This is a genomic window from [Clostridium] fimetarium (assembly GCF_900111235.1).
Lineage (GTDB): Bacteria > Bacillota > Clostridia > Lachnospirales > Lachnospiraceae > Clostridium_N > Clostridium_N fimetarium.
Window position 1 is genome coordinate 1 of record NZ_FOJI01000005.1, and the last position, 230,686, is coordinate 230,686.

The following is a 230,686-nucleotide window of genomic DNA, read 5'->3' on the forward strand; positions in this document are numbered from 1 at the left end:
ATCAGAAATTTTTTCTACTGCCTTTTAAAAATAGATAACAAAAAATCGCTTAGCCACAACCTTGGTAGGCCATCGCGTAGCGATTTTGTTCAATTACAATTTGTAGGGTATTATGAACTTCCCATTATATTTATGAACGGTTAGCTGAGAATATTAAAAACAGCTTATCCAATTCTATCTGTAGGTATCATTTCAATTACCATGATTATATTAGCTATTATAAATTTGACTGGAATATGGAGAAATGCTATCAATGTATTTATACCATTACTAGGCGTATTAATGTTGTTAAATGCATTCAATATTTATAAGCAAAATAAACTTGCAGCATTCATTAATGTTGGTGTAGCTCTCTTTATATTTTTAATGGCATTTTTAATCTTTTTTGGATACTAATTAGAACAAACAAAAGCTGGTATAGTAGTCTATATGGCGGAAAACAAAAAAAGTTTTATTGTTGGAATCAACTTTGCATGGATAAGTTCTTTCAAACGTATTAACATATAAAATCACAATCTTACCAGTTATTTAACTACCCATTATATTTATTATGCAGTCAATGTTAAGAAAAAATCATACAAATCATTTATAGACTTAGAAAGAAGGATTTAATATGAAAATAGAAACAGATGATCTGATTATCCGCAATTTTGACATGGCAGATGAAAATGATTTATGTGAATATATGCTGCAACGAGTTGCTGCCGAGTTTGAATCATATCCAAACTTCACTCCTGAAAAAGCCAAGGAGGAGATTGTGCTCCGTTCTAAAAGCGATGAATTTTTTGCTATTGAATTTAAAAAGACTCATAAAGTTATTGGAAATATTTATTTAGGGAAAAGAAATTTTAACACCAGAGAATTGGGGTTTGTATTAAATGTAGATTACCAAAACAAGGGGTATGGAAGTATAGCAAGTAAAGCGGTGTTTGACTTTGCTTTTAAGAAAGGGATTCACAGAATTTATGCGGAATGTGCGCCGCAAAACATTCCATCTTGGAAGGTGATGGAGAGAGTCGGTTTAAAACGAGAAGCGCATTTTGAGAAGAATGTATCTTTTCATAATGATGATAAAGGGAATCCGATTTATTGGGATACTTATGTGTATGCGGCTATAAATCCAAATGAGAACGATGTGAATGGTAAAATGAATCCAAGTTTGTCAGATGATTTATGAGCAAGATGAGAAGTCAATGTGGCTACCAATTATATGAGCGAAATCTAAAAACAGATAAGTCAATTCAATTGCGCATTATATTTATTATATAAAAATTAAGAGTAAGAAGTTAGAGGCTAGATTATTTATGTTATCTATTCCATAGTCTATTTTAGGAGGAAATTTAAATGTTTAAAAAAAGGAAGGTTTTACATAGTTTTGCTATTGGTTTACTACTAATCTGTACCGGTTATTTAGTGTACTCTATAATATCCAATCCATTTGGTGAACAAGACATCATGCTTGCAATTGCTGTCACAGCAGGTTTCATTTCTCTTGGTTCTAATAAAAACGAGGACAAAGGTGAGTAGCATATATTGCATATTATGTGCAAACTGAGCAATTTATGTAACTTGCCATTATATTTATTAGCACTTATAATTAAGGTAATACGAAATACATATTATTTATATTTTCTAGGAGGTGTGAAATGGAACTTATTATTGAAGACAATTCAAAGGCCGCAAGTGGAATGAAAAAAGCCCACGAGACTATGCTCGACTTTTTTGGAGAGATGGTTTGTCTTGTAAAATATTGGGGGCCGGTTCAAATGTGCGTTTTTTATCTTGAGTATGAGCTTTCCTCTTTTTGTTATAAAATCATAATAGAGTGTGAACGTGGTTTTATAACGATATCAGTAAAAGATCAAACCGGAAGGTGTTTTTATCCGCGTATGATTTATCCGGAAGCTGATTATTATCATTTTGAAGATGTTGATAAAGATATTTATCAATTGATTAGTTTAACTCATCAAGCCATAATGAAAAACGAAATTAAATTTTTCACAGAAAGTGAAATGCGTGAACTATTAGAAAAAACTTGGTCTAAGAGTCATAAATGAAAAGTACAAACGAAGGGTATATAAACAGAAATAATCAAGAGAATCAAGGGAAATTAAATGAAGAAGGAACATTGCGAGGCCAGTCAGCATATCAGATAAAATGTTTGAACTGCGAATTTGTATACAAAGCTAACGGATGTGATATTTTTCAAAGAAAATGTCCTAAGTGTCAAAAGGGAAGATCATAAATAAGTTTACCTTTGCTGCATCCACTATGAAACAGCCAACAAAATATCTTGTTTGACAACATACGAAACTTAACTGGAGGTAAACCATATGCAACTAGGATTAACAATCCCATTACAAAAACATTTGAAATTAAAATCTCCTTCATACGGAGAGCCTGCGGACCTATTTTTCTGTTGGGAGTTGCATATTATTCGATTTCAGGAAAAAAACGCCCTTGCAGTAGTAAACGCTAATAATAGATTCCTGGTGTTGATGGTAGGAATGAAGGCGGCAGACTGGAAGATACTGCCGAAACGCTTTGAAGAGGCGGTAACAGCAGGATTTTTGAGTGAGGGTTACACGAAAAAGCAAATTGATGCATATTTTGATTTGGCGGGAGAAACTGTCCTAACTAAGACACATGGGAAAAAACCAGTTGGCGGAATGAATAAGGCAATTGATTACTTGTACTATTTGTCAGAGCCAATTGATCCAGCGCAATTGTATCAAGCTTTTCATTGTAGATTTTTGAATCGTGACATATGTTCTCCAATTGGGTTTGAATACTATGGATATCCGGTTGAATTTCTAGAGGCAGATATGAAAAGGGTGGGAATTATTAAAGATAATGAAACAGATAAGAATAGTAATATAATTCCATTTAAAGCGAAAGAATAAAATGGATACAAAAGAAAAAGATAATCTAGCAGACTTCGTTTATCAAACAAGTAGGCCCACATACACCAGGATATGGAGCGCCAGAGTTATTTCTGGGATTCTTCTTTTTCTACAAAATTAGCAAGTGTAAATTCTTTTGAAGATGAATTAACAAAAAATATATTAGAATATAATGAAATATCAGGATCGGACGATTATATAATTCCTGCAGCGATGCTTGAATATGATGATACATGGTTTAAACGTTGGTTGAAAGCTAGTGATGCTTTAGTAAATGCAACAAAAAAGAATGTTAATGGAAGAAAACATATTTTAACATTAGCATTGCCAGATATGTTATTGCTGCAAAAGGAAGATGAGATCGAAAAAATAATTGAAGCAACAGAGAAATTCGATATAGATGGTTACTACATTATTGCACATCCACCACAGGATAAATATTTAGTTGATGTCCCGATGTGGCTTACTAATTTAATGCAATTATGTGCAGGATTAAAATTACAAGGAAAAAAAGTCATAGTGGGATATGGAAATCATCAGTTATTATGTTTGACAGCAACAGGGATTGATGCAATGGCCACAGGAACATATTTGAATGTTCGTAGATTTACAAACAAATTTGAAGAAAATGATAGCATACTTAGAAAGAGTGTTTGGTATTATTATCCGGCAGCATTATCGGAGTATAAAATGGGATTTTTGGATACAGCATATAAAAATGGTGTTTTACAACAAATGAAGCCTACTAAAGAGATGGATAATGGCTATGTAGATATTTTATTTGCAGGTGCGCAACCATCGTCCACTGCCTTTAAAGAAACGATGGCATTTAAGCATTATATAAATTGTGTTAGAGTTCAAACAAAACTTCTTAGCAAATCGACATATAAAGATACAGTTGTGGCTAATGAAGTTATGCTAGAAAATGCAATGCGAAGAATTGAATATATGGAGAAAAATGGTGTATATGCGCAGGCTAGAAGCTTTAAAGATATGGTAGATGTAAATCGGTCAGCATTACAAAGGTTAGAAACAAATAGAGGCTTCCAATTACAACAGGATTGGAAAAAATTTATGTAGGAAAGTTCTACATCATATATTCCTCAATCTTATATGTATTTGCCAGATAAAATAGCAGTTTGGTAGGGAATTTAAAAAGTCTCTGTCAATATAACACCAGTTTTTAATGATTTTGAAGGGAGCAAAATGCTCCCTTTTGTAATTTATAGAATAAAGGAATTTCTGTTGTTTATATTCGATAAAATAGTTTATAGTAACCACAATAAACTTTATAGTCCATAAATATTACATTAAATAAAATGTTTATATTTTTTCTTACAAAGAGGGTTAAGATTACTGTTAAATTATAGACGTTAGTTTTTCATTCACACCAGCATCGCCCAATCCCTTAAACGTGCCTTTGACGTCAGATATTCCTATTGAATATTCTTTAATAAAAGACATTTCTGAAAATAAAAAATCGATCATTCTTTTTCAAAGGATATTTTTCCCTAAGGATCAACTCAACGAAAATGAAATAATAGAGCGTTTTATTTGATACTTAGTGTCTTACTTGTTTTTGGTACTATTGCTATTTATGGAGCAAAAAGAAAGGGGACATTCATATATGGCAGAAAAATACATCGAAATATTCAAAATCAATTGGAAGTATAATTTGTTACCACATATTATAATAACAGCCCTATTATGTATATTAGCCCCATTTATTATGGGTGTAAAAAATCTAGATGATACATTGACTGCAAAGGTATTAGAGTTATATATTTCCTTGTTTGGAATAATCCTTTTAACTCCGCTTTTTATTCCAGATCAAGACAGAAGTATTCGGGAGTTGCTCGAGTCAAAGAGGGTCTCAATGGTAGTACATCATTGTGTTCGTCTCTTAGCAGCATTCGGTGTCTTAATAATTGCAATAACCTCATTTCTTGTATTCTTAAAATTACAGGGATGTAGATTTCCATTTAATGATTATCTTTATGGAACAATTGCAACAAGTATTTTCCTTGGAGGAATGGGAGTATTAGTATATTCAATTAGCGACAATCTGCCTGTTTCATATATGATACCAATTATTTATTACATTTCGTGCTATGGGGGTAGAGGGCGATTTTTGGGAAAATTCTATTTATTTACAATGGGGTATTCTGATATCAGTATAAAGAATTATATTATGATTGCTGGAATGCTTATGATAGCAATTGGTGTTGTATTTAGAAATATAAAACTATGTAAAATAATATAAAGATTGCAAATGCTGGGGGCGGAATAATGAAAGTTTTAAATGTCGAGAAACTAACTAAAGTGTATCAGTCTATCTGTGTTCAGACGGGGGTAGCTCAACAAGTTGAGACGTGCTGCCTGCTATATAAGGTGAAGTGAAAACTAAATAATTACTGAACTGACGCATTCATCTTGTAGCATAAGATGGGTGCGTTTTAATGTAATTATTAATGTATTATTAATGTGATCTTAATGTAGATAAAATGGAAATTAATGTAAGCACGATATATAATGAGTGAAAATATAGAACATGAAGTAATTTGGATGAATTTTTGAGTTAGGGTAGGGGATTTCCATGTAGTGATTTAATGAAGATAGTCCCTGAAACAAATTACAAAATAGGAGGAATAAATGGGAGTTATATTGAAGACTAGTAAACTTAACAAAAGTTTTAAATCTGGAACGCAGGAGCAGCAGGTATTAAAAAATCTTGACATTGAATTTTATGAAGAAGATTTTACTGTTATTATGGGGGCTTCCGGTGCGGGCAAGTCCACCTTGCTTTATGCCTTATCCGGAATGGACAGACCAACAAGTGGAGCGATTCGCTTTTTTGATGCTGAGATTGCTGATCTAAATAACGATAAGTTGGCTGTGTTTCGCAGGAAAAACTGCGGCTTTGTTTTTCAGCAAATGTTCTTGCTTGAAAACATGAGCATTTTGGATAATATTTTAGCAAGCGGTTATTTAGTTAGTGGGGATAAAAAGGCTATTGTAGCAAATGCAAAAGAATTATTGCAAAAGGTTGGTTTGACTGAAATGATATGGAGAAAATTTCCGACTCAGCTTTCTGGTGGAGAAAATCAACGTGCTGCCATCGTTCGCGCATTGATTAACAAGCCAAGAGTTGTTTTTGCTGATGAACCTACCGGAGCGTTGAATTCTGCATCGGGAAATGCTGTACTTGATGTTTTGACAGATATTAATAGTGACGGTCAAAGTATTATTATGGTTACACATGATCTACATTCTGCCAGACGTGGCAAGCGGATTATTTATATTAAAGATGGTGTAATCGGTGGTGAATGTAATTTGGGAAAATACGTGAGCGGCGATAAATCACGACACGAAAAACTCCAATCTTTCCTCTCAGAAATGGGGTGGTAATGTGAATAAAATATGGATGCATGCAATTGCAAATATACGAAAAACAAAATCAGCCTCCACGACTTTGGTGATAATGTTTGTTATAGCGGCACTTCTTTTTAATTCAGGCCTTTTGGTTGTTGTGAACTACGGTAGCTTTTTTAACAATTTGAAAGATGAACTCAAACCATCTAGTGTTTATTTTGCGATACCAGATAAGATATACACAGATGAAGTGAAAACTTATATTGATGAAAATGAGCATGTAGAGCAGACGCAAACGAATGAAGTGGTCGTACTTGATGCGAATATCTTGTCTAAAGGAGAAGATAAATCCTTCCCCATCATGTTCAGCAATATGGATGAAAAAAGAGAAATCAGCAAGTGGAAATTTGTTGGTGAACATTTGTCGGCCGAAGATATGTCTGTTTATGTTCCAGATATTTTTAAAGCTGTCAGTGGCTATCAGCTAAATGACAAGATAAAAATCAATTATACAGATGAAGAGACAAAAGAAGTAAATGCGATAACTTTTACGGTGAAGGGTTATACGGAGGATATCTACTTCAGCTCGACCGACACTGGCTATCTTAGCTTTTATCTGCCACAGGATACCTATAATAAGGTGAAAGCCATTTTAAATAAACCTGAGTACCTCACACATGTGGTATTTGCAAATCTGGATAACGTGAAAAATGCATCTTCAATTGAAAGTGGTATCCGTGAAATATTGAATCTGAATTCAGCTTCTTTAATGGCAGCCGATCCGTCTACCATGCTTGTGGTCATTGATCTAGAACTGATTGAACTATCACGTTGTATGATGGCAAGTATGATTTCAGCTATGATGGTTATGTTTGCCATAATAATCGTGATTGTCTGTTTGCTAGTTGTAAGGTTCAGAATTGTGAACAGTATTGAAGAGGACGTTATGAAAATTGGTTCATTAAAATCAGTCGGTTATACAAGTAGGCAAATCATCCTCTCTGTTATGTTGCAGTTTTTATTGATAGCGGGCATCGGCAGTTTTATTGGATGTGCACTTTCTTATCCTACACTACCGGCAGTCGCCGCTGTGTTTGAACAACAATCGGGGCTGAAATGGGAACAAGGCTTTGATGGTGGGGTCACTGGATCAGCATTTATAATACTACTGCTGATTGTTATATTGATAGCATATTTAGCAGCTCATCGTATAAGCAAGTTAAATCCGATTAATGCATTGCGTGGCGAAACCTCTGAGCGCAAGTATAAAAGAAACCATCTACAACTTGAAAATACAAGGGGTAATTTGCCTCTAATATTAGCATTACGAACTGTGTTACAAGGTATGAAACAGAACATAATGATTATTGTTATTCTTATTGCTGTTACATTTTCTGGAGCATTCGGTGTAATTATGTATTATAATACGACGATTGATACAAAAGCTTTTGAAGAGGTTCCGGGTATGGAAATTTGTAACGCAATTGCAGTGCTTAATCCGGTGATGGATCAAACGGAAGTGGTGGATACCATCAAAAACATGGATAATGTTCGGAATGTGCAATATCTGGAGGAAGTGAAAATAAAAGTCGAGGGTATGGAAGTCGCTGCCTATGTAATGGACGATTATAGTAAAAAAGAAACGATGCTGGTGTATGAAGGGAGATATCCTCAAAATAATAATGAAATCTCTCTCGCCGGAATATTAGCTCAAAGACTGGAAAAAACCATTGGTGATACGGTCACTGTACGTTTTGGCGAAAATGAAGAAAAGTTTAAAGTGGTGGGACTATCAAATGGTTCCCAGATGGGCGGACTGAATTCCTCCATTCTTGCAAAAGATTATGTACGGCTTAACCCAAATTTTAAGCACCAGTCTTTGTATATTTATTTAGATAAAGGAACGGATGCAGCGAAATTCGTTACGAAATTAGAGAGTAAATTTGATAAGAGTATGTTACTTACGGCTGTAGATTTTGATAAGGGAATGGCAGAGGGGATGGCATCTTATCAGAAAATAGTAGCTGCAATGGGGCTTGCCATGCTCATTATTACATTATTTGTAGTCACATTGGTTTTGTATTTTGTCATCAGTTCCTCAGTGATTCGAAAAAAACGGGAGCTTGGCATCCAAAAAGCAATTGGTTTTACCACCTATCAATTGATGAGTCAGCTTTCCATCAGCTTTACGATTCCAATTATGATAGGTGTGGTAATCGGAACACTTTTGGGAGCGTCTTATACAAATTCCTTGATGTCGCTTTCTATGAAGGGCGCAGGTATAATGAAAGCCGGATTTATTGTAGATCCATATTGGATCATTGCTTTCGGCGCTGCTACGATTGTGTTCTCCTATCTGCTGTCCATGCTGATTACTTGGAGGATTCGGAAAATTTCTGCCTATGCCCTAGTTACGGAATAAGCAGTGTGAATAAAAATGAATGTAAGTTGCCGCCAAGTGTCCAATAGGTCCTGGCGGCAATTTTTGGTTTCTTTTGGGAAAATGAAGAAAAGTAACTTAATTTCACCGTTTGGGGTTGAATACTTACCGTTTGTGCGCAGTCTATTGATAATCATATTAAAGTAGGTTATAAGTAATTAAAGCTAAACTTTAATAAACCAGAGTGAATAATTGTAGGTTATTTATAACATATCGTTGAACTTTCGGATTCATATGATTGCAAATAAGTTTCTTAAAGTAAGTGTATCTAAACAAAAACAGCAAAAAAATTACAGGAGGATAAAATTAATATGAAAAGTATTAGAATGAAGATAACTTTAACAAACAGTATTTTACTTTTACTGGCATGCATTGGTTTAGGAACAGCATTTTATATTATTTCATCACAAGCACTTATTAACAGTAAAAGTGATGCATTAGTAACCATAGCAGAGCAAGGGACAATGATTGTAAACAAAGCGCTTGAGACAGAGTGGGAATCGATTGAGACGATTGCCGCAAATGATAGAATAAGCGATCCAAGTATACCTATGGAGAATAAGCTCTTAATTTTAAAAGAAGAGACAAAACGATTAGGAGTAGTAAATATATTTGTGGCTGATAAGAATGGAAATGCTTTGGCACCGGATGGCGTTACTGTGATTAATGTACGTGAAAGAGACTATTTTATAAAATCAATAAAAGGAGAAAACGCAGTGTCTGATCCGTTAGAAAATAAAGCGGATCCTACCACTATGCTTATCATGTATTCCGTTCCAATTAAATGGAAGGGTGAAATCGTCGGAGTTATAATTAAAGCAGCAGATGGCAATGCGTTAAGTAATATAACGGATAAAATAACTTTTGGTAAAAACGGAACTGCATATATGATTAATAAAGATGGACTATCAATTGCGAATGTAAATAGAGATTCTGTATTAATGCAGGATAATATGATTAAAAATGCCGAAAAAGATTCTAGTCTTGCGACTATGAGTGAATTATTGAAAATCATGATAAAAGGTGAAAAAGGAACAGGAAAATACACTTATAAAAATGTCGTGAAATATACAGGATTTGCGCCAGTGGAAGGTACAAACTGGATGTTGGCGGTGAGCTTGCCAGAGACAGAGATACTGGAGGAAACCAATATCCTCAAAAGTACTATTATAATCAGCATTGTAATATCTTTAGTGCTAAGTATTAGTATTGCTATATGGGTATCTGGATTAATCAGTAAGCCAATTATTCATATCACAAGTACTCTTGATAAAATGGCATCAGGAGATTTTACGGTTGCCATATCACAAGATTATCTTATTAATAAAGATGAAACAGGTAGATTGGCAAGAGCATTGAATTCGATGCAAACTTCAGTACGTGAATTAATAAAAGGTGTTGAGCTTGAGATGTCGGAAGTGTCGAGAGGTGTTGCAGTTCAGGCATTAAGTGTATCTGATTTACTAAAAGAAATTGAAGCGGTTTCTGCTACAACGCAGGAGTTAGCTGCGGGCATGGAAGAAACTGCAGCCTCCTCAGAGGAAATTAATGCGACGGCCGTAGAGATTGATCAAGCTGTTGAAACAATTGCATCTAAGGCTCAACAGGGTGCAATTGCAGCTAGTGAAATTAGTACAAGGGCAGGAAAAATTAAGGAAAATGCAGTTGTATCTCAAGAAAGTGCTAGTAAAGTTTATTATAGTACACAAGAAAAACTTAAAACTGCCATAGAACAGTCAAAAGCAGTTGATAAAATAAGGGTATTGTCAGATACAATATTACAGATTACCGCTCAAACGAATCTACTTGCCTTGAATGCTGCCATCGAAGCCGCAAGAGCTGGGGAAGTAGGTAAAGGTTTTGCTGTTGTAGCAGATGAAATTAAAAAGCTTGCAGAAGATTCAAAGAGTGCTGCGAATGAGATTCAAAACATTACTGGAACTGTAGTAACTGCTGTAGATAATCTTTCCGCTAGCGCTGAAGATGTATTAGAGTTCATAGATAAACAAGTTTTAAAGGATTATGATACCCTTGTAGTAACAGGAGATCAGTACAATAAAGACGCAGAATTTATTGATGAGCTAGTTACGGATTTCAGCGCAACATCAGAGCAACTGTCGGCCTCCATTCAAGAAATGATAAAGTCAATAGGTCAAGTTTCTACAGCAGCAAATGAAGGAGCGGAGGGAACTACTGAAATTGCCGAAAAAGTAATGACTGTTGTTGAAAAATCAGAGGAAGTTATGAAACAATCAAATAATTTTAAAGATAATTCAGACAAGCTCATGAAGATGGTAGAAAAGTTTAAGTTATAAAATATCAATGTAAAATGTCAAAAATCAAGCTTTAATAATAAAAATATGTTGCAATTATTATATTTAAATATACATCAAATATATAAAGACCTCTAAAAATGATATGATACCTCTAAAGTAGACACGGCAAATAACCAAATCTACTTTGGAGGTATTTTTTATGGGAAGAAAAACTAAGTGTACAGCTGAAGAAAACATCAATACGATGGACATGAATGGAGAGCTTCTTTTAACTATTATGAGTTCACTGGTACATCAAGAAGTAGAGTCGTTATCCCCAAATGTAAAGCTGGGATTAAAACACTTGAAGAATGACCTAGTATTAGATTTGCATAAATCAATCGATAAACGTACAATATTAGAAAGCAATATCGGTGAACAAAAAAATATCAGTAAACGTATGGCAAGACTCAGAAAAAAATAATAAGTTAATGAGAGTTTTTACATCTTCAAACGTCTATACCTATATAAAATATGAGGAGGTATATTTTGAATCCAAATGGCGACTGCAGCGCAACGGGGACAGGGAGTGAAATGTGGATGCGTTACCGAAAAGGTGATGATACGGCACTAGAATCCATTGTTATTCTATATAGCGACAATTTAATGTTTTATATTAATGGTTACGTCAAAAATATATCTGTGGCAGAAGATATTTTGGCAGAAGTATTTTTAAAGCTGGTTATTCATGCAAAACGATTTCGAGAAGAATCTTCAATCAAAACGTATTTGTATCGTATAGCCACCAACGCGTCAATTGATTATATTCGAAAACAATCAAGGCGTAGCAGTGTTGTATTAGATGAGTGCTATGAATTGTATGATGAAGCCCAAGAATTAGAGAAAATTGTCATGAATAATGAACAGAAGCGAGAGTTGCATAAAGCGATGCGACAATTGAAGGCTGAGTATCGTAATGCATTGTTTTTAGTGTATTTTGAGGGTTTATCCTATGTAGAAGCTGCAAAAATCCTTGGATGCAGCATGAAGCAGGTGAACAATAGCATATACAGAGCAAAACAATCATTACGTAGCATCTATCAAAGAGAAGGTTTTAGTTTTGAATAAAAAAATGTCTTGGAGGATGGTATGAAGACGTATAAAGATATGACAGAGGAAATATTAAAAAAAAGAAATCAATATCGTGCAAAGCGTACAAGATATATTAAAATTGCCTCAGGATTAACAACAGGTTTGCTTATTTGTTTTATTGGTATTGCATTGAACCATACGATGTTAATTAGTAATAGTTCAAGCCAAACGGGGATTGATTATACAGGCACGATAGCAAATGAAAAGACTTATGAGGATGTGTATGAGAATATGATGTCCGTACTCCCGCAGAAGCAGAATAATATGGTTGCAAATGGAATTCAAAATGAAATGTTAGCAGATGGCAGAGCTGCAGCTGAGGATTCTTTGACTGGTACCGGTGCAAGCACAGATTATTCCGATACCAATTTACAAGTAATAGGTGTACAGGAAGCGGATATCATTAAAACAGATGGAAAATATATCTACGCATACTGTCAGAATACGCTTTATATCGTTGAAGCCAATAATGGAGTATTAAAGTTAGTTTCATCAATAAAGGGGCCTAATACAAACCAGTTAAATAAATATGTATATGATGGTTCTGCAAGTACGAATGCTTATTATGGAGGCACCAAGGAAATGTATTTGTCAGAGAATTATGTGGTGATTATTAATATAACATCTGTAGTAGAAGCACAAGTATTTGATATAACGAATCCAGGTGACCCTATCCTTTTAAATAAATATACGCAAGAAGGAGATTACCTATCCTCACGCATGATAGGAGCGGATTTGTATTTGGTCACACAAAAATATGTTAATACTGGTGATATAGATAAAAAAACACCGTCAACATTTGTACCTCGTTGTGGGATTGATGACAAATTTGATCTTGTCGCACCAGAAGATATATATATCAATACGGAATTTCAAGATAGTTATGTTAGTAATTATATTGTGGTTGGGGGGATTCACCTCTCTAAAGATACCCAGGAATTATCAAGTATTGCAATTTTTGGATGCGGCAATAATATTTATAGCAGTTTGGAGAATATGTATATAGCCGCTGGATATAATACAACAAAAAATCAGATTACTTCTGATTATACAAAAATTTATCGTATCTCAATAAAAGATGGAAAGGTTTTCATGGCAGCAGAAGGTACCGTTTTTGGTACAGTCTTAAATCAATTTTCAATGGATGAATATGAAGGAACCTTTCGCATCGTCACAACAAGCTATAGATATAATATGATAAATTTCAGGGAATTTAGTACTGTTAATAGTAGTTCTTCAATTGTAAATGCATTATACACTTTAGATCAAGATCTGAATATCGTCGGTAAGCTAGAAGATGTTGCACCAGGAGAGCGTGTTTATTCAGTGCGATTTGATGGGGCAACTGGATATTTTGTTACATTTAGAAAAGTAGATCCATTGTTCACAGTCGATTTATCAGACCCTAAAAATCCAATGATTCTTAGTGCGTTAAAGATACCTGGATTTTCGGAATATATGCATTCCTATGCAGATGGTTTTCTATTTGGATTGGGACGCTATGCAGATCCGCAGACGGGTAGGACCAAGGGCTTAAAACTTTCCATGTTTGATACAAAAGACGCGACAAATGTTATAGAAGCTTCCTCTTTAGTAATTAGTGAATATAATTATAGTCCTGCAGAATATAACCACAAGGCGATACTAATTAATAGTGTTAAGAATATTATTGGCTTTCCGGTACAAGGAGGAAAATATTTAATCTTTTCTTATGATTATAATCAAAAAAAATTTGTGAAAAACGCCACACTAACCGCTAGTGATAATCCAAAGACTATGAATACACGTGGTATTTTTATAGGCAATTATCTATATCTATATGACAGTTTAACAGGAATTAAGTCTTATGCGATGGATGGATATACGCTAACTGCTAATTTTAAATTTCAGTAGGATGGTAAATTATTATAGATTAATGATACTTTGGTGGTAAGGATTTTGTGAATTAGATTCATAAGAAAAGAATACCAGAGTTGGTAGATGAAGTATTGTAATGAACGTTGTAACTAAATGATAGATTAATATAGCTAGTGCCTAGATTGAATTAAGTCGGTGGTGCTAGCTTTTTTTTCGTATTACTTGTGTATAATTTCCATATATTGATTGTCATTTTCTAAATAATATTATATGAACATATTAGTTGCGGTTTATTGCTAATTTTTGTATAATTTAGATATATTTTACAATTAGTCAAGCGTTTTCTGTAAAAAAAGTATACTTTATAAGGAGAAAAGATGAATAACATCAAAAGAAAAATAATAAAACTTTGTTCGTTTGTAACTATTATTACAATAATAACTGGTAACATTTTTGTATTTGGAGAGGAAACTTTATGTTTTGCCCAAGACAGCACTTTAACATCAACAGACGTAACTACAGTAACTGTAGATTCAATTATTTATGAATTAAGCAATTCTACAGCTAAGGTAGTTGGATATGAAGGAAATATTGTAAATGTTACAATTCCATCGAAAGTTAATAACTATACTGTAATCTCAATTTCAGGTAAAGCATTTTTAAATTGCATCACTTTGCAGTCTATTATTTTGCCAGATACAATTACTACAATTGAAGATGGGTATTATGATTATACTACATGGAGTTATGCTGGTGCATTTACTAATTGTTCATCATTAACTTCTGTCACCTTCTCTGCAAATTTAACTGAAATTGGAGAATGGACATTTAGCGACTGTAAGTTATTAGCAAATGTAAAGTTACCAAACAGTCTTAAAATTATTAGTCTGAGTGCATTTGAAAACTGTAGCGCAATCACTGAAATAACGATACCGGAAGGAGTAACTGATATTGAGCAGAATGCCTTTTCTGGTGCTTCTTTAAAAAGTATATACATTCCGGAATCCGTTAAGATTTTAAGCATGTTTGCTTTTGATTGTAGTACTATTGAAAGCTATAATTTTTCAGAGAATAATCAATACTATAAATCAATTAATGGCGTCTGGCTGTCTAAGGATGGAAGCCGCCTGTATAATTATCCTACATCAAAAAAAGATACAATATATACGATACCATCTACTGTTCAAGTAATTGCGTCAGGTGCTTTTAGCCGAAATAATTATATAGAAGTACTAAATATGCCTGCAAGTGTTAATTCTATTGGGTCTGCAGCATTTCAAAAAAGCCATATTAAGAAATTTAATGTAGATTCAAATAATTCTATATTCACAAGTAAAGATGGAGTTATTTATAGTAAGGATAAGAGTATATTAATAGCATATCCAGCATATAAGTCAGATAAAGTGTTTTATATTCCGACAACTGTAACAAAAATTGGATCTGTCGGGGATTATTCTTTTGAAACCTGTAATTATTTAGAGGAAGTAATCATTCCAGATTCCGTTAGTGAAATTAACGGAATATTTTGGATGTCGAGTGCATTGAAAAATGTTTCTATATCAAAAGTCAGCAAAATTTCAAAACTTAATTGTCTGACGTTTCAAAACTGTGCTGCATTAAGAGATTTTTATGTGCCTGATAATGTATCATTTTTAGGTTTTAATTTATTTTATGGATGTAATAATTTAAGCACAGTTGTATTTGGTAAAAATTCATGCATGAATGCTGGTACCATGGATCTTCAGTATAGCAATCAGACTGCATTTTGCGGAGCAAGTTCTAACCTTACCGTATATGCTTATGGATCAGATAATAATATTAAAAAAGCTTTAACAGCTTATGATCCATATGTGAAATATGTAGATTTAGAAAAGACAAGCAAAGTTATTTTTGCACCGAATGGGGCAGAAGGAAGTATAAGTGTGAATAATGTTATAAGTGGACAAAAATATGTACTTCCAGATAATACTTATCATAAAGAGGGTTTTTCGTTTATTGGATGGAGTGATGGAACAACTGTTTGTAATCCAGGTGATACTTATACAATGCCAGAAACAGGTGGTATTATCTTTACAGCGGAGTGGTCAAAAATCGTAAAATTAGGTGATGTTACACTTGATGATGAAATAGATATTTTTGACATTTTAGCCATTCAAAGACATATAGTTGGAACGTTAGTACTTACTGAAAAATCAAAAGTAGTTGCTGATGTAACAGGAAATAGTTCAGTAGATATTTTTGATATACTTGTGATACAACGTCATATATTAGGTGTTGAGAGTATTAAATAATCACAAACCAAATGAAGATAGAGGAAGTTAACGGCTCCTTAGAAAAAGTATGGTTACAGTGAGTCAGTAGGAGTATAGAAGAAAATATTCAATTAGTTATAAAAAAGAAAACAAGTATCAATCAGGAGAAACGACATGGAAGTTTTTAAGGAATATTTAATGAGTATTGCGAATTCACAACATCGGGATCGAATGGAGGATGTTTTGGGCTGGATAATAAAGGAATTCCCCAATTTAGTCCCCAAAATCGCATGGAATCAGCCTATGTTTACCGACCACGACACATTTATTATAGGTTTTAGCACTGCCAAACTTCATATGGCTGTTGCACCTGAAAAGGTGGGGATTAATCGCTTTTCTGATGAAATTGTGCAAGCAGGCTATGATTATACCAAGGAGCTGATTCGTATCCGTTGGGATATTCTCGTTGATTATTCATTGCTAAAAAAAATGATTGAGTTTAATATTTTGGATAAGGCAGAATGTTCGACTTTTTGGAGAAAATAAACAATCTTAATTTGGAGGGGAAAATCTTGAATAAGGTTAATAAGAAAATCGGGTTAGGTTCACTTTCATTATTACTATGTATTATAGGAATGTTATTTGCTTGTTCTTTTGGGGATATGGAAGCATTCGGAGATGTTATCATAAGGTTTATAGGGCTAAAGGCATGGTCTAACGGAGATAGAGGAATTCACTATACTATATATTATACTCTTATATTTTTTATACCATCTGCTATTTTAGGATTCAAATTCAAAAATGATACAGGTGCAAAGTCAGGTAAAACAATATCTTCAATCATGCTAATAATTATATTTATAGTTGTGATTTTTTCAACAGTAGCAGCAACGGGTAGTTCGCAAATCTCATATATAGTTCATTAATTACAAATTTATGATACTTTAATAGTTAGAGAAAAGAATGATTATGGGGGATAAGTTCTTATGAAAAGAGAATTGAAATGTTTGAGATGTGATCAACAAATGGAGTATATGAAAAGTGAAAAGATACAACTTGGACAAACTGGATATTTCTGGGGTAATTTATCAAATTTGACTGCAGGTGCATTGGAAGTTGATATATATATTTGTAATACTTGTGGAAAGATCGAATTCTTTCAAGCAGAAGAGCAAGAAGATATAGACCATATTGCTCAGAGGGTATGCCCGCGTTGTGGAAAGCTTCATGATATGGATTACCCCAAATGTCCATTTTGCAAATATAACTTCTTAGTTGATGAGCAATTATGATTTTTAAAACAAAATACATATGATTGAGGAGAACAAAAATATGTATATTGTAAAAGGTTTGATAGGCAATCGAGGATAATCTTATTTGGATAATTGATATATACAATGATAATGGAACCCTTAAACGATATTTTGGAGTGAAAAATAATGTTGAAAGTATGATTTAATATGGTATATTTCTATTAGTTCCGAAATAACAGAATTAATTGGTAGTAACAGTTTAGACCGGATGATTTGAATATTTTGTATAAGCTACCATATATTGTACGAAAACGACCACATAGAAGAAAACAGTAGAAATCATAGCTCACATTGCTTATTATGTAAAAGTAGAGAGGAGGTATCTGGGAAACAGATTGGAGTATTGCCAAGCAAGCAGGAATTTACTTTATGATTACTTCAATTGTGATGATGCCTATTGCATATTTTACAAACTGGATAAAAAATTCATTTATAGGGTTTTTAACTTATTTTGGGATTTTTATTGCTATTTTTATTTTGTAACGGATGGGAATACCACTGTTCATATTATTATGAACGCTGATAACCATCATTTTTTTAGTTTTAATGAAAAGGATATGATGCAAAATCAGATAAGTATTTGATGGACGAAACAGGTTTCTTAAAAAGGGAAATTATTATTTAGATGACGGAGGCTGATAGAATGGAGTTCAATATACTGATGGATAAGTATATTAAAAAAAAGGTTATTAAAAAATAAGACGTTATTTTCATAGTAAAAATCATGTACAAGTTATATTAAGGGTCGAGGAGAAATATGCGTAATTTAATACGTTTAAGGGATTATACAAAAAATGATGTACAAGAAATATTTCATATAGCAGAGGAATTACAAGCTGGAAAATATAAGGACTTTTTAAAGGGAAAGACAATTGTTATGTTTTTCCCTGAATCAAGTATTAGAACAAGAGTTACCTTTGAGAAAGGAATATATCTTTTAGGCGGTCAAACAATCTTGTTTTCACCTGCAACATTAGATAAAAAGGAAAAAGTGGAAGATGTCATTGGATATTTGAATAATTGGGCAGATGGTTTAATCGTAAGGCATAAAAACATTTCTGTACTAGATGAAATGTCAATTTATGCTGATTTTCCAATTATTAATGCAATGACAGATATCAATCATCCTTGTGAAATGTTGTCTGACCTATATGCCTTATCCAAAATCAGACCTGATTTTACAAAAGACAGATTCCTTTTTGCAGGTGCAAGTGGAAATATTGGTTTGGCTTGGAAAGAAGCATCCGAATTGATGGGATTTTCGTTGACTCAGAGCTGTCCGATTGCATATAAAATGCAAGATGTAGATTATATTGGTAATTTAAAAGAAGCAATAGTTGGAAAGGATATCGTTTGCACTGATTCATTCAGTTCTGACAAAGTAAAGGATTTTAGTGAATATCAGATTACATTAAAACTGATGAAATCTGCAAATAGCAATGCAATTTTAAATCCATGCCCTCCTTTTTATCGTGGGGAAGAAGTGTCGGCAGATGCAATTGATAGTGCGTATTATGTTGGATATTCTTTTAAAAAGCATTTGCTAGAAATTCAACAGGCAATCATAATATTTAGCTTAATAAACTAGATATTTAGCATAATAAATTAAATATTTAGCATTTGTGAATGAAATCAAGCAAATCCAATTGGAGGAGAAAGCAGTATATGAATAATTTTGAGGAGCTTGAGAAAGAAAATTACGAATTAGTTCGAAAGTATGCTGATTTAAGTTTAGGCGAAAAGGAATATTATTATGCCATGATAGAAGGAAAGCAGCGTGGAAGAATCTTTGTTGATAATACGCAAAGTATTGCTGCAGTTTTATTCTGGCATTATTGCGGATTTGGATTCGTTGCTGGAAATCCCAATGAAATATTCATGGAAAATGTAAAGAGAATGGTACGAAAAGAACACGAATATTTCCTTCAAGATACAAAAATGAATCAGAAAAAGTTTGTTTTGCAGCAAGATAATGATGCAATAGGAAAATATTTAGATCATTATTCAATAGAAAAATATTTGGATAATGATATAATAAAAATATATTTGGATAATGATTCTAGTATAAAACGTTCGGAACGATTGTATTTTGTAATGGGAGAAATCAGACCGGATGTATTAGACTTGAATAAAGATTATGAAATAAAGGTGTTAAATAAAAACATATTGTCAAGATTAACAGGTCATATAATACCCTCTTTTTCATGGGCCTCAAGCGAAGACTTTTTAAAATACGGGAAAGGATATTGCATACTACATGGCAAGGATATTGCTTCGTGTGCTTTTTCCGCTTCTGTTGGTGGAGGAAGAATTGATATAGGGATAGAGACGAATCAAAGATACCAAGATCGTGGTTTAGCGGAAATAGTGGCTAATAAAATGATAGATTATGCGTATGAAATTGGTGCACAGCCTGTATGGGGATGTGCCATAGAGAATGTGGCCTCTAGAAAAACAGCTGAAGGTATTGGATTTGTGTTAGCAGGAAAACATGCTAAATATGTTAAATCATAAAAGGGAGATATAATGTTAAGTCCAAAAGAAGCAGAAAGAGAGCTATCAATCGGTGCACAACTAAATCCAGGACCGTGGATAAAACATAGTATGTCTGTCGGTTTGAATGCTAAATTGATTGCAGATAAAATTGATATGTTAGATAGCAATCAGGCTTATGCTATGGGATTGCTACATGATATAGGTCGTAGAGAAGGCATAAAATCAATTATGCATACGATTGACGGATATGATTATTTGATGAGTTTAAATCAATATGAAATTGCTAGAATATGCTTAACACATTCATATCCAATACAAGATGTAAATACGTTTTTTGGAAAGTTTGATTGTACAGAAAAACAAAAGATTTTCTTGTCATGTTTCATTAGGGATACGCTATATGATGATTATGATCGATTAATACAATTGTGTGATGCAATATCATTACCTAATGGGGCTTGTATTATGGAAAAAAGACTAATTGATGTCGCATTAAGACATGGTTTGCCAGAGTTCACTATTGATAAATGGAAAGCATTTTTAGAACTAAAAGAGTATTTTGATAGATTATGTAATTGCAATATATACACACTGTTGCCAAATGTAATAGAAAATTCTTATGAGAGTTTGCTATAAATTTTCATGGAATTGGTAATATGGGTATGTATTATCCATAAAAAACAATAAAAATATAAAAACTATTGTATGTTTTGCATTAAATGCTATAATTAATTTCGACACGTGTTGTTAATTAGCTGGCGTGATTAAAAAAATTAAGAGCAGAGTAGAATTTTGTGCGTTAAGTGCCAGGTGAACAGGGAGTTGTCATTTGGACGAAAAGTAATCTTGCGGTACAGAGTTCGCATCCCGCTGCTACATATAAAGGATGCTTTTTTTTGATACCCTCTTATGTAGTGCTTGGACTGCAAAGGAGGTATTTTATGAAGAAGTTTGGAAGAATGTTTATGGACTCGTTCAATGAGTTCAAAGAAGTAAGGAATGTAGTGATGTGTGGATTATTTGCCGCGATAGCTATAGTACTTGGTTATTATACTGTTATGTTAGGACCATATGTTAAACTTGGTTTTTCAGGTATTCCTAACCAAGTTGTTGCAGCCATGTTTGGACCAGTAATTGCTGGGATATTTGGTGGAGCACTTGATATTTTAAAATTTTTTACGAGCAATCAATCGGGCCCATTTTTCCCTGGGTTCACATTTAATGCCATTCTGGGTGGTGTGATTTATGGTAGTTTCTTTTACAAAAAGAAACTTACAATATTGCGCGTTTTAGCCACACACTTAGTGGTAGTGGTAGTGATTAATCTTGGTTTTACAACATATTGGCTAACAGTTATGTATGGAAAAAGTTTTTTCGTTATTTTACCATTACGTGCACTGACAAACTTAATTATGTGGCCTATTGATAGTCTTATTTTATTCACAATTATGAAAGCAATGAATTCTGCAGTTAAGCCATACTTAGTGAGAACAATAACAAAAATCAAATCATAACATCCGTAAGTAAAATTACTTAAACAAAATGTAACTGTTCAGTAGTGACTACTGAATAGTTACAACAAAACAATAAATATAAAACCCCGCATTTACTCATTTTAATATAAATTTTATAGACTTAAGTAACCGAAAGTTTTTAGAAACCATTTATTTAGTGAGATGAAATGTGGGTTTTTTGTTATTTATAAATATCAGATAGGTTTAATCTTAACGATATTTATCTTTACACCATATAATTACAATATTTCATAAACCATTGAAAATGCTGTCATTATATGGTATATTGCACTTTAAGATTCATATAACATGTAATTAATATAATATATTATACACGAGTTACTTTGAGGTGCAAAATGTTACCGTATATACTGTTCGCATTTATTTGCGCAAAGATAAAAGGATACAAAATAAAGCCAATCTTTAAGGCATATACACTATACCCCTACGCCATTGCCGAGCTTATATATTTGCTTTTGCAACTAAGTATATTTATGCATAGTTATAGCCTCGTGCAATATTCAAAAATTATTAGTAGCGTGTATTTGTATACTCTTATCATTCCCATAATGTTTTATAAATTATATAAACCAGGAATTTGTGGTTCGGTTTTAATCATGATAGGAACACTTTTAAACAAATTTGTAATAAGTCAAAATGGTGGTAAAATGCCTGTGTATGCTTCATTATCAAAGATTACAGGCTATTACAATAAATCGGCAATTCAAGCAGTTGATAGTATTCATATAATTGGAAATGAATCAACTAAGTTTAAATTTTTGACGGATTATATTGATATAGGATCTAGTATATTAAGTGTTGGTGATTTGTTTATTCATTCTTTTATCTTTATAGTAATTTATTATACAATAAAGGAAATTAATAAAAGTCTTTAAAAATACATAAAAGCAAAGGATAAATAAAAATGGAACTACTAAAAATTATAATTTTTGAATTCTTATTAGGATATTGTTTACAAGGTTTTACTTTCGTTCTTGGTGTTTTCGCTTTTAATCGACGAAAAATTGTTTTGAAAACCTATGTTTTAACAAGTCTACTTGTAATTATAATTTCTTACCTTGTAAGATTGTTACCAATCAGCTTTGGCGTACATACGATAATAAATATATTATTTTTGATCTTGTTCTGTATTATTATATTAAGAATGCCTGCTTATACCACAATTTGGTCTGCGGTTCTAATTATAGTACTTTGTCTTATTTCTGAAATGGCTGTTATAGCTGTTATGATACTAAGTTTAGGGAAAGAAAAATTCGATAGTATGATGGTTGTGCCATTAGACAAGGCAATAATAGGTTTTGCTGCTACTGCTTTATTTGCGCTACTTATTGCCCTGATATATTTTGTTTTAAATAATTCACAAAAGAAAAATGGTGAGAATATTGGAAACATTAGCTTATAATATAGCGGAGAAAATTGCCGTAGAAATGAATTATGATGAGGATAAAAAAGCAGTAATTGCTTATGGATTAACAGCAATATTTCAAATGGCAACCATATTTGCTGTGATTTCAATCATAGGCATACTATTTGATTTTTGGTATGAGAGTATTATTATATTTCTAGGAGTAGGAATTATTAGAAAATCTACTGGCGGAGCACACTCCCAAACAATGGAGGGGTGTATTATAATCAGTGTTTTATCAATCACGATATTGTCTACATTGGCGAGATACTTTTTTGATTTTCCTCTCAGTAAATTCGTTGATTTTGGTATTTCAATATTTGTTTATATAATTTGCTTTATCGTTTTCTATATTCGTGTTCCAGTTGACTCTCCAAACAAACCAATTGTTAAGCTTGAAAAAATTAGAAAGCTAAGAAGACAAAGCTTTTTAATATTAACAATATTTTTTTTGTTATCAATTATATTTATAATTTTAACAACTTGGTATAATCGATTTTACAGTATTGCAATAAGCATAAGACTAGCAATGCTCTGGCAGCTATTTACACTAACAAGGAGTGGAGCTCAATTCATTGGCAAAGTCGATTCCAAATTCAAGGTATTTATTGACAAGAAGTAAACTGATTTTATTGTCATAACATTTGATACAGCCTTAATGTTTTTAATGTTTGTTTAAATTGTGTATAGTGACTTTAATTCTATATATTTTATTGGAAGGAGATTAATCAAATGAAAAAAAGAAAATTATTTACAGTAGTTACTGCAATTGCGACTGTTTTTGCTACTACAATTGCTACTTCTGCATGTTTATGGTATCTTTATCAGCCCAAAGAACCAAAATGTTTGGAGAATAAATGATTTAAAGTCGAAAGACTTGTGGAACTAATCCACAAGTCTTTCTTTAAAAAAAATGATATTTTCATATATGTAAAGAAGGTGAAGTAATGGAAAAAAGCATCCCGAATTTAAATAGTACTAAAAAAGAGCAAATTAGAACAATGTTTTTCACTTTAAAGACTCTTGCTCTTTTCTTTTCCATGATTCCAGTATTTCAAAATATTTCTAAAAAGTTTAATATAAATTTTGATTATAACGGTTATAGTGTATATACAATGGAAATAACATTAATGTTTATTTGCATAGTAATGTTCATTTTGATGTTTATATTTAATAGAAATGAAAATAATAGATTTTTGCAAATATTGGAAATGTCAATATTTGTTGTCGTTTTTATTACAGCAATATACATTAGCGGAGCAAATGAAAGTTATTATAAGTTTATTTTCTTATTTATTATCATTTCTTATACAATTGAATACGGTATGAAAACTGGACTTGCTATTTCCTCTATATCCACAGGAGTAATTGCTACAATGGATCTTGTATTGGGGGATAATAGTGGTGTAAATAAGTATTTTGAAGATGATCTTGCACTGTTTGTTATGTTTTTTCTAGTTACATGGACCCTTGGATTTTATGTGAAACTTGAACAATCACATATACAGGATTTAACTGAATACGCAAATATTGATGGCTTAACGGGCGCATATAATCATAGATATTTTTACGAACTTATAGGTGATGTGTTTGAAGATAGTATGAAAAACAACAATCAGCTTTCTTTATTGATGATTGATATTGATTATTTCAAAAAATATAATGATATGTATGGGCATGCGAAGGGTGATGATCTATTAAAGGCGATATCATCATTATTGCATAATAATATTAGAACAAGTGATTCTCTTTTTCGATACGGAGGAGATGAATTTTGCATTATTTTACCAGGTACAAACAAGGAAGATGCGAGTCTCATTGCCAATAAACTAAGAGAAGAAGCTTATAATTACAATAGTTTTGGACAAGAGTATTTACCAGATGGTAAATTAACTATTTCAATTGGTGTTTCCACTCTTAATACGAAATCTGAAAATTGTAATAATTTCATTGAAAATGCAGATATGGCTTTATACAGAGCAAAGTTTTTACGTAGGAACAAAGTTGAGGTCTATTCGTCAGTTTTTGACCAAGTTGTTGAAACAGACAATATGAATCCGGATTTGTTAGAAAATATGAAGTCTTTAAAAGCTCTTATTTCAGTAATAAACTCTAGGGACACATATACTTTCAAGCATGTAGATAGAGTATTTCATTATTGTAATATTATGGCAGATTATCTTGAACTTTCCATTGAAGATAAAAGATTATTGCTATTTGGTGCCTATCTTCATGATCTAGGGAAAATCAATGTTTCTAAGGAAACCTTAATTGCAGATAATAACCTGACAAAAGAACAATGGGAAGAATTAAAAAAACATCCACAAGATGGTGCAGATATCGTAAAACAGATTGAAGGATTTGAGAATGTTGTTCCTATTGTGTTACAGCATCATGAAAAATATGACGGTACTGGATATCCCAATGGTTTAAGTGGTGAAAATATATGTTATTTAGCTCGTATTTTGACTGTTGTAGACAGCTATGATGCAATGACAAATCAGAGAACATATCAAAAAACAAAAACCTTTGAGGAGGCATTTGAAGAAATAGAAAGATGTAAGGGGACACATTTTGATCCAATTATTGCAGAGAAGTTTATTGAATGCATTAAATCAATTTAATTGAAAAGGGGATTCTATGATTCTATTTGTCGGAATCTACAACAGTATGGTGCGACACAAATAATTATCTTGTATTAAAATTACATTTGTAATAAAATGAATTTAGTGCAAAATATTGGGGAATATATTGTGATTTGTTTTTATTAGGGGATTTTATAATTAAGATAGTTTGATAGAATACAGTTTTCCCCAAAAGGAAATCTGTTTTTTTTTATGCCATTTTATAATTGCAAAGCTGAGTGATTTATTCTGGAAATCACTTCGACATTACAGGATTTATCTAAATCAAATTACGCGATGGCTCAGATAGGCCATTAATAATTAGTTGATGACAACATAACTATGAAGGAGGATGTTCCATGGACAAAACCGCTTTGAAAGCAAAAGCTAAAGAGAAGAAACATTAGGCTGTATTTTTTTGCACCGCCACTGGGAAGAAATTCCTTAAAGTGAATATTTTCAAGAAGGTAAAATGATGTAACAAATAATGTAATTGCAATAGAAAAATTTAAATTTGTTAGTGAGACTTATATCGCTAATGTTTTTACAGCGAAGTAGAAGTTTGGATTAATGGAGGTAATAATATATGAGACTTACTTTAGAAAAACCCAATGCATGTCGATTTGCATTAATATGTCCTGTTTTCGCTCCACTTGTAATAGCTTTTTTTACATATATCATTTTTCCTTATACAGAAATAATTGTTATTGGTGTAGGTGTGAATTTAATTTTTGCAATTTTTTAGCTATTAGATATTTCGATTTATCTGTCTAGAATAAGTACTATCACATATTGTGCTAAAAAAAATTTTGAAGTCAAAAGTGGCGAAAAAGTCTATAAACAAGATTTTTATGAAAAGCAATATCATATGACCTTATTAGAATACATACGTAGTGAAAAGAATATGAATAAGGATTATACACGTGGTTTGCGTGAATTATACAAAGAAATGGAGGATGATTCATTCCAAATTGAGAAGGATGCTATTTACTACAAAAGCGGTAGTAAACTCCTTGAAATCATATATGAAGAAGACGAATCCCAATCTTCTTTGCTACATTTAGATAGAGAAACTGCTACATGGTCTTATAATTTGCACAATATTATTGATAATAATATTGTAGTTACAAAAGCTGAAAGTAAGGAACTCTTCAACAAATTGGAAATATATCTTAAGGACAATAATTATAACTTTGATTATCGTGTAATGTGAATTAAAAACATTTTAATTAATACTGAAAGCCCTTATTATAAGTTCTGAAATATCTATGGTGGAAAAGAAGTTCCTATTCTTGCTTTCTTTTCACATAGATATTAACTATAATTCCATTAAGAATAAATCGTTCTATACTAATGAATTCAAATAATTATTTACATGCACATATTGAAGCATATATAAGTTATTAGAAGATACAAAGAATGATTTTTTGCTATATCACAAAGGGATGATAAAAATTTTCACTGAAGAAATTACGGATAAATATATTGAGATATTATGCAGAGGGGGATGAAAAATGAAAACAAAGCTTTCTGGAAAGTTCTGGTTTACGCTTGTTATTTTCAGCTTGATAGGACAGGTGGCCTGGGTTGTAGAGAACATGTACTTCAATGTATTCGTCTATAAGATGTTTCATGCAAGTGCGGGACAGATTTCACTTATGGTGGCAGCCAGTGCCGTATCAGCTACGGTTACAACACTAATAATTGGAGCCTTGTCTGATAAGATTGGAAAAAGAAAGATTTTTATCTGCACAGGGTATATTGCATGGGGAATCTCTATTCTGAGTTTTGCATTTATTAGAGTTGATGTTATACATTTTCTGCTTCCAGGAGTAGTAGCTACTGCCACTGTGGGAATAACGCTGGTCATTATCTTGGATTGCGTCATGACTTTTTTTGGATCCAGTGCCAACGATGCCTGTTATAATGCCTGGCTTACGGATAAAACTGACGAAACCAACAGAGGTTCTGTAGAAGGAATCAATGCCATGATGCCGTTAGTAGCGATACTTGTGGTTTTTGGTGGATTTATGTTTTTTGATCTAGATAATCAGAAAAGCTGGATTACTATATATTTTATTATAGGAATAGCGGTAATCGCTATTGGTATTCTTGGATTTTTTCTGATTGAAGAGAAAAAAATAGTAACCAGCAGCAATCAGAATTATTTCCAGAATATTTTATATGGATTTCGTCCGGCAATTATTAAAAAAAATCCTATTCTTTATTTTACACTGGGAGCGTTTGCTATTTTTGGAATATCCATACAGACTTATATGCCATATCTGATTTTATATTATGAAAAAGCGTTAGGGATGAGCAACTATGTTTTAATCATGGCGCCTGCAATTACGCTTGCTGCAATTATAACAGCATTCTATGGGAAATTATATGACAGAAAAGGATTTAAGAAATCCATTATTCCCGCTATTATTATTCTGATGACAGGATATGTTTTTTTGTATCTTTTTAAAGATACGGGGTTGGTATTTCTTGGTTCACTTTTGATGATGACAGGATATCTGACAGGCATGGCTGTATTTGGTGCCATGATACGTGACTATACTCCTAGAGATAAAACTGGACTTTTTCAGGGACTCAGAATCATAGGACAGGTATTTATTCCCGGTATTATAGGGCCAGCGATTGGGGCTGCCATACTGGCTGATGCAGCAACCTGCGTGAATGGAGATGGAACAACATCCTTTATACCAAATGAAAAGATTTTTATGGCAGCATTCATTGCAGCTTTTTTTATATGGATATTGCTTATATGGGTGTTTAGACTAGTGGATCAAGAACATGTGGACCTGATGACAGAGGACGGGGAACATATAACATCTAGGCCTTGGCAGGAATATCCAAGACCCCAGCTAAAAAGGGATTCTTATATTAACCTGAATGGAAAATGGAAATATGCAGCAACATACAAAGGGCATGCTCCATCTGTATGGAACCAGGAAATTCTGTTGCCTTTTCCACCGCAGTCCATCCTTTCGGGAATAAAAAAATTCCCTAACAGATATAAATATCTCTATTATCAGAGAGAATTTATACTCCCTGAAAATTTTGTTAAGGATAGGGTTATTCTGAATTTTGGCGCATCGGATCAGATTACAACTGTATACATTAATCATAAAGAAATACTGACCCACATTGGAGGGTATCTCCCATTTCAGGCAGACATAACGGATTACATACAGAAAACCAATACCATTACAGTTAAAGTTAAAGATACGCTAAATCATTCATTGCCCTATGGAAAACAAAAAAGCAAGAGGGGTGGTATGTGGTACACCACCGCTTCTGGAATTTGGCAGAGTGTATGGCTTGAAAGTGTCAGTCGGGATTATATAAAGAACCTTAAAATAACGCCTACTTTAACAGATGTCACTATCGAGATTAGCAGTGATATGGTTAGTAAAGCTGAGAGTAAAGCTGAGAGTAAAGCTGATAGCAAGGCTGGTAGCACTGCTTCAAGTAGAACAATAAAAATCAAAACGGAATATGGAGTGATCGAAAAAATATTTGAAGGAAATAAAATCGTCATTCCTATTGAAAATCCTAAAGTCTGGTCACCCCAGCAGCCTTATCTTTATGAATTTGAAATAAAAACAGAAGGTGACAGGGTAACTTCCTATTTTGCCCTAAGAACGCTGTCAGTACAAACGGTAGAAAACATTCCAAGACTGTGCCTGAATGGCAAACCTTATTTTTTTCACGGAATTTTGGACCAGGGCTATTATAGTGATGGGATTTATCTTCCTGCCAGTCCGGCAGGATATGAGAAAGACATTCAGACTATGAAGGAACTTGGATTTAATACATTACGCAAGCATATAAAAGTAGAACCTGCCATCTATTACTATCTGTGTGATAAATTAGGCATGGTGGTATTTCAGGATATGATTAACAATGGCCTTTATTCCTTTATCAGGGATACAGCCTTTCCGACCATAGGGCTTACAAATATTACAGATTGGGGCTTTTTGAGAACTAAAAAAGTCAAATCTAATTTTAAAGCTTTTGCAAAAGAAACTATAGAATATCTTTATAATTTTCCATCTATTTGCTACTGGACAATTTTTAATGAAGGCTGGGGACAGTTTCAAAGTGATGATATGTATGACATGATAAAAGAACTGGATTCTACCAGATTTATTGACAGTACTTCGGGCTGGTTCTGGCAGAAGAAAAGCGATGTGGACAGCTATCATATTTATTTTAAATCTATTCGTGTTAAAAAAAGCAAAAGGCCCATTGTGCTATCGGAGTTTGGGGGATATTGCCTGAAAGCCGAAGAACATTCTTTTAATCTTAGAAGAACCTATGGATATCGCTTTTATAAAGAAGGAAAAGAGTTACAGGAGGCATTAAACGGAGTATATTTTGGTGAAATAGCGGAGGAAATCCAAAACGGTCTCTGTGGTTCTATTTATACTCAGGTGAGCGATGTGGAAGATGAAACGAATGGTCTTTTTACTTATGACAGAAAAATTTTAAAAGTCGATGCAGAAGAAATGAAAAAAATTGCAAAAGGACTAAAAATATAGTGTCCTGATTTTGGCTATTTTTACTGGTATATTGTTAATTAAGAGGAGGAACTGAAATGTTAGAGATAAGTATAAAATACTATGTGGCAACCATTATAGTTATTTATTTTCCATTTCATTTATTTGAAGAGGCTATTGGAAATTTTCCTAATTGGATGAAAGAACATAAATGGATGCCAGAAAAGCTTACATATGGACATTGGATGGCTAATAATGTTTTTTTCTACTATTCATTATTGTTAACTGGATTTATATGTTATGTATTATTGGGAGAAAATTTTGCGTTTATGGGAATTGGCATATTGGTTTGGGGGCTAATTAACTGCTTAGATCATTTGGTTTATACTATCATTGATCGAAAAATATCTCCGGGTTTATTTACAGGATTATTATATTTGATTGTATTTTTATTAGGTTTATTGAGTATTTGCAAAGGTCAGGTACCTAATATAATAGTTATTATTATGTCTGTAATCATGGGGATTATATATGCTTTCGTTCCTGTTTTATTATCGGTTTCATTTTCTGAAAAATTTAAAAAAATCTTTATATAAACTAAAAATGATAAGATTAAAATCGATGGTTTAAGAGAAGTAGAATAATGTCAGCTATTGATGTAATTATTTTAGGGATTTTAGAACAAGAACCTTACGGATCATATGATATACAAAGGGAAAGACCATACCAATCCATTAAAAATATTTGTACTTTTGTTAAAGCAGTGATAAACTTATGTAGTGCGGGAACTAAGCAAGAAAGTTACAGGAGATAACAGTACTTATAGAGTTTACAATGGAATAAAAGTATAGGAGCAATTATGGAATTAAAAAGAATTCGTTGTTTTATAGAGGTAGCAAGGCTTAAAAGTTTTTCGAAAGCAGCAAAAGTATTGTATGTTTCGCAGACTGCTGTTAGTCAGCAGATAGCCACTTTAGAAGAAATGATGAGTGTTAAGTTATTTGAACGAGATAAAAAAGAAGTAAAGTTGACAATCGCTGGTGAAACATTTCTTTCAGAAGCGAAACAATTGGTAAGATTATATGATAATGCAATTTTAAAAACACAAGCGTATGCACAAGGTGTTGATGGTGTAATCAAACTTGGTTTTTTTAGTATGTTAGACCGGGACGTAATGAGCAATGTAATTGCTGATTTCTATAGAAAATACCCAAAGACACAGATAAGTATTGTTCAATGCAATTATGGTGATATGAAAAATAATATCCTTAATAACACCATAGATTTAGGGTTTTGCTTTCAATTGGATTCTATTGAACTAAATGAATTAAAAATTTATGAGCAATTACCGAAACTGTGTGTGAATAAAAAACATCGACTTGCTTCAAAGTCACTGATAACTTCAGACGATATTATAGGTGAATCGATTATTTCTTACAATAAAAACGTGGAACAGCAAAAGGTATATGAAAGTCATCATGATGAAGGGAATCCAGGATTAGAATTTAATCACTCTTTTCTGCTAGAAAATATGGATGATACTGTTATGTTGGTAAGCACTAACGTAGGAATTACGTTTTTACCAGAAATCGAAAATTATGTAAACCCCAATAAAATAGTTTTTATTGATCAGAATATAGAAGAAGTTCCATTTGAAGTAAAGGCGTATTGGAAAAAAGATACATACAATCCATCTTTATCAAAGTTTATTGATACTATAAAAATTGAACTAACAAATAAATTATAAAATGCAATAACACCCGAAGTGAATGAAGTCAGCACTTCGGGTGTTATTGCATTTTGTTATTACTTAATTGGTTTTACTGGTTGGACATCGATTCAATTATTTGATATTGTTAAAAAATAAACAATGTTTGAACTCTTATATCAAACGATTCGAGTGACAGCGTGAAATAATTTTGATTTAGACAATATTCCCCTGTGAGAATATAGATGCAGGGTATGGAAAGGGATGGACAATAATATGGAACAAAAACAAAAATTTAATTATGGATGGATTATTTTGGCTATCTTTGCTTTGGGTGCGTTTACTTATCAATTGACACAATATCAATTAACTATGGTGGCTGCAGAATTGATTCCAAAGCTTGGTTTAACAGAGGCGCAGTTTTCATCGCTTGTAACAGCACCATTGGTGCCAGCAATTGTTTTAAGCATTATTGTCGGAATTCTGGCTGATAAAATTAGTATTAAGATCATTGTAGCAATCGGAATGATTATTTCATGCATAGGTGGTCTTGGACATATTTTTGCAACAACAAATACTACATTTTACGCAACCATGTTTTTAACGGGATTTGGTGCGGTAGCAATCAACGTTACTTGTGGTAAAATCTTTAGTCAGTGGATGAAACCAGCGATGATTTCTATTGCAATGGGAATCTTTTTAGCGGCGTCCACCGTTGGACAGTTTTTTGCACAATCGACAACCGCATTACTTGGATCGTTAAACAACGTGTTCTGGTTATCTGGAATTATGTGTGCAATTGTCTTAGTACTCTGGGTTGTTCTTGGTCGTGAATACAAAGAAAATGGACAGGCAGGGATTATGGAAGCGCCAAGCTTTGGGGAAACAATGAAAGCAGTTTTTGCAAGTAAAAATATGTGGTTATGTGCATTTGGATTATTCTTTATCTTAGGATGTCAGGTCGCATTTAATATTTGGATTCCTTCAGCACTCATAACGAAAGGTATGGATCCGGCAGGAGCAGGTGTTTTAGCTTCTATCGTTAGCCTCGGAAACTTAACCGGAGCTATTATAATGCCTATAGTTGCAACAAAAGTTGGAAAAGTAAAACCATTTATAATTGCATTCACAATAATTTGTGCATTAGGATATGCATTTGGTTGGCACTTGACTGGAGCATTCGCGTATCTGTGTTTTTTTGTATTTGGATTCTGTGCTGCATCACTTATGACCTTCTTCTTATCAATGCCAATGAAATTCAAAGAAGTCGGACCTAGATTTGCGGGAACGGGAATGGGATTTGCAGCCACAATTGAACTGTTAGGTAGTGTTTTGTTACCTACCTATATTATTTTACCTTTAGCTACAATAGGTGAAACGGTAGACTACACACGGTATTTTTATTTAGTTGGAGCGGGCTGGATAATTGCTTTAATGATTGGTATTTTCATTCCTGAAACTGGAAGTAAAGAATAAATAAACTTGATCAATGAACTATTCAAAAACGAAAAGGAGATATTATGAAAACAGATTATAAACATGTATTGGCCCCTATTCAAATAGGACCAATGAAATTAAAAAACAGAGTTTCATTTACGCCTGTATGGCCAAGTTTTGCAACAGCAGATGGTCAAGTAAATCAAGCTCTTATCGAATGGGTTAGAGGAATCGTTGAAGGTGGATGTGCCTGTATTAATATTGGATGTGGTACAGTTAACAGAGATTTACCAGCATTTATTACACATTTGTTAAGAATGGGTGAAGAATCTGTAGTAAATGAGTTATCTATGTTATGTGACATGACACATATGTATAACTGCAAAATTGGAATGGAGTTATTTGCTATAAACTTAGAAGCAGGTGGCTTCGAAGATCGTGACAAAAGTGCAACAAAACCTGTCGTCGAAATAGATCCAACTTATCTTACAAAACAACAAATAAAGGATTTTATTGAAGATTTTGCGAATGCAGCTGAAAGAGCAATGCGCTGTGGATTTGATAGCTTAGTAATTCATGGGGCACACGGACAATTGCCAGGATGTTTTTTATCAAAGCTAATTAATGAAAGAACAGATGAATATGGAACACAGTCTATGGAAAACAGAGCTCGTTTTACAAATGAATTATTAGAGGCAATTAGAGCAAAAATTGGAAACAAAATGGCAATTGAGTATCGAATCAATGCAAATGATATGATTGAAGGTTCACCAACGATAGAGGAAGTCATTGAATGTGCACAGTCTATTTCTAACAAAATTGATTTGCTTCATGTATCAAGAGGTATGCACTCAATTCAAAAGTTAGCACCATATATTAATCAGCCGATTTATTTTGATCATGGTATTAATATTGATGATGCAGCAAAAATCAAGGCAGCAATCAATATTCCAGTAACAGTAGTTGGGTCCGTTACGTTAGAACAAGCGGATGAAGCGATTAAAGCTGGGAAAATTGATATGGTTTCTATGGCAAGAGGACTAATGGCAGATCCATATCTGGTTAAAAATGCAAAATATGGGGAATCCGAAAAAACACGTCCATGTATTCGCTGTAATAACTGTATACAGAAAACACATTATCAGCTTGCACCAGTACGCTGTACTGTAAATGCTGAAATGGGTATGGAAACTTTATATCAGCCTATTAAAGAACCAAAAAAACTTAAAAGAGTTGCAATTATCGGTGGCGGTGCAGCAGGGTTAGAAGCTGCAAGAGTTGCAGCCTCTCGAGGACATCAAGTAGTTATTTACGAAAAAGGTGAGCGCTTAGGAGGCATCTTGAATATAGCGGGCGCAGCTGAATTTAAAAAAGATATTAAAAACTACTGTGAATGGTCAATTCGTGAAGCACAGTTGATGGACGGAATTGAAATCAAAATGGGAGTCGAAGCTACTCCTGAGATGATTAAAGCACAAGGCTATGATACAGTGCTGGTATCCATGGGAGCGGTACCTATTATTCCAGCATTTGTTCATGAGGACGAACGTAGTTTTTGGGTAGGTGATGTAGAAAATGGTATAGCCACAACTGGCCATGAAGTATTAATTATTGGTGCAGGGTTAACTGGTTGTGAAACAGCTCTTGCACAAAGCAGAAAGGGTAAATCAGTTACCTTAGTCGACATGATTTCAACAGATAAGTTTGGATCGGGCGGAGCAACATTTAATCAGATTGCCATTATTAATATGTTAAAAAATGCTGGTGTAAAAATGCTTGGTGGACTAAAGATGTTAAAGACGGATGAGAGAGGTGCCGTATTTGCAAATGAAACAGGTGACAATGTAAACATAGCTTGTGATAGTATGGTAGTTTCATTTGGTGTTCGAGCAAATGATGAATTGGTTGATTCGTATCGGGGTGTCGCAGTAGAGGTGGTTGCTATCGGCGATTGCAATACAAGGCAAGGCACATTATATAATGCAGTTCATACAGGGCATGAAGCAGGATATATGATTTAGTACAAGAAATATGGGATATTAGTTAACATAATATGATAGTATTAATAACAAGAAAGGTGCAAAGAATATGGGAAAATTATTATTAACAGGTGTTGATGGCAACTTAGGAGGCCAAGCAGCAAAACAATTACTTAAGATTGCAGACAAGGATCAATTGATTTTTTGTGGTTATAATCAGGATGCTCTAAGAGAGTTTGAAAATCTGGGTGTAGAAACACGCGTTACTAATTTTAATGTTACAGAAGGTCTTGTAAAGGCATTTGAAGGTGCGGATAAGTTAGCATTGATCTCAATGCCATTTGTAGGTAAAAAGAGACAGGCTGCTCACAAAAACGTAATAGATGCGGCAAAAGAAGCAGGGGTAAAACAGATTATATATACTTCTCTTGTCAATGCAGCGGACGAGATGAACCCAAGTATTGAAAAAATTGATCATGTTTATACTGAAAAATATGTTGAAGAACAGGGACTTGATTACATTTTTCTCCGTAATTCACAATATGCAGAAGCGATGGTGACAAATTATTTCACTTTCGTAAAAATAGATGGTACTATGAAGAACAGCCAGGGAGACGGAAAGATGGCCTATATTTCCCGTAAGGACTGTGCAATGGCAGTTGCATATGCTCTTGCATCAAAGAATTACCATCAGGCTGTCCTAAATATCAATGGATCAGAACTTATGACCATATCAGAATTTGTTTCCATCGGAAATAGAGTAACTGGAAATAATGTTCATTATGAATATGTAACGGATGAAGAAAATTATGCTATTTTTGATGCAATGGGAGTTCCAAGAACAACGGATGGTGTGTTTCAGAAAGGTTCCGAAGCCCCTTTCTCATCAGAAGGTATGGTTACGTTTGCACAGGCAATTAGACTTGATAAAATGGCAGAATTTACGGATGACTTTTATAAGCTCACCGGAAAGAAACCAATGACTGTAAAATATATGTTTGAACATTTTGATGATTTCCAAATTGGGGAACGTCATTCTCAGGATGTTTAATCGTAAAAAAATATCAGGTCTGCAGAACGTAACCGCAAAGTAAACTGGTGGATAGGCAAACGAATTCAATTATAAAGATTTAATTACTTGGAAAATCTGAGCATTTTAATTTCCGTGTTAACTTAAAAAATGCCATAGATAGGAGAGAAAGTTAATGGAGAGTAAAGAACAGAAAAGTATATCCAAATGATCCGTGCCCTTGCGGTAGTGGAAAAAAGTTTGAAAATATTGTGGTAAGTAAAAATATTTTATTCTACTATTTTGATACATGTGGAGACGATAGTTCTACTGAAATAGTACAAGCTGTAAGAATCTTTATGAGCTCCATCTTAAGAAGATTTATTTGTGGCAATTTCATTATATAACATGAAATTGCCACTTCTAGTAAATATATCTTTTATTGACAATAACCACTTTATTCTCCATTAAAACTTCTAATTTACCACCGACCTTTAAATTCTTCTGACCATCCCAACAGGTGGCTGATTGAAAGAACTTCTCCACATTCCGTTTTAATTGTGCCAGAAAAATAGCCAAATAATTGATGTGTTTCGGATTTTAAAACAAGGATGTTGACATTGGCTTTACGCTCATAAAAAGGTGTGAATAAAAGGTCAACTAGATCTGTTTGCACGGATTGGATGGTCCATGGTTTCATAAAATTATGGGGATCATAATGAAATACAACATCATCGCAATACTTTATCAATTTACCATCTAAAATTAATCCATTTTCATTGGCACCCGTCCCGTCCGTCCATAATCCGCCAAAATTAAGCCCAATCATATGCCCATTTTCTATGCCGGATGCATTAGCCCAATTCCAGGTGGTGCGGTATGGCCAGACGCCACGGCCAAAATCCAAACAGCCAAAACTTGAGGAGGGATTAAAATCATACGTCTTATCTCCAGCTTTAACCCAGCCTTCAACAGGTAAACACGTTTGTTTTGAGGTAAACTGAAATTGTCGTTTGCTCCAAGGTACAACAACATTTAATGTTTGATATCCAACTGGCATAAACACTTTGAGTTCAGCTTGCAGGTTAATGCTAGCTACCTTTATTAAGGTATAACCGTTTTCCTCAATAAAATAAACTTTTAATCCAAGCATTTTAAATGCAACAGATTGATTTGCCTTCTGTGGTATATTACATCCGATTCCCAGTGGTGTAGCAATTCCACATTCTGTCACTTTCTGACTTTCTAAATCCAGTAAAGAAACGCCTACAAGTCCCAAATAATCAGCATTTGCTATTGTTGCAGAAAAAATAGCGTCAGGACTAGTAATTGCCCAATAATTCCATTTTTTCTTTCTAAACGGATGATGGGTTAAATTGCAATTCGCAAAGGGAAACCGTCCCCAGCCAATACTTTCTGGATTGAGCGCACCTCTTTTTTTACATAAATTGACGCACTGTTTTATTTCTTGTTGACACTTGCCTTCTTGTTTTTCTTTCATATTGAGACATACCTTTAAATTAGTGTTTTATTAATCGTATGTTAGGCCATAATAATTATTCTGATTTATCTTATTTTCGTATAGTAGAAAACAATGCAGGACATCTAAAAACTTAACAAAATCCTAAAAATTGCATAATATGTAATAAAATGTTATTATACTAGTAATTATATCGGAAATGTATATTTTATAATTAATCATACAAATAGATTAATCATACAAATAGATTAATCATACAAATAGATTAATCATACAAATCATAAAATTGGGCTTTAAAACAGGAGGAATCATTTTGAATGCAGTCGGAACTGTTTTGAGAGAAAGATATGAAATTATTGCTGAAATCGGAAAAGGTGGTATGAGTACCGTATATCTTGCCAAAGATAAAAACCTTGGATCATATTGGGCAGTTAAGCAAGTAAAAAACGATAAGAATGTTGATATAGAAGCTTTTAAAAAAGAAGTGGAATTACTATCTAGTTTAAGCCACTCAGATATTCCAAGAATTGTTGACAGAATTGATGCAGGGGAAGATTTCTTTGTAGTAATGGATTTTATTGACGGAACTTCACTTGGTAAAAAGGTTATGAATGAAGGTCCAATTAAGGAAAATGATGTTGTTGAATGGGCAAAAATGCTTTGTGATGTTTTAGAATATTTACATACAGCAAAAGACAACCCTATTATTTATCGTGATATGAAGCCAGATAATATTATGCTGACCCAATCAGGTAGAGTAAAGTTGATTGATTTTGGTATAGCAAAAGAATGCAGGCGTGGACAAAATGAAACCGGAGCAAGTGTAGGAACAAAAGGATACGCAGCTCCTGAGCAATATAGAGGGGCAAGTAATATTCTTGATGAAAGAACAGATATTTATAGTTTGGGTGCAACTTTGTTTTTCTTGGTTACAGGAATCGCACCTATGAAACCCCCAAAAGGAATCCGCCCAATCAGACAGATTAATCCACTGCTTTCAGAGGGTTTGGAGTATATTATTGCAAAGTGTACAGATGATGCTCCAGAAAACAGATATCAAAATTGTAGAGAACTAAAAGAGGATTTAAAAAACATTAATCAGTTAACAAGTGTTTATAGAAGAAGAATGTCGAGGAAATTGGCAGCATTTTCAACCGCACTAGTTGCAAGTTTGCTTTTTTTGATTATGACATTCATTGGATATTCAGGAATGCAAAAAGAAAATGAAGACAATTATCAGTACTACTACAAATTAGCATATAACGATAATAAGAGTAATGATTTAGCAAGTGCTGCTGAGAACTACGTAAAGGCAATAGAATGCAAACCGGATAATATCGAAGCTTATATTTTGTATTTTAATATATTACTTCCTCAAAGCGGTGATGAAGAGTTCATCGATAAAACAAAAGATGCAATAGACATTATGCGTAACACATATTTAGATAATACGAAGTCCGATATGTATGAAAATAAAGATTTGATGTATTTGGTAGTAAAGCGATGCATTGAAGTAAATGATTCTACATACGCTTCGTATGCAGTAAATTACATAGATATTTTGAAAGATAAAAAATTTAGTGCAGATGATTTGGACAGTTATGAAATAATTGCTTCAAACTGTGCAAAGAATTTGGCGACGCAAGATTTTGAGGCATTCAATCTTGCGTTATTAAATTTGGAAAAAACTACGGATAATGTAAAAATGACAGCGAATGATAAACTATCAAATTATTATTCAATTATGGTTATGTATAGTGGATATCCAACTTATTTAGATGATGCATATACACGAATATATGAGATAGGTAGTGAAGCAAAAGCGATTATTGATAGTAATTTACAAATAGAGGATTTGACATTTAATAATATTATACCAATGTATGAACTAATTGCATCGAGCTTATATAATAATGCGATAACATTGTCTGATAGTTTGGAAAAAGAAAAACAGTATAAGCTAAGTATAGAATGGTTTGGATATTTAGATGATCTAAATGATAATTTATCTGAAAATCTGAGTATAAAAAAGGGAAATGCATATAAAGGTATTTTTGATATTTATAATACCGCGAATAATAGAAAAAATATGAATGATACAATTAAGGCATATTTGGATAAATCAATAGTGGTATATCAAAATATTATTGATAAGAACAATTCATCGTTCTTATCCTATATTTATATTACGCAAGCATATTTGGATAAAGAAATGATTAAATCATCAGCCGCGGAAAGAGACTTTACAACGGTGAACCGCTATTATGCAAGAATAGTTGAATTAAAAAATAGTGATAAGAATTTATCAAATATTGCACTTTCACAATTCAGCTCACTAAAACAATCAGTAATAAACGCTGGATTGGAGGGTTAAAGAATGTACGAGATGATATTTTATATTGGAATTGTATTAGCAATTTCATTTTTTATGTTAGCGGTATTTTTATATTTTAAAAATAATATACCGATTGTTATTCAATACTTTTTAAGAATGAGTAATAAAAAGTTGCCAAAGAGTACTGTGAAAGCAGACAAGTATATTGATAAAAGAGAAAAAGTGGTGAATGAACAAACAGAGCTGTTGGATGTTGCTCAGAATTATGCCACAGCATTATTAGATGCAGATAATACAGAAATATTGCCGTATATCGATTAAAAGGCAAATATGAAGGGGAAATTTAGAATGAGAAAAAGTCAGAAAGTTATAAAAAAGCACAAAATAAGCATAATTGGAATGCTAGTTATTGTAATTGGTATCATTGTTGCCTTGTCAACAAATGTTTCAGCGTTGGCTTCAATAATGCCCAATGAATTAAAAGAATTTATATATTATACGAAGGAACCTGAAAGTATTTCCATAAACTTAGACAATCCAGTTAAAAATGAAAATGTCGTATATTTTACGAAAGAAATAGATAATACTTATACTTATTTTGAAACGAAGGAAATTGTAAATGGAGCTACAGCATTCGATATAACACCAATAATGGATTGGACAGAATATACTGAAAATAGAGTTTATATCGCAATAACTGATAAAACTGAAAATGAACTTCAAAGCTTTACTGGCAAAAATGATAGTGATGAAAGTACAACGGATAAAATAAATTTAGTCGATGGTAATGGTAATATATTAGAGATTCAGGTGATAACTATCATATATGAGGATGATGCGCCAACTTTTGCAGTGGCGAAAGATATAGATACATGGACGAAAGAGGTTACTTTAACTGTTACAGCTACAGATGCTCTCGATTTGATTAAAGTTGGATCAGGATTGAATAAAAAGGCTTATAGTTTTAATGATGGATTAGATTGGCAAGAATTCAACAGCAAGTCATTTGCTGATAATCAAACAGTTAAAATAAAAGTAAGAGATGTACTTGAAAATACTTTACTTACGGCACAAGAAATAGTAATTAATAAGATTGATAAGACGGCTCCAACGTTAGTAAAAGTATCTTCTACATATGTTTTATCAGAGCCCACCAATCAATCCAACCTTTGGTATAAAAGCGCAACGATTACAGTTGAAGGAGCTGCCGATACAGAATCAGGATTGAATACAACTGCATATAGTTTTGATGGTGGGGTAAAATGGCAAAGTGGTGCGACATTTACAACATCTCAAAATGGTACATACGATATCCAGGTCAGAGATGCCCTGGATAATGTCTTTAAGACTAGTATAATTACTTCAGGAATTGATTCTGCCCCTATTATAAACATTAAGGAAGAATCAATAAAGGAATGGGTAAAAGATACTAGTACCTTTGAATTTTCGATAGAAGATGTTGGAACTGGATATACTCTCTCGGATATAACGGGATCTGTTACGGGTGGTAACGTTGTTGTTTCAAATATCGCAGCAAATAAATATCTAGCAACGATTACACTTTTAAATGGCGGTAGTAAAGTTCTAGATCAACCTGTTAAAATTAGTATAAAGGATAAAGCAGGTAATCCAGCGCAGGAAACCACAATTAAGAATATTAAAATTGATTCAACACCACCAACCATCAAGATTGATGAAGCCAGTATATCGTCTGATTGGTCTGGCAAGCTGGCAAGCTTTGATTTTTCTGTTACAGACGACGAATCAGGAGTTGCATCAGATAGTATAAAAATTTTGGTTCCAAATGGAACGGTAGAGATTACTGAAAGTGGTAATCATTATACAGCAAAAATTACGGCTGTTGATGGTAAAATAATTGATCAGAAAATCGAAATTTCTGCTCAGGATCAAGTACAAAATGCAATTAAAGTCACCACTATAAAATCAATTAAGCTTGATGATAGTCGTCCCCAAATAGTGATTTTAGAAAGCACAATATCAGCAGCTTGGTCTAAAACAGCGACATTTGATTTTACGGTAAAAGATACGGGCTCTTTAGTAGACATAAAAAAGATTAAGGCGACCGTGGAAAATGGACAGGTAGTAATTACTGAAAAACCAGATGTAGAGAATACGTATACTGCAACGATTACTGCAAATGAGGATTCAATTGTAAATAATTCGGTAACGATTACTGCCAAAGATGGAGTTGGAAATCTGTTCGATTTTACGACGGTAAAGCCAGTTAAAGCAGATAATCAGATAAGCGAAATATCTAATATAAAAGTAGAAAAAACTTCTGGATCAAATGATAAAACGGTTGTGAAAAATGGAGATGTAATTACAGTAAGTTTTAATCTGTCGGATGATAACGGCTCAGGAATAAATAACAGTGCAGTTAAGGTATATTTTAATGGTTCTGTAGCTAAAATAGCTGAACTAACGAATGGCGTTTATCATTGTAGTTTTATAGTTGATAGCGATTTTGTTGGAATGGAGGATACCGCTTTATTTATTACCAAGATTGAGTATTTGGATATCGTGGGAAATAACTCGATTCCACAGCAATATGAAGGTACAGGTATCAAGTATTATACACCAATCAACAGTGGATTCTCAGATTTCACTTTTAAATCTGAAAATAGTGTAACCAATTTAGTGAAAGATGGTGAAAAAGTATATGTATCATTCTATACAACACATCCTGTTTCACTTCAGCAAGCTTTCATATACCAGACAGCTCCTTCTGATATTGTTTGGACAACTCAAAACGATAGTACAAAAATGAATGGAAAATATTATTTTGAAGGTTATTATACGACTGTAAATGATGAAAATTTTGATAATACCAACCTTAAATTAAAATTAGTTATAACTGATAATGCAAAGAATGTCGAAGTTATTAAAACGCAAGCTGAGGCAGTAGATATCAAATATTATGCACCAATAGATGCAGGTATTTCAGGACTGTCGTTTACATCCAATAATAAAAAAACTTCAAATGCATATGCAAAAGATGGGGATGTTTTGACAGTTGCATTTAAAACAACACATCCTGTTCATATAAGTAAGACAACGATTGCTGGTAAGGACATCACATTTTCAAGTGAAGATGGAATGAATTGGATCGGTACCTATACGGTTGTAAATGGTGTTATCCCAGATAATTCAGATATTAACTTTGATATTGAATTATATGATGATTCCCAAAATAACAAAGCAAGAAAGAGTCAAAATGATACAACAAAAATAAGGTATCAGGCACCAATTGTAATCAATGATTTAACCATGATATCTGATAATACTTCTAATTTAAACTTATTAGCGAAAAATGGAAATATAATCACAGCCAAGTTTTCAACCACTCATCCAGTGATTGTTACTGGCGCCAAAATCGCCAATAAGGATATATCTTTTAACAGCAATGACGGAATGAACTGGACTGCGCTATATCGTGTCGAAGATGGTGATACAAGTGATAACGCTGATATAGCACTTCTTATAAATACAGATGATTTAGTGGGAAATACTAGTCTTGTATTAACACAAGAAAATCTAACAACTGAAAAAATCAAGTATTATGCCCCATTAGTAGTTTCAGATTTAATTATTACAACAAATAATGAAAAAGATACAACAAAAAACGTAAAAGATGGAGATAAAATTACCATTCGATTTACAACAAATCATGATGCCACAATTTCAAATGCAAGTATATCAGACAATACTTCAGAAATATCAAATGTTGCAGCTGAGGGCATTAAAAGAGATTGGGAGTTAAGTTATACAATTCAAAATGCAGATGTGCCGGATTTGTCATATATTACTTTTGCATTTAAAGTAAATGATATTGCTGGAAATAATACATTGAACAAGACAGAAGCATCTGATGTAACGAATCTAATACAGTATTTTGCACCAATTACAGCAGATACTTCAATAGAATCAAATTATAAAAATACTGGCTTTGCGAAGAATGGCGATGTTGTTACTGTAAAGAGTAAAGCGAATCATGACGTAATAATAGAATCCTCACAAATCTTTGATAGGACAACTACAAACGTAGGGTTAGGCGGTATGGATTTAGTGATGGAATATCAATTTCTAGTAGGAGAAAATAATCTTACTGAGGGTATGATATCATTTGATTATGTGTTGATAGACACGGCAGGAAATAAACTGATTGTCGATGAAACAGATAGCAAATTATTAACGAAAGTTATTTATGATCATACAAACCCAATCGTTTCGGTTGTGCCAGAAAGCATATCTTTTACAAACGAACTGATTACATATAATATTTATTTTAAGGATGAATATTTAGTAGGTGAAGATATTTCAGTATTAGTAAATGGAGCTGAGTACATGACCAATGATGACAGGCAATCAGTAACTGGTACAGAGTTTACTAAGAGTGTTACATTAAAAGCAGATGGCAACTATACTATTTCAGCAAGTCTTTTAGATAAAGCTGGAAATAGTTCTAATCCGAATGCTGAAACAAGCGTTACAGTTGATACGACAATTCCAGAGATTAAAGCAGTCAATATTGTTATTGGAAGTCCCAAAACATTTAAAGCTGGTTTTGTGATTAGTGATTATTTCGATTTTATCGATCTAAATCTTAAGGAAATAATCTGCACAGTCTCTAATAAAGATGGTACAAATGTGTGGAATGTTAGTGATCCAATCACAACGGAGGGTAAGCAAACGCTTTATCTTATGGTAAGGGATATGGCGGATAATACATCAATGGCGGTAACCTATGATTTTTATATTGATGGTACACCACCAAAGTCTATCGTGAAAGAAATTAATACAAGTAAGGTATTGGTTGAAGGACAAAACTTAGATCCATTCATTTCAAAAATGACTCTGTCCATAGGGTTGGAATCTTTACAAACACTTAATAATAATGAGCTAGATAAATTTACAGTCTTGAAACTTGTAGATCAAAATGGAAATGTGGTAATCGATTTACTGAATGAATTAGATGCTGATATTAATGGAACATATAGTTATAGCATGAAGGAGTATGGTTCTTATAAGCTTCTTGCGCAGGCTGTAGATGCTGTTGGTAATGAAACTGAAGTGATTGAATATAATTATGAGTTCAAAGATAAAAGTATATTACTAAAATATTATGAAAATACACCATTGTTTGCTAGTTCATTGGCAGTAGTAGGTGTGTTGGCAGTCTTGGGAGTGGCTTCTATCATTTCTATTAAAAAGAGAAAAAAGTTGAGGTAAGATGATTATGAATAATCCAGGTATAATTGAAAATAGGGATACTCAAAGTCTCTCATATATATTGGACTCACAAGAAATGTTTTTTAAAACAGGATATAAAGTCCTTCAGAATCAAGAAAAGAATGGCTTTATCTGTTGTACAAGAATATTTCACAATGGGAAAGATAAACTGGTATATGATATTTCAAAATATAAGTCGCTAGATTTATTGCTTTCACAATTGCGTAGTGAAACATTCCTGATTATATTGGAAAATTTAATTGATGATGTTATTGAAGTGAAAAACAATGGATTTATGAAGTGCGAAAACATCGACTTGTCTTTTAATAATGTTTTTGTGGACTGTAATAATTATAAGGTATATCTGATTTATTTACCGATTGATACTCAGACTAATATAGAAAGTTATGCATTTTTTGAAAATCAATTGAAACAAAATATTATTGATGTTGTAAATACATATCAAAATATAGCAAGTCCGCAGATCGCTGCATTATGTGAAGATATAAGTAATCCCTTAAATTCGGTTGAAAGTATTAAAACATTACTGAATGAGATTAAACAGTTAAGTTCTAGTCATGTAAAAACAGATGAAATTAATATTGATGAGGAACCTTTAGAGAATTTGAATGAAAGTCTAAAGCAAGAATATAGCCAGATGATAGATACAAAGAAGAAAACAAAATTATTCTCTCGTATATTTGGTCCCAAAAAACAAAAAAAGGGAAATACATATAGCGTTAATTTTCAATCAGATATTGAAGGTGGTGCTACAGAAATTTTAGATGATATATTTACTCCAAGAATAATGTTGGCCGGTATAAAACCATCAAATAAAATTGAAATCATAATTAATAAAGATGAATTTATCATTGGTAAAAAGGTTGATGTAGTTGATGGTGCCATTGAATTCAACAATGCCATTAGTAGGATACATTGTAAAATTATTTGCATTGAAAATAAATATTATATGATTGATTTAGGGAGTGCAAATGGTACTTTCGTCAATGGAAATAGAGTCAATCAAAATCAGCAGATTATGATACAAATAGGAGATAAAATCCGATTGGCAAATAGTGATTTTATCATTAAGTCGATATGAGGGTAATACTATGAAAAAACTAAAATTATGTGTTTCAGGAATTACCGATGTCGGTGCAGTAAAAAATGTAAATCAAGACAGTTTCGTGTACAAAGTTGTAGATGCAGGAGAATGCTTTGCTGGAATCTTTGCAGTGGCTGATGGGGTTGGTGGCTTAGAAAAAGGTGAAGTAGCCAGTTCTATGGCGATCTCGAATATTAATCGATGGTGGGAAAATGAATTTAAGAATCATTATCATGATCAGGAATATTTGATTAGAACTTTGATCGACTGCTTTAAAAATACTAACATTGAGATAATAAATATGGCTAAGCGTAATGAAATCAAGGCAGCAACTACGCTTACAGTATTATTTATATATAAAAACAATTACTTTATTGTACATATTGGCGACAGCCGAATCTATAAAATAAATGGTTTGTTCAATCGTAAAATTGATCAAATCACACAAGATCATTCCTGCATAATCGATAAACAAATAAATGGTCGAACAATTAAGAAAAGTGTTTTAACAGAGTGTCTTGGAAATAAAGAACAATGTAATCATTTTTGTGCAATGAGTCCAATCAAGAAAAATGATATATTTATTGTTTGCAGCGATGGAATCTATAAAACGATGACAGATAATAAAATTTTAGATTTAATCAATCAAAATAAAAATGATATTCAAAATGTGTGTCAGTCATTAGTTGATACAGTAAAATTAAATGGTGAAACAGATAATATTTCAGTAATTGCAATTAAAGTGAATGACTAGGAGGATGTACAAAATGGGTAAAGCAAGAATTTTATTAGTAGATCAGGATGAAAAGTTTCTAATGCCACTAGAACGCAAGTTTATTGATGAATTTGGAGAACAATTTGAAATAATGGTCATTACAGATAGTGATTATTTAAAAGAATTTTTCAGTAATCCTCAAAGTCTAGATATTTTGATTATAAATGAAGCTTTATATGACAGAAGTTTAGAAAGACACAATATTGCTAATATATTTATTTTATCTGAAAAAATTATTGACGAAACATACACGGGTGCTTTGGATAATAACAAAATATATAAATACACAAGTGTGAAAGAAATATACAATGAAGTAATCAATACTTCCGCTGTAACTATGAATCCTAATATGAAGTCAGACGGCGAAACACGTGTGATTATGGTATATTCGCCTATCGGTGGGATTGGTAAAACAACACTTTCTATGGGACTATGTGCTGCGCTATCGAAATATCATAAAAGAGTAATATACATAGGAACTGATAATCTACAAACATTTGGATATTTTATGAACAATAAAATAACACTGGAAAGTGGTGTGGAAAAGCAATTTGTTACACAAAAGGAGCATATTTACAGTGTGATTAAACCACAAATTGTTACGGAAGGCTTTGATATTGTTCCACCTTTTATGAAGGCACTTTCGTCACTATCTATCAAAGTTTCAGATTTCATCAATTTGATAGATAGTATAAAAAAATCAAATGAATATGATTATATAGTGGTTGATTCAGGAACTGATTTTTCTGAGGATACATCCAAACTAATGGGAATGGCTAATAACACTATAGTCCTGGTTGGACAAGATAAATATTCCGTACATAAGTTAGAATGTCTCATGACAAATATTGACTACTCTGATAAAAATAAATTTTCCTTTATTTGTAATAAATATAAAATCGAGGAAGAAAATAGTTTGATAAGTGAAGACTTTATTCGTAAATGTTTGATTAGTGAGTATGTAAACTATGAAAAGCGTATTGAAACAATGAATTGTGAAAGATTATCAAATCTTAATGGATTACAAAAAATCTCCTATATGTTTATTTAAATGGCGATTATTAATTTTTATGCGCGTTCAATCACGCAGATAGGAGTGAAATGGAAAATGAAAGAATAATAGCTGTACTCTATAATCATAAAAAGCGAACAAAAATAGATATTGATATTCCTCTTAATATTACTGCAAATGAGTTGATTATTGGCTTAAACCAAGGATTTGTACTAGGAATAGATACAAGAGATCTTTCACAATGTTATCTTAAAACAGAAAATCCAATTGCTTTTTTGAAAGGCAACAAAACATTAGCAGAATATGAATTAAGAAATGGTACGATTATAAACTTTATTTAAGGGGGTGATCAATTGGACAACAGGTATAAAGCTATATTTTCAAATAAGAGAATATATAAAGAGGTAGAATTGCCTTATGACAGCAGAATAGTTAAAGTTGGAACTAAAAAGAGCTGTGAAGTTCGTTTTAGCAAAGACCAGTTTTTTGAGGAGTTTGAAATCGTATTTGAAAATACGGGACATGCTTGGCAGGTAAATAGTGAAGATAATATCTATATCTCTGTAGATGGAGTCATGAAATTAACTTCTAGAATTTTGACACATGGGGAGGAGTTTCTGATAAAATATCAGGATTCTAACCAAGAGATTTTTAAAGTCAGCTTTATGCTGGATTTTGACTTCGAAAAGAAGGATTATGACCGAATTATCGACATATCGAACATTTCTCAACTCAGAATCGGTAATAGTGATAAATATGAAATTTGCTTAAATGAACCACTTCTTGGGGCAGATGTTATTACGGTTTCAAATAATAATGGAAAATTTTCTATTCATGAAGGTAACACAAAATACGGAGTATATGTTAACGGAGGAAAAATTCGTGGTTCTGTTGGGCTGTCTGATTATGATTTCTTTTCAGTAGTTGGGTATAGCTTCTACTTAAAATATGGAAAGTTATATACATCAAAAAGTAATAAGATACAGATTAGTGATGTAAATTATACCGATTCAGTTGATCAGACAAGCCATTTGAAGTATCCGAAATTCAACAGGAATACGCGTGTGCAATATGTGATACCGGTAGATGAGATTGAGATACAACAGCCACAGCCAAAACCCAAAAAGCCAAGAAAAAATATCATTGTATCAATTATTCCCGCACTGGCTATGCTGGCACTTATGGTAATATTACGAGGCTTCATGGGTGGTGGTGGAGGGGGAACTTTCATAATTTATAGTGCATGTTCTATGAGTATAGGTATTGTAATGTCCGTCGTCGCATTTATTATGGATGGAAAGCAGTATAAAGATGATATTGCAGAGAGGGAAAAGTATTATCTTTTGTATATCCAGAAAAAAGAGACTGAAATAACAGCCATAAGAGATGAAGAGTTGCATATTCGTGAAACAATTCATGAATCACTGGAAAAAAGTGTTGAAGAAGTTCGTGCTTTTGGAAGAAGATTGTTTGAGAAGGATATCAATGACAAAGATTTCTTAGATGTGCGTATAGGTGATGGAGCGGTTGAAGCAAAATGTAAAGTGAAATATACGAAACAGGAATTTGTCGATATGAATGATGATATATCACAGCTTCCAGAGCAGATTGATTACAAATATAGATATATCAATAATGCACCAATCATAGCCAGATTTTCAAAGTCGTGTGGTGTTGGAGTCATCGGGCAGAAAGATAAGCTCTACGATATTATGAAAAATATGACATTGGATTTGTCAATTAGACATTTCTATAAAGATATAAAATTATTTTATATGTTTGATTCTGCTGATATAGAGCAGCTAAAATGGCTTCGTTGGCTAAAACATGTTCATAATGACGAACTTGATATCACAAATTTCATGTGTGATGAGGAAAGCAAAAACATTTTGCTGGAGCTGATTTATAGCGTACTGTCAAAACGTGAGACAGAAAAAAGAATAAACGGTGATATACATTTTTCAACTCACTATGTTGTATTCGTTTTTGATTCAAAGGATATTGTAAAGCATCCAATTTCTAAATTCTTTGAAAGTTCGAAAGAGTATGGATTTACATTTGTGTTTTTTGAAAAGTATGAGGAATTACTACCGAAAGGCTGTACCGATATTATTAGATTAAATGATAATGATGAAATGGGTATCATACTGTCTAGCATGAATGGCTTAATGCAATCTAAATTTTCTTATCATACAGTAAATGATGGAATCGCTGAAGAAATCTCATTAAAATTAAGTGCAACTTACGTGGACGAGGTGAGTCTTGAAAGTGAATTAACCAAAAATATTACTATCTTTGAATTATTGCACATTATGAATATTGATGATCTGGATCTAGAAGAAAGATGGACCAATTCGAAAGTATATAAAAGTATGGCAGCCCCACTTGGTGTGAAACGCAAAAACGAAGTTGTTTATTTGGATATTAGTGATAAAGCAACAGCTCATGGACCACATGGTTTGGTTGCTGGTACAACTGGTTCAGGTAAAAGCGAAATTTTACAATCCTATGTACTTTCCATGGCTTCATTATTTCATCCATACGATGTCGGCTTTGTGATTATTGATTTCAAAGGTGGTGGTATGGCGAATCAATTTAAAGATTTACCACATTTGATTGGTGCAATTACAAATATTGATGGTAGAGAAATAAATCGCTCACTGTTATCAATCAAAGCGGAACTGGTACATAGACAAGAGTTATTTTCACAAAATGGCGTGAATCATATTAATGATTACATACAGCTTTTTAAAAGCGGAAAAGTTTCGCAGCCACTCCCTCATTTGATTATGATTGTTGATGAATTTGCAGAACTAAAAGCAGAATTTCCTGAATTTATGAAGGAGATAGTCAGTGCTGCACGTATCGGTCGTACATTAGGTGTTCATTTAATTCTTGCAACTCAGAAGCCTTCAGGAGTTGTTGATAATCAGATTTGGAGTAACTCCAAATTTAAACTTTGTCTTAAGGTTCAGACCAAAGAAGACAGTAATGAAGTAATCAAAACACCGTTAGCTGCAGAAATCGTAGAACCAGGTAGAGCCTACCTTCAAGTTGGAAATAATGAGATTTTTGAATTATTCCAATCTGCGTATAGTGGTGATAAAGTGATTGAAGGAAATGATGAGAATGCAAAAGTATATTCTATATTCTCGTTAAATGCATGGGGAAAAAGAGAGCTAGTATACACAAATAAAAAAGGTTCTTCAACCAAAGCTGCAAAGAATCAATTACAGGTAATGGTTGATTATATCAGTGATTATTGTAGCAATCAGGGGATAGAGAAATTAAATGGAATATGTTTGCCACCTTTAGCGGATAAGATTTATGCATATGATCTTATACCAATCAAAAAGGATTTGGTAAAAGGAATTTGTATTCCGATTGGAATATATGATGATCCAGAGCAGCAAAAACAAGATAGCTTAATACTTAATCTTTCCGAAAGTAATACCTATATTGTTGGTTCTGCTCAGACTGGTAAAACGACATTATTACAAACAGTTATATATGAAATAATGAATATTTATACGCCAAAAGAAGTTAATATTTATGTAATTGATTGTGGAAATATGGCATTAAAGGTATTTGAAGATGCACATCATGTAGGTGGCGTCGTACTTGCAGTAGAGGAAGAACGAGTTATTAACTTGTTTAAGCTACTTTCAAATACAATAGGAGAACGTAAAAAATTACTTGCTCAAAAAGGGTTGGGTAGTTTTAAAGCATATGTCGAAGCCGGATTTACAGATATACCACAAATATTATTAATGATTGACAATATGGCAGCATTTAGAGAAAACTATTCAAAATTCGATGAAGAATTTTTAAACTTATCAAGAGAAGGACAGAGTGTTGGTATTAATATCATAGCAACTGGTGCTCAAACGAATGCTATTGGATTTAGAGTATTGGCTAATTTCGGAAATAGAATTGCATTTAATTGTAACGACAAAGCAGAGTACAGCAATTTATTTGACAGATGTCGTATTGAACCGAAAGAAACACAAGGCAGAGGGCTTTGCATAATCGATAAACGAATTATTGAATTTCATGCATTAATTTCTTTTGAAGGAGAAAAAGAAATTACACGAGTAGAGAACATGAAACTATTTATCAAAAACAATTCAAAAGAATATATGAGTGAGAAAGCGATACCTATTCCGGAAGTACCAGCAATCATCAAAAGAAGCGAACTATATGAAGCGAATAAAAATCTGTACTTACAACCATACCAGATTCCTATTGGAATTGACTATGCAACAGTAGCATATCGCTATATAGATTTAATGTCAGTCGGTTTATTTGCTGTCTCTGGTAAGGAAAAAAGTGGTAAGACGAATTTTATTCGACATATTTTACATTCCATTCAGCAAAATATATTTAACAATCTCACAGAGGCATATGTAATTGACAGCGATGATATGCAATTGGAGGACTTTAATGGTTATGGGTTTGTAAAGGAATACACTTCTAGTGCTTCCAGTATTGGATTTATACTAAATACTATCTATGAAAAGCTGGAAGAACGACAGACTGTAGTATCTAAAAATAGGGGAAAACCTATCGAGGAAATACTGAAAGATGAACCGTTAATATTATTGATTATTGATAATTATAACGTAATAGCTGAGTTAAACAAAGATAAGGAATTACAGACAAAATTAAATAATATTCTGAAACAGTTCAGAAAGCTGAAGGTGGCAATCATTTTCAGTGATATTGAGAATTCTTCAATTTCATTTAATTCACCAGAAATGATGAAGGTAATGAAGGAGAATAAAAAGTTCATTGTTTTTGATGACATTGAGAGTGTAAAAGTTTTTGATGTTACGATGAAACAGATGAAGGAATACGCAAAACCAATCAAACCGGGTGATGCATTCTTATGTCTGAATGGCGAAATCAGTAAAGTCAAAACAATACTGAATGATTAATCTTTATTTGCAATTTACAGTTTTAATACTGTTTTTTGATAATTTCTATTGAAAGGAGGTGAATAAAATGGCAGAAAGAATTACGGTAACCCCAGAAGAATTAAGAACATCTTCATCAAACTTTACAACAAAATCTGGTCAAATCAGAGAGATCCTTTCATACTTGCGTACAGAAGTTAACAATTTGGAAGCATCATGGAAAGGCGCTGCACAAAGTCAATTTTTTGTAATGTACAGCGAAATGGAATCAACGTTGAATCAATTTCCAGATGTATTAGATGGAATTAGTGGACAACTTACAACTGTTGCAGATACATTAGAAGAAACAGATGAAGCGCTTAAAACAGCCTTACAAGGCTAGTAACATTTTACACATTGGAAAGGTGACTAGGACAAGTTATAAGTCACCTTTTCAAATTATTAAAAATCAATGGAGGATGAAGAATGTCTACATCATCAGTACAAAGAATTGATACTGCCGCATTTGAAGATGCGATTACTAAGATTGACAAAGTTGTTACTTCTTTTGGTACAACGAAAGATTCTATTGTTTTATCAACAGATTCATTATTATCAACATGGACCGGAAAAGGTAAAGATATGTTTGAAAAGGCGTATACATCACTTAAAACGGAGTTAGTAGATGAAGAAGAAAACTTACAGACGATTAGTGAAGATTTAAAAGCAATGAAAGAAAGTTATGACGAATGGGATGCAGCAACCAAAAGCTCTTTTCTGAGTGATTGCTAGGTTGCTATAATTATGAAAATAGGCGGGTGATGAAAAAATGGGCTGGAGCGAATACAATTTACTTTCAAGCTATAAGGAAAAATTATCAGATGGATCAAGTGATGTTTTTTCTGTCAATAAAGAAATTGATAATCTGAATGAACAATTCAATACAGCAGTAAAGGGAAATTACTATGGAGTAAGTGGTAGTGATTTCAGTGCTTATAAAGAAACATCACCCGATAATGATATAAAAATATTGAGTGCAAAAAACTATATACAAAATGAAATGGATGCCATTAAAAGAGATATTGAAGCGGCCGAGGCAGCCAGGAAAGCAGCAGAGGCAAAAGCTACGAAACTAGCAGCCGAGAAAGTAAAAAAAGAAGCAGAGGAAAAAGCTGAACGAGCAGCACAAGAGAAGGACTCCATATAAAATAATGGTCAAAGACCAATGAATGCTGGTCAATGGAGATGAAGATAATAGTTAGTTGGAGGGATGAAAAAGTATGGCACAATTAATAGTAAATTATTCTGCGATTGATACTTTGAAGGGCACAATTACAAGTGCAAATCAATTTTTTGAAAATAGAAAAGAAACAATTGAAACAATTAGAAGCGGAGTTAATAATGTATCAACAAACCGTAGTTATTTAGGTTCTGCGGTAAGCGAATTATATGACAAAAGCAAGTCGTTTTCTGATAAAGAGACTGATTTAAACACATTCAAAGACGAATTAACTACGTTTGCAAGTGATGCAATGGAGGCAGACCAAAGAGTTGCCAATAGAATCACTTCTACTACAAGTAGCTTTTGTTACACAACAGGTATTGGTGTTACAAAAACGGAAGAAAAGTCATGGTGGCAATCCGTTAAGGATGCTGTATCAGATGGAATCGATTCTGTTAAAGATTGGTATCAGGAAAATAAAGATGCTATTTGGGCGGGCGTAAGCTTTGTGGCTAACATTGTATTTTGTGTTCTTGCGGTTGTCGCTTTCATTGCAACGCTACCAGCATCTGGATTTTTTGCGGTTTGTGGGGCAATAGCAGCAGGATTCGCATTAGCAAATGCAGCTGCCGATGTTGTTACTTCAGCGATAGCATATGGTTCTTATGTAAATGGTGATAAAGAAGGTGGAGATGCATGGGCCAAACGAGGGCTGAAAGATGGATTCTTGCTGGTTGGAAGAAAAGCGGATGAACTAACAGGCTTGAATGTATTTGAAACAAGTTTTTCAGTAGTATATACTACATTGAGTATAGTGACTGCTGCTTATGGGGTAGCGAAGTTGGGTCAGGGGTTATTAAAATCATTTAAACTAAATAAACTTGCATGGAAGAATGCCTTTAAATTTAAAGGGAACAAGAATTTAAAATGGGCTAAAAAGATTAACTGGAAAAGCCGCTTTAAAAGTTCAAGTAATTGGAAGGATGCAGGTAAAACTTTGCTTGGAGTTAAAAAGACGCCATATGTTTCATCTAAGGATTATATGAATTTCAAAAAATCCTGGGCAGGAAAATTAGCATTAAAAGTTGATGGAAAAAATACTAGTGTCATTGCACTTTTACAATTTAATCAGACTGGTACAAATGTAAAAGCTGCTTACAAAACGGTAGAAAATATATTTAGTGGAGGAAATTTGTTTGGTGAAGTCGGTGCAATTAAAGCATTTTCTAATCTCACTAAAAGTGTAGGATTAACCAATTGAGAGTTAAGTTTTAATTTGAAAGGATGAGTATATGGAATTGTTAATGTCAAAGGAAAAAAGACTAGTGTATAAAAAGATGCCTTGGATTTTGTTTTTATTAACAGTAGTTATATTACCTGCAATAGCGTGGCCTTTATCATTTAGGCTTACGCCAGAAGCTCAAACATACCCTCTTATTGTAAAAATATTGATGACGGCAGTTATTCTTGTACCTATAGTAATACAAATCCCTTGTCTTTGTATATGTGGAGGATACTTACTCTATTGTTATGGTAGATCAGGAACCCAAACGCTGAATGTCTATGATGATGTGTTTGTATTTTCATATTATTCAGGAGGCGGAGATAATTGTACTACAGATACATACTATATAAAAAATGTTGCTAGCTATACTATAAAAAAACGATCCATTACAATTAAGGGCCAGTTTAAACGGAAACAGTCAGGGAGAAATAGTAGTCAAAGAATTGCACATTGGATTACGATACCAAGAACATTTGAGAATGAAAAAGTATTGATAGACTTTTTTGACAAACACATTCTACTAGAAAAAAATAATAGAAAGTAGGTAAATCAATATAGTGATGAAACTAAAAGAAGAATCAAAAATTGAGTTATTATCATCAAAAATAAAACGGAAAAAGTATATTATGTCTGCGTGGAAATGGTTTTTATTTAGTACCGTTTGTGTTCCATTGCTTGGACTTTTGATGTTTTGGGTGTTGCCTAAAAATTTGTATTATGGAAATGTACTAGGAGGAATTCTTGGTTTGGCCATTTCACAGGGTTTTATAGGATTTTGGATTTTGGGAGGATACGTGCTCTATTGTTATGGTAGATCAGGAACCCAAACATTGAATGTTTTTGATGATGTATTTGTATTTTCATATTATTCAGGAAGCTCAAGTAATTGCACCACAGACACATATTACATAAATAATGTTAATTCATATACTATAAAAAAACGTTCCATTACAATTAAGGGCGAGTTTAAACGAATACAGTCAGGATCAAATAGTAGCCAAAAGGTTGCACATTGGATCACGATACCAAGAACATTTGAGAATGAAGAAGTATTGATAGACTTTTTTGACAAGCACATTGTACAAAAGTAAAAGTAAAATATAAGCTAGAAGATCAGAGGAGATTAACCATATGGAAAAAGAGTTTTCACAAGCTGAAGAATATAATCAACAAGGTCGCTCATTTTATGGATTGGATAAATATAAGGAAGCAATGGATATGTATCAAAAAGCAGAGCGGGAAGATCCAATGTTGATTGATACCTATTTAAATATGGTAGAACTTTATATTATCACAAGTAAACTTAATGATGCGAAAGCAGTATTAGAAAAAGTTTTTATGATTGATAAGAATAATGGTGAGGCTTTGTTTCATTTAGGCAATATTGCATATATGGAAAATGATTTAGAAGCAGCGCGAAGTTACTATACAAAGTCCATGAATAGTGGATATAGCGATCCTATTGTTCTCTATCATCTGGGTTCTTTATATTTGGATATGGGGGATCTAGGCAATGCGCTATTTTATTATGGAAAAACAATTAAAGCCGATCCTTATAATAGCGGCGCTAGATTGCGAAAGATTGAAATATTGATTACTCAGGAAAAGTATGAGGAGGCATTAAGAAGTTCCGATGAACTGATTGAAGTACGTCCTGACACGTTCGAAGGGTATCATTATAAGTTTGTTACATTATTGGGTTTAGATAGAGCAGAGGAAGGTGATAAAGTACTTGAGTATGCAATGGAACTGTTTCCTAAAGATTTAGGATTCGTTTATGATAAGATTAAATATTATGAACACATAGATGATTATGCTTCTGCATTGAACCTTATCGACGAAAGATTCTCCAAAGATAAGGAAGGCTGGAATCCTATCCGGAAGGAAAAGGCAAAGATTTTATTTTCAAATGAGAACTTTGATGAGGCAAAAATCTTATTAAAAGAAATATTGTCAGAAGAATACGATGACGAAATGTGTTATTGCTTAATGCATTTACATATTGGTTATGAAGAGTATAATGAAGTTCTTGAATGCTGTGCGAAGATCATTGAGCATAATAGTGAAAATGAAAATCAAAGTGAATATTATTATTCTGCAGTCTATTACCAAGCAGCTTGTTATAAAAAGATGGGGAATTCAGTTGTTGCACAACAAAAATATGCGGAGGCACAAAAACTATTCAGATTCGCATGCTCTGCACATCATGATAATTTGATTCTATATTTATACAGAGCTTTATGTTATAGAGAGCTAAAAAACTATGACAAGGCTTTTGAAATGATTGAATACATCATCAATATTTCAGATGGAAATCTTTCAGAAGCATTTTATGTGCGTTCACTATTGAATACAGATATCAATGAGGAAATAAAGGCAAAAACTGATATGGACAAGGCACTCAGTATGAATAAAACACTAAAAGAAATCTTAATGTAAGGGGGAAATCACATATGGAAACTTTAAAAGTGGATTTAACGCAATTAAGGCAAACGATAGTGGTGTACGAAACTGCTACGGATGATTTGCAGACCTCATTTAATGAGTTGGAAACAGCAATGAATACGCTAAAGAATTCAGGTTGGAAATCAGGTGCAAGTACAAAATATTTCTCTACGTATGACACATCATGGAAAAACAATATGGAAAGACAACTAAAGATTATAAATCATTTAAAATCTTGTTTGGGTGTAGCTGAGGTAGAATATCAAACACTATATAACCAGGTTAATTCGATTGGGAAAAACTTGTAAAAAAGTCATTTACGGAGGTAATAATGAATAGTTATACATTTGGTAATAAGTTTGTATTTGATAACAAAAAGGTGATGGCAGGAATTCTGTTTAAGTTAATCATGTCTTTTATAGGAATTTTGCTTATAGCTCAGCTTATTATGGATGGATTTTCGGTAATGACAGTATTTATACCCATTTTTATAATTAGCTTATTTATACCCAAGGGAGCACCTACACTCCAAACGGATATTTTGACAAAAGTTTCGATTGAAAATGGAGCATTGACGATATCTTATATGAATTTAGATCGTCATGACAAGTTGGGGATTAGAAATGAATATCATACAATACTTCCTAATCAAATAAAAAAAATTAGATATAATGATAAGTATTCTAAATTGCAGATTGTAAGTAAGGGATCTGTGAAAATAACATATAGCTCAAACGAAGTTATCGAGAAGAATTATCAAGATAGTGATGAAGTGTGTCAAAACATTTTATATTTAACAGACGAGGTAAGAGAACCATTATTACAAATGATAAAGAGTATTTGTGATCATAGTACACAGTTGCAAAAAAGATAATTAGTTCCAGTGCAACTTAAGCGAAAGATGGAGGAAAAATGAATAATTATACATTTAGCAATAAATTTATTATAAAAAACAAGTCGTACAAACATAAGACACGCACAATCGTATTGATTGTATTATTGGTATTATTTATGATTATAACGATTCCACTAATAGGATTTTCCCCAACAAGGATTTACCCATCTCTTCTTCTTATAGGTTTGTTATTGACTAAATTAAAACCTGAATTTATTGTTGAAGCAGCAACAAGAGTTGAATTTGATAATGAAAAATTAACGATATATTATATGAATTTAAACCGTCAGGATAAACTCGGAGTCAGAAATGAGAGTTACATCATATTTCCCAATATGATAAAAGATATTTTTTATGACGACGTGAGATTTCAATTACATATTCTAAGCAAGCCATTGGTTAAGGTTACACCTAAAAAGAAAAATGTGATTGAAAAAGATTATAGAGAATCTAATGAATGGTTTGAGAATACTTTATATTTAACGGATGAGGTTAGGGAATCCATATTACAAATGTTAAATAGTATTTGTAAAATAAAACCTATGCCAGCAGAATATGGATTCAATATATGATATATAAATTTTTCGGGTAAAATGTATCTTTATAAACTTCGGCAGTTCGATTGGTAAACAATTGGAATGCCGGAGTTTTTTAGATTTCCACCTAGGTGTTGTAGAGTAAAAGAACAAAGCATTTATTGTAAGAAATTGTAAAATGTTGAGAGGGATCTTGTCGAAAATTGCAATAAATAAATTGCAATTTTGACATTTAGAAGATATAATTATTATATAACTAAAAAATGTGGTAGATATTTGCATTTAACTTGTTAAATTTTAATAAAAGTAGATTATATAAAATTTGGAGGAAAATGCCTATGGGATTAATAATTGCAATGCTTATTGCGTTATTGAATACATTATTGAATCACACAATGCTTACAAGGAAAAAATCGTTAATCTTTTGCCATGTATTATTTCTAATAAACTCTGTTATCGTAATTATAGCTGTTTTTGTTACTAGACAGTTGATAAATGACATGGCTATATATAAATATATTTTTTGCATTATTATGTTTATGTATATAGTTTATATACATATAATTTTTGAAGAAACTATTTCAAAAAAGATATTTGTTATGATCAGCACTTGGGTGATTTCGGTTATTATTTATAGTGTTTCAATATTGATTGCCAAACTTTACATTGACGTTGAAAGCGTAACTAATTTTATATATGGATTTCGAATTTTAGCACAAATAATATTACTTTGGATTTTAGCGAAGCCTTGGTATCGCGAGAACTATAAAAGAATATTGTTGCTTGTTCAGGATAATACAATAAATTTGATGTCCATATATATGAGCATTGCATTTTTACTGTTACTGAACAATATATCAATTATCGATGTTAGCTTTAGAAATTTTGCAACAGTCTATGACCTATTGCTGTTTATTGTATTTATTATCCTAGGATATGTGATAGTATTTACAGGTATTTCATCTACATCTAAAATGGTGTTACTTCAACAGACAGTAGACATAGCGGAAAAAAAGTCTGAAGAGCATTTGAAAATGGCTAATATTGATTGTCTTACAGGCGTTGCATCCAGATTAAATATACTTAACAAAATAACAGATGCTATTTTGGAGTCGGATAACTCGCAAAAGCTTGCAGTTTTGATGTTAGATATTGATAAATTTAAGTTCGTAAACGATAATTATGGACATAAGGCAGGGGATGAGGTTTTGAAATTCCTAACGGAGAAAATCAACGGATGTCTTAGAGAAACCGACACTATTGGAAGAGTTGGAGGAGATGAATTTGTTATTCTAATAAAGGATATTCATGCTGAGGCAGACATTGAAACGATGATTTGCAAAATCTTTGAGGTATTGAAGACCCCACTTGTTTTTAATCAACAAAATATACAGATTAATGTTAGTGTAGGAATAAGTATATTCCCGGATTTTTCACAAAATTTGGATAGCCTCATTAATCAAGCTGATCGTGCGATGTACGAAGCAAAAAAAACAGTAGGAAGTAGATATTGTCTTTATAGTGATTCTCTTTCAATATGTTCATGATTTGAGATGGGAGAATACGGTTCATAATATGGACTGAAAAGTTGTTGCTTTTTTCATTCAATTAAATATTAAACACGTCAAAAGCGAACGCAGTTCGATATTAGACCGCTTATTTTCTATGTTTCGTAAGAAATATTGTTTTAGAGAATGAGTGGTCTATTTTTGTTTAGAAATAGAAGAATAAACTTGAGAGAAATATATTCATTGAAATATATTTCATTATGAAATAAACGTAACGCAATATATGATAATATATTGCTATATATTTCGCTACGTGATAATATAATATAAAATAAAAGAATAAAAGAATATAAGAATAAAAGAATGAAAAAGTAAGAAAGTAAGAAAGTAAAAAAGTATGAAAGGAAGGATAGTATGAACGAAAATTTTGGTTCACGTCTTAAAACACTTAGGAAGAACGCAAGTTATACTCAAAAAAAATTAGCAGAGCTCATAGGATTAGAACAAACTACGATTGCAAATTACGAGAATGGAAATAGAATACCAAATATAAATAAAATTACAGCTTTAGCTAACTTGTTCAATGTTTCAACGGACTATCTACTTGGAAAAACTGAAACATCTGATACAAATAGAAGTCTATATTCCTATAAAGATTATATAAATAAACTACTTATAGGTGATAAGAAAGCAGCTTATGAAATAGTTCTTTCATTTATTCATAATGGTATGAGCGTTCAAGACTTATATCAAAATATAATTCAAAGATCCTTAATTGAAACTGGAGAGATTTGGGAACAGGGTGTTATAGATATATGGAAAGAGCATATAATTACCGAGATCTCAATGTATATAATGAATAATATTGTTACTAATTATGAAAGAGCTACAAATAAAAACAAAACAATTTTAGCACTCTTACCTGGTGGTGAAATGCATAGTATCGGATTAAGAATGTTTTGTGACATTCTTTGGTTAGAAGGCTGGAATACAATCTTTTTAGGAATAAATTTACCTACTAGTAGTCTTATGAAGGCAATTCAAGAATATAAACCTTATGCAATCACATTATCTGTAACGATGCCTTACCACATTGACCCGACTACTAATTTAATTTCTGCAATTAGTAAGATTGATTCAAAGGAGCGTCCATTAATATTAATTGGGGGATCCGCTTTTAATAATATTAACAGTGCCTGTGAGTTAACTGGCGCTGATTACTACTTTAAAACCATAAATGAAGCCAATTCTAAGCTAGTGGAACTACTATAAAAAGCATTTAAATCTGTAGTTCCTTAAATCTATAATTTTTCAAATCTATAAGTATTTAAATCTATAATACTTAAAATATATAATACTTTAAAGCTAAGACTCTTAATATAGAGAGGAGAACATATGAGAAAATCGATAAAGCAAGTGATCAATGGATCTGATATTTGGGCTTTATTCAATATGGGAGCTCAAGAAGTCTATTCTAATAAGAAGTATTTAAATTCCATTAATGTATTCCCTATAGCAGATGGAGACACAGGAACGAACATGGCAACAACAATGAAGGCTATGGTAGAAAAAGCGCATAGAGAGGTTAGCTTTTCCAAAATGCTCCATGGCATGTCTGTGTCAGGGCTTGCAAATGCTAGAGGCAATTCCGGTATTTTGTTTGCATCTTATATTAAGGGATTGGCTTTAGAGGGAAAACTCTACGAAGTTATAAATATCAAGCAATTTTCAAATATTGCGCATTGTGCTGTAGCGCATTTATATCAAGCCATTGAAAATCCAGTTGAAGGGACAATCATTAGCGTCATTAGAGATTGGGCAAATTTTCTTTTTAATAATAATGAAAAGTATGAAAGCATTCAAGATCTTTTTTTCCAAGCTTATCAGACTGCAAATGAATCGCTACAACATACTACAACTCAGCTAGAAATTTTAAAAGTGAATCACGTCGTGGACTCAGGCGCTGCTGGATTTGTTAAGTTTTTAAATGGAATGAACCATTATTTTGATGGCGGTGATGTTGAAGAAAGTACACCATGGAAGACTGACACTATGAAAGAAATTGATATTTATGACACCAATAAATATCAATTTTGTACTGAAGTATTTTTAGAACGTCCCAATACATCTTCAGATTATTACGATTTTAAATTAGATAATAAAATAAAATCTGAGTTAAGTCCGTATGGAGATTCATTAATTGTATCTTCACAAGACCGAAAAGTACGGGTTCATATTCATACAGATTCACCTGAAATAATTGTAGAAACACTAAAAGAGTATGGCTCTTTACTTGAACAAAAAGTAGATGATATGAAACTTCAAAAGAGCGTAAATTTAAAAAGATTGAGCACGATAGGAATTCTTACAGATTCCATTGCTGATATTCCTGAAGAATTTAAGCTTGATAATCAAATACATACGCTTCCATTAGGGATCTTATTAGATGACACTGTATATTTAGATAAATTAACTATTAAATTGAAACAGCTTTTTAAGGCTATCGATAAGTCAACAACATATCCAACCAGTTCTCAACCAGAGCCCGGAAGAGTTAAAGTCTTTTTAGAAAATCTTTTAGAAATTTATGATTCATTAATATTTATTACTGTTTCTAGTAAGTTAAGCGGTACCTATCAGACGATTAGCCAAGAATTAAAGAAAATAGATCTAAAAGGCAAAAAAGTTACGGTGATTGACAGTCGCCTGAACTCAGGAGCACAAGGACTACTTGTAAAAGCTGCAGCTGATTTTCGCAATAAAGGATACCGCCATGATGATATAGTAAAGGAAATTAAAACACTGATTCCTAAAACAAACATCTATGTCTGTCTGAATACACTGGAATATGCGGTCCGAAGTGGTAGAGTACCAAATACCATTGGAAAAATTGGTAAGATGTTTGGACTCAGACCGATTATGACTTTAGATAAAAATGGGAACGGAGCGGCTTTTGGTATAGGATTTAGTCAGAAAAGCATGACACGAAAAATATTTAAATTGGTAAAGAATATCTTAAAAAGAAAGGGTATTAAAAGCTACAGCATTGTCCATGCAGATAATTCTGCACTTGCTTTCGCGTATAAAAAAGAATTAACAAGGATTATAGGTAAAGAACCAGAATTTATAGCAGAAATCTCCTCAATTATTGCCATACATTCTGGTATGGGGTGTGTTGCAGTAAGTATAATAGAAGAATAAGGGGGTACATAACATGGATGTTGTTTATTTAATGCTAGTTTATTTTATATTGTTTTTTGTAATAGGTACGTTGATAAAAAACAATTCAATTATTGATATCGGTTGGGGAATCGGCTTCGTGCTTGTCGCTTGGTTTATATTGTTACGAGGTTCTAAAATATTACCAACTCAACTTATTATTACCGTTCTCATAACCATTTGGGGATTGCGACTTTTTTACCATATATTAAAACGAAATATCGGAAAACAGGAGGACTTTCGATATGCAACTTGGAGGCAAGAATGGGGGAAGTGGTTATTGCCAAGAGCTTTTTTTCAGATTTATATGCTTCAAGGTATCTTTATGTACCTCATTTCATTATCCGTGATCTTCGTAAGCTATGAAGATAGAGAAGCATATATTCCTATAATGATATTGGGAATTTTGGTTTGGATTATCGGTTTCTATTTTGAAGCGATAGGTGATCATCAGTTAAAGCTATTTATTAGTAAGAAAGAGAACAGAGGCAACATCATGATGACAGGTTTATGGAAATATACGCGTCATCCAAACTATTTTGGTGAAGCAACGATGTGGTGGGGTATCTTTATCTTAGCAATTAGTTCAGGAGCATCAATCTTATCAATTATTAGTCCCTTGACTATAACGTTGCTTCTAGTTTTTGTATCAGGAGTACCAATGCTTGAAAAGTCAATGAAGAAAAAGCCTGGTTACAGCGAGTATGCACGTAAAACAAGTATTTTTCTTCCTTGGTTTCAGGGAAAATAACAATTAAAGAGCCTGATAATGCAGGCAGATGGGAGTTTAGATGAATTCGATATTAACGTTTCAGAATTTCAGAAATTATTTTATTTCACTGGTAGTATTTTTATTAATTGATATGATATGGCTCATATTTATTTCAAGATCGTTATATAGCAAACACTTAGGTTATATAATGGCTCCAAAGGTTAATTTTTTAGCTGCATTTATTTTTTACATGATATTCATTTTAGGTCTTATGGTATTTGTCATAAATCCGGCCTTGATTGCGGAAAGCTGGAAATCAGCTCTTTTTACAGGTATGTTTTTTGGAATTGTAACTTATGCTACCTATGACCTTACTAATCTAGCAACAGTTAAAGATTGGCCCATGATAATTACTGTAGTCGATTTAATATGGGGTACTGTAGTAAGTGGTGTTACAGCATTCATTAGTTATACAATCATAAGGTTTTTTAATTAATCACATGAGCCTACATAGAAGTAAAGGAGTAATCATTATGAAATCAGTTTCTTATCCATCTCTTCGACGTTTTAATATAACTATGGGTTGCTTGCATTTTATTCAAGGTGGTTTTATGTTGTTTGTAGCGTTATACTTTGATAAGGCAAGAAACTTCACACCCTCAATTATCTCAAATTATTTGACTTTTGATGTAACACAAATGCGTTTGGTTACAGTTTCTCAAAAGCTCTTTCCTTTGCCATTTGCATTATTAGTAGCTGCGTTTCTGTTTATATCAGCGATTGCACATCTCATTATTGTTTTACCTAAAACAAATGCAATCTACAATCGTGGATTAGAAAAGGGTATCAATCCCTTTAGATGGTATGAGTATGCTTTAAGTTCTTCTATTATGATCGTTTTAATATCAGTTCTTTTTGGTGTTTATGATATTAGTACTCTAATTTTAATCTTCGCTTTAAACGCATCCATGAATTTGTTCGGTTTGTTGATGGAAAAAATTAATCAATATACAGCTAAAACTTCTTGGAGTCCTTTTGTATTTGGAAGTATAGCAGGAATCGCTCCTTGGATTGTAATACTTCTTAATGCTTTTGGTAATAGTAACCCAGCAAAAGTGCCATGGTTTGTTTATGCAATCATTTCATCCTATTTTATATTCTTTAACTTGTTTCCAATTAATATGATTTTGCAGTATAAAAAAATTGGCAAGTGGAGTTCTTATATCTATGGTGAACGTGTTTATATTATTCTGAGCTTAGTGGCAAAATCTGTTCTCGCCTGGTTAGTATTTTCAGGTATTATGCAGCCCAACTAGATATCAGTTCTATAGTACCCTATTTCTACAGTGGCATTTTGAATGTCTGAAATCCTACAGCTTATGAAAATATTATATTTGAAATATTAGACCCTATAGCTTTGAGATAATACATATTTATTAATAAAAATGAGAACTTTCAGAGAGGAAACTCTTTGGAAGTTTTTTTAGCATGGTATGACTGACCAATCATGCAGAAAAAAGCACAGATTATGCAGAAATTTATTAAAGTAGTTACCTATATGTTAATATAAATGATAAGAACTTCTTAGAAGCATACCCGTATATATAAGTACTGAATGTAACAAACAAGAAGCGAATGTAAAGTATAAAAAAAAGAGGTAGGGGGATAAAATATATGAAATATCTAGAAATAATCGATAGGATGACTTTAGAAGAAAAAGCGTTTATGATGTCCGGAAAAGATACCTGGCAAACTGTTGGGTATAAAAAATATGGAATTCCATCTATGTTTTTATCAGATGGACCGCATGGATTGCGTAAACAGGCTGGAGCATCTGACCATTTGGGATTAAATGAAAGTCTGAAAGCAACCTGCTTTCCAACTGCGGCAACGATTGCAAACAGTTGGAATATAGAATTAGGAGAAGTACTGGGAAAATGCTTAGGAGAAGAAGCTGTTATGCAGGATGTGCAGGTATTACTTGGCCCAGGATTAAATATTAAGCGTAGCCCTTTATGTGGAAGAAACTTTGAGTACTTTAGCGAAGATCCTTATCTGGCAGGCAAGATGGCAGCTGCATATGTAAGAGGAATTCAAAGTCAGGGAGTTGTATCTTGTCCTAAACATTTTGCGGCGAATAGTCAGGAACTGAGAAAAATGTCAAACGATTCAGTAGTAGACGAGCGGACTTTTAGGGAAATCTATACGACTGGTTTTGAAATTGCAGTAAAAGAAGGAAAAGCCAAAGCAATCATGTCAGCATATAATCGAATTAATGGTGTATATGCAAATGAAAATGAACATTTACTCAGGGAGATACTGGTAGATGAATGGGGCTTTCAAGGCTTTGTTGTATCAGACTGGGGTGGTAGTAATGATCACATACTAGGAGTAAAGAATGGTAGTCATTTAGAGATGCCATCTACTGGTGCAGATGGTTCAAAAGCGATTGTTGATAGTGTGAAATCAGGTGTATTACCTGAAAAAATACTAGATGAACGCTTAGATGAACTCTTGAAGATAGTGATGACTACAGATAAAAAAGTATATACTGAGAAATTTGATATCGAAAAGCATCATAAAATAGCAAGAAGAGCAGCAACAGAAAGCATTGTCCTTTTGAAAAATGACGATGATATCTTACCATTAAAGAAGGATCTTAGCACATGTATTATCGGAGACTTTGCGAAATTACCTCGATTTCAGGGAGCAGGCTCATCGGTAGTAAATCCAACAAAATTAGACATTACATTGGATGTGATTTCTGACTATGAGATTAATTATATAGGTTTTGAAAAAGGATATGAAAGAACAGGTGGAAGTAATCAGACATTAGTTCAAGATGCAGTTGATCTGGCAAAACGTACACAGCAAGTAATTTTATATCTTGGGTTGGATGAGATTAGTGAGTCAGAAGGTTTGGACCGCATTCATATGAAGATGCCTCAAAATCAAATAGATTTGCTAGATGCCGTTTTTGAAGTGAATAAAAATATTATTGTAGTGATATCAGCGGGTTCTGTAGTGGAAATGCCATGGCTCGATAAAGTAAAAGCTGTAATACATGGTTATCTTGGGGGACAGGCTGGCGCAACGGCTATGTTAGATGTGCTGACAGGAATTGCATTCCCAAGTGGAAAACTAAATGAAACATATCCAGTGCGGTATGAGGATACTCCTGCCTATCATTATTATCCAGGTAAAGAGAAAAGTAGCGAATATCGTGAAGGCTTGTATGTGGGGTATCGCTATTATGAGACAGCAGGTATTCCAGTGTTATTTCCATTTGGATATGGCATGAGCTATACAACCTTTGTATACACAGATTTGCAAGCAAATGAAAAAGAAGTTACATTCACACTAAGGAATAGCGGAACAGCTGATGGAGCAGAAATAGCCCAGGTATATGTTGGTACTAGGTCTGAACAGATTTATCGTCCAGTAAAGGAATTGAAGGGATTTATAAAAGTATTTTTGAAGGCTGGTGAGAGTCAAGCAGTCAGCGTTCAATTTGATGATAAGGCATTCCGTTACTATGACGTAAAAACAGGCAAATGGGAAGTGGAAAGTGGTATCTATCATATTATGGTTGGTGCTAGCGTACAGGACATCCGATTAAAAGCAGAGGTGTCTATCAAAGGTACAAAAGATTACGATAGACAAGAACCCTATTCCAATTATAAAACCGGTAATTATTATAGCGCAAATATCAGGGACATTTCTAAATCTGAATATGAGGAAATACTAGGACATTCCATTCCAGACGGGAATTGGAATAAAGATGGGTTATTAGATATAAATGATGCACTCTGTCAGATGTATTATGCAAAGAATCCTGTAGCAAGACTGGCTTATAGAATTATAACAAATATGAAGAACAAAAGTGAAGCAAAAGGTAAGCCCAATCTGAACATATTATTTATCTATAACATGCCATTTAGAGGTATTGCTAAGATGACAGGTGGAGCTTTGAGTATGGATATGGCAAAAGCTATTCTTTTCATGGTAAATGGACATTTCTTCCGAGGATTGAAAAGATTGATCAAGGGTTTTACTGTCAACAGAAAGGTAATAAAAGAACATGGAAAAAGTAAATAATTGGACAAAAAAACATCCGCAATTATGGGAATTTATCAAGTTTAATGTACTTTCCAATATTGCAACAATTACAAACTTCATAGTGTTATTTATTACTACAGCATTTATATTTAGAGCGCTGGTGAATACGCCATGCCTTTTCCTAAGACTGGGATTTATCAGTGAAGATGCATTTCTCTTCCGTTATCCGGCAGCACCGGCAGGGACTGGTCTGTGCGGATTCTTAGGTTTTCTATGTGCTTATGTATGTGCGCAGATTATAAATTATATCGTTCAGCGCAAGTTGGTATTTGGTGCGACTGTAGATATTAAGAAGACAATTGGCTGGTATATTGCCACAGTAGCTTTTGCGGGTTTGGTCTGTCAGGTGTGGTCAGGATATGGCACTGAGTTTTTGATGTCCAACTTTGGTATGGGCGAGAGTATGGCGTCCCTAATTACAAATATGGTGAACATCCTTATTCAGGTAGTAATTAATTATCCAATGATGAAGTTTGTCGTTATGAAAAAGGATACTAAGTAAGATATTATTGAATTGTATAAAAAGAAGATATAAAAACAGCAGGAATGGAAAAGAAACAATCATTATTATCATTTATAATACAGTTACCACATGAGAAAAGAGGTGAAAAAATGGAAGTTAAAGCAATTATGTATGATAGTCAGAAGTTTATTGAAGATAACATGAAAGAATCATTAACGGTGGAAGAAATCGCATCAAATGTAGGATATTCGGTTTACTATTTTTCAAGAATATTTAAACAGTATATGAAAGAATCCGTTATGGAATATGTGAAAGAGCGTAAGCTTATAAAGGCATCTGAAGAAATAATAGCTGGTAAGAAGATTTTAGATGTTGCATTAGAGTATGGCTATCAATCTCATAGCGGTTTTACCAAAGCATTTAAGAAAACATATGGTTTTTCACCTATTCTTTTACGAGCTTTTAACTTCCAAAAAAACTATTTAGGAGGTAATTATATTATGAGTCATGCATTTATGAGTAATACAAATGTTCATGCAACAAAAGAAGAATTATTTGAAGTGTTAGTTAGCACGGTACTTGGTAATCAGCTTAAATGTAACCAGGAAGAATTACAAAAAGCATTTGACATGGCATGTTTAGCACATGAGGGTCAAATTAGACATTCAGGTGATGAGTATGTATGTCACTCCATTAATGTTGCTATTTTGCTCGCTGATATGGAGGCGACGCAAGATACAATTATCGCAGGACTATTACATGATGTTCTTTTGGAAAAGACAAATATTACTTTAACAAATATTGAAAAAGAGTTTTCAAATAAAGTTAGTAATATTGTTGATGGAGTAACAAGGTTTAATAATGAAAAGGTAGAGCTTAGTGAAGAGGCAGTTTTAGTGAAATTAGCCGACAGACTTCATAACATGCGAACATTAGAATTTATGGATAAAAGTAGATGGAATGAAAAAGCAAAGGAAACGATAGATATTTTCATGCCAATCGCCATCAATTTAGGAAATGAAAAATTGAAGGCGGAGCTCAACGATTTATCTATAAAATATATAGGAAGATAAAGTTGAATCTAGACGGGGCTTGTAAGTTTGGAAGGTTTTTATTCTTTCATACTTACAAGCTTTTTACTGCACTGTTTGAACAAACAGGCGTCAAGAAAGTAACCCTTCCTTGTAAATCTGGCTATATAGTGTTATAATAGGGTCACAGATTTGCTTATCCATCTATGATAATATGTTAAAACGTTAGCATGTTGGAAAAATAGTATGTACAGCATCTTCAGACATGGATAAAATAACTTAATATTAAAAATTTGTGTGCTTATTCAGAATATAGAGGGATAAGTATTTTTTTATACTTTTTTATGAGGTGAGGAAGATAATGATAATTGAAAAAACGGTTCATTCATTAAAACGATACAAATGGTATATGAAAAAGAAATTCGCGAAAGAGTGCTGTCGCATAAATCTTTTAGAAGTTATCTATAATAGATATTATAAGTATGAAAGATTTGTGCCTATGGCACAAACATGGGATGTGTCTTGCTAAAGTAAGCCACAGGAATGGAGAAAAGGATGATTGAATTTAAAAATGTATCAAAGGTATATCCAGGTAATAAGGTTGCTGTAGAAAATATTAACCTTAAGTTTGAAACAGGTGAGTTTATATGCTTTGTTGGAACATCTGGTAGCGGTAAAACAACATGTATGAGAATGATTAACCGTATGAATATTCCGAGCAAAGGAACGGTTTTAATTGACGGAAGAGATATTAGTAAAACAAATGAAATTAATTTGCGAAGACGTATCGGATATGTGATTCAACAAATTGGATTGATGCCCCATATGAAAATCTATGAAAATATTACAATGGTACCCAAGCTATTAAAATGGTCTGAGGATAAGATGAATAAAGTAGCACGTGAATTGTTAAAAAAAGTAGATTTGCCAGAAAGTTATCTTGATTGTTACCCATCAGAACTGTCAGGCGGTCAGCAACAACGTATCGGGGTCATTCGTGCGTTGGCAGCAGATCAGGAGATTATTCTAATGGATGAGCCTTTTGGTGCGCTAGATCCTATTACACGTGATACACTTCAGCAACTTGTAAAACAATTACAACGTGAAATGGGAAAGACTATCATCTTTGTAACGCATGATATGGATGAAGCCCTAAAGTTATCAGACCGTATGGTTGTCATGGACAAAGGACAAGTTGTTCAATTTGATACGCCGGATGGAATATTAGCGAACCCTGCTAATGATTTCGTACGTGAAATGCTAGGGGAAGAGCGCTTAAATCGTGCTCAGTTTGATTATGAGACGGTTGAAAAAATGATGGTGCTTGAACCAATATGCATCTTGGAAAATCAAACGGTGGCCGAGGCAATTCAAATTATGAGAAAAAATCGCGTTGATACACTACTTGTAGTGAATGAAGAAAAACATTTGATGGGACAAGTTGATATTTTCGCTCTTGACCAGAGACGAATGGGCACCGACCGTGTGGGTAATCACACAAAAAAGATAAGTTATCTTTACAACGATACAAAAATACGAGACGCCATATATTATATCAATGATTTAGGGTTCCGCAATATTCCTGTTGTAAATAAAGATCTTGTATTGGCTGGACTTGTAACTCGTGCCTCAGTTGTAGATAAAGTATATGAAAGCTATTGGAGTGATTATCAGCCTGAAGGTGATGATACAATTCATCAGATAAAACCTGAGAAGATGTCAGCAGTGGAGGATACTCTATGATAGATTATTTAATTAAAAATAGATCTTTACTTGAATTAAAAATAGGCGAGCATTTCCTTATATCTATCGTGGCCTTGATGATAGGTACTATAATCGCTGTACCTATAGGTATTTTAATTACAAAATCACCTAAGTTATCGCAGGTGGTTATCTCTTTTTGTTCAGTTTTACAGACCATACCATCATTAGCACTTTTGGCGATTATGGTTCCCTTGTTTGGGGTTGGAAAACTACCGGCTATTATAGCGTTGGTAATATATTCATTACTTCCAATTTTGAGAAACACATATTTAGGAATGAATTCTGTTGATAAAAATATAATTGATGCATCGAAAGGAATGGGAATGACATGGATGCAGATAGTAGCTCATGTTAAAGTTCCGTTAGCTTTTCCAGTTATCATGTCAGGAATTCGTTTATCTGCAGTATATATGGTTGCTTGGGCAACGCTTGCATCTTATATTGGTGCTGGTGGTCTTGGAGATTTTATATTCATGGGATTGAACAACTTTAATTTCTATGCAATTATAGCCGGCACAGTACCTGTTACATTAATGGCGCTGCTATTTGATGGTTTGCTCAGTATTGTTGAACGTAAACTTACACCTAAAACAACTAGAGATATTGCACACCAGTCTGGGAAGGAGTCTGCCAATGTTTAAAGAAAAAAAGAATAAGAAATCATTAAGATATATGATACTCACATTTATGCTAGTAATTACAATGACAGTGTCTGGATGTTCCCTACCGGGTCTTGGTAAAAGTGTATCTGATAATGGGATAATCATTGCAGGTGGAAATACAACAGAGCGTCAAATACTTGCAGAAATCGTAAGTCAGATGTGCAAACATTATTTGGCAAGTACGGATATAACTTTAATCAATAATCTCGGTTCTTCAATGCTGATTTTGCAAGCACTGGATCGGGATGATGCAAATATTTCAGGTGCTATGTATACAGGTACTTCGCTAACAGGAGAGCTGGGTCTAGATTCTACAACGGATCCTGTAAAAGCGATGGAAGATGTAGTAAACGGTTATAACACAAAATATAATATGGTGTGGTTCCCCTCTTATGGATTTGAAAACACATATGCATTTATGATTACTCGTGAATTGTCAGAGGAGAAGGGAATTACAAAAATCAGTCAGCTGAAAGACTATGCAGCAACGCTTAAAGTAGGTGTTGATACCAGTTGGATTGAACGTAAAGGCGATGGATATGAAGGATTTAAGAAGTTGTATGGGTTCGATTTTGCAAATATAAACGCTATGGAGATTGGTCTGGTGTATAATGCACTTCATGCGGGCGAGATGGATGTGGCGCTGGGCTATTCTACAGATGGTCGAATTGATGGATATGATCTTGTTGTTTTAGAGGATGACCAGCATTTATTCCCACCATATGAAGCCAGCCCCGTTGTGACAAAAGAGCTGCTTCGAAAATACCCAGATATTGAAACTGTGCTTTTGAAGCTTGAAGGTGAGATTGATTCCAAAATGATGCAGAAAATGAATCGAAATTCAGATGAACAGCAGATTGAACCACGTGTTATAGCAAAACAATTTCTTGAGGAAAACAATTATTTCCAAGCAAAAAAAGTGATACCACTTTCAGAGCGTCCACTATATAAGAATATAGTTCAAGATATTCTGCCACTAGATGAAGAAAAGGGGACTAAATAATGCAAGCTTTATTAAAATATTACCAAGTAAATGGAAACTATGTATGGGATCAGTTTTTAACGCATTTCTTAATTTCAATCTATGGTGTTTTATTTGCAGCTATTATTACAATACCAATTGGCTTCTATATTGCTAGACATAGTACCTTGGCTGGATGGTTTATTGCTCTGGCTAATATTATTCAGACAATTCCTTCGCTTGCCTTGTTGTCAATACTAATGGTTTTTATTGGACTTGGATCAAATACGGTTATCGTAACGGTATTTCTTTACTCAATACTTCCAATATTAAAGAATACCTATACCGCAGTTAAAAATGTGGACAAAGACTTATTAGATGTTGCAAAGGGACTTGGAATGACCAATAATCAGATACGAGTTAAGGTAGAAATACCGCTATCGTTGTCTGTGATTATGGCAGGAGTCCGGAATGCAATTGTAATTGCAATTGCCATAACCGCAGTTGGAACATTTATTGGTGCTGGTGGATTGGGAGATATTATTTCTCGTGGTATCAACGTAACAGATGGATCAGCAATCATCTGGGCCGGCGCACTTCCTACGGCTTTAATGGCTGTAATCTGTGATCTGGTACTTGGTAAAATCGAGAGAAATCTTGCGAAACGGTATTCATAAAAGATTATTTCAAGCCTCGTAAGTGCCACAAAATTGGTACTTAAGGGGCTTGATTTTGCTGTTCACATTAAATCTATTTTTTTATATCTGGATGATTAAGTACTGTAAAATGCTAAGAAGTATTAACTTGAAAATAGTTTGATGCAGTGGCCTATGAAGAAATGAAACCTTGAGATGTCCTAGAAACAAAGGAAGAAGTTGCATGTGAAGTTACCAGCATAAAACAAAAGAAAAGAAAGATATAGTTACTTTTCGATTAGAAGCGAAACGTAAAAAGTTGACAGATACGCTTCTAGATGATTTAATTACCAAGGAAGCATATCATGAGATGTACAATGATTTAGTAATTGACTTGCATAAATCAGTCGATAAACGTACAATAATAGAGTGAATCCTTGATGGTTTTGACTGTGTGGTATGTGAAAGTATTATCTAGACGGTCGTATTGAAAAAACACATAAAAAAAAATAAAATAATATTCAATGGAGGAATACAAAATGTCGATGAAAGATATGGATAGAATGAAAAAATTAATAGATGAGAAGAAATTAAAAGGTGGTTTCTTACCAGAAGAAAAAAAGATTGGTTCTGGTAGTGTTGAAAAGAAGAATAAGAATATAGGACTTGATTTTACTAGAACGAAAAAAATATCACAGTAGATTTTTATAATTCACTCAAAATGCTGAAGTAAGGGCACGATCGAGCGAATTTGAATCTAAAAGGACATATAATAGTAATAAAAAAAATACCGCATGTATATTATGAATGCGGTATTTTTGTATATGTTATTAAAGCAATATTTAAAGCATAAAACTTTGAAATGGTTGCGTGAATAAATAAACGATATAAAGATTTTAACGGAGGAAAATATATATGATACATTTTGACAGTGATTATTTAGAAGGAGCGCATCCTGAAATATTAAGGCGACTGATGGAAACGAACATGGAAAAAACATCAGGTTATGGAACAGATATTTATTGTGAAGAGGCTAGAAAAAAAATAAGGAAAGTATGTAATTGTCCGGAGGCTGAAGTTTTCTTTTTAATGGGAGGAACGCAGACGAATGCAACTGTAATTGATGCAATGCTTTCAAGGACTGAAGGCGTTATAGCTGCTGATAGCGGGCACATAAGCATTCATGAAGCAGGTGCCATAGAAGCTAGTGGCCATAAAGTTTTGGCGTTACCACACGAAAATGGAAAATTGTCAGCATCTGCAATAGAAAAATATATTGAGAATTTTTATGATGATGGAAATCATGAGCATATGGTTTCTCCTGGAATGGTATACATTTCTCATCCAACGGAGTATGGAACTCTTTATACGAAAAAAGAACTGGAAGAAATCAGGATAGTATGTCATAGACATGAAATCCCCCTATATCTCGATGGAGCAAGACTTGGATATGCGCTAGTGGCAAAGAATACTGACATAACGTTAGAAGTGATTACAAGTAACTGTGATGCATTTTATATCGGTGGAACGAAAGTTGGAGCATTATTTGGAGAAGCGGTTGTATTTACAAAACCGAATAAAATAAAGCATTTCCTTTCTATAGTGAAGCAGCATGGAGCGTTGTTGGCCAAGGGACGTTTGCTAGGAATACAGTTTGACACACTCTTTGATAATAACCTATATTTTGAGATTTCAAAGAATGCCATAGAGATGGCTGACAAGTTAAAGAAAATTTTTGAAGAGAAGGGCTATAAGTTCTTTTTGAAAACACCGACAAATCAGCAGTTTATTATATTAGAAAATGAGAAGATGAAACAACTTTCTGAAAAAGTCACCTTTAGTTTTTGGGAAACATTGGATGAGAATCATACCGTAGTGAGATTCGCAACCAGTTGGGCCACTAATGAAGAAGATGTTGAGAAATTAAGACAAATCCTATAAGCCAATACAAGCATTTTCAGAAGATTATAGATGCAATGAATATTTCTAAGATGTTTGACTTTTAATAAAATATAATATATCATCTATTTAATTGCATAAATTAAGAGTAAAGGCTATGAAAAGAATAAGTAACAATCATAAATACAAACAGAAAATTGCCGGTTGATGAGAGGCGTATGGATAATGATTGTGAATACATCTTGGAGCTGCGTACCGAATAGAGAAATCTTACTAGGCTACGACGGATAGGCACCCCGTGATCGTGTGCTAGAGTATCGCTTCGGCTGTACTTGATAAGGTAAGTAATGTGAGTTACTTATGAACTTAGGGTGGTATCACGAGATTATGTCTCGTCCTTTTGGTAAACAAGAGGGCGGGACTTTTTTGTTTGCATTTTTTAATTCTTAATTAGGCAATAATAAAATTTTGGAGGTAATGTAATGTTAGAACCGAAAGAGCAAATTAAGATTATTTGCAAAGGGACAGAGGAACTGATTAATGAAGAGGAATTGTTAGCGAAACTTGAAAAATCTTGTAGGGAAGAGCGACCATTAATAATTAAGTTAGGACTTGATCCATCTGCACCTGATATTCATCTAGGACACACGGTGGTACTTCGGAAAGTGAAACAAATGCAGGATTTAGGACATCGCGCTGTAATCATTATTGGCGATTTTACAGGTAAAATAGGCGACCCAACAGGAAAGTCAAAAACAAGGATACCATTAAGTAATGAGCAAGTGTTAGAAAATGCAGAAACATATTGCGAACAGATTTTCAAGGTATTAGACAAAGAAAAAACAGAAGTACGATTTAATAGTGAATGGTTATCGCGACTTAATTTTGAGGATGTCATTAAATTAGCGTCAACAACTACTGTTGCAAGAATGCTTGAAAGAGATGATTTTCAAAATAGGTATAGGAGCCAGTTGCCGATAGGCATACATGAGTTTTTTTATCCTTTGATGCAGGCATATGATTCGGTTGAAATCAAAGCGGATATTGAACTTGGAGGGACCGATCAAAAATTTAATGTGTTAATGGGAAGAACACTACAAAAATCAGTAGGACAAGAGCAGCAGATAGCGATGTTTATGCCTATACTTGTGGGTCTAGATGGTGTAGAAAAAATGAGTAAAAGTCTAGGAAATTATATTGGGGTTAATGAACCCTCCCAGATAATGTTTAAGAAGGTTATGGAAATCCCTGACAAGTTGATTATCCATTATTTTGAACTGGTTACAGATGAACACCCAGATACAATTGAAAGAATAAAAGAAAAATTAGCATCTGGAATTAATCCCAAAGATGTAAAGTTAATCTTAGCGGATATAATAACTAAATTATATCATGGAGAAAATGAAGCGAATAAGGCAAGGCAATATTACGAAGTAGCCTTTTCAAAAAAGTCTATCCCAGATGATATTCCTGAATTATTGCTTGATTTAGAAAATGACACAATAGAAGGAATCGTACCACAATTAATTGCTATGGGAATCGTACAAAGCAAAAGTGAATTTATTCGTCTAGTAAAGCAAAATGGAGTTCAGGTTAAAGGTGAAAAAATTGATTTGGATGATATGAAGAGGGTCCTTTGTTGTGGAGATGTTTTGAGGATAGGGAAGAAGAAATTCTTGAAGTTAATTAAATAACTATTCTGGAGTTTGACAAGGACGGTGTCAGATTTAAGAATATAGATGTCGAGCGCCAGGAATTATCTTGGCGCTTTTTTGCTGCAGAAAAGAGGAGATTATGAAATTATTATTCGAAACCCATATATTGGTAATAAAACAAGGGACCTAAAATCATTGACAACAGAAGAATGGTATGATATATTTTGTTTTATATTATCCCACTAATTCTGTATGAATAGTGGGAAAAGCCTATTTATCATAACTAGACATGGAGGAAGAAATTATGAAATCAATATTTAAAAAAGTAACAGCAGGAATAATAGCATTAGTTTTAACTTTGGGTACCGTTGCTCCGGCAGTACTGATTTATGCAGATACGGCAACACCTTCTGCAAATACCAATCAATATCCGTGGAGTGAGGTTGTTGGTGGAACAACCGGCGACTACATAGCAGATTCATTTAAGGATATACCTTCAGGCCATGTCTTTGAGTCAGTAACGCAAGAACGACTTCTTGATATATTAAGCAGCACGGGAAACTACTACATCGTTTTTGGTAATCCTAAGCTTGCAACAACACAAGCAGTTTTAAGTACAATTAACACGCAGGCAAAAGCAGACGGAATAACTAAAATTTATTATTTCGATCCATTTGTTGATGGTTATCAAATAGATATTACGAATAGCGCCAGCGTATTTAAGACATCTAATGGTACTTCTGTAAATCAATTATGGACCAGAATTACCGATTTACTTCCAAAAGGTGCTCCTATTGAAAATTATAAATCAAGCGATACATTGTTGTTCGTTTACAATAATAATGGAAGTACAGCTCAAATTACAGCATCATATAGTTTGCAAGATGCCACAGGTTTTAATGCTATCACAGCATCTTCTAGTATTGCAAATGTATTTAAGGGTGGTGTCAATGGAGGCTCCGTGATTCAAAGCAGCATCCGTTCCGATTTTGCTTTCTTTAAAAGAGTATACAATTCATCTGCAACTTATTTTAATGCCAATAATGGAGCAGGCGCGACTTTAAACAAAACGGGGGAGGCATCTACTGAATTATTTACCGATGCTGATGAAGCAGGTTTTGTTTTCCACCAGGTGAATTTTGTTGAACTATTGGATTTGTTGAATTCACCAGGAGATCATATTATTTTCTTTGGCGCTTCATGGTGCCATAATACACAGGCAATTATCAAGGACGTTGCATCAAAGGCTAAACAATATGGACAGAAAACAGTTTATGTGTATGACACAACTTTAGGAAATCAGCTAACGTTTGGTACAGGGGAAAACATTAATAAAGTTACTGCATCTTCAAGTGTATTTAATTCACGCAACAGTGTGAGCACGACAACCCCTGGTAATGGCAATATAAGCTATGTCTATGGTGAGCTCGTTAAATATTTAGATAATTATTTTACTGAGAATAATTCTAAACAAAATAACAGTATTACTTATTATCCTAATGGTGATTTAACTGGTGCTATTACATCAAAAAAACCTTGGGAAACTGGAACATATAAAAATGCAATTCGTTTGCAATTACCATTTTTAATTAGTTACAATAAAGCAGCAGTAAATCCAGTTACAAAGCAATGGTTACACAAAAATGCGGCCAATGATGGTACATATACGGAGTATATGCTTGATCTAGCATGGGTATTAAAGACTCCAATTGCACTAGCAGATACGGCAGGTATTGATGGGCTTAGTAAGGTTAATATTGCAAGTGAAGCTGTAAAAGCCCTTGACAATGTATTAAAACCAGATGGTTACACAGCGAACTATCCTATACTTAGCAACTTCACAACATTTACAGGTGCTGGAAATTCTTCAGCAAGAATAGATGCGGATATAAGCGATTTTGTCCAGTTATTATATAATGGGCAAGTGGTAGATTCTCAAAACTATACGCTCGAGAGTGGAAGTACAATTATCACATTGAAGGAAGCTTATTTAAAAACATTGGGAACTGGTGCTTTTAACTTCACGGCACAATTTGAAGATGGAACAGTAGCTTTAACACTTAATTTGGATAAACAATCCGTAGGAGATGAAGCTTTAATCAGTTCACCTGTGGAGGAAGGCTCTTTGAGCGCTACTATTGCTGCAGCTGGAGCATTGAACAGTCCAGCTACTGGTGATAGTACAAATTATATCCTATGGATATTGGCAGGTGCGGCATCTATATTCACAATTGGTGCATTTACATTTGATGTAAAGCGTCGCAAAAAAATCATTAATAATCATTAGATTATTTCTTGATATTATAACAATTTAATTGATCATCATTATAAAATCCGTCATACGGATATGGAAAGGAAGTGTAGAGACATGAACGTTGATTTTTTATCAGTAGCAGCACTGGCTGTTGTCTTATTTTTATTTGTTATCATTTATATTTTACAAAAAAAAGATGTGAACTTTAGCTTGATTATTTTAGGCTCGTTAGTGGTTGGTGTGGTTGTAGGTATACTTTTTTCAGGACATACAACTTGGGTGACACCAGTCGGGAAAATATATGTAAGCGTACTAAATTCGATTGTTGTCCCATTGATTATTATATCGATTCTCAGTAGTATTACATCGTTAGGTTCCACTTCCCAGTTGAAAGGGATAGGAATAAAATCCATTTTTTGGCTTTTAATTACAACGCTTCTTGCTATACTTTTAGCACTTGGACTTGGGTTGATTTCTGGAATCGGAAGAAATTCTTATCTCACAATAGATGGACTTGATGCACAGAACTTTCAAGCCAAGGTGGTTCCATTTTCACAAGTATTGATTGGATTTTTTCCACGTAATATTATCAGTGATATTTCAGACGAAAAGATAATCCCGATAATTTTATTTTCGGTTTTGATTGCGGTTGCTTATGTATTTGTTGCCCATGAAAATCATGAAAAGGTAGCTCCATTTAAGAAACTTGTTGAAGCACTTAAGGAAATCATTTTTAAAGCTGTTGATTTCATCGTTATGCTTACTCCATATGCAGTTCTAGCGTTAATAGTAACAGCTACTGGAAATGGAGTTAGTCGCTCGGGGATTATATGGTCACTGTTAGCAATGTTGATTCTATCAATCATAGCGTTTGCTATCGATACTTGGGCTATCAATGCTGTATTATTAAAAGTATTTGCAAAACTTAGTCCAAGAAAATTTTTTGGAAAAATCATTCAACCTCAAATCATAGCCTTTTCCACTCAATCTAGTGCAGGAACATTACCTGTCACTATAGGCGTACTTACTAAAAAAATAGGAATCGATGCAAAAATTGCAAATTTTACAGCTCCTCTTGGGACAACAATTGGTATGCCAGGGTGTGCAGGTATCTGGCCAATTTTGACAGCTATTTATGGTATTAATGCACTAGGTATTCATTATGGAATAAAAGATTATATTTTATTGGTGGTAATTGGCCTGTTTGTTTCACTTGGAACGGCGGGAGTGCCTGGAACTGCTACCATTACAACGGCAAGTGTTCTAGCAGCGGTGGGTCTGCCACTGGAACTTATAATTCTAACAATACCTATTTCGGCTATTGCTGATACTTTCCGTACAGCAACTAATGTTACAGGTGCAATGGTGGCTTCGGCAATTGTGGGACGTCAAGAGCACAGCTTAAATGACAATATATTTAATGGAATTGAAACTTATAAGTCAGATGACGAAGATAAAGATGGCAACAATGAAAAGATGAAGGATGGAGCGGATTCAGAGGATATTAATAGTACCCCATTTGAAGAAGTGCCAACTGGAGCAGGATGCCGGATATAGATATTAATACAATAATTAAGAAAGGAAAAAAAATGAAAATAAATATTCTGAATATACAGGGATTAATTAGTTTTAGAAAAAAATATTTTAAGATTCTATTTTCAGTCGCGCTGATTTTTACATTAGTAGTTGCGATACCTATTAGCTCTATAAATGCTTTTGCAGCACTTCTTGAAGATTGTGATTTGGATGGTTACGATGATTCAACGGGAGTTCCCGTTCCTTGGCCAGGATATGATGAGACGAAAGGTGATACGCCTAGTGGACCAGGTGGTGTAATTACAAGTACGAAAGCAGCAACCAGCACTACAACTGCAACAACGGCTTCGACAACGGCTGCGACAATAGCAGCAAGTACGAATAATATGGCAGCAGGAAATACAAGTGATACTTCAACAGGAAATACAACCAATACGCCTTCAGGAAGTACGAGCACTTCGTCTACTAGCAATACCAATACTTCAGCTTCTGGAAGTTCAAGCAGTGCAAACGCTGTGAGTGGAAGTACAGGGACTGTAGAGTCAAATGCTCAGAGTACAGCTGTTAATGGCAATAATGAAGTAGTTGCTTCTAGCACTATAGTATCAGTGGGAGAAGCTGCATCGCCAGTAAGCTTCGATACAATTATTAATACAAAAGGCTTACTTAAAATCTTAGACGTCAAAGGCAGCATTATTCATGCAGGAAGTTCAATCTTGATTTCAGGATCAGGGTTTATTGGAAACATTGATGGTCTACAAATTGAGATTCATTCAGAACCTTTGCAGTTAGGTACTGTTACTTCCTCAAAAGAAGGCGCATTTGAAACACAGATTAGCATTCCCGAAAATCTAGAGGCAGGAACACACGAAATTGTTGTGTTATATCAGGGAAAAGAAATTGTAAGTCAGCAGATCGAAGTAGCTCCAAAAGCTGCCGATACTTTTTTAGAAGCACTTACTGTGGGATTTTCAGCGGATAATCAGGGACTTGTTCCGGGACTTTTAATTTTAGTAGCACTTATTATAGTAGGGAGTGTTACGTTACTAATCGGTGGAATTGTCAATTCTCGTCGAAGCAGTCGTGTATCTGAAAAAGTCGTTTAGGAAAAATTGTGGACCAAGTAAATTTTACTCCTATTTTTAATATCATACCGTACTATAAAGTAATGATATCGAAATCGCCACATATAATTATAAAAATATGAAAATTCGGTATATAAATGATTATTTATGTAGTGCAGGAAGGCGATACGATAACATCAATTGCAAATAAATTTGGAGTAGCTGAAACAAGGCTGATATATGAAAATGGCATTGCAAATCCAACTGATCTGGTAATAGGACAAACAATTGTAATTACCTATCCCAATGAGACTTATATTGTAAAAGAAGGAGATACATTGCCTAAAATTGCATTAGATCACAAAGTCCCAATCATGCAATTATATCGAAATAATTCATTCCTTTGGGATAGACAATATATATTTCCAGGTGAAGAACTTATCATTAGTTATGATACGAAAGAGTCGATTGCTACAAATGCATATGCATTTCCTTTTATAGATAAATTTACTTTAAAGAAAACATTGCCATACTTAACCTATCTTTCTATACTGAATTATCAGACATTAAAGGGCGGAGAAATTGAATCTTTCTATGATGATTCCGAACTAATTCAGATGACAAATCAATTTGGAGTGCTACCGCTCATGCTTGTTACAAGTGTAACATTTCAAGGTGAGCGAAATCCTGAAACCATATATGAGATATTATTAAACCCTGTTTATGCGGAAAAGCATGTGCAAAACATGCTTAATGTTATGAAGGAAAAGGGATATTACGGGGTAAATATTACAATCACGTATCTAAATGAAACGAATCAGGACTTTTATTTAAATTATTTGAAACGAGTTAGTACCATTTTAAAGAAAGAAGGTTATCTTTTATTTATTACGATAGATCCTAATATTACAGTAAAAGATAATCAGGAAACATTTGAGAGAGTAGACTATACAAAATTCAATGACCTAATTGATGGAGCTTACTTAATGAAATTTTATTGGGGAACTCAATATGGACCGCCAATGCCTGTCAGCTCTATCAAAAGGGTTTCGTTGTATTTAGACTATACGGTACAAATGATAAAACCCGAAAAATTAAATATTGGATTTCCACTATTAGGGTATGATTGGAAACTCCCATATATTAAAGGATTTTCGGAAGCAAATTCTATCTCGTTAGATAATGCAATAGAGTTGGCATCTTTAAAAGATTCAATAATATATTTTGATGAAATTTCAGAAACACCCTATTTTCAATATGCAGTGAAAGCAGATAAAAATATAATAAATCATATAGTATGGTTTGTTGATGCCAGAACGATTGAGGCCATTGTTGATTTGGTTTTAGAAAATGAAATACAAGGAACAGGTTTATGGAATATTATGAACTATTATCCGCAGTTATGGCTTATTTTAAATTCAAGTTTTAAAATTATAAAACTAATACCTGAAACAGTATGAGTTTATCTCTTAAATGAATTGTTTTGCCAAGGGGTCGCATCTTGTAAAAGATAGCGGCTCTTTTTTTTTTACCGTTAATATTTAGGTGGTAACGTCAACCATATAATAAATTTTAAATATTGATAAATATCTTGACACAAAGTATTGTTTGTATTAATATAAGTAATACAAAGGAGGCGATACTATGATATTAAAAATTGATATGTCCAATGATATCCCAATTTACCAGCAGATTCGTAATCAGATTGTATTTGGGGTTGCAAAAGGGGAATTGAAGTACGGAGATTCACTGCCTACTGTACGTCAGTTGGCTGCAGACATAGGTGTGAATCCAATGACCGTCAATAGAGCATATTCCATTCTTAAGAATGAGGGGACGATTATTATTGACCGTAGGCATGGTGCTAAGATTAGTTTGAAAAGCTTGGACAGCACAACATTTGATATAGATTTCGACCAAAGGGCCATTCTTCTGATTTCAGAAGCATCCACACGTGGCGCGACAAAAGAAGAACTAACTGAGCACATATCCAAGTTAATTGATATTGTCTACCAGACATGATTCCTATTTGCACAGGAAAACAAAAATTAACATTTATATAATTAAGAAAGTAGAAAAAACAAAAATAGTAATAAAAAAGTAGATGTACAAATATAGAAATAAAAAATAAAAATATAATAAAAAATAGGAGGGTTATAATATGATCTGGTCTTTTCTCATCATATATTGGGTTGTACTCGGGGCGATGACCGCCTCTGCATTATTATTTAGAAAATATCAAAACTATAAGATTTTGGGCATTACTTTTTCACAAGTACATGCGAAAACAATGGAGGTTCAAAAGGTACTGAAAAGTTATCAAGCAGTTTGCATGATTCAGTTTGTTGCTTCATTTGCAGCTGGGTTGCTTATGTTTTGGGGGCCGGTAAAACCATATGTTGATTTTTATATGCTTCTATTAACATTTATACTACTAATAGTAATAAGCGTTATCATCAAAACATATCAGGATAAGCTTATAGCACTTAAAGAAAGCAATAAATGGATTTATCCAGCAAAAGCAACTGTACTTGTTGATCTGGATGCATCAAGAGAAAAAGGAAAATCGGCTGTCTCAGTTTTATGGTCATGGTTTTTTGTGGTATTGAGCTTTATTCCAACCATATATCTGGTTTTAAATCCAGATACGCAAAAATACTACCCTTTCATTTTATCATTGCTTGGACCAGCAATTCAGCTGTTAATGGTTCTGATGTACAGGCAAACATTGAATCATCATACGCTAGTACTAAGTGAGAATTCAGAAATCAACAAGGCGTTGGCTAGAACACAAGAGCGCATCAACAGCATGGCTTCAACGCTAATAGGAATGATTATGTTATTGTTCTGGCTTATATTAAGCACAAGCATAGCCTATATAACGGATATAATGCTTGGCATGTGCGTTGTCGGAGTAATGATCATTTCTATTTTAGTAGTTGCTTACTGGCAACAGAAAAAAATACGTCAGGCGGAAGAATATTTCTTTGAAAACAGTCGGAGCGAATTGTTTGATGGTGAAGATGGGAATAATGATATTTATGAGCAGGGTAATCTTTGGAAATGGGGACTCTATAATAATCCAAATGATTCAAGGCTCTTTGTGCCAAAACGTATTGCTGGCTTGGGATGGACAATTAATATGGCTAAACCGATAGGAAAAATATTTATGATAGGCGTGTGCTTATTAGTCGTTGGAGCAATTGGAATTACAGTCGCATCTTCACTGACGGGTTACGAGGTACAAGAAAATAATTCTAAAATCACCGTGTCAAGTGTGATGTATCATAGCACATTTACCGCTGATGAAATTATATCAGTTAAAATGATTACACAGATTCCAGAATGCACACGAACGAATGGATATGGTGGTGCAACTAAGAGCAGCGGTCATTTTTCAGTGAATGGTTATGGCCCATGCATGTTTTATATCTACAATGATGTAAACGAATATATTGTCATTCAGTTGAAAGGGGAGGGACCTCAATACGTTTTTGTGAATGGCAAGACAATTAAGGAAACTGACAAACTCTATGATTACTTTAATACCTTCCTCAAATAATACGCTAAGTTTTTATAATCATGTTTACATGAATGTATTATAAAGTGAGCAATATTAGAGTTATTTATAAAATATAACTAACAGTTAATTTTATTGAATGAAATATGATGACTGTTCACTTGCTCAAAGTTAAGGCTTTTGCTATTCTATAGTTAGCAAAGGCCTTTGTTATTATAATGATTGGAGTAAAGTATGAAGATAAATGAAGTGATTCGAAAGTTTAGAAAAGAAGCAAATCTTACGCAGGAGCAAGTGGCAAATTATCTTGGAGTCACAGCACCGGCTGTGAACAAATGGGAAAATGGGAATTCGTATCCAGATATTACAATTTTGTCACCGCTGGCACGTGTATTAAAGACGAATGTAGATACGTTGCTATCATTCAATGAAGAATTAACAGATATTGAGATCAAACAACTTGCAGGAAATGTTGCAGAATTAGCGCAAAAAGAAGGCTTTATCAAAGCATTTGCAAGAGGGGAAGAGCTGATAAAGGAGTATCCTAATTGCGATTTATTAATTGTTTCAATCGCTCAACTATTAAATATGTATATCCATATTCAAGGAGTTGAAGATGCAAAACATTATGAGGCTAAGATTATTATGTGGTATGAGCTTGTAGCAACCAGTGCCGATCAGAATGTAGTTTCGATGGCAATCGTAGCACTTGTAAATATGTATGCAGCCAGAAAAGAATATGAAAAAGCACAAAAGCTTTTAGATAAGATTCCACCCCTTGGATATGATAAGCAGATTACACAAGCTATATTATATACAAATCAGGGAAAGACGGATGAAGCTTATGAGTTATATGAAAGAATGCTTTATAAAGATGCAAATGAGATAAACAGTTTTATTCAGCTCATTTTAAATCAATTAATAAAAGAGGCGGATTATGATAAAGCGGAAAAGTATGCTAATATAGCAAAGCAAACAGCAAAATTATTTGATTTAGGTACGTATATTGAAAATACACCAGATCTATTTATTGCCATTGCACAGAAAGATAAGAAAAGAAGCTTGGATTCTTTAGAAAAAATGGCGTCTGGTATTGATTCTATATGTGATTATATGAAATCCGAACTGTATTCGCATATTAAGTTCAAAGAATCATCCGATTCTGGTATGGTTCAAGAAATGTTCAAAAGAGGGATAGAAAGCGATAAAGAACTTGAATTCCTAAAAGGTGAAGTGAGATTCAAATCAATTATGAAGTCCTTAAGTAAATAGAAAGTTATGAGGGTACACAAATAGTTATTATTACGAATAACGAGCGCTAGGAACAATCTTAGCGCTTTTTGTTTGCTTAAAATTGTAAATGTATAAAAATAAAAGTAAGGCATAAAAGTAATTACTAAAAGTAATCAATAAAAGCATTTAAATGAATATAATAAATGAAATAATTTCCATAAAATTCCTTAATTATATGGTATGATATTAACTATTGGAATTATTATAAAAAAGGGAAATAGCGTAAGCCAATAAAAAATAAAAAAATTAGCAGGAGGAAACATTATGAAGAAACTTGGACTAATCGGTGGAATGGGACCAGAATCTACAATCGTATATTACCACGATATTCTCTACGGAGTGAAAAATAAACTAGGAATGGATGTATTTCCACCGATGTCCATAGATAGCATTAACCTATATGAAATGTTAGAATACTGTGATAACGATAATTCAAGACTGATTGGTCTTTTGGAACAATCAATAGAGAATCTGGCAGCAGGCGGTGCGCAATTTGCAGCGCTTACCTCCAACACCTCACATCTAGTCTACGATGCATTAGCAGCATCTTCACCAATTCCTCTAGTTAGCATTATAGATACCACCTGTGCAGAAGTGGAACGTTTAGGCTACAAAAAAGTTGGCCTTCTTGGAACAATTTTTACCACAGAGGGGAATTTCTTTAGAGAACCATTCGCGAGCCGTGGCATTAACCTAGTAACTCCTGACGCACCAACTCGTCGATTCGTAAGTGATCGAATTACATCAGAGCTTGAGATTGGACTGGTGAAGGAATCCACACTGAACGCTTTTAACAAAATAATCAGCGATATGCACAAGGAAAACGGAATAGAGGCGGTGATCCTTGGATGTACCGAATTGCCTCTTTTATTTAAAAATGCACAAACGCCAGTTGTGTGCCTTGATACTATGCAGCTTCACATTGCGGCGTTAGTGGATATGATTATAGAGTAAGAAGGAGAGAAAATTATGAAATACTATGTAGTAGATGCTTTTACCGATTCTGTATTTGGCGGCAATCCCGCCGGAGTATGTATTCTTGATCATAAAATAGCTGATGAAATCATGCTTAAAATAGCCGCCGAAAATAATCTGTCAGAAACTGCTTTTTTACTTAAGGAAAATGGACGTTACAATCTTCGTTGGTTCACACCAGAGGTAGAGTTTGACTTGTGTGGACACGCAACGCTTGGGACTAGTTACGTTGTGTTCCACTATCTTGAGCCTGAATTAATTCAGGTGGAGTACGAAACTATGAGCGGACTCCTTCGGGTAACAAGAGAGGGGGATCTTATGACCATGGATTTTCCAAGCCGGCCCCCAGTAAAAATGGATTTATCGTCCTTGATGCAGCTAGGATTTGACCGCACCATTTATGAAGTATACAAGTCAAGGGATCTCTTCCTAGTATTTGAAAGTGAGGCAGATGTTCGTGATCTAACCCCGGACATAAATGCACTTAGACAAATAGATCAAAGTCCCGAATTTGGCATTATCATAACTGCAAAGGGTGATACGTGCGACTTCGTATCTCGTTATTTTTCTCCAAATTCCGTTATCGGTGAAGACCCAGTAACGGGCTCTGCTCATTGCTCCTTAATCCCATTTTGGAGTGAACACCTTGGAAAAAAGCAGATGCAAGCAAAGCAGTTATCAAAGCGAGGCGGAGAGCTGCTTTGTGAAGACTGCGGTGAGAGGGTAAAGATTAGCGGTACGGCAGTGTGTTATATGGTTGGCGAAATTATGATAGACAGATAGGATCTTTTATATAAAAAAAATTAATTTAAAGGAGAGATACATTATGGAAAACAGCGATATTCAAGACTATGATAAAATGAACTGGTTATATAATGCACTATACGGTGACATTTCCACTGAACAATTACAGCATTTAGATCGTATAGAAATGCATAAGGAGTTGTTGCAATCCTTTGGAAACAAAGAAATATCAATTTTAGATTCTGCTTGTGGAAATGGAGTTCAAGCGACGGCATTAGCTTTGAATGGATATCACGTTACGGCAACGGATATCAGTGGCGAAATGATAAAACTAGCACGAGAATTTTCTGAAAAACATAATGTTGAACTTAAAACATCAGTTAATTCTTGGTTAGAACTTCCTGATTTATTTCAGTCTCAATTTGATATTGTATTTAATATAGGAAATTCAATTGTACACTCTCTTCATTCAACAACAAGGGAATGCGACATATCCGCATTGATTCAAGTATTAAAAAAAGAAGGAACGCTTGTAATTGAAACGCGTAATTGGGAAAAAGTAATTGCTGAAAATAAAAAGTTCACTGTTTATGATAAAGTATCTTATCTTAATAAAAGTTATATACCTATGTATCATTGGATATTAAATGGCCTAGAAAATGAGGCGAAAGTCGAGATCTTATTGCAAGAAATTTGGGAGAATAATCATGTAGAACTGTATGAAAGTACATTGAATTTCACCCCATTTTCACATAAAATGCTGCTAGATACAATGAAGAAATTAGGCTTGACGATTACAAAGGACACACATGATAAAGGATGCGATTGGTATATGATATACGGAAAAAAGATTTAAGGTTCTAAATATCTTAAATGAAAAAAATTAGGAGGTCTGATTTTATGAAAGCGTTGGATTCTAATTGGTACAAATCAATATGGGGTTTGGACATAAAAGAACAGTCATGGGTGCAAGATACAGAAAATCAGGTCGATTTTATAGTGAAAACGCTGGAACTGACAGGAAATGAACGCATTCTTGACCTTGCGTGTGGATTTGGAAGGCATGCACTTTCTCTTGCAAGGCGTGGATTTCAGATTACAGGTGTTGATATAACAAAGGAATTTATCCAAGATGCTATACAAAATGCAGAGTCAGAAGGCCTAAAGGCACAGTTTATTAATTCGGATATAAGAGATCTTCATTTTGCAAACGAGTATGACGTCGTATTAAATCTAGCAGATGGTGCTATTGGGTACTTAGAATCAGATGAGGAAAACTTGAAAATATTTGATGTTATTTCAAATGCATTAAAGCCAGGTGGAAAGCATTTTATGGATATTTGCAATGCGCAACACGCAGAGCAATATTTCCCAGTACAGTACTGGGATGCAGGTGAAAGTACTTTATCTGTATCACGATTTGAGTGGGATGATAAGAAAAGAATCATGTTGTATGGTGATGCTACGATTGTGTATGGTGAAGCAGCTAAGAAACCTGATATTGCTTATGGAGCACCACAAAGGCTTTATTCTATAGATGAAATAAATGAAATATGGAAACAAAGAGGAATGCAGGTAATGCAGACATTTTCAGATTATTATGGTAAGGAAGCATCCTATAAAAACTTGCAGCTTATGGTATCTTCCAGAAAATTATAGATACTAAGTAGAAGATATTAGTCTTAAGAGATAAGGGTTCCTAAATAGGAACCTTTTTTAAAATGCTTGCAGTATTTTGAGTTCCTATTTTTACAATCATGCATAAATGTGGATTTGAACATAGATAATGGCGCAAAGAAGTGTAATTATGCATTTTTTGATGTGTAAATATGCAGGACTTTAGACGAATATTGAATTACATCTTTTTTACTTGAAAACCCCATAGTTTTCACTTGTAATTGAGACACCTCTGATATATTAAATATATAAACCAATCATATTTTTTCTAGAAGGAGGCTACATATGTATTTTTTTACTCATCTTTATATTGCGAGGGAGTTACATCGCCAATTGTCAAAAAATATACTTTTGGATTTTAATGCTTTTTCTTACGGTAACATTAAACCGGATCTTCCATCAAAAAACAGGCGACACCACACTCAAAAGAATTATCTTGAATATGTTGTTAATCAGGCATCTATCTTAAAAAAGGAAGAATTCACGGTGCAAGAATTTTCAATGAGATTAGGAGAAATCTGTCATTATTTTAGTGACTTTTTTTGCTATTATCACTTGAATGAGCACTTGCATAAGAAGAATTTTAATCATTTCTTTTACGAAATTTCAATGCATATTAGTTTGATATCTTATAAATTTGAAAAGAATCATAATATAGTTTATCCCGATTTTTCTACATCTTTTTTTGAAAATCCTACTATATCATTTTTTACTACAATGTTTGAACTTTACAGTGAAAAACCTAATAGTATGAAAAAAGATATGGATTTTGCCTTATCCACTTCACTAGCTATCTGTGAAAATATTTTAGAAGGGGTCCATTTTCCATCATCATATCCTTTTGAATTTCAATTTATTGGATATTCTACGAATATGCAGGAGGAACAACTATTATGAAAGTAGCAGTATTTACCGATACGTTTTTACCTCAGATTAATGGCGTTACTAATACATTAAATAGGCTCTTACAATATTTTATGGATAGTGACATAGAGTATAGATTATTTGCACCTAATTATGACAGTGAAGTCAAAATTTCCAATGTGGAACGTTCTTTTAGTTTGAAATTTATTCTTTACCCTGAAAGTAGAATCGCTTTCCCAAACACATTCCGGATTTCCGCTATATTAGATCGCTTTCAACCTGATATTATACACGTTATGACGGAATTCAATATGGGTGTTGCTGGTTTGAATTATGGTAAAAAGCATGGAATTCCTGTTATTTCAAATTATACAACAAACTTTCCGGAGTATATGGATTACTATAAAGCAAACTTTTTAAAACAATCTGTCTGGAATTACATGAAGTGGTTTCACAATCAAAGTACTCGTACATTATGCCCATCTTATGTAGCGCAAAATCTATTAAAGGAAAATGGAATTCATAACACAGGGATTTTCAGTAGAGGAATTGATGTTCAAAATTTTCATCCTTACCATAGAAATATTAAGCTTCGAAAAATGCTCGGTATTCACGAAAAGAAATCTTTTTTATACGTGGGTAGAATCTCCTCTGAAAAAGATTTGGATGTACTATGTGAAAGCTATCATTTATTAAAACAAAAATATGGAGATTCGGTTGCAATGGTTTTAACAGGTGATGGACCGTATCTTGAAAAATGTAAACAAACATTTCCTCCGGACACAATTTTCACTGGGTTTAAGCAAGGAACCGAATTGTTTGAATTATATGCATCGTGTGATTTCTTTGTCTGTCCTTCATCTACAGAAACATTTGGTAATGTGATACTTGAAGCTATGGCATCAGGGCTTTCCGTAATTGGAGCGGATGCTGGAGGGGTTGGTGAAATTATTCAAGATCAACATACAGGACTAAAATTTCAACCACATAATGCTGAGTCTCTATTTGATTGCATGGAAAAAGTATACCAATTACCGGAATTTGGAGATCGTATTAGCAAACAAGCGCAGGAATTTTGTAATACTAGATCCTGGAAAAGTATTTTCGACAAATTGACAAATACATATAGAGAATTAATCGTTTCATATAAACAACAAATGCTTCATGTCTAGATCGTGAAAAAATTGTTCTGTTGAATTTCTGGTGAATTTTAATTTATACATAAGCAATTATGTTCAGGAGGAAGAAATATGGAATCGAAAAAGAGTTATAAGATTGCAGTTGCGGGCATAGGTTATGTGGGTTTATCAAATGCAATTTTATTGGCACAGGAAAATGAAGTATATGCTGTGGATATTATTTCGCAAAAAGTGAATTCGATTAATAATAAAAAGAATCTAATTGTTGATAATGAAATACAAGAGTATTTATCATCTGAAAATTTGAATCTAATTGCGACAACTGATGCAGAGCTTGCCTATACAAATGCTGATTTTGTTATCATAGCGACTCAAACAAATTATGATCCAGAGTTGAACTATTTTGATACAAGTTCTGTAGAAAATGTAATCAAACTTGTTATGCATTACAATCCGAACGCTGTTATTGTGATTAAGTCTACAGTACCAGTTGGATACACAATGTCTATAAGAAATAAATTAGGATTTGATAATATAATATTTAGCCCTGAATTCTTAAGGGAAGGGAAAGCACTTTACGATAATCTTTATCCTTCGCGAATTATGGTTGGAGTTCCATTGGATGATGAATTCCTGGTTGTTGCAGCTACCATATTTGCAACATTATTGGTTGGTGGTGCGATAAAACAGGATATTGATATCATTTATTCCAATCCCACAGAAGCAGAAGCAGTGAAATTGTTTGCTAATACATATCTTGCACTTCGAGTGTCATTTTTTAATGAGTTAGATACTTATGCAGAAGTTCGTGAATTAGATACTAAGAAGATTATAGAAGGAATTGGTTTGGATCCAAGAATTGGAATACATTATAATAATCCATCTTTTGGGTATGGTGGATATTGCTTACCCAAAGATACAAAGCAGCTCCTTGCGAACTATAATGATATTCCTAATAACATCATGGGTGCTATCGTTGATGCAAATAATACAAGGAAAGACTTTATAGCGGAGAGAGTGTTAAAAAAGGCTGGATATTTTGATGGAAATGCAGGTAGAGATGGAATACCTGGCAATAAATGTGTCATCGGCGTATATCGACTTGTAATGAAAGCGGACTCTGACAACTTTAGACAAAGTTCTATCCAAGGTGTTATGAAGCGCATTAAGGCGAAAGGCGCAGATATCGTAATTTATGAGCCCACATTAAATGAAGATGTATATTTTGGGAGTAAGTTGATTGACGATATTGAGACCTTTAAAGAGATGTCTGATGTTATAATTGCAAATAGATATAATACAGAATTGGATGAAGTGATTGATAAGGTTTACACGCGGGATATTTATTTTAGAGATTAATATGCAAATGATTGTAAATGTTTCTAAAACACTACGTATGAAAACTCTTGACGGCTAATAGCTGTTAGCCTATAATAAGATAATAGTTATTAGCTAAAAGAGGTGAGACAATGAAAAAAACTACGAAAGAACAGATTTTAGAGGTAAGTTTATTGTTGTTTTCAGAAAAAGGATACGATGCAGTCCGTGTTAAAGAAATTGCAGATGTGGTAGGAATCAAGGCTCCTTCTATATATAAGCATTTTAAAAGCAAACAGGATATATTTAATGCTATTCTTGAAGAAAGTAACAGACGTTATGCGTTACAAACTGCATCTTTCAATATGGAGGGCTTAGATCCCAAAATGGATGTTGGTTTGTTTGAGACAATCACTGATGAACATATGCTGGAAATGGGAGAAGCACTTTTTAATCACTTTCTACATGATGAATTTACATCAAAGATACGTAAATTGTTTACGATTGAACAATTTAAAAATCAGGAACTGGCAAATTTATATGTAATGCAGTATATGGATTCACCTTTGCAATATCAAAGAATGATGTTTGAATTGTTAATAAAGAAAGGATTGATGAGAAAGGGTGACCCAGAAATTATGGCGATGCAGTTCTTTTCACCAATATTCTTACTATTAGTACAGTGCGATGCAAACGCAGATAAAGAAATGGAATCACTAGAGAAATTGAAACGTCATATTATTGAATTTAACAGAATATATAGAAGCTAAAGATACAAGCATGAAAGATTTTTGCCTGGGCACAAACTTGGGATGTGCATTGTCTCGCATAGCGAGCTATTAAAAGATACACTGGAATGAAGATAAGTATGAAAGTTATGCAGGAATGAGGGCGATTATGAAGCAGAAAAAGGAATTGATCAATTGGCTTGGATTATTAGGGATAGTAAGTTTACTGTCATATGTGGTTGCAGTAGTTTTTTCACCACTCGCGTATCCGAACTATAATTGGATTTCACAGGCGGTAAGTGACTTGAGTGCAGCAAATTCACCGTCCAAAGCTTTGTGGAACCAGTTATCAAGTCTATATGCAGTGTGTGGTATGATTTCGGTAATGATGGTATGTGTAGCAGTTCAGAAAAAAACAAATAAGCTTGTCCGCACAGGCATATATTTATTTACTGCCATGAACTGGGTATCTTGTGTGGGATATGGCATGTTTCCACTTTCGGATAGTGGATATGCGGGAACAATTCAGGATATCATGCATTTGTATGTAGTGACCGTTTTGGTAGTATTATTATCAATAGTCTCACTTGTGATTATTATAATTGGAGGATTCAGGAAAAAATCATTTGTATCTTTGGCTGTATGGGCAACGATAGCCTTAGCATTTATGTTTATGGGAGCAATGGGGGTTAATATTGTTCCTGCGCAGTATTTTGGGATTCCAGAACGATTTAGCGTGTTTGCTGCAACTGGATTTAATGCTGTATTAGGTGTATATTTATTTTTTGATAAATATTAAATTAAGTTCTAAAGGAGATGAATCAATAGATGACATTACAACAGTTAAAATATGCGATAACAGTTGCAGAAAATGGTACGATTAGTGATGCTGCAAAGAAATTGTTTATTTCCCAGCCAAGTCTTACAAATGCAATCAAGGAACTTGAAAATGAGATGCAAATCACCATATTCAATCGGACGAATAAGGGCATTGTCGTATCAAATGTGGGAGATCAATTTCTTGCCTACGCCAGACAGGTTCTTGAACAAGCTAATCTTTTAGAGGAAAAGTTTTTAAATGTGAAGAAACAAAGCCCGCGGTTTTCAGTGTCCACCCAACATTATTCCTTTGCTGTAAATGCATTTGTTGATGTGATTCGTGAATTTGGCGGAAATCAATATGATTTTACACTTAGGGAAACTCAAACATTTGAAATTATTGAGGATGTAAGTAGACTAAAAAGTGAAATAGGAATTTTGTATACTTCTTCAAAAAATCAAGAAGTAATCATGAAGCTCATTCGCCAAAACAATCTGGAATTTGAAGAACTCTTTAAGGCAAAACCGCATGTATTCATTAGTTCAAAGCATCCACTTGCAAAAAATGAGACAATTACTTTGGAGGAACTAGAGGAATATCCCTATCTTTCATTTGAGCAGGGAGATTATAATTCCTTCTATTTTTCCGAGGAAATTCTTAGTACGCTTGATCGCGATAAAAACATTAAGGTAAGGGACCGGGCAACATTGTTTAATCTTGCAATAGGCTTGAATGGATATACAGTTAGTACGGGAGTGATTAGTAAGGAATTGAATGGTGAGAATATCATTGCCAAGCCACTTATGGTAGAAGAGTATATGAGAGTGGGAGTACTTGTGCAAAAAAACATACCACTAAGTAGATATGGGAAGGCATATATGGATGCATTAAAAAAGCATGTGATTGAATATATCCATTAGAAATACAATAATGTTCTATATTGTGATCCGATATAATACAAAAAGTAAAATGTGCATTTGACATAGCTTAAAACTATGGCAAATGCACATTTTATTGTATTTTCCAATATGTAAAAAGTATATTATGATTATAAACACATAGATGTTCAAATGAGTATGAAGTGTAAAAGTAATTGGTAATTAAATACAAAGTGGAATCTATTTTAATACAAATAAAGATATGAGGAGATAAGAAAATGAGAAATAACGCACCTTTTAAGTATGATATTGTAGGAAGTTTTTTAAGACCCAATTATTTAAAGAAGGCTAGAAAAGAATATGCAAATGGAAAAATCACTTCAAAGGAATTAAATGAGATTGAAAACGAAGCAATTACAGATTTAATTACAAAACAGAAAGCAGCCGAGCTTCTGGTTATAACAGATGGAGAATTTAGAAGGAGTTCATGGCACCTTGACTTTATGTGGGCATTTAACGGTATCGGACATGAAAAGACAAAGGATGGAATTCCATTTCATGGAGAGCCAGCGTTGATCGACGATACCTTCCTCATAGGAAAAGTATCAGTTGACAGTCATCCATTTGTGGAGCATTTTAAATTTGTAAAACAATTCGAAGATAAATTTACGGTTGCACGTCAGACAATACCTGCTCCCGCACAGTTTCTATTTCAGCTGATTACACCAGATAATTTAGAAAGCACGAAAGCCATTTATCCAAATGAAGAAGAGCTGATTCACGATATCGCAGATGGGTATAAAAAAGTGATTCAGGATTTATACGCTGCAGGATGTAAAAATATTCAGTTTGATGATTGTACATGGGGCGTATGCGTTGACCCCAATGCATGCGTTATCTTTGGAACGGATGAAGAAGGGTTACAACACATTATTGAAAAATTGATCAGGATCAATAATCTTACAATTGAAGATAAGCCGGAAGATCTTGTGATAAACACTCATATCTGTCGTGGAAATTTCCATTCAACATGGGCTTGTCAGGGTGGATATGAACGTGTAGCAAAAGACCTTTTTGCAGATGAAAATGTAAATGCCTTTTATCTAGAATTTGATGATGAGCGCTCCGGTGACTTTGAACCTTTAAAATATCTGAGTGGTGATAAAAAAGTTGTACTGGGATTGGTAACAACAAAGTCAGCAAAATTAGAGAAGAAAGAGGACATTATCAGAAGAATCCATGAAGCTGAAAAATATGTACCATTAGAAAGGTTATGCCTTAGTCCACAGTGTGGATTTGCATCTACGGAAGAGGGCAATATACTGACAGAAGAGGAACAGTGGGCAAAGTTGAATCTAGTGAGGGAAGTCGCAAAAGAAGTGTGGAAATAGGAAATTATTAAGTAGTAAAAAATGGTATCTATTGATATAATAATAGCTATAAACAAGTTTATGACTGTGTGAATGTACGGAGGCGTATAAACTAGATATGCGTACAAAGATGCATACAAAGATGCGCAGAAACGAGGGAAATTATGTCACTTGATTTTAAAGACTGCCTAGTTGTTGGAATTTCATCGCGGGCATTATTTGATTTAGAAGAAGAAAATAAAATATATGATCAGGAAGGTTTGGACACGTATTCGAAATACCAAATTGACCACGAAAAGGATATTTTAAAGCCCGGAGCAGGTTTTCAATTGGTAAAAGCTTTATTAAAGCTTAATGCTATTGACGAAGGTACTAGAAGAACAGAAATTATTGTTATGTCTCGCAATAGTGCAGATACTAGCCTAAGAATCTTTAATTCCATTGAATATTATGGTCTGGATGTTACCCGCGCCGCGTTATCCGGTGGGGCACATTTATCTCCTTACCTTTCTGCATTTAAAACAGATTTGTTTCTTTCGGCAAATGAGGAGGACGTGCAAGAGTCTATAAATAGTAATGTAGCAGCGGCTATCATTTGTACGAATCCAGAATTCATAATTGATACTAGTAAGGAAATAGAGCAAATCAGAATTGCATTTGATGGGGATGCTGTTTTGTTTTCTGATGCTTCTGAAAAGGTTTTTCAAGAGCAGGGGTTAGATGCATTTTTAGCACATGAAAAATTAAATGCGAAAAGCCCTCTGCCGGAAGGTCCGTTCGCAAAATTACTAAAAACGATTTCATTTTTACAAAATCAATTTCCAAAAGATTCAGCTCCAATTAGGACGGCACTTGTAACCGCTAGAAATGCCCCAGCCCATGAAAGGGTAATACGGACATTGCGTGAATGGGACGTTCGTATAGATGAAGCGTTCTTTTTAGGAGGCATGGGTAAAGAAGAGGTGCTAAAATCCTTTGGCGCACATATGTTTTTTGATGATCAGCAAGTACATATTAATAAAACTTCTAAATTAGTTCCGTCTGCAAGAGTTCCATATAAACAATTGTGATGCACTTAATATTTTTGAAAAAATAATCCTCTATTCTCCCGTCTTGGGAGATAGGGGATTTTATATAGTATAGCGAAATAAATGGAATCCATAATTGTAAGACTTGCGAAATGTAATATACTAAGAATTCCAGAAAAAATATAATATATTAAGAATTCCAGAAAAAATATAATATATTAAGAATTCCAGAAAAAATGTGATATACTAAGCATTCTAGATAAAATAGAAAGCGTAATATAGGAGTGAAAAAATATGTGTGCAAGGTTGAAAGAACCCTTTGAATATAACAATAAAGAAGATTTTCGAGTTAAATTAAGTGACTGGATTGGTGATATTTTTTATGATATCCTTCCAGAGCACGGATATGAAGTTAGAGAAGAACAAATATATACTGCATTTCAACTTGCTGATGCGATTTGTGATAAAAAAGTTCATCTAGCGGAAGCAGGACTAGGTACGGGTAAAACATTTGCTTATTTATTAGCAGCAATTGCCTATGCTCGTCACAGCGGGAAACCGGTAGTGATTGCATGTGCTACCACAGCACTTCAAGAACAGTTAGCAGGACTCAATGGAGATATTATAAAGCTTTCACAACTACTTGGATTAGAGATAGATGCTCGAATGGCAAAAGATCCACATCAATATATCTGTGATGCGCGCGTGGAAGAAACAAGTGAAAGATCAAGTGCGATGACAAAGGAGATTAATCTATGGTTAGATAAGACTAAAATGGGAGAACGTTCAGAGATTCCAACCATATCGGATCGTGTATGGAAGCAGATTGGGTGGAATGAGTCAATGGCTTGTGATACATGTTTGAATCGTGGTTTTTGCAAGCTTGTTAAGGCTAGGCAATATTATCGACCTGCGAGAGACTTGATTATTGTAAATCATGATCTCTATTTTAATGACCTATGGACGCGAGATGAGAGAATTTCCGATGGAAAATTGCCGATACTACCAAGCTATTCGGCGGTTATTTTTGATGAGGGGCATAAGGTATTTCTTCCAGCAGTTATGCAGGCAGGACAACACATCAATCAGGAAGATATGGATGATATTATCCTCTCTCTTGAAGAATTACAAGGAGCTAGGGATTCCTTAAGTGAGGTTATGGTTGCCCTGGAACTATCTTCTAATGAATTTTTCGAAAAATTGGATCAATCTGTCATACCGGATGAACGCTCTGAAAGACTATCGATTCGGATCAACGATTCTTTACTAAAATCTGCAAATACCTTGAAAAAGACCTTAGATAATCTGCTTCTTGAGATGCAAATCGAACAAGAACTATACCTTGAATCTATATCAACGGATCTAATACAAGCATATGAAGGGCAAATTGAAACAGCAATAAGAGCATTGGATAGATTCTGTAGAAATAAAAGTACAGATATTATTCCTTGGGTAGATCAACGGGATGACAGCTTTTGGGTTGTTCCTAGAAATTTAAATGAAATGTTGGACCAGCATTTATTCAAGAAGGGTTTACCTGTGGTATTTACTTCGGCAACATTAAGTAACGAAGGTGATTTTAATTACTTTATACGAACGTTAGGGTTAAAATCTCCATCTAGATCTACAGTAGGAAGTTCTTTTGATTTTGAAAATAAAGTCACTGTCCATTTATCTCAGCAATTTAATCAAATAGAAGATAAGTTCGCCCTTGAAATTGAAAAATTAATATCTTTATTAACTCAAAATGGAGGACGAGCACTCGTACTTACTAATTCGATGGAGGAAGTTCGGAAAATCAGAACGAAATTAGAGGGACATCAGTTACCTTTCGAGATTTTATGGGAAGATAAAGGTGATAGAGGCTATCTTGTACGAAGGTTTCGAGAGGAAGAGACGTCTGTATTGATTGGTGCTAATTTTTGGGAAGGAATCGACGTGCCTGGAGAGGCATTAAATATGCTTATCGTTTGGCAATTACCTTTTCCATCGCTCGACCCTATCATCGAAGTACAGCGTAAAGAGGCAATTGCACAAGGATTAGATCCAGTCACCACTGTAGATTATCCCGAAATGGGGCTTAAATTAAAACAAGGGTGTGGACGATTAATTAGAACGGAAGAGGATCAAGGCGTAATCGTCATACTTGATTCTGTAATAGGAGCCCCTTGGGAAAAAGTTGTGATGGGTGCGCTACCTCCTGAAGCCAAAATTAAAACAATTGAATATACAGATGTAGATAGGATATGAAGGATGAACAAAACGACAATTTGATGGCATGAGAAATTGTGCAACAATTAATGACATTATATATAAATTTAAAATTAATAATCAGATAATAATATAAATAAATAATTAATTAGACATAAAACGCAGAATAGTGTTGACAATAACAACTGTCTGTGTTAAGCTTTAGCTACAAACAAAAGCAACAACATAATAGAATCTCAGATAACAGCAAATTTGTTTGTAGATGGAGGAAATTCCAATGGTTAGTTCAAATTCATTGATCAATATAAGAGGTATTACAAGTAATTCCCGTAGGAAAGACCAGTAATAGGAATATATATTCCAATCTTTTAAAAAATTCTAATAAAAGCATCCCAATTATGATGCAGAGTAAAACGAATTTAAAGTGATAAAGATTACTTGGTATACAAAAGAACTTGTACTTATATTGAATATATACCACAAAGATATTTATAAGATTCCTCATTTGTGCAAAAAAACAAAAAGGGAAAAGCAGATTATCTATTTATCTTAAAAATTTCTGCCAATAATGGAAGAATGTTTTAGATATATAATTCCATTCACAAGAATGGTAACTTAAAGAATATTCGAAAATTAGAAAACAGTAATCAAGAGATGTAATGTTTAAGAAGCTTTGAAGGTGAAGAATTGTAGATTCGACACACAGAAACTTATATTATTTCCACTAACATAGTATAAAACTTTCTCATATAAGATAATACTTAATATGTAATATTTTATAAGCGGGCAGAAACAATAGTAATAGTAACATTAGAAACAGAAACAATAGCGATAGAAACAATATCGATAGAAACAATAGAAACGAAACAAAAGTAATAGAAATGATAGTTGTAGAAACAAGTGTAGTTATAAGTTGGAAAAAATATGTAAAGTCAATTGATTGAATCAGAATTTATTGAGAATATCATCGAAGAAAGTAAAGTGAAAATTGGATAACGAACAATCTTAGGGCGGCCGCTGTATCAGAATTTGTTGATATTGCGGTCGTTCTCGTTTGATTAAAAGTAATATAAGGTTCCCACATAGAAATTCATTAAGATATAGTTGGTATTTTGAAGCTCATCTATATCTCATGAAGTATATGTAAACTTGAATAATAGGATAAAAAGTAATATATTATATTTAGAAAAAGGGTATGATAATGAATTATTATTAAAGGAGAAAAAGAAAAATGAAGAAATTAATATTAGTAACATCGCCACCGAGCAGTGGTAAAACGTATGTGTCAAAGAAATTGGCAAAAGTACTTAAGCATGTTGTTTATCTGGATAAAGATACGCTTATTCCTTTATCCAAACAAATATTTGTAGCAGCAGGTGAAGAATACAATAGAAGTTCACCTTTTTTTGAAAAATTCATTAGGGATTATGAATATGATACGATTGTTGATTTGGCATTGGAAGCACTTGAATATGATGATATTGTACTCATCAATGCACCATTTAGTCAAGAAATTCGCGATGAAAATTATATTCATAACCTAAAAAGCAAATTAAAAGAAAAAAATGCAAGCTTGGTGATAATTTGGGTAGTAGCCACGCTGGAAGTATGTAAACAGAGGATGATTGCAAGAAACTCTGATCGAGATACCTGGAAGCTTGCTAATTGGGATGAGTACATTGCAGGAGAAAATTTTGATATTCCAACAGCATTGGATGATCCTAGGGTTATTGATGATTTATTGATTTTTAAAAACTCTACAGATGAAGAATTCAATGAATCAATGGGTCGAATCGTTGATGTATTGGAAGAGACAACAAAGTAAAGTTAGACAATTGTATCTGTTTTTACTCTTGCAGAGGAAGGTATTTGCGCTAAAATAATTGCACTGAAAACGAGTAAGCAACCAACCAATTCTTTAAACGAAAGAGTTTCTCCTAATAAAATCCATCCACCAAGTGCGCAGAATACGGCCTCAAGACTCATAATTAAGGAAGCGATGGAAGGAATTACATTTTTCTGACCAAGTATTTGAAAGGTATAGGCAATTCCACAAGATAAAACACCCGTGTATAAAAGAGGCATCCAAGCCTGTAAAATTGATGAAAGAACTGGAGTTTCAAATAAAAACATTGCAATAGACGAGAAAAATCCACATACAAAAAATTGAATACAAGACATTTTTACACCATCTACATAGGAAGAAAAATAATCAATTGCTAATATGTGAATGGAAAAGGCAAAGGCACTTAGGATAACTAAAGTATCCCCTGTAGAAATGTTAAAACCATCCGTGATGCAAAGCAAGTATATTCCACATAGAGCAAAGAATATGCTAATCCACAATGTTATACTTGGATACTTCTTGAAAAAAATTCCTATGATAGGAACAATGATTATGTACAACGCAGTAAGAAAACCTGCTTTCGAGGCAGTGGTATAGGATAGACCAATTTGTTGAAGATTACTGGCAAAAAACAATATTATTCCACAGAGAATGCCGCCGATATAAAGTTGTTTATTCTTATTAAGCCACTGTTTTTTCGTTACATCAGGTTTATTATCTATGGTTGTTTTATTACGCAAAAGATAGATGCATGGAAGAAGTGTAAAACCTCCAATCAGCATTCGTACTGCATTAAATGTAAAAGAACCTATCATATTGCCACCAACACGTTGGGCAATAAAAGCAATCCCCCAGATAAATGCAGCAACAAGCAACATAGATTCTCCACGCAAAGAATTTTTATTCATAATTGTACCTCGTTTTACTTTAGTAATTTTAGCTTAGGGCCAAATTTATCTAATTCTAATATATATCCGGCTTAATTACAAGAAGAATTACAAGAAGAATTACAAAAGGTGAAGATATCTAAAAAAGAAAAAGAGGGATTAGAGCTACAAAGGATAGAGTGAGAATAGAAGGTGAATTGTAAATTAATTCCATATATATACCTATAATTTAAAACAAATATGATTATATCTATACAAATAAACAATTAATTAAATAAAAATATGTAAATAGTATTGACAATTACAATTGGAAGTGTTAATGTTTAGATACAAACAAAATAACATTTACAAGAAACAAAAGTTGTTTGTAGAAGGAGTATAATCCAATGAATAAATGAATTTACAAATCAATCAGTATAAGAGGTATTACAAGTAATTCCCGTAGGAAAGACTAGTAATTAAAATATATATTTCTATCCTTTGTAAAATTTCATATAAAATCATCTAAGTAACGGTGCATAATAAAATGAAAACAAAGTGATAAAATTTACTAGATATGCAAAAGAACTTGTACTTATATTGAGAATATACCACAAAAATATTTATAAGATTCCTAGTTTGTGTGAAGAAACAAAAGGGAAAAGCAGATTATCTATTTGTCTTAAACATTGCTGAGAAGCGAAGTTTTAGAATATTCTATCTATATAATTCCATTCATAAGAATGGAACACAAAAGAATATTAAAGAATTAGAGAGCAGTAATCAAAAGATATAATATTTAAAAAACTGTGAATGTGAAGGATCGTAAATCCGACATACAGAAACTTATAATATTTTAGATATACAAAGTATAAAACTTTCCAAATTAAGATAATACTTAAAAAGTAGAATCTTATAATCGGGTAGAGTCAAAAGTATAGGGTACAATTTATAATAGTAGTAAAAGTTTCATATGTTTGCAGAAGTAGTTAAAAATATTAATGTTGTGATAATTACAAATGTTACAAATGAAATTAATAAAAATCAATCGATTAACTTAGAATTTGCTAAATATAGTCGAAGAAAGTAGAGTGTACTTTGGATATTAAAGAGTCATAGAACGGCCGTCGTATCAGAAATTGATTGATATTGCGGCCGTTCTTTTTTGATTAAACTCAATGGATTTGCGTAATTATTTGAAGAGGCACCGAGTGCGAATTGATATATTGGAAGAGGCAACAAATCCCAATTCCATTTATAATGTAAAAGATGCACAGTGATATTGTTTTATATAAAAATGAGAAAGTAACTTATGGATTAGGCAATTGGTATATGGGAACAATACAAAGGAAAATATTATTTTTAGCGGATATAAGACCAAAGTAGAAATGAATAGCGTGATTTTAAATGCTTAAAGCAGGAGAAAAAACTGACAGATATGCTTATAGATGGTATAATAAATAAAGAAGCTTACGATAAGAACGTAATAGAATTTACCAAGGAGCTTCTCAAATTATAAAAAAAGTGAGCAATATAATTGGATAACATCAGTGAGCAGAGTGCAGATAGATGTGAATTAATAACAAATTTGAAAGGTGTGAATAGAATGTCATTTAGAAACCCAGATAGATTAAAGAAAAAGAAGAATATATCTAAGAAAGTTCCGAAGGATCCTAAGGATTCGACTAAAAAAGTTTCAGCTAAGAAACCAAAGTAAAAAACTAAAGTAAGAAACTAAAGTAAGAAACTAAAGTAAGAAACTAAAGTAAGAAATCAAAGTAAGAAACAGAACGAACCACGTCTGATTGTTCATTATATGAATATATTAGGGTGGTCTTTTTTTTAAAGTTAGCAGTATGGTGGCTATCCGATGCAAAAGGAAGAAAAACTATTAGTTGACACAAGAAGTTAGGAAATATATCATATAAGAATAAAGATTCTAATAGGAGCAGTAGATATTTATTGTGAAGAGGATAAAAAAAAATAAGGGATTTTATGATCCTAGAAATGGGTGGATTATCGAATCTTATATAAAAAAAATAATAGATGGTATATGTATCGTATTTGGATTTGTCTTTCTTGTTATAGGGTCAATAGGTGTCATTATTCCGATGTTGCCAACAACACCTTTTTTATTACTAGCAGCTGTAATGTTTGCAAAAGGTTCTAAGAATTTTCATAAGTGGTTTTTATCAACAACATTATACCAAAAACATATAGTAAGTATTGTGGAAAAAAAAGAAATGACTTTAAAAGGTAAACTATCTGTTCTTACTACAATTAGCATTATGTTTGCAATCGCAATTTTCTTTGCTCCTATATGGCATGTGAAAGCCTTAATAACAGTGATTTTACTTATGCATTATTACTATTTTCTGTTTCATATTATAACTTTAAAGAAGATAAAATAATATTTTATAAATTTTTAAAAATTAATAAATGAAAGTAATAATCCAATTGTAAAAGACCGACTGGATTAAGAGAACATATGATACCAATTTTGTTTTTAATATTTTTTACATTATTTTTAGTTTATTTAATTTTTGGGTTTTACGTTTTCCTGAAAAATTGGAAATCATTAAAAAACAGAATACTTTTTTCGCTTTGCATGAACCTAAGCATTTGGGCTTTGGGCTATGCTTTTATGACCATTTCTCCAAATCAGGAAACTGCTAATTTTTGGAGGTTAGTTGCAGCTTCTGGTTGGTGCATTGTGTATAGTACATGGCTAGACTTTGCAATTCTTGTGAAAGAAGAAAGTAAAAAATGGATGTCGGATTTAAGAAGACTGTTAATCTATCTTCCACCACTATTTTTTTTCATTATGAATGTAATATATGAGCCTATTGTTGTGAAAGAAAGACTTGTGTATATTTGGAATGATACATATGTAATAAATCTTGTTGAAGTCTTATTTACACTGTACTATGTAATTTTTATTATTTCAGGCATCTTGATTATTTATAAATGGGGCAAAAATTCAAAATTAAATATAGAAAAAAAGCAAGCAACTATTATTGTAATAACTTCTCTGATTTCTTTCGTATTAACGATTTTAAATAAAGTCATTTCTGCTTTTTATGGAATTAATATCTTTCCGCTAGGGGTAGCAATGTTTTCAATTGCATTATTAGGAATTTACTATGCGATAACAAAATATAAAATGATGTCCATATCTTCACTAACTGCGAATGAATATATTTTAAAGACAATAACTGATCCAGTTATACTGATAGGTAACGATCTTTTCGTGATATCAGTCAATAGTGCTGCACTTGATTTGACTGGATTTTTGGAAAAGGAAATAAAAGGAATATCAATCAATCGGTTGATTGCAAATATTGAGTTAAATCGAGAAGCATTTCAGATATTAATGAATACAGGTGCCGTTAAGAATATTGAAGTGGATTTAATGACCAAAAACGGTATCAGCATGCCTTGCTTGTTCTCAGGATCACTAATCAATAATGATTTAGAGGATACTTTGGGAATTGCATGTATTTTTCACGACATCTCAGATCGTAAAATAGCAGAAAATATCTTACTTAAAGCACATAAGGATTTGGAAAAAAAAGTGTATGAGAGGACAGAAAAATTAGAAGAAATCAATACGCAACTAGAAGATGAAATCCTAATACGAATTAAAGCTCAAAAAGGTTTGATATCCAGTGAAGAAAAGTTTAGGGCTCTGATGAAACAGTCTATAGATGGCATCGTTGTTTTTGATCAAGATACTAGGAAAGTGGTAGAAATTAATGATGCAGCTTATAATCTACTAGGAATTACGGAGGCAGAACAAGAAGCTGAATTAATTTGGAAACAATTAGTTCCTAACTACGACAAAATCAGGTTAGTTATAAATAATCTCATCAAGAAATCAACTGTTTCAAGTAATGCGTCTATAAAATACACATTAAGAAATGGTATATGTAGAGATTTTAAACTCTATATAACTTATGTTGGGTATAGTAATAAGCAATTCATTATGGTAACGATTAGAGATATAACGGATGAATTAATCATGGAAGAGCGAAAACAACAAATATCTAAAATGGATTCACTTGGTAATCTCGCTGGTGGAATTGCACATGATTTTAATAATATTTTAGCAGGAATAATGGGATATACGCAATTAACGCTAGATGAGTTTGAGGAGGGTACATCTACCTCAGAAAATCTTAGTGAAGTGATAAAACTAGGGGAGAGGGCTAAAAAATTAATATCGCAAATATTAATATATAGTAAAAAAACACTTGTTGCTCCTATTAATGTCGACATTAGAATTATAATAGAAGATATTCTTAAAATGCTTAAGGCAACATTACCGATTAATATTAATATTGATTATAGACTTGAAGGTGATTCTTTTTATGTATATGCAGATCAAGGTGAACTACACCAACTTGTTATGAATTTATGTGTAAATGCGAAATTGGCGATGAGCAAAAATGGAGGAACTTTAAAAGTAATCCTGTCAAAAATAACGGTTGAAGAAAAAATGCAAATTGAATATCAAGTGATAAATGCAGGAAAATACATAAAATTAGAGGTCATAGATGGTGGATGTGGAATTGAAGAAACTGTAATAAAAAGAATTTTCGAACCATTTTTCACAACCAGAGGAAGCCAAGGGGGAACAGGATTAGGTCTTTCAGTAGTTCAAGGTATTATTAGTAGATTAGATGGCGTAATTATGGTTGATAGTGTACCAAATAGAGGTAGTACATTTACAGTGCTTCTCCCAACGGCCAATAACGATATAATTCAAGAACCTATTTTAGATAAGAAAACTCTGAATGGCGCTGCGCGAATATTATTTATTGATGATGAAGAATCCATTGTGAATTCGGTTCAAAAATTGCTTCATCGGTTAGGATATATCGTTACTGGAGTTTTCGACCCCAGGGAAGCGTTATCCATATTTAAGAAGGACAAGGACTTATATGATATTGTATTAACAGATCAGATAATGCCAGATATGACTGGTGATGTTTTGGTGAGAGAATTGCGCATAATTAGACCAGATATACCTGTCGTCGTTTGTTCAGGTTACATTCATGAAATTAATCACGAGGATGACAATAAAACGGCGTATTTATTAAAACCTGTATCTATAAATGAATATGTCATCGTAATTGAAAAGTTATTAAAAGATAATGAAAATATACTAAAATAGAGAAAGTTTAGAGAAAACCTTAATAGGAGGCTAAAAGAGAATGCACAATTTTATTATTTTAGATGACGATACGAATCATAACAATAATACAAAAAAAAGGCTAGAAGCTATATTTATACAGCATGATTTTAAAGCCTCTATAGCGCTAAATACTACGGATCCAAATGAGGTTATCAAATATTGTTTAAGGAAAGATACCACAAAGAGCATCCCCAATATTACCCCAAATAATGTTTATCTTCTGGATGTGAATGTGCAGAGTATAATAACGGGTATTGATGTTGCCAGTATTATTAGAAAGCAAGATGCAAAGGCATATATTGTTTTTATCTCAGCACATCCTGAATACGTCATGCCTAGTTTAAAAACCAAGGTATTTGACTATCTGATAAAACCAGTATCAATTGAGATACTTGAATCTTGTATTATTTCGATTTTCAAGGATTTTACCAAGTTAAATATAGAGGAAATCCAAACACTGAGCATAAAGTCGGGAGGTAATGTATATCACTTGATACTTGATGAAATAATCTATTTTGAAAAATTTGGCCATTTACTTGTAGTACATACTTGTACAGGGAGAATAGAAAGTTCAGAATCCCTGGACAAGATTGATCAAAAGCTTGATAAAATGAAATTTTTTAGATGCCATAAGTCATATATTGTTAACCTATCTTATATTTCTAGAATCGATTATCCTAATAATATCATTTATTTGAAAAATGGAGAAGAATGTTTAGTATCCAAACGATGTAAAAAGGAGTTGAAATCCATATGCAACTAAATATAAATTATATCTTGCAGATATCAATAGGTATTATTTTTCTCATTATGATAATATTAGTGGCTTGCCTCATAGTAAGCATTAACAAACTTTCTCATTTTAAGAAGAAAAATTGCGAGTTACTTGAGGGTATAGATTGCAAAGACGGTGTTATCAATGAATTTACAAAAATAAGACATGAATATAACAATATGTTACAAACAATCACATGTTTGATTGAAGAGGAAGACTTAGATGGGTTGAAGGAATGTAAGAGTGAATTCTTGAATAAGGCTCGTTTATTAAACAGTAATAGTATTACTCAGATGGTAAAGATTAAGGACATAAACATACTACGGTTGATTTATAAGCTGATTTTGAATGCAAAGGAAGAGGGCGTTGTTTTAATAATAACTATTTTTAATGATATTGCAAATCAAAATCTAAATGCAGACGAGATTTATTATGCATTAAAAGATTGTCTTATAAATGTTTATCAATCTGGTGCAAAACAAGCAATGTTAATTAATCTGAAGATCAGTAGTAGTGATAGTGGACTCTGCTTTAAGCTTGAAAATGAATCTAATATAGAATCAAGAGAACTTTTTTCACAGACCATGAAAGCTAGGAAGAATTATACAAAGAACAACATCATTTTCAATACATTTTATGAAAATACTCTGTTCATACAGGAAATAATCATTTCGTGAATCGTTAAGCATTACAGTACAATAAGAAACAAAATAATTAAACAAAATTAAAAAGAATTTAAAACAAAGCAAAAAGATGATTAATCAAAATTGCTTTGTTTTTTTGCTTTTGACCGTTTGGGTTGTATTACTTACCGTATGTGCGTAGGCTATTGAAAGTATATATTTTAAATGTTATTGTTCGAATAAGAGGAGAACTTTAAATGTTAGTTTATTTAAAAAAAATGAAAGGAAATGAGACAATATGAAAATCAAATGGAAAATTGTATTACAGATATTATTGCTTTTAACTAGTTTCATTATTATAGCAAGTATATTTTTTGATAAATCGATAACTAGCATAGTAAATGAAGAGACTACGGAGGAACTTACGAATTACTCTATTCTAGGATATTCTATTTTAGATGCAAATTATCCGGGTGATTGGAAACTTGTAGATGGGAATTTATATAAAGGCGAAACTTTAATTAACAATAATTTTAAAGTCGTTGATGAATTTACAGGAAAAACTGGAATTTTAGGAACTATATTTGCTGGAGATACCAGAATTTCTACTTCCGTGAAAGACGAGAATGGGACCCGTAAAGTAGGAACAAAAGCAGACAGTAATGTTTTGGACACGGTTATTAGTAACAACAAGGATTATAAAGGCGTAGCAGTGGTGGCAGGTATCAAGACCAATACTTATTATACGCCATTACATGACAAAGATGGTAAAGTCGTTGGTATGTGGTTTGTAGGTGATTATGTAACTGTGGTCGAAGCAAAGATTGCGGCTGCAATGCGCACAATCATAATCATACTAGTTGTGGTTTTAATTATAGGTGGTGTTGCAGCATATCTGGTAGGTGATAATATTGGTAAGGGATTTAATAAAATCAAAAGTTATATAGTAAGAATGGAAAAAGGAGATTTCAAAATTTCTTTTAATGAAAAAACAGCAAAAAGAAAAGATGAAATTGGAGATATTACAAGATCGTTTATACATATGCAAGGACAAATCAGTGAAACAATGCATGCAATAAAAGATGAAACAGCAAGAATTGAAGATGCTACAACCATTCTTGCAAATAGTTCAAATGATGTTTATGCGGATATAGAAGATATTTCGGCCACCACTGAGCAGCTGTCAGCTGGAATGGAAGAAACAGCAGCATCTACGCAAGAGATGAATGCTACAGCCGTTGAAATTGAAAGAGAAATTGGAATTGTAGCTGATAAAACAACTAACGGTCAAGAGATTGTAGGAGAAATAAAAAGTAGAGCAGAGGAACTGAAAAAAACATCTCTAGAGTCTCAAAAGGCTGCTATAGATATTTATGAAATAGCGAACAAGAACCTTAGACAATCAATAGAAAGAACACATGCAATTGAAGAGATAAAGATGTTATCTAAAACAATACTTAATATTACTTCACAAACAAATTTACTGGCATTGAACGCAGCAATCGAAGCGGCAAGAGCTGGAGAAGCAGGAAAAGGTTTCGCAGTAGTTGCTAATGAGATAAGAGTGCTTGCAGAAAATTCACAAAGTGCAGTCTCAAAGATCGAAAGTATCTCAAATGAGGTATCTAGCGCAGTAGAAAGCTTAGTGATTGACTCTAAGAGTATTTTAGATTTTGTTGATACGAAGGTGATTCAGGATTACAAAGTTCTAGTACATACAGGAGAGCAATATAGCGAGGATGCAAACACAGTACAAAGTATGGTCTCAGAAATAAAAAGTTCTACAGTACATTTATTCGAATCTATAAAATACATTCGTCAGGCTATTGATGAAGTTACCATAGCTACAGGCGAAGGAGCAAGTGGCTCTACAGATATTGCAGAAAAATCTACTTCAATTTCTTTTAAGACAAATGAAGTACTTGTACAAGCCAACTCAAATAAAGAAAGCGCAACTATCTTAAATGAAATGGTGAAGTTTTTTCAGATCTAATTCATTGAAATGTTATATTTTACAATACTATATCGTATACAAACAAAGCAAAAGGATGATAAATCTAATTGCTTTGTTGTTTATACACAAGCAGGGGGTTGAAATTGAATAAAGAGATAGGTAATAGTAAATTAAAGAATGGATATGCACATGTATTATTAGTAGATGATGAAGAATATCTTGTTAAACTATGGAAGCGTGTCATAGAAAGTCGTGGTTATAAAGTTACTAGCTATACTAGTGGATTAGAGGCATTAGAGGATTTTAGGGATAGACCGGATGATTTTGATATTGTAATTACCGATCAATCTATGCCTGAAATCACTGGGTTTGAACTTGCAAAAGAAATCTTGAAAATACGTAGCGATGTGAAACTCATTCTATGCTCAGGTTATTTAGGAGATATAGATTTAAATAATGAAATGAATAAAAAAATTGATGTGTTTCTACAAAAACCTTTTGACAAAAATACACTTATAGAAGCAATTGAAAGCGTTCTTATCGATCGTTAAAAGTAATAACTGCGAAAAATACATTAATACATAGTATTTCATAATAAAAAACAATAGGAGCCTTGTATATAAAAGATGAAGATGGTACTATTAAGTTGTTAATAAAATAACAATGTTTTCATAAAACAGGAAGAAGGAATCGTATGGCAGTTATGAAATTATTTAGAGCTCCATTAAAATATGTGCAGGGAAAAGGTGCATTGTTCAATTTCTATCAGGAAACAAAAGATTTAGGTTCTTCATTTTTATTTATTTGTAGTAAAAGTGGATATAAAAACTGTAAAAGTAAATTAGAAAAAAGCTTTGAAGGCTCAGATTGTAAATTGCATTTTGAAATATTCGGAGGAATCAGTTCCAACGGAGAAATTGAAAATATGAGAAAAATTGTCCGTGATGAAAAGATTGAAGTTGTTGTTGGTGTAGGCGGAGGTTCAGCAATTGATACTGCAAAGGCAACTGCTCATTATGAAAAACGTCCAGTCGCAATTATACCTACTATCTGTGCAACGGATGCTCCTTGTACGGGGCTTTCTGTAATTTATAAAGATGATGGTACATTTGATACATATATATTTTATCCAAAAAATCCAGAAGCAGTTATCGTAGACAGTGAAATCATAGCGAATGCTCCAACTAAATTTCTAGTTGCTGGTATGGGAGATGCGCTTGGGACTTATTTTGAAGCCAGAGCATGTTTAAGAACCGATTCTAAAAGTCTTGAAAATGGTGGGATTACGTTATCTGCTATGGCACTTTGTGAATTATGTTATAAAACATTATTAAAATGCGGATATCAGGCAAAACTTGCATCAGATAGACATGTGGTAACACCTGCACTAGATGCAATCATTGAAGCAAATACTTATTTGAGTGGTGTTGGCGCTGATAATGGCGGCCTTGCAGTTGCCCATTCTGTATATAATGGATTTACTGCATTATCTGAGTGTGAATCAACAATGCATGGTTCATTAGTTGCATATGGTACAATCACACAACTATTTCTTGAAAATGCACCAAAGGAAGAAATTAAAGAAGTCATGGACTTTTGTTATAGTGTAGGTCTTCCACTTACATTAAAAGAAGTAGGAGTAACCGACGTAGAACATGTTTTAGTCGCAGCAACAAAAGCATGTGTTCCAGGCGAAACGATCCATAATTTAGCTGGTGATGTTACACCAGATCAATTATATGATGCATTATTAGCAGTGGATTTATTGGGACAGGAATATTATAAATAGCATTTGATTAATATAATAATTAAAGATGTATGAATAAAAAGGCCATTTTATTTTCAAATATTTTGAGAATAAAGTGGCCTTTTTGTGCGAAAATATAAGTATGGCGCGGATAATATTAGATTTTCCACGCCATACTTATATTTCGTCTTAGATTGTTAAAGATCCCAATGGATGCTTTTGGTGCTGCAAATGAGCTTGTCATTTATGCATTTATGCTTTTACAGCCCAACGTAGTTTTGCAGAACGTGCACGACCATTGGTATGGCGTTCTTCTGAGGATGGTCGAATGGCCTCAGGCGCAATCTCTTTATATATACCTTCACGTAAAAAACGTTTAAAAGATTTTTTGACTAGACGGTCCTCTCCGGAATGAAATGAAAGGATAGCGACACGCCCACCCTCAGCAAGGGCAGCAGGTAGTTTTTCTAAGAATTCATTCAACACTTCAAATTCATTATTAACATCAATTCGCAATGCTTGAAAGCACCGTTGACAAGTTTTTTTGATCTCATCGTCTCTGGTTTTTTGTGGAATAAATTGCAATGCATCATTGATGATTTGTTGAAGCTGCGTAGTTGTGGATATATCTTTTCCTTTTTTGATTGCCAAAATAATAGCACGAGCGATTATATCGGAATTAGGCTCGTCCGCATTTTCGAACAACATTCCTTCTAATTCATCTTGAGAAATTGTTTTTAAACGATCTGCAGCAGATTCACCTTTTTCAGGATTTAACCGTAAGTCTAATGGTCCTTCACTCTTAAAAGAAAATCCTCGTTCGGGATTGTCAATTTGCATGGAAGAGACACCCAAATCTGCCAATACAAAATTGAGTGGTCCTGATTCGAGTGCAATTTGATCAATATTTGAAAAGTTCATTTGTTTGATTGTTAAAATTTCTGGGCCATAACCTAGGTGCGCTAGACGCTCCCGAGTTCGCGGTAATTCTATAGAATCTACATCAGTTGCATATAAATGTCCATTGGAATTAAAACATTTTAGCATCTCCAAAGTGTGGCCACCAAATCCGAGTGTTGCATCTAATCCAGTTTGTCCAGGCATTATTTGTAAAAATTCTATTATTTCTTTCACACAAATTGACCGATGCGTGCCAGCAGGAGTATTTCCTTTTTCGATAACCCTTGCCACAGCATCAGCATATTTTTCTGGTTGCAGTTCTTTATATTTTTCCTTAAAAGCTTTCGGATGAGTACCTTCATAGCGAACACGTCGCTGATGTTTCGGTTCTTGATTATCATTGTCCATTGTGTAACCTCCACCATGTTTCATATATTTTTTAAAGCTTAGAACAAATCATATGATACCAAATGAAATTCATAAAAGCAAACGATTAAAAATGAAATCATTATTTTATTTTAAAATAATACTTCCTTTTTTAATATTCAGACTATTCTCAATTAATGAAGATATAGCTGCTATTTTTATATATATCTCTTCTTGTGACCATTTGAATATACCTGGATCTAATAAAAATGTAAAAGCTGAAAGAATAATCTCGGCATATTCTTTTGGATAATCGCAATTAAATAGATGCTCATTTATGCCAGCTTCTATAATAGCGGTTAATAAAGGGGTAAGCTCCAACAAAATTTTCGCGAGTGATTTTTGGTGAACTGCGGCATTATTGGGTGCATGCAAATAAGTATCAATGACAGAAGCGGAACTGAAACTATAATAGGTATGAAACAACAAATTCAGTTTATCTAATGCATTCTCATTACTATTTGAAATTACTTGGTTGCAATTTACGATAATATCGTGGTAAATACGGTCAACTAGTGCGTCAAGAATTTCCTCTTTTGATTTGAAATAATAATAAATGCCTCCCTTGGCTATTCCAGCACGCTTGGAAATATCATTTACTGAAACGATATCGTTCTTATCTTCTTTCATTAATTCCAGTGTAGCATCTAAAATCAATGTTCGTTTATCCATTTTAAAATATCCTCGTATCCTCAATTATGTTCCTAATTATAAATAGTAATCGAATGAAATGTAAAATCTCTCAATTTCAATTTATTTGATAGATTAATTATATCATAATATAAAAAAGTTGACTAGTGGTCAATAAGATGCTAATATAAAAGTTGACCGGTGGTCAAAACATGAATATGATAATATTTAGAAGGGGAGAAAATATGCTACAGATTATTTTGTTTTTATTTATGGGGTTGTTATTTTTAATTTCTTTATTATTTGAATTATTTTTGACAATTAGATGTATGGTATTGAAAAGAAAAGGAAAAGACCGAGGAAAGTTACATAAAAAGATGAAATCAAGTTTGATTATTTCGTTAACCCTCTTTATATGTATATTTGCAGGGGGAATTTTATCACAATTAAGCGCATATACACCAAAAATAAAAGATAGTCAGGGAAATGCAGTGCAGGGAAGTATTGCAGAATTAAGAAAAGTTGAATTAAATGGAAGAGAAGAATGGATTAGTATTAGGGGAAATAGTCTTAATAATCCAATTCTGTTATTTTTAGCTGGAGGACCTGGTGGAAGTCAGATTGCAGCAGTTCGTTATAATTTAGAAGAACTTGAAAAAAACTTTATAGTAGTTAATTGGGATCAACCAGGATCCGGGAAATCTTATAATGCAATTGATGCCGAGGATATCAGTATAGATACATATATTGAAGATGGTGAAGCCCTCACGACATATTTGTGCTCAGAATTTGGGAAAGAGAAAATCTTTATGGTGGGAGAATCATGGGGCAGCGCGCTAGGCGTGTTTTTAGCTAAAAATGATCCCCAGAATTATTATGCATTTATTGGAACTGGTCAAATGGTAGATTTTCTTGAAACAGAAAAGATAGATTATAATTTAGCAATTGAACTAGCAAATAAAAATAATGATAATAAAAAGGTTGAAAAACTGATTAATAATGGAGAGCCACCATATTATGGAAGTGAATTACTCGGAAAAAGTACAGAATATTTAAATTATCTAGGTAGTTACATGATACATAATGAGAAGATTCATAATGCTGGATATCAAACACTTAGGGATATCAGTGCATCTGAGTATGGAATGTTAGATAAAATTAATTATCTCAGAGGTCTTATGGACGTGTTTGGTACATTCTATCCTAAACTTTATAATGTAGATTTACGAAAACAATATAGTGAAATTGATGTTCCTGTATACTTCTTTCAGGGGCGTCATGATATAAATGCACCAGCAAAATTAGTTCAAGAGTATTATGATACTCTGAAAGCGCCATCGAAAGATTTGATATGGTTTGAACATTCTGGTCATAGCCCTTGGATCAATGAAAATGAATTGTTCATAGAAAATCTTTTGAAGATTCGAAACCAATATGCGAGTGATTATAAATAGTGAAAATACGAGAATGATATCACTATATCCTCATAAACGGTTTGAAAGGAATCTAAATCGAAAAAGTTGCGGTCATTGACAAAGATAAAAAGAGCGTGTTATACTCATCACGTTCATCGGAGGGTTTGTATTTGAAATTACATGCTGGATAAGATGTCGGGGTTACCCGATATTTTATCTGGCATTTTTTGCTTTTAGTAACTAAAATCCCCATTTTAAATGAAAAATTTTACAAATCAATATATTTTGGAGGATTTATGAAAAAATCAATTAATTTTACAGAAGGAAAAATATTCAAACCATTAATTGGATTTACAATGCCAATTTTGGCAGCTATCTTTTTACAGGGGATGTATGGTGCTATTGATTTGCTTGTCGTAGGACAATTTGGAGATGCATCAAGTGTATCGGCAGTAGCGACAGGAAGTCAGATTATGCAAACGATAACTGGAATCGTCACAGGGCTATCAATGGGAATAACGATTTTGGTTGGACAAAAAATCGGTGAAAAGAAAATAGATGAAGTAGAGAAAATAATAGGAACGTGTATTTGTTTATTTGGAACGATTGCATTTATGCTTACCGTTATTATGCTGGCTTCGGGCAGATTTTTGGTCAAGTTAATGAACACTCCAACAGAAGCTTTTGAAAAAACAATTAGCTATGTTCTTATCTGTTCATTAGGGATTGTATTTATCGTTGCATATAATGTTATAAGCGCTATATTTAGAGGGAGTGGCAATTCGAAGTCACCACTTCTTTTTGTAGGAATTGCATGTGTTACAAATGTATTAGGTGATCTAGTCCTTATTGGCGTGTTTAGACTTGATGCAATAGGAGCAGCGGTCGCAACTGTTTTTGCACAGGCTGTCAGCGTATTCATATCCCTTATCATTATTAAGAAACGAGGTCTTTTATTTGGACTTTCAAGGAAAAGTATATGTTTCCACAAAATAGAAATTAAAAAGATATTACAGTTTGGAGCGCCAATTGCATTACAGGATGCGTTAACAAATATTTCTTTTTTGATTATTACAGCAATTATTAATACATTAGGTCTCATAGCTTCGGCATCAATTGGTGTCAGTGAGAAAATTGTTGTTTTCATTATGCTCATTCCAATGTCTTTTATGGACTCGGTCTCAGTATTTGTTGCACAAAACATTGGTGCATGCCAATTGGAACGTGCAAAAAAAACGATGTATATTGCCATGGTAACATCACTTTCCTTTGGTGCAATTATGTTTGGAATTTCATTCTGGCATGGAGATATTCTTGCAGGAATCTTTTCGAGTGATTCAAATGTAATTGCCGCATGTGCAGAGTATATGAAATCGTATGCAATTGACTGTATACTTGTCTGCATATTGTTTTGCTTTATCGGTTATTTCAATGGTAGCGGTAAAACTATATTTGTAATGATTCAAGGGATTCTTGCAGCATTTGCTTTCCGAATTCCAATTTCATATTTTATGAGTAAAATTCCAGGAGTAACAATGCTACAAATTGGATTTGCTTCGCCGATTGCCACTGCATTTTCGATAATTATTTGTATCATTTATTATAAACATACTATTAAAAATATAACTGTCTAGATAAAATGATATTAAGTTTGAATCGATGGATATAAGTGATATTGTTATAGTAACTTGGTTAGCTCATATTATTATTGAGCATTATATTACAATCAGTTCCTGTTGACATATATTTAGATATATTATAAAATAACATTGTTATATAACAATGTTATTTTAATGAGGAGATATTTTATATGCCACCACAAAAACGAATCACAAAAGAAATGATATTAGAAAAGGCCTTTTTTATAACACAAACGGAAGGCTATGAATCGATAACGGTAAGGAGTTTGGCTTGTGAATTATCATGTTCTACACAGCCCATTTATCAGGAGTTTAAAGATATGTCTGATTTGAAAGTTGCTATCATGCAGAAAACATGTGAATATATGGCTAATTTCATAACACAGAATAGAGATAAAAGCTTATCATCTGATTTAGCAAATATTATAGCGTATATCCAATTTGCAAATGCAGAAAAAAGATTATTTCAGTTAATATTCACATCAAGAGATGGACTGCAAATGATGCAATACTGTCTTGATATTAGTTCTTTCAATATCAACATGATTATATATGCAAATGGAATTATTATGATGAATGCATATAAAACGTTAGATATACCATTTGAAGAAATGAAGAAAATGATAATAAAAGCATATGAGGTATTTAAGTGATTTGAAAGATGGTGAATTGTATGGATTATAAAAAGCAAAATACTAAGAAATCAAAGTATAAACTTAATATGTTAGAGCCGGGAGTATGGTTTTGCAAGATTTATGCAGGTAATATATTGTTTGTCGGTATATTATATGTACTCGAGTATTTTATGGCATTTTGTATATTAGCCACAATATTAGTAGTAGCACTTATTTTATTCTTTATTTTGTTATTAATAGAACAAAAGCAAGATAAAATTCAGTATGAGCAAGCAAAAGCTGAAAATAAAGAGATAAAATAAAATTATTATTGGAGTAGAACTATGAAAAAAATTGAGAAGGAAAGACTATGGATTTTTTCACCTGTAACGAATGTAGTATTGAACGCAGAGTTTACTGGCTGTAAAGATGAAACAAGATTTACAGTTGCTATATGCGCTGCGGTTAATAGTTTTCAAGCATTTAAAAGTAAAGTGTTTTTAGATGATGAAGGGAAATCATTTTTTATTCCAATAGAGAATGCTAATTATTCTATAAAAGAGAATAATAGTTCAATAGAGACCCTTATATGTGAACAAGAGCAAAAACAATTTGATATTTGGAATGGCGAATATTTACGTTTCTTTTATACAAAAAGTTCAAATGGATTTACTTTATTACTGATAGCACATCATATTATTGGTGACGGATTATCTTTTTCATTTTTGCTTGAAAGCATTTTAAAAGCTATGTCTGGAGAAAAACTTGAATTAGTGCCTGATAAAGAGATTGATATAAAAACTCTATCAGCAAAAAGTAAATTGAGCTTTCCAATTCGATTTATGATGGGCGGAATGAATAAAAAATGGGGAAAGTCAGAAAAAAAGTTCACGATACAAGATTATACAAAGATGACAGAAAAATATTGGGAAGAGCATAGCTCATTTGTAAAATATGAGAAGTTAAATCAAGAAGAATATCATAGACTGATTAATTTTTCTAAGGAAACGAAGTTAACAGTAAATACACTAATAACTACTGCATTACTTTCTGCAGATTCTAAGTGTAATGACTGCGGGCAGGCAGTAAGTATACGTGAAGAAAATAATAGGTTCATGGGAAATTATGCTTCTGGTATTTCTATTAAGTATAAATATAACGATAATATCGACTTCATAAGTAATGCAAAAAAGGTACAGAAGTTGATGAACAAAAAAACTGATAATGTTAATAGTAAGTTCTTCCTAATGAACTTTATGAATGGAATTAAGCCTAATCTTATTGATGCTATTTATTTTTCAGCATGCGGATTTTACGAGAATACAGTAGCACATAATTTCGCAAGTATGTTTGGATATACTGGAAACGCAAAAGGATTAAGTGTAACTAATCTTAAGTTGTTACCAATTGTATCTCAAATTGAAAACTATAATATAAAAAATGTTATTTTTATTCCACCGTTGGTGCTTAATGCAAAACGTATTATAGGAATTGTCTCACTTGGAGAGAAACTTTATATTACAATGCATATAGACGGAAAAAAAGATATAAACAGTCATAGTATGATTTTTCTAAAAGCCATAAAAAAATTAAAGGAATTGAAGTAATATATACGTATTATTTAATCAATAGTTATAGCAAATGAGTTTTGTATAAAAACAGACTAAAAGATAACTGACTACTAAAGATAACTGACTACTAAAGATAACTGACAAGCAAAGCGATATTTAACCCCGTGACAATTATACCAATGCTCCACAGGAAGATTTTATCTAGTTTAGAGTTCACATATTTATGCATTACTTTTTTTGAAGAGGTCAGATAAATCAGTGTAAAAATTGTGATAGGCAATTGAATGCTCAGCAGCATCTGTGAATAAATCAACACCTGAAAAGGTGAAGTAATAAATAAAATAATGAGAGCGGCGGGAACCATTGTGATTAGGATTCCAGCTTTGGTATGACGTTCGGTAATGTCATAGGGCTTTGCAAAAATCCCTGCAAATATGCTTCCGCCAGCCATGCCAGCGGTAATACTTGAGGAAAGTCCCGCAAAAAGCAAAGCAACGGCAAAAATAATCGACGCAGCACTGCCTAGCAATGGTTTAAGCATTCCTTGCGCCTGGGAAAGATCCGTGATCACTGTACCGTGTTCAAAAAAGGTTGCAGCGGCTAAAAGAATCATGGCGCTGTTGATGGCCCATCCCACAATCATAGAAAATAGTGTATCTGTAAATTCATGCTTGAGTTCCTTTTGAATTATGGCATCATCCTGAAGATTGAACTGATGGCTCTGAATGATTTCAGAATGTAAAAAAAGGTTATGTGGCATAACAACAGCACCCAATACACTCATGATTACTGGCATGGAGCCGAGGGGAAATGATGGCGTGACCCATCCAGTCATTGCTGATCCCCAATTAATATGCACAACACAGATCTCAAAAAGGAAAGAAAGACCAATTATAGAAACGAATCCAATAATAATTTTTTCGATTCTTTTATAGGAGTTTGTAAATTGTAATAATAGGACCACCACCAGAATAATTATAGCTCCAATTTGGAGCGGTAATCTAAAAAGCATATTCAGTGCGATAGCACCACCGAGAATTTCGGCCATTGCAGTAGATATGGAAGCGGCCACAGCAGAAAGCAGTATAATATTTTTGATCCATGGTCTAATATTTTCGGTAGTTGCCTCTGAAAGACATTTTCCGGTTACAATGCCCAAATGTGCTGCATTGTGTTGCAGGACAATCAGCATAATGGTGGAGACTGTCACCATCCATAGTAGCACATAGCCATAGCTGGAACCTGCAGCAAGGTTTGACACCCAGTTTCCGGGGTCGATAAATCCTACAGTAACTAATAGGCCAGGTCCGAGGTATTTAAAAAAGTCAGAGGCTTTATGTCCTGGCTTATGTCGATTTCTAAATGATTTCATAGTTATTCTCATTTCTGTGTATAGTTTAATTTCCTTATAAATGAATATTAGACTATTTTACACATTTATTCAATGAGTTATTTTGTATTTCTTAGTATAAACTTAATTGACAAGTCTATTAAAAAATGTAAAGATTAGAATTAAGATAAGAAATACCAATAACTACCAAGAAATCAGAAAAAACACTAAGAAACATTACAAAACACTAAGAAATGCTAAGAAATACATATGGAATGTCTTTATTAAAGCACATTCACAGAAAGGGGAATAATTTATGTTAAATAATTTTGCTATTGAACAAGTTCACGCAATGGAGATTCTAGATTCAAGAGGAAACCCAACCATTCAGACGGAAGTCGTACTTGCAAATGGAGCAAGGGGTGTAGCTTCAGTTCCTTCGGGAGCGTCAACCGGCGCATTTGAGGCAATTGAGTTACGTGATGGCGACCAAGCCAGATATCAGGGAAAGGGCGTTCAAAAAGCTGTTAAAAATGTAAATATAGACATTTTCAACTGTATTCGGGGCGAAAATGTGCTTGCGCAAAGTAGACTTGATCATTTGATGATTGAACTTGATGGTACAGATAACAAATCAAAATTAGGTGCAAATGCTATTCTTTCAGTGTCATTGGCAGCAGCAAAGGCAGCGGCTCAAGGGCTTGGAATTCCATTGTATCGATATATCGGTGGTTGTGAAGCGAGAGAACTTCCTGTTCCTATGATGAATATACTCAATGGAGGAGCGCATGCTTCCAATAACGTAGATATTCAAGAATTTCTTATTATGCCAATTGGAGCACCTTCTTTTACTGAAGCACTACGTTGGTCAACAGAAGTATTTCATAGCTTAAAAAAGGTACTATCAGATCGTGGACTTTCTACAGCAGTTGGTGATGAAGGTGGTTTTGCTCCAGACTTAAAGGATGATGAAGATGCACTCCAAGCGATTGTTGAAGCAATCGAAAAAGCAGGATATAAACCAGGAACCCAGTTTAGAATTGCGATGGATCCAGCAGCGAGCGAATGGTATCAGAAAGATGGAACTTACCTTCTTCCTAAAAAACAAAAAAAGATGACGGCCGATGAGCTCATTGATTTTTGGGACATGTTGATTACCAAATATCCAATTATCTCGTTAGAGGACGGACTTGCAGAGGAAGACTGGACCGGATGGAAGAAACTCACTGAAAAACTTGGAGATAAAGTGCAGTTAGTAGGAGATGATTTATTTGTCACCAATACAAAGCGCCTTACTAGGGGAATTGATTTAGGTGTGTCCAATTCCATTCTCATTAAACTCAACCAAATAGGTACATTGACAGAAACGTTGGAAGCCATTCATACTGCTCAACGAGCAGGCTATACTGTAGTTATTTCACATCGTTCAGGTGAAACAGAGGATACAACGATTGCCGATCTAGCGGTTGCAGTAAATGCAGGACAAATCAAAACAGGAGCTCCATCAAGAAGTGAGCGCGTTGCAAAATACAACCGTCTTTTGCAAATTGAGCAGGAACTCGGAGCAGAAGCAAAATATAAAGGGTTATCTTCATTTTACAATCTAAAAAATAAATAAGCACATATAAGAGTCATTTCTTTGTTGAACCGCTCCCTGTCTAATTGATAGAGAGCGGTTTATTTTGATATGTACTTCTTTGTTATGAAAAATTTTTGTTTTTTAAAAGTCTGCTACAAGAGCGCATATTATAAACCATAATAACTTTAAAAATTAAAAAAATAACAATAATGTGTGTATTATATAAAATAAAAGTAAAAAAATCTGAAATATTAAATGGTTTATATTAAATTGTATAATTAATATAATAATATTAATACGATTGTCAGAAAAACGTAAATATTAAAGACTAATATATCAAATAAGCACGTAAAAACTTGTAATTTACACTAATTAGGAATATACTGAGTTTCAGTAAATGGATAAATTTCCAATTATAGTACAAAATTAAATGAATAATAAACATGGAGGTGAATGAGTATGAAATTGGTTTTAATACGGCATGGAGAAAGTGAATGGAACCAAAAAAACCTTTTTACCGGCTGGACAGATGTTGATTTAACCGCAAATGGGATAGATGAAGCACAAAATGCGGGAAGCTTGTTAAAGCAAGATGGATTTGACTTTGATATCTGTTATACCTCTTATTTAAAAAGAGCCATACATACATTGAATCTCATTCTAGAGAAGCTTGATCGACAGTGGCTACCAGTTATTAAAACTTGGAAGCTAAATGAAAGGCATTATGGAGCTATACAAGGCCTTAACAAGGCTGAAACCGCTCAGAAATATGGAGAGGAACAAGTGAAAATCTGGCGTAGATCGTTTGCTATACGTCCGCCGGAACTTAATGAAAATGACGAGAGAAGCCCACGTTTGCAGATACAATATCGAAACGAAAATCAGAAGGAACTTCCTTTATGCGAAAGCCTTGAGGACACAATAGCAAGGGTTGTACCATACTTTGAAAAAAATATTAGAAAAGATATGATAGATGGAAAGCAGGTGTTGATTGCTGCACACGGCAATTCTATTCGTGCATTGGTCAAATATTTCGAGAAACTTTCTGAGAAAGATATCACTGAAGTGAATATTCCTACTGGAATTCCACTAGTTTATGAGTTTGACGACAAGTGGAACGTTTTGAAAAAATACTATCTTGGAGATCAGGAACAGATTCAGGCTAAGATGCAATCAGTTACAGATCAGGGAAAAGTGTCAAAAATTTGATATAATTATAGAATAACAATGATTATTATAGAATTATAAAGAATAAAGAATAAAGGATAAAGAATAAAGGATAAAGAATAATCAACAAAGAATAAAGTATAAAGTAAAAGGCAAAAATAAAAAAATCGTTTATCAGGAGGCAAATTTATGTACAATCTACTTATTGGTGGGGAGGCTGGTCAGGGCATTGAAACAACGACGGCCATTCTGGAAAAACTTTTGAAACGATCCGGTTATAGCGTATTTACATCAAGAGACTTTATGTCACGTGTCCGCGGAGGACATAACTTTTCGCTAATCCGATTTGGAACAGAAGTGATACAGTCTCATAGTGAAAAACTAGATGGAATTATCGCACTAACGGATGATACCATTGAATTGCATCAAGATAAGTTGAATGACAACGGATTTATACTTTGCGACAGTGGGCTTACAACGACTGACTCAAGAGCTATTAAAATTAACATGAATGAGATGGCGAAGAATCTTGGAAACGCACGCGCTGCGGGAAGTATTGCAGTAGGGGTCATATTAAAACTGTTCGGAGAAAATCTTGACTTTGTACAAGATGTTATTCTCACATTTGTAAAGGAACAGTATCTTGAAATTAATTTAAAAGCGGTGGAAGAAGGATATAAAAGTGTTGAAAAACGTTTTCCACATCTGCAGGGAAAATATAGTGATTGGATGATTCTTTCTGGTAGTAAAGCTATGGCTCTTGGAGCAATTGCGGCAGGATTGAGATTCTATTCGGCTTACCCAATGTCTCCATCTACGGCAGTGATGGAATATCTTGCATCCAAAGGTGACGAAACAGGAATCGTAGTTGAACAAGCGGAGGACGAAATTGCCGCAATCAATATGGCAATCGGAGCATCTTATGCAGGCGCCCGTGCAATGACAGGGACCTCTGGAGGTGGATTTTGTTTGATGGTGGAAGCCCTTGGGCTTTCCGGTATAGCAGAAATCCCATTGGTCGTAGTTGATGTTCAGCGTCCAGGTCCTGCAACTGGTTTACCAACTCGTACAGAACAAAGTGATCTAAAATTCGTTATTTCAGCATCGCAGGGTGAGTTTCCTCGTATGGTAATTGCTATTCGTAACCACGAGGACGCATTTTATCAGACAATAAGGGCATTTCATCTAGCTGAAAAATATCAGATTCCAGTGATTATTCTAAGCGATCAGTATCTCGGAGACGCATCGGCTACTGTAAAACCATTTAAAATTGATGGTATTGAAGTCGCAGCTCCAGCAACATCTCATGAGGGCAATGAAGAATACTTACGTTACAAATATACTGAGGATGGCATATCTCCACGACTTCTGCCAGGAAAAACGAATAATTTCGTGTCAATCGATAGTGACGAGCATGATGAACGTGGTTGGATCACAGAGTCCTCAGAAGTACGTAATAAAATGATGGCAAAACGTATGAAAAAACTTGAAAACCTCAAAAAAGAGCTTCAGGAGCCTGAATTTATTGGGACGGATTCTTTTGAAACGTTACTTGTTGGTTGGGGATCAACATATGGTCCTATTGTGGAAGCAGTGAAGATTCTTAATGAAAAATCAAAGAACCAATACGCAGCATTGGTATTTGGGGACGTGTATCCACTCCCTCAAAAGTTGTTAAAAGAAAAAGCTGACAAAGCGCAACAAATTATCAATGTCGAACAGAACGCAACAGGGCAGCTGGCTGATCTCATTAGGGAGCAGACCGGTATCACTTGCACTGGAAGCATTTTGAAATATGACGGGCGTCAAATATCGGGTGAAGAGATCGCCGAGCGTATTCAAAAGGAGGATTTGACATGAGCAAAAATACATTCTGCACTTACGAAACGGCATGGTGTCCCGGTTGTGGGAACTTCAATATTCTGGAATGCCTAAAAACCGCCTTAGAGGAACTAGGTAAAGATCCTTATGAAGTTATGATGGTGGCGGGAATCGGCCAAGCGGCAAAAACACCACAGTATATCAGTGCTAATACATTTTGTGGACTACATGGTCGTTCTTTACCAGCGGCGGTGGCAACTAAAATAGCAAATGTTAACCTGACAGTAATTGTCGATACTGGTGACGGAGATTCTTATGGAGAAGGTGGCAATCATTTTATTCACAATATTCGCCGTAACGTAGATATTACTCATTTTGTGCATGACAACCAGATTTATGCCCTCACAAAAGGCCAAGCGTCTCCAACTTCAATGGAGGGTCTTGTCACTGAAGTGCAGACAGATGGAAGCATGAACACGCCACTTAATCCAGTACTGATGGCGATTGCAGCAGGAAGTGGATTTGTTGCTAGGGCATTTACAGGACACAAAGAACAGCTGGTTTCAATTATGAAACAGGCAATAGAATACGAAGGATATGCAATAGTTGATATTCTACAACCCTGCATCAGTTTTAACAAAGTGAACACATTTGGATGGTACAATAAACGTGTATATAACTTAGATAGTTCCTATGATCCATCCAACAAGCTGGCGGCAATGGAAAAAGCGATGGAATTCAATGACAAAATACCACTTGGAATTCTTTATCAGGAACCAAAAAAGACATATCATCAAAAGAATACGGTTCTAAAAACTGGGATTCAACTGCTAGACCAAGTAACAGATCCTACGGTAGTGAAAAGTCTACTCAAGGAATTTATATAAATAAAAAATAATGATTAAGAGGAGGTAATTTAATATGGCAGTTAAAAATGCAATGACTTCAGATTTTCTTCATTCTGCTTATGGCGGAGAAAGTATGGCACACATGAGGTATCTTATCTGGGCCGACATGGCAAAAAAAGAAGGCTTTCCTAATATAGCTAAGTTGTTTGAAGCTATCTCATACGCGGAGAGGGTTCATGCATCAAACCATTTCAACGTAATTGATGGTGCCACGGCAGATGCCACTGTACCTGCAGGCGGCGTTTTTGGAACGGGTAAGACTGTTGATAATCTGCAAGGTGCCATCAATGGTGAACTTCATGAAGTGGAGCAGATGTATCCAGTCTATCTAAATACTGCAGAGTTTCAGAAAGAGACAGGAGCACAACGTTCTTTCCACTTTGCACTAGAAGCTGAAAAAATGCACGTTGAACTATTTAGACAGGCGCAAGAAGCTGCAAAGCAAGGTAAAGATATAGAGTTGATTGCTGTTTATGTTTGTCCAGTCTGTGGGCACACAATAATTGACAATGCTCCTGATAACTGCCCAGTCTGTGGGGCCAAAAAGGAAATGTATCATAAATTCTAAATTAAAAATACAAAGGAGATTAATTATGGAAGAACCAAAGATTGCTCAAAAAATGCCTTATGCTGTTGAGGTTGAAGAAGGAAAAACTTATTATTGGTGTGCTTGTGGAAGAAGTGCAAGTCAGCCATTTTGTGATGGCTCACACAAAGAAACATCATTTACTCCAGTTGCTTTTACTGCAGAAAAAACTGAAACCGTTCACCTATGCGGATGCAAGCATACCAACACACCACCATTTTGTGATGGTACACATGCGAAACTTTAAACACAGCAACAATTGTTGCAATAATTAATTTGAAAGAGGGATATAATATGAGTGAAACAATATTTTATAGATGTGAAATATGCGGAAATATGGTGGCTTTAATTAAATCTGGCGGCGGAACACTTACCTGCTGTGGACAAGCTATGACAAAACTAGAAGCAAACTCGACTGATGCTGCAAAAGAAAAGCATGTTCCAGTAGTGACAAGTGAAAGTGGAAAAATCAAAGTAGCAGTTGGATCAGTAGCACATCCAATGACAGATGAACACCATATCGAGTGGATTGCTTTAGTGACTGGTAATAAAGTGGAGATCACTTATTTAAAACCAGGAATGGAGCCCAAAGCGGAATTTACGAATTATACTGGCGATGCTGAAGTCATCTTCACTGGTGAAAATGACGAGATAGTTCCAAACTGTGAAGGAAGTCCTTGTAATTTCGTTAATAGATCCCAAGTAGCCAATGAGGTTACAGTTTACGCATACTGTAATTTGCATGGTCTTTGGAAAGCGAACCTATAAGCGCACTTGAAATTTGAGTGTACCTTTGATTAACATTTTGAAATTAATAAATGATTCAGACAAAGAAATGATCCAGACAAATAAATTAATAAAACAAAGGAGATGATACGCAATGCTAAATAAAGAATTAGTAACACTATTAAACAATCAAATCAATATGGAATGGTATTCAGCATATCTGTATCTTGATATATACGGATATTATGCAGATAAAAACCTCAACGGTTTTGCAACGTGGTTTAATATTCAAACACAGGAAGAACGCGATCATGCGATGCTGTTTACAAAATATCTACTAAATAACAGTGAAAAGGTAACTCTTCAGGACATTAAAGCTCCAAATACAGATTTTAAAACTTTCCGTGAGCCTGCAGAGGCAGCCTTTGAACATGAGCTTAAAGTAACAGCGTCCATTAACAATATTTATGCGACTGCATATGAGCTAAAGGATTTTCGTACAATGCAATTTCTTGACTGGTTTGTAAAAGAACAAGGAGAAGAAGAAAAGAATACCGAAGATGTTGTGAAAAAATACGACTTGTTTGGTACTGACGCCAAAGGACTATATATGTTGGATGCAGAACTTGCAACTAGAATCTATGCACCAGCAAGTCTTGTAATCTAAGTAACGTTATAAAAAATGAAGAAAGAGGTTATTAATATGACAGTATATGATTTCAAACTAAAAAACATAAAGGGACAAGAGGTAACTCTTTCCGAATATGCAGGGAAGCTAGTGCTGATTGTGAATACCGCAAGCAAATGTGGGTTTACTCCTCAATACGAAGGTCTTGAAAAGCTTTATCTCAAATATAAGGACTTGGGTCTTGTAATCCTTGGATTTCCATCCAACCAGTTTCTTGAGCAAGATCCCGGATCTGATGACGACATTGCCTCATTTTGTCGCATAAATTATGGAGTAACATTTCCACTGTTTTCCAAAGTAGATGTTTGGGGAGAAACAGCGGATCCATTATTTAAATTCCTATCGGACGCTGCTCCGTTTAAAGGCTTCGAGATGGAGAAAGAAATGGGCAAGAAGATTCAGGGTGTCGTAAAAGAACACTATCCAGAAAATCTAGAGGGTAACGGCGTTAAATGGAACTTTTCTAAATTCCTAATTGGCCGCGATGGAGCAGTTCAGGCAAGATTTGAGCCAACTGTCACACCTGAAGAACTGGACTCAATCTTAAAAGCAGCACTTTAATATTAAATTCTAAAGGAAAGGCGGTCACACTGTTCATTGTGTGGTTGCTTTTCCTTATGTTATATTTTTATTGTAGCAAAATAACAACAAAAATAATGGAGGTGGGTAATTTGAACACAAATAATAGAAAAGTGGTTTTAGTAGGAACAGGGTTTGTTGGTATGAGTTATGCCTATGCAATGCTTAATCAAAATACTTGCGACGAGTTAGTACTTGTCGATATTGATAAGAAACGTGCCGAGGGGGAGGCAATGGACTTAAATCATGGACTTGCATTTTCAGGATCTCACATGAAGATTTATGCTGGTTCATATGAAGATTGTACGGATGCCAACATTATGGTGATCTCAGCCGGCGTAGCGCAAAAACCAGGTGAAACAAGGCTTGATCTTCTTCAGCGTAATACCGCAGTTTTCAAGTCAATTGTTGAGCCAGTTGTGGCATCGGGATTTAGCGGAATATTTCTAATCGCAACAAATCCAGTTGACATTATGGCCCATATTACACTTACACTTTCTGGATTTCCTAGTCAGCGAGTAATCGGAACCGGTACTGCACTGGATACCGCACGACTTAGATATATGCTTGGTGAATATTTCCACGTTGATCCACGTAATGTCCACGCTTATGTAATGGGAGAGCATGGAGATAGCGAGTTTGTGCCTTGGTCTCAAGCACTTGTTGCAACAAAGCCAGTTTTGGATCTTTGTAGCGAAGCAGGTGGGAAATTTTCATGCGATGGAATGACCAAAATAGGTGATGAAGTTAAAAATGCTGCGCAAAAGATAATTGAAGCCAAAAAATCTACATATTATGGCATAGGAATGGCAATGGTGAGAATCACGAAAGCAATCCTCAGTAATGAGAATAGTGTGCTTACAGTATCTACATTGCTAAGAGGAGAATACGGCTGTGATAATGTTTATGCGGGAGTTCCTTCTATCGTAAATCAAAACGGCATTGAAAGTGTAATCACATTGTCACTTACCGATGAGGAGCTTAAAAAATTCCAGGATTCATGCAATATATTAAAAAACGCTTATTCGGGTATTCAGTTTAATTAAACTATTGAGTTGTTTTCTACCTCTTAAACACCAGCTTTTGTAATATTTATATTATATTTGTAATATTTATTTAATAAAGATAAACTTTACATAATATGGTAATTTAATTACAATAAAATCATGAAGTTTGTGATTTTAAAAAAGCGAAGGGTTAGGGAAAAGAAATGAAGAGAAAAACAGCATCTAAAGTAGTGATACAGATTTTATTAGTAGCTATAGTAACTGTCGCCATAATTGTAACCTGGTTTATTTTAAAAGAAAATGGAACAAATAATGCAGAACCAGTAATACAAAATCCGGTAGGTACTGAGGAATCAAAATTTTCAATCAAATTTTCTTATGGCTCAGATGATTATTGGACAAAATTAGATATGACAAATGCTGGTTATAAAACACAAGGTGAATACGAAACGGCAGTACTTAATTATATAGATGAAATTGCTAAATTATTGGGCAAAGAAGATTGGTATAAGCAGTATACGAATGAGGATAATACTATTTATTTAAATCTAGAGCTTGATTTACACGGTGCTGAAGAACTACCATACTTAAAATACCCAGAAAAATCAGATACTAAAACTTTAATATTTAACTTAAATTATCCAATTGGTATGATTACATATTGTGATCTGCCATTAGTGAATGCATTGACTCATTTGGTAACATATGATAAACAGACTGGAGTATCATCATTTTCAAAGACGCTTGATGATGGTCTATGTGACTATGTGCAGAACCATTATTATTCAGGAAAAGGAATTATGATATGTGATCGCCCAGCGCAGGAAGCAAAGGAATGTAATTATTATGTTATTGATGTTCATAAGGTTGTTAAATTGGAACAACGTCATACTTCATTGGCATTTGAAAAATTAGATACAGAGAATAATGGATTTGCTATGAGATATAGATATTCATTTGTTGATTATCTAATACAGACCTATGGATTAGAGGCTGTTATGAAAGTGCATGATGGACTGGATGAAAGCGCATATAATTCATTAAGTAAAAATGGATATAGCGGTTTGATTTCTGATTGGAAGCAGTTTCTTAGTAAATATGCGGATTTTACAAGCAGTGAAGCCCAAATAGAATCGGATGCATGGGAAAGTAACTATTATTTATACAGAAGATATTTTGACTTTAAATATTAATATCATTAACAACAGGAATGGAGAAAATGATGAATCAGAATTTACATTTTAATAGACAGATGTATATGTATTATTCTAGACGTATTTGCTTGTAGCTGTTGTTACTCAACAAAGTTGAGTATATGCACAGACGTGAGCCCGTAGGTCTTAAATGTCTGTGTAGAAAATGTAAATATAATCAGAATGGTTCATTCTTGAAAGATTATAAATTATTTGCAGAATCGCACTAGACATATTTTATATGTAGGTGCGATTTTTTGCTTTATCAGTAGAAAGGTGGTAAATGATAATATGGGGTTGATTAATTATGAAAAAAGTAATGTGGAAGTTAGAAAATTTGTAGCAGATGACGCTAAAACAGTAGCATCCTTGATTCACAGGAATTTTCTTGAAGTAAATATTAAAGACTATGGGCAGGAAGCAATGGAAGAAATGGTAAGAACACATGATTTTAATTGGGTATTAGGAGTGGCAAATTTTGCACATATGTATGTGTTCTGCGTAGATGATAAAGTGGTTGCTTGCGGATCAATTGCCAGTTTATGGGGAAGTTTGGATGAAAGCATTTTGCTAACCGTATTTGTATTGCCAGAATATCACGGACAAGGGATTGGAAGAAAAGTTGTTCAGACATTGGAGCTAGACGATTTATTTACAAGAGCGAAAAGAATAGAAATCCCTGCATCGATCACGGCCTGTGAATTTTACCAAAAGATGGGATATGATTTTAAGGGTGGAATAAAGGAGTTAGATTAAGAGAAACATTATAGGATGGAGAAATTTAGAGGAGGAGTGCAGGAATATGAATACACAAATGAATAGACAAATGAATAAACAAATGAATAGACAAATGAATATTAGAAAAATGTTGATTACGGACTACGAAGGAGTTTATCAGCTATGGACAAATACACCAGGTATGGGGCTAAATAATTTGGATGATTCTAAGAGTGGAATTGATAAATATTTAAAACGGAACTCAAATACTTGTTTCGTAGCAGAAAGAGATGACACTATTATTGGTGTAATTTTGAGTGGGCATGATGGAAGAAGAGGGTTTATTTATCATACATCAGTAGCAGTGGTGGAACGTAATAAAGGAATTGCTACCAATTTGATCCGATTTGCAATGGAAGCATTGAAGGAAGAAGGAATCAATAAAGTGGCATTGGTAGCATTTTCAAAAAATGAGATTGGAAATGCTTTTTGGGAGAAACAAGGGTTTGCGGTTCGAAGTGATTTGGTGTACCGAAATAAAAATATCAATGAAACGATCCGGATGGATACTTGATCAATATGCAAAATGGAATGTGGAAAAGCAAGAGAGAAAAGCAAGGTATTCTTATTAAAATCTCATGGAACATAGAAAAAATTGTGATTTTATGGTAAACTAATTATAGAATATAATTTCCATAATAATAGAAAAGTTCAACAATTATTAGTGAAGAATCATTTGATTCTATAAGGAGTTTTGAATATGATTAGATGTTTTAGAAGTACAAAATTTATATATTATATCATCAGCTTTATTGGAAGTGTGTATATTTGGATGAAGCTATTATGGATTAACAATTTTTATCTTGGAGGATTATTCGCTATCATATGGATTATAGCCATAGCATTGATAATGAATTCGTTTGCGTGGATAAAAATGAAAAAGATTATAAATATTATGAGGGATGATTGTAATCCCGAGAAATATTTACAAATTTGCAATGAATTATTGTCTCATTGTAAAGACAAGAAATCGAGAACTCTTTTGATGTTAAATCTATCCACTGGTTATTTGAAAGCGGGTGATAGAGATCGCGCACAGATGATACTTGATCGTATAGATGAAAATGGAAAAGGTAGGCGAGGGGCTACATATCGGGCATCTTATTATAATAACTTGGTTTCCTATTTTTTCCTAGAAAAAGAAACTGGAAATGTGATTGCCTCAATGGAAAAATTAAAGATTGCTCTGAATAACAAAAAGTTGAGTCGTGTATATAAAAATAAATTCTTGTGTTCATATAACGAGAAAGAAAGCTTGCTAAATATGACAAATGACATTTATGATGGTGCAGAACAGTTGTTTAATGATGTACTGATAAGGGAAAATCATATGTTGGGTAAAGTATATGTAAAATATATACTTGGAATAATATATTTACATGATAATAGACTTTGCGAAGCAAGAGAGGCGTTTGAATTCGTAGTTAAAAATGGTGGAACTTTATTCTACGTGAAAATGGCACAAAAGCATTTAAAGAAGATGATCGAAATAGAAATCTAAATTAGTACTGATTTTATTCACCGAGTTGGATGAAACCCAGAGAATTATTTTTCCGAAAAATTAAGAAACCATGAGGAACAGGTATAAGCGATAAGGGGGATTAACATATGATAAAATGTTTTAAAAGTACAATGATTTTATATTTCGTGTTTAGTTTTATTGGAGGGGTACCTATTTGTCTAAAATTAGGCTGGGATATTAATTTTTATGTTGGAGTACTAGTTGCTACGATTTGGATTTTTACTGTTGCAATGTTACTTGAAATATTTGCTCAGATAAAAATGAGAAAAATTATAAATATAATGATGGACGATTGTAATCTTGAGGAATACATACGAATTTGCGATGATTTATTGTTTGATCAAACAAATAAGAAGTTAGTAACGTTATTGATGCTTAACCTATCAACTGGTTATTTGAATGCTGGAAATAGAGAGAGAGCGAAAAAAACGCTTAACAGCATTGTTGGATTTGGTAACGGTAGAGCAGGAGCCATCTATCTGGCAATATATTATAATAATTTAGTTGCTTATTATTTTATGATAAAAGATATTGAAAATGTGGTTGATTCAATGGAAGAATTCAGGATTGCTTTGGATAATAAAAAATTGAGCCGTATATATAAAAATAAATTGTTGTATTCATATAGTGATTCGAAAGTTTTATTGAATATGGCAAATAATATTTATGATGGTGCAGAGCAGGTATTTAATGATGCATTGTTAAGGGCAAAGCATATGCTGAGTAAAGTGTCCGCGAAATATACACTTGGAATAATATATTTACACTATAATAGATCGAGCGAAGCAACAAAGGCATTTGAATTTGCAATTAAAAATGGAGGAACTTCCTGCTATGTATCAAGGGCAAAAGAGCATTTAGAAAAGCTGAATATAGAAAAACTGAATATAGAAAAACTTTAAATGAATATCTATATTACCATGTTATGGAGAATCACGAGGCTATTAATGAATTTATTAATAGTACTGCATCAAGACCTTATATAATCTTTTTTTGTTGCAAAAAAATAGGTGGTATTTTACAAAATCGTATTAATAGAACGATTACAAATAAATCTTTCAATATAGAATATAAATAGGCCTAAAATATGACATAATTTTACATAATAAGTAGTCAAAAATTGCTGACGGCTACTGAATTGTATGTTAATATACGAATATATATATTAATTAAAATGTTGTTATAAAAAATCGGAGGTAAATATATTCTATGGATAAAATTAGAATAGTAATTGTGGATGACTCACCTTTTTCTATTGCTATATTAAGAGACATTCTTGAAGACAAAGGGTATGAAGTTGTTGGTGAAGCTGGTACGCTTGAAGAAGTAAAAGAAGTGATAAAAGATAAAAGACCAGCATTGGTTACAATGGATATGACATTACCTGGTACGGATGGTTTTGAATGTACACGAGCTGTACATGAAATTGATCCCAATATAAAAGTGATTGTTGTAAGTTCTATGATGGATGAAGAAATCGTGAATGAAGCAAAAGAAAATAATGTTTCTGCATATATTCAAAAACCAGTTGACCCAGATGAACTTATTGCCGCAATTAATAGGGTAATGAGTTCGGAAGAAATTTATAAGTTACTAGAGACAGACTCTTTTCCAGTATTTAAAGAAGCTTTATTAGATGGTGTAAATAGAATGACAAAAACCTTACTTACTTTTAAGGATGAATATTCTGATGACAAAGAATACATATCAAAGGGCATGACTGTGATAATTGGAATAATTGGTAAGTTTGCGGGTAGAATGGTAATCGATTTATCAAAAGAAACAGCAGATAATATGGCAACTGCATTACTTAGAAGAGCACCTAAAAATAATGATGAGATGATAGGCGCAATGGCAGAGTTCGCAAATATAATTTCTGGAAATGCATGCTCTTTATTAAATAGAAAGGATAGAGCTTTAGGACTTCGTGTAGCGCCACCTTCTATACTACATGGTGATAATGTTCATATTTCAGCTCCAAGTTTTAAGACAAATACCGCAATAGCAGAAACCAATTTTGGTGATTTGTTGATGAACGTAGGTTTTACAAGAGGTGAAGAAAAATGGATGTAAATCATGTTAATCCGTTTATGGAATCTTTCCTTAATGTTATGCCTCAACTAGGGTTTAGCAAAGTTGAAAAAGGGCATTTAAGCGTGAAGGGTAAAGATCTTTTGAGTTCAGGTGTAATTATAATAGTTGGAATAGTTGGCGCTATTAAAGGTAATATAGTGTACTCAATTGATATTGAAAATGCTAAGAAAATAGCATCCACTATGATGATGGGCATGCCTGTTATAGAGCTAGATGATATAGCAAAAAGTGCATTATCGGAACTAACAAATATGTTAACAGCGAATGCAGCAACTCGTTTCTCTGTTTTAGGAATTCCAATAGATATTTCAACGCCAACACTACTTCATGGAAATGATATATCTTTAAAGATGAGCTCAAATCAGGTTCTATGTATTGAACTTTTAGCTGATAATATTCCAATTGAGGTCAATATAGCTTTTGATAATTAATTTAATATTTTCACTATACAATTAAATATGCTCCCCTTGTAGTAAACAGATTTTTTGACTGCTTACTATAAGGGGAGCATATTGTAATTATGTAATTATGTAATTTTAGTAAAATGTAATGTTATTCTATTTGTCGTTTGCCCATCCAAGCTTGTCGAAGATATAGAAGAGCAGAGACAAAACCATACCGACGATACATGCGAGCACCATGCCCTTTAATTCGACTTGACCAATTTTAAAAGCAACACCGGAAAGGCCAGTTACAAATACAACTGAAGTCAGTGTCAGGTTGCGGCTACGGCTATAATCTACTTTAGCATCAACTAAGATACGGATACCAGAAGCACCAATCATGCCGTACAGCAGGAATGAAATTCCACCAATGACAGGGCCTGGTATGGTCTGAATCAATGCAGCAACTGGTCCGATAAAGGAAGCGATGATTGATAGGAGCGCTGCACCACCAATAACTTGTACAGAGTAAACTTTGGTTATTGCCATAACGCCGATGTTTTCTCCATAGGTTGTAGTAGGTACGGAACCTACAAAGCCAGAAAGCATTGTGGATATACCGTCAGCAAATAAAGAACGATGTAAGCCTGGATCTTTTAGAAGGTCTCTTCCTACAATTTTACTAGTAACAAGTTGGTGACCGATATGCTCTGATGCAAGTACTAAAATGACCGGTAGGATCATCAAAATCGCCTCAAGATTAAAGTGAGGAGTTTGGAAATTTGGTTTTACAAGTAAGCTTTTATGCAATGCATCTACAACAATCTGAGGTGTTACAAGATTAGTAAGTAGTGCAGTGATATATCCGGCAACAATTGCAATTAATATTGGAATGACAGCGAAAATTTTACGAAACAGTACATTGCCAAACACAGCAACAGCCAAGGTCACTAGAAAAACAATGACATTTTTGGAATCAATGGACCCATCGGTACCTGGAAGGATACCGGCGGTGGAAGCGGCAGTGCTTGCAAGTTCCAGACCGATGAGCGCAACGACTGGTCCCATAGCTGCAGCTGGAAGTAAAATGTCAATCCACTTAATGCCGAACTTATAAACGATGAAGGATAAAACGCAGAGGGAAAATCCGACTACGATAAAGCCACCTAGCGCATACGAATATCCCCATTTTGTAATTACCAGACCAGCTGGAGCAAGAAAAGCAAAGCTAGAGCCAAGATATGCGGGAGCTTTCCCTTTGGTAATTAAAATAAATATTATTGTACCAACACCATTCATTAGTAGTACTACGGATGGATTGATTTGAAAAAGAATTGGTACTAAAACAGTTGCACCGAACATTGCGAACATGTGCTGCAGGGACAGCGGAATCAGTAGATTAAAAGGTACCTTTTCTTCCACTTGAATAATTTTTTTGTTTTCCAATTTAAAACCTCCTCGAATTATTATCTCGAAAAAGTATATCACAGTATACGTTGAAGGACAACAAATACCGCTTAAAACATCTATGGAAATGTCGTAAAAGGCAGTAAAAATAAATATTAAACGAAAATATAAGTTATAATGAAGAAACTATGATAAATTAGTGAATTGTTATTGTTTCTTTTTTCTGTTATTATAAAAATCAATAGAATATATTTGAATTGTCAACTATAAAACCTATTACATAAAATAGAGATAAACATGAATGAGTTCATCATTAATATCCCTGATTTTAAGTGGTATAAAGGCACCAACGGGAGTGAATATGAAAAAAAATGGAATTATAAAAAACATAATCATTAAAGATGCTATTATAAAAAACAAAACAACTAGAAATAAAAAGTCAAGAAAGAATATGTCGATAATTAGCCTCTTTATAATTACATTTACACTTCTTTTATTAATTACTTCTGGAGGAATTGCATTATTTATATTTTCCAGCTGGAAAACATCAGCCAGGAGTAGTACTTTAGAAATCGCAAGTAAAATGAATCAGGACGTTTTCAATCAGATAGATTCTTATATACAGATTCCAATTACGATTAATACGGTTAATCACAAATTGATAGAAAATAACGGATTTTATATGGATAATGAGGATGCACGAAATAAATATTTTGTCAGCGTGTTAAGTGCCTATAATAAAAATGTATACAGTTTTAGTTATGGAACTGCTAACGGCGAATATTATGGGGCACGCCTGGATGAGAACGGGAACATGGAGATTATAAAAAACAATGCCCAGACAAATGGAGAATCTTGGTATTATTATGTGAATGATAATATGACAGCTGGTAGCTTTGCAGTGAATGCAGGTAAGTTCGATCCTAGAACAAGAGAATGGTATAAATCAGCAGTTCAAACCGGAGGCCCTGTGTTTTCTCAAGTTTACAAACACTTTGTTATGGATGATCTTACGTTATCTGCAGCATGGCCGGTCTATGATAAAAATAGAGAACTTAAAGGTGTTCTTGGCACACATATGCTATTAGCTGATATAGGCAATCATCTCAAAGAAATCACTAGTAGCAACAATAGTTCTGTAATAATTATTGAAAAGGATACAGGATATTTAATTGCCAATTCTATAGGAGCAGGTAATTATTCTACGTCTGATAATGGTGACATAAATCGAAAAACCATAGCGGATATCAATAATTCCAGTATTCAGAAGGGATATGAAGAGTATCTTAACTCAGGCAAAACTGAATTGTCCATCAGCCATCAAAAGGAGAACGCATTTATTAATATTCAACAATATCAGCAACCAGGTCTAGATTGGCTGATTATTTCCACAGTACCAAAAAATCTTTTAATATCGGAGTTGGATAAAAATATAAGCATGACTGTGTGGTATGTTATTGGCTCTCTTTTGCTTTCTTTTGTGATCTATTTTATCATTACACGTAGATTATTAAATCCAATGAAAAATCTACTAAACACCTCAAAAAAAATAGAGACAGGAGATCTATCCGCTAGAGTAGCGATTGTCAGAGATGACGAGATTGGTGAAATATCAGAGGCATTTAATAATCTCGCAGATAATATGCAGCATCTAATTATTAATTTGGAGGATCAGGTAGCCACTAGGACTAAAGAACTTCGCTTTTTAAGTAACCATGACTATATGACCGGACTTTTGAATAGAAGAAGCTTCGAAAATAAAATGAAGGAAATGGATACAAATGATAATCTTCCAATTTCAATCATATTTATTGATATAAATGGTTTGAAAATGGTAAATGATACCTTTGGACATACTAATGGAGATAAGCTGATTATGGAAGCTTCACAGGTCCTAAAAGCCAACATTCGTGACACTGATTTATTAGCTCGCACTGGCGGAGATGAGTTTGTAATGCTATTAATAAAAACACAACAGCAGGTTGCAAACTTATTAGCTACAAAAATAGAAAAAGAGTTTTCTCAAAAAAAGATCAAAGCAATTACTTGCAGTATGGCAACTGGAGTAGATACAAAAACGAAACATTATCAGGAAATAGAAAAAATATTGGAAAATGCTGAAAATGAAATGTACAAGGAAAAAATCGCTTCCAGAAAAAGTTTTGGCACTGGAGCGATTATGAGTATTATAAATGCACTCCACGAAAAAAGTGCTTTTGATAAGGCCCATTCAGAAGAAGTCAGCATATTGTGTGAGCAAATTGGACATGTGATGAATTTGAATGAAACAGAAATTAAACAGCTAAGAGATGCGGGATATTTACATGATATTGGAAAAATCGCCCTTAGTGATGAGATACTCAGTAAGGATACGCACAAGCTTACTGAGATAGACAAAGAAATGCAGAGACAGCATCCTGCCGTAAGCTATCGAATTTTATCCATGTCAGAAGATACACTGGATTTAGCAAATGGGGTTTATGGACACCATGAAAGATGGGATGGTTCAGGATATCCCAAGGGTTTAAAAGGTGAAGAAATCCCATTAATATCTCGAATAATTGCTATTGCAGAAGCTTATAGTAGAAAAATGATTTCTAGTGATAACACTCAAACCAGTAAAGAAAATGCTTTAAACTCAATAATAAGAGATTCTGGGAAAAAATATGATCCTTACATCGTTGAATTATTTGTTAATATGATAAATAATAAAAAATAGAAATAATATACAAATCTTTACACCACATTTACACTTTGAAGATTATAGATTTTACTTTATGACGGTATAGTATGTTTAACATATTAATCATTTAGTCGATATTTATAGGAGGAAAAAAGTGAAAAAAATGGTGGGAAACAAAATTTTAAAAAAGGTAACTGCAGCAATCCTTGCAACAACTTTTATAGCCAGTTCAGGTTATTCGATTTATGCTGCATCACTTAGAGAATCATGGAATAACGCAGCTTCAACGACTACTACAGGGACAACGCTTCAGGACGGATCAGTGGTTTACTCAAATGTTTATGCGGATCCAACTGCGTGGGCAAGTTGGAAAACAGATTGGGATAAAATCAGAAAAAATTATGAGCAGGTTGCATTAACACCTGGAAAAGATGCTTCTGAGTTAAATTTTGGATGGTATTCATATACGGAAGAAACACCGGCAGTAAGGTTGACAGATAGTCAGGGAAATGTAACGGGACAAACATTTTATGGTGTTCAAGATAAAAATTCATTAAGCAGTGTTACGGAAAATGCTGTTACTACAAATCTTTATCCTAATAAAGTTAAAATTACTGGTATTACAAAAGCAACAACTTATTATTATCAGTATTTTCTAGATGGAGGATGGTCAGAAACATTTACTTACAAATCGCAAAATACGGATGCTTTTTCAGTACTTTATGTTGGAGATCCTCAAATTGGTGCATCAGTCGGACAAGCGGCAACAGAAACAAACGCATTTACAAATACTACTGAATATTATGCAAGAAATGATGCGTATAACTGGAATCAGACACTTAATAATGCAATCAAAGCAAATCCTAAATTGAGTTTTATATTATCGGCTGGTGATCAGATCAATCAGACGAGTGTAGATTCAGCTGTTAAAATACTTGAACAACAGGTTGAGTATTCAGGTTTCTTATATCCATCTGCTCTTAGAAGTATTCCCATTGCAACAGTAATTGGAAATCATGATTCTGGTAGCGTCAACTACAAAAATCATTTTAATAACCCTAATTCATTTACGGAGGAAGTAGGAGCGTCTACTGCAGGCAATGATTATTTCTTCTCATACGGAGATGCATTGTTTGTGTGTATTAATACAAACAATTATAATTGTCAGACACATAAAGATTTAATCGATAAAGCAATTAGTGCATATCCGAATGCTAAATGGAAAGTCCTTATGTTCCATCAAGATATTTATGGTTCAGGAGCAGATCATTCAGATTCAGATGGTATGATTCTTAGAACGCAACTTACTCCAATCATTGACAAAGCAGGATTTGATGTTGTTTTACAGGGTCATGATCATACATATTCAAGATCTTATCAAATATCTTCAGATAGTAATACATATACAGCATTTGGTAAAACAGTTGATACGAAATCAAGTGCATTTCTGACACAGAATGCAGCATGTTATAATATTCTTACCAACATTGCTTCAACAAATAAAGTCATTAATCCAAAAGGTACTGTATATTTTGAAGCAAACTCTTCAACGGGAAGTAAATTCTATCAGTTAATTACGACACAGCAAAATTATATTGCAGCTAGAAGTCAGAGCTGGAAACCTACTTATTCGGTGATTGATATTAATGATGTATCGCTAACCGTTAGAACGTACGATGCAGCAACAAATAAGGAATTAGTAGCTGATGGCGGAATTCAAACAGCATATACAATCGTAAAATCGGTAGAAAAAACAAATCTAGAAAGTAAAATTTCAGAAGCAACCAATTTATTAAGTGATACAAGTAAATATACACAAGATAGCCTAGCAAATTTACAAAAAGTAATTGCAGCTGCAAAAGTAATCTTTGATAATGCTGAATCAAATTCAGTAGCTGTTGCAAGTGCATATACTTCAATAGACGATGCAATAAAGGCTTTGATAAACTCAGATGCCCAAGCGGTAAATACTTCATATGTACAGCCAGCCGCTGCGACACAACAAGCAGGTCCTGTTACAGGAGATAACCCTATGACATTATATATATGCCTAGTAATGGCAGTGCTATCATCATCGTTACTTATTACAATGTATGTTGCAGATAGGAAAAAACGTAAGGCTATTAGCAATGATGAATGTATTTGAAAAATCAATCGCTAGTTTAACTGGTTATATTAAGCTAAATAGAAAAAAAATAATTCGATTTTTAGTTGTATCATTATTGTTCGTAGTTTTTGCAATTTTTGTAAATAACTATAAAAACATAGAAAAAACAGAAATGGTATCAACGACTGGAAGAACATTTGAGAAAGCTGTAGTTACCGAAATTATTGCCGATAATCTACAGGAAAATGAAGTCAGAGCTGGAAATCAGACAGTAAATGTAAAATTATTATCTGGTGATTTGAAAGGTCATCTAATGACCGCAACAAGCAGCGACGGAAATTTATATGGTGCAGTTTGTAAAGTGGGAACGAAGGTTATCGTTATTGTTAGTACTGCAGGAGATAACAGTTTGGCATCTGTATATTCAATTGATAGAGAATTTCCAGTTTATATTTTTATCGCAATATTTATATTAATATTATGTCTTATAGGCGGTAAAAATGGAATTAAATCGGCACTAGCACTTGCCTTTACTGTTGGCTGCATCTTTTATCTATTTCTGCCTATGATTTATAGAGGGGTATCCCCATTTTTGGCAGCAGTTATTGTCGCGATTATTACAACAATTGTTACAATGTATTTGATAGGTGGAATAACGGTAAAAACAGTATCCGCAATTCTAGGGACAATCGTTGGTGTCTTAGTAGCTGGAATAGCAGCATATTTATTTGGTAAATGTGCAACTATTTCAGGAAATAATGTCTCAAATATAGATACACTTATATTTGTGGGACAGAACACAAAAATTCAAATTAGCGGACTTCTTTTTGCAGGAGTAATCATTGCATCACTTGGGGCTGTTATGGATGTAGCAATTTCAATAGCTTCAACAATAAATGAGATAAACGAAAGAAATCCTGACATAACATCAAAAGAACTTTTCAAAAGTGGAATGAACGTTGGAAAAGATATGATGGGTACAATGTCAAATACTTTGATTCTTGCATTCACTGGTGGTTCATTAAGTATTCTTGTAATCAATTATGCATACAATCTGGAATACATGCAAATGATTAATTCCTATTCGATTGGTATTGAGATTATGCAAGGAATAGCTGGAAGCCTTGGAGTTATCCTCACGGTTCCATTTGTATCAGCAATCAGCGCTTTATTTATGGCAAAGAAGAAGGAACTATAATGAAAATTATACTGGATAAATAATAAAGAAGTAACTAAAGTGATTTTACAAGCCATTATGATTCCGTCATAGTGGCTTGATTTAGCATTAAAGAGGAGGACAATTCAATCACAGCGTCTATTGGCGGAATATATCTTCTATATACGGAATAAATATAATGAAAGGACGTGTTACTCTATAATTTGAAAGTTATTTATACCTGATTTAATACTTTTCCAAGAGCACTGTAAATAGCTGATAAATTTATATTAGGTACAAGATATTTAAATATATGAGATGTCATTTTTTAAATAATCTTTTGTATTATTATGTATTTTTATGTACTTTTTTATTGGTATATATGATATGATTAAATGGAAATTTATTCTAACGAAAGTTAGAGTTCGTATTTATCATAACTTGGTTATACAATTGTATAACTTTAATAGATTTATAATTAAAAAGGAGAGTTATTATGTTCTGTAAAAATTGTGGGGCAGAATACGTTACAGATAAAGCTAAAATTGGGATATACTTTGTAAAAAACTAAATTATTTTTATAAAAAAGTTCATATAATTAGCCCTACAAATCAACCTTTTGGTTGATTTTTTTTGTTTATTCGAGGTTATTGTGACTATCGTATTAAAGAGCTCGATTGAGACAAAAGGAATTGTTGTACTATCACAAGTAAAATACACCTTTTTTAAAAGTAGATAATGAAATAAAATGACTTGATTTCAAGTATAAAGAGCTAGTATAATGGTAATTAGATAGATTGATTATTATAAATTTTTATAAGGGGGAATTCATATGATAAAATATCGAAAAAGAATAATTGCTACGCTACTTTGCCTTGTGTTTTTAGGCATTATAATTGTAAGTTTGGTTAAGTGCTCTGTGAAAATCCAAGCGACTGATTTAATGAAAGGAGTAACTGCAAAAGAGGTAAGCGGTAAGACCAGCGATGATGAATTTATTAATAGTTCAGCAAATTTCGCAGTAGAGTTATTTAAGAAAACAGTATCTGTAGATAAAAATACTCTTGTTTCACCGCTATCAGTAATGCTTTCACTTGCTATGACAGCAAATGGAGCAGATGAACAGACAAAAAAAGAGATGGAAACTTTACTTGGTGGAACAATTCCACTTAATGAACTCAATAATTATCTTTATACATATGTAAAAAATCTTCCATCATCAAAAAAATATAAACTTAAAATAGCGAATTCTATTTGGTTTAAGGATGAGGAAAGTTTTATAGTAGAAGATGATTTTTTACAGAAAAATGCAGATTACTATGGCACTCAAATATATAATTCCAAGTTTGATAGTCAAGCAGCAACAGATATGAACATGTGGGTCAATAGAAAAACAGATGGAATGATAGGTAATATTATCGACAAAATTGATCCTAGTAATGTGATGTTCCTTATAAATGCGATTGCATTTGATGCAGAATGGGAAAATAAATATAATGGTAGCACGAATGGAACCTTCACAGCTTTTAATGGAATCAAAAGCACTGTGAAAATGATGTCAACTAGTGAGTCAGAGTATATAGATGATGGCAAGGTGACAGGTTTTATTAAGAGTTATAAAGATAATAAATACAGTTTTGTAGCACTCCTTCCATACGAAGAAAGTTCAATTAATGATTATATCTCTACACTTACAGGAGAAAGCTTATTAGCTGAAATTAATAGTGCTCAACATATCTCTATAGAAACACAACTTCCAAAGTTCAGTTCTGAATATTCGCTTGAAATGAAAGATGCCTTGATGGCGCTAGGTATGAATACGGCTTTTGATGAAAACACAGCTAATTTTTCCAAGATGGGTAAGTCTTCGGGAGGAAACTTATATATTGCCAATATTATTCATAAAACATATATAACAGTTAATGAAGGTGGAACAAAAGCTGGAGCTTCTACAGTTACAAGGATGGGGGTTAAGGGAACGCCGATAGTTGGCAAGCCTGTAATATTAGATCGTCCATTTGTTTATGCAATCATAGATAATTCCACGAGTCTTCCAATATTTATTGGAACGGTTATGGACATTAAATAATATATTAATTCCATTTTGTAAATCAACCGATAAATCAACCCTACAAATCAACCTTTCGGTTGATTTGTTTTTTTTCGTTTCTAGATACAATAAATATATCAAATAAAGAAATAGGAAAGAAATGAGGAAAATTATGAATCCAATTGTAGAGGTAAACAGTTTAGAAAAAAGTTTTGGAGATAAGAAAGTCGTAAAGGAAGTATCGTTTGATGTGAAAGAGGGGGAAATATTATGTCTTCTAGGTCCAAATGGAGCTGGGAAAAGTACAACTATTAATATCCTTTGTGGTATTTTGGGATATGATGCAGGGGAGATGAAATATAAAGGAAAGAATATAAATTCATGCCTGACTGATTTCAAAAAACATCTTGGGGTAGTTCCACAGGATTTAGCAATATATGAGGACTTGAGCGCAGCGCAAAATGTCAGATTTTTCGCTTCGTTGTATGGCTTAAAAGGAAAAGAATTAGAGAAAAGTGTCAGCAAAGCATTGGATTTTGTAGGCCTGTTGGAAAAAAGAGTAGATAAGGCAAAAACATTTTCCGGAGGAATGAAAAGACGGCTAAATATTGCATGTGCAATCGCTCATGAGCCAGAGTTGTTGATTATGGATGAACCAACAGTTGGGATTGATCCACAATCCAGAAACCATATTCTAAGTTCCATAAAAAAATTGAGTCAGCATGGTATGACGATTTTATATACAACGCACTACATGGAAGAAGTAGAAGAAATTTCAACACGTATTTTGATTATGGATAATGGTACTGTAATTGCGGAAGGAACGAAGGAAAGTTTGAAAGAGGATATTTTTGATGAAAGACAATTTATATTAGAATTAGAAGAGGATAATAATCTAAATATTGATGATTTTTATAAGATTGAAGGTATCAAGAAAATCGAGAAAAAAGAACAGCAACTAATCATTACGACGTTAAAAAACATTGAGAATTTAGATAAAATCATTGCTTTGGTAATCGCGAGCAAGTCAAAGATCTTAAATTTATTTTGTAGAACTGCAAGTCTTGAAAATGTGTTTTTACGTTTAACAGGAAAAAGTCTAAGAGACTAGGAGGAGGAAAAATGCGAAATTTATATTTGATTAGTAAAGAAGATTTTAAAAATCTATTCAAAAATCCAATGTGGTTATTTTATGGAACATTATTTCCAATTCTATTAGTAGTGATTCTTGGATTTTTAGGAAAAGACGGATATGGAAGTGATGTGACTTCTTATGATTACTATGGGATTACGTTAATAATATATTCTATTCTAACAAGTGGTATGACTTCTGCAAATGCATTTATGGAAATAACCATTCGTAAGCCTAATATGCGTATCATTTATGCGCCTGGAAATGCAAAAGTAATCTATTTATCAAAAATAGTTTCCTCTTTCGTTTTTTCATTTTTATGTCATTTATTTGATGTTATTTTCCTATGTGTGATTTATCATATTCATATAAATGCAGTTCCACAGATTATTCTTTTGTTTGGGATGGCAGAATTATTTTCGGTTGGATTAGGGGTTATGTTTTGCTGTATCTTCAAAACCGAAGCAATGGCAAATCAGATATTAAGTATTGTGATTAATTTATTAGCAATCTTTGGAGGCCTGTTGTTTCCATTGGATGGATACGGGAAGATAGTGCGTAAAATCAGTTATCTATCTCCTGCAAAATGGCTGGTTAAGGCTTCGTTTTCTATGATATATGATAATGATTTTTCGTGGTTTTATCCTACAATTGTTGGGTTGATTATAGCAATATTAGCAGTTTTTATTATCTGTAATAAAACATTTAGAAAAGAGGATTGCATATGTTAGTGATATTTAGAAATGATTGGAAGCGGTTGATGGAAGAAAAGTTATATTTATTTGTTTCAATGGGACTTACAATATGTGCAGTTGTAGCGGCTATTGTATTAACAAGTACGATTGAAACAAAAGGAAATATCGCTTTGATATTACCCCAAAATCAGTCAGTAATAGAGTCTGTTTCACAATTTACAAATAGCCAATATTTTAATGTTTCTATTTTAGAGACAGCACCTCCTAAATCAGAGCTGGTCCAAAATAGATATGATGCAGTTGTTACCATCGGGGAGGACGGTGCATATAAGGTAGAAACAATAAAAAGTGATGAAATAAAAGCAATGATTTATGCAGCACTTAAAAATCCGAATACCTTTGTTCCTAGTATGGAGACGACAAGAAGAATTGGAACGAATATAATCGGATATATGATGATGTTTCTACTTATACAGGGGGTCCTCTATGCGAGATTATTTGCAGAAGATAAAGAAAGACACATGATTGAAAGGGTGGTTATGTCACCAATTGCTTTTCAAAAATACTTATTTGGGCATGCAGCATTTATGTTTGCTATGATATTTGTTCCGACATTTTGTGTAATGGCTGTGGCTCAGATACTAGGTGTGGTTATAGGATTTTCATTGCTAACATATGCGGCGTTGATAGCAGTTTTGGCAATTCTAGCAACTTCTTTTGCATTATTTTTGAATTCATTTTTCTGTGTGGCGGATACTGCTAATATGCTTGGATCATCATTGATTATGTTATCTACCATACTTGCTGGAAGCTTTTATTCTTTCACAAAAGAGGAAACGTTGTTTGATCGATTAATTCATATTTTACCGCAAAAAGATTTTATTAATTTTACAAATGCATTAGAAAAAGGCAATCTTACAGGGGCCATTAAAATACAGTTCTTGTATGTGGTTGGGCTATCTGTAATATTCTTTTTCATTGCAGTAATAAAAACAAAAAAAGACTACATTTATCACAAATAATCTTTCTTGACTGTCATGGTCGTAGAAAGTACAATAAAGTGGTAGAGTGGAGGTGGAAATTTGTGGAAGTAAACATACCAATCTTATCTGTGAAGTTAAAAATGCCACAGCCTAGGAAAAACTATATTATTAGACACAGTTTATTTGAACAATTAAATCATTTAAAAGATTGCAAAGTAGTAATTGTAAAAGCAGGTGCTGGGAGTGGTAAGACTACATTACTTTCTAGTTTTGTCATAGAGACAGGATTAGAACACGTGAGGTGGATTTCCCTTGATGAAAATGCGAATCAGACATTTGTTTTCTGGAACTATATGATTGAATCAGTTAAGGACTATTTAGAAGATTCGAAAACGGATTTCCAAAACTTTTTTGATGGTAATATGCAGAAAGAGAATCTTTGGAAGATTCTTTCTCTCTTGGTTAATAAATTAAGTATGGAGAAGGAGATTGTATTAGTGCTGGATGATTTCCATATGATTTCAGATGAGTTTCTTATTTCAACGATAAACTTCTTTGTTGAAAATATGCCAGAGAATATGCACCTTGTATTACTTACAAGAGAAATGCCTGAAATTTATCTTGGAGAAGTGGCGATAGAAGATAAACTTATGGTAATCGATGAGGATGATGTTAGACTGTCAGAAAAAGAAAGTAGAGAATTTCTGGTTGATACTTTGAAATTAAAGAAAGAACAAGGAATCATCACTTCAATGATAGAAATTTCAGAAGGCTGGATAGGCGGACTTCAATTGCTTGCGATATCTTCAAGAGATAGAAATGTTCAAACGATGGCAAGTTTTAAAGTGTCGAATCGTGTCCTAAATGATTATATTACAAAAGAAATATTTGAGTTCCTATCAGAGGAAGAACAAGGATTTTTAACTGAAACCTCCATTTTAAGATATTTCAACCAAAAAATTTGTGGGAAATATAAGCCAGAGATTGATTTCATTCCGATGATGGAAGCTATTTTACAGAAGAATTTGTTTGTAATTAATATTGATGAAGTGGCGGGACTTTATCGTTATCATGCCATTATGGCTGAATATTTAAATGGTATCTTTGAAAAACTTGATCAAGAAAAGAAAATAGAGCTACATAATTTAGCGGCTTCCATATATGAACAATTGGGAGACTTTGAGGAATGTCTTTACCATCTCTTCCAAATTAAAGACTATGAGAAAATCATGAAACTGATACTGAAAATGCCACAGACTGTGCTCACATTTTCCTATTTAATGAAGGTCCCAATGGAGGAAATATCAAAGAATACAGATTTTGCTTATCAGTATTTTTTCTATTATTACTCGAGTATGGATGAAGAGGCATGCGAAAGAATTTATGGCTTTATTACAGCAAATATGAAGGAAGATGAAACATTTGAAGCATTTAATCGCTCGGATATGTTCTTTAGTGCGAGATGGGACTTTAGTAATTCTAATATCTTATCACTAGAACAGATCAATAAACTTCCTCTGAATTCAATTACAACTGCGTTTTTATTAATTAAAGAGGCGTATTTTTTATATGCGGATTCAAAATTTCAACAAGCAATTGACTATTTAAATTGTGCAGGAGAGGTATATAAAAAAACTGGTAATATTTATATAGGATTTTTTGTGTTATCGGAAAAAGCACAGATTTTGGAAGATATGGGAGAATTGTCAAAATGTGTTGATTTGTATAAAGAAATGGAACCAATGGTTTCTCAAATAAAGTCACTGGCCTGTTCTTATTATATCGGTATTGCTGGACTTTTTATAAGACAGCTGTTTCTTGATAAAGCATTTGAAATGCTTGAAAATGCAAGAAAATGTATGAAGAGCGACGCTAACAGTATAGACAGAGCATATCAATATACGTTAGCAGAATATTATTATTTAAGTGGCGACGATATTATGACAGAAAAACTTTTGTTAGATGTTATGGGGCAGGAGGCATTTCAAAATATTTATTATTCCGGAAAATTATTACGGTATCCGATTTACAGAGGGCAACATAGTGAACTTGCAAAACAATTTGCAACTATGTATGCTGCATCTGATGATTTCATAGAAAATATGGACTGCGATCTATTGTATACGAGTATTCAATATGAACTTGGTAATAAGGAAAAAGCGATGGACCTCGTGGAAGTGTTAATCGCAAAGGCGAGAAAAATACAAAATAAATTAAAGATAGTAGAAGGAGATCTTTTAAAAGCACGTATGTTACTTGAGAACCAGGGAAATATAAGGGATATTCAGAATCTGTTTTTAGAAGCAGTTTCCTATGCAATAGATGATAGAATTGCCAATCCATTTTGGTTTGAAAGAAAAACAGCAAATAAAATAATGCTTGATTTAAAGACAGAATTGAAAAAGGAATTGACGGATGAGGAATTTGAATTTGTATCATGTGTCCTATCAGCAGATCCGAAACATGGAATGAAAGAGAACACAAGATACGAACATGAAAAGAAGAGGGACGATTTAACGGAACGTGAAAAAGAAGTGCTTCATGAATTGTCATATGGAAGTACGAATATCCAGATTGCAGAAAAACTATGTGTCTCGCTAGCAACAGTTAAAACGCACATTAATAATATATATGGAAAACTTGGTGTCAACAACAGAGTTGCAGCAGTAAACAAAATTAGAACTTAACTATAAAAGTTTATAACAAGGATTTTAAAAAAATGAAAAAAGATAAATTTAAAAGTCTCACATAAAGACAACTTTTTTTTGAAATAGTTAAAATTTTGGATAAGTTTATGTTATAATAATATTGATTTAGTAAATCAAATTAAAAATAATGGAGGTATGAATTATGAAAAAATATCAATGTCCTTGTGGTTATGAGTATGATCCTGAATTGGGAGATCCTGATAACGGAGTTGCTCCAGGAACAGCTTGGGAAGATGTTCCAGCAGATTGGGTTTGCCCAACTTGTGGTTTAGACAAAGATTCATTTGCAGAAATGTAATTAGTAAAGTAAAAACATGTAACTTACGAATGTGAATTATGATTTTTCAGGAAGAGGTAAATCTAATGAGCGAATTAAAAGGTTCAAGAACAGAAGCAAATTTAATGGCTGCATTTGCAGGTGAATCACAAGCTAGAAACAAATATACATTTTATGCCTCAAAAGCAAAAAAAGATGGATATGAGCAAATTGGTGCATTATTTGCAGAAACAGCAGCAAACGAGAAAGAGCATGCAGAAATATGGTTTAAGTTACTTCATGATGGAATCGCAGATACAAAAGTTAATTTAGCTGACGCAGCTGCTGGTGAGCATTATGAGTGGACTGATATGTATCCTACTTTTGCAAAAGAAGCGAGAGCTGAAGGCTTTACTAGGATTGCATATCTGTTTGAAGAAGTTTCGAAAATCGAAAAAGAGCATGAAGCAAGATATAAAAAATTATTAGCAAATATTGAAGATGGGGTTGTATTTTCAAAAGATGGAGATACAATTTGGCAATGCAGCAATTGTGGACATATTTATGTCGGCAAAGATGCTCCTGAAAAATGTCCAGTTTGTGATCATGCAAAGTCTTATTTCCAAATAAAAGCTGATAATTATTAATTGAATAAGAGATGTTAAAAGTGAACGAAGTTCGCTTTAAGGTTAGTTGCTTTCTGAGTTTTTTGAAAGCAGCTAGCCTTTTTTTGTTGAATTAAAAGATATAGATAAATGTTATATTTTACCTACTAATTATTTATTAATTAAAATATTTTGATAGAAATTTAATTTATACTTGACTTGGAGTTAACTTTAAGTGATATATTTGAATAAGAAGCGCTTAATGCAGTATCTTATAGTATTGTTAATTGATTAGGAGGAAATATGTTATTACAAGAAAAATACGAAATTTTAAAAGAAAATATGAAAAAAAGAGGCAGTGCAGCAATTGCTTTTTCAGGAGGGGTAGACAGTACCTTCTTGGTAAAAGTAGCACATGAGGTATTGAAAGATAAAATGATAGCAGTTACAGCTACTTCATCAACGTACCCAGAAAGAGAACTCAAAGAGGCAATCAAGTATGCGAAGGATATGGGCGTGAAACATTTGATAATATCTTCTGAAGAGTTGGATATTGAAGGCTTTGCAAGTAATCCTACAAACAGATGCTATTATTGTAAAAAAGAACTTTTTACAAAGATAAATGAGATAGCAAAAGAAAATGGCGTTGAATATGTATTTGATGGTTCCAATATAGATGATGACGGTGATTATAGACCTGGAATGCAAGCTGCACGTGAACTAGAAGTAATAAGTCCACTCAAAGAAGCGAAGCTCACAAAGGATGATATAAGAGAACTTTCAAAAGAATTAGGGCTGCCAACTTGGAACAAGCCGGCATTTGCGTGCCTATCTTCAAGGTTTCCCTATGGAAATGAAATAACTGCACCGAAACTTAAAATGGTAGATGAAGCGGAACAATTTTTACTTGATATGGGAATTAGACAGGTAAGAGTGAGACATCATGGAGAAATCGCTAGAATAGAAGTTGCACCAGAGGAAAGAACACGATTTTTTGATATCGATGTTATGAATAGAATAGGTGAACGGTTTAAGCAAATTGGATTTACCTATGTTACGCTAGATATGCTTGGATATAGAACTGGAAGTATGAATGAAGTGCTCACAGAACAAGAAAAGGAAATAGGACTACAATAGGAGGAATTACAGACATGGAACAGAAAAAATTAGGATTTGGATTTATGCGTTTACCTTTAAAGAATCATGATGATCCAACAAGTATTGATAAAGATATGTTAAATATAATGGTGGATACTTTTTTAGAAAGAGGATTTACCTATTTTGATACGGCTTACATGTACCATGAGTTTAAGAGTGAAATCTTTTTAAGGGAAGCGTTGGTTAAACGCCATGACAGGAATAGCTTTACGTTGGCTTCAAAGTTGCCAACCATGTTTTTGAAAACAAAAGAAGACCAAGTAAGAATTTTTGACGAACAGCTAGAGAAATGTGGAGTAGAGTATTTTGACTTTTATCTGCTTCATAACCTTGGAGTTACTAACTATGAAACTGCGAAAAAGTTGGATAGCTTTGCATTTATTCAAAAGAAAAAAGAAGAGGGTAAGATTAAAAAAATCGGATTTTCTTATCATGATTCGGCAGATTTGTTAGATGTGATTTTGACAGAACATCCAGAAGTGGAGTTTGTACAACTTCAGATTAATTATATAGATTGGGATAATCAGAGTATTCAGTCCCGTAAATGCTATGAAGTTGCAACAAAACATGGAAAACCTGTCATTGTTATGGAACCAGTCAAAGGTGGTACGCTTGCTAATGTTCCCCCAAAAGCTGAGGAATTATTAAAAGCGTATCATCCTGACATGTCAATACCTTCGTGGGCAATTCGATTTGCAGCAAGTCATGATAATGTTATGATGGTATTAAGTGGGATGTCAGATTTGGAACAGTTATTAGACAACACAGCATATATGCAAAAATTCATACCATTTGTAAAAGATGAATTTGATATTATCGAAAAAATTGTAAATATTATGAATGAATCAATCATAATTCCATGTACAGCTTGTCAGTATTGTGTTGACGGATGCCCCAAAAACATACCAATCCCTAAATATTTTGCATTGTATAATGCGGAGAAACAAGCTATCAATAAATTATTTTCAGCACAAGGCGCATACTATGCGAACGATATTAAGACATATGGAAAAGCATCTGATTGTATCGAATGCAAAAAGTGTGAAAAAAGCTGTCCACAGCATATTGAAATTATTAAATTCTTAAAGGAAGTGGCAAAGACATTTGAGTAGTAACGAATTGATGAATGGAGGAAAGCAAAGATGACGATTACCGAAGTAAGTGTAAGATTTGACCTTTCTCAAGATACTTTACGTTATTATGAGCGTGTCGGACTAATCCCACGCGTAAACCGTAATAAAAGTGGTGTTAGGGACTATACAGAAGAATCGTGTAAATGGATTGAATTAGCAAAATGCATGCGTTTAGCTGGAATACCAATAGAAAATCTCGTTGAATATTGTGTACTTACGCAGCAAGGAGATTCCACTATTGTAGCTAGAAAAAATCTATTAGTAGAAGAGCGTAAGAAGCTTGTGATAAAAATGGATGATATGAAAAAAACGCTAGAAAGACTAAATTTTAAAATAGATAGATATGAAAAAGCAGAAGTGACAGGCGTTTTATCCTGGGATATGTGATGCTAAGGCGGAGGTAATAATGGAAACATATGACATATTAGCAAAAGTAAAAAGTGGAGATATTTCTGTTGAAGAAGCGGAACAATATTTTCGTAAAAAACCGTTTTTAGATATGGGATATGCAAAATTGGACACACACAGAAAAGTGAGATCTGGATTTGCAGAAGTGATTTTTTGTAGTGGGAAATCAGATGTTCATTTACTAAATATTTTTGGAAAATTATATGAAGAAGATGGCGAGGTGTTTGGAACTAGAGCTTCAGCTGCCCAATATGAATTTATAAAAAAAGACTACCCTAACGTTCAATATGACGAAATCTCACGAATTATTAAAATCGAAAAACCGGATAAAAAAAAGGTTGGAAAAATTGCAATATGTTCAGCTGGAACAGCAGATATACCTGTTGCAGAGGAAGCAGCACAGACAGCAGAGTATTTTGGTTCTCATGTGGACAGGCTTTATGATGTTGGAGTTTGTGGTCTTCATAGAATATTGTCACAGCTTGATATTCTTCAAAGTGCGAATTGTATCGTGGCAGTGGCAGGAATGGAAGGAGCACTTCCAAGCGTGATTGGAGGGTTGGTAGATAAACCAGTTATAGCGGTACCGACCTCAATTGGTTATGGCGCAAGTTTAAATGGACTATCAGCACTTCTGACTATGATTAATTCCTGTGCGAATGGAATTGCAGTTGTAAATATTGATAATGGATATGGTGCAGGATATATGGCAACGCAGATAAATAGGTTAGGCGTTAAGAATGAGGTGAAAGTATGAGCAATACCTTATATTTAGAGTGCTATTCTGGAATCAGTGGGGACATGGCAGTGGCGGCACTGATTGATTTGGGAGCAGATCAGATTGTTTTAGAGAATGCACTTGCAAGTTTACCAATTGATGGGTTTGAAATAAAAATTAGCAGAGTGAAAAAAGCGGGACTAGATGTTTGTGACTTTGATGTTATGTTAGATGAAAAGAATGAAAATCATGATCATGATATGGATTATTTGCATGGACAAGAACATCACCATGACTTAGAACATAGTCACGAAGATCACTACCATGACTCAGAACATAATCACGAAGAACATTATCACGAAGATCACCACCATGACTCAGAATATAATCACGAAGATCACCACCATCACAATGGAACCGATACCGATACGGAGCACTCATATAATCATGAACATCATCATGCTCATGATCAGAGAGACCTGCCACAAATCCTTGATATTATAAATAGAGCAGATATTACGGACAGAGCAAAATTACTGGCAAAACGTATTTTCACGATTATTGCACAGGCTGAAGCAAAGGCCCATGGAGTAGAGTTGGAGCATGTACATTTTCACGAAGTTGGAGCTGTAGATTCAATTGTGGATATTGTAGCAGTTGCAGTTTGCGTGGATAACCTTGGAATTACGGAAGTTATTGTACCTGAATTATATGAAGGGCGTGGATTTGTTAGGTGTCAGCATGGTACGATACCAATTCCAGTACCGGCAGTTGCTAATATTGCAGTAGCGCACGATTTACATTTACACATTACAAGTACTGAAGGGGAATTAGTAACCCCAACAGGCGCTGCAATTGTCGCAGCAATTAAGACCTCAGACAAACTTCCAGAGAAGTTTTCCGTTGAAAAAATCGGGATTGGTGCAGGCAAAAGGACTTATGACAGACCAAGTATGCTTCGCGCAATGCTTATTAAGGATATGATTACTGTATCGTCGCAGAAAGATTTTATATACAAATTAGAGACGAATATAGATGATTGTAGTGGAGAAATACTGGGCTTCGTAATGGAAAGACTGTTTGAAGCAGGAGCTAGGGATGTACATTATATACCTGTATATATGAAGAAAAACCGCCCTGCCTATCAGTTGAATATAATTTGTAAGGAAGAAGATATAGAAAAATTGGAACAGATTATTTTCGAGGAGACAACAACGATTGGAATCAGACGTGTTCAGATGGAACGAAGTGTATTAAAACGAGAGATAAAAAAAGTACAAACTTCCCTTGGAGAAGCACAGGTGAAAATCTGCAAAATCGAATCTGGAAATAGAGTTTACCCAGAATACAGAAGTGTTACTGAACTTTGCAAAAAACATCAAATGTCATTTCAAGATGTGTTTTTTCAGATAAAAAAAGAGTGCGAAGAAGTATAGACATGCATGATTGATGAATAAAAAACCGCTTTAATGGTCATCACAAATATATTCCAGATTAACATTAAAACCGCGTGATTCTTACATTAGAACCAAGCGGTTTTAATTTGCGAAATTATCATTATAAAATATTAATAAATAAAATAAATATAAATATAATAAAATTATTATAAAGAATAGGTTGACATTCCTTGTCTAACGAACTAACATGGTAGTATGTTAGATGAAAGAAAAAATAGTATTTTTAGGAGGAATCGATTATGGAAGCAGTAAATGTAATAATTGGCATAATCATGATTTTATCATTCTTTGGTATGATTTGGTATTGTGTAAAAGGTTATAACCTTATGATTGGATTTTTTGTTATGGCGATATTTTGGACTGTATTAGCATTAGTTGGAAATTTATTTGTTCCAAATGCTGCAATGGCAAAATTTAGCTTTGTTGGAGTACTTGAAAATGTATTCCAAGAGGGTCCACAAAATTATGGTAAGTCAATATTAGTAAATATATTCTTTGGAGCATTCTTCGGAAGAGTTCTGATGACTTCAGGAATCGCGTCTACCTTAATTAGAAAAACAGTTGAACTTGGTGGAGATAAACCGAGATTTACAATGTCGTTGCTCTGTATTATGACATCTATTATTTTCACTTCAATGACAGGTATAGGACCAGTTATCTCTATTGCAGTTATTGTTATTCCAATTTTACTTTCACTTGGATTACCAGCATCTATAACATTATTTGCTTTCATGGGTTCAATCATGTCAGGTATTTTTGCAAATATTGTTAATTTTAAACAGTATCAGGCAATGTTTGTTGCTGCTGACAGTAAATATGCAAGTTATACATATAATGAGTACTTTAATTTTGGTATCATTTGTATGGTAGTAGCATTGGTAGTAGTATTAGTCGTTGCTAATATTGCACTCAATACAAAGAAAGTTTCTCATGCCTGGGCAGCAACAACTACCAACAGGGGAGCTACTGAAAACAATGCACCTGCTATTTCATGGATTTCAGTTATTTTACCAGTAATTGGAGTAGTAGTATTTAAACTCCCAATTATTTTAGGATTCCTTCTTTCAAGTGCTTTTGCTTTAGTTACATGTAAAAAGTTAAAAGGTAGTTTTGTTGAAATTTGTAGTATGCTTGCAAAACTTTTTGCAGAAGGTGCAGTTGATGTTGCACCAATGGTTGGTTTCTTGTTAATGCTTTCTATGTTTAACAACGCAGCAAATTTTGCAGCTCCTTACTTTCAAACGTTATTAGGCGGGTTTATTCCTACTTCAGCAATAGTAATTGCGATTGCATTTGCAATCCTTACACCACTTGGATTCTTCCGCGGACCTTTGAATCTAGTTGGTTGTGGTGCGGCTATTCTAGCAGTAGTACTCTCAAGCCCAGCAAACTTCCCAATTGCATTCCTTTATCCTCTATTTGCAGTAACAACAATTGCACCACAGCACCTTGATATTACACAGTCTTGGGTTGCATGGGGATTTGGATATACAAAGGTAGCAACAAAGGATTACATGAAGATGTCAATTCCTACAGGTTGGGTTATTGGTATGATTTGCTGTATCATCGCATATTTTATGTACGGCGGACTAGTAGGCTAATGATATATTTGGTTAATAATAAAGTGTAAATTCAGAAATGGCTGCTATCAGATCATCGGTAGTAGCCATTCTTTAAAAACAATAGGTAAGCAAAGAATTAGTTTTATATTATAAAACGATTGAAAACAATAAAGCAAAAATGTATAATATTTTAGTTATGTGACATCGTATGTGATAGTAGAAGGTTAGGGGGATAAAATCAATTGGTATTAACGAATTATTTAAATAATGAAACGGCAAGAGAGTATGCGTTTCGCCAGATTAGAGATAATATAATTAATCTTGAGCTTTCACCAGGAAGTACAGTCAGTGGTAAAGATCTTGCATTTGAACTTGGAGTTAGCAGAACGCCGGTCATGGAGGCCCTACAGGAATTGAGTAAGAGCCATCTTGTTGAGATTTATCCACAGCGTGGATGTACTATTTCAAAAATTAATTTTGAGACAATAGAAGAAACAGCTTTTTTGCGTCGATGTTTAGAGAAAGCGATTGTAGAGGAACTTTGTGATACAATTGATGATGCAGGAATCCTAAAACTAGAAGATATTATTGAGTTGCAGGAATTTTATCTAAATAGAAACGATTCTAAGAAAATTTTTGAACTTGATAATGAGTTTCATCATGCATTATTCATAATGAGTAATAAGCAACAGACCTACAAGCTGATGAAAAGCATCCAGGGATGTTTTGACAGAGTCAGAGCATTGAGCTTGGATTCAATTAAGGATATACAGATTGTAACAGACCACAAAGCGATTCTAAATGCTTTAAAATCAAGGAACAAAGTTCTTTGCGGCGAATTTATAATTCAGCATCTTTCAAGATATAGATTGGATGAGAAAGACATCATGAAAAATAATCCCGAGTATTGTATAAATTCAAAAAAAGGAGATATTTGATATATGAATTTTTACTTCGCACCTATGGAAGGCTTGACTGGGCACATTTATAGGAATTCCCATAATGCTTTTTTTAATCATAACAATATAGAAAAATACTTTTCACCTTTTATTGTTGCAAATCAAAGTGAAAGTTTTAAAACACGAGAGTTAAATGACCTTTTGCCTGAAAACAACCAAGGACTCGTTCTGATTCCACAATTATTAACAAATAATGCAAAAGATTTTATTCATACAGCTAATAAATTAAAGGTAATGGGATATGATGAGGTCAATTTAAATTTGGGATGCCCCTCTGGAACGGTCGTATCAAAAAATAGAGGGTCTGGATTTCTTGCAAAAAAAGAAGAACTTGATGCTTTTTTGGATGAAATTTATTCCGCATCCATGACAAAAATTTCAATTAAAACAAGAATAGGAAAAGACAACCCAGAAGAGTTTTATGATTTGATTGAAATTTTCAACAAATACCCGATTGAAGAGCTTATTATCCATCCTAGAATTCAAAAAGATTTTTATAAAAACAAACCTAATCTTGAGATTTTTAAGGAAGCATTGAGTTTAAGCAAAAATCCTGTTTGTTATAATGGGGATATTTTTACAATCGAAGATTATAAGAAGTTTATCGAAAATTTCCCGAGTGTAGGTACTTTGATGATTGGAAGGGGATTATTAGCGAATCCTGCAATGGTCAGCGAAATCACTAATAATGCCAAACTTGATAAAAATATATTAAAGGAATTTCATGATCAAATTTATAGAGATTATCAAAGCATATTATTTGGAGATAGGAATGTCCTATTTAAAATGAAAGAGATATGGACTTATATGATTCAAGCTTTTCCGGATAATACAAAATATGCAAAAAAAATCAAGAAGGCTGAAAGATTATGCGATTACGAAGAAGCTGTATCAAGCTTATTCAAGGAACAAATATTATAGTCCCTTTCGCATTTGGTTAACCGTGGTGTTGAGTATAGGATGTCGTTTAAATCCTGCAATCTGACTTAATGGTTCCAAAACAAATTGCCTATTTTGCATGTCGATATGAGGAATTATTAAAATTTTGCTATCATACACAATATCATCATAAAAAATGATATCAAGATCAAGAGTCCTTGGTCCCCAGTGAACAAGACGTTCACGGTTCGCATTGTGCTCTATTGAGTTAAGTCTTGCAAGAAGTTCTTCAGGAGTAAGAAGCGTTCTGAGTTCAAGGCAGCCATTTAAAAAGTCATCTTGCTCAGTTATTCCGTAAGGCTTCGTTGTTAGAAAATCTGATGTTTGGGTAACGAAACAGTCATTATTCGTATCGCCAAGTTCTTTAATCGCCTGATTGAGGTATTCCTCTTTGTTTCCGAGGTTAGATCCTAATGAGATATAAGCTGTATGCCATCCTCTTTCAATATTCACTGACACATTTTCAATTGGAAGGGCAATTGGAGCCCATGGCTTTTTGATTTCAAGTTCTATCTTTTCAAGATTCTTCGTTTCGGTTAACAGCGCTTTTGCAAGACGTTCCGCAACGGTTTCAATCAGTTTAAATGTATGATCTTTCATAAATTTTTCAATAAAATTACAAATCTCTCCATAATTAATTGATTTTGTAAGATCATCACTTAAGCCGGCTGACCTTGTGTCCGTATATAGGACTGCAGATACTAGGAACTTCTGTCCAAGGACATTTTCTTCAGGAAATACTCCGTGATTGCAAAATATTTCCAGGTTGTTAATTTTAATTTTATCCATTATGGACTCCTTTCAAATCATCTAAAGATTGCTAGCACTATTTCATATTATTGTAAAATGGCCTCAGTCATTTTAATTACTCTACTGTTTTCAAGTATATCGTGAACCCTTACAAATGCGCAGTGTTTAATAACACCAATTACTGTAGTTGCTAAAGTGCCTTCAAGTCGTTGTTCGGCGGGAAGATTAAGAGCCAGTCCTATGACGGACTTTCGTGACGTACCAAGAAGAATCGGTAGTCCAAACATGTGAAGTTGTTCTAGATTGTGGATGATTTCAATATTCATCTCGTAAGTTTTTGCAAATCCAACACCAGGGTCAAGAATAATCTTATCGTTAGCGATACCTGCTTTTTTGGCTATATTGAGTGATTCACCAAGATCCGTCTCTAAATCCTTCATGAAATTGTTATAATTGATAGTTTCCCTATTATGCATCAGACAGCAGCATACATTGGCCTGTGCTATTACAAAAGCCATATTATTATCATATTTCAAGCCCCAGATATCATTGATCAAATCAGCACCTGCCTTAATTCCTTCAAGTGCAACTTGACTTTTGTAAGTGTCGAGGGAGATTGGAATATCAAAATTACGCTTAATCGCTTCAATAACCGGAACCACTCTTTCAATTTCTTCGTTATCCGAAATCTTTTGATAGCCAGGTCTTGTTGATTCACCACCGACATCAATGATATCGGCTCCATCAGTTATCATGTTTTCAACATGTCTCAGGGCGTTGTCAAATTGATTATATTTTCCACCATCTGAAAATGAGTCAGGAGTTATGTTTAGTATTCCCATAACATAAGTTCTGTTTTTCACATCAAATTCTTTTTTTCCAATAATCATTTCCATCCTCATTTCTGTACTGTTTTAATCGCTTCAATATTTTATCACGAGATTCATTTTCTCAATATTCCAGTTACAGGATGCCTTCGCATCGCATGTAAAGCAACTTCTAGACATCTTGTCAGCACGGTATAGTATTCTATTCAAGTCTTTGAAGATCATCTGCTTTTCATCCCGATGGGTTTTTATTGCAGATAAAATCATTTCGCTCTCTAATTCATTAAAGCAACAATCCTTTAAAATACCGCAGGCTATTAGAGCACTGGCTGTCTCGTGCGGGATGTTGCGAATATATTGTTCATGTTTTCCGATGTCGTGAAGCATGGCAGTTGCGTATATGATTTCTCTTGAAATACCAAGGCTTTCCTCCAAATTAAAAATCCAGGCGAGTCTTGCAACATCTAGAAAATGGGACATGTCATGTTTACAAAAAATCCTAGTATTCTCGTAGTCTTCGATTAAGTGGTATGCACATTTATAGATATTGTTATTTATTATTTTGTTAACCCGTTCCATTTCACCATTATCTATCATATCAGAACTCCTTACTTTGGATTTTAGTCATTGGTGCAATATATATAATTCTTTATCTGTGTATCCAAAGTCAATTATAGCATAGTCGAGAATATTGATTTACATTTATTCATTTTGCGCAGAGCTGCTGAAAGTAACAAGGTTAATCAAATCCCCCAGGTATGACAATGAACCAAATGCTATTATCACGTCATCCTCACCAGCAAGCAAGAAACTCGCTTCTACAGCTTCCTTAAGGCTGTTCATAGGTCTTGCCTCAATATTATAGAAAGAAATCTCGGTTGCAAGATCCTTTGCAGAAAGTGCTCTTGAATTATTGGGAGTCTCAATGGTAAAAATGGCACTCGCAAGAGGAGCGGTGAGTGCTATTATTTTTTTGTATTCCTTGTCAGCAAATATACCCATTATGAAAATCAGACGCTTACCCTTAAAGTATAATTCAATTGATTCCTTGAGCTGTTTTGCAGCATCTTCATTATGAGCACCATCTACAATAAAAGTCGGTTTAGAATAGATCAATGTAAAACGTCCAATCCATTTTGTGTTTTCTAATCCGTCGTAAATGGCTTGTTGTGATACATTCCATCCATGCTGATTGAGACATTCTATTACCTTCAGTGCCAAAGTGGCATTTTTAATCTGAAAACTTCCGGCTAGAGAAATCTTATATTGTTTATCTTTATAAAATAATCGCTGATTTTCAAGGCCATATTCTATGTTACTTATATCAGAAGGATCTACAAAATATAGTTCACAGCTTTTTTCTTTGGCGGTGTCTATAATTACCATTTTAGCTTCAGCCTTTTGAACCGCAGAGACAACAGGACAGCCAGGCTTGATGATGCCAGCTTTTTGTGTGGCAATCTGGGTCAGTGTATCTCCTAAAAACTGCATGTGATCCATACTGATAGTTGAAATTACAGAACAAATCGTTGTGTCTATTACATTCGTTGCATCAAGCGTTCCTCCAAGACCTGTTTCAAGGACGATGATGTCACATTGTTTTTCTAAGAAATATAAAAATGCGAGAGCGGTTTCTATTTCAAATGATGTCGGGTGGCTTTTTCCATCAGCAATCATTTTATCAATGACACTTTTAATCTGTGTCATTAATCTAGCAAAGCTCTCTTTTTCAATATACACTTCATTAATCTGAATTCTCTCACGGTATTTAAAAATCGTGGGTGAGATATAACGTCCAACTTTGTATCCGCTGTATTTTAAAATAGTTGAAATATAAGCAAGTGTTGAACCCTTCCCATTTGTTCCAGCAATGTGTATAAATTTTAATTTTTTTTGAGGATTACAAAGTTCTTCAAGGAGATTGCTCATGTTTTTTAACCCAAGGACACTTCCGAATTTAGCTGTTTCGTCTATGTAATTTCTTGCTTGTCTATAATTCAATAGTATTTCTCCAGTCTCAAAATAGTTGTTCTGATTATAGTACAAATCCACTAATTATTCAAGAAAAAGTGCTCCTTCAAATATTGTTCCCCATCTTAGATGCGTTCACAGTATTTGAAGTGCACTTTTTTATCTATACTTTAATATTTAGAAACAGTTGAAAAAGAAAATACTATTGATATCAAGTACTTCATAGTACCAACTTCCGTTACTCCAAATGAATCCTTCCACTGTCCGCCAATCAATAAAAGTTGGATAGAACCAAAATGAGCTACCATCCCATAGCCAGATAAATGTGAAATTATTTAGACAATTTATAAATGGACTTAATCTATTACGTCTTCTATTTAAATCGCGGTATTGAATATCGTAATCTATCGTTCTTCTAAGAGGTATTACTATTCCACGTGGTAAACGAGGTATCGTGTTAGGGGGTGACATTCTCGGTGGTCGTCTGTCACGAGGTGGTCTTGGACGATCAGGAGGTCCGGGACGATCAGGAGGTCCAGGACGATCAGGAGGTCCAGGACGATCAGGAGGGCCAGGACGATCAGGAGGGCCAGGACGATCAGGAGGGCCAGGACGACCAGGTTGATCAGGACGCTCAGGAGGGCCAGGACGCTCAGGAGGGCCAGGACGACCAGGTTGATCAGGACGATTAGGAGGGCCAGGACGCTCAGGAGGGCCGGGACGGCCAGGTTGATCAGGACGTCTACCCTGTCTTTGCGCATAAGAAATATCTTGTGCATCATACTCTAGTTCATCTATTTTTTTGAATATTTCAAAATCAATTTTATCCCAATTGTAATAGTTATTGAAATTATCGTTATTCAAGAGTTAATATCCTTTCATAATCAAATTACTCATATTATTGTATGAATATTATATGAAAGGGTGTAAATGAATAATATATAGATGTGTGTGAAATTCGCCCGTATTTTTCAATTTAATTACACATATAATTATTTGTAATACAAAAATCGAGGGAAATATGGACGAAAGGGAATTTGTTATAATTCTAAGTGATATTCACATTGGAACCACGGCACCTACCGTTTGGTATCGTAAAGAAGTGCATGAAAGATATCTCATAGCTATTTTAGACAGTATAATAGATTGCGCAAATAAGATACAAGAAGTGATATTACTTGGCGATATCTTCGAATTTTGGTCATATCCACCCAATGTAATACCTCCAACTTTAGACGATATTATTACGGCCAATCCTAATATATTAGGAGCGAAGGGAAAGCTTAGGCAGTTACTTAGTGCACTGAAAGGAAGAATCATATATATATGTGGAGATCATGATATAAATATCACAAAAGCAGATTTAAATAAACTTAAAAGTCCTGATGGTTACACCATAAAATATCAATCAGCAGCTTATATTCCAACATATGATACTGGTATTTTATTTACACATGGGCATGAATTCACTTTGCTAAATGCGCCGTATTTAATGAGTGAATTAGCTCCTTTACCTTTAGGGTATTTTGTGACCAGAGCAATTGCCTATAAGATACAAAAAGAGCTTAGTAAAAAGCCCGGACTGCCAAACGTAAATTTAGAAGAATATGGAGATTGTATCCTTACCGAATTACTCTCAAAAATTCCTTGTTTGCTTAAAAAATATGCGAATGGTCCTGATTTCGTAAATGAATTTATTGATGCGGTTGCATATTCAACTGGTATTCCAAAAGATTTACAGATTCATGTCGATGAAACCACTACTGTTACATTAAACAATGTCAAAGAAATCTATAAAAATTTGCTCAATGAGTTTTTATCTACCGATTTTAATAGAACCTATCAACCATGGTATGTGCAAAAAGATGCGCTTGAGAACTTTATAGATATTGTTTTTATGGGAAGCACGCACTCCCCTATAGTTGATTTCAGTGAGGATATGATTGATTATGTAAATACCGGTTCTAGGTGTCCATTGATTCTTAACCTTCGAGAAAAACAAATTACATATGAAATATATAACCGTTCAAAACAATTTGTAAGTTTAATGAAAGTAACAGACGTTGGAGAAAAAAAACTTACTTTTGGTTGGTCAGTATATAACGCTTCATGGGAATACTTTAGGGCTATGCAAGATGGTGTTCTTGCAAAAGCAAAAGAACTTGGAATTGATGTAATCAAACATGATCAAAAAAGCAACTCAGCAGAAATGATTACTGGTTGTTTTGATTTAATCAGTAAGGACGTAAATGCTTTGCTAATTTCACCTTATAATCCAGAAGGAGTTCCTACCATTGTTGCAGCTGCGAATAGAAAATCAATTCCTGTTGTAGTTATAGATGGAGGTACGGGTGGTGCTGATGTAGCGGCATTTATTGTTTCTGACTCCTTTGGTGGAGGTATATTAGCTGGTGAATATGCTTTGATATTATTGAAAGAACATTCTATAAAAAGTAAGAATGTAGCAATAATTAAGGCAGAAAAAACTGCTACATATGCATTACTGCGTGGTCAAGGATTTAAGAGTGTAATGACGGAAAAAGGATATGATGTCATCGCAGAAGTATCAGCAAATGGTGAGCAGGCTCTAGCATATGAAGCAATGAAGAATATACTAGTCTCATATGAGAATGACTTAGCAGTAGTATTTTGTGAAAATGGATTGATGACATTAGGTGCTGCACAAGCAATTGATGAAGTTGGTAAAAAAGGCAAAATCATGCTCATTGGATTTGATGCTGATCCATCTGTATTGACTGGAATAAAAGATGGCTCAATACAAGGAACCATTGCACAACAACCATTTAAAATGGGCGAAATAGGCGTAGAAATTGCAAATTCAATATTATTAGGAATACCTGTAACCTATGATGATTGGACAAAAAAAGAAATTTTGATGGAAGTATATTTGATTGATGAAAAAGGCGAGGCAAGAATTGGTATTATATAGTAATAAAGAAGGGGCGAAAAATATTGAATCAAAATTGTATTGAAAGAATTATAAGTGAAGATTATGCGGATTTTATCTTACAAAATGACCAGATCCCAGAAATCCTAACATCTATTCCTGAATTTTGTTATGACATTATTAATTACACTCATGCAGTTGCTTATCTACCAATTTCAGAATTACCAAATGATTTAATTCAAAAGTATTCATACAGCATATTTCCTAAATGTTACGGGCTAATGGATGTTCAAAGTTTAGAGGAAACTGGAATTACCCGAATACAAAATGTTCCTAATCTAAGTTTAACAGGGCATGGTGTATTAATAGGAATAATAGATACAGGTATTGACTATTCACATCAAGCGTTTAGAAATTCAGATGGCTCTACAAAGATAATCTCAATATGGGATCAAACAATTAATAATACTTCTTCTATACCAATGGGCTTCTATTATGGAACAGAATATTTACAAGACCAGATTGATTTAGCATTAAAGAGTGCAGACCCTTTCGCAATTGTTCCAAGTATTGATAATAATGGTCACGGAACTTTTTTGGCTGGAATAGTAGCTGGAACTAAAAATAATGCCAAAAAGTTTTCTGGTGTTGTCCCAGATTCCAGAATTGTGGTAGTGAAAATCAAACCTGCAAAACAATACCTTAAAAGCTTTTTTTTGATTCCACCGGAGGTCGACTGCTACCAAGAGAACGATATTATGCTAGGTATAAGGTATTTACTAGAAATCGCAAAAAAAAATTCCAGTCCAATATCAATATGTATTGGACTTGGAACTTCTCAAGGTTCTCATGAATCACGCGATGCGCTAAGCACTTATCTTACTTCAATCGCAGATCATAAGGGTGTTGGTATCTCAGTCGCAGCTGGCAATGAAGGAAATAGTGGACATCATTATTCAGCAATTGTAGACGAAAAGATTGGCTATGATACAGTAGAATTAAAAGTTGGACCTAATAGCAAAGGGTTTTCTATGGAATTGTGGGGTAATAGTCCAAATATATTCTCCATCGATATACTTTCGCCAACAGGTCAATATGTGCCAAGAATTCCTGCCAGATTAAAAGAAACGCGAGAAATCAAATTTATATTTGAGAGTACAAAACTCTTTGTTGATTATGAACTGGTAGAATCACAGACAGGGGATGAACTTATTCTATTAAGATTTGAGAATCCAATTGAGGGTATTTGGCGCTTTCGGGTATACTCAAGTTTTAATCTTGAACCTCAATTTCATATGTGGTTACCAATTAGTAATTTCCTTGAAAAAGAAACTTATTTTTTAAAACCTGATCCCTATTACACACTGACAACCCCGGGAAATTCGTTTATTCCAATTACAGCAACGGCATATAATTATGTGGATAAAAGTATATTTGAAAGTGCAAGTAAAGGGTTTACAATATCCAATATAATTAATCCGGATTTTGCTGCACCTGGTGTCGATATGATAGGACCTGAATCAAAAAATAATTATACTGTAAAAAGTGGAACTAGTATTTCAGCGGCTGTTACAGCAGGAGTAGTCGCAATGTTTTTAGAATGGGGCATAGTGAAAGGAAATCAAACGCAATTTGATACCTTACAAATCAAACGCATTTTAATTCGTGGCGCAAAAAGAAATCCAAGTATTACATATCCAAATAAAGAATGGGGTTACGGAATTCTAGATGTTTATAACGCATTTTTTAGTTTGAGAGGATGAATGTTCATGCTATCTAAGTATACATTATATGTTTTTATTTCCAACGTAACCTTTTTTAAGAGAACAACGTAATATGTAGTATATAATTATTTAATGAGGAGCAAATATGTTCAAATATCTTGTTGGAATATTACGCTTTTATATTATTGAAGGAGTAAGCAACTTAAAGAAACTTATAAAAAAGAAAAAAACGAAAACTGGGAAAATTAAACCACTTGATCCAGCATGTATACCAAAGTATGTTAATGAATTATTAAAACCACCAGTTTATAAGCCTTTCCAAATCAAGTCTAAGGCAAAAACAAAAAAAAAGAATAAATGTTGCAAGGAAAAGGAGAAGAAACACTTATATTTTGTTGACATCAGTGAGTTCAAGCAGCAGATTCTTCCGAAAGGATTTCCGAAAACTACAGTTTGGGGATATGGCGGACTTGTAAAGGATGCAAAAACAGGAAAAATAAAGTATTCAAGAAGTGCACCAGGAGCTACGTTTGAAGCGGTTAGAAATATTCCGGTTATGGTAAAGTGGATTAATAAATTGAAATGTTCTAATCGATTTGCCGTAGATCCGACGTTACATTGGGCAAATCCAAATGATATGCCAATGGAACCGCCTAAGCCTTGGCCTATGTTTCCACAGGGGTTTCCTGAGGCACAAAGGCCGGTAACTACAGTGACACATTTGCATGGAGGCGAGGTTCCTTCTATTTATGACGGTCATCCTGATGCGTGGTTTACTTATAATGGAAAGAGAGGCCCTGCATTTACAACATCCATGTACTCTTACCCGAATAAGCAAGAGCCTACAACACTATGGTATCACGATCATTCATTAGGTACTACAAGGCTAAATGTATACGCAGGCCTTGCAGGCTTTTATCTGCTACGTGATTATTACAATGGGAGTAAGAAAAAATCAGAATTACCTGAAGGCAAATACGAGATACCAATTGTAATACAGGATAGATCATTTTATACAGATGGCTCATTTTCATTTTATAATGAGGGAATAAATCCAGAAATTCATCCTTACTGGGTGCCTGAATTTTTAGGGAATACGATCATGGTAAATGGAAGTGTATGGCCGAACCTAAATGTTGAACGGCGTCAATATCGGATCCGCCTTTTAAATGGTTCAAATGCACGGTTTTATAATCTTGAAATGTCAAATCGCATGAAATTCATACAAATTGGAACAGATGGCGGTTTTCTACCAGAACCGGTGGTACTGAGCACACTTTTAATTGCACCAGGTGAACGTGCAGATATATTGGTAGACTTTTCGCATCTTGAACCAGGAACTTCAATTAAATTATTGAATAATGCAAATACGCCTTTCCCAGATGGGGAAGAACCTGACCCAAATACGGTAGGACAAATTATGCAATTTTCTGTTCCTATTAATTGTGCGAAACCAATAGAGCCAGAGAAACTCCCTGATAAGCTTAATAATATTCCTACGTTAATACCAGATTCACCTCAAAGAATCTTGACACTAAATGAAGTTATGGGACTAAATGGCCCTGAAATCCTACTTCTAAATGGACAAAAATGGGAAGCTCCTGTTTCTGAGTTACCAATAGTAGGTTCAACGCAGGAGTGGGTAATTGCAAATCTGACTATGGATACACACCCGATACATTTACACTTAGTGCAATATCAGTTGTTAAACCGTCAAGATTTCAATGCAGATGAATATAAAATGAAATGGGAAGAAATAAATGGAATGCCACCTTTTGACCATCCGACAGAGGTACTACCAGTAGAATGCTATTTGCTTGGGGAACCAATTGAACCGGATGACAATGAAAAAGGATGGAAAGACACGGTAAGAATGAATCCTAATCAGGTAACACGCATAATAGTGCGATTTGCACCACAAAATACTCCTAATTCGATTGTTAAGCCAGGAAAGAACAGGTATCCTTTCGATCCAACGCTCGGACCAGGATATGTATGGCACTGTCATATTCTAGATCATGAAGATAATGAAATGATGAGGCCATTCAATGTAATCAACAAATGTGAACATTGAAACGAGATAGGTTTTAAAGGATAAAATGAGAGCAGAAAGCCTAGGGTATTTTTTTCCAAGGTTTTCTGCTTCTTATAATTTAGATTACTAAATTAAAACGTAATAAATAGATCTTGTCAATCATATTTTGTATAAAAGCCATGTTCAAAAAGTTATGATGATAAGCCATTATAAATAGCCATTATAAATAGCCATTATAAATAGCCATTATAAATAGCTATAATAACTAGCTATGAATAAAAAAGGTAGGTGGAGAAATGTATGATACATTTTATAGCCCAGATTATATGATAAAATATCAAAATGAATCATTGAAACGTACGCAGGAAACTTTTCAGGCTTTCGTAGATGCTGTTATACCACGGACACCCGGGTTGGCCGAAGAATATGGTAGAATACAGTTTTTTGGGGCGTTGGATTCACATACAGATGAATATATAATATTGTCACTTAATTATTATTATATCCCGATTGCCGAGCCTACGGCAGAAATGCTTGATGTTGCAGCAGAGCATTTAGTCATTATGGATAGAAATAATAGATTAGTAAACTTTTCGAGATTTATGAGTGGAAGCGCATTTGCAGCAATTGAACCTAGTGATCGATTCCGTGCAATAACGCTATTGGAACAGATGAATGGTTATCTTGAAGATTTGCCAGTACCATTTAATGATAATCCAGAATTAGTACTATATACTACAAGTACTTTAAACAGATTTACTATGATGGGATATTATTCTGAATGGTCAGGGTATGGTTCTACACGTTTGGCTACACCAAATCAACGTAAATTAGAGTTTTATCCATTTAGTTGGAATCAGATAGGATATCCTGGGCCTTCACGGGGATATCGTGCCTTTAGAACAGAACCTTAGAAAAATACCGTAGGAAAGGACATTAGGAAAATAATATTTTGGAAAATGTGTAAAAAAGCACGTAGATGGGAGTTTATATGAATAATGATGCGGATGTGATAATAATCGGAGCAGGTGGGGGTGGCGCTGTTGTTGCGAAAGAACTGGCAGAGAAGGGGATAAAAGTATTGCTGATTGAGGCGGGCCCTTGGTATGGGAATAAAAAATGGCCTAATCCAAATTCTGAACCCGGTGCTGTAAGTGGGTCTAGTTATGATGATTTGAGTATTGATATATTGAAGAAAAGTTTTACAGATTTAGAAGATGATATGAATGATTCTATGTCTGGTAAATTCCGTTGGGGACCGGCTAATAGAGAGCTAAGTCCATGGCCTAGGAGTATTGCTGGAAGAGGTTTTACCTGGCAAAATTCTGGCGTAGGAGGAAGCACACTTCATTATTTCGGGAATTGTCCTCGTGCTTATCCACAAGCAGTAGATAACATTTGGCCGATACCATATGAAGAACTGATTCCATACTATGAAAAAGTGGAGACGACGCTACCAGTTTGGCCAGCACCGGCTACTGCAAAAGAAGACTTATTCTATTACGGAGCGAAAAAAGCTGGTTGGAAACGCTTAGAAACTCCAAATGTAACGAGCCCTGGATATCGACCACAGCCGAATGCAATTTTACGTCCCAATCCCCGATTAAATGATCCTGATTTTGATTTGGAAAATAACAAATCCGTTGGTTGTACATTAAGAGGACATTGTGTGAATGGATGTAATATGGGGCCAACGATAGAAGGAGTAGCAAAAAGATCAACATTTGTGAGCTATGTACCACGTGCGCTTCGATCAGGAAATATTGAAGTTCGGCCCAATACATTTGTTACGAAGATTTTGACAAAAGATGATGAGCAGGAAGGGGATTCTCAACAAAATGCGCTAAAAGAAATTAATAATAGAGAAGGGTTACATGCTATTGGTGTATTATATAGAGACACTTGGACAGGAGAAACAGGAGAATTAAGAGCGAAAGTAGTAGTAATGGCAGCCGGTGGAATAGAAACACCTCGTCTATGGTTAAATTCTCAATTACCTGAAAATGAGTGGGTTGGAAAAGGATTGGTTAATCACTGGTTTGATTGTGTAGCAGGTATTTTTGATGAAAAACAGTTGATTGATATTTTGGGGGTATCTGATATAAAACCATATGTTGGTCAGAATGCTGCGGCTAGATTTGATTACCCAGGGCTTGGTGTTGTTGAGATATTTGGTTTAAGTCCTGGATTATATTCTTCAATGATTTACGGAACTAGTGATAAAGGTTATAATTTCTTGAATAAATCGAAAGAAAAAGAGCCATGGGATATTGAAGGCCTAGTGGTAGGAGAACAACTCAAAGAATTTATGATAGATTATCCAAGAACATTAAGTATTTTAATATTTACAGATGATGAGATAAATCAAAAAAACGGAGTCACATTGGACCACGAACTCAAAGATGAGAATGGTTTCATTCCAGTCATTCGCTGTGAACCAAGTGATAAAGACAAAGAAAAAAGAGATAAACTAGCTAGCATTGCTTCAGAAATTTTAAGGAAAGCAGGTGCAAAAACAATTATTCGTTCTAACTGGCCACCTAATATATATATACACATTCAAAGTACAATGCGAATGGGATATGTAACGGATACAAATTGTGAAGCAAAACAAGTAAAACGGCTATATATCGCAGATAATAGTGTGCTATATAATGGGTTGGGTGGACCGAATCCAACACTTACAACCCAGGCGCTAGCAACGCGTACAGCAGAAAAAATTATTGAAAAGTACTTCGGACCACGTTGATTTAATTATTTATTACAGTTATAATGAATTAAAATAATACATATTACAAGCGACATATAAAAACTGAAAAATAATCTAAAAGAGGAATACAGATAAATGAAAAAATTGACAATAGTATTGTTGATTGTAATAAGTCTTATTACATTAGCAGCTTGCTCAAACAAAAATGAAAGAGGTACAACTTCAAATGCTGCTACTCAAAATCAAGTTAGCACTTTAGCAGAAGAGGCCTCCAATAATAACAATAATGAAATTCAACTGGATAAAGTTACCGCTAATGTAGCGGTCGAAGTGAATGAAGCAGTCGAAGTGAATGAAGCGGTTAAAGTGAATGAAGCGGTCGTATCAACTGTGATTTCAGAGGCTCGTTTAATAGTCATAGATCCAGGCCATCAATTAAGAGGAAACAATAATCAGGAGCCAGTAGGTCCAGGAGCAACAGGAACGAAAGCAAAGGTAACTGGAGGAACATCCGGATGCGTTACTGGCTTAAGCGAATATGAACTAAATCTACAGGTCTCATTGAAATTAAAAAAAGAACTTGAAAGCAGAGGCTATCAAGTTCTTATGACACGTATGAGTAATGATGTAGATATTAGCAATAGAGAAAGGGCCATTCTTGCAAATGAAGCAAATGCAGCTGCATTTATAAGAATTCATGCAAATGGTTCAGAAACTAGTAGTATTAATGGAGCTTTGACTATCTGCCAGACATCTTCAAATCCATATAATGCTGCAATTTACAGTAATAGCAAAGCTTTGTCTGTATGTGTTTTAGAGAGTTTCACATTGTCGACAGGAGCTGCTAGGCAATCTGTCTGGGAAACTGATACCATGAGTGGTATAAACTGGTCACAAGTCCCATCCACAATTATTGAAATGGGCTTCATGACCAATCCAAGAGAAGATGCACTCATGGCGTCAGATGATTATCAAAATAAAATGGTAATAGGAATTGCAAATGGAATTGATTGTTATTTCACACAATAATATTTATTTGTTATTTTGTACAATAATATTTAATTGCCTTCCCAACGAACGCAGCAGTTCCTTCTCCACCGGCATGATCAATGTTTTCTGCAAATCGGCTATCGCCAGTATACATTTGGCCAAGACCTGAAAGAATTTCATTTGTACAATTATAGAAATTAGCTGTTATCGTATTTTGCAGGGCTTTCACCTGATTTTGCGCTGATTCAGACTCGGGTGACTCTTCTAGCAACATTCCAAATCCAACGAAATTCTGCATAAGCAAGGTAGTAGCATTTCCGAAATCCTCCTTTGAATCATTCTTTGATTTTGATTCAAACTCTTTATAGGCCTCTGTTTGGCCCCAACTTGCTTTCGCTTCTGCGGCGTATTCATCAATTTTTGATGTATCAAATGCTTTAAAATCCAATTTTTTTACCCCAATCATTTTTATTTCAAGAGCAAGGTCTATCAAGTTATCTAGGTGTTCCTTTTTTAACTGAAGAAGCTTTATTTGTTGCTCCAATGCTTTGTTTTTATCAAAACTTGAACAGTCTAGAATTTCTTTGATTTCTTTTAATGGAAATTCCAATTCGCGGAATAATAAAATATGTTGTAAACGTTCTAGCGTTGTATCGTCATACAGTCGATAGTTGGATGCTGTTACATCACAAGGATGCAACAAGCCTATCTGGTCATAATAGTGTAGTGTGCGCACACTTACACCTGTTCGTTTGCTTACTTCATTTACCGTTAACATATTCCTTACCTCCTCTTGTTAATTGTATTATAAACTATTACGTAACGTAAGAGTCAATTGTTTTTTTAAAATAAAATCAAAAAGTAATATTAAGGCCCACGCTTTCATATACAAGCGCGGGCCAAACTCATTTATAAGTTGATTTTATATAATCGAATGCTTCGTTATTATCTTCACACCTATAAATTAGAAATTTTATTGGACTTAAATATTTTAGCTATTACAATAAACATTTACATAAATATTGCATTTCCCATCACTATAGACAGGTTTCTTTTTCGACATACATTTAAAGTCATTGTCGCTACGGTCGCTGTCGCTACGGTCGCTACGGTCGCTGTCGCTACGGTCGCTGTCGCTGAAGTCACTGTCACTGAAGTCGCTGTCGCTGAAGTCACTGTCGCTGAAATCATTATCTTTTTTGCATTTATTACAATAGATATTTATTGAAACATTACATCCACAGTCATTTTTTTTTGAATGTTTTTCCCAATCACAGCTCCAATCCCAATCATCTTCGCAGAGGTCGTCATCAGAAGTGGACCTTTTTTTACTACTACTTAAGTTAAACATAATATAAAGCTCCTTATTAATTAGTATAATATATTTTATGTCATAATCAGAATGGTGTTACAAAATAAGTTCTATTGTCGAAATTTATAATCAAATTAAATATTTTTAGGATTTATGGTTATAATATTACATTATTACCTTGCACAAGTCTGAAATAAGAGGGAGATTTATTATGAAGAATAAAGATATAATAAGCCAAGCATATAAAATTAGTGATAAATATAATGTGATATTAAAAGGAAATATAAAAATCTGTGGAAATGTAAATTGTATATTATTTGCACATTATTGTAAGAGTACTTTATTTTACAAAGATTTTTTCCATGTTTCTAGTTCTATTTTTCGAGTGAATAAAATTGCAAATAAAAATTTAAAAGAAATAAAAAAACTTCTAGTACGAAATGGATATAAGAAAGTATGGAGCAAAGGTGTTTTCTCTTTTTATGGTGATTTACGACCATTAGCTGTAGAAGCAGGATTTGGAAAGTGGTCAGAAAGTGGGATCATTTCAAATGAAAAATACGGTACAGATTTTATGATTACAGCCATTTTCTATCAATGATTCAAATTATAATTCATTTACAAAAAGATAATTGGTCTAGTAACGCTACTAGGCCAATTATCTTTTTTAGGTTAATAGTAAATGAATTAAATGTGTATTATCTATCTTTTTTTAATTAACTTAGAAATATCATCTTGCAAAGCAATCAGAGCCGGAAGTAGTATCGGCAGAAAAACAAAGCATAATGTTACGAGACCTACAATTACTGCAATGGCTAATTCAATTAAAAGGTATAATCCTGATGGCATTAGTGTGGCAAATGTTCCACCTAATATGATTCCGGCGGATATTACTACGCCACCTACATTTTTTGATGCAAGGATAATTGCTTCCTTTGGAGACAGCTCAGGATACTCCTTATAACGCATCAATAGGAAAATACTATAATCAACACCAAGCGATATAATTATAATGAAGACGAAAAACGGTATATAGGAAGATGTACCTTCGAGTTTAAATATATTTTGTACGACAAAGTTAGTTACATTCATTCCAATATAATAAGCACCAAGTAAGGCACCAATTATATAAGTTGGAATCCAAAAGGATCTGATGATTAGAAGAAGTACAAGGAAAACACATATAAGTATAATCACTTTTGTTCTATTCAAATCACTGGTTAATATTCGATTCATATCATTGGTGACAGAGCTTGGGCCTGTAGTTCCCAACCTTGAATATGACAGAACAGTTCCATTCAGTACATCAGGTAATGTATCATTTATGGTTTGAATCGTATTTGCTGCATCCATTGAATATGGATCATTATTCAAAATGACTGTTAACTTTGTTGTTTTCCTGTCACTCGACATGTAAGTATCTAAAGATTTTTTGAAATCGATGCTAGTTAAGGCTTCTTTTGGGATGAAAAATGTCTTAGAGCTTGTTAATTGTGACATAAATGCACTTGTTTTTCCAAGGCCATCGGATATATCACTAAGTCCATTACTACTTTGGTCAATACCACCTTTTAACTGACCCATTCCACTGGAAAGCGTAGTCAAGCCGTCATAAAGTTGTTGTTGACCATCTTTTATTTTTCCGACACCAGATTTCATAGCTTCCATATTTGCAATTATTTCTTTTTGCCCGGCACTGGTCGCATTTAGTCCATCAGAAAGAGCGGTAGCTCCATTTTCAAGTTGATCTAGTCCACTCACTATTTGCGATTGTGCTTGAACAAGCTGATTTAGGCCATCGTTTGCACGCTGGAAATTTAAATTTAAAGAATCATAGTTTTCGCCTAATACTTTTAATCCTCCATTTAACTGAGCCAAACCGGTTTCAAGAGAAGAACCTGTAAGCTTAAGTGCTAAGTATTGCTCATCCGTGGCTAATTGATCTGAATATTTTCCACCTAATGCTTCAATCAGCTGATTCATACCTCCAATACTTTGTTGTATGGTAATCAGTTGCGGTTCAATGCCCTTATAGCCTTCCCTTAATTGAGCGTATCCTCCTTGAAGCCCAGATAAACCGCTGGAAATAATTGAAATATTATTATTAATCGTACTAAGACCTGTTTTTAATTGTCCGATACCATCACTGATATTAGCAGCACCGCCTGCACCTTGAATCATTCCGCTATCAATTTGATTTAGGCCATTAGTCATACTTCCAAGACCATTTTGTATATCACCGGTTCCTTTTACCAAGTCATTTACGCTCGAGAAATCTGGTGTAGTTAAGTTCTTACTGATGGTATTCAAACCATCATGGATTTTTCCAACTCCATCTTTCGTTGCGTTGAGTCCATCAGTAACTGTCTTTGTTTGATCACTGATATAGAATGCGTCAATTGGTTCACTAGTTGGTTGCGTTGCGCTAGAAACTTGTTTGACTCCATCTATACTTTTGAGCCTTTCTGTAAGTTGGTCTATCACTGCCATAGACTCATTATTATCCAAAGCATTAATGCTTTCAATAGCAACAGTAGTTGGCATAGCTTGACCTCTGCTGAAATGATCACCTACAATATTAAATCCAACAGCAGCCTGTGATGAATCACCCATTTCCTTCAGTGAGTCGAACGTTATTTTTTGCGTATTAAAGTAAATAGAAGGGATAATGATCGCCAATAGTATTAGGGTTGAAATGACAGGGTGGCGAACTGAAAAAGTAGTAGTTGTTTCCCATAACTTGCTCTCCTTATGTCCAGAAGTATTTTTAGAAGGCCAAAATAATCGCTTTCCTAAGGTCTTCATTATAAATGGAGTAAAGGTTAGAATCTCTAGCAATAAAATTGCAGTTCCGATCGCAACAACAGTTCCTGATTGGTATATTCCATACTCTGCAAAGCTTAAGCTAAGAAATGCAATAAATACGGTAAGTATGCTGAAAAATATAGTCTTACCAGCTGTTTTGTAAGTAATAGCAATGGCTTCATCAATAGAATAACCGTGGCTTAATTCTTCTTTAAATCGATTAAAGAGCAGTATATTATAATCGGTTCCAATACCAAATAAAATCAGAATCAGCAGCATTTGTGTAAGGCTGGTTATAGGGAAGTTAAGCTTATCAATCAGTTGTGCCGCAATTCCCATAGAACACATATAGGATACCCCTACGGCTAAGAGAGAAACGATTGGAGTGACAATGGAGCGAAACATGAGCATGAGTATCACTAGAATAAATATAACCGTAATAATAGCGCTCTTGGCTACTCCTGATTCTGTTGTTTTTAAATAATCATTTGTTATAAAATCTTCTCCAGTGAGGTAGTAAGTCACCTTTACATCGGTTAGCTTACTATCTATTAGATTTTTGATATCATCTACTTCTCGCCCTTTTTTGTCAAGGTTAAAAGGAATCATTAAAGTTGTCTCATCACTAGACAAGATTGAACTCTTTGCTTCAGGTATGTTGAAAGGATCGACAATATTATCCATACCAAGTTCAGCCTTGTCAGCTTGAATTGTTTTCAATCCATTTTCAATTTGCGTCATATCATCATTTGTCAGTTTATTCTCGTTAAAAAAAACGATGATATTGTTTTTTCCAGTTGCTGTGCTCATATTGTTTAGAATAGAAGCTCCTATTTTTGAGGGACTGTCAGCACTGACATCACCTTGCCCTCTTAGTCTTAGTATTGCATTAATATCAGGTTGAAAAACCGTAAGTAGAACTGCCGCGATAATCCATACACCAAAGATTACCCAACGCATTTTTAATATTATTTTCATATAAATCTCCTATATAACTATTTTATTTTTAAAAAAAAGTATAACTACACTTGCTTAGTAGTTTGTCACCGCCTTTCAATAAATGTAATGTGAATTTTTATATAATTAGGTGTCTTTAAAATTACCACATATAAATAAGTGAACATTCGTTCATTTTTAAAGTCACGTAAATTCATTGATAAAACATTTTTGATATAATGGTATAATATATTGCAGTAATGAACATTGGTTCATTATTACAATCAAAAAAAAAGAAAATGTTAGAAAATTAAATTCGTTGATCAATATCTGTGAAAAATATATTGATTAATTGGTCAATAAGAAAGCTGATCTCAACACCATCATCGTAATTTTTCAAAATGGTATAAACACCTTCAATTAAAGTTGTGGAAAGTACATAAGTAATGAAAGTATCTTTAACTACAATGTTTTTTTCTTTCAATTGAGGTAAAAGTTGTTCTTTTAGAATGTTGTCTGTCAACAATACCATATGCTCTTTGATATTTTCATACTTTGAACCTTTGCTTTTATCTAGAAGAATTAAAAGTTCTGAACTGTTCTCCTTGAAGATATCCAAAATTTGAACCTTGATATCCATTATTTCACCAATCGGATTGGAGCAGGAATCAGTTGACTTCTGAAGATTCAATACATTCCTGAATAGTTTATTATAAACGGGTTCAATTATCGTATCAAATAACTGTTCTTTATTATTAAAGTATCTATACATGCTACCTGTTGAAATTCCAGCGTTATGGGTAATATTTCTTATGGAAGCATCAAGAAAGCCTTTGTCTTTGAATTCTTGAAAGGCTGCTTTTAGTATTCTTTCTTTTACATCTTCTTTTAGATATTGCATGAATGAACCTCCGTTCACTTTTGACTTGTATTATAGCTCATAATAATATAAATGTAAACATTAGGAATTATCTTCGTTGTAATTTTCATATTGTGCGGTAAAATAGTTTATCTTACAAGCAACTTTTTGCAAATGTATTTGCATCTCCTGAATTTGTTCTTCAACATTTCTTTTATGTTCTATCAGCAGATCACATCGTTTTTTTAGCGTTTCGTTGCCTTGTAAGCTCAACTCAACAAAATCCTTTATCTGTTTAATTGACATTCCAGTATTTTTAAGGCAACAAATCAGCCCAATCCATTCCAAATCATATTCCGAATACCGACGTATTCCACTTTCACTCCTACTTACGGAAGGTAGCAAGCCCTCTTTTTCATAATAACGTAAAACATATGGCTTTAAATTCGTTTTTTCCGATACTTGTTTTATAGAATAATTCAAAATTTTCTCCTTAATTAAATGTTATTATTGACTTAAAGTTGACGTTAAGGTTTATAATAAATAGTATACATTATGCTAAAATGTAAATCAAGATATATCTAGGGATAATTATTCGATAAAAATTTTTGTGTTTTTAATCTAGGTATCTGCAAATAATGCGAATTACTTTCGCAAAGCAGAGAAGGAGCAATAATGAAATCAATAACAGATTGTTATGAATTACAAAATGGAGTGAAAATTCCATGTGTGGGTTTCGGTACATGGCAGACGCCTAATGGAGAAATTGCAGTATCTTCGGTAAAGGAAGCTATAGCGCTAGGATATCGTCACATTGATACAGCTGCCGGATATGGTAACGAAGAAAGTGTCGGCATTGCTGTAAAGCAAAGCGGTATCAAAAGGGGAGAACTTTTTATAACGAGTAAACTAAATAATCCAGATCATGGTTATGTGAATACGTTAGCAGCTTTTGAACAAACTATGAAAAATCTAGATATGGATTATCTTGATTTATATCTTATTCACTGGCCAAATCCTATCAAATACAGAGATGTATGGCAAGAAACCAATGCAGGATCATGGAAGGCAATGGAGGAATTGTATGCGGCCGGGCGCATTCGTGCTATTGGAATTAGTAATTTCTGCGAACGTCATATAGAAGAGCTTATGAAGACAGCAAAAATCGCACCAATGGTTAATCAAATAAGACTTTGCCCAGGAGATACACAAGATGAGATAACTACTTATTGTAAATCTAAAAATATTTTACTAGAAGCATATAGTCCACTTGGAACGGGTAAGATATTTGAAGTGGAGGAATTGAAAGTGCTTGCAGACAAGTACGGGAAGTCGATTGCTCAGATTTGTATCCGTTGGAGCTTACAGATGGGATTCTTACCTTTGCCTAAGTCAGTAACAGCATCCCGTATTAAGGAAAACACCAATATTTTTGATTTTGAGCTTTCAGCACAAGATGTGCAGGCAATTTCAAATTTAAAAGGTTGCTGTGGAACTGCTACCAATCCTGATACAAAAACATTTTAATAGAAATTAACATATATGTGTAAAAATAATATAGGAGCGTAATGTGCATGAAAAAAGTAGTGATAACAGGCGTAAGCGGACGGCTAGGCCCCTACGTAGTAGAACATTTTGTGGAGATGGGATATGATGTTTTGGGAGTTGATATAACCAAACCAAAGCAAACCTTATCAAAATTTATGACGGTTAATCTAATGAATATTGGAGAATGCTATGGTGCACTGGCCGGTGCGGATGCCGTTGTTCACCTTGCAGCAATTCCTGTAGCATACAGTCATCCTAACGAGGTGACCTTTCAAAATAATGTGATGACCACATATAATATCCTTGAGGCGGCAGCAGGACTAGGTATCAAGAAAGCTGTGATTGCGTCAAGTGAATCTTCCTACGGAATCGTGTTTACCAAGCAAAATATGGAACCTCAATACGTTCCGATGGATGAAGATCATCCACAGCGTCCGGAGGATTGCTATGGATTGTCTAAAATCGTAGCGGAGAAAACCGCAGAAATGATAAATCACAGATGTGGTATGCAGATTGTCTCGTTACGTATCGGTAATATTATTGCTACTGATATGTATAAAAATTTTCCTGGATTTATTCGCGAGTCAAATAAACGCCGCAATATCTTATGGAGTTATGTAGATGCACGAGATATTGCAGTTGCGTGCAGATTGGCTATTGAAACAGAAGGGCTTGGATATATTGCACTCAATCTATCGGCAGACGATACAAGTATGGATATTAAAAGCAGTGAACTAATGAAAGCAGAATTTCCAGAAGTAAAAGACATTCGCGTACCGCTTGACAATTATCACACTTTGCTTAGCAATGAAAAAGCTAAGAAAGTACTTAATTGGCAACCCATTCATAGTTGGCGTGATAATATATCAAATATCTAAGTTTGCAAAGTAGATTTAATATTTTAGAGGAACCTAGTAGAATATAAAATGACATGACAAAGCTTTTGGTGCTAAATAGAAAAGGAGAAATTATGAATAATTGGAAATTTGCAATTGATATGGAATTAGATGGAGAAAAATACTATAGAGAACAAGCAAATATCAATAAAGACAATGGTCTGAATGTGGTATGTCTTATGCTTGCTGAGGATGAAAAAAAGCATGCTCAGATTCTAACGGATAAGATGAATGAAAAGTCTTTTCAGTTAATAGAATCAGATACTCTTTTAAAGGCTAAAAACATATTTGAAGGTATTGGAAATATAAAAACTGAGGGTAAAGAAATTTCTAGTCAACTCGATTTCTATAGAATAGCGACAGAGAAAGAAAAACAAAGTATTGATCTTTATAAGGAATATTTAGCGAAAGCTACTGCAAATGAAGAAAAAGAGTTGTTTGAATATTTGATTGAGCAAGAAAAGCATCACTATGAAGTCCTTGATAACATCGCTTCATTACTCTTAAAACCAGAAGAATGGGTTGAAAATGCTGAATTTGGTATTCGAAAAGAGTACTAATATTCATTAATCAAAAAGATCAATTATTCGTTACAGGATAATTGGTCTTTTTTAATCTGTTTATTTAATAGTGAAATCTTATTAATAAGGTTCAAAAATACATGCTAAAAAATTTTGAAAAAAATTGTTGACCAGATTCATAATCTAGATGATAATATTAAGAAATAGAAAATTGTTTTAAAGCTAGTTATCATTTTAAAATCTTCATAAATGGAAATAGAGCATATTAATAATTCAAAAAGGATGGTCATTTATGTTAGATGATTACAGCAACATAGAGTTGCTTGATGAGATGTTTGAAGGAGTTTACTTCGTTGATTTAAACAGGGTAATTACCTTTTGGAATAAAGGAGCAGAGGAAATCACGGGTTTTTCAGCCGAAGAAGTGATCGGTAAAAATTGCTACGATAATATTTTAGAACATGTAGATCAGAGTGGTAAACAATTATGTATTACTGGTTGTCCACTTCATCAAACGACCCAAGATGGAATTATTAGAAAAGCGAACATATTTCTACGCCATAAAGCTGGGCACCGTGTTCCTGTTTCAATAAAGACAATTCCGCTATATAAAGACGAGAAAATAATAGGATCTGCTGAATTTATGGTAATTACTCCATTATTAGTTAATATAGAAGATGAGGCTGAAAAATATAAAAGTCTTGCTTTGAAGGATCATTTAACGGGACTCCCAAATAGAAGATACACTGAGACTTATCTTGATTTGAAAATGAAGGAATATAAAACTTTTAATATACCGTTTGGGATAGCTTTTATAGATGTTGACCATTTTAAAGTGGTAAATGATACTTACGGTCATGATGTTGGGGATGAAGTCCTTAAAATGCTTGCTAGAACCTATGTTAATTCAACGAGAGGTAACGATTTGATTGGGCGTTGGGGTGGCGAGGAATTTTTAGCAGTATTTACAAATTGTCAGGAAAAAGTATTATTTAGTTTGGTTAATAAAATTAGAATGTTAGTTGAAAGTTCAAGATTAATAGTGAGTGATACAGAGCTAAGGGTAACGATTTCAATCGGCGCGACTATGGTTAAACCAGACGATACTATAGAATCCATGATAAAAAGAGCCGATTCTTTAATGTATAAAAGCAAAGAGGATGGAAGAAATAGATGTACAGTAGAATAATAAAAATTTATCTAATAAAAAATGATTAAACTATGAAAGGAAAAGTTGAATATGAATTATAGAGTGAATCCGAAAAACAATGATAAATTATCTATACTTGGCTTTGGTTGTATGAGGTTTACAAAAGATGAGAAAGAATTGGAAAAGCAGATAATTTATGCAATAGAAAATGGGGTCAATTATTTTGATACAGCATATATTTATCCAAATAGCGAAGTCGCTTTAGGACGAGTTCTTGCAAAAGGATATCGTGATCGCGTTAAAATAGCCACCAAAATGCCTCCATACTTAATAAAAAAATACGAAGATTTTGATAAAATTTTTAATGTAGAATTAGGACGTTTGCAAACGACCTATATTGATTATTATTTAATACATATGGTTACAGATGTTAATATTTGGAATAGACTTGTTGAATTAGGCGTTTTAGACTGGATAAAAGAAAAGAAAGAAAATGGACAGATTATTAATATTGGATTTTCTTACCATGGTGGTAAGGATGAATTTATCAAGATCGTAGATGTCTATGAGTGGGAATTTTGCTTGATACAGTATAATTATCTTGACGAGAATAAACAAGCTGGAAAAAGCGGATTACAGTACGCCGCATCAAAAGGGTTGCCCGTTATGATAATGGAGCCACTGCGAGGTGGGAAGTTAGTTACGAATCTGCCAAAAGAAGTTTATAAAGTATGGGAAAATGCATATGTGAAACGTTCGCCAGCTGAATGGTCATTTCGTTGGATTTGGAATCATCCGGAAGTTACAGTTGTATTGTCAGGGATGAATTCGCAGGAGATGGTAGAAGAAAATATTAGAGTGGCATCGCAAGCTGAGGCAAATACATTTACAGAAGATGATTTTGAATTGTTTACGCAAGTGCGAACTATTTTAGATGAAAAAATAAAAATCCCATGTACAGGATGTAATTATTGCATGCCATGCCCTCACGGTGTAGATATACCAACTTGTTTTTCTTGCTACAATGATAGAGAAATTGAAGGTAAAATGTCTGCTTTTGGTAAATATATTATGCAAACTAGCATAATAAGCAAACCTCACAATGCTTCACTTTGTACAAAATGCGGATTATGTGAAAAACATTGTCCACAAAACATTGCAATTAGAGACGAGTTATCCAACGTATCAAAAGCGATGGAAAAGTTTTACTATAAACCTTTGAAGTTTTTAATTAAAAAGTTCATGAGATTATAAATAAATGTTAATAAATATATCCCCTTTGAGATGTTTTCAGAGGGGATGTCTTTGTTAGAAAAGGTCAGGAAACAGTCGAGGGGAGACAGCCAAAATCATAAGAAAAAAATTTAGTGCAACATTATTAGTGTGGCATTCGTAATACATAGTAGGAGGGAAAAATAAAAGATTTATTGGAAATATAGTTGCAGAATCAGTTTTCTAAAACTCCAATGAAAATTATAGAATATGGTATGTTTGTCCTATTATATTTTATTCGATTTTATTAAGATTAGAAATAATAAAGTTCCTGAATAGGGCGCCTTTTACTTTATGGTGTGACGACGGGGAGCATAAGTTATAATTTTACAATCAAATTTACTTTTAAATGTAAAGAACTTGTTGTATAATATGAGTTAGATATATTTTTAACATTATTTTGGACTTGATTATTAATTAAAAAAGGGAGAAATATTATGCTATATAAGTTTTTCTATTAGCTTACGTGACTGAATTGATATTTCGAGAGGGAAATTAAATGAATAAAACGAACAAAAAAAGTAAGACAAATAAAATAAAATATATAGTTATTGTTGCTGTCCTATTATCGATTGCAATCGGGGCGTTATTCATATACAAAAAATCACCTTTAATTAGCACTGCTATTGAAAATTCTACAAAAGCAAGAGCAACTGAAGTAGCGACAGAATCACACATATTGGCAGTGACATTGAACCAGGCATCTTATGAAGAAGAGATTGGGGATACATTTGATATATCTGGAATAGATATGGAGATTACTGCAGATGGTACTACGTTAGTAGAATTTGTAGATGGTTCTGCATCAAAAGAATATGATAGCATCGGAGAAAAAATAGAGCTGGTAATGATTACAGATAATTATCATAATTCTAAGACAGTAGCAGTAACAATAATTGTCAAAGATACGCAAGCTCCTGTAATAAGTGGAGTTACAGATTGTAGAATTACAGAAGGGCACAAGTTTAACGCCCTTGGAGGGGTAGCGGCGATAGATAATGCGGATGGAGATGTAAGTAATACATTAGTATGTTCTGCGTATGATACTGATATTGTAGGGACTCAAAGCTTAACGATTACAGCGGTAGATAAAAGTGAAAATACATCTAGCATCGATTTTGAATTGGAAGTATTAGCTAAACCCGTTTTAGCGGTTGAGACGGTTCCAATTCTAGAGAAAACCTATTTAAGTGTATACAAAAACGTAATACCATATGATGGTAAATTGCGCTCTATAACCTGTTGGGGTGATAGCTTAACAAGAGGTCATGGAGCTGACAATAGTATTGTAGTAGGTGGAATCAGTGGAGCGACAGAGACAACTACACTCGCAAAACTAACTGGAAATACAGTTTATAATATGGGTGTTAATGGAGAGGACAGTAGGACTATTGCATCCAGACAAGGTGGCATGGAAATGTATGTGAATAACATTACAATTCCAGCTAGCGGAAGTGTGTCATTTACTAAAATAGTATGTGAAGATGGTAATGTAATAGATGTTGCTAGAACCGACAATAATGCGGAAAAAGAATGCTTTAATGCTTGTACAATTGGTGGAATAACTGGAAAGCTTTCTTATGATGGTGACACATATCTATATACTTTTAAAAGAGCAGTAGATGGAGCAGAACTGGTAATTGTTACTAACACAGCAATTATAACACCAACATCAATTGCTAGAAGAGATGATATACTGGTTCTTGAAATGGGTAATAATAACGGATGGGAAGAAGGATTTGGAGATGATAGGTCTCCATCCTATGATGTATTAATTGCACAGTATGATGCAATGATTGAATATAGTACATGTAAATATTTTATTATTGTTGGTGATACGGATGGATCACAAGAAGAGAGAAACTCTTGGGATGTCGCATTAAAACAAGCTTATGGTGATCATTATATTAATATGAGAGAGTACTTAGTAACGAATGGGTTAGCAGACTGTGGACTAGTAGCGACATCTGCAGATTTAGAAATGTCGCAATTGGGAGAAGTACCAGATTCGTTAAAATCAGATTGGTCACATTTGAATTCATATGGATATTATTCAAAAGGGAAAGCGATATATGCAAAAGGTGTTCAACTAGGATATTGGAAGTAACCAATCAAATTTATGTTAAAAATGTTTCTTGGTAATAATAGAATGATATATACAAAGGGACTATGTGATTGAGCATAGTCCCTTTTACTTGAGCTAATAATTGTAATTAATTATATGTGGGTATATAATTTAGAGAATAAATTTAGTCGCAATTAATTGATATTAGGAGAATTTACAAAGAAAAGAGTAGTATATACGCAAGGGGGATTACTATGGCAAGGCGGTTAAAGGAATATATAAAATATATGGACAAACAGTTGAGTAAAGAAATGTCAAAAGAGGAGAAAAGAATATACAAAGATGACCTTCTAATTCAAATTGGATTTTTTCAGCATGAGCGACTTATTCACCTCATTGTTACAATCACCTTTGCAATATTATCCATGATGTCAATTTTTTGCAGCTTTTCATACCAGAAGGTAGGTTTGTATGTTTTAATTCTACTACTTTTGTCTCTTTTAATTCCTTACATAAAGCATTACTACGTTTTAGAAAATGGCGTGCAAAAATTGTACGTATATTATGATCGATTAAAGAAGGAATAAAATAGGTGTGAGTTTTTAAATTGTATAAGTGATTAAGTTACGGATAATAATACAAATGCTGATATAATGATAATTAGAAGACAATAAATTATAAATTTTTTATAAAATAATTTCAATCTATAAAAAATTAATTTTCTTAAGAATTTAGGAGGAACAATAAGATGTTTGGATTTTTGAAAAGCGATAAAGACAAAGCCATAAATGTAAATGATATGGATAATTTGATAGGAAAAGTGGAACTGGTCGATATTAGAGAGCCTTATGAGTTTAAAGGTGGAAGCATAAGGACAGCCAAGAATATTCCTATGGGTAATCTTTTAAATGAACCTAACAAATATTTAAACAAAGAGAAAGCATACTATATTATGTGTCAATCAGGTGGAAGAAGTGGAAGAACTTGTAGAGCACTTTTAAAACAAGGATATAATGTAATAAATGTTTCAGGCGGAATGGGTTCATATGTAGGAACGAAGAGAAAGTAGATAAAGTAGATAAAGAGGCAGGCCCATTTGGGCCTGCTTCTTTATCTACATTTTGTGGATATATTAATTTCTAAGATATTTTATAATTTCAGTACCTGCAAGTGCACCTTCATATACTGCTTTCGATATCTGCAATAATCCACCAGTACAGTCACCAGCAGCATATAGGCCAGGAATGTTAGTAGCCATTGTTTCATCTGTTACAATTTTATTGTTTTCTATTCTTGCTCCCAGTTTTTTAGCAAGATCAACACTTCCTGCTACTCCTATGGCAATAAATAAGCCAGAAATACTAAGCGAACTTCCGTCTATGAAGTTGATTCCTTCAAGTACCTCATCTCCGGAAAGGGATTCGATTTTATTTGTATTTAGTTTGATGAGATCTGGAATAAAAGTAGTTGGTTCCTTACCATTTGTTACAATCGTAACAGAATTGGAGGTTGGAAGTAAATCAAGTGCTTCGTGAATCGCATATTCTCCATTGCCTAAAACTGCTACATCTTTTCCTCTATAAAAAAATGCATCGCATACAGCACAGTAACTAACTCCGTGGCCCTCGAATTCCTTCAGACCTTTTATTGATGGAGTTGTTCGAGAAGAACCAGTAGCAATTACGATGCTATCAGCAAGATATTCATTTTCTTTTGTTAATACAGCTAGTTTGTCGTTATAGGAGATACCAACAACTTCTTCAGTTAACATTTTCGCACCAAGTCTTTTGGCTTGAACAATTCCATTTTGTATAAGGTCCTTGCCAGAAATTGGTTGCTCAAACCCATAGTAATTTTCTATTTCAGAAGCTTTTCCTAAAGAACCAGAATCTTTTCCTATGATTGTAGTATCTATTCCGGCTCTAGTTGTATATAAAGCTGTAGAGATTCCGGCTGGACCATTTCCAATGATAATTACATTTGACATTTTAATTTCCGCCTTTCCTATATATAAGTGTTATCTTAATATGCAGTATTTGTTTCCGTTTATATTGTAAATTATAACAAGGGTTATCATATTGGTCAATATCAATATTATATACATGACATTATATACACGATTCAATCTCAATATTATATATACGATTCAATCTCAATATTATATACACGATTGAATTTCATTATTATATATAAGTTTAAATAGTTAATCGCAGCAATCGCAGTAAGAATGGAAATAAGAACTATATAATGCTATAATAAAATTGGTTTTATATAAAATACAAATAATTTTTGCAAATGGCGATGTAATAGATAAATTTCGTTAAGAATATGATAGAAAAACATTTAATATTAAGAGGAAATATATACTAGGAGGTTACTAATGAGTATAGGATATGCATGTATTGCTATTGGACTAAAGGGTGCAGATCAAAAAAGTTGCATCACAAAAAATGCGAGTGAAGCGAAACTGAATGAACTGATTGAACATAATTTAAATGTTCTTGAAGTCATGATTGATTATAATATTAAAAATAATATCAAGTTATTTAGAATCAGCTCTGACATAATACCATTTGGATCAAGTCCAGTGAATAATCTTAAATGGTGGGAGATATTTGAAAGCATCTTTCAAAGAATTGGAAGTAAAATAAAAAAAGCTAGTATGAGAGTGTCAATGCATCCTGGGCAATATACAGTCTTGAATTCTTTAAATGAAGATGTTGTGAATAGAGCAATCCTGGATTTAGAATATAGTGCACGCGTACTTGACAGCCTTGAATTAAGTGCCAAACATAAGATTATTTTGCATATTGGCGGGGTCTATCAAGACAAGGAACAGGCCATTCAAAGGTTTTGTGAAAATTATAATCTTTTAAATGAAGCGGTCAAACGAAGACTTGTAATTGAAAATGATGACAGAAGTTATAATATTTCTGATGTCTTTCAGATAGGCATAAATATGAAGATACCAGTTGTTTTCGATAACCTTCATAATAAAGTGAATCCATATGATAGTAATCTTGATGAGGTATATTGGATAAATGAGTGTAAAAAAACATGGAAAGAAGTTGATGGCGTACCAAAGATTCATTATTCACAGCAGGCGCAGGATAAGAGAGTCGGTTCTCATTCCGGTACAATTAGGATCAATGAATTCATCGAATTTTATAATCAAATTGATTATGATAACATCGACATCATGTTGGAAGTGAAAGATAAAAATCTTTCAGCAGTCAAATGTATCAACTGTACATCCACTGAAAGAAAAATTAAAACACTTGAGTTAGAATGGAGCAGGTATAAGTATAAGGTGCTTGAATGTTCACAAGAACATTATTTGATGATAAGAAAACTATTGATAAATAAAGCTGATTATCCGGCAATTGCATTTTATAATATTATCGAGGATGCATTGCAAAAAGACATTAATAGTGAAAATTCAGTAAATGCGGCACAGCACGTTTGGGGGTATTTCAAAAACAAGGTAACAGAAGCAGAAAAACGATCATGCTTAAAAAGTATAGAGCTTTTAAAAAAAGGAGAAATATCTTCAAAGTCCACAAAAAATATTTTGTGGAGACTGACTGTGAAATATGATGAAAAATATCTTCTAGATTCTTATTATTTTGATTTGTAAATTGCTAAAATTAATTTTATATAAATTCATGAACTATAGATAAGTTAAAATTATTACTACAGCAAGTGCTTCGGTATAATAAATCATTAGAAGCAAATACTAAATAAGGCTTCAAAGAACAAAAATATAAGGAAATGAACATGAAAATATATATGGAAAAAATACAAGAAATAATACAAGAAATAATACAAGGAATAATACAAGAAAAGTGATTAACAAGGAATACAAGAAAAGGAGACTCCATGATAGAAAAAAAAGCAATCATAGAAGCAGGATGGAATTTTGATAACAGTTATGCTCGTTTGCCAAAATCGTTTTTTACAAGACAATCTCCTGCCCCTGTAGGCACACCGAAGCTTGTTATTCTCAACCATGAATTGGCGATATCGCTGGGATTGGATGAACAGGCGCTTCAAAGTAAGGATGCGGTAGCAATTTTTGCGGGGAATCAGATTCCTGAAGGGGCGCTGCCAATTGCGCAAGCTTACGCAGGGCATCAATTCGGCCATTTTACTATGCTAGGTGACGGCCGGGCGATTCTTTTAGGGGAACAAATTACGCCACTTGGTGAGCGTTTTGATATTCAACTCAAGGGTTCTGGTAGAACGCCATACTCTCGCGGAGGCGATGGAAGAGCGGCAATTGGACCTATGCTTCGCGAATACATCATTAGCGAAGCAATGCATGCGATGGGAATTGCAACTACACGTAGCTTAGCAGTTGTGACCACGGGTGAGTCAATTATTCGTGAAAAAGAACAGCCTGGTGCAATCCTTACCAGAGTGGCAAAAAGCCATGTGCGCGTTGGAACGTTTCAATATGTTTCCCAGTGGGGAACCGTTGAGGATTTGAGGATTTTAGCTGATTACACATTGCAAAGACATTTCCCTGTAGTTAATGATGTTGAAAATCGTTATCTTTACTTACTTCAAGAAGTCATCAAGCGTCAGGCCATCTTGATTGCAAAATGGCAATTAGTTGGATTTATTCATGGAGTGATGAACACTGATAACATGGCCATTAGTGGGGAAACCATTGATTATGGACCTTGCGCTTTTATGGATGCTTATGACCCAGCAACCGTATTTAGCTCTATTGACACGAAAGGCCGCTATTCATATGGGAATCAGCCGCAAATGGCCGCTTGGAATTTAGCTAGATTTGCCGAAACGCTAGTACCTATATTACATGCCAACCAGGATAAAGCTGTTGAAATTGCGCAAAATGCGATTACAGAGTTTGCGGACTTGTATCATAGTAATTGGATAGCAGGAATGAGAGCAAAATTGGGGATATTTAACGAAGAGCCAGACGATGAAGCGCTTATTCAAGACCTATTAAGTATAATGCAAGAGTATCATGCAGATTACACCAATACCTTTCGAGCATTAACAGTTGATAAACTAAAAGATTCTAGCATGTTTAAAACGGCGGAATTTGAACAGTGGTATGTACAGTGGCAGGTAAGACTTAGCAGGCAGCAGGAAACGATAGATGCCGCCCACGAGTTGATGCGAAGTTGCAACCCTACGATAATTCCTCGCAACCATCGGGTAGAAGAATCACTAGAATCCGCAGAAAATAAGAAAGATTATAGCTTGATGAATCGGCTTCTAGATGTTATTTCGAAGCCTTATGCATATTTTCCAGAACAAAATGATTACTATACACTTCCTGAACAATCAACTCAACCTTATCGAACCTATTGTGGAACATAAATTCAAAAAAAGTATTTCAACTATAAAATTGATGAAGAGTATTATTTCATTTGGTATTTATAATGATATAGCATAGATATCTATGCTATATCATTATAAAAATATTGGTAAAAAGATAAATCTTGACGTTTTGTGTAGATAATGTATGTTACACTAGATACATGTATAATAGATAAACATTTTTTAAATAGAAACACATATAAATATATGAGCTTGGACGGTGATGAAAATCAAGAAATTACCCAATATTATTACTATGATGAGAATTGTCTTTTCACCGATATTATTATTTATAAATCCATTAACTCCTCTATTTTTATTGATCTATGTTATTTGCGGTTTAAGTGATGCGTTGGATGGATATCTTGCCAGAAGAAGTGGAGCAACAAGCCATTTTGGAGCAACACTTGACAGTATTGCAGATACTATATTTTTTGTCATAATATTGGTGGTATTTATACCACGGGTTAAAATCCCATCGGAAATAGCTGTTTGGATATTAGGAATTGCGTTAATTCGTTTGGTATCACTGGCTATAGGCTTTTATAAATATCACGGATTTGCATTTCTACATACATATGCGAACAAAATAACTGGACTAGTATTATTTTGTTTTCCATTGCTATATTTTTGCACAGGGATAATAATTACTTCTTGGTTTATATGCATCTGTGCAAGTATCTGTGCAATTGAAGAATTATTAATTAATTTAATATCAAAAAAATTGGCGCTAGATATTAAAAGTATATTTCATAGAAATTAATGAGTCTTTTTTATTATAGATAAGTTATTAATTAAAAAATAAGATGAGGGTAAGGAGAAATAATGGAATATCAATATTCAGAATCTATGAATAAATTATTAGAAAGACGACCAAATAGAAGGGTGCATATTATCTTAATAGCACTTATGGTTATTACGATTATTGGAAGTGTTTTGGGTTACGTATTCGTAAAAATTGAAATAAGTAAAAGTAAGGAAAATGTACAGACGTTTAATCCCAAGAGTGCAGAATCAAGTTATAGTAAGTTAACCCCAGAGTATTTATCAGATGAGTTTGCGGCTGAGTACGATGATAGTATAAATTATCTATTCGCGATTGATAAGGATAATAATCCATACATAGTAGCGGTAAAAGCAGAAGATATGAATCAATACAAAGACATAATAGACTATACATATTCGAATACAGGAAGTGCTCCTGCCGAAGTTACATTAAAGGGTACACCACGAAAGATAGATGATGAAATAACTGGTTTGGCAGTTGATTCATTTAATACGTTCTATAACAGTAATGTGGTTAATACGAGTAATTTTAATACAGTATTTGGAGATTATTATTTGGATACGACGCAACAGCCATCAGGAAACTATGCATTTATGAGCTTGTGCATTTTGATTTTCTTGGTATTAGCTTTTATTTATATTTATCTAATGGATAAGGAAAGAAAGAGTTTCAAACTTCGTAAGACTACATTAGATAGACTAGATAATACAGCAATTAAGGATGCTGATAGGGAAATTAATGAAATAACAACCAAATATTTTGAGTCTCAAAGTCTATATTTAACGAGCAGTTATATCATTAGTACAGTGCACGGATTTGAGATTATAAAATTATCAGAAATAAAACAAGTTTATGGATGTGTATATGGCAACAACAAGAAAAAGCCTAAAAGTTCTATTACGGTTGTAACAAATGATGATAGACAACATGAAATTGCTATCATTAAACTAGATAATAGAGGGAATGAATTATTAAATGATATAGTAAATAATATAAGAACTTGTTTGCCAGATATTGTATATGGCTTCGAAGGCGGTTTTTATACAAGAGGTATGGGTAATAATAGTATAGATATTGATACAGATGCACAATTAGTTAAAAGCAATGTAGTTCTTGGTACGATAGGAGCATTTATTGGAGCCATGCTCGGCGGTGTTATTTGGATTATTATTGGAGAACTTGGATTTATAGCTGGGATAGCTGGATTTGCAATGATGTATTTTGCAATTAAGGGTTATAGTGGATTATCGGGTCGCTTAGATAAAAAGGGACAGATTATTTCTTTAATCATTGCCTTAATCATGATTTTTGTTGCTGATTATTCATCATATGCTTTAAATTTCTGTAAATATTATTTTGATGGTAATTATAGCATGAATAATTTAGTTACATCATTTAAAAATCTACCAGAATACCTCACATATGCCGATGTTTGGGGCTCTTTCATTAAAGATTTGGCAATTGGTTATGCACTCTCAATTTGGTCGGGATTTGGTATTTTTCGTTCGGTTTTTTCAAAAAACAAAAAAGTAAAATAATTGATTTTCCATTTGCACGAAACGAAATAGATGTACTAAGATGCGCAAAAATACCATAAAGAATAAAAGCCGATAAAGCGGTAGACAGGAGTAGTTATGAATGATGATAATACTAAAGTAAAAATCATGGAATTAAGAGAAATTATGAAAACTATTTCTGATGATATGATAAGTGATGAGAAGGAAGGTCTACCACAACCTCCAATGGAGAAACCGTGTGGAGGGAGTAAGCTTATTTCGCTCACCAAGGATTTTGATAATGTGGTAAAAAACAATAACTATTTAGATTTGCTTAATTCTAGAACTAGTAAGCGTATATATACAGATGAGGCCCTTTCTCAGGATGAACTAGCGTTTCTGCTTTGGGCTACACAAGGAGTGAAGCAAGTAGTGGGTAAACAAAAAAAAGCGACACTTCGTACGGTTCCATCTGCTGGCGCAAGACATCCATTTGAATCCTATCTTTTTATAAATCGAGTAGATGGATTGGAGCCAGGGTTATATCACTATTTAGCGTTGGAACACAAGTTGGAATTTATAAAGTCAGTTGAAAATCAAGTAGACAGGCTAAGTGAGGCATTTTCGGGTCAGACTTTTTTTGCGAATGCAGCAGTGTGCTTTGTATGGACGGTAATTCCTTATCGTAGTGAGTGGCGTTATGGTAAGATTGCACCAAAATATGCATTGGTTGATGTAGGGCACGTATGTCAGAATCTCTATCTTGCAAGTGAAGCAATTAGCTGTGGTGCTTGTGCCATTGGTGCTTATAGTCAAGAATTAGCAGATGGATTGTTAGGATTAGATTCAACACCATCATTTGAAAATGATAATGAATTTATAATTTATGCTGCTAGTGTTGGAAAGTTGAAGCTTTAGATTCTAAATAGAGTGCATTTAGATTCATATTAAAATAAGGTCAATGAAAAGTGCATGTAAATGACTTTTTCATTGGCCTTATTATTATTATTATTATTATTATTTATTGTTATTTCATAAAATAATCAGTTAATTCTACGGGCCCCTCTAATACTTTTCTACCGATATACAAGACTCGATCAGGTCTTGTCATAATGGACCATTTAACTAAAGCAATACTTCCATTTGCAATTTCAATTCCAGTAATGCACCTAGGATGGACACAGCATCCATCATTAAAATATAAAGGTTCTCCAACTTTAGGGAATGCTGGAACGTGGGTATGGCCTGCTATCAACATGTGTTTGGTATTTTTCACCCAACTAATCATGTTTTTTTCTATATAATTTTTCTTTTCACTATTTCCAGAGGTACTTGTAGGATCTTGAATGCCAATAAGTTCTAAAGGTTTCCATAAATAGCGAACCAGAAAACGAGATAACATCCATAATTCATCATTTATAAAATCACCCTGATGACCATGAGCTAGTAAAATTTTATCATTTGTATTTCGGTACTGAAGGATTAATCCTTCAGTTATTTTTATGCCAGGAAAAAGTGCTCGCTTAGAATTGGAACTATCACAATAGAATGAATTGCAAGTTTTTTGAATATAGCGAGGATTTCTTTTTACAATATCATGATTACCATATATCAGATGCAAACGTCCTTCTCGATAAAAAAGGGACATAAGCCAAAATGCATCACTATGATTTTTGATAATGTTTTTCATCTTTCTATTTTCCCAAAGCTCGTCGCCATCTCCAAGCTCGACATATGTGAAATCTCTTTTATAATAATAGTCAAGTGCGGTAAAAAAAAGACTTTGATTATTTGAAAAATTATCACTCCAATTACCTTCTCCACGATGACAATCGCTCATAATAATAAACTTTGAGGTTTCATCGAAGTGGATAACCTTTGAAGTTGACATGAGCGAGGATAAGCGTTTTGAAGTAGACATACCATCATTCCTCTCTTTTTTCGTCTGATTTGTTAATGAAACCGCCGAGGTTACGAAATGAATCAAAAATTTGAGGTGATTTACCGACATTCAAAATTTGATAGTACATTTTTGGAGCTCGATTTCGTAAAATTTCCAATTTATCCAGAGTATCATTAGACTCATCAGTCATATTTTGATAAGTGCTACAAAGGGATTGGTTGTTCTTTTCCATAATATAATCAGTAAAAGCAGTTCGAGTAAAAGGCTGTGCTGTATGAGGTTTGTCGAAGTTAATGTTTACAATTCGCCCACTAACTGAGTATTCATCGTTTTTGTATCCTGCATTTTTTAAAGCTTCTACAAAGGCATCACACATATTTGTATCATATAATTCAAGTACAATATCCATGGAGAGCTCGGATGGTTTTGAAAATTCACCAAGTTTAAAACCAGTTAACCACCAATGATATCCGTTTCTAGTAAAAAGTAAATCTTTATCTTTTCGAAAAGCAAAGGCCATATTAATGCGGTCTTCATCACTCACACTGTAATAAAATGTTCCATTAAAAAACCCTGGAATATTTAGATTCGGTCCTTTCGTATAGTAAATACCAATCTCACCGCCGGTAGTCATTCCATATTGTCCCTTCCAAAATTCTATTAACCAATTGATTCCGTTATACTCAAAATGGATGGGTTCACAATCTATAATCATACTAAGCGTTGCGCATGTTTCATCATAAAGTCTACAATAACCCAAATCTCTTTGCCAACATTCCATTAGTGAATAAAATACATCTTCGTACATATCATAGGCGAAGCCATATGGCTTTAAATCTTTGTTTAATTTGTTGAGCTGTTCTGTACTATTACCTTTTATATAGGTACTTGACTCATTTGCTTTTTTTTTGACTTTTCTTGGTTTATTTATAATAAAAAAGATTATGATCGAAATAGTTATTAAAACAGCTAAAAAGCCAAATATAATCCCAAATATATTAAGGGATATCATTAAGAAAGATGAAGTCCCAGTAATTTGTCCCAAAGTAAATTCTTCTGCTTGATTTAGTAACATAAAATATCTCCTTAAAAATATGTTATATATCATAATATTCGAGAACAAGAGAACTTGTTATAAAAAACAGTATGTACTTTGAAAAAAATTTCAGAAACATATAGGTGTCATAAAAACAGAGGAATCCAATTTATTTACATATTGCCTTTTTATGTTATAATATTAGTAAAAAATGGAATACATCCTAGAATATAAACGATGTTGAAGGAGACAAATATATGAAGCGAAAATACGTATTGTATATTGGACTCTGCATTTCTGCAGTTCTTATGCTTGTATTTATTATATTAAAAGCATGTGGAGTATTAGAAAATAAAGGAACCGGAGAAAAAGGAGGCGATTATATGCAAGTATCGAACGAAAAAGTAACATCCACGATACAAAAACAAACTGAGTCAAATAAAGATAATGGATCAACGATTATACCCGTGGCATCAAAAGATATAAGTACAATCCCTCTAGAAAATCATGGAAAACTGTCCGTTTCAGGAACCAATCTAGTTGACTGTAAAGGTAATCCATATCAGCTTAAGGGCGTAAGCACACATGGACTTGCTTGGTACCCAGAGTATGTGAATACTGATACATTTAGGACCTTGAGAGATGATTGGGGAGCGAATGTTGTAAGACTAGCAATGTATACAGAGGAGTATGGCGGATATTGTAATGGCGGTGATAAGGCTGCACTTAAGCAACTCATTAATAATGGTGTCAAATATGCAACCGATCTTGGAATGTACGTGATAATTGATTGGCATATCCTTAGTGATTATAATCCTCAGAAGAATAAGGCAGAGGCGATAGCGTTCTTTGATGAAATGTCGGACAAGTACGCAGGATATACAAATGTAATCTATGAAATATGTAACGAGCCACAGCAGTCTAGTTGGGTAAAAGATATAAAGCCTTACGCAGAAGAAGTCATTACCACAATAAGAAGCCATGACAGTGATGCTATTGTACTTGTTGGAACCAATACATGGTCACAAGATGTAGAGGACGTAATTGGCAATAAGATAAATGATAACAATACTATGTATATCCTTCATTTTTATGCTGGAACGCATTTTGATATCATAAGGAATAAGCTGATTTTGGCCAAAAGTTCGGGAGTGCCAGTATTTGTAAGCGAGTGTAGCATTTGTGATGAAAGTGGTAATGGTGGTATCAACTATGATTCCGCTAATACATGGCTCAAATTACTAAATGAAAATAACATTAGTTTTATTGCATGGAGTCTTAGCAATAAGAACGAATCTTCAGCACTAATTAATCCGGAATGCAACGCGCTGAGTGCATGGAGTGATAGTGATTTGTCAGATACAGGAAAATGGTTTAAAAATTCGATAGGTAACCAATAAAAAGGAATACTTGTTTTAAAAAACAGAATATATCGAGGATATATAATGAAAAATAAATTAGTTAAATTTACAATAATAATATTTGTGGTTGCATCCGTTGCGATTATAGGAGGTAATGAAAAAGCAATCCATAATAGCTCGCAATTCAATGAAATTACAAAAAATATGTGGGAATCAGAAAATGTAGCAATTATAACTGGTGATTTATATGGGCATGCAACGTATAATGAATCCACGTTTGCACTTGCTAATTTAAATGACTATTGGAGAGTTCATTCACAAGTATCAACAGAAGTGCCAACAGAAGCACCGATAGAAGCGCCAACAGAAGCACCTACAGAAGCACCTACAGAAGCACCAACAGAAGCGCCAACACAAAAACCAACACAAAAAACAGCATCAGATGAGAAGCAAAAAGACACATCAACTGATAATCCAAGCACCATCATAACCGATGATGAGGCAAGAACAAAGGCAATAGCACTAAATAATTCCTATAGAAATATGGTGTCAACTATCCTTAACGAAACAAATGCAATCAGATCTGGGGTCGGCGCAAGTGCGTTGAGTGAAAATGCGACATTGACTCAAATGGCTATGTTTCGGGCGGCAGAAATGGCAAATTCGACTGTGCTTTCACACACAAGACCGAATGGGTTGGCTTGTTTTACGGTATATGATATATATGGCTATGCATATACTTCGGCGGGTGAAAATCTGGCATGGAATTCAGATAATCTAAGAAGTCCAGTTAAAGATTGGGCTGGGTCGGAAGGCCATTACAAAAATATGATTAGCACAGCATATAATCAAATTGGCATAGGAGTTGCACCAGGTGTTTGCAACGGACATCAAGGATTCTATTATGTGCAGGTATTTAGTAATTAAAGTGTTTAATGAATTAAAAGAAAAAACTAGAATAGCGCATATAGAATATAATATATTTAAAAAATAAGTATAGTAAAGTGACCATTTCCAATTATAGGGTGGGCACTTCACTATACTTTTTTTGGCTTTAACGTAACTTTAATGCAGCCCATAACATTTCTAACACCCATTTAATATTGCAAATGATATATTTGATAATAAGTATTAAAGATTATATGTTAGGTTAGAATTAAAGAAATCAAAAAAATGAACGGAGCTGAAAAAAATGGTAAATTCAATGAATCAATATATTTTTTATATTGTCATTTTAGTTTTATTGGCAATTCCATTAGGACTGTATATTGGAAAAGTTATGAATGGTGAAAAGGTATTATTATCAAAAATATTAGTACCATGCGAAAAATTAGTCTATCGATTTTTAAAAATTGACAGTAGCGAAGAGATGAATTGGAAAAAGTATGGAGCATGTATTCTCTGGATTAGTGGAATCAGTTTCACAGTATTATTTCTAATTCTATTATTACAAGGTATTTTACCTTTTAATCCACAAGGTATAAAAGGAATGGGCATACCTTTGGCATTTAACACTGCGGTAAGCTTTGTTACAAATACGAACTGGCAAGCATATAGTGGTGAAGCGCAGGCATCTTACTTCACACAAACGGTAGGGTTTACAGTTCAAAATTTCATATCAGCAGCAGTTGGAATTTCCGTGTTATTTGTAGTGATTAGAGGCTTTATAAATAAACAAAAAGAACAACTAGGGAATTTCTGGGTAGATTTTACAAGAATTATTTTATATGTTTTAATTCCATTGTCAATCATTCTATCAGTGTTATTAGTATCACAAGGCGTTGTACAAAATCCTGGTTCTTATGAAACTGTAAATTTAGTACAGCCAATCACATTAGACAATGGTCAGACGGTTACGCAGGAAATAGTTCCTATGGGATTAGCTGCAAGCCAAATCGCGATTAAGCAACTAGGAACAAATGGAGGAGGATTTTTTGGAGCTAACTCAGCATTTCCATTAGAAAATCCAACCATACTTTCAAACATTCTAGAAATGCTATCAATACTTTTGATACCAGCAGCACTTTGCTTTACGTTTGGAAGAAATATTAAAAATAAAAAACAGGGCATTGCGATATTTTCAGCAATGATGATCGTTTTATTGACTGCATTAACAATTACTGCAATCAGTGAACATACTGGAACACCACAAGTTACAAGTAATACTTCGGTAGATTCAAGTACGGTTAACCAGTCCGGCGGAAATATGGAAGGCAAGGAATCAAGATTTGGTATAGCCTCATCTGTAACCTGGTCTGTATTTACAACAGCTGCTTCAAATGGTTCTGTAAACTCAATGCTTGATTCATATACCCCAATGGGTGGAATTTCATTAATGTTGTTAATACAGCTTGGTGAAGTAATATTTGGTGGAGTTGGGTGTGGACTATATGGAATGATTGGATTTGCAATATTAACAGTATTTATAGCAGGATTGATGGTCGGTCGAACGCCAGAGTTTTTGGGCAAAAAAATTGAACCTTTCGAAATGAAAATGGCAGTGTTTGCTTGTCTTGCAACGCCAGTGGCTATATTAGTAGGAAGTGGAATTGCAACACTAGTTCCATCTATAACGAATAGTTTAACGAATTCAGGCGCTCATGGCTTTTCAGAAATATTATATGCATATTCTTCAGCTGGAGGTAATAATGGTTCCGCATTTGCGGGTCTTGCTGCAGATACTCCATTTTTGAATATTTCACTTGGAGTTGTTATGTTATTTGCAAGATTTGTGCCATTGTTAGCGATGTTAGCGATAGCTGGAAGTCTTGCTAAAAAGAAAAAGATAGCGGTTACAAGCGGTACTTTATCAACGACCAACACAATGTTTGTATTCTTATTAATATTTGTAATATTATTAATAGGAGCATTAAGCTTTTTCCCAGTGTTGGCACTTGGTCCAATTGCAGAGCATCTTAAAATGATAATGTAGACAGGAGGCGGTTAAAATGAAGAATAATAAAAAAAGTGGTAGTATAGATAAGAAAATGATTACATTAGCAATCAAAGATTCATTTAAAAAATTATCACCAAAAGTACAAATAAATAATTTGGTTATGTTTTTGGTATATGTATGTGCAATTTTGACAAGTGCGTTATTCGTACTTTCATTATTTGGTATAAAGGATGCACCGTCAGGTTATATATTCGGAATCGCAGTTATTTTATGGTTCACAGTTTTATTTGCAAATTTTGCAGAAGCAATAGCAGAAGGTAGAGGAAAGGCTCAGGCTGATTCACTTCGTGCAGCAAAAAAAGATGTCTTGGCTCATAAAATTCAATCCTTAGATAAAAAAGATAAGCAGGAATCAATATCATCTGCCTTGTTAAAAAAAGGTGATTTGGTATATATCAATGTTGGAGAACAGGTTCCAGCAGATGGTGAAGTTGTTGAAGGTGCCGCATCAGTTGATGAAAGTGCCATAACTGGTGAATCCGCTCCCGTAATTAGAGAAGCTGGAGGCGATAGAAGTGCAGTGACGGGCGGAACTACTGTTATTTCAGACTGGCTTGTAATTGAAGTGACCAGTGAAGTAGGAGAAAGCTTTCTTGATAAGATGATCGCAATGGTTGAAGGATCTGCAAGAAAAAAGACACCAAATGAAATTGCTTTGCAGATATTTTTATTGGCATTAACAGTAATATTTATACTTGTAACAGCGTCATTATATTCATTTTCAGTATTTTCTTCAAAACAAGCAGGAATTGTAAATCCAATCTCAATCACATCACTAATAGCACTTTTGGTATGTTTGGCACCAACTACAATAGGAGCATTATTGTCTTCAATTGGTATAGCGGGAATGAGCAGACTAAATCAAGCAAATGTCTTAGCGATGAGTGGTAGAGCAATAGAAGCTGCCGGTGATGTAGATATTCTTATGCTTGATAAAACGGGAACAATTACACTTGGAAACAGACAGGCAAGTGAGTTTATGCCAGTTGATGGTCACAGTATTGAGGAACTTGCTGATGCTGCTCAATTATCTTCATTACCGGATGAAACACCGGAAGGTAGAAGTATTGTAGTACTTGCCAAAGAAAAATTTAATATTAGAGAACGTAAATTAAATGAACTTAAAATGGAATTTGTCCCTTTTTCTGCTTTGACGAGAATGAGCGGTGTTAATATTAAAGACAGTGAAATACGTAAAGGTGCAGCAGATTCTATGAAGGAATATGTGCAAAATTTCGGTGAGATATATAGCGAGGAATGTGACCTGGCAGTTCAAAAAATCGCAAAATTAGGTGGAACGCCTCTTGTAGTTTCAAAAGACCACATCATTATAGGTGTGATTTATTTAAAGGATATCGTTAAATCCGGCGTAAAAGAAAAATTTGCCGATATGAGAAAAATGGGAATTAAGACAATCATGATAACGGGTGATAATCCATTAACAGCAGCAGCAATTGCGGCAGAGGCAGGGGTTGATGATTTCCTTGCTGAAGCGACACCAGAAGGAAAATTAACAATGATAAGGGATTTCCAGGCAAAGGGACATCTTGTAGCAATGACAGGTGATGGAACAAATGATGCTCCTGCATTAGCACAGGCCGATGTAGCAGTGGCAATGAATACAGGCACACAAGCAGCTAAAGAAGCAGGAAACATGGTGGATCTGGATTCTTCACCAACAAAATTAATTGAAATTGTAAGAATTGGTAAACAACTCTTGATGACCAGAGGCAGTCTTACAACGTTTAGTATCGCAAATGACCTTGCAAAATATTTTGCTATTATTCCTGCTTTATTTATTGGAATATATCCAGAATTGACAGCTTTAAATATAATGAGACTGCATAGTGCACAAAGCGCTGTATTTGCAGCAATCATATATAATGCTCTGGTTATTATAGCATTAATACCATTGGCACTAAAAGGAGTTAAATATAGAGAAGTTCCAGCAGGAAAGCTATTGTCACAAAATCTTTTGGTATATGGTCTTGGTGGTATAATAACACCATTTATATTTGTTAAACTGATTGATATGTTAATTGTTGCAATAGGCTTAGCCTAGGAAATGAGGAAATTATGAAAAATATAAAATCAATATTACCCAAAGCTGCTGTTTTAATTTTAATTATTACAATCATTTGCGGAGTGATTTATCCCCTTATAATAACTGGAATATCACAAGTATTCTTTAATAATAAGGCAAATGGAAGCATTATTGAAGTAAATGGCGTAAAGTATGGTAGTGAGCTTTTGGGTCAGCAATATACGAGTAATGAGTATATGTGGGGCAGAGTTATGAGCGTAGATACATCTACATTTACGGATAGTGAAGGTAATTCAGTTATGTATGCGAAAGCAGCATCTAATCTAACACCAGCAAGTGATGAATATAAAAAGCTGATTGCCCAAAGGGTACAAAAAATTAAGGATGCAAATCCAGATGCAGATACCGATAAAATCCCAGTTGATTTAATAACTGGTTCAGGAAGTGGAATTGATCCTGGTGTCAGTGTTGCGGCTGCAAAATATCAGGTGGCTCGAATCGCGAAAGCGCGTAATTTAAGTGTAAGTGATGTTAATAAAATCATTGATAAATATACAACAGGTAGATTACTTGGAATTTTTGGAGAAAGTACAGTGAATGTCCTAAAAGTAAATTTGGCATTGGATGGTATACTGAATTAAGGAATGTTATAATGATATTTAGATTTGAGGTGAAAACTCATGTTGGAGGTGTTGAGTGAATAACCATTTATCATTATATATTTTGCCTTGCCTTTCCTTCAAGTAGCATATTTTTTTGCAAGCCTCAGAGATGATGAAAAGTCTCACTTCGTTCGATTTTCATCTGAGTCTTGGAAAAAATATTAGCGCTACTTTCAGCCGGTCTGCGGCAAAATATATAATGATAAATGATTATTCACTGGTTACGTTGTGATGTGAGCTTTTACATTTAAATTAAGATATAATTATAAAATAAGGGAACAAGCGAATTGGTAAGTAAGGAACGGTAAGTGGAGGGAGGGGTTAAAATGAGAGAGAATTATCGGGATCCGGATGCGATTTTAAAATATATTGAAGAAAATGAAATGCAACAAGGAAAAGGTAAACTTAAGATATTTTTTGGATATGCGGCAGGTATAGGGAAAACTTATGCTATGTTGGAGGCTGCGCATGTTGCAAAATCAGCAGGAATAGATGTGGTAATTGGCTATGTTGAGCCACATACAAGACCGGAAACGATAGAACTGACCAAAGGATTGGAAATGATTCCTACAAAATCCGTTAGTTATAATAATATTTTGCTTAATGAGTTTAATTTGGATGCCACATTGAAGAGAAAACCGCAGATTGTTTTGGTAGATGAACTTGCTCATTCGAATCCCAAAGGATGCAGGCACGAAAAAAGATATCAGGATATTAAAGAACTTCTTACAGCAGGGATTGATGTATACACTACCGTAAATGTTCAGCATCTGGAAAGTTTAAATGATATGATTGCAGGAATTTCGGGAATCATAGTAAGAGAGAGAATCCCAGATTCTGTATTTGACGAAGCAACACAAGTGGAATTGGTAGATTTTGAACCGGAAGAATTATTAGAGCGCTTAAAACAAGGGAAAGTATATAAAGATAAACAAGCTAAGAATGCATTGAATAACTTTTTTACTATAGATAATCTAGTGTCGCTTCGAGAAATTGCATTACGAAGAATGGCTGATAGAGTAAATATGATACAAGAGAAAACATTACTTAGAAATAGAGAATCAGATGGAATATCAGTTGAGCATATTTTGATATGTCTATCACCATCGCCTTCTAATGAAAAAGTCATTAGGCAGGCAGCTAGAATGGCTAGCGCTTTTCATGGTAAGTTTACTGCTTTTCATGTCGAGACTTCAGAGTTTTCGGAATTATCAAAAGATAATATAGAAAGATTGAATAGAAACACAAGACTTGCAGAGCAATTAGGAGCTAAGCTGGTAACTTCTTATGGTAGTGATATTGCAGAGCAAATTGCAGAGTATGCAAAAGTTGCAAGAGTGTCAAAAGTTGTGCTTGGTAGGACATATACAAAAAGAACTATGTTTTCTATAAAGGAAAGCTTTTCAGAACGACTGACAAAATTAGCACCACAATTAGAAATATTTTTGGTACCAGATGCGTATGAAAAGAAATATGTCATAAGAAAAAAAATTACTATAAGTACATTACAAAGAGCAAATGTTTTTAATGATATCATGGCATCAGTGGGTATCATGGTTGTTGCAACATTAATAGCTTATTTATTTCGTTATATGAATTTTAGTGATGCAAATATCATAATGGTATATATACTAAGCGTTTTATTCACGTCCCTAGCTACAGGTCAAAGAAAGTATAGTGTGATTTACAGTATTGCAAGTGTGTTTGTATTTAATTTTTTCTTTATTGAGCCAACGATGACATTTACAGTTAGTGATCCGCAATATATTGTGACGGTTGTTATTATGTTTGTAACCGCATTTATTAGCTCTTCATTAACACAAAAAGTAAAAAATCATGCCAGGGAGGCTGCAAAAAAAGCGTATCGTACAGAAATTCTTTTAGAGACAAGTCAGAAGTTGCAAAAGGCGGATACTTCTAAAGAAATAATTATAAATACGGCAGAGCAATTAGGAAAACTGTTAGAGAAAAATATTCATTTTTTCTTTGGTAATCCGGAATATAATAAAGAACCTTATTTATATAAGGTTGCTGAAAAGCCGGAATATGTTTTAAATAAGGAAGAACTTGCAGTTGCTGAATGGACGTTTAAGAACAATAAACATGCTGGATTTTCAACTACAACGCTACCCGGAGCAAAGTGCCTATATCTTGCAGTGCGTAATAGTGAAAAAGTATTTGCTGTGGTTGGAATTGAGATGGAGGAAAGAGAAATTCCTGCATTTGAAAAAGACATGATGAGCGCTATTTTAAACGAATGCTCATTGGCACTAGAAAAAGAAGAATTGCTAGGAGCACAAAAGGAAGCGGATATAAAGTTGCAGCAAGAACAGCTACGCGCTAATTTATTACGTTCCATTTCGCATGATTTGCGAACTCCGCTCACCAGTATTTCAGGAAATGCTGGAATTTTAATTGGAAATGCCGATAAAATAAGTAGTGATCAAAAGCAAAAGCTATATGTAGATATTTATGATGATTCCATGTGGTTAATTAATTTGGTAGAAAACTTGTTGTCTGTTACCCGTATTGAAAATGGCACAATGAATCTGAATTTACAGGCAGAATTGTTGGATGATGTCATTTCAGAAGCGCTAAGACATATCAATCGAAAAAGTATAAAACATAATATTGTTGTAGATCAAGAAGATGAGTTTCTTATGGCAAAAATGGATGCCAAATTAATGATGCAGGTAATTATTAATTTAGTTGATAATGCGATTAAATATACGGAAGAAGGTTCAAAAATACAAATTTCTACAAAAAAAAGAAAACATCAAATTATCATAGAAGTATCTGATAATGGGAAAGGTATTGAAGACGAGCAAAAAGAAAAATTATTTGATATGTTTTATACAGTAAATAGTCCGGTTGCTGACGGACGCAGGGGAATGGGTCTTGGACTTGCGTTATGTAAATCCATTATAAATGCACATGGAGGACAAATTAGTGTATATGACAATAAACCGAGTGGAACTGTTTTTCGATTTACTTTAAATGCAGAAGAGGTGAATGTAAAAGAAAAAGCACTTTTACAAGAAGGAATGCCAAGCATTCTTTAATTATGCGCATTGCCTCGCAGAGCGAGCCAATAAAAGATGTGCAGAAATGGGAGCAACAATAATGATATATGGAAAACCAACGATTTTGGTTGTTGAGGATGATCCACCAATTAGAAATCTAATAACAACTACATTAGAAACTCAGAATTATAAGTATATGACGGCTGAAAATGGAACAAAGGCTTTACTTGCAGCGACTTCAGGTAGTGCGGATATTATTCTATTAGATTTAGGCCTCCCAGATATAGATGGCGTAGATGTGATTAAAAAGATACGTTCATGGTCTGTGGTACCGATTATCGTAATTAGTGCTCGTAGTGATGATAGGGATAAGATACAAGCCTTGGATGCAGGAGCAGATGATTATATTACAAAACCTTTTAGTGTGGAAGAACTTCTGGCCAGACTTCGCGCTACATTAAGAAGAATTCAGTATTTGGAATCAAGAGGTGCAGTGGAAGAATCCGTCTTTCACAATGGCAATTTAACAATTGATTATACATCTGCAGTAGTAACATTAGATGAAAAGGAAATACATCTGATGCCAATAGAATATAACTTGATATGTCTTTTGGCAAAAAATGTTGGAAAGGTTCTAACACATCATTTTATATTAGATAAAGTTTGGACAAATGCAATAGAAAGTGATTTGTCTTCTCTAAGGGTATATATGGCTTCTTTACGTAAAAAAATTGAAATTAATACGAGTGAGCCTAAGTATATTCAGACGCATATTGGAATAGGGTATCGTATGGTGAAAATAGACAGTGAATAATTATCTCACGATGATTATTTAATTATAAGTATTATAAACTAATTAGATGCATTTAAAATAGATTTATTGGAAGACATTTGATAATATTTGATGAATATGATAAAATTAAAGTATTAATTTATTGAAAATTAAAGGAGATATTCCCTATGAATTCTAAAATCATATTAAGTGCAGATAGCACATGTGATTTAAATGAAGAACTGAAACAACGATATGACGTTCATTACTATCCTTTTCATATTATATTGGAAGAAAAAGATTATTTAGATAATGTAGATATTACTCCTGATGATATCTATAAAAAGTATTATGATAAAAAGATCCTTCCAAAGACAGCAGCGATTAATGTTTCTGAATATGTGGAATATTTTCAAAAATGGGTAGACGATGGATATGAGGTCATCCATTTGAACTTAGGAAGTGCAATTTCAAGTGCACATCAAAACTGCCTCCTTGCAGCACAGATGTTAGAACATGTTTATCCGATTGACAGCTGCAATCTTTCAACTGGAATCGGCTTGCTAATTATTGAGGCCGCGCAAAGAATTAAATCGGGTATGAAAGCAATAGAAATCGTAAAAGAACTAAAAACAATGACAGAAAAATGTCATGCAAGCTTTATTTTGGATACGTTAGCATTTATGCATGCAGGTGGAAGATGTTCTGCAATTGTTGCGCTTAGTGCAAATGTACTTAATTTAAGGCCTTGTATTGAAGTGGATAATACATCAGGTAGTATGGGCATTGGGAAAAAATACAGAGGTAATCTGGAAAAGGTCTTGAAAAAATATACAATTGATAAGCTGAATAGTTATACCAATATTAAAAAAGACAATATTTTTATTACACATTCTGGTATTGACAATTCTTATATTGAATTGGTACGTGACATCATAAAGAAAAACGCAGATTTTAAAGAAATACATATTACAAGAGCAAGTTGTACGATATCGTCACATTGTGGACCAAATACACTTGGTATTTTATTTATGACAGAATAGATATAAATACCCATTTACGCCCTCTTGTGATAGGCAGTTAAAATAGAAAACTGTCTATTACGAGGGGGCGTATTTTTGTTTGTATGAGAGCGAAGTTAAAATTTAAGTGACTAATCATAGTAAAATACGCTAAAGAATGGTATAATTACAAAAGGCTTAAAATTAAAAGCTGTTTTTACAATACTGATTTGAATTTTCGCATGCGAAAAAAATTTGCATTAAGCGACTGAATAGGAGTTTTAATATGGAATTTAAAGAACTAAATATTATGCCATCTATACTAAAGGCATTAAATAATGAAAATTATATAGTACCTACACCAATACAAGAAAAAGCAATCCCAATTGTACTTGAGGGTAGAGATTTGTTAGGATGTGCACAGACGGGCACTGGAAAAACAGCAGCGTTTGCGATTCCAACGATACAACTGCTGAGTGAAGAAAAAAATATAAATATGACGCATAGAAGTATTCGTGCGTTAATAATAACACCAACAAGAGAACTTGCACTTCAGATTTATGAGAGTTTTTGCACCTATGGTAAATATACGGAATTAAAATGCTGTGTAATATTTGGTGGTGTATCTCAAAAGCCTCAGGAGGAGAATTTGAGAAAAGGCGTAGATATTCTTATTGCAACGCCTGGAAGATTGAATGATTTAATGAATCAAAAACTTGTGAATTTATCGCACATCAAAATATTTATATTAGATGAAGCCGATAGAATGCTTGATATGGGATTTATTCATGATGTTAAGCAAATCATCACTAAAATTCCAGATAAAAAGCAAACACTTCTTTTTTCTGCAACGATGCCACCAGCAATCGAAAGGATGGCAAGTACGATTTTAGTAAATCCAGTAAAAGTTGCTATCACACCAGAATCAACTACCGTGGAAATGATAGATCAGTATTTATATTATGTAGATAAAGAAAATAAAAAGAATATCCTACTCCATATATTAAAAGACAAGTCCATTGAGTCCGCATTGGTATTTACTCGTACAAAGCATGGTGCTGATCGTGTAGTTCGTGCCCTTGCAAAAGAAAAAATCAATGCTCAGGCAATACATGGGGACAAGTCACAAAATGCCCGTCAATTAGCACTAAGTAATTTTAAAAATAAATCACTTCGTGTTTTGGTAGCAACTGATATTGCCGCAAGAGGAATTGATATCGATGAACTTTCACATGTTATTAATTTTGATCTTCCCAACGTACCTGAAACTTATGTACATCGTATAGGACGTACTGGTAGAGCAGGACTTGGCGGCGTAGCGATTTCTTTTTGTGATTTTGACGAAAAAGAACAGCTTGCAGATATTGAAAAATTGATTCGAAAACATATAACGGTTGTACAAGATCATCCCTATCCACTATTGATTAATACACCATCAATTAAAGAGACACAAACAAGGCAAAAATCTTCACAAAATACAAACTCAAGAAATGATTCAGAACCAAAGAGAAAGATGCGAATGACTGCAAATGGAGCCCTCAAGGAAAAAAGGGGTTTCCGCAATAGCGCAGAGCCAGGTAAAAGATCAGAATCAGGTAAAAGACCAGAATTAGGTAAAAGACCAGAAGCAGGAAAAAGATCAGAGGCAGGAAAAAGATCAGAGGCAGGAAAAAGATCAGAGCAAGGTAAAAGACCAGAGCAAGGTAAAAGATCAGAACAAGTTAAAAAGATCAGAACATGGTAGAATGACTAGAAAAAATAGCTAGAGTAAAATAGCTAGAGTAAAATAGCTAGAGTAAAATAGCTAGAGCAAAATAGCTAGAGCAAATAGCTAGAGTAAGTAAAAGGCTTGAGCAATTGAAAAAAAGATAAGTTATGTAAATTATATAGATTATGTAAACCAGATACTACAAATACGTATCTGGTTTTTGCTTTTCATTCTCCAAATGCCATCTGCCCAATGCCATCTGCCCAATGCTAAATGCCACCTGAAAATGTCAAGTATAGCAATAAGGCATTTAAGCCTATGATTATCCCCGTAATGAAGCAACCCATAACATTAGTAATCGGTTTATTGACTAATGAACCCATCAAATCCTTACGTTTTGTTATCATCAGCATCGGTATAATCGCCAGAGGAAGTGCGAAGCTTAATGTGACCTGACTTAAAACTAGAGCTTTCATTGGGTTGATTCCCAATGCAATAATAATCATTGCAGGAGTCATTGTTATGAGTCTCCTAGCATTTATTGGAATATTTAAACCTATAAATCCTTTCATGATTGTTTGTCCGGCCATTGTTCCAACTGCGGAAGAAGATAGACCTGAGGCTAGAAGGGCAATTCCGAAAGCGCCACTAGATAATGATCCCATTAATGGTGACAATGAAGTATGAGCTTGCTCAATACTATCCACAATCAAATTATTTCGAAAGAAAATTGATGCAGAAACAATTACCATTGATGCATTTACAATAAAAGCAATATTCATAGCTACTACAATATCAAGTTTTTCCATTTTAAAATGCATTCGCTTATCATCTTCAGTCAGATCTTTGTTTCTGACTTGAACGAGTTGAGAATGTAGGAAGATGACATGAGGCATTACAGTAGCTCCAAGCATACCGACGGCGATTAGAACGGCATTTCCATTTGGTAATGAGGGAAGTAAGGTATGTAGACCTACTTGAGCCCAATCAGGTTTTGCCAGAAATAATTCAATTCCATAAGCAATACAGATGACAGCTACTAGAATGGAAATGATGATTTCGATTGCACGCTGTCCGTATTTTTCCATATATACAATTAAAAATGTAATTACACCAGTTAAAATTCCAGCGTACAACATGGGTATTTTAAATAGGAGGTAAAATCCGAGTGTTCCACCAAGAAATTCTGCTAGATCAGTTGCCATCGCTCCAAATTCTGCACAACTCCATAAAATCCAATTTGTTTTTTTCCTAAATAATATTCCGCACATTTCAGGTAAATTATGGCCAGTTGCGATGCCAAGTTTCGCTGACATAGATTGTAAGAAAATTGCCATTAAGTTACTCCAAAGAATCACCCATACTAGACTGTAATTAAAAATGGAACCTCCACTAATATTTGTGGCAAAGTTTCCTGGGTCGATATATGCTACACTTACAATAAAGGCAGGCCCAATGAAATTGAAAATATTTCTTATATTCTTCAGCGCCTGTACGGGTCGAAATACATTTTCGCTACCAATACCTAAGTTGGCGGCTATCGCTGATTCTTCACTAAAGGTTGACTGTTCATTCAAGAAACCACCTCTCTCTTATTCCATAAATCATGTAAAATGAAAGTAGTTTGTATAAGGTCGTATAATTAATCAAACTAATTTTTTGCATAATTTAAAGTATGTATCCGTATAAGTATTTGTTACATGGAATTTATAATCATGGAATTGGATTGTGAATATTAGAGAAAGAAATACAAGAAAGATTAAATTTAAGGGCTGCTTCTGTATCAGGGCTTGTGTAAGGGGTTTTTAGAATACGAGAAAAGTATTTTAATCTCATCACTGCACAAGGCCTATAGTAATCTAAAAAATGAAATCTAGTAAATTCAAATAATTCAATTGTGGTGTGCATTGGGGTTCAGTTAAATTCATTGTATTCTAATATCTTTTTATAGGCATAAACCACTAAAAATAATATAGCAAAAATCCCGAAATTCTCTAAAAAGCTATTCATATAATCACCTCTATTTAATATTGATTCTTAATTCAGTATATTACTCCTAATATTAATTTTGGATAAAACTTATAGCCCATGAATTAAAATAATATTAAAATTAATATTCAAATTATAAATAGATTAAAATAGAGCAAAAAAAGGACTTAGTATTCAGAAATTCCCGGACAAATAGTCAGGTTCATTTCAAAGAATACGAAGTCCTTTTTAAAATAGTTCATTAAAGTGCGGCTTTACCTTCGGCGAAATCGCTTACACGGATTACATTAGATACATCATAAACAAATATTTTTCCATCGCCAATTTTGCCAGTGTGTAAAATGCTTTTTATGGTTGCTAATACTGTGTCTACAGGTATGCTACAAATTACAATTTCTATCTTTACTTTTGGTAATAGTTTGACATCTAATTCTGTTCCACGATAGTATTCTTTGTGGCCCTTTTGCATTCCACAACCTTGAACATTCGAAACAGTCATGCCTGTAATCCCGATTTTATCTAATCCATCTATTAAATCATCAAGCTTTGTCTCTGATGTAATAATATCAATTTTAGTGATTTTGTCATTCATAAATGGTACTCCTATCTTGGCTTAATTATATTATAAAACACTTATATTTCAAACTACGTTATTTAATTATAGTTATATCATAAATTGTTAATTTAATAAAGTAAAATTAATAAATACTTTAAATAACATTGTAAGCCTTTTCGCCATGTAAAGATACATCTAACCCAATAGATTCGTCTTCCTTGCTAATTCTCAATTTAATAAATAGATCAATGACTTTCAATATTATAAATGTTACAACAGCAGTGTATAATATTACAGCTCCAACTGCGATTAACTGAACTTTGAAAAGTTCAAAGTTTCCATAGAATAAACCATCAGCACCTGCAGAATTTACGGCTTTAGAAGAAAATATTCCGGTTGCAATTGTGCCCCATATACCAGCAACACCGTGACAACCAAATACATCAAGTGCATCGTCATATCCGAGTTTAGCTTTCAAAAAGACGATTGCAAAAAAGCATAAGGTTCCGCCGACTAGTCCAATAAACAAAGAGGACATAGGAGTTACATATCCACAACCTGGTGTTATTGCAACAAGACCAGCGATTGCTCCACTTATTGTTCCAAGTGTTGTAGGCTTTTTGTGAATTAACCATTCGCAGGCAGCAAACCCGATTGCACCTGCAGCTGCAGCTGAATTTGTAGTTAGGAAAGCATTTACAGCAGTTCCATTTATGGCAAGTGCACTTCCGGCATTAAATCCAAACCAGCCAAACCAAAGAATTCCTCCACCTAAAACTGCCATAGGTATATGGTGTGGCTCTGAAACTTTTTTCTTCCTTTTTCCAATCACGATTGCGGCAACAAGGCCAGAAACACCGGAATTTATCTCTACAACAAGTCCTCCTGCAAAATCTTGTACACCTAATTGTTTTAACCATCCAGCATTTTGTCCGGAACCACCCCATACCCAGTGTGCGATTGGAGCATACACAAAAGTACTCCATAACAAAATGAACATTATAAAAGCTGGGAATCTCATTCGTTCTGCGAAAGCGCCTGAGATTACAGCACCAGTTACGACTGCAAACATCATTTGAAATATAACAAATAATAACTGTGGAATAGTTGTTGAATAATCAGCATTCGGTAAAATGCCAACATTGTTTAAAAAGGAAAAATCCAATCCGCCAAATAAACCGAATTTATCTGGACCAAAGGCTATAGAATATCCAATAAATATCCACTGCACAGATATAATAATTAATGCTACATAGCTATGTAATGTTATACTCAGTACATTTTTGCTTTTTACCATACCTCCATAAAATAATGCTAAGCCTGGTATCATAACCATGACCAAAGCTGCTGATATGAGCACAAAAGCCATATCACTTCCATTAAGTCCGTCCATTCGTAAATCTCCTTGGTTTTAGTTTTGTTTTTCTGCATTAAAAAAGCGTCCAGAAATAATAGAATTATATAATTCTATTATTCTTAGACGCCGTTGTCTTATTTAATTAATAGCATATAAAATGCTCTTGGTTAATTAACTATATTAACTTTATACATTATAATTTTTAATTAATGAAAATACAATAGATTCTTTATTTTTTAAAGCATAATTAAAAATAAGTTTATTTTGGAATATTTTAAGACAATAATTACCAATAACACTATGTTTGACTTTTGTTAATTATAGAAGTAAAATATCATTAATATATAGCAATACAATATGATAAGTATGAATGTCTCTATCGTTCATGCTTGTATGAATGGTTTCATCATTCATATTAGTATGATATTTAAACAATTCTATTTAATGATTTATAGCTATAGTGGCGACGGAATGGAGGAAAATATGAACGCAAATATTACAAGGGTACAAGCCTTCGAATTATTAAAGGATTATAACAAGGATGAATTTCATATTGAGCATGCAGAAATCGTTGAAAATACAATGCGATATTTTGCAAGAAAATTAGGGTATGTAGAAGATGAAGAATTCTGGGGAATCGTAGGACTACTTCATGATTTAGATTTTGAACAATATCCAGAAGAACATTGCATCAAAGGGCAAGAAATTATGAGAACCCATGGAATAGATGAAGCAGTAATTCATGCAACAGCAAGCCATGGATATGGAATTACAGTAGATATTAAACCAGAGCATGAAATGGAGAAAGTTCTATTCGCAGTGGATGAACTTACTGGTCTTATTGGTGCGGTTGTATTAATGAGACCATCAAATAGTATTCAAGATCTAGAAATCAAGTCTGTGAAAAAGAAATATAAAAATGCAAAGTTTGCAGCAGGATGTTCTAGAGAGGTTATAGAGCGAGGCGCAGCTATGCTTGATTGGGAACTAGATGATTTAATCCAAAAGACAATAGATGCGCTTAAAACATTTAGAGACTAAGAGGAAAAATAACAGATGGAAATCAAATTAAGATTGGCAAAATTGGAAGATGCCCAAGACATTTTGGATATTTATATCCCTTATATCAATGATTCAAATGTAACGTTTGAGTATGCAGCACCTTCTCTGAATGATTTCGAGAATAGAATGAAAATAATAATGAAGAATTATCCGTATATCGTTGCCGTTTGCAAAGAAAAGATTGTAGGCTATGCCTATGCACATAAACATATGGAACGAGCTGCTTACCAATGGAATGTGGAGACTTCGATTTATGTGAAAGCTGACTTGAAACACCAAGGGATTGGTACATTATTATATCGTAAATTATTGGAAATATTAAAAGTGCAAAATGTTCAAAATGTTTATGGATGTGTTACATTACCGAATGAAAATAGTGAAAAAATGCACTATGCATTTGGTTTTCAATTGGTAGGAAAATTCCATAACACAGGATATAAATTTGGTGAATGGCATGATGTAGGGTGGTTTGAACTTTACATAGGAGATAAAGACGTGACCCAGCTGAACTTAAAAAATAGTCAGGAACATTTGATTATGAAAGAAGTTTTGCCAATAGATGAGATAGAAGAACAAGTTGATTTAATACTAAAATCTAGATAATGAGTAATAAAATTTCAATTAATCATAATTAAAATAAATCCGAATAACAAAATTAAATAGAATATATTCAAAAATATATTGACAAATAAAAATATATGGTATACTATTACATACAATTCATATATATATACTATGAAATGGAGGGAACGATTATGAACGTTGGAATAAAGGTTCAAACAAGTGAGTTTAAGATGATAAAGATGTGTTGCTGTCACAGTATGTTTATGCCAATGAACATAGCTACTTTTCCTATACCTATGCAAACCTGATTATTTTGATTTGATAATTATTAATTGTCAATAATAAACAGGTGCATTAATTTGTATCTGTTTTTTTAGTTTGAAAATGTGTCTTGCTAAAGCAAGCCTCAGGAATGGAGATATGAATGGAATCAATTATACAAGTGAAAAATTTATCCAAGACATTTGAAAACGGAGTAATCGCACTTGAGGATGTCAGTATTGACATTCATAAAGGTTCCGTATTTGGGATTATTGGAATGTCGGGTGCCGGTAAAAGTACATTGGTACGATGTTTAAATTATTTAGAAAAACCGACAAGTGGAAATGTAATTATAAATGGAAAAGATTTAAAGAACTTATCAAGTAACGAATTAAAATTTGCTAGAACGAAGATTGGAATGATATTTCAAAGTTTTAATCTTCTAATGCAACGAAATGTAATCGATAATATTTGTTTTCCTATGGAAATTTTAGGAATTAAAAAAAAGGATGCTCGTAAGCGGGCAAAGGAATTGCTTGATATTGTCGACCTTAGTGACAAAGAAAAGGCATATCCGGTGCAACTGTCCGGTGGTCAGAAGCAAAGAATCGCAATCGCAAGGGCACTTGCAAATAATCCAGAAATACTTTTGTGTGACGAGGCTACAAGCGCATTGGATCCCAATACTACAAAATCAATCTTGAGATTACTAAAAGAGATTAATGAAAAATATCAAATTACAATTGTTATTATTACACATGAAATGGCAGTCATCCAGGAAATATGTACGGATGTGGCAATTTTACAAAATGGTAAGTTGGTTGAGCAAGGTAGTGTAACAGAAATATTTACTGCACCAAAGACAGAGGAAGCAAAAAAACTTATATTCCAAGAAGAAACAAAGATCTTACGGATGCAAGGAGAACATTGTGTCAGGGTTGTATTTAGTGAAAATTCAGCGTTTGAACCCGTAATTGGAAATATGATTTTACATTTTAAAACGCCAGTTAATATTTTGCTTGCGGATACAAAAAACATAAATGGAGTAGCTGTTGGTGAAATGATACTTCAATTGTCGGAAAAAGAAGAAATTGCAAATCAGATGATTGAATATTTGAAGGAAAGAAAGTTACATGTAGAGGAGGTTCAAGATTATGTTATTCACTGATACAGTAATCAAAATGATTATTCAGGGATTATACGATACCCTATATATGACAATCATTTCAACTTTAATGGCATACGTACTTGGAATCCCCCTCGGAATTGCACTAGCAATAACAGATAATAAAGGTATTAAACCTAATGTACTTATTTATAAAATACTTGATTTGATTTCTAATATTATACGAAGCGTCCCATTTTTGATTTTACTTATATTAGTTATGCCAATTACAAAGTTAATTGTAGGTAAGACTTATGGATCTAGTGCTACTATTGTTCCACTGGTAATTGCAGCAGCACCTTTTATTGCTAGAATGGTAGAATCATCACTTCAAGAAGTTGATAAGGGAGTGATTGAAGCAGCACAAAGTATGGGTGCAGGAACATTTACAATCATATGGAAAGTTTTGATAGTTGAAGCTAGAACTTCATTGATTGTTGGAATGACCATAGCACTTGGAACAATTCTAGGTTACTCTGCAATGGCGGGAATCGTTGGTGGTGGAGGACTCGGAGATATAGCTATTCGCTACGGATTTTATCGTAGTGAAACAGATATCATGATAGCTACAGTTGTTATTTTAGTTGTATTGGTACAGTCGTTACAGGGAGTAGGAATGATGGCTTCGAGAAGATTAGATAAAAGAAAGTTAAATTGATTTTTTTGTTTGGTTTAAATAATTAGACTTATAAAAATAAATATGAAATCGCGTATAAAACGCAAAAGGAGGATATTATGAAAAAAAGAGCATTGGCATTACTATTAACAGTGGGATTAGTAGCAGGGGTGTTGGTAGGCTGTGGATCAGGTACTTCATCAAACAATTCAACAGCATCAAAAGGAACAATAACAGTTGCCGCGTCTGAAACACCGCATTCAGAAATATTAGCAGAGGCAAAGACAATTCTTGCACAACAAGGATGGGATCTTCAAGTTACTGTATTTCAGGATTACGTTCAGCCGAATTTAGTGGTAGAAAGCGGACAGTTTGATGCAAATTATTTTCAGCATGTACCATATTTGGAAAGCTTCAATAAAGAAAACAAAACAAATCTTGTAGATGCGGGTGATATCCACTATGAACCATTCGGAATCTATCCTGGAACTAAAAAAGATCTATCTCTACTTACAAAAGGTGATGTAATTGCAGTTCCAAATGACACTACAAATGAAGCAAGAGCGCTGTTATTACTTCAGGACAATGGAATTATCAAATTGAAAGACGGAGTAGGGTTATCTGCAACTGTAAATGATATCAAAGAAAATGCAAAAGGCGTTGTAATTAAAGAATTAGAAGCTGCTCAGGTTTCAAGAATAAAAAGTGAAGTTGCATTTGTAGTATTAAATGGAAATTATGCACTAGAAGCAGGATTTTCTGTTGCAAAAGATGCAGTAGCATACGAAAAAGCTGATTCACAAGCTGCAAAAACCTATGTAAACATTATCGCAGTTAAAAAAGGAAATGAACAAAAAGAAGGTATCGTAGCATTAGTGAAAGTCTTGAAGTCTGACGAAATCAAGCAATTTATTAATGATAAATATGCTGGAGCAGTAATCCCATACTAAGGTTAGTGATTTTTAAGTAATATTGAAGTTCATATATTATAGATAATTCATAAAACTGACCAGACAGCTGGAGGTTTTAGATAAGATGTAAAACTTGTCTAAAGCCTCCAGTCTTTATTTTAAAGACTAGGTGATGCAAGGGATATTCCGTACCAAAAAAATATTTAATAGTAAAAAAATATTGACAAATTTCAAAAAATGGTATAACATTACATACAATTCATATATATATACTATGAAAAGAAAAATACCTGATTTCACTGATCTAATAATTGTTTTATGTCAATGATGAACAGGTGCATTTACAATATTTGCATTTTCTAACATAAACAGTTCAGGATAGTGAAAGTAGTGGGGTGGTATATTTGAAAGAGGTTAGCAGTTATGATAAGCTAGAGGGCGAAGATATAAAGCTTTTATTAGAATACATAAAAAAAATCAAGTATGGTTCAGTGACCGTCAATATACAAGATGGAAAAATTGTTCAAATTGAAAAAAGTGAAAAGATACGGTTATAAAACTGACTAGACAACTAGAGGTTTTGAAATTTGCATTATGCAGATTCCAAAGCCTCTTTTTTTTATCAAAAAATGAGTTTCAGATAGCATTAAATACGATGCAGCAAAAAACCATTTTAAGATCAATAATAAAATAAATAGGGTGATGTATTGAATGATAGCAAGAAGAATATACGATTTTTAATTTTAACCCTTGCATGGCCTGCAATAATTGAATATGCATTACAGACAGTAGGATCATATGTAAATTACATAATGGTGGGCCAATTAGGAATTCAAGCATCAGCTATAGTTGGACTAAATTTTGAAGTGAACTTTTTAGTAAAAGGAATCAATATGGCAATTGGAATTGGCATATTAGTATATATTGCAAAAGCAGTTGGAGAAGGCGATTATACAAAGATTCAAAAAGGAACGAAACAAGGTGTATTAATCGCAATCATAGTTGGTGTTTTAGAATTTATAGTTATGATGTTAATATGTCCAATATTACCGAGTTGGCTTGGAGCTGATAAAGCAATCCAGCAAAATGCGGTTCAATACTTTTTAATAATATATGCACCTATATTATTTATATCAATTAATATAATCATTGGTTCGATGCTAAAAGCTGCAGGTGATATGAAGACACCAATGTATGTAAATGTTTTTGTAAACTTTGTAAATATAGTTTTAAATTTTCTCCTTATATATGACAGTCATACATACGGTGTTGGAAAATATTCAATTCATATAATAGGCGCAAATTTAAATGTAATCGGAGCTGCAATAGCAACTTCCATAGCGGCAGTACTCGGTGGAATATTGATGCTGATCGGTTTGTATAAAAATAAAACTGTAGCACCAGGAAAATTAACTTTTATGATAGATAAACAAATCATAAAAAAGTTTATGGTAGTTGGTATGCCTGTATTATTTAGTAGAATTATTTCGAGCTTTGGTAGGGTTTTATTCACAGTATTCATTGCAGGATTGGGAACTACAGCTTTTGCTGCACATTCAATTGCATTTACTGCAGAGTCAGCATTTTATATTCCCGTTATTGGGTTTCAAGCCGCAGTTACAACCATTGCAAGTATTACAGCGGGAGAGAAAAATCAGGATAAATTAAATAAGATCACAAGCGAAACCGTTAAAATGACGTCTGGCATCATGATTTTGATGGGAATTATACTTTTTGTATTTTCAAAGCAGATTATTCAGATATTCACAAAAGATTTAGAGGTTATTACCATTGGTAGTAATTTGCTCAGAATTGTTTCGATAAATGAGCCGTTATTCGCAATATATGTTGTGTTAGAAGGAATATTTAATGGGATTGGGAAAACGAAAATACCGTTAAAAATATCATTGATATCTTTATGGTGCATCAGAGTTATGGGTACATTGATTTGTTTGAAGATTTTTAACATGGGATTATATTCAGCATGGATATGCATGATATTAGATAATATAGTTCATTGTATTTTATTGATATATAGCTATAAAAGAAATCAAAAAACTTTATTATGTTAAAAGAATTTTCCTAGATATATAAAATTTTTTAATTTAAGGAGGAAATGGTTATGGTTAAGGCCGCTAATAGCTTAACGGAACTGATTGGAAAGACACCACTTCTAAAACCGTCCAGGTTTATAGAAAAAGAGGTCCCCGGTGCTGAGCTTTTTCTGAAACTGGAGTATTTTAATCCAGCAGGTAGTGTAAAAGACCGTATTGCATACAGTATGATTTTGGATGCGGAAGAAAAAGGATTACTAAAAAAGGGTACTACGATTATTGAACCATCTAGTGGAAATACGGGCGTGGGAATTGCATTTGTGGCAGCGACTAGAGGATATGATGTAATCATAACGATGCCAGAAACGATGAGTGTGGAACGTAGAACCTTGTTAAAAGCACTTGGTGCAAAGGTTGTGCTTACACCAGGACCGCTGGGAATGAACGGTGCTGTCCGCCGAGCTGAGGAGCTTCGTAGTTTGACTTTTAACAGCGTCATTTTACAACAGTTTGAAAATCCAGCCAATCCCAGCATCCATGCTACGACTACCGCATTGGAAATCTGGGAGGATACCGAAGGTACTGTGGACATTTTCATAGCGGGAGTTGGAACCGGTGGTACGGTGACGGGCGTTGGAAAGAAATTAAAAGAATTGAACCCGGATATTCAGATTATTGCAATTGAACCGTATGAGTCCCCTGTACTCTCAGGTGGAACGCCGGGTCCCCATAAAATACAAGGAATTGGGGCTGGTTTTATCCCAAAAGTATTTCGATTTGAGATTGTGGATGAAATATTTACCGTACGAGGCATCGAAGCAATAGAAACCTCTCGCCAACTTGGAAGGCAAGAAGGGCTCCTGGTGGGAATTTCTTCTGGTGCAGCAGCATTTGCAGCAGTAAAAATAGCGAAAAGACCAGAAAATAAGGGTAAGGTAATTGTAGCCCTTATGCCCGATACCGGAGAGCGTTATCTAACTACTGCATTATATCAAGATTGAGAGGTGATTAACATTGTCTACATTTATTGAAAGACCAAGATCGGCTTGTGCATTATCAGGAGCACTGGCAGCAATTAGTACATTACCAGGAGTCATACCGATTATCCACAGCACATTAGGCTGTGGTGGTGGATTGGCAGGAGCCACTTCTTTTGGTGCAGGATATTTAGGATCTGGTTATTGCGGCGGATCCAGTGCGCCATCAAGTGGAATTACGGAGAAAGAAATTGTTTTTGGAGGAGATAAAAGACTTCATGAACAAATCACAGCAACACTTGAAATCATGGAAGGAGAGTTATTTGTCGTAACAACCGGTTGTATGACGGAAATGATTGGTGATGATGTAGAATCAATCGTAAGTGAATTTTCAGAGGCAAAAAAACCTGTTATTGCCATTAGCACACCAAGCTTTGTAGGGGATTCCTATGTAGGTTATGAAATCTTATTAGATGGAATTTTTAATAAATATCTCCCGATTTCGAATGAAAAAGATGACAAGCTCGTTAATATTTTCGGCTTGGTTCCAGGATATGATCCGTTTTTTAGAGGTGATCTAGAGGAAATCTCACGTTTGCTTAGAAGCATTGGATTGCGAGTTAACACCTTCGTTACACCGGATCAGACATTTGAAAATATTAAGCGCGCACCAAGTGCTGGGTTCAACATCGTCTTTTCGCATATCTATGCGGGTGAATTTGTACGCAAATTCGAAGCAAAGCATGGTACTCCATTTTTGGAAACAAATCTTCCAGTTGGTGCGGAAGCAACAGATTGTTTCTTATATGAGATTGGTGAGCGAATGGGTATTGGTTTAGAAATTATAGAAGCACTTATCGAGAAGGAAAATAAGGAGTATTATGGTTATTTTTCACGCGCTGCAGATGTATTTAGCGATGGAGATATGAAGTATTATGCGGTTGGAGTAACAAACTCCAACTATGTTATTCCCTTAACATCTTTTTTACAAAAAGAATTGGGATGGGTAGTGTTGGATTCTTTTGTAACAGATCGGTTGACGAATCGACAAAAGGAGTCGCTAAAAAAGATTTATGAAAAAGAATTTCTTGATTCAGAATTGATTTTTGAGACAGATACAAGTAAAATCGCAAAAACCATTACAAAATATCTTCCAGATAATCAGGGTCAACGTTATTTTGACGCGATAGAACCTCTATATATCGTAGGAAGTTCACTAGAAAAAGGTCTTTCTACAAAACGAAATGCACCACTGCTAGGTATCAGCTTTCCTGTCTATAACAGAATTATTTTAGACAGAGGGTATGCGGGATATCGTGGAGGATTGCATCTGTTTGAAGATTTGATTAGTGTAATCGTATCACCGAGATAAGGAGGAAAAAATGGGCTATTATGAACAAGAAACACCGCCAGCAAGAGAAGAAAGATTGATTGTTGGAGACAGTTTTGCAGGAAAAGGTTGTGATGCCTTGGATTGTGCGAAATCTGGTTGTATGTTAAGAAAAGGACGCCGTTTCTGGCAGGCAAATGCTTGTCAGATGATGCTTTCCTTAATGATGGCAGTTACGGTAGAAAACAGTGTCATTATTTTGCATTCTCCTATTGGATGTGGTTCGATGTTACATTCGTTGGAAATCGCTTCGGCCAGAGGGAAATCACGACGTGGAAAAGCCGCTACAGGTGCAATTTGGCTGTCGACTAATCTACAAGAAAGCGATGTTATTAATGGAGGGGAAAAAAAGCTTAAAGATACTATCTTGTATGCAGATCGAGAATTCCATCCGGAAATTATTTTTGTAGTATCTACGTGTGTGCCCAATATTATCGGTGATGATGTAGAAGATGTTGTAAAAGAGGTTGGAGAAGGGACGCAGGCTCAAGTGACTGCTATCCACTGCCCAGGATTTAAGAGCCGCGTTGTGGCAAGTGCATATGATTCTTTTTATCACTCGATCATTAGTCACATCCAATTAGATCCAATACCATATAAGGATTATCAGCCAGTAGAACGATTTGACCCAGACTATGGAATCAAAATACGACGATTTAACGCACAAAAGCAGATGACCGTAAACATTTTTAATGCAACATCAATAGGACCTGATGATGAAGCGGAACTAGCGCGCTTGCTTCATGCGATTGGCTTAAATGTGCGTGTATATGCCGAGTATTCGAGTGCACAAGAATTGCGCCTAATATCACATGCAGGGCTTAATGTGAGCATGTGTAATGTTCATGATGATTATATACTGAAATATTTGGAGGAAGAATTTAATATTCCATATATTATCTGTGGCATGCCGATTGGTTTTTCCGGTGTCAGAACTTGGTTATTAGAAATCGCAGAGCATTATGAAATAGCAGACAAAGCAAAAAGCCTGATTGATTCCGAAGAAAAACAGCTAAGGGAAGCACTAAAGCCATTGCTACCTCAAATACAGGGGAAACGCGTCATGATTGACGGTGGAGTCGTACGCTCTCTTTCAGAAGCAATTATGATGAAAGAATTAGGAGTGGAAGTGATTGGAGTAAATGCATATCATTACGATGATGGTACTGATCCTGTGTTACGTCAATTTTCGCAGGAGTGGTCTGATGTGCCATTTGCAGTGAGTAATCAGATTTATGAAGCAATCAACCAGGTTAAGAAATTAAAGCCGGATTTGGTTATTTCTCACGCAGGTACCCATGGGTGGCTTGCAAAGGCGGGAGTTCCTTCTATGCATCTGTTTGACGTAGAAAAGCCTTTCTTTGGATATGCAGGAATCTACCGATTCGTGCGTAAGATGCAGTTTGCCTTAAAAAATACGTCATATGTAGATCGCCTTGCAAAGCATACGCAGCTGCCATATAAAGAGGAGTGGTATGACAAAGATCCATTCTACTATATTACGGATTAATATTCAGTTAGCAGAAAACAAGGAGGCATTGACAAATGAAATATAATTTTGACGAAATCATAAATCGTAAACATACAAAATCTATTAAATATGATTTTTTTAGTATGACAGGCAAAGTGGGATATAATACGATTCCTTTGTGGATTGCTGATATGGATTTTCGGACACCACCATGTGTGCGGGAAGCTATTATTCAACGAGCAGAGCACGGAATTTTTGGCTATTCGGCTACAGATGATGATTATTTTATTGCAGTACAGCAGTGGTTCTTAAAACGTCATAATTGGAATGTGCAACCAGAATGGATGATACAGACAAGAGGAATTTTAAACGCAGTATCCGTCATTGTATCGGCACTAACGAAACCAGGTGATGCAATTTTGTTGCAATATCCATCTTATCATCAGTTTAACTCGATAATCGAAAATACCAGAAGGAAAATAGTAAAAAATCCTCTTATTTTAGAAAATGGAACATATAAAATTGACTTTGAGGACTTTGAACGACAGATTGTGCAAAATGATGTAAAACTCTTCATTCTTTGCAATCCGCATAATCCGGTAGGAAGAGTATTTACAAAAGAAGAATTGATCCAAATGGGAGATATTTGTTTGAGGTATGGCGTTTTGGTACTCTCTGACGAAATCCACCAGGATTTTATTTTTGCCCCACACAAGCATTTTGTATTTGTGGATGCAAAACCAGAATTTAGAGATATTACAATTACCTGCACGGCACCGACAAAAACTTTTAATCTCTCTGGTGTGGCTATTTCTAATATGTTTATTATTGATGAAGACTTGCGAGATGACATTAAGGATGAGATCAAAAGGCGCGGAGGTGCGGGAATAGGAATCTTGGAGATTCTGGCTTGCCAAGCAGCATATACGGATGGTGAAGAATGGTTGGAAGAGCTACTTTCCTATCTTTTAGAAAGCATTGCTTATGCAAGGAAATTTTTTCGCGAGAAGCTTCCTGAAATTGACGTTATTGAGCCGGAAGGTACATATCTTTTGTGGATTGATTGCCGAAGACTTGGCTTTTGGGCAAAAGACTTGGATTCGTTCCTTGCAGATGAGGCACAGGTTACTTTAAGTGGATCACCAGGTGCGGAAGGTTTTCTTAGAATCAATCTTGCATGTCCAAGGTCGACGCTAGAAAAAGCATTTTCTCAGTTGGAGAGGGCGGTTAAAAAACTATAGCTTCATGAGGTTATGGACAATTGACATATTGAAAAGGTAATCAATTCAAGGAGGGAAGCAGTATGATTGAGATAAAAAATGCAAGAAAATCCTTTGGTAAATTAGAAGTCTTAAAGGATGTATCCATTCAGGTAAATAAGGGTGAAGTGGTTGTTATTTTAGGACCTAGTGGTTCAGGAAAAACTACATTGCTAAGAAGCATAAATTTCCTTGAAAAAGCGGATGCAGGGATTCTTACAATCGGGGAGAAAACAGTTGATTTAAAGAAAGCATCAAAAAAAGAGATATTGGATATAAGAAAAAGAACTGCATTTGTATTTCAAAATTATAGCTTGTTTAATAACAAAACTGCTTTAGAAAATATAACAGAAGGTCTTGTGATTGCAAGGAAAATCAACAAAGCGGATGCACAAAAAAAGGCGATAGAGACACTGGAATGGGTAGGCCTTTTGGATAAAAAAGATTATTATCCATTTCAGTTGTCAGGTGGTCAGCAACAGCGAGTAGGAATTGCGAGGGCAGTTGTTCTAGAACCAGAGGTAATACTATTTGATGAACCCACATCGGCTTTGGACCCGGAACTCGTAGGGGAGACCTTGGAGCTAATTAAAAAAGTAGCAAAAAAAGGTATCACAATGATTGTTGTTACTCATGAAATGTCATTTGCACAGGATGTAGCAAGTAAAGTTATCTTTATGGATGGAGGCGTTGTTGTAGAAGAAGGGACTCCGAAGGAAATATTCAACCATCCGAAAGAAGAACGTACAAAACAGTTCCTGGCCAGAATTCTTCCAACAGATGAACTATATTACATATAGTCTAAGAACGGTTGTGAGGGATTATTGTTGAAACACACCCGAGTCAATAATAAAAGCTTGATTGGTATTTATAGGTCAATGTAAAAGTGAAAATGGTATCAGAAAGGGAGAAAAATAATGATTATTCGATTAAGAATTATTAGTGAAGGATATTTGGGGGATTATTGTTGATTAAATTCTAAATCCCTTTAAATATAAAACAAATCAAAAATAAGAGGAGAGTTAAATTATGAAGTTTAAAAAGAGATTATGGAAAAAAGTAAGTAGTATAGTTCTTGTAGCAATCCTTGCAATATCTGTTACCGGTTGTGGGAAAAGTGTAAGCACATCAGCAGATGCTTCTAATGTAACAGTAGTTAAAGTAGGAACTGGTAATGGAATGCCACCATTTTGTTCTCTTGATGCAAATGGAAAGGCAGTAGGTTATGATGTTGATGTGTTAAAAGAAATTGATAACCGCCTAGCTGATTATCAATTTGATATACAATCATTGGATTTTACCACACTTTTAGTATCCCTAGATTCGGGTGCATTAGATGTAGTATCACATCAGCTTGTAAAGAGTGATGTCCGTAAAACAAAATATTTATTTCCGGATCAATATTACTGCTTATCACCATTGTCATTAGCTGTAAAAACAGATAGTGGAATTAAAACATTAG

General features: G+C 33.8%; 204 protein-coding genes, 1 pseudogene, 1 riboswitch and 1 other annotated feature (1 of these 207 cut by a window edge). Of the genes and pseudogenes, 183 read left to right on the forward strand and 22 right to left on the reverse strand.

Annotation, left to right across the window (positions count from 1 at the left end; translation table 11 throughout):
- The first annotated feature begins 613 nt into the window (after window positions 1-613).
- The 37 genes and pseudogenes from BMY18_RS07460 to BMY18_RS21785 form a co-directional block, all read left to right on the forward strand.
- Window positions 614-1,177 carry a GNAT family N-acetyltransferase gene (locus BMY18_RS07460; protein WP_092452229.1) on the forward strand — a complete coding sequence of 188 codons (564 nt, stop codon included), beginning with the start codon at window positions 614-616 and terminating at the stop codon, window positions 1,175-1,177.
- Between the two features lie 167 nt (window positions 1,178-1,344).
- Complete coding sequence (locus tag BMY18_RS07465; RefSeq protein ID WP_092452232.1) at window positions 1,345-1,527, forward strand: hypothetical protein; 183 nt, start codon at window positions 1,345-1,347, stop codon at window positions 1,525-1,527.
- 119 nt (window positions 1,528-1,646) lie between these two features.
- On the forward strand, window positions 1,647-2,057 hold the full coding sequence (locus tag BMY18_RS07470; RefSeq protein WP_092452235.1) for a hypothetical protein: 411 nt from the start codon (window positions 1,647-1,649) through the stop codon (window positions 2,055-2,057).
- A complete protein-coding gene (locus BMY18_RS07475; protein ID WP_092452238.1) occupies window positions 2,054-2,245 on the forward strand; it encodes a hypothetical protein in 192 nt (63 codons plus the stop codon). The genes BMY18_RS07470 and BMY18_RS07475 overlap by 4 nt, the downstream gene beginning before the upstream one ends.
- Before the next feature lie 88 nt (window positions 2,246-2,333).
- Window positions 2,334-2,903 (forward strand): DUF6933 domain-containing protein, encoded by a 570-nt coding sequence (locus BMY18_RS07480; RefSeq protein WP_092452241.1) that lies wholly within the window; start codon window positions 2,334-2,336, stop codon window positions 2,901-2,903.
- Window positions 2,904-2,975: 72 nt separating this feature from the next.
- On the forward strand, window positions 2,976-3,983 hold the full coding sequence (locus tag BMY18_RS07485; protein ID WP_092452244.1) for a hypothetical protein: 1,008 nt from the start codon (window positions 2,976-2,978) through the stop codon (window positions 3,981-3,983).
- Window positions 3,984-4,530: 547 nt separating this feature from the next.
- The gene (locus BMY18_RS07490) at window positions 4,531-5,166 is read left to right on the forward strand and encodes a hypothetical protein (RefSeq protein ID WP_092452247.1); all 636 of its coding nucleotides are present in this window, start codon (window positions 4,531-4,533) and stop codon (window positions 5,164-5,166) included.
- A 389-nt stretch (window positions 5,167-5,555) separates the two neighbouring features.
- A complete protein-coding gene (locus BMY18_RS07495) occupies window positions 5,556-6,311 on the forward strand; it encodes an ABC transporter ATP-binding protein (protein WP_092452249.1) in 756 nt (251 codons plus the stop codon).
- Between the two features lies 1 nt (window position 6,312).
- The gene (locus BMY18_RS07500; protein WP_092452252.1) at window positions 6,313-8,697 is read left to right on the forward strand and encodes an ABC transporter permease; all 2,385 of its coding nucleotides are present in this window, start codon (window positions 6,313-6,315) and stop codon (window positions 8,695-8,697) included.
- Window positions 8,698-9,026: 329 nt separating this feature from the next.
- Entirely contained in the window at window positions 9,027-11,030 is a 2,004-nt protein-coding gene (locus tag BMY18_RS07505) for a methyl-accepting chemotaxis protein (RefSeq protein WP_092452255.1), read from the forward strand.
- A gap of 160 nt (window positions 11,031-11,190) precedes the next feature.
- Window positions 11,191-11,454, forward strand: a complete 264-nt coding sequence (locus BMY18_RS21630; protein ID WP_092452257.1) for a hypothetical protein — start codon at window positions 11,191-11,193, stop codon at window positions 11,452-11,454.
- Between the two features lie 65 nt (window positions 11,455-11,519).
- On the forward strand, window positions 11,520-12,098 hold the full coding sequence (locus BMY18_RS07515) for an RNA polymerase sigma factor (protein WP_170841336.1): 579 nt from the start codon (window positions 11,520-11,522) through the stop codon (window positions 12,096-12,098).
- Window positions 12,099-12,119: 21 nt separating this feature from the next.
- Window positions 12,120-14,015 carry a beta-propeller domain-containing protein gene (locus BMY18_RS07520; RefSeq protein ID WP_092452263.1) on the forward strand — a complete coding sequence of 632 codons (1,896 nt, stop codon included), beginning with the start codon at window positions 12,120-12,122 and terminating at the stop codon, window positions 14,013-14,015.
- A 341-nt stretch (window positions 14,016-14,356) separates the two neighbouring features.
- The gene (locus BMY18_RS07525) at window positions 14,357-16,270 is read left to right on the forward strand and encodes a leucine-rich repeat protein (protein WP_092452266.1); all 1,914 of its coding nucleotides are present in this window, start codon (window positions 14,357-14,359) and stop codon (window positions 16,268-16,270) included.
- Window positions 16,271-16,405: 135 nt separating this feature from the next.
- Window positions 16,406-16,777, forward strand: a complete 372-nt coding sequence (locus BMY18_RS07530) for an iron chaperone (RefSeq protein WP_092452269.1) — start codon at window positions 16,406-16,408, stop codon at window positions 16,775-16,777.
- 26 nt (window positions 16,778-16,803) lie between these two features.
- Complete coding sequence (locus tag BMY18_RS07535; protein ID WP_092452272.1) at window positions 16,804-17,157, forward strand: hypothetical protein; 354 nt, start codon at window positions 16,804-16,806, stop codon at window positions 17,155-17,157.
- A gap of 60 nt (window positions 17,158-17,217) precedes the next feature.
- Entirely contained in the window at window positions 17,218-17,523 is a 306-nt protein-coding gene (locus tag BMY18_RS07540) for a hypothetical protein (RefSeq protein ID WP_092452276.1), read from the forward strand.
- A 342-nt stretch (window positions 17,524-17,865) separates the two neighbouring features.
- Window positions 17,866-18,027 carry a DUF3021 family protein gene (locus tag BMY18_RS07545; protein ID WP_092452280.1) on the forward strand — a complete coding sequence of 54 codons (162 nt, stop codon included), beginning with the start codon at window positions 17,866-17,868 and terminating at the stop codon, window positions 18,025-18,027.
- Window positions 18,028-18,301: 274 nt separating this feature from the next.
- On the forward strand, window positions 18,302-19,132 hold the full coding sequence (locus BMY18_RS07550) for an ornithine carbamoyltransferase (protein ID WP_092452283.1): 831 nt from the start codon (window positions 18,302-18,304) through the stop codon (window positions 19,130-19,132).
- Window positions 19,133-19,209: 77 nt separating this feature from the next.
- Entirely contained in the window at window positions 19,210-20,058 is an 849-nt protein-coding gene (locus BMY18_RS07555; protein ID WP_170841337.1) for a GNAT family N-acetyltransferase, read from the forward strand.
- Between the two features lie 12 nt (window positions 20,059-20,070).
- Window positions 20,071-20,676 carry an HD domain-containing protein gene (locus BMY18_RS07560; protein WP_092452289.1) on the forward strand — a complete coding sequence of 202 codons (606 nt, stop codon included), beginning with the start codon at window positions 20,071-20,073 and terminating at the stop codon, window positions 20,674-20,676.
- Window positions 20,677-20,818: 142 nt separating this feature from the next.
- Window positions 20,819-20,915, forward strand: a riboswitch (THF riboswitch).
- A 66-nt stretch (window positions 20,916-20,981) separates the two neighbouring features.
- The gene (locus BMY18_RS07565) at window positions 20,982-21,554 is read left to right on the forward strand and encodes a folate family ECF transporter S component (protein ID WP_092452292.1); all 573 of its coding nucleotides are present in this window, start codon (window positions 20,982-20,984) and stop codon (window positions 21,552-21,554) included.
- A 356-nt stretch (window positions 21,555-21,910) separates the two neighbouring features.
- Window positions 21,911-22,450 carry a DUF5317 family protein gene (locus tag BMY18_RS07570; protein WP_092452295.1) on the forward strand — a complete coding sequence of 180 codons (540 nt, stop codon included), beginning with the start codon at window positions 21,911-21,913 and terminating at the stop codon, window positions 22,448-22,450.
- Between the two features lie 29 nt (window positions 22,451-22,479).
- A complete protein-coding gene (locus BMY18_RS07575) occupies window positions 22,480-22,977 on the forward strand; it encodes a hypothetical protein (protein ID WP_092452298.1) in 498 nt (165 codons plus the stop codon).
- Window positions 22,958-23,602: an accessory gene regulator ArgB-like protein gene (locus BMY18_RS07580; protein ID WP_170841338.1), complete on the forward strand. Its 645-nt coding sequence runs from the start codon at window positions 22,958-22,960 to the stop codon at window positions 23,600-23,602. Before BMY18_RS07575 ends, BMY18_RS07580 begins: the two co-directional genes overlap by 20 nt.
- A gap of 110 nt (window positions 23,603-23,712) precedes the next feature.
- Entirely contained in the window at window positions 23,713-23,841 is a 129-nt protein-coding gene (locus BMY18_RS07585; RefSeq protein ID WP_092452305.1) for a cyclic lactone autoinducer peptide, read from the forward strand.
- 86 nt (window positions 23,842-23,927) lie between these two features.
- A complete protein-coding gene (locus BMY18_RS07590; RefSeq protein WP_092452308.1) occupies window positions 23,928-25,604 on the forward strand; it encodes a bifunctional diguanylate cyclase/phosphohydrolase in 1,677 nt (558 codons plus the stop codon).
- 586 nt (window positions 25,605-26,190) lie between these two features.
- Entirely contained in the window at window positions 26,191-26,349 is a 159-nt protein-coding gene (locus BMY18_RS21005) for a hypothetical protein (protein ID WP_170841339.1), read from the forward strand.
- Window positions 26,350-26,508: 159 nt separating this feature from the next.
- Complete coding sequence (locus BMY18_RS07595; protein WP_139197238.1) at window positions 26,509-26,817, forward strand: hypothetical protein; 309 nt, start codon at window positions 26,509-26,511, stop codon at window positions 26,815-26,817.
- A 301-nt stretch (window positions 26,818-27,118) separates the two neighbouring features.
- On the forward strand, window positions 27,119-30,157 hold the full coding sequence (locus BMY18_RS07600; RefSeq protein WP_092452315.1) for an MFS transporter: 3,039 nt from the start codon (window positions 27,119-27,121) through the stop codon (window positions 30,155-30,157).
- A 56-nt stretch (window positions 30,158-30,213) separates the two neighbouring features.
- The gene (locus tag BMY18_RS07605; protein WP_092452318.1) at window positions 30,214-30,711 is read left to right on the forward strand and encodes an HXXEE domain-containing protein; all 498 of its coding nucleotides are present in this window, start codon (window positions 30,214-30,216) and stop codon (window positions 30,709-30,711) included.
- A 47-nt stretch (window positions 30,712-30,758) separates the two neighbouring features.
- Window positions 30,759-30,929 (forward strand): hypothetical protein, encoded by a 171-nt coding sequence (locus BMY18_RS21010; RefSeq protein WP_170841340.1) that lies wholly within the window; start codon window positions 30,759-30,761, stop codon window positions 30,927-30,929.
- Between the two features lie 45 nt (window positions 30,930-30,974).
- Entirely contained in the window at window positions 30,975-31,862 is an 888-nt protein-coding gene (locus BMY18_RS07610; protein WP_092452321.1) for a LysR family transcriptional regulator, read from the forward strand.
- A 237-nt stretch (window positions 31,863-32,099) separates the two neighbouring features.
- Complete coding sequence (locus BMY18_RS07615) at window positions 32,100-33,299, forward strand: MFS transporter (protein WP_170841341.1); 1,200 nt, start codon at window positions 32,100-32,102, stop codon at window positions 33,297-33,299.
- A 44-nt stretch (window positions 33,300-33,343) separates the two neighbouring features.
- Window positions 33,344-35,281: an oxidoreductase gene (locus BMY18_RS07620; RefSeq protein ID WP_092452327.1), complete on the forward strand. Its 1,938-nt coding sequence runs from the start codon at window positions 33,344-33,346 to the stop codon at window positions 35,279-35,281.
- Between the two features lie 67 nt (window positions 35,282-35,348).
- The gene (locus tag BMY18_RS07625) at window positions 35,349-36,290 is read left to right on the forward strand and encodes an NmrA family NAD(P)-binding protein (protein ID WP_092452330.1); all 942 of its coding nucleotides are present in this window, start codon (window positions 35,349-35,351) and stop codon (window positions 36,288-36,290) included.
- Window positions 36,291-36,475: 185 nt separating this feature from the next.
- Window positions 36,476-36,655, forward strand: a pseudogene (locus tag BMY18_RS21785) (SEC-C metal-binding domain-containing protein); the annotation flags it as partial.
- A 74-nt stretch (window positions 36,656-36,729) separates the two neighbouring features.
- On the opposite strand, the gene BMY18_RS07635 reads toward BMY18_RS21785, so the two are convergent.
- Complete coding sequence (locus tag BMY18_RS07635) at window positions 36,730-37,749, reverse strand: DUF2804 domain-containing protein (protein ID WP_092452333.1); 1,020 nt, start codon at window positions 37,747-37,749, stop codon at window positions 36,730-36,732.
- 292 nt (window positions 37,750-38,041) lie between these two features.
- On the opposite strand from BMY18_RS07635, the gene BMY18_RS07640 reads away from it, so the two are divergent.
- The 56 genes from BMY18_RS07640 (at window position 38,042) to BMY18_RS07905 (ending at window position 103,354) form a co-directional block, all read left to right on the forward strand.
- Entirely contained in the window at window positions 38,042-40,102 is a 2,061-nt protein-coding gene (locus BMY18_RS07640; protein ID WP_092452336.1) for a serine/threonine-protein kinase, read from the forward strand.
- A 3-nt stretch (window positions 40,103-40,105) separates the two neighbouring features.
- The gene (locus BMY18_RS07645) at window positions 40,106-40,384 is read left to right on the forward strand and encodes a hypothetical protein (protein ID WP_092452339.1); all 279 of its coding nucleotides are present in this window, start codon (window positions 40,106-40,108) and stop codon (window positions 40,382-40,384) included.
- 27 nt (window positions 40,385-40,411) lie between these two features.
- Window positions 40,412-45,313: a hypothetical protein gene (locus BMY18_RS07650; RefSeq protein WP_092452342.1), complete on the forward strand. Its 4,902-nt coding sequence runs from the start codon at window positions 40,412-40,414 to the stop codon at window positions 45,311-45,313.
- A 7-nt stretch (window positions 45,314-45,320) separates the two neighbouring features.
- The gene (locus tag BMY18_RS07655) at window positions 45,321-46,415 is read left to right on the forward strand and encodes an FHA domain-containing protein (RefSeq protein WP_170841342.1); all 1,095 of its coding nucleotides are present in this window, start codon (window positions 45,321-45,323) and stop codon (window positions 46,413-46,415) included.
- A 10-nt stretch (window positions 46,416-46,425) separates the two neighbouring features.
- Window positions 46,426-47,172, forward strand: coding sequence for a PP2C family protein-serine/threonine phosphatase (locus tag BMY18_RS07660; RefSeq protein ID WP_092452348.1), 747 nt, complete (start codon window positions 46,426-46,428; stop codon window positions 47,170-47,172).
- A gap of 13 nt (window positions 47,173-47,185) precedes the next feature.
- Window positions 47,186-48,244, forward strand: a complete 1,059-nt coding sequence (locus BMY18_RS07665; protein WP_170841343.1) for an AAA family ATPase — start codon at window positions 47,186-47,188, stop codon at window positions 48,242-48,244.
- A gap of 50 nt (window positions 48,245-48,294) precedes the next feature.
- Window positions 48,295-48,546 (forward strand): EsaB/YukD family protein, encoded by a 252-nt coding sequence (locus BMY18_RS07670; protein WP_092452354.1) that lies wholly within the window; start codon window positions 48,295-48,297, stop codon window positions 48,544-48,546.
- Between the two features lie 12 nt (window positions 48,547-48,558).
- Window positions 48,559-53,142, forward strand: a complete 4,584-nt coding sequence (essC, locus tag BMY18_RS07675) for a type VII secretion protein EssC (protein WP_092452357.1) — start codon at window positions 48,559-48,561, stop codon at window positions 53,140-53,142.
- A 67-nt stretch (window positions 53,143-53,209) separates the two neighbouring features.
- Window positions 53,210-53,503, forward strand: a complete 294-nt coding sequence (locus BMY18_RS07680) for a WXG100 family type VII secretion target (protein WP_092452361.1) — start codon at window positions 53,210-53,212, stop codon at window positions 53,501-53,503.
- An 83-nt stretch (window positions 53,504-53,586) separates the two neighbouring features.
- Window positions 53,587-53,892, forward strand: coding sequence for a WXG100 family type VII secretion target (locus tag BMY18_RS07685; RefSeq protein WP_092452364.1), 306 nt, complete (start codon window positions 53,587-53,589; stop codon window positions 53,890-53,892).
- 37 nt (window positions 53,893-53,929) lie between these two features.
- Window positions 53,930-54,307 (forward strand): hypothetical protein, encoded by a 378-nt coding sequence (locus BMY18_RS07690; RefSeq protein ID WP_092452368.1) that lies wholly within the window; start codon window positions 53,930-53,932, stop codon window positions 54,305-54,307.
- A gap of 73 nt (window positions 54,308-54,380) precedes the next feature.
- Complete coding sequence (locus tag BMY18_RS07695; protein WP_092452373.1) at window positions 54,381-55,583, forward strand: hypothetical protein; 1,203 nt, start codon at window positions 54,381-54,383, stop codon at window positions 55,581-55,583.
- A gap of 31 nt (window positions 55,584-55,614) precedes the next feature.
- Window positions 55,615-56,151 carry a hypothetical protein gene (locus BMY18_RS07700; RefSeq protein ID WP_092452376.1) on the forward strand — a complete coding sequence of 179 codons (537 nt, stop codon included), beginning with the start codon at window positions 55,615-55,617 and terminating at the stop codon, window positions 56,149-56,151.
- 13 nt (window positions 56,152-56,164) lie between these two features.
- A complete protein-coding gene (locus tag BMY18_RS07705; RefSeq protein ID WP_092452379.1) occupies window positions 56,165-56,698 on the forward strand; it encodes a hypothetical protein in 534 nt (177 codons plus the stop codon).
- A gap of 40 nt (window positions 56,699-56,738) precedes the next feature.
- Entirely contained in the window at window positions 56,739-58,046 is a 1,308-nt protein-coding gene (locus BMY18_RS07710; protein ID WP_092452383.1) for a tetratricopeptide repeat protein, read from the forward strand.
- Window positions 58,047-58,060: 14 nt separating this feature from the next.
- Window positions 58,061-58,360 carry a WXG100 family type VII secretion target gene (locus BMY18_RS07715; protein ID WP_092452387.1) on the forward strand — a complete coding sequence of 100 codons (300 nt, stop codon included), beginning with the start codon at window positions 58,061-58,063 and terminating at the stop codon, window positions 58,358-58,360.
- A gap of 23 nt (window positions 58,361-58,383) precedes the next feature.
- A complete protein-coding gene (locus tag BMY18_RS07720) occupies window positions 58,384-58,926 on the forward strand; it encodes a hypothetical protein (RefSeq protein WP_092452390.1) in 543 nt (180 codons plus the stop codon).
- A 38-nt stretch (window positions 58,927-58,964) separates the two neighbouring features.
- Complete coding sequence (locus tag BMY18_RS07725) at window positions 58,965-59,519, forward strand: hypothetical protein (RefSeq protein WP_092452393.1); 555 nt, start codon at window positions 58,965-58,967, stop codon at window positions 59,517-59,519.
- Between the two features lie 302 nt (window positions 59,520-59,821).
- Window positions 59,822-61,030 (forward strand): GGDEF domain-containing protein, encoded by a 1,209-nt coding sequence (locus BMY18_RS07730; protein WP_170841344.1) that lies wholly within the window; start codon window positions 59,822-59,824, stop codon window positions 61,028-61,030.
- A gap of 375 nt (window positions 61,031-61,405) precedes the next feature.
- Window positions 61,406-62,263, forward strand: a complete 858-nt coding sequence (locus BMY18_RS07735; RefSeq protein ID WP_092452399.1) for a helix-turn-helix domain-containing protein — start codon at window positions 61,406-61,408, stop codon at window positions 62,261-62,263.
- A 123-nt stretch (window positions 62,264-62,386) separates the two neighbouring features.
- Window positions 62,387-64,192 carry a DegV family protein gene (locus tag BMY18_RS07740; protein ID WP_092452401.1) on the forward strand — a complete coding sequence of 602 codons (1,806 nt, stop codon included), beginning with the start codon at window positions 62,387-62,389 and terminating at the stop codon, window positions 64,190-64,192.
- Window positions 64,193-64,205: 13 nt separating this feature from the next.
- The gene (locus BMY18_RS07745) at window positions 64,206-64,961 is read left to right on the forward strand and encodes a DUF1295 domain-containing protein (protein ID WP_092452404.1); all 756 of its coding nucleotides are present in this window, start codon (window positions 64,206-64,208) and stop codon (window positions 64,959-64,961) included.
- Between the two features lie 40 nt (window positions 64,962-65,001).
- Window positions 65,002-65,418 carry a DUF2177 family protein gene (locus BMY18_RS07750; protein ID WP_092452407.1) on the forward strand — a complete coding sequence of 139 codons (417 nt, stop codon included), beginning with the start codon at window positions 65,002-65,004 and terminating at the stop codon, window positions 65,416-65,418.
- A gap of 37 nt (window positions 65,419-65,455) precedes the next feature.
- Window positions 65,456-66,238 carry a heliorhodopsin HeR gene (gene heR / locus BMY18_RS07755; protein WP_092452410.1) on the forward strand — a complete coding sequence of 261 codons (783 nt, stop codon included), beginning with the start codon at window positions 65,456-65,458 and terminating at the stop codon, window positions 66,236-66,238.
- Between the two features lie 358 nt (window positions 66,239-66,596).
- Window positions 66,597-69,020 (forward strand): glycoside hydrolase family 3 C-terminal domain-containing protein, encoded by a 2,424-nt coding sequence (locus BMY18_RS07760; RefSeq protein ID WP_092452412.1) that lies wholly within the window; start codon window positions 66,597-66,599, stop codon window positions 69,018-69,020.
- Window positions 69,004-69,543 (forward strand): hypothetical protein, encoded by a 540-nt coding sequence (locus tag BMY18_RS07765; RefSeq protein WP_092452415.1) that lies wholly within the window; start codon window positions 69,004-69,006, stop codon window positions 69,541-69,543. Before BMY18_RS07760 ends, BMY18_RS07765 begins: the two co-directional genes overlap by 17 nt.
- Window positions 69,544-69,653: 110 nt before the next feature.
- Window positions 69,654-70,577, forward strand: coding sequence for a helix-turn-helix transcriptional regulator (locus tag BMY18_RS07770; RefSeq protein ID WP_092452418.1), 924 nt, complete (start codon window positions 69,654-69,656; stop codon window positions 70,575-70,577).
- 319 nt (window positions 70,578-70,896) lie between these two features.
- Window positions 70,897-71,064 (forward strand): hypothetical protein, encoded by a 168-nt coding sequence (locus BMY18_RS21015; RefSeq protein ID WP_170841345.1) that lies wholly within the window; start codon window positions 70,897-70,899, stop codon window positions 71,062-71,064.
- Window positions 71,065-71,090: 26 nt separating this feature from the next.
- Window positions 71,091-72,278, forward strand: coding sequence for an ABC transporter ATP-binding protein (locus BMY18_RS07775; protein ID WP_092452421.1), 1,188 nt, complete (start codon window positions 71,091-71,093; stop codon window positions 72,276-72,278).
- Window positions 72,275-72,940: an ABC transporter permease gene (locus BMY18_RS07780; protein ID WP_092452424.1), complete on the forward strand. Its 666-nt coding sequence runs from the start codon at window positions 72,275-72,277 to the stop codon at window positions 72,938-72,940. The genes BMY18_RS07775 and BMY18_RS07780 overlap by 4 nt, the downstream gene beginning before the upstream one ends.
- On the forward strand, window positions 72,933-73,964 hold the full coding sequence (locus BMY18_RS07785; protein ID WP_242940991.1) for an osmoprotectant ABC transporter substrate-binding protein: 1,032 nt from the start codon (window positions 72,933-72,935) through the stop codon (window positions 73,962-73,964). The genes BMY18_RS07780 and BMY18_RS07785 overlap by 8 nt, the downstream gene beginning before the upstream one ends.
- Window positions 73,964-74,599, forward strand: a complete 636-nt coding sequence (locus BMY18_RS07790) for an ABC transporter permease (RefSeq protein WP_170841346.1) — start codon at window positions 73,964-73,966, stop codon at window positions 74,597-74,599. Before BMY18_RS07785 ends, BMY18_RS07790 begins: the two co-directional genes overlap by 1 nt.
- Window positions 74,600-75,096: 497 nt before the next feature.
- On the forward strand, window positions 75,097-75,258 hold the full coding sequence (locus BMY18_RS21020; protein WP_170841347.1) for a hypothetical protein: 162 nt from the start codon (window positions 75,097-75,099) through the stop codon (window positions 75,256-75,258).
- Window positions 75,259-75,472: 214 nt separating this feature from the next.
- On the forward strand, window positions 75,473-76,498 hold the full coding sequence (locus BMY18_RS07795) for a threonine aldolase family protein (protein WP_092452429.1): 1,026 nt from the start codon (window positions 75,473-75,475) through the stop codon (window positions 76,496-76,498).
- Between the two features lie 106 nt (window positions 76,499-76,604).
- Window positions 76,605-76,859 (forward strand) — a binding site (T-box leader).
- A 79-nt stretch (window positions 76,860-76,938) separates the two neighbouring features.
- The gene (gene tyrS / locus BMY18_RS07800) at window positions 76,939-78,150 is read left to right on the forward strand and encodes a tyrosine--tRNA ligase (RefSeq protein ID WP_092452432.1); all 1,212 of its coding nucleotides are present in this window, start codon (window positions 76,939-76,941) and stop codon (window positions 78,148-78,150) included.
- Window positions 78,151-78,415: 265 nt separating this feature from the next.
- Window positions 78,416-80,398, forward strand: a complete 1,983-nt coding sequence (locus tag BMY18_RS07805) for a hypothetical protein (RefSeq protein ID WP_092452435.1) — start codon at window positions 78,416-78,418, stop codon at window positions 80,396-80,398.
- Window positions 80,399-80,479: 81 nt separating this feature from the next.
- The gene (locus BMY18_RS07810; RefSeq protein ID WP_170841348.1) at window positions 80,480-81,922 is read left to right on the forward strand and encodes a dicarboxylate/amino acid:cation symporter; all 1,443 of its coding nucleotides are present in this window, start codon (window positions 80,480-80,482) and stop codon (window positions 81,920-81,922) included.
- 32 nt (window positions 81,923-81,954) lie between these two features.
- The gene (locus tag BMY18_RS07815; RefSeq protein ID WP_139197240.1) at window positions 81,955-83,007 is read left to right on the forward strand and encodes a hypothetical protein; all 1,053 of its coding nucleotides are present in this window, start codon (window positions 81,955-81,957) and stop codon (window positions 83,005-83,007) included.
- Window positions 83,008-83,123: 116 nt separating this feature from the next.
- Window positions 83,124-84,425, forward strand: coding sequence for a LysM peptidoglycan-binding domain-containing protein (locus BMY18_RS07820; protein WP_092452443.1), 1,302 nt, complete (start codon window positions 83,124-83,126; stop codon window positions 84,423-84,425).
- 184 nt (window positions 84,426-84,609) lie between these two features.
- Entirely contained in the window at window positions 84,610-84,987 is a 378-nt protein-coding gene (locus BMY18_RS07825; RefSeq protein ID WP_092452445.1) for a GntR family transcriptional regulator, read from the forward strand.
- A gap of 139 nt (window positions 84,988-85,126) precedes the next feature.
- A complete protein-coding gene (locus tag BMY18_RS07830) occupies window positions 85,127-86,527 on the forward strand; it encodes a DUF5808 domain-containing protein (protein ID WP_092452448.1) in 1,401 nt (466 codons plus the stop codon).
- Window positions 86,528-86,719: 192 nt separating this feature from the next.
- On the forward strand, window positions 86,720-87,757 hold the full coding sequence (locus tag BMY18_RS07835; protein WP_092452451.1) for a helix-turn-helix domain-containing protein: 1,038 nt from the start codon (window positions 86,720-86,722) through the stop codon (window positions 87,755-87,757).
- 285 nt (window positions 87,758-88,042) lie between these two features.
- Entirely contained in the window at window positions 88,043-88,732 is a 690-nt protein-coding gene (locus BMY18_RS07840; RefSeq protein ID WP_092452454.1) for an aspartate/glutamate racemase family protein, read from the forward strand.
- 15 nt (window positions 88,733-88,747) lie between these two features.
- Complete coding sequence (locus tag BMY18_RS07845; RefSeq protein ID WP_092452457.1) at window positions 88,748-89,536, forward strand: PhzF family phenazine biosynthesis protein; 789 nt, start codon at window positions 88,748-88,750, stop codon at window positions 89,534-89,536.
- A gap of 43 nt (window positions 89,537-89,579) precedes the next feature.
- On the forward strand, window positions 89,580-90,353 hold the full coding sequence (locus BMY18_RS07850; RefSeq protein WP_092452460.1) for a class I SAM-dependent methyltransferase: 774 nt from the start codon (window positions 89,580-89,582) through the stop codon (window positions 90,351-90,353).
- Window positions 90,354-90,370: 17 nt separating this feature from the next.
- Window positions 90,371-91,156 (forward strand): class I SAM-dependent methyltransferase, encoded by a 786-nt coding sequence (locus BMY18_RS07855; protein WP_139197242.1) that lies wholly within the window; start codon window positions 90,371-90,373, stop codon window positions 91,154-91,156.
- Window positions 91,157-91,459: 303 nt separating this feature from the next.
- Window positions 91,460-92,071 carry a zinc dependent phospholipase C family protein gene (locus tag BMY18_RS07860; protein ID WP_092452466.1) on the forward strand — a complete coding sequence of 204 codons (612 nt, stop codon included), beginning with the start codon at window positions 91,460-91,462 and terminating at the stop codon, window positions 92,069-92,071.
- Window positions 92,068-93,210: a glycosyltransferase family 4 protein gene (locus BMY18_RS07865; protein ID WP_092452469.1), complete on the forward strand. Its 1,143-nt coding sequence runs from the start codon at window positions 92,068-92,070 to the stop codon at window positions 93,208-93,210. Before BMY18_RS07860 ends, BMY18_RS07865 begins: the two co-directional genes overlap by 4 nt.
- 78 nt (window positions 93,211-93,288) lie before the next feature.
- The gene (locus BMY18_RS07870) at window positions 93,289-94,536 is read left to right on the forward strand and encodes a nucleotide sugar dehydrogenase (RefSeq protein WP_092452471.1); all 1,248 of its coding nucleotides are present in this window, start codon (window positions 93,289-93,291) and stop codon (window positions 94,534-94,536) included.
- 110 nt (window positions 94,537-94,646) lie between these two features.
- A complete protein-coding gene (locus BMY18_RS07875) occupies window positions 94,647-95,264 on the forward strand; it encodes a TetR/AcrR family transcriptional regulator (RefSeq protein WP_092452475.1) in 618 nt (205 codons plus the stop codon).
- A gap of 127 nt (window positions 95,265-95,391) precedes the next feature.
- Complete coding sequence (locus tag BMY18_RS07880; RefSeq protein WP_092452478.1) at window positions 95,392-96,021, forward strand: DUF998 domain-containing protein; 630 nt, start codon at window positions 95,392-95,394, stop codon at window positions 96,019-96,021.
- A 29-nt stretch (window positions 96,022-96,050) separates the two neighbouring features.
- Complete coding sequence (locus tag BMY18_RS07885; RefSeq protein ID WP_092452481.1) at window positions 96,051-96,962, forward strand: LysR family transcriptional regulator; 912 nt, start codon at window positions 96,051-96,053, stop codon at window positions 96,960-96,962.
- A 236-nt stretch (window positions 96,963-97,198) separates the two neighbouring features.
- Window positions 97,199-98,311 carry a 5-methyltetrahydropteroyltriglutamate--homocysteine S-methyltransferase gene (locus BMY18_RS07890; RefSeq protein WP_092452484.1) on the forward strand — a complete coding sequence of 371 codons (1,113 nt, stop codon included), beginning with the start codon at window positions 97,199-97,201 and terminating at the stop codon, window positions 98,309-98,311.
- 143 nt (window positions 98,312-98,454) lie between these two features.
- A complete protein-coding gene (locus tag BMY18_RS07895; RefSeq protein WP_092452487.1) occupies window positions 98,455-99,360 on the forward strand; it encodes a 5'-nucleotidase in 906 nt (301 codons plus the stop codon).
- Window positions 99,361-99,612: 252 nt separating this feature from the next.
- Window positions 99,613-101,568, forward strand: a complete 1,956-nt coding sequence (locus tag BMY18_RS07900) for an ATP-dependent DNA helicase (RefSeq protein ID WP_092452490.1) — start codon at window positions 99,613-99,615, stop codon at window positions 101,566-101,568.
- Between the two features lie 1,192 nt (window positions 101,569-102,760).
- Window positions 102,761-103,354 carry a P-loop nucleotide/nucleoside kinase family protein gene (locus BMY18_RS07905; protein WP_092452493.1) on the forward strand — a complete coding sequence of 198 codons (594 nt, stop codon included), beginning with the start codon at window positions 102,761-102,763 and terminating at the stop codon, window positions 103,352-103,354.
- Window positions 103,355-103,356: 2 nt separating this feature from the next.
- Here the strand turns inward: BMY18_RS07905 and BMY18_RS07910 are convergent, their stop codons facing one another.
- A complete protein-coding gene (locus BMY18_RS07910; protein WP_092452496.1) occupies window positions 103,357-104,283 on the reverse strand; it encodes a DMT family transporter in 927 nt (308 codons plus the stop codon).
- Window positions 104,284-105,778: 1,495 nt separating this feature from the next.
- Here BMY18_RS07910 and BMY18_RS07915 point away from each other — a divergent pair.
- The 8 genes from BMY18_RS07915 to BMY18_RS07950 all read left to right on the forward strand — a co-directional run bounded on the left by BMY18_RS07915 (window position 105,779) and on the right by BMY18_RS07950 (window position 114,579).
- Entirely contained in the window at window positions 105,779-105,958 is a 180-nt protein-coding gene (locus BMY18_RS07915; RefSeq protein WP_092452498.1) for a hypothetical protein, read from the forward strand.
- A gap of 247 nt (window positions 105,959-106,205) precedes the next feature.
- Window positions 106,206-106,652 (forward strand): YbaN family protein, encoded by a 447-nt coding sequence (locus BMY18_RS07920; RefSeq protein ID WP_207647436.1) that lies wholly within the window; start codon window positions 106,206-106,208, stop codon window positions 106,650-106,652.
- 77 nt (window positions 106,653-106,729) lie between these two features.
- Window positions 106,730-109,417, forward strand: a complete 2,688-nt coding sequence (locus BMY18_RS07925) for a PAS domain S-box protein (protein WP_092452500.1) — start codon at window positions 106,730-106,732, stop codon at window positions 109,415-109,417.
- Between the two features lie 40 nt (window positions 109,418-109,457).
- Window positions 109,458-110,201 carry a LytR/AlgR family response regulator transcription factor gene (locus BMY18_RS07930; protein ID WP_092452503.1) on the forward strand — a complete coding sequence of 248 codons (744 nt, stop codon included), beginning with the start codon at window positions 109,458-109,460 and terminating at the stop codon, window positions 110,199-110,201.
- Window positions 110,192-110,890 (forward strand): hypothetical protein, encoded by a 699-nt coding sequence (locus BMY18_RS07935; protein WP_092452506.1) that lies wholly within the window; start codon window positions 110,192-110,194, stop codon window positions 110,888-110,890. The genes BMY18_RS07930 and BMY18_RS07935 overlap by 10 nt, the downstream gene beginning before the upstream one ends.
- Before the next feature lie 244 nt (window positions 110,891-111,134).
- Complete coding sequence (locus BMY18_RS07940) at window positions 111,135-112,829, forward strand: methyl-accepting chemotaxis protein (RefSeq protein ID WP_092452508.1); 1,695 nt, start codon at window positions 111,135-111,137, stop codon at window positions 112,827-112,829.
- Between the two features lie 104 nt (window positions 112,830-112,933).
- On the forward strand, window positions 112,934-113,341 hold the full coding sequence (locus BMY18_RS07945) for a response regulator (protein WP_170841349.1): 408 nt from the start codon (window positions 112,934-112,936) through the stop codon (window positions 113,339-113,341).
- A gap of 143 nt (window positions 113,342-113,484) precedes the next feature.
- Complete coding sequence (locus BMY18_RS07950; protein WP_092452513.1) at window positions 113,485-114,579, forward strand: glycerol dehydrogenase; 1,095 nt, start codon at window positions 113,485-113,487, stop codon at window positions 114,577-114,579.
- 210 nt (window positions 114,580-114,789) lie between these two features.
- Here BMY18_RS07950 and rsmH read toward each other — a convergent pair whose 3' ends face one another.
- Entirely contained in the window at window positions 114,790-115,845 is a 1,056-nt protein-coding gene (gene rsmH / locus BMY18_RS07955; RefSeq protein ID WP_092452516.1) for a 16S rRNA (cytosine(1402)-N(4))-methyltransferase RsmH, read from the reverse strand.
- 105 nt (window positions 115,846-115,950) lie between these two features.
- Entirely contained in the window at window positions 115,951-116,535 is a 585-nt protein-coding gene (locus BMY18_RS07960) for a TetR/AcrR family transcriptional regulator (RefSeq protein WP_092452519.1), read from the reverse strand.
- A 203-nt stretch (window positions 116,536-116,738) separates the two neighbouring features.
- On the opposite strand from BMY18_RS07960, the gene BMY18_RS07965 reads away from it, so the two are divergent.
- From BMY18_RS07965 to BMY18_RS07985, 5 genes are all read left to right on the forward strand, one after another.
- Window positions 116,739-117,947: an alpha/beta fold hydrolase gene (locus BMY18_RS07965; RefSeq protein ID WP_092452916.1), complete on the forward strand. Its 1,209-nt coding sequence runs from the start codon at window positions 116,739-116,741 to the stop codon at window positions 117,945-117,947.
- Between the two features lie 257 nt (window positions 117,948-118,204).
- A complete protein-coding gene (locus tag BMY18_RS07970) occupies window positions 118,205-119,542 on the forward strand; it encodes an MATE family efflux transporter (protein ID WP_092452522.1) in 1,338 nt (445 codons plus the stop codon).
- 176 nt (window positions 119,543-119,718) lie between these two features.
- Window positions 119,719-120,201 carry a TetR/AcrR family transcriptional regulator gene (locus BMY18_RS07975; protein ID WP_092452525.1) on the forward strand — a complete coding sequence of 161 codons (483 nt, stop codon included), beginning with the start codon at window positions 119,719-119,721 and terminating at the stop codon, window positions 120,199-120,201.
- 20 nt (window positions 120,202-120,221) lie between these two features.
- Complete coding sequence (locus tag BMY18_RS07980; RefSeq protein WP_092452527.1) at window positions 120,222-120,485, forward strand: hypothetical protein; 264 nt, start codon at window positions 120,222-120,224, stop codon at window positions 120,483-120,485.
- A gap of 21 nt (window positions 120,486-120,506) precedes the next feature.
- Window positions 120,507-121,769, forward strand: coding sequence for a condensation domain-containing protein (locus BMY18_RS07985; protein WP_092452530.1), 1,263 nt, complete (start codon window positions 120,507-120,509; stop codon window positions 121,767-121,769).
- 91 nt (window positions 121,770-121,860) lie between these two features.
- Here the strand turns inward: BMY18_RS07985 and BMY18_RS07990 are convergent, their stop codons facing one another.
- Window positions 121,861-123,105 carry an Nramp family divalent metal transporter gene (locus BMY18_RS07990; protein ID WP_242940992.1) on the reverse strand — a complete coding sequence of 415 codons (1,245 nt, stop codon included), beginning with the start codon at window positions 123,103-123,105 and terminating at the stop codon, window positions 121,861-121,863.
- Between the two features lie 274 nt (window positions 123,106-123,379).
- On the opposite strand from BMY18_RS07990, the gene eno reads away from it, so the two are divergent.
- The 17 genes from eno to BMY18_RS08075 all read left to right on the forward strand — a co-directional run bounded on the left by eno (window position 123,380) and on the right by BMY18_RS08075 (window position 138,141).
- Window positions 123,380-124,681 (forward strand): phosphopyruvate hydratase, encoded by a 1,302-nt coding sequence (eno, locus tag BMY18_RS07995; protein ID WP_092452535.1) that lies wholly within the window; start codon window positions 123,380-123,382, stop codon window positions 124,679-124,681.
- A 420-nt stretch (window positions 124,682-125,101) separates the two neighbouring features.
- A complete protein-coding gene (gene gpmA / locus BMY18_RS08000) occupies window positions 125,102-125,851 on the forward strand; it encodes a 2,3-diphosphoglycerate-dependent phosphoglycerate mutase (RefSeq protein ID WP_092452538.1) in 750 nt (249 codons plus the stop codon).
- Window positions 125,852-125,998: 147 nt separating this feature from the next.
- On the forward strand, window positions 125,999-127,669 hold the full coding sequence (locus BMY18_RS08005) for a 2-oxoacid:acceptor oxidoreductase subunit alpha (RefSeq protein ID WP_092452541.1): 1,671 nt from the start codon (window positions 125,999-126,001) through the stop codon (window positions 127,667-127,669).
- Window positions 127,666-128,517, forward strand: a complete 852-nt coding sequence (locus BMY18_RS08010) for a 2-oxoacid:ferredoxin oxidoreductase subunit beta (protein ID WP_092452544.1) — start codon at window positions 127,666-127,668, stop codon at window positions 128,515-128,517. Before BMY18_RS08005 ends, BMY18_RS08010 begins: the two co-directional genes overlap by 4 nt.
- Before the next feature lie 52 nt (window positions 128,518-128,569).
- Window positions 128,570-129,106, forward strand: a complete 537-nt coding sequence (locus tag BMY18_RS08015; RefSeq protein WP_330385965.1) for a rubrerythrin family protein — start codon at window positions 128,570-128,572, stop codon at window positions 129,104-129,106.
- A 25-nt stretch (window positions 129,107-129,131) separates the two neighbouring features.
- Entirely contained in the window at window positions 129,132-129,371 is a 240-nt protein-coding gene (locus BMY18_RS08020) for a CDGSH iron-sulfur domain-containing protein (protein WP_092452550.1), read from the forward strand.
- Between the two features lie 47 nt (window positions 129,372-129,418).
- Window positions 129,419-129,892, forward strand: a complete 474-nt coding sequence (locus BMY18_RS08025) for a desulfoferrodoxin family protein (RefSeq protein ID WP_092452552.1) — start codon at window positions 129,419-129,421, stop codon at window positions 129,890-129,892.
- 112 nt (window positions 129,893-130,004) lie between these two features.
- A complete protein-coding gene (locus tag BMY18_RS08030) occupies window positions 130,005-130,517 on the forward strand; it encodes a ferritin (RefSeq protein WP_092452555.1) in 513 nt (170 codons plus the stop codon).
- Between the two features lie 36 nt (window positions 130,518-130,553).
- Window positions 130,554-131,099: a glutathione peroxidase gene (locus BMY18_RS08035; protein ID WP_092452558.1), complete on the forward strand. Its 546-nt coding sequence runs from the start codon at window positions 130,554-130,556 to the stop codon at window positions 131,097-131,099.
- 110 nt (window positions 131,100-131,209) lie between these two features.
- The gene (locus BMY18_RS08040; RefSeq protein WP_092452561.1) at window positions 131,210-132,163 is read left to right on the forward strand and encodes an L-lactate dehydrogenase; all 954 of its coding nucleotides are present in this window, start codon (window positions 131,210-131,212) and stop codon (window positions 132,161-132,163) included.
- Between the two features lie 164 nt (window positions 132,164-132,327).
- Window positions 132,328-133,317 carry a hypothetical protein gene (locus tag BMY18_RS08045; RefSeq protein ID WP_092452564.1) on the forward strand — a complete coding sequence of 330 codons (990 nt, stop codon included), beginning with the start codon at window positions 132,328-132,330 and terminating at the stop codon, window positions 133,315-133,317.
- Between the two features lie 291 nt (window positions 133,318-133,608).
- Window positions 133,609-134,073: a GNAT family N-acetyltransferase gene (locus BMY18_RS08050; protein WP_092452567.1), complete on the forward strand. Its 465-nt coding sequence runs from the start codon at window positions 133,609-133,611 to the stop codon at window positions 134,071-134,073.
- Between the two features lie 46 nt (window positions 134,074-134,119).
- On the forward strand, window positions 134,120-134,608 hold the full coding sequence (locus BMY18_RS08055) for a GNAT family N-acetyltransferase (protein WP_330385962.1): 489 nt from the start codon (window positions 134,120-134,122) through the stop codon (window positions 134,606-134,608).
- Between the two features lie 186 nt (window positions 134,609-134,794).
- Complete coding sequence (locus BMY18_RS08060; RefSeq protein ID WP_092452570.1) at window positions 134,795-135,595, forward strand: hypothetical protein; 801 nt, start codon at window positions 134,795-134,797, stop codon at window positions 135,593-135,595.
- Between the two features lie 107 nt (window positions 135,596-135,702).
- Window positions 135,703-136,518, forward strand: coding sequence for a hypothetical protein (locus tag BMY18_RS08065; protein ID WP_092452573.1), 816 nt, complete (start codon window positions 135,703-135,705; stop codon window positions 136,516-136,518).
- Between the two features lie 307 nt (window positions 136,519-136,825).
- On the forward strand, window positions 136,826-137,689 hold the full coding sequence (locus tag BMY18_RS08070) for a response regulator (RefSeq protein WP_092452576.1): 864 nt from the start codon (window positions 136,826-136,828) through the stop codon (window positions 137,687-137,689).
- Window positions 137,680-138,141, forward strand: coding sequence for a chemotaxis protein CheX (locus BMY18_RS08075; protein ID WP_092452579.1), 462 nt, complete (start codon window positions 137,680-137,682; stop codon window positions 138,139-138,141). Before BMY18_RS08070 ends, BMY18_RS08075 begins: the two co-directional genes overlap by 10 nt.
- 126 nt (window positions 138,142-138,267) lie before the next feature.
- Here the strand turns inward: BMY18_RS08075 and uraA are convergent, their stop codons facing one another.
- The gene (gene uraA, locus BMY18_RS08080; RefSeq protein WP_092452582.1) at window positions 138,268-139,539 is read right to left on the reverse strand and encodes a uracil permease; all 1,272 of its coding nucleotides are present in this window, start codon (window positions 139,537-139,539) and stop codon (window positions 138,268-138,270) included.
- A gap of 262 nt (window positions 139,540-139,801) precedes the next feature.
- On the opposite strand from uraA, the gene BMY18_RS08085 reads away from it, so the two are divergent.
- From BMY18_RS08085 to BMY18_RS08170, 18 genes are all read left to right on the forward strand, one after another.
- Window positions 139,802-142,219, forward strand: coding sequence for a diguanylate cyclase (locus BMY18_RS08085; protein ID WP_092452585.1), 2,418 nt, complete (start codon window positions 139,802-139,804; stop codon window positions 142,217-142,219).
- Between the two features lie 127 nt (window positions 142,220-142,346).
- Window positions 142,347-144,329 carry a purple acid phosphatase family protein gene (locus BMY18_RS08090; RefSeq protein ID WP_092452922.1) on the forward strand — a complete coding sequence of 661 codons (1,983 nt, stop codon included), beginning with the start codon at window positions 142,347-142,349 and terminating at the stop codon, window positions 144,327-144,329.
- On the forward strand, window positions 144,313-145,488 hold the full coding sequence (locus BMY18_RS08095; protein WP_242940993.1) for a YibE/F family protein: 1,176 nt from the start codon (window positions 144,313-144,315) through the stop codon (window positions 145,486-145,488). The genes BMY18_RS08090 and BMY18_RS08095 overlap by 17 nt, the downstream gene beginning before the upstream one ends.
- A gap of 790 nt (window positions 145,489-146,278) precedes the next feature.
- Entirely contained in the window at window positions 146,279-147,535 is a 1,257-nt protein-coding gene (locus tag BMY18_RS08100; protein ID WP_092452589.1) for a serpin family protein, read from the forward strand.
- Between the two features lie 133 nt (window positions 147,536-147,668).
- A complete protein-coding gene (locus BMY18_RS08105) occupies window positions 147,669-148,607 on the forward strand; it encodes an ABC transporter ATP-binding protein (protein ID WP_092452592.1) in 939 nt (312 codons plus the stop codon).
- Window positions 148,608-148,618: 11 nt separating this feature from the next.
- Window positions 148,619-149,359 carry an ABC transporter permease gene (locus BMY18_RS08110; RefSeq protein WP_092452595.1) on the forward strand — a complete coding sequence of 247 codons (741 nt, stop codon included), beginning with the start codon at window positions 148,619-148,621 and terminating at the stop codon, window positions 149,357-149,359.
- Window positions 149,353-150,345: an ABC transporter permease gene (locus tag BMY18_RS08115; RefSeq protein ID WP_092452598.1), complete on the forward strand. Its 993-nt coding sequence runs from the start codon at window positions 149,353-149,355 to the stop codon at window positions 150,343-150,345. The genes BMY18_RS08110 and BMY18_RS08115 overlap by 7 nt, the downstream gene beginning before the upstream one ends.
- 62 nt (window positions 150,346-150,407) lie before the next feature.
- On the forward strand, window positions 150,408-152,993 hold the full coding sequence (locus BMY18_RS08120) for a LuxR C-terminal-related transcriptional regulator (protein WP_092452601.1): 2,586 nt from the start codon (window positions 150,408-150,410) through the stop codon (window positions 152,991-152,993).
- Window positions 152,994-153,156: 163 nt separating this feature from the next.
- Window positions 153,157-153,312: a rubredoxin gene (locus tag BMY18_RS08125; protein ID WP_092452604.1), complete on the forward strand. Its 156-nt coding sequence runs from the start codon at window positions 153,157-153,159 to the stop codon at window positions 153,310-153,312.
- Between the two features lie 65 nt (window positions 153,313-153,377).
- Window positions 153,378-153,917 (forward strand): rubrerythrin, encoded by a 540-nt coding sequence (gene rbr / locus BMY18_RS08130; protein WP_092452607.1) that lies wholly within the window; start codon window positions 153,378-153,380, stop codon window positions 153,915-153,917.
- A gap of 261 nt (window positions 153,918-154,178) precedes the next feature.
- A complete protein-coding gene (gene larE, locus BMY18_RS08135) occupies window positions 154,179-155,012 on the forward strand; it encodes an ATP-dependent sacrificial sulfur transferase LarE (RefSeq protein ID WP_092452610.1) in 834 nt (277 codons plus the stop codon).
- A 14-nt stretch (window positions 155,013-155,026) separates the two neighbouring features.
- Window positions 155,027-156,145 (forward strand): aldo/keto reductase, encoded by a 1,119-nt coding sequence (locus BMY18_RS08140; RefSeq protein WP_092452613.1) that lies wholly within the window; start codon window positions 155,027-155,029, stop codon window positions 156,143-156,145.
- A 30-nt stretch (window positions 156,146-156,175) separates the two neighbouring features.
- Window positions 156,176-156,553, forward strand: coding sequence for a MerR family transcriptional regulator (locus BMY18_RS08145; RefSeq protein ID WP_092452616.1), 378 nt, complete (start codon window positions 156,176-156,178; stop codon window positions 156,551-156,553).
- 19 nt (window positions 156,554-156,572) lie between these two features.
- Window positions 156,573-157,331, forward strand: coding sequence for a nickel pincer cofactor biosynthesis protein LarB (larB, locus tag BMY18_RS08150; RefSeq protein ID WP_092452620.1), 759 nt, complete (start codon window positions 156,573-156,575; stop codon window positions 157,329-157,331).
- Window positions 157,328-158,728, forward strand: a complete 1,401-nt coding sequence (gene larC, locus BMY18_RS08155; RefSeq protein WP_092452623.1) for a nickel pincer cofactor biosynthesis protein LarC — start codon at window positions 157,328-157,330, stop codon at window positions 158,726-158,728. The genes larB and larC overlap by 4 nt, the downstream gene beginning before the upstream one ends.
- Window positions 158,729-158,988: 260 nt before the next feature.
- Window positions 158,989-160,350 (forward strand): citrate transporter, encoded by a 1,362-nt coding sequence (locus BMY18_RS08160; RefSeq protein WP_092452626.1) that lies wholly within the window; start codon window positions 158,989-158,991, stop codon window positions 160,348-160,350.
- A 203-nt stretch (window positions 160,351-160,553) separates the two neighbouring features.
- The gene (locus tag BMY18_RS08165; protein ID WP_092452630.1) at window positions 160,554-161,249 is read left to right on the forward strand and encodes a GntR family transcriptional regulator; all 696 of its coding nucleotides are present in this window, start codon (window positions 160,554-160,556) and stop codon (window positions 161,247-161,249) included.
- Window positions 161,250-161,252: 3 nt separating this feature from the next.
- Window positions 161,253-162,191: a tRNA dihydrouridine synthase gene (locus BMY18_RS08170; RefSeq protein WP_092452633.1), complete on the forward strand. Its 939-nt coding sequence runs from the start codon at window positions 161,253-161,255 to the stop codon at window positions 162,189-162,191.
- Here BMY18_RS08170 and folK read toward each other — a convergent pair.
- From folK to BMY18_RS21025, 5 genes are all read right to left on the reverse strand, one after another.
- On the reverse strand, window positions 162,186-162,998 hold the full coding sequence (folK, locus tag BMY18_RS08175; protein ID WP_092452636.1) for a 2-amino-4-hydroxy-6-hydroxymethyldihydropteridine diphosphokinase: 813 nt from the start codon (window positions 162,996-162,998) through the stop codon (window positions 162,186-162,188). The two genes, BMY18_RS08170 and folK, sit on opposite strands and share 6 nt — an antisense overlap.
- Window positions 162,999-163,045: 47 nt before the next feature.
- Window positions 163,046-163,849 (reverse strand): dihydropteroate synthase, encoded by an 804-nt coding sequence (gene folP / locus BMY18_RS08180; RefSeq protein WP_092452639.1) that lies wholly within the window; start codon window positions 163,847-163,849, stop codon window positions 163,046-163,048.
- Window positions 163,850-163,882: 33 nt separating this feature from the next.
- Window positions 163,883-164,383, reverse strand: a complete 501-nt coding sequence (locus BMY18_RS08185) for an HD domain-containing protein (RefSeq protein WP_242940994.1) — start codon at window positions 164,381-164,383, stop codon at window positions 163,883-163,885.
- A 105-nt stretch (window positions 164,384-164,488) separates the two neighbouring features.
- Complete coding sequence (locus BMY18_RS08190; RefSeq protein ID WP_092452642.1) at window positions 164,489-165,787, reverse strand: bifunctional folylpolyglutamate synthase/dihydrofolate synthase; 1,299 nt, start codon at window positions 165,785-165,787, stop codon at window positions 164,489-164,491.
- Window positions 165,788-166,185: 398 nt separating this feature from the next.
- Window positions 166,186-166,539, reverse strand: a complete 354-nt coding sequence (locus BMY18_RS21025) for a hypothetical protein (protein WP_170841350.1) — start codon at window positions 166,537-166,539, stop codon at window positions 166,186-166,188.
- A gap of 239 nt (window positions 166,540-166,778) precedes the next feature.
- Here BMY18_RS21025 and BMY18_RS08200 point away from each other — a divergent pair, with 239 nt between their 5' ends.
- The 6 genes from BMY18_RS08200 to BMY18_RS08225 all read left to right on the forward strand — a co-directional run bounded on the left by BMY18_RS08200 (window position 166,779) and on the right by BMY18_RS08225 (window position 176,163).
- Complete coding sequence (locus BMY18_RS08200; RefSeq protein WP_092452645.1) at window positions 166,779-168,707, forward strand: substrate-binding domain-containing protein; 1,929 nt, start codon at window positions 166,779-166,781, stop codon at window positions 168,705-168,707.
- A gap of 23 nt (window positions 168,708-168,730) precedes the next feature.
- Entirely contained in the window at window positions 168,731-170,428 is a 1,698-nt protein-coding gene (locus BMY18_RS08205; protein ID WP_092452649.1) for a S8 family peptidase, read from the forward strand.
- A 106-nt stretch (window positions 170,429-170,534) separates the two neighbouring features.
- Entirely contained in the window at window positions 170,535-172,463 is a 1,929-nt protein-coding gene (locus BMY18_RS08210; protein ID WP_092452652.1) for a multicopper oxidase family protein, read from the forward strand.
- 257 nt (window positions 172,464-172,720) lie between these two features.
- Window positions 172,721-173,338: a hypothetical protein gene (locus BMY18_RS08215; protein WP_092452654.1), complete on the forward strand. Its 618-nt coding sequence runs from the start codon at window positions 172,721-172,723 to the stop codon at window positions 173,336-173,338.
- A gap of 77 nt (window positions 173,339-173,415) precedes the next feature.
- Window positions 173,416-175,173 carry a GMC family oxidoreductase N-terminal domain-containing protein gene (locus tag BMY18_RS08220; protein WP_092452657.1) on the forward strand — a complete coding sequence of 586 codons (1,758 nt, stop codon included), beginning with the start codon at window positions 173,416-173,418 and terminating at the stop codon, window positions 175,171-175,173.
- A 96-nt stretch (window positions 175,174-175,269) separates the two neighbouring features.
- Window positions 175,270-176,163 (forward strand): N-acetylmuramoyl-L-alanine amidase family protein, encoded by an 894-nt coding sequence (locus tag BMY18_RS08225; protein ID WP_092452659.1) that lies wholly within the window; start codon window positions 175,270-175,272, stop codon window positions 176,161-176,163.
- Window positions 176,164-176,173: 10 nt separating this feature from the next.
- On the opposite strand, the gene BMY18_RS08230 is transcribed toward BMY18_RS08225, so the two are convergent.
- Window positions 176,174-176,902, reverse strand: coding sequence for a MerR family transcriptional regulator (locus BMY18_RS08230; RefSeq protein WP_092452662.1), 729 nt, complete (start codon window positions 176,900-176,902; stop codon window positions 176,174-176,176).
- A gap of 233 nt (window positions 176,903-177,135) precedes the next feature.
- Window positions 177,136-177,315 (reverse strand): hypothetical protein, encoded by a 180-nt coding sequence (locus tag BMY18_RS20735; RefSeq protein WP_139197244.1) that lies wholly within the window; start codon window positions 177,313-177,315, stop codon window positions 177,136-177,138.
- A gap of 332 nt (window positions 177,316-177,647) precedes the next feature.
- On the opposite strand from BMY18_RS20735, the gene BMY18_RS08240 reads away from it, so the two are divergent.
- On the forward strand, window positions 177,648-178,037 hold the full coding sequence (locus BMY18_RS08240; RefSeq protein WP_092452668.1) for a hypothetical protein: 390 nt from the start codon (window positions 177,648-177,650) through the stop codon (window positions 178,035-178,037).
- Window positions 178,038-178,138: 101 nt separating this feature from the next.
- Here the strand turns inward: BMY18_RS08240 and BMY18_RS08245 are convergent, their stop codons facing one another.
- The 3 genes from BMY18_RS08245 to BMY18_RS08255 form a co-directional block, all read right to left on the reverse strand.
- Window positions 178,139-181,219 carry an MMPL family transporter gene (locus BMY18_RS08245; RefSeq protein ID WP_092452671.1) on the reverse strand — a complete coding sequence of 1,027 codons (3,081 nt, stop codon included), beginning with the start codon at window positions 181,217-181,219 and terminating at the stop codon, window positions 178,139-178,141.
- 268 nt (window positions 181,220-181,487) lie between these two features.
- Window positions 181,488-182,078, reverse strand: coding sequence for a TetR/AcrR family transcriptional regulator (locus BMY18_RS08250; RefSeq protein ID WP_092452674.1), 591 nt, complete (start codon window positions 182,076-182,078; stop codon window positions 181,488-181,490).
- Window positions 182,079-182,138: 60 nt separating this feature from the next.
- On the reverse strand, window positions 182,139-182,519 hold the full coding sequence (locus BMY18_RS08255) for a MerR family transcriptional regulator (RefSeq protein ID WP_092452677.1): 381 nt from the start codon (window positions 182,517-182,519) through the stop codon (window positions 182,139-182,141).
- Between the two features lie 192 nt (window positions 182,520-182,711).
- Between BMY18_RS08255 and BMY18_RS08260 the strand changes: the two genes are divergently transcribed.
- The 8 genes from BMY18_RS08260 (at window position 182,712) to BMY18_RS08295 (ending at window position 190,557) form a co-directional block, all read left to right on the forward strand.
- Window positions 182,712-183,563 (forward strand): aldo/keto reductase, encoded by an 852-nt coding sequence (locus tag BMY18_RS08260; protein ID WP_092452680.1) that lies wholly within the window; start codon window positions 182,712-182,714, stop codon window positions 183,561-183,563.
- A gap of 47 nt (window positions 183,564-183,610) precedes the next feature.
- Window positions 183,611-184,462, forward strand: a complete 852-nt coding sequence (locus BMY18_RS08265) for an NAD-dependent epimerase/dehydratase family protein (RefSeq protein WP_092452684.1) — start codon at window positions 183,611-183,613, stop codon at window positions 184,460-184,462.
- Window positions 184,463-184,554: 92 nt separating this feature from the next.
- Window positions 184,555-185,040 carry a ferritin-like domain-containing protein gene (locus tag BMY18_RS08270; RefSeq protein WP_092452688.1) on the forward strand — a complete coding sequence of 162 codons (486 nt, stop codon included), beginning with the start codon at window positions 184,555-184,557 and terminating at the stop codon, window positions 185,038-185,040.
- A gap of 253 nt (window positions 185,041-185,293) precedes the next feature.
- The gene (locus tag BMY18_RS08275) at window positions 185,294-186,190 is read left to right on the forward strand and encodes a diguanylate cyclase (protein ID WP_092452691.1); all 897 of its coding nucleotides are present in this window, start codon (window positions 185,294-185,296) and stop codon (window positions 186,188-186,190) included.
- A 51-nt stretch (window positions 186,191-186,241) separates the two neighbouring features.
- Window positions 186,242-187,405 (forward strand): aldo/keto reductase, encoded by a 1,164-nt coding sequence (locus BMY18_RS08280; protein ID WP_092452694.1) that lies wholly within the window; start codon window positions 186,242-186,244, stop codon window positions 187,403-187,405.
- Between the two features lie 517 nt (window positions 187,406-187,922).
- A complete protein-coding gene (locus tag BMY18_RS21390; RefSeq protein ID WP_242940995.1) occupies window positions 187,923-189,530 on the forward strand; it encodes a hypothetical protein in 1,608 nt (535 codons plus the stop codon).
- Between the two features lie 212 nt (window positions 189,531-189,742).
- Entirely contained in the window at window positions 189,743-190,075 is a 333-nt protein-coding gene (locus tag BMY18_RS08290; protein ID WP_092452697.1) for a hypothetical protein, read from the forward strand.
- A 161-nt stretch (window positions 190,076-190,236) separates the two neighbouring features.
- Window positions 190,237-190,557: a rhodanese-like domain-containing protein gene (locus BMY18_RS08295; RefSeq protein ID WP_092452700.1), complete on the forward strand. Its 321-nt coding sequence runs from the start codon at window positions 190,237-190,239 to the stop codon at window positions 190,555-190,557.
- A gap of 63 nt (window positions 190,558-190,620) precedes the next feature.
- Here BMY18_RS08295 and BMY18_RS08300 read toward each other — a convergent pair whose 3' ends face one another.
- On the reverse strand, window positions 190,621-191,475 hold the full coding sequence (locus BMY18_RS08300) for an NAD(P)/FAD-dependent oxidoreductase (RefSeq protein ID WP_092452703.1): 855 nt from the start codon (window positions 191,473-191,475) through the stop codon (window positions 190,621-190,623).
- Between the two features lie 393 nt (window positions 191,476-191,868).
- On the opposite strand from BMY18_RS08300, the gene uvsE reads away from it, so the two are divergent.
- The 5 genes from uvsE (at window position 191,869) to BMY18_RS08325 (ending at window position 198,044) form a co-directional block, all read left to right on the forward strand.
- On the forward strand, window positions 191,869-193,125 hold the full coding sequence (uvsE, locus tag BMY18_RS08305; protein WP_092452706.1) for a UV DNA damage repair endonuclease UvsE: 1,257 nt from the start codon (window positions 191,869-191,871) through the stop codon (window positions 193,123-193,125).
- 242 nt (window positions 193,126-193,367) lie between these two features.
- Window positions 193,368-194,843 (forward strand): protein adenylyltransferase SelO, encoded by a 1,476-nt coding sequence (locus tag BMY18_RS08310; RefSeq protein WP_092452709.1) that lies wholly within the window; start codon window positions 193,368-193,370, stop codon window positions 194,841-194,843.
- 223 nt (window positions 194,844-195,066) lie between these two features.
- Window positions 195,067-195,606 carry a CDP-alcohol phosphatidyltransferase family protein gene (locus BMY18_RS08315; RefSeq protein WP_330385963.1) on the forward strand — a complete coding sequence of 180 codons (540 nt, stop codon included), beginning with the start codon at window positions 195,067-195,069 and terminating at the stop codon, window positions 195,604-195,606.
- 62 nt (window positions 195,607-195,668) lie between these two features.
- Window positions 195,669-197,168 carry a DUF6709 family protein gene (locus BMY18_RS08320; protein ID WP_092452712.1) on the forward strand — a complete coding sequence of 500 codons (1,500 nt, stop codon included), beginning with the start codon at window positions 195,669-195,671 and terminating at the stop codon, window positions 197,166-197,168.
- Window positions 197,169-197,264: 96 nt separating this feature from the next.
- The gene (locus tag BMY18_RS08325) at window positions 197,265-198,044 is read left to right on the forward strand and encodes a SagB/ThcOx family dehydrogenase (protein ID WP_092452715.1); all 780 of its coding nucleotides are present in this window, start codon (window positions 197,265-197,267) and stop codon (window positions 198,042-198,044) included.
- Window positions 198,045-198,153: 109 nt separating this feature from the next.
- On the opposite strand, the gene BMY18_RS08330 is transcribed toward BMY18_RS08325, so the two are convergent.
- Together BMY18_RS08330 and BMY18_RS08335 are read right to left on the reverse strand one after the other, a co-directional pair.
- Window positions 198,154-199,047, reverse strand: coding sequence for a metallophosphoesterase (locus tag BMY18_RS08330; protein ID WP_092452718.1), 894 nt, complete (start codon window positions 199,045-199,047; stop codon window positions 198,154-198,156).
- A gap of 4 nt (window positions 199,048-199,051) precedes the next feature.
- Window positions 199,052-200,104, reverse strand: a complete 1,053-nt coding sequence (locus tag BMY18_RS08335; protein WP_170841351.1) for a DUF4474 domain-containing protein — start codon at window positions 200,102-200,104, stop codon at window positions 199,052-199,054.
- A gap of 218 nt (window positions 200,105-200,322) precedes the next feature.
- Here BMY18_RS08335 and BMY18_RS08340 point away from each other — a divergent pair, with 218 nt between their 5' ends.
- The 9 genes from BMY18_RS08340 (at window position 200,323) to BMY18_RS08380 (ending at window position 213,628) form a co-directional block, all read left to right on the forward strand.
- Window positions 200,323-201,465, forward strand: coding sequence for a glycoside hydrolase family 5 protein (locus BMY18_RS08340; RefSeq protein WP_092452724.1), 1,143 nt, complete (start codon window positions 200,323-200,325; stop codon window positions 201,463-201,465).
- 45 nt (window positions 201,466-201,510) lie between these two features.
- Window positions 201,511-202,353 (forward strand): CAP domain-containing protein, encoded by an 843-nt coding sequence (locus BMY18_RS08345; RefSeq protein ID WP_092452727.1) that lies wholly within the window; start codon window positions 201,511-201,513, stop codon window positions 202,351-202,353.
- 265 nt (window positions 202,354-202,618) lie between these two features.
- Entirely contained in the window at window positions 202,619-204,358 is a 1,740-nt protein-coding gene (gene kdpA, locus BMY18_RS08350) for a potassium-transporting ATPase subunit KdpA (RefSeq protein ID WP_092452730.1), read from the forward strand.
- A 16-nt stretch (window positions 204,359-204,374) separates the two neighbouring features.
- Complete coding sequence (gene kdpB, locus BMY18_RS08355) at window positions 204,375-206,444, forward strand: potassium-transporting ATPase subunit KdpB (RefSeq protein ID WP_092452733.1); 2,070 nt, start codon at window positions 204,375-204,377, stop codon at window positions 206,442-206,444.
- A gap of 14 nt (window positions 206,445-206,458) precedes the next feature.
- The gene (gene kdpC, locus BMY18_RS08360; protein WP_092452736.1) at window positions 206,459-207,067 is read left to right on the forward strand and encodes a K(+)-transporting ATPase subunit C; all 609 of its coding nucleotides are present in this window, start codon (window positions 206,459-206,461) and stop codon (window positions 207,065-207,067) included.
- 347 nt (window positions 207,068-207,414) lie between these two features.
- Window positions 207,415-210,150: a sensor histidine kinase gene (locus tag BMY18_RS08365; protein WP_092452739.1), complete on the forward strand. Its 2,736-nt coding sequence runs from the start codon at window positions 207,415-207,417 to the stop codon at window positions 210,148-210,150.
- A gap of 61 nt (window positions 210,151-210,211) precedes the next feature.
- A complete protein-coding gene (locus tag BMY18_RS08370) occupies window positions 210,212-210,925 on the forward strand; it encodes a response regulator (RefSeq protein ID WP_092452742.1) in 714 nt (237 codons plus the stop codon).
- Window positions 210,926-211,071: 146 nt separating this feature from the next.
- Complete coding sequence (locus BMY18_RS08375; protein WP_092452745.1) at window positions 211,072-211,926, forward strand: DegV family protein; 855 nt, start codon at window positions 211,072-211,074, stop codon at window positions 211,924-211,926.
- 244 nt (window positions 211,927-212,170) lie between these two features.
- Window positions 212,171-213,628, forward strand: coding sequence for a DEAD/DEAH box helicase (locus BMY18_RS08380; RefSeq protein WP_092452748.1), 1,458 nt, complete (start codon window positions 212,171-212,173; stop codon window positions 213,626-213,628).
- A 233-nt stretch (window positions 213,629-213,861) separates the two neighbouring features.
- Here the strand turns inward: BMY18_RS08380 and BMY18_RS08385 are convergent, their stop codons facing one another.
- From BMY18_RS08385 to BMY18_RS08395, 3 genes are all read right to left on the reverse strand, one after another.
- A complete protein-coding gene (locus BMY18_RS08385; RefSeq protein WP_278280992.1) occupies window positions 213,862-215,169 on the reverse strand; it encodes an Nramp family divalent metal transporter in 1,308 nt (435 codons plus the stop codon).
- Window positions 215,170-215,822: 653 nt separating this feature from the next.
- Window positions 215,823-216,173 (reverse strand): P-II family nitrogen regulator, encoded by a 351-nt coding sequence (locus BMY18_RS08390; RefSeq protein WP_092452751.1) that lies wholly within the window; start codon window positions 216,171-216,173, stop codon window positions 215,823-215,825.
- Between the two features lie 118 nt (window positions 216,174-216,291).
- The gene (locus BMY18_RS08395) at window positions 216,292-217,530 is read right to left on the reverse strand and encodes an ammonium transporter (protein WP_092452754.1); all 1,239 of its coding nucleotides are present in this window, start codon (window positions 217,528-217,530) and stop codon (window positions 216,292-216,294) included.
- 447 nt (window positions 217,531-217,977) lie between these two features.
- Here BMY18_RS08395 and BMY18_RS08400 point away from each other — a divergent pair, with 447 nt between their 5' ends.
- From BMY18_RS08400 to BMY18_RS08460, 13 genes are all read left to right on the forward strand, one after another.
- Window positions 217,978-218,535, forward strand: coding sequence for a hydrolase (locus tag BMY18_RS08400; protein ID WP_092452756.1), 558 nt, complete (start codon window positions 217,978-217,980; stop codon window positions 218,533-218,535).
- Window positions 218,536-218,550: 15 nt separating this feature from the next.
- Window positions 218,551-219,159, forward strand: a complete 609-nt coding sequence (locus BMY18_RS08405) for a GNAT family N-acetyltransferase (RefSeq protein WP_092452759.1) — start codon at window positions 218,551-218,553, stop codon at window positions 219,157-219,159.
- Window positions 219,160-219,544: 385 nt separating this feature from the next.
- A complete protein-coding gene (locus BMY18_RS08410) occupies window positions 219,545-220,549 on the forward strand; it encodes a methionine ABC transporter ATP-binding protein (RefSeq protein WP_092452760.1) in 1,005 nt (334 codons plus the stop codon).
- On the forward strand, window positions 220,536-221,204 hold the full coding sequence (locus BMY18_RS08415) for a methionine ABC transporter permease (RefSeq protein WP_092452762.1): 669 nt from the start codon (window positions 220,536-220,538) through the stop codon (window positions 221,202-221,204). The genes BMY18_RS08410 and BMY18_RS08415 overlap by 14 nt, the downstream gene beginning before the upstream one ends.
- A gap of 77 nt (window positions 221,205-221,281) precedes the next feature.
- On the forward strand, window positions 221,282-222,112 hold the full coding sequence (locus BMY18_RS08420; protein WP_092452764.1) for a MetQ/NlpA family ABC transporter substrate-binding protein: 831 nt from the start codon (window positions 221,282-221,284) through the stop codon (window positions 222,110-222,112).
- 365 nt (window positions 222,113-222,477) lie between these two features.
- Window positions 222,478-222,630, forward strand: a complete 153-nt coding sequence (locus BMY18_RS08425) for a YezD family protein (RefSeq protein ID WP_092452766.1) — start codon at window positions 222,478-222,480, stop codon at window positions 222,628-222,630.
- Window positions 222,631-222,780: 150 nt separating this feature from the next.
- Window positions 222,781-224,145, forward strand: coding sequence for an MATE family efflux transporter (locus BMY18_RS08430; protein ID WP_092452769.1), 1,365 nt, complete (start codon window positions 222,781-222,783; stop codon window positions 224,143-224,145).
- A 50-nt stretch (window positions 224,146-224,195) separates the two neighbouring features.
- The gene (gene cysK / locus BMY18_RS08435; protein WP_092452772.1) at window positions 224,196-225,128 is read left to right on the forward strand and encodes a cysteine synthase A; all 933 of its coding nucleotides are present in this window, start codon (window positions 224,196-224,198) and stop codon (window positions 225,126-225,128) included.
- Between the two features lie 13 nt (window positions 225,129-225,141).
- Entirely contained in the window at window positions 225,142-226,476 is a 1,335-nt protein-coding gene (locus BMY18_RS08440) for a nitrogenase component 1 (RefSeq protein WP_092452774.1), read from the forward strand.
- 10 nt (window positions 226,477-226,486) lie between these two features.
- On the forward strand, window positions 226,487-228,004 hold the full coding sequence (locus BMY18_RS08445) for a nitrogenase component 1 (protein WP_092452777.1): 1,518 nt from the start codon (window positions 226,487-226,489) through the stop codon (window positions 228,002-228,004).
- Between the two features lie 35 nt (window positions 228,005-228,039).
- Window positions 228,040-229,206 carry a MalY/PatB family protein gene (locus BMY18_RS08450; protein ID WP_092452780.1) on the forward strand — a complete coding sequence of 389 codons (1,167 nt, stop codon included), beginning with the start codon at window positions 228,040-228,042 and terminating at the stop codon, window positions 229,204-229,206.
- 62 nt (window positions 229,207-229,268) lie between these two features.
- A complete protein-coding gene (locus BMY18_RS08455) occupies window positions 229,269-230,024 on the forward strand; it encodes an amino acid ABC transporter ATP-binding protein (protein ID WP_092452783.1) in 756 nt (251 codons plus the stop codon).
- A gap of 229 nt (window positions 230,025-230,253) precedes the next feature.
- Window positions 230,254-230,686, forward strand: partial view of a transporter substrate-binding domain-containing protein gene (locus tag BMY18_RS08460; protein WP_092452786.1) — the 5' portion only. It continues 419 nt past the right edge of the window; the window shows 433 of its 852 coding nt (coding positions 1-433); it begins with the start codon at window positions 230,254-230,256; the stop codon falls past the right edge of the window.

What these genes read in the sequence shown, in the direction of transcription:
- BMY18_RS07615 (WP_170841341.1), top strand. Translation starts at nt 32,100, where the DNA reads ATGGAACAAAAACAAAAATTTAATTATGGATGGATTATTTTGGCTATC.
- BMY18_RS08260 (WP_092452680.1), top strand. Translation starts at nt 182,712, where the DNA reads ATGAAATCAATAACAGATTGTTATGAATTACAAAATGGAGTGAAAATT.
- BMY18_RS21630 (WP_092452257.1), top strand. Translation starts at nt 11,191, where the DNA reads ATGGGAAGAAAAACTAAGTGTACAGCTGAAGAAAACATCAATACGATG.
- BMY18_RS07775 (WP_092452421.1), top strand. Translation starts at nt 71,091, where the DNA reads ATGATTGAATTTAAAAATGTATCAAAGGTATATCCAGGTAATAAGGTT.
- BMY18_RS07590 (WP_092452308.1), top strand. Translation starts at nt 23,928, where the DNA reads ATGGAAAAAAGCATCCCGAATTTAAATAGTACTAAAAAAGAGCAAATT.
- BMY18_RS08125 (WP_092452604.1), top strand. Translation starts at nt 153,157, where the DNA reads ATGAAAAAATATCAATGTCCTTGTGGTTATGAGTATGATCCTGAATTG.
- BMY18_RS07835 (WP_092452451.1), top strand. Translation starts at nt 86,720, where the DNA reads ATGAAGATAAATGAAGTGATTCGAAAGTTTAGAAAAGAAGCAAATCTT.
- BMY18_RS07740 (WP_092452401.1), top strand. Translation starts at nt 62,387, where the DNA reads ATGAGAAAATCGATAAAGCAAGTGATCAATGGATCTGATATTTGGGCT.
- gpmA (WP_092452538.1), top strand. Translation starts at nt 125,102, where the DNA reads ATGAAATTGGTTTTAATACGGCATGGAGAAAGTGAATGGAACCAAAAA.
- BMY18_RS21010 (WP_170841340.1), top strand. Translation starts at nt 30,759, where the DNA reads ATGTCAGCTATTGATGTAATTATTTTAGGGATTTTAGAACAAGAACCT.
- BMY18_RS07810 (WP_170841348.1), top strand. Translation starts at nt 80,480, where the DNA reads ATGAACGTTGATTTTTTATCAGTAGCAGCACTGGCTGTTGTCTTATTT.
- BMY18_RS08320 (WP_092452712.1), top strand. Translation starts at nt 195,669, where the DNA reads ATGGAATATCAATATTCAGAATCTATGAATAAATTATTAGAAAGACGA.
- BMY18_RS08105 (WP_092452592.1), top strand. Translation starts at nt 147,669, where the DNA reads ATGAATCCAATTGTAGAGGTAAACAGTTTAGAAAAAAGTTTTGGAGAT.
- BMY18_RS08055 (WP_330385962.1), top strand. Translation starts at nt 134,120, where the DNA reads ATGAATACACAAATGAATAGACAAATGAATAAACAAATGAATAGACAA.
- BMY18_RS08025 (WP_092452552.1), top strand. Translation starts at nt 129,419, where the DNA reads ATGAGTGAAACAATATTTTATAGATGTGAAATATGCGGAAATATGGTG.
- larC (WP_092452623.1), top strand. Translation starts at nt 157,328, where the DNA reads ATGAGCAATACCTTATATTTAGAGTGCTATTCTGGAATCAGTGGGGAC.
- BMY18_RS08455 (WP_092452783.1), top strand. Translation starts at nt 229,269, where the DNA reads ATGATTGAGATAAAAAATGCAAGAAAATCCTTTGGTAAATTAGAAGTC.
- BMY18_RS07880 (WP_092452478.1), top strand. Translation starts at nt 95,392, where the DNA reads ATGAAGCAGAAAAAGGAATTGATCAATTGGCTTGGATTATTAGGGATA.
- BMY18_RS07975 (WP_092452525.1), top strand. Translation starts at nt 119,719, where the DNA reads ATGCCACCACAAAAACGAATCACAAAAGAAATGATATTAGAAAAGGCC.
- BMY18_RS21025 (WP_170841350.1), bottom strand. Translation starts at nt 166,539, where the DNA reads ATGATGCACAAGATATTTCTTATGCGCAAAGACAGGGTAGACGTCCTG.
- BMY18_RS08015 (WP_330385965.1), top strand. Translation starts at nt 128,570, where the DNA reads ATGACTTCAGATTTTCTTCATTCTGCTTATGGCGGAGAAAGTATGGCA.
- BMY18_RS07885 (WP_092452481.1), top strand. Translation starts at nt 96,051, where the DNA reads ATGACATTACAACAGTTAAAATATGCGATAACAGTTGCAGAAAATGGT.
- BMY18_RS21020 (WP_170841347.1), top strand. Translation starts at nt 75,097, where the DNA reads ATGTCGATGAAAGATATGGATAGAATGAAAAAATTAATAGATGAGAAG.
- BMY18_RS07845 (WP_092452457.1), top strand. Translation starts at nt 88,748, where the DNA reads ATGAAATACTATGTAGTAGATGCTTTTACCGATTCTGTATTTGGCGGC.
- BMY18_RS07730 (WP_170841344.1), top strand. Translation starts at nt 59,822, where the DNA reads ATGGGATTAATAATTGCAATGCTTATTGCGTTATTGAATACATTATTG.
- BMY18_RS08300 (WP_092452703.1), bottom strand. Translation starts at nt 191,475, where the DNA reads ATGTCAAATGTAATTATCATTGGAAATGGTCCAGCCGGAATCTCTACA.
- BMY18_RS07495 (WP_092452249.1), top strand. Translation starts at nt 5,556, where the DNA reads ATGGGAGTTATATTGAAGACTAGTAAACTTAACAAAAGTTTTAAATCT.
- BMY18_RS07525 (WP_092452266.1), top strand. Translation starts at nt 14,357, where the DNA reads ATGAATAACATCAAAAGAAAAATAATAAAACTTTGTTCGTTTGTAACT.
- BMY18_RS07565 (WP_092452292.1), top strand. Translation starts at nt 20,982, where the DNA reads ATGAAGAAGTTTGGAAGAATGTTTATGGACTCGTTCAATGAGTTCAAA.
- BMY18_RS08380 (WP_092452748.1), top strand. Translation starts at nt 212,171, where the DNA reads ATGGAATTTAAAGAACTAAATATTATGCCATCTATACTAAAGGCATTA.
- BMY18_RS07905 (WP_092452493.1), top strand. Translation starts at nt 102,761, where the DNA reads ATGAAGAAATTAATATTAGTAACATCGCCACCGAGCAGTGGTAAAACG.
- BMY18_RS08330 (WP_092452718.1), bottom strand. Translation starts at nt 199,047, where the DNA reads ATGTCTACTTCAAAACGCTTATCCTCGCTCATGTCAACTTCAAAGGTT.
- BMY18_RS07485 (WP_092452244.1), top strand. Translation starts at nt 2,976, where the DNA reads ATGGAGCGCCAGAGTTATTTCTGGGATTCTTCTTTTTCTACAAAATTA.
- BMY18_RS07805 (WP_092452435.1), top strand. Translation starts at nt 78,416, where the DNA reads ATGAAATCAATATTTAAAAAAGTAACAGCAGGAATAATAGCATTAGTT.
- BMY18_RS07785 (WP_242940991.1), top strand. Translation starts at nt 72,933, where the DNA reads ATGTTTAAAGAAAAAAAGAATAAGAAATCATTAAGATATATGATACTC.
- BMY18_RS08215 (WP_092452654.1), top strand. Translation starts at nt 172,721, where the DNA reads ATGTATGATACATTTTATAGCCCAGATTATATGATAAAATATCAAAAT.
- BMY18_RS07850 (WP_092452460.1), top strand. Translation starts at nt 89,580, where the DNA reads ATGGAAAACAGCGATATTCAAGACTATGATAAAATGAACTGGTTATAT.
- BMY18_RS08315 (WP_330385963.1), top strand. Translation starts at nt 195,067, where the DNA reads ATGAAAATCAAGAAATTACCCAATATTATTACTATGATGAGAATTGTC.
- BMY18_RS08410 (WP_092452760.1), top strand. Translation starts at nt 219,545, where the DNA reads ATGGAATCAATTATACAAGTGAAAAATTTATCCAAGACATTTGAAAAC.
- BMY18_RS07645 (WP_092452339.1), top strand. Translation starts at nt 40,106, where the DNA reads ATGTACGAGATGATATTTTATATTGGAATTGTATTAGCAATTTCATTT.
- BMY18_RS07700 (WP_092452376.1), top strand. Translation starts at nt 55,615, where the DNA reads ATGGAATTGTTAATGTCAAAGGAAAAAAGACTAGTGTATAAAAAGATG.
- BMY18_RS08370 (WP_092452742.1), top strand. Translation starts at nt 210,212, where the DNA reads ATGATATATGGAAAACCAACGATTTTGGTTGTTGAGGATGATCCACCA.
- BMY18_RS07520 (WP_092452263.1), top strand. Translation starts at nt 12,120, where the DNA reads ATGAAGACGTATAAAGATATGACAGAGGAAATATTAAAAAAAAGAAAT.
- BMY18_RS08310 (WP_092452709.1), top strand. Translation starts at nt 193,368, where the DNA reads ATGATAGAAAAAAAAGCAATCATAGAAGCAGGATGGAATTTTGATAAC.
- BMY18_RS08280 (WP_092452694.1), top strand. Translation starts at nt 186,242, where the DNA reads ATGAATTATAGAGTGAATCCGAAAAACAATGATAAATTATCTATACTT.
- BMY18_RS07680 (WP_092452361.1), top strand. Translation starts at nt 53,210, where the DNA reads ATGGCAGAAAGAATTACGGTAACCCCAGAAGAATTAAGAACATCTTCA.
- BMY18_RS07735 (WP_092452399.1), top strand. Translation starts at nt 61,406, where the DNA reads ATGAACGAAAATTTTGGTTCACGTCTTAAAACACTTAGGAAGAACGCA.
- BMY18_RS08210 (WP_092452652.1), top strand. Translation starts at nt 170,535, where the DNA reads ATGTTCAAATATCTTGTTGGAATATTACGCTTTTATATTATTGAAGGA.
- BMY18_RS08450 (WP_092452780.1), top strand. Translation starts at nt 228,040, where the DNA reads ATGAAATATAATTTTGACGAAATCATAAATCGTAAACATACAAAATCT.
- BMY18_RS07900 (WP_092452490.1), top strand. Translation starts at nt 99,613, where the DNA reads ATGTGTGCAAGGTTGAAAGAACCCTTTGAATATAACAATAAAGAAGAT.
- BMY18_RS08265 (WP_092452684.1), top strand. Translation starts at nt 183,611, where the DNA reads ATGAAAAAAGTAGTGATAACAGGCGTAAGCGGACGGCTAGGCCCCTAC.
- BMY18_RS07610 (WP_092452321.1), top strand. Translation starts at nt 30,975, where the DNA reads ATGGAATTAAAAAGAATTCGTTGTTTTATAGAGGTAGCAAGGCTTAAA.
- BMY18_RS07480 (WP_092452241.1), top strand. Translation starts at nt 2,334, where the DNA reads ATGCAACTAGGATTAACAATCCCATTACAAAAACATTTGAAATTAAAA.
- BMY18_RS07660 (WP_092452348.1), top strand. Translation starts at nt 46,426, where the DNA reads ATGAAAAAACTAAAATTATGTGTTTCAGGAATTACCGATGTCGGTGCA.
- BMY18_RS08420 (WP_092452764.1), top strand. Translation starts at nt 221,282, where the DNA reads ATGAAAAAAAGAGCATTGGCATTACTATTAACAGTGGGATTAGTAGCA.
- BMY18_RS07940 (WP_092452508.1), top strand. Translation starts at nt 111,135, where the DNA reads ATGAAAATCAAATGGAAAATTGTATTACAGATATTATTGCTTTTAACT.
- BMY18_RS07840 (WP_092452454.1), top strand. Translation starts at nt 88,043, where the DNA reads ATGAAGAAACTTGGACTAATCGGTGGAATGGGACCAGAATCTACAATC.
- BMY18_RS07560 (WP_092452289.1), top strand. Translation starts at nt 20,071, where the DNA reads ATGTTAAGTCCAAAAGAAGCAGAAAGAGAGCTATCAATCGGTGCACAA.
- BMY18_RS08045 (WP_092452564.1), top strand. Translation starts at nt 132,328, where the DNA reads ATGAAGAGAAAAACAGCATCTAAAGTAGTGATACAGATTTTATTAGTA.
- kdpA (WP_092452730.1), top strand. Translation starts at nt 202,619, where the DNA reads ATGGTAAATTCAATGAATCAATATATTTTTTATATTGTCATTTTAGTT.
- BMY18_RS07935 (WP_092452506.1), top strand. Translation starts at nt 110,192, where the DNA reads ATGCAACTAAATATAAATTATATCTTGCAGATATCAATAGGTATTATT.
- BMY18_RS08200 (WP_092452645.1), top strand. Translation starts at nt 166,779, where the DNA reads ATGGACGAAAGGGAATTTGTTATAATTCTAAGTGATATTCACATTGGA.
- BMY18_RS07830 (WP_092452448.1), top strand. Translation starts at nt 85,127, where the DNA reads ATGATCTGGTCTTTTCTCATCATATATTGGGTTGTACTCGGGGCGATG.
- BMY18_RS08035 (WP_092452558.1), top strand. Translation starts at nt 130,554, where the DNA reads ATGACAGTATATGATTTCAAACTAAAAAACATAAAGGGACAAGAGGTA.
- BMY18_RS07635 (WP_092452333.1), bottom strand. Translation starts at nt 37,749, where the DNA reads ATGAAAGAAAAACAAGAAGGCAAGTGTCAACAAGAAATAAAACAGTGC.
- BMY18_RS08110 (WP_092452595.1), top strand. Translation starts at nt 148,619, where the DNA reads ATGCGAAATTTATATTTGATTAGTAAAGAAGATTTTAAAAATCTATTC.
- BMY18_RS08240 (WP_092452668.1), top strand. Translation starts at nt 177,648, where the DNA reads ATGAAGAATAAAGATATAATAAGCCAAGCATATAAAATTAGTGATAAA.
- BMY18_RS07930 (WP_092452503.1), top strand. Translation starts at nt 109,458, where the DNA reads ATGCACAATTTTATTATTTTAGATGACGATACGAATCATAACAATAAT.
- BMY18_RS08390 (WP_092452751.1), bottom strand. Translation starts at nt 216,173, where the DNA reads ATGAATGACAAAATCACTAAAATTGATATTATTACATCAGAGACAAAG.
- BMY18_RS08335 (WP_170841351.1), bottom strand. Translation starts at nt 200,104, where the DNA reads ATGTTACTAAATCAAGCAGAAGAATTTACTTTGGGACAAATTACTGGG.
- BMY18_RS07990 (WP_242940992.1), bottom strand. Translation starts at nt 123,105, where the DNA reads ATGAAATCATTTAGAAATCGACATAAGCCAGGACATAAAGCCTCTGAC.
- BMY18_RS21015 (WP_170841345.1), top strand. Translation starts at nt 70,897, where the DNA reads ATGATAATTGAAAAAACGGTTCATTCATTAAAACGATACAAATGGTAT.
- BMY18_RS08400 (WP_092452756.1), top strand. Translation starts at nt 217,978, where the DNA reads ATGAACGCAAATATTACAAGGGTACAAGCCTTCGAATTATTAAAGGAT.
- BMY18_RS07605 (WP_092452318.1), top strand. Translation starts at nt 30,214, where the DNA reads ATGTTAGAGATAAGTATAAAATACTATGTGGCAACCATTATAGTTATT.
- BMY18_RS20735 (WP_139197244.1), bottom strand. Translation starts at nt 177,315, where the DNA reads ATGATTTCAGCGACAGTGACTTCAGCGACAGCGACTTCAGTGACAGTG.
- kdpC (WP_092452736.1), top strand. Translation starts at nt 206,459, where the DNA reads ATGAAAAATATAAAATCAATATTACCCAAAGCTGCTGTTTTAATTTTA.
- heR (WP_092452410.1), top strand. Translation starts at nt 65,456, where the DNA reads ATGAAATCAGTTTCTTATCCATCTCTTCGACGTTTTAATATAACTATG.
- BMY18_RS07585 (WP_092452305.1), top strand. Translation starts at nt 23,713, where the DNA reads ATGAAAAAAAGAAAATTATTTACAGTAGTTACTGCAATTGCGACTGTT.
- BMY18_RS07470 (WP_092452235.1), top strand. Translation starts at nt 1,647, where the DNA reads ATGGAACTTATTATTGAAGACAATTCAAAGGCCGCAAGTGGAATGAAA.
- BMY18_RS08090 (WP_092452922.1), top strand. Translation starts at nt 142,347, where the DNA reads ATGGTGGGAAACAAAATTTTAAAAAAGGTAACTGCAGCAATCCTTGCA.
- BMY18_RS07825 (WP_092452445.1), top strand. Translation starts at nt 84,610, where the DNA reads ATGATATTAAAAATTGATATGTCCAATGATATCCCAATTTACCAGCAG.
- BMY18_RS07865 (WP_092452469.1), top strand. Translation starts at nt 92,068, where the DNA reads ATGAAAGTAGCAGTATTTACCGATACGTTTTTACCTCAGATTAATGGC.
- BMY18_RS21390 (WP_242940995.1), top strand. Translation starts at nt 187,923, where the DNA reads ATGAATAAAACGAACAAAAAAAGTAAGACAAATAAAATAAAATATATA.
- eno (WP_092452535.1), top strand. Translation starts at nt 123,380, where the DNA reads ATGTTAAATAATTTTGCTATTGAACAAGTTCACGCAATGGAGATTCTA.
- BMY18_RS08030 (WP_092452555.1), top strand. Translation starts at nt 130,005, where the DNA reads ATGCTAAATAAAGAATTAGTAACACTATTAAACAATCAAATCAATATG.
- BMY18_RS07750 (WP_092452407.1), top strand. Translation starts at nt 65,002, where the DNA reads ATGAATTCGATATTAACGTTTCAGAATTTCAGAAATTATTTTATTTCA.
- BMY18_RS07980 (WP_092452527.1), top strand. Translation starts at nt 120,222, where the DNA reads ATGGATTATAAAAAGCAAAATACTAAGAAATCAAAGTATAAACTTAAT.
- BMY18_RS07875 (WP_092452475.1), top strand. Translation starts at nt 94,647, where the DNA reads ATGAAAAAAACTACGAAAGAACAGATTTTAGAGGTAAGTTTATTGTTG.
- BMY18_RS08405 (WP_092452759.1), top strand. Translation starts at nt 218,551, where the DNA reads ATGGAAATCAAATTAAGATTGGCAAAATTGGAAGATGCCCAAGACATT.
- BMY18_RS07970 (WP_092452522.1), top strand. Translation starts at nt 118,205, where the DNA reads ATGAAAAAATCAATTAATTTTACAGAAGGAAAAATATTCAAACCATTA.
- BMY18_RS07670 (WP_092452354.1), top strand. Translation starts at nt 48,295, where the DNA reads ATGGAAAATGAAAGAATAATAGCTGTACTCTATAATCATAAAAAGCGA.
- BMY18_RS07795 (WP_092452429.1), top strand. Translation starts at nt 75,473, where the DNA reads ATGATACATTTTGACAGTGATTATTTAGAAGGAGCGCATCCTGAAATA.
- BMY18_RS07860 (WP_092452466.1), top strand. Translation starts at nt 91,460, where the DNA reads ATGTATTTTTTTACTCATCTTTATATTGCGAGGGAGTTACATCGCCAA.
- BMY18_RS07760 (WP_092452412.1), top strand. Translation starts at nt 66,597, where the DNA reads ATGAAATATCTAGAAATAATCGATAGGATGACTTTAGAAGAAAAAGCG.
- BMY18_RS08220 (WP_092452657.1), top strand. Translation starts at nt 173,416, where the DNA reads ATGAATAATGATGCGGATGTGATAATAATCGGAGCAGGTGGGGGTGGC.
- BMY18_RS07575 (WP_092452298.1), top strand. Translation starts at nt 22,480, where the DNA reads ATGGAACTACTAAAAATTATAATTTTTGAATTCTTATTAGGATATTGT.
- BMY18_RS07600 (WP_092452315.1), top strand. Translation starts at nt 27,119, where the DNA reads ATGAAAACAAAGCTTTCTGGAAAGTTCTGGTTTACGCTTGTTATTTTC.
- BMY18_RS07855 (WP_139197242.1), top strand. Translation starts at nt 90,371, where the DNA reads ATGAAAAAAATTAGGAGGTCTGATTTTATGAAAGCGTTGGATTCTAAT.
- BMY18_RS07530 (WP_092452269.1), top strand. Translation starts at nt 16,406, where the DNA reads ATGGAAGTTTTTAAGGAATATTTAATGAGTATTGCGAATTCACAACAT.
- BMY18_RS07925 (WP_092452500.1), top strand. Translation starts at nt 106,730, where the DNA reads ATGATACCAATTTTGTTTTTAATATTTTTTACATTATTTTTAGTTTAT.
- BMY18_RS07725 (WP_092452393.1), top strand. Translation starts at nt 58,965, where the DNA reads ATGAATAATTATACATTTAGCAATAAATTTATTATAAAAAACAAGTCG.
- BMY18_RS08145 (WP_092452616.1), top strand. Translation starts at nt 156,176, where the DNA reads ATGACGATTACCGAAGTAAGTGTAAGATTTGACCTTTCTCAAGATACT.
- BMY18_RS07765 (WP_092452415.1), top strand. Translation starts at nt 69,004, where the DNA reads ATGGAAAAAGTAAATAATTGGACAAAAAAACATCCGCAATTATGGGAA.
- BMY18_RS08270 (WP_092452688.1), top strand. Translation starts at nt 184,555, where the DNA reads ATGAATAATTGGAAATTTGCAATTGATATGGAATTAGATGGAGAAAAA.
- rbr (WP_092452607.1), top strand. Translation starts at nt 153,378, where the DNA reads ATGAGCGAATTAAAAGGTTCAAGAACAGAAGCAAATTTAATGGCTGCA.
- BMY18_RS07790 (WP_170841346.1), top strand. Translation starts at nt 73,964, where the DNA reads ATGCAAGCTTTATTAAAATATTACCAAGTAAATGGAAACTATGTATGG.
- BMY18_RS08005 (WP_092452541.1), top strand. Translation starts at nt 125,999, where the DNA reads ATGTACAATCTACTTATTGGTGGGGAGGCTGGTCAGGGCATTGAAACA.
- BMY18_RS08325 (WP_092452715.1), top strand. Translation starts at nt 197,265, where the DNA reads ATGAATGATGATAATACTAAAGTAAAAATCATGGAATTAAGAGAAATT.
- folK (WP_092452636.1), bottom strand. Translation starts at nt 162,998, where the DNA reads ATGGATAAAATTAAAATTAACAACCTGGAAATATTTTGCAATCACGGA.
- BMY18_RS07960 (WP_092452519.1), bottom strand. Translation starts at nt 116,535, where the DNA reads ATGGATAAACGAACATTGATTTTAGATGCTACACTGGAATTAATGAAA.
- BMY18_RS08140 (WP_092452613.1), top strand. Translation starts at nt 155,027, where the DNA reads ATGGAACAGAAAAAATTAGGATTTGGATTTATGCGTTTACCTTTAAAG.
- BMY18_RS07870 (WP_092452471.1), top strand. Translation starts at nt 93,289, where the DNA reads ATGGAATCGAAAAAGAGTTATAAGATTGCAGTTGCGGGCATAGGTTAT.
- BMY18_RS08375 (WP_092452745.1), top strand. Translation starts at nt 211,072, where the DNA reads ATGAATTCTAAAATCATATTAAGTGCAGATAGCACATGTGATTTAAAT.
- BMY18_RS07895 (WP_092452487.1), top strand. Translation starts at nt 98,455, where the DNA reads ATGTCACTTGATTTTAAAGACTGCCTAGTTGTTGGAATTTCATCGCGG.
- BMY18_RS07815 (WP_139197240.1), top strand. Translation starts at nt 81,955, where the DNA reads ATGAAAATAAATATTCTGAATATACAGGGATTAATTAGTTTTAGAAAA.
- BMY18_RS07985 (WP_092452530.1), top strand. Translation starts at nt 120,507, where the DNA reads ATGAAAAAAATTGAGAAGGAAAGACTATGGATTTTTTCACCTGTAACG.
- larE (WP_092452610.1), top strand. Translation starts at nt 154,179, where the DNA reads ATGTTATTACAAGAAAAATACGAAATTTTAAAAGAAAATATGAAAAAA.
- BMY18_RS08100 (WP_092452589.1), top strand. Translation starts at nt 146,279, where the DNA reads ATGATAAAATATCGAAAAAGAATAATTGCTACGCTACTTTGCCTTGTG.
- BMY18_RS08170 (WP_092452633.1), top strand. Translation starts at nt 161,253, where the DNA reads ATGAATTTTTACTTCGCACCTATGGAAGGCTTGACTGGGCACATTTAT.
- BMY18_RS07555 (WP_170841337.1), top strand. Translation starts at nt 19,210, where the DNA reads ATGAATAATTTTGAGGAGCTTGAGAAAGAAAATTACGAATTAGTTCGA.
- BMY18_RS07745 (WP_092452404.1), top strand. Translation starts at nt 64,206, where the DNA reads ATGGATGTTGTTTATTTAATGCTAGTTTATTTTATATTGTTTTTTGTA.
- uvsE (WP_092452706.1), top strand. Translation starts at nt 191,869, where the DNA reads ATGAGTATAGGATATGCATGTATTGCTATTGGACTAAAGGGTGCAGAT.
- tyrS (WP_092452432.1), top strand. Translation starts at nt 76,939, where the DNA reads ATGTTAGAACCGAAAGAGCAAATTAAGATTATTTGCAAAGGGACAGAG.
- BMY18_RS07650 (WP_092452342.1), top strand. Translation starts at nt 40,412, where the DNA reads ATGAGAAAAAGTCAGAAAGTTATAAAAAAGCACAAAATAAGCATAATT.
- BMY18_RS08050 (WP_092452567.1), top strand. Translation starts at nt 133,609, where the DNA reads ATGGGGTTGATTAATTATGAAAAAAGTAATGTGGAAGTTAGAAAATTT.
- BMY18_RS07460 (WP_092452229.1), top strand. Translation starts at nt 614, where the DNA reads ATGAAAATAGAAACAGATGATCTGATTATCCGCAATTTTGACATGGCA.
- BMY18_RS08290 (WP_092452697.1), top strand. Translation starts at nt 189,743, where the DNA reads ATGGCAAGGCGGTTAAAGGAATATATAAAATATATGGACAAACAGTTG.
- kdpB (WP_092452733.1), top strand. Translation starts at nt 204,375, where the DNA reads ATGAAGAATAATAAAAAAAGTGGTAGTATAGATAAGAAAATGATTACA.
- BMY18_RS08415 (WP_092452762.1), top strand. Translation starts at nt 220,536, where the DNA reads ATGTTATTCACTGATACAGTAATCAAAATGATTATTCAGGGATTATAC.
- BMY18_RS07720 (WP_092452390.1), top strand. Translation starts at nt 58,384, where the DNA reads ATGAATAGTTATACATTTGGTAATAAGTTTGTATTTGATAACAAAAAG.
- BMY18_RS08445 (WP_092452777.1), top strand. Translation starts at nt 226,487, where the DNA reads ATGGGCTATTATGAACAAGAAACACCGCCAGCAAGAGAAGAAAGATTG.
- BMY18_RS08160 (WP_092452626.1), top strand. Translation starts at nt 158,989, where the DNA reads ATGGAAGCAGTAAATGTAATAATTGGCATAATCATGATTTTATCATTC.
- BMY18_RS08365 (WP_092452739.1), top strand. Translation starts at nt 207,415, where the DNA reads ATGAGAGAGAATTATCGGGATCCGGATGCGATTTTAAAATATATTGAA.
- BMY18_RS07550 (WP_092452283.1), top strand. Translation starts at nt 18,302, where the DNA reads ATGCGTAATTTAATACGTTTAAGGGATTATACAAAAAATGATGTACAA.
- BMY18_RS08095 (WP_242940993.1), top strand. Translation starts at nt 144,313, where the DNA reads ATGATGAATGTATTTGAAAAATCAATCGCTAGTTTAACTGGTTATATT.
- BMY18_RS08230 (WP_092452662.1), bottom strand. Translation starts at nt 176,902, where the DNA reads ATGTTAACGGTAAATGAAGTAAGCAAACGAACAGGTGTAAGTGTGCGC.
- BMY18_RS07465 (WP_092452232.1), top strand. Translation starts at nt 1,345, where the DNA reads ATGTTTAAAAAAAGGAAGGTTTTACATAGTTTTGCTATTGGTTTACTA.
- BMY18_RS07820 (WP_092452443.1), top strand. Translation starts at nt 83,124, where the DNA reads ATGATTATTTATGTAGTGCAGGAAGGCGATACGATAACATCAATTGCA.
- BMY18_RS21005 (WP_170841339.1), top strand. Translation starts at nt 26,191, where the DNA reads ATGAGACTTACTTTAGAAAAACCCAATGCATGTCGATTTGCATTAATA.
- BMY18_RS07625 (WP_092452330.1), top strand. Translation starts at nt 35,349, where the DNA reads ATGGGAAAATTATTATTAACAGGTGTTGATGGCAACTTAGGAGGCCAA.
- BMY18_RS08115 (WP_092452598.1), top strand. Translation starts at nt 149,353, where the DNA reads ATGTTAGTGATATTTAGAAATGATTGGAAGCGGTTGATGGAAGAAAAG.
- BMY18_RS08275 (WP_092452691.1), top strand. Translation starts at nt 185,294, where the DNA reads ATGTTAGATGATTACAGCAACATAGAGTTGCTTGATGAGATGTTTGAA.
- BMY18_RS08010 (WP_092452544.1), top strand. Translation starts at nt 127,666, where the DNA reads ATGAGCAAAAATACATTCTGCACTTACGAAACGGCATGGTGTCCCGGT.
- BMY18_RS08020 (WP_092452550.1), top strand. Translation starts at nt 129,132, where the DNA reads ATGGAAGAACCAAAGATTGCTCAAAAAATGCCTTATGCTGTTGAGGTT.
- BMY18_RS07685 (WP_092452364.1), top strand. Translation starts at nt 53,587, where the DNA reads ATGTCTACATCATCAGTACAAAGAATTGATACTGCCGCATTTGAAGAT.
- BMY18_RS08060 (WP_092452570.1), top strand. Translation starts at nt 134,795, where the DNA reads ATGATTAGATGTTTTAGAAGTACAAAATTTATATATTATATCATCAGC.
- BMY18_RS07910 (WP_092452496.1), bottom strand. Translation starts at nt 104,283, where the DNA reads ATGAATAAAAATTCTTTGCGTGGAGAATCTATGTTGCTTGTTGCTGCA.
- BMY18_RS07695 (WP_092452373.1), top strand. Translation starts at nt 54,381, where the DNA reads ATGGCACAATTAATAGTAAATTATTCTGCGATTGATACTTTGAAGGGC.
- BMY18_RS07890 (WP_092452484.1), top strand. Translation starts at nt 97,199, where the DNA reads ATGAGAAATAACGCACCTTTTAAGTATGATATTGTAGGAAGTTTTTTA.
- BMY18_RS07710 (WP_092452383.1), top strand. Translation starts at nt 56,739, where the DNA reads ATGGAAAAAGAGTTTTCACAAGCTGAAGAATATAATCAACAAGGTCGC.
- larB (WP_092452620.1), top strand. Translation starts at nt 156,573, where the DNA reads ATGGAAACATATGACATATTAGCAAAAGTAAAAAGTGGAGATATTTCT.
- BMY18_RS08225 (WP_092452659.1), top strand. Translation starts at nt 175,270, where the DNA reads ATGAAAAAATTGACAATAGTATTGTTGATTGTAATAAGTCTTATTACA.
- BMY18_RS07490 (WP_092452247.1), top strand. Translation starts at nt 4,531, where the DNA reads ATGGCAGAAAAATACATCGAAATATTCAAAATCAATTGGAAGTATAAT.
- BMY18_RS07770 (WP_092452418.1), top strand. Translation starts at nt 69,654, where the DNA reads ATGGAAGTTAAAGCAATTATGTATGATAGTCAGAAGTTTATTGAAGAT.
- BMY18_RS07655 (WP_170841342.1), top strand. Translation starts at nt 45,321, where the DNA reads ATGAATAATCCAGGTATAATTGAAAATAGGGATACTCAAAGTCTCTCA.
- BMY18_RS08185 (WP_242940994.1), bottom strand. Translation starts at nt 164,383, where the DNA reads ATGATAGATAATGGTGAAATGGAACGGGTTAACAAAATAATAAATAAC.
- BMY18_RS07570 (WP_092452295.1), top strand. Translation starts at nt 21,911, where the DNA reads ATGTTACCGTATATACTGTTCGCATTTATTTGCGCAAAGATAAAAGGA.
- BMY18_RS08070 (WP_092452576.1), top strand. Translation starts at nt 136,826, where the DNA reads ATGGATAAAATTAGAATAGTAATTGTGGATGACTCACCTTTTTCTATT.
- BMY18_RS08075 (WP_092452579.1), top strand. Translation starts at nt 137,680, where the DNA reads ATGGATGTAAATCATGTTAATCCGTTTATGGAATCTTTCCTTAATGTT.
- BMY18_RS07620 (WP_092452327.1), top strand. Translation starts at nt 33,344, where the DNA reads ATGAAAACAGATTATAAACATGTATTGGCCCCTATTCAAATAGGACCA.
- BMY18_RS08340 (WP_092452724.1), top strand. Translation starts at nt 200,323, where the DNA reads ATGAAGCGAAAATACGTATTGTATATTGGACTCTGCATTTCTGCAGTT.
- rsmH (WP_092452516.1), bottom strand. Translation starts at nt 115,845, where the DNA reads ATGGACAATGATAATCAAGAACCGAAACATCAGCGACGTGTTCGCTAT.
- BMY18_RS08245 (WP_092452671.1), bottom strand. Translation starts at nt 181,219, where the DNA reads ATGAAAATAATATTAAAAATGCGTTGGGTAATCTTTGGTGTATGGATT.
- cysK (WP_092452772.1), top strand. Translation starts at nt 224,196, where the DNA reads ATGGTTAAGGCCGCTAATAGCTTAACGGAACTGATTGGAAAGACACCA.
- BMY18_RS07475 (WP_092452238.1), top strand. Translation starts at nt 2,054, where the DNA reads ATGAAAAGTACAAACGAAGGGTATATAAACAGAAATAATCAAGAGAAT.
- BMY18_RS07690 (WP_092452368.1), top strand. Translation starts at nt 53,930, where the DNA reads ATGGGCTGGAGCGAATACAATTTACTTTCAAGCTATAAGGAAAAATTA.
- BMY18_RS08250 (WP_092452674.1), bottom strand. Translation starts at nt 182,078, where the DNA reads ATGCAATATCTAAAAGAAGATGTAAAAGAAAGAATACTAAAAGCAGCC.
- BMY18_RS07780 (WP_092452424.1), top strand. Translation starts at nt 72,275, where the DNA reads ATGATAGATTATTTAATTAAAAATAGATCTTTACTTGAATTAAAAATA.
- BMY18_RS07540 (WP_092452276.1), top strand. Translation starts at nt 17,218, where the DNA reads ATGAAAAGAGAATTGAAATGTTTGAGATGTGATCAACAAATGGAGTAT.
- BMY18_RS08295 (WP_092452700.1), top strand. Translation starts at nt 190,237, where the DNA reads ATGTTTGGATTTTTGAAAAGCGATAAAGACAAAGCCATAAATGTAAAT.
- BMY18_RS07950 (WP_092452513.1), top strand. Translation starts at nt 113,485, where the DNA reads ATGGCAGTTATGAAATTATTTAGAGCTCCATTAAAATATGTGCAGGGA.
- BMY18_RS08395 (WP_092452754.1), bottom strand. Translation starts at nt 217,530, where the DNA reads ATGGACGGACTTAATGGAAGTGATATGGCTTTTGTGCTCATATCAGCA.
- BMY18_RS07595 (WP_139197238.1), top strand. Translation starts at nt 26,509, where the DNA reads ATGAATAAGGATTATACACGTGGTTTGCGTGAATTATACAAAGAAATG.
- BMY18_RS08065 (WP_092452573.1), top strand. Translation starts at nt 135,703, where the DNA reads ATGATAAAATGTTTTAAAAGTACAATGATTTTATATTTCGTGTTTAGT.
- BMY18_RS08345 (WP_092452727.1), top strand. Translation starts at nt 201,511, where the DNA reads ATGAAAAATAAATTAGTTAAATTTACAATAATAATATTTGTGGTTGCA.
- BMY18_RS08085 (WP_092452585.1), top strand. Translation starts at nt 139,802, where the DNA reads ATGAGTTCATCATTAATATCCCTGATTTTAAGTGGTATAAAGGCACCA.
- BMY18_RS07715 (WP_092452387.1), top strand. Translation starts at nt 58,061, where the DNA reads ATGGAAACTTTAAAAGTGGATTTAACGCAATTAAGGCAAACGATAGTG.
- BMY18_RS07965 (WP_092452916.1), top strand. Translation starts at nt 116,739, where the DNA reads ATGCTACAGATTATTTTGTTTTTATTTATGGGGTTGTTATTTTTAATT.
- BMY18_RS07665 (WP_170841343.1), top strand. Translation starts at nt 47,186, where the DNA reads ATGGGTAAAGCAAGAATTTTATTAGTAGATCAGGATGAAAAGTTTCTA.
- folP (WP_092452639.1), bottom strand. Translation starts at nt 163,849, where the DNA reads ATGATTATTGGAAAAAAAGAATTTGATGTGAAAAACAGAACTTATGTT.
- BMY18_RS07505 (WP_092452255.1), top strand. Translation starts at nt 9,027, where the DNA reads ATGAAAAGTATTAGAATGAAGATAACTTTAACAAACAGTATTTTACTT.